Origin of the sequence: Sphingobacterium chuzhouense (assembly GCF_014692525.1) — a bacterium.
Classification (GTDB): Bacteria; Bacteroidota; Bacteroidia; order Sphingobacteriales; family Sphingobacteriaceae; genus Sphingobacterium; species Sphingobacterium chuzhouense.
Map to the genome: position 1 here is coordinate 230,686 of NZ_JACNYL010000001.1, position 230,686 is coordinate 461,371.

Genomic DNA, 230,686 nt, shown 5'->3' on the forward strand with positions numbered 1-230,686 from the left:
TAATCCATTCTCCATGGGTATTTCATAGTTTGATGGAACGGAAACAAAGACAAATTTTGCGCGTTCGTTTGCTCCTAACTGATAAATACCCTCCTCATCTGTCAGCGTCGTGGTATACCCATCGCTGACAACAGCGCCAACAACAGGTGTATCACCATCTGTAAGCTTACCGACCAGATTCATACCCTCTTTTACGACGATATCCGTAGGTTCTTCAGGAGCTGGATTTCTAACAAGTCGCTCATCCTCACTGCATCCGATAAAGAAGAGTAGGCTTAACGTTAACAATTTAAAAAATATTTTCCTTGTCATGATTCGATTATTTTCTCTTTAAATGATTTAAGTTGATTATTTGCTATTTCCTCCATATCCTGGATTCTGTAACAATAAGTTATTCGCTGAAATAGCAGAGTATGGTATTGGAAATCTATTTTTCGTGTTATCTGTCGGCTCATGATCCCACCATTTCTCTTGTGTAAATGCTTCCCAACGGATAAGATCTGTACGACGACGTCCTTCTCCAAGAAATTCGATCAACCATTCATCCAGCATTCTGTATTTATCCATATTAGCAGCCGTCACCGGGTTTGGATCGACCCTGTTTGCAAAGTTCCGTTCACGAACCGTATTGATTAATGTAGCAGCTGCTCCTGCGTCTCCCTCACGAAGCTTACATTCGGCGAGCATATAATATATTTCAGCCAAACGAATAACAGGCGCATCCGGATCAAATTGAAGTGGCTGATCCGCTAAATTGGGCTGTGGGACTTTTACGAGGCGTATTCCACTGTTCTCCTCACCTACTTGAATATTTGAAGGCAATTTGGATACGTCCCCACCATACTTTGTATTGAGTTCTTTAAATGGCGCAACAATATCAACAAGATTAAGGATTTCTCCAGAATATGCCTTTGTTCCTTTAGTAGATTCCCCTGTTATAGGATTTGTTTGAGTACCCACTAAGAACATACCTTCGTAATTCTTATTACCTCTATAAACAAAAGGTTTTTTTCGAAGGTCATTATCATGGAATTTCTCGTAAGGATTCCCCAATTTAAATTCTGTATATATCTGTCCGGTAGGTTTGCGGGAAGGACTAAGCATAAAACCATTGTATGGAGCTCCATTCCCCGAGACTCCACCGAAGTATTTACCGCTTTCCTGATGATAGAAATATCGCCAGTACCAAAGCCATGCCGCATCTGTGGTGGAACCGCCTTTGGAAGGAGCTGCCCAAATTATTTCCGGAGAACGATCATTATCGAAACCGTGCGGCCCCCACCATGTATTATCAAGTTCATAAACACCGTATTCACCGTTAATGATATCTTGGCAAATAGCAGCACATTCCGCAAATCGGTTCTGTCCGGTATAAGCCTCTGCATTGAAATAAAGCTGCGCCAACATGGCGGCAGCTGCAGCTTGTCTAATATACCCATCTTCAAATGCGCCCAATTGCGTCTTTTTCTTCAAGTTAGGAATTGCATTTTTCAGCAATCCTTCTATGTGGTCGAATGTTTCTTGTGCCGAAGCTCTTGGACGTAGCTCATCTTGGGTTGATTCATATATGGGCATTCCACCAAAGAAATCAAGACCGCGCATATAGAACCATGCAATCAAAGCCTCCAATTGTTGAACTTGATCTGCTTTGTCTTGTTCTGTCATTCCGACTGTCGAATAATCCAATGCCTCCAAATCTTCTTTAGCAGACATCGTACGAGCGATCCCCCCTCCGACTCCGTTATACGTATTTTCGACAAAACGATCATCCGGATTCCAAGTATGGTACTGCAAGCGGAAATATTCACCTCCATTATACCAATCCTCAGCACGCTGCGGACAGGTCATCGCATCCGTCGTCAATTCCTGTAGATACCAGCGGTCGGCACCAATAAACCATCTCCAGTGTGTAAACGGACGGGCAAGGACAGCGTATGTACTTTCTTTTGATGTAAAAAAGGTATCCGGCGTAACCGAAGAATAGTGTTGTTCATTGAGATCACAACCTCCCAATAAAATGGAAAGCATTAATCCAGATAATTTAAAATATTTTAGTGAGTAGCGTTTCATATCTTATCTAATTTTTAGAATGTCAGTTGTACTCCTAATGTGAACCGACGGGTTTGTGGATACATACTAGCTGTACTATTAATTTGTTCAAAACCTGGGAATAGTCCGTTTAAACTTACTTCAGGATTGATTCCTTTATAGGAGGTCAATACAAATAAATCTCTTGACGTAAAATATAGTCGTGCTTTTGATACGTATGGTGTATACTTCTTTAAATCGAACGTGTATCCAGCACTGACTGCATCGAGCGCTACAAAAGAAGCGTCGCTTATAAATACATCGCTCAATATTTTTTCGTCATTGACAGCAGCGTAACGGTCAAATGCTTCTTTTAATACGTTAAATTGTGACTGCGTACGTAACCCATAATACATATTGACCTGACTAAACACATCATAATTGATATAACTACGTAAAGACGCGGAGAAATCAAATTGTTTATAGCTTAAATTATGATCCCACGAAATGGTCAACTTAGGGATTGCGTTGCCAACATAGTGTTTATTATCGTTGATCAAATTTTCACTTGTACCCGGCACGATCTCCCCATTCTTATCGTGAATCAACCATTTACCGTTTTCGTCTAGTCCCGCGTACTTAAAGACAAAGAATTGACCGATCGTCGATCCATTTAATAGACGTCCGGCTCTCCCTGGGTTACCCGGAGAAGGAAAAGCATCCATGTCGATAATACCATCTTCCCCCAAATCCAATATTTTGGAGGTATTGTGTGAAAAACGGGCTATTGTATTATAGTTCCAATCTTTATTGCGGACGATTTCGCCACCCAATTCAAATTCCCAACCCTTATTCTGTAAGGTTCCCACATTCCGCATAATGGTAGTATGGGTCATTGGAGGCGTTGGAGCATCTGTTTGGAATAACAGGTCTTTCACGCGTCGTTGATAGATATCAAATTTACCAAATAGGCGATTGTTCCAGAATCCAAAGTCTACCCCAGCATTAAACTCCCCTTTTTCTTCCCATTTGAGATTAGAGTTGACATTTCGTTGTGGTCCGTATGCGTAAATCCACTCGCCTGTAGGCGTCGGATACATTTGACTATCCGGGCTGTACATACGGGTCGCGTAACCGTTACCAAAACTATTGTTACCCGTTACACCGTAACCTGCACGTAGCTTTAGGTCACTGATGAAAGGTAAATCTTTGATAAAGTCTTCTTCTATGAGTCGCCATCCCCCCGAAACAGCCCAAAAGTTTCCCCAGCGGTTGTTTGGACCAAATTTAGAAGAGCCCTCCCGGCGATAACTTCCGGATAAGATATAACGGTCTTTGAAGGTATAATTAACACGAGCGAATAGAGACAACAGACGCTCACGTGGATCTTTCTGCGAATCCATACCTGCTCTCCCATCGCTTAACCACGTTCCATCTTCCATATTCCAAGGCCCGACACCTTCGATAGTAAAATTGTAGTTTGTCATATTAAAACTTTCGCCATTCCCTTCCCAATAACTATATCCGGCGACCGCATCAATATTGTGTTCCTCTTGGAATATCTTTTTATAATTAAGGTAAGCATCGGCAGAGAAGCGGTTATTTTTGCTAAATCCGTGATATCCTTCCCCTCTTCTCGCATTATCAACAGATGACTTATGATACATTGACGTATACCGATACAATTGCCATTTTGACTCTTGATATCCAATGGTTCCTTTTGCGGATAAATTATCTGTCAGATTAATGTTAAGCGAAACATCGCTTAACAACCAGCTGTCTTTTCCATCATAGGTCTTTAACATGATATCAGCGACAGGATTGTAAGTCGTGCCCGAAATGCCAATTTCCCTTACATTATAACCCGATTCATTCGCATCGTTATATATAGGAATGGTTGGGTTTAACATCATCGCCGCATTGAAAGATCCGGAACCGTTTCGCTGATCTCGTTGCGCTTGACGGTATTCTGCACGTGCTTGTATCTCTACTTTGTTGTCAAATAAGGAAAATTTGCTATTCATACGTCCAGAATAATCTTTCCGTCCGTCTCCAATGACAATTCCCTTTTGATCTTGTGTCGAAAAGGTGGTATATATTAATGCATTGGGGCTACCGCCAGATATATTGACCACTTGACGATGTGAAAACGGACGATCATTGGTTAATGCACTATACCAATCCGTATCGTATCCATAGTCTTGACCAAGACCATACATGACATATTCACTCGATGTAAGAAGATCAGGGCGTTTTCTTACCTGTTCTGTCGAAAACTCTCCACTATATTGCACTTTTACATCGCCCACTTTAGCTTGCTTGGTAGTAACTAGTATAACACCACCTGCGGCCCGAGTACCGTAAATAGCACCTGCCGAGGCGTCTTTTAACACGTCAATGGTCTCAATGTCTTCTTGGCTAAGCGCGCGGATATCACCACCGGGAATACCATCAATAACAACTAATGGCCCTTGTCCTGCGTTTACAGAAGCAACTCCCCTTAACTGAAAACTGTTACCAGCGTTCGGGCTGGAAGTACCGTCAATCATCAATCCGGGTACCTTTCCTCGCAAAGCAGTAGCAATTGTAGCCCCACCTAGACCTGAAGTTAGCTTATCCCCTCTAATAGAGGTAATGGAAGAGGTAACCTGACGTTTTTCTAAGGAACCATATCCAATAACAACGGTCTCACCTAAATCAATGAATGAGGAAACCAATTGGATATTAATCTCACTTCGCTCACCCGCCAACTCTTCTAGGGTCTGATAACCGATAAGCGAAAATACCAATACATCCGTGGGTTGAATATTACTGATCGTATAGTTACCTTCCCGATCAGAGACTGTCGTTTTTTGTTCGCCTTTCACGGTGACACTCACACCGATCATTGCTTCACCATCTTCATCGGTGATAGTTCCCGAGATATTTTTGGTCTGTCCTTGGGCTGCCGCTATAAGCGTAGAGAACACAAAAAAGGGAACCAATATATAATGAAGCAAACGCTTTGTTAATTTTTTCATTTTATGATATTATTTATATGACAAAAGAGCTACTAATTTACTTTACTGTGTTTCTCCAATTTGATGTCGTTTAGCAACCAACGATTGTATCTGCCACCAAGTGTTTTCGTGCTTGGTTTTATGGTTACTTTTGTTTCGGAAGTGATACCATAAAGAGTCACACTTTTTTCTATCCAATACCAATCGGTAGCTGCATTATCTGGGATTTGGATGTCAAGATCATCCTTATACTTGGTGCTTTTATCATCTATACCGACCGATCCTGGCCCTTCTATCTCGACCATCAAGATGACATCATCGAATCCACTTCCCGAGCTTCCTCCTCGAGCAGGTGTCGCGTTAAAGGTCAGTCTCACATTCGTTGATCTGTCTGCTGTTGTATTCGGTATAGACACCAATTTAATTCCCGTCTCTACGTCTGTCTTTCCCATTTTGAAATAGTGCGCACCATAATAGAAGGCGTTCCCGTTCCAATTGATATCCTCATAGTTGCGATTTGCGAAGGCTGTAGCGGCAGACACTGTCGCAGATCCTGTGGGACCGGTGGTGTGCATATTTTTAGTTGATCCCGCGAAACCTTTTCCATGCCCCGCTGAGGTAGGTGCTTTCAACAACTCGTCTTCTCCGCCATATGGACGTACCCATTCAAAGTCATCTGCATAATATAAATATCCAACCGCTTTTCCATCGTCCGGCAACAATACTTCTTGTTTCACGGTAACAACAGTAGTTAAATTATCAGCATCTTTAATTGTAATCGCACCGATACGTGCTACGGTAGTCGGTTCCAGACTAACAGTCACTTCCGTTGTACCAGCATCTCCTTTATTGGGCGTTACATGTATCCAGTTGTCGCTTGCCAATGTCCAAGTTTCAATAGAATTAACCTCAAAGGTTGCCTCCCCACTGGTAATTGCTCCACGTTGATCCCCTGTGATTATAGTGACCTCCGTCAGCGGAATATAAGTAAGATCCTGCTCTACCTCAACTTTTTCAGTTTTATCACCGGAAATAACCGTAAACGACCCTTGACGAGATTCTCCTGTATTATTCTTCGTAACCGTTAATATTACCGAGACATTCCCGGCTTTTCCCTCCGTTTTATCCACGGAAATCCATTCCGGCAATTCGGAAATACGCCAATCTGAATTAGTGGATATATAGATAGCCGGTGCTTTTCCATTATCGAGTAAACCTCTGATATTAACCGCTATTTCTGCAGGAGATACATTTAGTTCCTCTACTTTTTTCACTTGTTTGATATCGACAGAAATCGTTTGACCGAGGCTTTCAAATACAATCTTGCCTTCTCTGTCTTCCATCGTCCCAGCTTCTTCTACGGTTAAAAAGATCGTATAACGACCACGATCACCAGTGCCTTTACTGAGTTCTACCCACTCCGGCTTTGACGACACTTGCCAGGTTCCGCTGGTACCGATTTCAATCTGGGCATGATCTCCATTTTCTAATAATCCTTGATAATTCAACGAAACGCTATTCGTTGATACTTCGAAAATGTCATCCATATCCAATGTCCGCTTACAAGAATGAAAAGACATTGTTGCCAAAATGGTCAGCAAGATGACAGTTGCTTTTATATTTTTCATAATCTATTGGATGCTAGTTTGTTTGTATTTTTTCAATCTTGATATCATTCAAGCTCCAACGAAAAGTACCTGTATCGGAACCTGTTTTTGTTGTTTTTAATGTGATCTTGCTACCTGCTTCTATTCCGAAAAGTTCCACACTTCTTTCAACCCAATGCCAAGGGCCACCGTTAGGAATCTGTATGCTGATTTCCTCACTTGTCTTTTTTGATCCGCCGCCGACAGTACCCGGCCCTTCAATTTCAACGATAACCTGTACATTGTCATAGTTCCCACTACCCGTACGAATTGGGGTAGCATTGAATGTAAGACGAGCATTTGTTGTTTTACCGTCTTCAAGATTAGGGATATTAGTGAGTCGAACCCCAGTTTGATAGTTAGTTTTCCCCATTTTAAAGTAATGTTTCCCCAAATAGAAACAGTTCCCACCAGAATTAATATCTTCATATCCTCTGGAATTGAGTGCAGTTTTTGCAGCGGCTACGGTATTCGCATTAATTGTCGTTCCAGTAGCTTGTTTTTCGATTTCATCTTCTCCTCCAAATTCTTCACACCAGCTAAAGTCATCTTCCAAGTATACGAATCCTACATTTTGACCATCATCCGTGTCTAAATCCATAGTCTGTATAACCGTTACTTTTTCTTTTAACTCTTTAGAAGATATAGTGAGTTGCCCTACACGGGTATCCCCAGTGGTATTCTCCTGGATGTCGATTATCACGTCTGTTTGCCCCCTTCCTATAGGTTTATCCGTCGTTATCCAGTTGACATCACTCGTTATTTCATATCCTAAATTTGCTAAAACGGTAAGCGTAGGCTTACTACCGGAGCTCAATCTTCCCGATTGGATAACAGATAGCTGTATTTTGTCTACCTTGAGACGTGCTGCAGCATTCTTGGTATTGTCCTCCTTTGAACAGGCAAAAAATCCTAGACAGCCGAGCAACAGTACAAAGCCCCAGAAAAAACTTTTTTTGTGTTTCATATTTTTATAATTTGATTATGGCTATACATCTTCATTTACTGACTCTTTTATTTTAGGAATCAGATGGTACTTCTCTTCATGATTACGATAGTGGATAAATACAATAAAATAGGTCAATAAATCTTCTCATCCTCTTAAGTGTGCTAACGTTTTATATTCGGTGACACCAAAGTTCTGAATTTCGATCTGACATAAACATAGTGCTATCGTCCAGAGGAGAAAAATCAAAATAAAATAAACAAACAATACACTTAAAGTCAAACAGTTAACTCAAAATAGACACATCCGTAATCTAAACTTTTCAAGATATAAAAATGGCTTTTAACGTGTGTTTTGGCTCACCCGTAAATAGAAAAGGTTCTCAACCTGTAATATAATCAGGAAGTTAATAGGGCATTTATTCCTTTATAAGTGAGAAATAAGCTTGTTTCCGATGTTCTTTAATTCGGTCTTCAAAACTATCTGGATAGTATGATTTGTTTTTCATCTTCGACCTATAGGTATAGATCGTCGTAATCGAGCATCTTAAAAACTTGGCTATTTTATAACTATCGGTTATACCCAACCTAATAAGTGCAAAAACCCTTAGCTCCGTGGTTAGCAATTCGTTGTGTTTTATTCTCTGCTGTTCGTCTTGAGGAAACAAGCTGTTAAATTCGGAAACAAAATTTGGATACAGGTTTAAAAATGTTTCGTCAAAATTCGTGAGGAATGCTTTGTGTTCGTTATCAATATATTTAGTGGATGCCAGCTCTTTTTCTATTTTGTCTAACTTTCCTCCTTTAAGAAGTCTTTTTAGGCTCCCTCTATATTCATCAAGCTTATCGATATAATCCGAGCATAAATCTATAAACTTGCTCAGATAGGTTTCCTTCAAAAGATTTGTTGATACCAATTCGCTATTAACAAAGAGGAGTTGACTATTGGTGGTCTCCAACTCTATATTGGCTAAATGTAGTTTATCACTCAATGCGTTCAACTCCTCGTTCATTTCCATGAGATCATCATTCATTTTGCTCAATTGACCTTTTGCTCTATCCAATTTTCTATATTGTCTAACAATGTATAACGATAATAGGATCGAACATGCCAAGAGACAGACAATAACAAAGAACGCTGAAGAAATTGTATTCTTTTGCTGTAGAATCTTGGTGTTGTAACTTGCGTAGATGCTGGGCAAAATCTTTATGATATGTTGTGTCCATCTATATGCACCACTGTACATTGCATCTTGCAAAGATATTTCGATGAATTGGTAGGCGGTCTTTACGTTACCTTCATTATAGAGGATCTCAGCAAGCTTCCAAAGGGAGACATACTCTTTTACTGCGTGTTTCACATCTGTAATGGACGATATAATCAAGTATTGTTTTTCTTTTACTCCATCCCCTTTTAGCCTATATAAATCAGACATATAAAAAGCGACATGGGCCATATCACGATCGTCTGTCGTGAGTTGGTTGTAAGCTTTAGATAATACTTCTACTGCACGATCATAATCACCTTCCACTTTGATTTTATTAGATAAATGTATAAGGTGCCAAACTGAATTTTTCGGGATGATGGTTATAAGAGAATCACGGCTAGCATCTATTATCTTGTCGTACGCTTTCAGTTCACGTTCAATAATAGCTTGGTCGGCTAACCCTTTGTACAATTCCATTTGCGTAACAAAATAAAGTCTTTTGAGATCCTCCGAAAGTTCTTCTTTAAGGAAATATTCCTTATCTAATAACTCACCGCATTCCTTGTACATCCCTGTGTACGCATAAACACGAGCCGTCAATAGTAATGATTCTGTCTGGTAGGTAGGTTGTGATTTAAGGACGCTCTCTGACAGACGAAGCATCTGTTCTGCATATTGCAAAGCAGTATCAATCTGCAAATCATAATACATATGGAATAGCGTTCTGTATGCATCAAATTGCGCCACGCCATCGGTAGTTGAATGCAATTTTTTTCGTACACTATCAATCTGACTTAACTTCTTTTCCAAGTAATATTCTCGATCAGCAATTACTTGGTTTAGTGTTTCAAGAGATTTCTCCGATGAATCTCTTGAGCTACATTGGCTGGTTAATAACAGTATTACAGCGGATATAAACACGCTGAATAGTGTACGATTTTTCTTCGAAATATAATTTTCAGCCATTTTGTTTCTTATTTTACCATGTTTGTCATCCCATTATCTTACCTAGCGCACAAGCTTGAGGCGTTAGCGAAGAGATCATCCTTCAAAATATAGGTAACGTAACGCCATTCGATACGACAAATTTAGTATTTAGTTTATAAAACTCGACACTTACATAAGGCGTTATAATTTGATACGTTTGCTACGTAACATGCAATCCATGTGCAGGTACATCTTCACAAAGTCAACGTCCTTTACGATAAACAAATTGTAAAATATAATCAGGACATTTGTATTTTTGGCATATTCATAGGACACTTTGATCAATCTCGGTGACTTTTTAGCTAATTCGTCCTTCTTGAAGCCAACCTCCGTCGTAAAAATCACAAACTTGGAACAAAGGTATCGAAAGTCAAAAGTATCGGTTCTCCCCTTAATAAAACTTACATAAAATTAATTGTACCATGAGTTAAATGCAATGTTGTATGAGACTATATCGTATTTCTTTAAAAGCATGTTACGTAGCATGAGTTTAAAGTTAACCGCTTTAGCTATCTAGTATAACAAAGTTGGGAATACGCTACGGAATTACATATCAAAGTTTTGTAACTGACGTGTCAAATACAATGAGAAAGTAAACATGTCATCGAAGTTCATTCAGAAGTTCGATGACTTACAGGTCATGTACAATGAGGTTGTGAACATGTCGTTCATTACCATAAATGATAACGCACACCGAACATTAAAAAATTGGGTTGTATTTCTTCCCATTCAAAATGGAATTTTAGTTTATACCCTGTATATAACGATAGATTCACCGCTGGAAAATAATAACTAACACCAGCCTGCCCATTTAATATCGTAAAGTTTTCACGCTTTTCTGGCCAAGCCTGCTCTTCGGAAAGATCTTGATAGCGATAGAAATCCTGGCTTATACCACCTCCGAGGAAAACATTAAAATTACTTTTCGTTCTATCTAATAACGAAAGTATATAATCGCCACCAACAGCTACATAACCACTTCGCCCATACACCTGTGCCTGGACCGCGGAGTGTTTGGCAAAATCATATTTCCCTTGAATCCCAAAAGCTCCTTGGTAACTGGGGGATTCTAATTGCACATCGCCATAAAAACCAAACGCCCAAGCGTGGTCTTGCGCTTTTCCTTGAAATACTATTATAGATAGAAATACTAATAAAAATATGTTCTTCATTTGTTTAATATCATCACGAGTTACGAGATCGATAACGCTTGTATAACTTAATAAGAACCATCAATAATACAGCCAGCCCCAATAACCCCAACACACCATAAATCCAATCGATGGCTGATCTAAAGATAACTAAAAAAACGATGGCAAAAAGAATAATGGTGGACACTTCATTCCATAAACGCAACTGCGAAGAAGTCCATGTAGATTTACCTAATGCCAATAGTTTCATAATTTGTTGACTCTTAAAATGGTAAAACAGCAGTCCCGCCACAAAAGTAAGTTTTACATGCATCCATCCCTGACTTAACAAACCTGGTGATAGATAAAGCATAGTCAATGCAGAAGCAACGGTGATATACATCGCAGGTGTGGTGATTACCCACCAAAGCCTTCGTTCCATAACCATGAATTGCTCATGCAATACCTGATATTCTATGTCCGATTTCAGCTTTGCTTCCGTATGGTAGATAAACAGCCGGGGCATATAAAATAGCCCCGCCATCCAGCAGACCATAAAGATAATATGCAACGCTTTTGCGTATAAGTATATCATTTTATTTAATTAGTGATCAGTGACTATATAGTTAACTAATTTTTACTTATCACTTCATTACTCATTACTTCGTTGCGCTAATATCGGAATTCCTTAACCACATCGATTGCATATTTCACATTATCAAAAGGAATATCCGGCATAATCCCATGTCCTAGATTAAAGATAAATCCTTCCTCGCCACGCATACGTTCAAATAACTGCAAAATTTTATCTTTAATGACATGCTTATCTGCATACAATACAAACGGATCTAAATTTCCTTGTACGGCAATGCCTTTTGGAAGCATTTGCTTCACGTTTTTCAAATCAGCGTTCCAATCGATGGATACCACATTTGGCTTCGCTTCTGCCATCATCGGCGCAAATACCGAAGAACCTTTACAGAAAGAAATCACCGGAACGGACCGTTTAATATTGTCCAGAATATATTTATTATAGTAATGCGCAAAATCGCGATAATCGTTCCATGATAATGCTAATGCCCAACTATCAAACAATTGTATAGCATTTACACCTGCTTCGATCTGCATATTCAGATAGCTTATCGTTACATCGGCTATTTTTTGCAACAGTTGATGTGCTAACGCTGGCTCATTATTAAGCAATAACTTGGTTCGTTTAAAATCTTTAGACGAGCCTCCTTCTACAAGGTAACTCAATATCGTAAACGGCGCCCCCGCAAAGCCGATTAAAGGGATACGTCCTGCTAAACGTTTTTGTACCACACGGATAGCATCCGCAACATACTGTAACCTATCTACGCAATCGGTCTCCAGTCTATCTACATCAGTCTGTGTACGTACCGGATTACTGAATCGAGGCCCTATTCCTTGCTCGAACGATAGATCTCCTCCCATTGCCTCTGCCGTTACCAGAATGTCGGAAAATAAGATTGCCGCATCAATATCCAAAAGATCAACGGGCAACATCGTCACATCTGCTGCGATTTCCGGCGTTTTGCACATCTCTAAAAAGCTGTATTTATTCTTTATTTCCCAGTATTCGGGCATAAAGCGTCCGGCTTGACGCATCATCCAAACAGGAGGTCTCTCCGTCGACTGCGATAATGCAGCTCTAATCAATAAATCGTTCTGTAAAGTTTTGTCCACTAGGTTTGTTTATTTAATTCTTTTTCTATTTTTTCAACAATTGCTTTTTGGCGTTCTGTAAGTTTCAGCTTATTTGCGAGCTCGATATACACAGGAACACGGTCGTAATTACGTTTTCGTAAATTGATATTGGCTAGATTAATCAATACAAATCCTTTCTCCGAATCGCGTTTCCAAGGCAAGCGGGAAGCTAATTGAAAGTGATATTCCGCGTCGTCGATCCGTTCCTCTTTGAGCGCGATATTTCCCATCATGAATTCATAATAATTTCGGCGTCTCTTCCGTAGTTTATCAGGATCCTTAATTTCCGCTAGCAGTGCTTTGGTTTTCTCATAGTCTTGCTTGTGAAATGCCTGCGTAGCTAGAAAAACGGTACCTTCGCGATAATGGCTCCATATAAAGTATCCAATCAGCCCTAAAATATAAATAATGATATTATAGTGCTTCTCGTAAACCGCATAAAGAAGAAATGTCACTGCGATACCGATGACAATCATCCTTGATCGTGTGTTCATCTACGCGCTGGTTGGTGTATCTGTAAACTTATACCCTACGCCACGGATCGAATGAAAATATACAGGATGTTTTTGGTCGGGCTCAAAATATTTACGGAACGTCAGAATAAAATTATCAATCGTACGTGTTGATGGATAAACGTCGTAATTCCACACGGTTTCTAATATCTGCTCCCGGGAAACGGCTTCATTTTTCCGTTCTATCAATAACTTTAACAGCATCGTTTCTTTTTTCGTCAACGACGTTACTGTGCCGTCCGCATGATGAAGTTCATAGGAGTTAAAATAAATTGTTTTATCTCCAATTGTATACGAATTAAATTCTTTTAAATCGTCTGATTTAAGTCCCCTACGGATTAAATTGCCTACACGAAGGATAAGCTCTTCCAGATTAAAAGGCTTGACTAAATAGTCATCGGCGCCTTTTTTTAAGCCTGTGATACGGTCTTCACTACTGTTCTTAGCTGTTAGGAACATAATAGGTACTTCCGTATTCTGTAAACGGATAGTTTCGGCAACCTGAAAGCCGTCGATTTCGGGGATCATCACATCCAGAACAATCAGGTTGAAGCGCTCTTCCTTAAATATCTTCAATGCCTTCTTTCCGTCTGTAGCTGTCGTTACCCGGTAACCTTCTAGCTCCAGATTTAATTTGATGGCTTCCAATAAATGTTCTTCATCTTCTACCAATAATATACGTTGCTTAGTTTGCATAATTTTCAAATGTTACTTCAAAAATACTCCCAGATGGAGTGTTATCTTTTACCTTAATGGAGGCGTTGTGTTTTTGCAATACTGTCTTCACTATATACAACCCTAAACCCGTGCCTTTAGTTTTACGTGTAGACTCATTGCCTATTCGGTAAAACTTGTTGAATATGTTTTTTTTCTCTTCTTCTGGTATACCCTGCCCATGATCGGCAACAGAAAAAATAATTTTTCTGTTTTCGCTTTCTTTCAGTTTTACATCCACCGTTGCACATGGAGGTGAATATTTTATGGCATTTTCTATCAAATTATTTACCACATTAGTGATGGCAAATTTATCCGCATGGATAACCACGTCTTCATCTAATTCCGGTCTTAGAACTTGGGAGCTACATGCATTTTTCTGTAGTCTATCTACCACACTATCCACCAATTCTGTCAAATTAAAATTTTCTTTTGGGAAATTAAAACTGCGGTTTTCCAATTTGGTCGTCAATAATACATTTTCGACCAGGTCATCCAACCGTTCGATGTCCTTCAAAGAATTGGAAAGGAAAACTTTTTGTTGCTCCCTGTCCAAATCACGTTTTAGAATGGTCTGTATATACAGTTTTACAGAAGCCAAAGGTGATTTCAATTCGTGGGTTACCGCCAATAAGAAATTCTGCTGCTGTTGTTGTTGTTTATGTTCACCGCTAAACAGTTTCTTTAACCGCATCGCTCCCCAGATAAAAATCAATAAGAAAAAAATTCCTTCCCCAATGATCATCCCTTTGCGCTCTGGTTCGTAATTTACTAGGAGATATCCCCACCAAAGCAACTGGGTGATGGCGTAGAACACCAAAAAATAAAACAGTACGAGCGCTCTCTTCATACAATAAATTAATGTCGCACAAAAATAACCATTTGTTAACCTCAAAGGAAATAGTCTGTGCATTATGACAATAGGTTAAGAAAGGTGTTATCTTTGTATTATGTTTTTCCATAAAAAAGATATTTTCTTCGATTTAGACCATACCATTTGGGATTTTGACAAGAATGCACAAGAAACACTACACGAGCTTTACTACAAATACCGTTTTGATAAGTTGATCGGAAAGAGTGATTCCGACCTTTTTATTGAAACTTATACTGTTAACAATCATCGTCTTTGGGGACTTTATCATCATGGTAAAATTGATAAACCGACTTTGCGTCGGCTACGGTTTGCCGATACGTTTACCCAACTAGGCGTTGAACCTGAATTATTTCCAGCGGCATTTGAAGAAGAGTATTTAAGCATCTGCCCTACCAAGACGAATCTCTTTCCAAACGCGGTTGAAACATTGACCTATCTACAGCGTAAATATAGACTGCATTTAATATCGAATGGCTTCAAAGAAGCCTGTGAAAAGAAGTTAGAGCACAGTAAACTGAAATCTTATTTTAAAACTATTGTTATTTCGGAATTATTTGGCATAAATAAACCCGATCGAAGAATCTTTGAGCATGCTTTACAAAATGGAGAAGCCGAGCGGGAAACATCTATCATGATTGGGGATAATCTTGATGCCGATGTTCGAGGTGCGCAAAACGCAGGGATGGACGCTATCTTCTTTAATGCAGTTGGTCTTGAGCAACCGAAAGATGTACGCCATATGATTCGGGATTTAGGCGAATTACAGTTGGTTTTTTAACAGTAAAGACGCCTTGCCGGCGTCTTTACTGTTAAAATTTTACAATACCTTCACGGCAATATTCTTCAGCCATACATCATCGCCATGATCCTGGAACCCGATAACACCCGACTTAGATTCTCCACCGACTTTATTCAACAACTCGAATGCCAACGGCCACTTTTCTTGACTAAACTTACTCGCTTGTAATAACGCTGTCCATTCCGGCGTCCATATCGTATATTCTACCACTTTTTCACCATTTTGATAGTGGATTACTTTCCCATCATTGACAACAATCTTCGCTTTATTCCATTCCCCTGCCGGATTACCATTTTGAGGTTTTGCAGGTATCATATCGTAAAGCGAGCCTGATTTTCGATTGCCATCGACTCCTTGTTTAGCATCGGGATGATTTTCATTATCCAATAGCTGATACTCTGGACTCGATATGTATATCGGTTGTCCTTTTACTTCTTTTGCCAAGAAAAATACACCTGAATTACCTGCATGTGAAATCTTCCATTCAAACTCCAGTTCAAAATTTTGAAAATCATGCGCAAAGATAATATCTCCTCCGTCCTCTTTGGTCAGTCCTGATGCTTTGCTGGAAAATTTCAATGTACCGTCTTCAATTCCCCATTTTGCAGGAACTTTTTCTTTATTGTATCCCCGCCAACCTTCCAACGACGTGCCGTTAAATAATACATACGCCCCATCCGCATTTTTCTGAAGCTTATTAACATCAATTTTCGGGAGGTTATTCAACTCATATGGCGGAACATTTTTGCCAACAGCCGTGGCATTTTGTGCTTGGCAAATAGTGGTGGACATTAATACAACCACCCCTACCATATACATAAATCTTTTCTTCATATTAAACACATCTTTTAGTTGTTCGCTAAAGGTAGAAAAATATATGAATTTTTAAAAACCACCTTCCATACCTTCGTCCATACCGTTATCTCCTTCACGATCCTCCCTTTTCTTATTCAAATCCTGAATACCAAAACGGTACGTGAAGGACAACGAGAACATGCGACGCATCCAACGGTTTTCCATTTGGATAAACTGTGTCGGCAAATTGTTTTCCATACGGAACCTGCGTGTGTTAAATACATCCCGCACGTTAAACATTAAGCTCCCCTTCCCTGCCAACACGTCCTGACGTACCGCCACATCGAGCCCTGTCATCGAACGCATTCGTCCTTGTACCCATTTCCGGGGAGCACGATAGAAACCACGAGCCTGTAAGGTGGTGGATTTTGTAAATTTTACATTCGTGTTGATGTTTCCATTCCAACTGAAGTTCTCTACATCTCCCGTGTTGAATTCTGCATAGGGCATGGTTTTATCATAAAACAAGTTCACATTCGCCGTTGCGTCCCACCACCGCAGAAAATTCACTTTTGATATCAATTCCAGACCCATCGCGTCTTGTTTTGATACGTTTTCCCAACGACTATAGGTCACGTTACTTCTGTCGCCCACAATATCCGCTATTTCCTCGGGGTCTCTCAAAAACGGACTCATCATATCACTTGAGCGACGATAGTATGCAGAACTGATAAAGTTCCATTTGTCATAAAATTTTGCAAAACTCAATTCAAAGGAATGTATATCCTCCGGCAATAAGTTTGGATTACCTTGTCTATAATTGATTTCATCATTTACATTGACAAAAGGGTTCACCTGCCACCCTCGTGGGCGTTGCACTCTGCGTGTATAAGAAAGCTGTACTTTGTCACCGGAATCACCCACTTCATACGACAAAAAAGCACTGGGGTAAAGACGAAAGAAATCTTGATTCCCGTCATTTCTTTTTTCATCTTCGGGTGCGTCTGGATCTAAATTATAGTAAGTAGACCTTAAATAGGTTTGCTCTCCACGCAGCCCTACTTGCATACCTAATTTCTCTGTCAGCTTTCGTTGATAATTCGCATATAATGCATGCACACTATTCGTCAGGTCAAAATCGTTGCTGACACCAAAATCCGGCATAAATCTTCCGGTCAAGGTATCCAATACTTCCGACCATTGGGAATCTTCACTATTGCGCACAATCGTACGGTAACCCGCTTCAAATTTATGGTCTTCCGCAAACGGCAGAACATAATCCAATTGAAAATTCCAGTTCTTTCCGGCCTCACTCGTTACATTCTGGCGTCGGAAATCCGCACGACCATTGTCATAGGTCTGATGAAAATCATTTGTTCCATCTTCCGTATCATTCCCATACGTAATATTAGCCGTGATTTCCTCGCCCTCTCTTTTGAGTTCCTGCTTAAAATCAAAGGTTATATCTACCCCTAGATCTTCTTCGTACTGCTGTGAAATTCGAGAAGAATGGTCTCCTAAATCTGGAATATTAAAATAACGATAATCAATATCCGAACGCCTGTCATTATCGCGAACACTAACATTCGCTCCTAAACTAAAAGTGGTTTTAGGCGCAGCATACCAATCGGTACCAAACCGAAACGTATGGTTCTTACCTTTCCGATTACTTTCGGTCGTACTAATCGTGCGCTCGCTATTTTCTTGAATTACACCATCAATTAGCTCGGTATTATCGTTAAAACCATCGCCCGGGCGATTCCTATTTGCGTAGTTATAGCCGCCGAAAAAATTAAACTTACGATCTCTGTAATTCAAGTCAATTCCCGCATTGTAGTTTTCGTAAGAGCCGCCCGATGCCGTTACACTTCCGTTCAGTCCTGTTCTCACGTTCTTTTTCAATATAATATTGATGATACCCGATTGGCCCTCCGCATCATATTTGGCAGATGGGTTGGTAATAAGTTCAACTTTTTCTATGCTATTCGCCGGCAAGGATTGCAGCAATGCATTTATATCGGAACCAGCCATAGCCGATTCTCTTCCATCGATCAAGATTTTTACACTGCTGGAACCCCGGAGAGAGACATTCCCATCAGCGTCGACATCAAGTGTTGGCACATTTTCTAGCAATTCACTCGCTGAACCGCCTACACTAACCAAACTTTGGGAAACATCAAACACTTTTTTATCAATTCCCAAACGCATCTCTGGCGTGCGTCCTTCCACAACTACTTCCTCGATCAACTTGCCGTCATCCATCATGGATACCTGCGCCAGTTTTACTGGCTGTGAACTCGCTACACGTACGTTTTCAATAAGAACATTTTCTTTCCCAACATAGGTAATCCGAATCGTATATGTTCCAAAATCAACGTCAGAAAACACCAGTTTTCCCTCGATGTCGCTCTGCGCGCCTTGAACATAACTTTGATTGGATTGTTGGAGAAGGGAAGCGCTAGCGCCAATAATGGGATCGTTAGTCTCTTCATCAATAACAATGGTTTCTATCTTACCTTGTTGTGCGAAAAGAAATACAGGGCAAAAAATAATAAAGAAAATCAGCTTCAAGTGTCTTGTAAATATCATGTAAAAATTGTCCTTTCCACAAAAAAACAAAATAAAAGCTGCTATCGTTCTATCGTAACTGCATTATTACGATGTCATTTTCCTTTTTTTTGTGCTAAGGGGGGATAATGCTTTGAGTAGACGAACGCGATCAATAATTACTCTACAGAAACTGTCAATCCCTCGGATTTAAGGATTTTCCTGTATATTTCCATCTCTGTTAACGAGCCTTCGAGTACCGCGCATTTGCCTTCTGTATGCACTTTCCACGCAATTTGTTCAGCTTGTCCTTCCGAGTATTGCAAATGCTTCATCAGGCAATCGATGACGTGATCAAATGTGTTGATTTCGTCATTCCACAGAATCAAACGATTCGAAGACCGAACCGTCGCTAATATCTCTTCAAGCGTAAACGCTTCTTGCTCTGTTTCTACACCCATGCTGCAAAAATAATTAATATTTTAAAAAATATGTAGATTTACAAACTAATCATGAGGAAAGTAAGATGTTTCAATCGAAAATTGCCGGCATAGGTTATTACGTGCCAAAAAATGTTTACACAAATGATGACCTTACCCGGTTTATGGATACCAGTGATGAATGGATCCAAGAGCGGACAGGCATCAAAGAGCGACGCTATGCCGACCGTATAGGAGAGACGACTACCACAATGGGTATCGAAGCGGCTAGAATTGCGATCGAACGGGCAAATACTACAGTAGAAGATATTGATTTTATCATATTCGCAACATTATCGCCCGATTATTATTTTCCGGGTTGTGGCGTGTTATTACAGCGCGAAATGGGCATGAGGGAGGTTGGCGCACTTGATATCAGAAACCAGTGCTCCGGCTTCGTATACGCACTCTCTATTGCCGATCAGTTCATCAAAACAGGCATGTACAAAAACATTCTGGTTGTCGGTTCTGAAAAACATTCTTTTGCATTGGATTATTCCACCCGCGGACGTGCTGTTTCGGTTATCTTTGGCGACGGTGCCGGAGCCGTCGTGGTACAACCAACTAACGAAGCTGGAAAAGGTATTCTCAGCACCCATTTACATTCGGACGGAGCTGAAGCTGAAAAACTTGCCATGTATTACCCTGGAACTTCTGGTGGAATGTGGTTGGATAAACAGCCAGATTGGCCGGAGCAGGAACTTGGAGGTATGCTATTTACAAAAGAAATGTTAGAAGATGGCTCTGCATTTCCATACATGGATGGACAAGCAGTATTCAAAAAAGCCGTTGTTAAATTTCCGGAAGTTATACAAGAAGCATTGGCAAAAAATAATCTCCAATCGACCGACATTGATTTACTTATCCCTCATCAAGCCAACCTACGGATTGCTCAATTTGTACAGAAAACATTAGGGCTGGGTGACGATCAAGTTTTTAATAACATCCAAAAATACGGTAATACTACCGCAGCCTCTGTTCCTATTGCTTTATGCGAAGCGTGGGAAGAGGGAAAGATCAAGGACGGTGATTTAATCTGCTTAGCTGCCTTTGGTGCCGGATTTACTTGGGGGTCTGCGTTGATACGGTGGTAGTTTTCTTCTTCTTATTTTTCTTGAAACCAGAATCGAATATAACATCCCATATCGCGGAACTGACTCCGAATCCACGCTCCGGATCAGCATAGTGATGGAGCATATGGTGATCTTTTATTTTCTTGAACAACCCCGATTTAAAATTAGCATGGTGCATGGCGTAGTGACATTCGTCATAAATAAGATAGCCTAAAAGAAATCCAGCGAAAAAAGCGGCCAATATAAATTCCGGCAAAAATAGACTGAAAATAAAATAAATAATAGCAGCTAGGGGAATGCTAGCTGATAGTGGCATGACTAAACGCAACCGATCTTTTGGATAGTCATGATGTACACCATGAAAAATGAAGTGTATACGCCTACCCCAATTCGATGTTGGCTCATAATGAAATATCCAACGGTGTAATACATATTCCGCTAACGTCCAAAAAGCCAAGCCAGCAAAAAAATACAAAGTTATATTTCCTACAGACATTTCACCTTTTGTATAGGCTTTATAGATAAAATAGCCTATCACCGGAATCCAAAATATTAGAGGAACACTATAATGTATTTTAGTTAAGGATTCCAAAAAATTATTTTTAAACATCCGAACGGATTCAGTTCCGTTTGATACATATAACTTCTTTGCCATAATACGCAATTTTTATGAACTTATGTCTTTCAAGACCGAAAATAAATCTTCATTTCATTTTAGTCCCACCGTCAGACAGGGTTTTTCCAGTATAGTAACACAAAATTACCAAGTATTAGGTTCTTATCAAAGCTTTACTTTTTGAACATTTTCACATTTTTGTCAAATATGCACTCTTCCTATACTACCCGCACCAGTAATCCTTTTAAATATTCGCCTTCTGGAAATGATGCACGAATTGGATGGTCTTCCGGTTGATTAAACTGTCGAATAAATTGGATTTCCTTTCCGGCATCTAACGCAGCCCAAGCAACAACTTGTTTAAAAGTATCGATATCCATCGCTCCAGAACAAGAAAAAGTAGCCAAGAGTCCTCCACTTTCTAATAAGAGCAATGCGCGTCTATTCAAATCTTTATATGCTCTAGCCGCCTTATCCAAAGCTGAACGGGATGGAGCATACTTTGGAGGGTCTAAGATAATAACATCAAACTTTTCCTCTTCTTCCCTCAGCTGGCGAAGATACTTATTGACATCAGCCTGAATGGCTGTGAGCATAGTCGTATCGAAACCATTTAATACTATATTTTTATTCAATGTTTCGATAGCCAAAGCGGAGCTATCCACCGAAACAACAGAAGAGGCACCTGCCTTGAAAGCATTCAATGTAAACCCTCCCGAATAACAAAAACAGTCCAACACACGTTTATCTTTGACGTATTGTGCTGTCAGCGAGCGATTATCCCGTTGATCACAATAAAAGCCGGACTTCTGACCCTCGACAATGTTTATCTGGTAACGAATACCATTTTCTATCACCTCAACAAATTCGGATGGCATTTCTCCGTATAGCAATCCATTCGTGTCCGATAATCCTTCATGTTGGCGAGCATTCAGATCGCTCCGCTCATAAATCCCCTTGGGCTGTAAAAGCTGTACCAATTCTTCGACAATGATGGTCTTCACGGTTTCTATACCGGAAGAATGTATTTGTACCGATAAGAAATCGCCATATTTGTCGACGATAAGCCCTGGTAAAAAATCAGCTTCCGCAAAAATCAACCGCACGGTATTGTTTTGATCCGTTAACAAATGGGTTCTCAGTTGTATAGCACGTTGTACACGACTGCGCCACCATCCATCGTCTACAGGATGCTGCTGGTTCCATTCCAATAGGCGGACAGCTACTCGCGAATGGGCGTTGTAAACACCATACGCTATAAATTCTTTATCTATATTAAAAACCTTAACAATAGCACCATTTGCAGGTGTTCCATCTACGTTTTTTATGGCACCAGAAAAAATCCAAGGATGTAATTGCCAAGCAGCTTTTTCTTTGCCTTTATGCAGTGTTATTTTGTTCATACTTGCAAAAGTATAGGTTAAACAGGCAAAAAAATCAGAATAACGATATTTTATTTTAAATAAAAAAAACAGGTGAAAGAAAACTTTCACCTGTTTGGCTTTTTAACTAAGTTTAGTAACCTGGGTTTTGTGTTAATCCCGGTTCTACTTTTAGGCTGTTTTCATGGAACGGCCAAACATAATTATTAGCCTGAAATGTGCGATCTTCTATTTTCAGAGATTCTAGTCGACCATTTACCAGTTTGGTATGACCTAAAGCAGGTTTATTCATAACTTCCTGTGCGATGCGCCAACGTAGAATATCATCATAGCGGAGTCCTTCTCCTGCGAATTCTACACGGCGTTCGTTGCGAATAAGTTCGATCCATTGTTGTTGGCTATATGAAGTAAAATCGGATAAGGTAACGTCAGCATTGGCCATATCAAGTCCTGCTCTTCTTCTTATTTGATTGATACAATCTTTTGCCAGCGCATCGATATCATTTTGCATAATCTTCGCTTCAGCATAGGTTAATAGGACTTCCGCATAACGTATTACACCAAAATCCAAGTCTCCCGACGCACGGGAATAATCAGCTGGATCCACAAATTTCTTAAACCAATATCCGGATTTCCCTGCTCTTGCCTTTTCATAATAATACGTACTATTTGGATCATAAATATCAATAACCTCCCCATTGAACGAATCACCATTACTAATTATACTGGCTTTGAACCTAGGATCGCGATTCAGCTTTGGATTCAATTCATATTCCTCTTTAGTGTGCAACGGACAATCGTCTATGGGACGTCCCTGTAAAGTCCAATATGAATCCACCAATGCTTTAAGCGGCACTAAATAAGCCTGACCCGAACCCGTTTTGGATTGAGGAGCCAAATTCGTAAAAGAAAAAGTCGCTGCAGAAGGATGACTTTCCTTGTTAAAGGTCATAATATATTCTTTATTTGCCCTATGTCCCGTATAATTAAAAAGGTTCTCGTAATTGGCATACAGTTCGTATTTTTTACTATCCATAATTTCCTTAGCTAGTCTAGCTGCCCGTTGATAATCCTTATTGTAAAGAGCATATCGCATAATTAAGGCTTTAAAGGAATATTTGTTAAACATGTACGCATTTGTTGTATAGGCATCATCGGGAAGTCCATTTGCGACCTGTTCCGCCAGCGGAAATAACGTCTCTAATATCTCTTCCTTGGATTTAGCCGGTTGCAGAGCTGTTTCTAAATCGGCAGGCTCTAAGAAAAACGGTACGTTAGCATATCTGCTGGTCAATTTGAAGTAATGCCAACACCTCAACGCTTCCAGTATACCTTTATACTTCTGTCGAATCAATTCATCTTCGACGTATGGAACATCTATGTTTGCAATAAATGTATTGATACGCCCTAGATGCTTCATATGCAAATTATAATAGTAATAAACGGCCGTAGTATTAGAGTTTAAGTTTCCGTTAGCTATCGGTTGATGGTGATCTCCAGACATCCTGCTATAAGCATTGTCGGATTTCCCCTCTTCCATATAAAAAAAATTGGCTCGCACAGCGACACTATTTGCCGTGTTGGAAAACACATCGAGATAACTACTGTATACAACGCGGAGAATATCCGCCTCCGTACTGAAAAACTCCACAAAGTCGGTTGCTGTTGGATCAGTTTTATCCAAAAATTTCTCGCAACTGGACAATGAAAATACAGTGGAAAGAATCAGTATATAGAATGATTTTTTTGACATTTTCATTTTATTAAGTTCAATGTTTAGAAAATTGATGTTCTAACGCCAATGGTGTACGTAGCCATACGTGGATAATTTCCGTTGCCACCGTTTCTCTCAGGTTCAAGACCTTCCCATTTTGTAAACGTAAACGCATCCTGTGCATTTATATAAAACCGGGTATTCTTAAAGCTTTTACCTATGCTTTTTACCGTGTACCCCAACTGCAACATTTTTATCCTGAAATAGGAAGCATCGCTTAACCATATGTCACTCAAATAGGTATTGGTGCTTACACCCGTCCATACGCGAGGAAATCTACTGGCCGTATTTTCAGGTGTCCAACGGTTGTCTGCATATTCTTGACGCGGAGCACCCAAAGCATTCGTCGAGCCATCAACAAGCACAGGATAACCCTCCTGCCCTTTTAACCAACCTAATCGTCTGCCTACGCCTTGTCCAAGTAAGCCGAAGTCCCAATTCTTATATTTGAGATTTAGTTGAATAGAATAGTTAAGGTGCGGAAACGGATCACCGAGATTTATGCGGTCTGCGTCATTGATAATACCATCGTTATTTTGATCTACGTAACGTATATCACCAGGAAGTGTATTGGCCATTTTCGCCACCGTTGCATCCACATCAGCCTCGTCTCTGAAAAACCCGTTGCTTTCGAACCCATAATAGTTATCAATGGCAATTCCCTTATACCATATTTTGTCATTGTTATTAGTAAAAACCAAAGTATCTGCCGCGTTATATCCCGCTTTTAAGACTTCGTTGACGTTATCAAAGAAGGAACCACCGATACTGTATTCTACATTCCCAATTTTATCCTTCCAATTTGCAGATAACTCATATCCTTTATTGCGAACTTCACCAATATTCAATGCAGTTGTCAAAGAATAGGATCCTGTTAATGGCGGGACTGGGAACTCATCGTAGATAAGATCATATGAAAATTTGTCGTATACTTCCGCCGTAAAGTTTAATCGATCTCTTAACACCGAGACATCCACGCCGACATTCCACTGTTTTTGTTTCTCCCAAGAAAACTGATAGTTCGGCACCCGCATCGTCCATCCATACTGATTTACAACTTCTTCCCACAGATAAGGATCGACATTCTCATTACCTATTAAACCATAAGACGCCCTAAATTTTAAATTAGAAATGACACCTTCTTCTCTAAGCTTCGATAGAAACGATTCATTGTGGGCATTCCAAGCCAAGGCTACTGATGGGAAAAAACCCCACTTATGTTTTGGCGCAAATTTGCTACTTCCGTCTGATCTTCCGGTTGCCTCCAATATATATCGGTTATCGAACGAATAGTTAAGTTTTCCGAAAAACGATGCTTTCGAAATCTCGCGATAATCGGTGTAGGTATAGTTCATCACCTCTGTACCGCCTGTAAAATATATTTTGTCTTTATCCCCCCGTAGACTGTTTGTATAGTTTACCAAAGCTCGTGCAGTTAATTGGCTTTCACTCACACCTTGCTCAGCTGAAGTGGCATTCGTAGCTATTGATATAGGTTTCCCGTCTGCATCCAGATACTTAAATGTCTTTCTTTCTGTTTTATGAGCAGATTTACTAATCATATAAGATACGTTTCCCTCTATATTTAGATTGTCGTTAATAAAGTACCGTGGACGTAGATTGATAGTACTGCGGTCGTGCATATTATTTTTAATACCACCCCGGTTTATTCTAGCAACTGGATTTAAATCATTGTGCAAAATATAATGCTCCGGAAGATCAGAATCATAGTATACTTGTTGCGTTGGGTTCATCCGCCACGCAATTTGATAGAGACCGTCACCATTATCGTTGGCAAGTAGACGATCTACCTGTAATCTATGTGCATAGAAATCCGCGAGTAATGAAAATTTATCTGCAATATTGATGTTCGTATTAAAACGTGCCGAAAATTTTTGCGTACCTTCTATTGCATTCAAACCTGTTTCCCGGAGATGCCCGAGCATAAGATTAAAAGTTCCCACACCACCTCCTCCGGCGATACTGGCACTTTGATTGTGAACCATGGAAGTCTTTTGCATAACCTCGCCCATCCAATCAACTGATTTTATTTCGCCTGATTCTGCTTTTTGGATATCCTCATCAGTAAATAAAAGATTTTGGTTTTGATATGTTCTAGCTTCATTATTTAGACGCATATAATCGGCCGCATTAACGAAAGTGGGAAGATCAATAGCTTGATTAAAACCGGACCATACATTTAAATTTACCTTGAACTGTCCCGTAGTACCCCTATCCGTCTCAATGACAATTACACCATTGGCGCCCCTAGAACCATACATAGATGCTGACGCTGCGTCCTTTAATACGGTAAGGCTTTTTATTTGATTTGGATCGAGGTCGGTTATGGATTGTTCCATCCCATCGACAATAACCAAAGGTTCGGCATTCTGCAACGTACTTATACCGCGTATATTAATGGTACCAAATGTACTTCCCGGAAGCGAAGTCGTCTGCGTCATTGTAACACCTGGTATAGTACCACTGAAAGCCTGTTGCATTTTCATAAGCGGCCTGGTTTTGGTCTGTTCCATATCGAGCTGGGCAACAGAAGAGGCCACGTGTTGCTTATCGACGGTATTATATCCCATAACAACCACTTCGTCTATATCTCGCGTATCAGAACGTAGTATCACATCAATACGGGTTCGGTTCTGCGTACTTTCTTCCACTTCCTGGTACCCCATCATACTAAACATCAATGTAACCTCGCCATTTATTGTAATTTGATAACGTCCTGCATCATCTGTTACGGTACCCACCGTAGACCCCTTAATCAATACGTTCGTCGCCGCAAGCGGATTCCCATCTTCATCTCTGACGGTACCGGAAACAACTCGCTGCTGAATTTCTTTCCTCGACATAATGGTAATTTGATTACCGGTAATGGTGTAATCTAAATTTTCGGCGTTTAACGTCTTCTTCAACAGACGTTGTAAATTTTCATTTTTAACAGTTATATTGATTTTTTTATCGGCAACCAGTTTATCTCTATACAGAAATACATATTCACTTTGCCCTTCGATTTCCTCGAATAAATCGATCAATTTACCGTTTCTGATATCAACACTGACATTTTGTGAATAGGTATCGGCATGAACTGCCACCATTCCCAAACACAAAAAAAGAGCTGTTAACTTTATCATGCGGATTGCTTTTTGGTATAGGCCTTTATTCCTTTCTTTGACAAAAAAGGTTTGCCTATTGTAAAGAAACTTCATAGATTTACAATCGTTATAAATTAATATTTTGTTAATTAATACACTTATTAAATAGGTAGATGTAGCCGCATCTGCCTATTTCTTTTCATCAATTGTCATTTTAGACCGGTCAAGCGTTAGTTTTTATCTTTTATTGATAATGATCCTCCTTTCTTCTTTTTGAAGTTGATATTCAAGTGGGTTATATAATGTTGTCAACAAATTTGTTAGAGGTTGTGTTAAATCCAACCTTCCCGAAAAAGTTTCATTTGCTCCGGAAGCAGATTCTACTGTAATATCCGTATTATAAACACGCTCTAATCGCGCGATAATCTCTGCCAACGGCGTATTTTTCAAGATAAGTTGTTTCTGTCTCCATGAGATATGATCCTCAACAGCTTCTGTTGAAATAGATAGGCTTTTACTGTCCTTGCGCAATATCGCAGCTGTTCCCGGTTTTAGAATCTGAGGTTCAAACGATGTTTCCCCCGTTCCTTGCAATTCTATTTCTCCACTAAGCAAAACAGTCGATGCAAACGCATCGTCTTTATAAGAACTGATATTAAACGTTGTCCCCAATACCTTGACAACCATATTTGCTGTATGGACATAAAACGGACGTTTTGGATCCCCCTCTACATCAAAATAACCTTCGCCTTCCAGGTATACCTGTCTTTCGTCAGCATCAAATACGGTTGGAAATGTTAATTGTGACCCCGCATTCAACCATACCTTTGAGTTATCCGGCAATATGACTTCAATACGCTTTCCATAAGGTACCGTAAGTGTATTGAATGTAGATGCTTTCTTTTGCCAATTTTCATTCCTTCCATTCAAACTTAAATCGATGACTTCCCCATCAGAAATAAGCGTTTGCCGACCATCACCCCGTCGTATGGACACCTCTTCTTCCTCCGTTATTAAATTTTGGTTATTCATGGCGCTATACAACAAAGAATCATAGGGCGCATTACGATCTTGTATATTCCAAAATAAAAATGATAATGCTATTAAGGCGCAAGCAACGGCACTATATTTAAAAATTCGAATTTGACGATCTCGTTGACTGGCCTTTTTCGTCGTTTCTTCAATACGCGTCCATAACGCTGTATAAGCATCGGATGACAATTTATGGGGTTTCGCCAATTTTAATATTTTTAAAATGTGTTCCCCCCACTTTCTGGTATCGTTGGCCACTTCTTTATCCAGATCCTCGCGAGGAGATTCGCCACTTAGAATATCTTCTACCTTACGTTCCATATATATAGATTAACGCTTTGGGATTTATAAAATAATTCCGTTTTTATACATTATATATATAGAGGACAAAATTGTTTTTTTATAGACAGGAAATTTTAAAAAAAGAGAAAAAATTGAAATTAACTGGAAAACATCGTAAGAAAACAAAAGCTCACATGGATAAAAGAAGGTGCATTGCTAGTTAACAAGAGCGGAACGGTCGTTCGTACTTGGCTATTTGCTAATGTCTCGAGTCGGTAGAAACGCAATAAACAATAATTGGGAAATTTTGCTATTTTCCATCCGCAGACGTAGATCCTTTATAGCTCTATATATAAAAGTACGACAGGATGCAATAGAAATATCCATAATTTGGGCGACCTGTTCATAAGACATGTCACAGGTAAAACGCAAATAAAGAGCCTCTTTTTGGCGATGGGGCAATTTCTCCATTTCAACGCGAAGTTTTGTTAAAACCTCGTTCTCTTTGTCGTCAGGTAAAGTAATATAATCTTCCGTTGCCAATCCCAATCGAAAATGATAGTCTTCGGCAGAAATCGAACGGTTTATGCTTTTTTTCTTACTTTCTGCCACTTTTCGGCGAAGGGAACCAAACAGATAGGCCTTTACATTCACGTTAGGATTCAATCTCGAACGGTACCGATGTAAATCAACGAACAAATCATGTATGCTATCTTTTACTATTTCTTCGTCAGCACAATATCGAATTGCATAAGAAAAAAGCGAATTGACATACACATCATATAAGCTTCTGAATGCCTCCTGATCTCCTTGAATAAAACGTTGCCAATATTCTATGTGCGAATGATTCGTCATATTTAACTTACGCCGGACTCGATAACCAACCACGGAAACATTATCGTCCGATTGATTGCTATATTGCGTATACAATATAGCAATCTTTCTTCTATCTACCCAAATTAATTCGGGTACAAATATCAGCAGTTTTTTGTTAAATTAAGATTATCTTTTCGAAAAGAAGTAAGCTTATAAAGATGTAACTAATTATTAACAAGCAAATAAGATTTAAAAATTTCGTAATCCACCGGTATCTCTGTCACAAGCTTTTGCTTTCCCGCCAATTCTTCTGCTCCTTTAGGCAATTCAATCTTTGCAAACACTTCTTGGGCAATAGCATCTGGAAACTTACATGGGTGGGCCGTTGATAAAAACACTGAAGCATATGTTCCCGGATAATCTTGCCGATATTGATTAGCCGCGAGATAAGCAATAGCCGTATGTGGACAAGCAACATACTGATATTTATCATAGAGTTCTTCCATTGCTTCTACGGTCTGCCCGTCGTCATAAGTATAAGACGAAATCATGCCACGAAGTTCCTCCAGACTATTGTGGAACATATCTTGAATACGCACCCAGTTGCTTGGATTGCCGACATCCATGGCGTTTGCCAATGTCTGCACAGATGGCTTGGGATCATAGCTCCCCGATTGCAAGAAACGTGGAACAGTATCGTTAACGTTAGTTCCCGCGACAAAATGCTTCACAGGCAACCCCATTTTATAGGCCAATAAACCAGCACCAATATTACCAAAATTGCCGCTAGGCACCGTAAAGACTACTTCGGAAATGCCTTGGGATTTTAACTGTGCATATGCCCAAAAATAATAGAACGTTTGCGGTATCAATCGAGCAATATTAATGGAGTTAGCAGAAGTTAACCGCAACACTTTATTGAGATCAGTATCATTGAATGCCGTTTTCACGAGCGCCTGACAATCATCAAATGTGCCATCAACCTCCAATGCCCGTATATTTTTCCCGTTCGTTGTCAATTGTTCTTCCTGCACTTTAGAAACTTTCCCTTTGGGATAAAGTATAGTTACGCGCGTACCTTCAACACCTAAAAACCCTGATGCTACAGCCCCACCTGTATCTCCGGAAGTGGCTACCAAAACATCTAATAACTGGTCGCCCTGCTTAGAGAAATAGCCCATTACACGGCTCATAAATCGTGCGCCAAAATCCTTGAAGGCATAAGATGGCCCATGAAACAATTCTAATACGGCTCTTTCCGAATCTAAAAACCGAACGGGAGCATCAAAATTAATCGCATCCGCAATAATGGACTTTAACTCCTTATCTGGGATATCGTCGCCAATTAATGCATGTGCTACTTCAAAAGCAATCTCCTGCAAAGAATATTGTTGGATATTGCGGATAAAAGCTGCATCCAACGCTGGGATAACCTCGGGCATGTATAATCCTTTGTCCGCAGGCAAAGAATTAAAAACCGCTTCCTGAAAAGAAACCCGAAGATCTTTATTATTTGTACTGTATAGTTTCATCTGTATATTTTTTTATTGCTATAAAATTTTTGGTCCGTTTATATTCACAGCCGATACATATTTAAAACTGTCGATCTCACAATCTGTTAAATGTTGCTGAATTAAACTTGCGGCGTTTTCGGCAGTTTCCCTGCCACGGGAAATAGCGACTACCGACGGTCCAGACCCCGATATACCAAAACTTAGCGCACCCGCATCTATTGCGATTTGCTTCATCGTATAGAACTCGGGAATCAAAATGGCACGGGTAGGTTCGATAAGCACATCATGCATACTTCTACTAATCAACCCGTAATCACTTTCATAAAGACCTGCTATTAATCCTGCAATATTACCCCATTGTGTTACGGCGTCTTTCAAGAAGACTTTTTCTTTAATAAGCTGTCGGGCATCGCGTGTAGGCACATCGACTTTTGGAAAGACGACTCCCGCAAACAGCTCATCCGGTACGGGTAGTTTAATTACGTCCAACGGATGATGGCCCCGGATTAATGTAATTCCACCCATCAATGCCGGTGCTACGTTATCAGCATGCCCATGGCCACAAGCCAGGCGTTCACCTTCGACACAGAAAGGTAGTAATTCTTCCTTTGTCAACGGATTTCCCAAAAGACTATTGATGGCAAATAATCCGGCTACGGTACTAGCAGAACTCGACCCCAAACCACTACCAATCGGCATGTGTTTGATAAGCTCTATCTCCACACCAATTTCGTTTGAAATCCCTAGGTGTTCTAATAACATTTTTACACAGGCACTTACGGTATTCTTATCAGCATCTAAGGGCAATTTGCCATCATCTCCAACAATTGATCGGATATGTACACCCGGCAATGCTACTCGGTGCATAATGACTTCATCTCCTGGATAATCCACTGCAAACCCCAATATGTCAAATCCACATATCATATTCGCAACGGTAGCCGGTGCAAACACGCGCACGGTATCCATGATGTTATCGAAATCTATTTTTTTAGCTGTTTTATCTTGATTCATTATGTTGATGGCTACATCATTTTTTTAATTAAACGTTTTTACGCTCCTACATTAACCAAATCGGCAAATACCCCCGCCGCAGTTACCTCCGCTCCAGCTCCAGGTCCTTTTACGACCAGTGGACGTTCTTTATATCGCTCTGTCGTAAAAGAGATAATATTATCACTTCCCGATAACGCATAGAAAGGATGATTTTCGTCAACCATTTCTAATGCGATGGACACTTTACCATCCTCTAGTTTACCTATGTATCGGATTACCTTCTTTTGGCTTTCCGCTTCTTCTTTTAAGGTATTAAAGTATTGATCGGCTTTTAATAACTCTGTATAAAAATCATCTACCGAGGTGGCTTCCAAGCAAGCTTGAGGAAGAATAGCCCCCAAATCAACCTCAGACGGCTCAATCACATGCCCAGCGTCCCGCGCCAAAATCAACATCTTTCGCATGAAATCAATACCGCCCAAATCGTCACGTGGATCAGGCTCGGTATAGCCCAATTCTTGCGCACGTTTCACAACTTCATAAAATGAAACATCGCCAGTAAAGTTATTGAATATATAGGAAATGGTTCCAGAAAGTATCGCTTCGATACGCACAATCCGGTCGCCGCTCAACATCAAATCTTTCAACACCCGAACGATAGGCAAACCTGCCCCAACATTCGTTTCATAGAAAAAGTCTACGCCATATTTACGGGCTGTATCATGAAGTGACTTGTATTGCTGATATTCGCCGGAATTAGCTATTTTGTTACAAGTGACAACGGAAATATTCGATTTAAATATATCTATATAATACGTAGATGGAAGTGGGCTAGCCGTATTATCAATAAAAACGCAATTAGGTAAATTCATTGCTTTCATCCGCTCCACGAAGTTAGACAAATCCGCAACTTCTCCTTGAGCTTCTAGTGTTGTACGCCAATCAGCCAAGTCTATACCTTCCGAATTAAACAGCATCTTCCTAGAGTTGGAAATGCCAGCGATTTTGATTTCCAAGTCGTTATTCTCTACTAAAAAGTCATATTGTTCATGAATTTGCTTAAATAACGTTGCGCCGATATTGCCTGTGCCTAAACAGAATACATATAATGTCTTTTTTAACTCTGCGAAGAATGCATCATGTACCGTATTCAACGCTTTCGCCATATTTTCTTTCTCAATAATAACGGATATATTGAGTTCTGAGGAGCCTTGTGCTATAGCACGTACGTTGATACCATTTCTTCCCAATGCGTGGAATAAGCGACCAGACATACCTGGCGTACGTTTCATATTTTCACCGACAATTGCTAATACCGAGAGTTCGTTTTCTACGGTAGGCATAACCAGTTTATTCGCCTCCAATTCCAGCTCAAATTCTGCTTTAATAAGTTGCACAGCTTTCGTTGCATCGTTTGGATGGACAGCAAAAGTGATACTATGTTCGGAAGACGATTGGGTGATCAGCACGACATTGATCTGCTCCCTTGCCAACAATGTAAATAAACGGCCACTGAATCCCGATTTTCCTATCATTCCACTTCCGGAAACATTGATGACAGAAATATCAGCAATAGATGAAATCCCTTTAATCGGATAAACAGATTTTCCACTTTCAAACTGGATAACCGTACCTGGAAACTCCGGTTCAAAAGTATTTCTGATGACAATTGGAATCTTCTTCAAAAAAGCAGGAATCATCGTTGGTGGATAGATCACCTTCGCTCCAAAATAAGAAAGTTCCATCGCTTCGTTATACGATAAGGTTGGTTGCGAAAATGCTTTCTTTACAATGCGTGGATCAGCCGTTAACATGCCGTTGACATCCGTCCATATCTCGATGGCCGAAGCCTGTAGGACCGATCCAAAAATCGCTGCTGTGTAATCAGATCCTCCTCTTCCCAGCGTGGTGATACGGCCGTTCTCATTTGAGCCAATAAAACCAGTAACGAATAAAAGTTTATCTACGTGGGTGTGCGCGAGTGACTGAATAAGTTGATTTGTAACTTCTTCGTTGACATGTGCATGCCCGAAATTGGAATCGGTCTTTATATAATGGGAAGCGTCAATAAATTCCGTTTGCGCAATATATTGTTCCATTATTTTAGACACCATATAATTCGATAACCGCTCTCCAAAAGAAACGACCAAATCTTTACTTTGTAAGCTTAGTTCGCGAAGTGCGCTGATGCCTTGCAATATATCTTCTAATTCATTGAGCATTAATTTTAATCTGGTAAACACCGGATTTTGGTATTTTACTGCAATGAGTTTTTTCACCACTTCGAAATGGCGTTCTTCCAGTAATTTCAAATCTTCGTCAAAAGGAATACGCTCAGCTGCATTGTCTGCCATTCTCATCAGCAAGTTCGTTACGCCGGCCATAGCTGACAATACAACCAATGGCTTTTCCCCTTCGTCGTACGATCTCTTAACAATGCCTAATACCGCCTTTACACTCTCCACATTGCCAACTGATGTCCCTCCAAACTTTAATACTTTCATTTCAGTTTATTTATAATTTAAAATAATATGTATACTAACCAAAAAAGCCTTCCCATTTGGAGGAAGGCTCTATATTTTATGTACACTTTCTTATACAATAGAATTACTTCCTCCGATGATTTATGCCGGTGGTAATAATAATCGTTGTAATAATAATGTGTAAACTTTCCATATTTTTGAAAAACGATCTAAATATAGGAGTTTTAATTTGAAACTATCAAATATTTTTTCATTTTCATTAAAATTTTAATAAAGAATGTTTGCAAAAAGTAGATGTACCGCTACAGTACATAAAAAAGGTTATTATTGATAAACAATAAAAAATATGTTAAAATTCGTTAAAACATATTAAATTAATCAAGAATACGCTTGGAAGCGGAGACATTATGTAGTAGATTTGCTCCAGTCCTGTAGAAAATATAAGACAGAACTTAGAAACGTATCATAAATTAAGTGAAATAGGCGAACATAATGAATACAAAAAAACTAATAGCAGGTATGCTTTTCGTAGGCTTATGTGCGGTGTCTCAGGCACAAACAGCAAAATCAACTTCTTCTGACCCTGATAACCTAGCCAAAGAATATTTTTCACAGATAATGGGTGTTGCGTCCAACGCGATGGCAAACACCAAGCTTTATCAATTTGTATACGAATGGTTAGGCACGCCTTACCGCTTGGGTGGTGATTCTAAGAAAGGAATAGACTGTTCTAAATTTTCACTTGCTGTTTATGAAAATGTATTTAATACGACAATAGGTTACAACAGCCGTAATCAATATGCCAATGTAAAACCTATTCGCAAAAACGACTTGCAACCAGGCGACCTTGTATTTTTTAAAATCCGTAGCAGACAAATCACCCATGTGGGCATTTACCTCGGTGATGACAAGTTTGCCCATGCTGCATCTAGCAGAGGCGTTATGATCAGCAATCTTAACGAAGCGTATTGGAAACGTTATTACTATAACGGAGGCAGACCATCAGAAATAAACGAAGCCATGTTAGCTGATGCGGGCTCTGATGACGAAGACAAAAATTTACACTAATTTTTCTCATGACATGATGGAAAAGGTTCGGATGTATAGATATCCGAACCTTTTTTGTATTTTTATACGCAGTAATCAAAGCACATAATATGTCTAACAAACGAACACTCATTTTAGATAAACAGCAGATCCAACAAAAATCTATCCGTATTGCATACCAGATACTCGAAGATAATTTTGAAGAGAAATCGTTGATATTGGTGGGTGTTGCAGACCGAGGCTATGTGTTCGCAAAAAGACTCCAGCAGATTATACAAGATATTGCTCCAGATAAAACAATCGAACTTATTAAAGTCACTATTTCGAAAACGAAAAGAAGTTTGGAAGCGACGACAGATATACCTATTGAAACCGCAAAAAACAAAGTTATTATATTAATTGACGATGTACTCAACAGTGGCCGTACGCTGGCGTATGGGTTGGGCTTATTTCTCAATGTTCCGCTCAAAAAAATGCGAACAGCAGTATTAATTGATCGCTCTCATCATCAGTTCCCATTATTCAGTGATTATTATGGTCTTAAACTCTCCACGATATTAAAGGAACACGTAGAAGTGGAGTTGGAAGAATTTGACCAAAAAGAAGATGCTGCTTGGTTGTCGTAAGTTTTTAAGATTTTTTAATCTTTAACTTCTGCCCTATTTTAAGCCGTGTGTTGCTTAAATTGTTATCTGCTCTTATTTGGGATACCGTAGCGCCTTTGAATCGCGCCGCAATGTGCGATAATGTATCTCCTTTTCTTACGGTATATGTAGTATAGGTCACTGAGCGTTTGGAAGTAGCCTTAGAAGCCGCTACCAACCTTCTCCCTTTGCCGGACGGATGTTTGTTTATGGAAGAAGCGTCATCCACATTAGCGAGCATGCTGGCCGAAACCTCTAATTGATTATTTAATGCAGCATATAATAAGCTATCATTCAAATTATCAGTATCCGGTAGGATCAACCGTTTTGGATTTTCCGTGCTGGCATTTATAATGGAACGTTTATACGCCGGATTGAATTTTTTAATCGTTTCTAGAGGTAGATTGACAGCCTGCGCTATTTGTTCCAAATTGACCGGTCTTTCGACCATAATCGGTTTTCCATCCCAAGCAAGGTCAGTGGGTGCTACGGATATACCATATTCATCTGCATGTTTCAATGCATAGGTCATCGCAATAAATTTTGGTATATAATCTTGCGTTTCCCTCGGTAAATAAGGAGAGAGTTGCCAGAAATCCGGATTTTGCAATCCTGATCGCTGAATAGCACGACGTACACACCCTCTTCCACAATTATAGGAAGCCAACGCCAACAACCAATCGTTAAACTCATCGTAAGCGTCCCGGAAATAACGGCTTGCCGCATGACAAGCTGCATAAGGATCTTTGCGTTCATCTAGATAGCTATCCATTGTCAAATCATAGATTTTCGCTGTGGGATACATAAATTGCCACAGGCCCACTGCACCGGAACGAGATACTAAATGTGGATCTAATGAAGATTCAATAACGGATATATATTTTATTTCGTCGGGTAACTGATTTTCAGAGAATATTTTTTCATATATCGGAAAATAATACTGGGCCAATCCCTGTAACTTGCTCATATAGGGATTGTAATTACGTGAGATATATTTATCGATATAGGATTTTATTTTTTCGTTTATGGCTAATGGAATGGTTCGTTGTATTTTACGCATGCGGTTGAAGATCAATGAGTCTTCGGCTGTATACAATGGATCATAATAAGATAATGTCTTAAGAGAATCCAATCCGGAAATAATAATCTCCCGCTGGCTGGACGCCGCTTCTATCAAATGCAACGGAACAGGTTCAGTATCGACATGGGCCATATCTTGCGCATGTATGGATAGTTCTAATCCGAATACACAAAAAGGTATTAGCCACAAACGGTTTTTAATCATACGGTATTTGGTGTTTTTATGTAAACGTAAATTTTCCCCAAGTAGTATATTCACGTCCAAAAAACTAAAGAGTCTCGAGGAGGCTACTCCGCGAAACTCTTATTTCTTCCTTTTCCCTCTAATTAGTTCTGGGGGTTATTGTTATTATTTGTGCTATTTTGGTTTTCAGTAGGTTCTTCACGCTGGCCATCCTTAAATTCCTTAACGCCACGACCTAGACCTCGCATTAATTCCGGAATCTTTTTACCTCCAAAAAGTAACAAAACCAAAACTACTATGATAATAATCTCTTGCGTCCCAATAAATAATAATCCCGATGTATACATAGTTTTAAAATTCTTAGCGTTGCTTTCATTATCAACGCATTACAAATATATAATTAAAATTCTAAATTCCCTGTAACTATTTTGCTAACCACGAAACCGGGTTCATTGCGGTTTGTCCTTGGAAAACGCCAAAGTTCACAATAGAGTATCCCGCGTCTGGATCCTCACCGGCTATACCAATCTGCTGGCCTCTTCCTACTTTTTGTCCACGTCTTACCGACACACTCTTCAGATTAGAATATGAGGTAAAATATTCCCCGTGTTTAATAACCACAAAACTTCCGATCACCTGTACAACGTCGCCTTCGAAAACCGCTTTTACGGATGCATTGTCGGCTGTACGAATAGCTACATCAGAGTTATCGATACGTACATTTCGCTCCACGGTTTCAAAACCAAAGTTACGCACGACATTTCCTTGTGACACAGGCCACGGCAACCGCCCACGATTCGATTTGAAATCCGCTGAGAGCCTAGCCGCTTCCGGTGTAGAGCGCAGAACTTCACTGTCTGATTTCCGAGGCGTTGTTTTTTCGACTTCTTCAACAGTTTTGCCAGTCCGTTTAGCTTCTGCCTCCGCAGCCTTTCGTCGAGCTTCTTCCGCAAGTCTACGTTGTGCTTCAATTTCTCGACGGATCGCCGCTTGGATCATCGCATCGATACGCTTCTTTTCTTGCTGTTTCTGGCTAAGCTGCCCTCTATATGTAGATTCTTCTTGCTTCAACTGGCTGAGCTCTTTTGCATGCATAGATCGGTCTTTAGCAATGATAGCTTTCTCCTCTTCCTGCTCTTTCAACAGTTTGTTCTGCATTTCCCGGTCTCTCTCCAATTGTGCTATTTTCAGTTCTATTTCCTTTTTGGTAGCTTCAATTTCAGCAGCTTTTATCTTACGTGCATCGTTAAACTGTTGTAAATATTTCACACGTTTAAACGCTTGGTTAAAATCTTTCGAAGCAAAAATAAACATCAGTTTATTATACCCATTTTTATTTCGAAAAGCAAAGAGGATCATTTTCTCATAATCTTTCCGCATCTTTTCCAGCTCAGCCTTTAATTCATTAACAGCTTTTGTATTTTTTTGGATATTATTATTGATAATCCGTAATTCCGAATTTATCGTCTTAATCTTGTCTTCCCGTAGATTTAGTTGCCGACTTAATGCGTTTACCTCTTTTTGAGAAAGTAATTTTTCTTGTGTTTTTGCGCGCACAATCTTCATTAACTCAGCAATCTCTGCATCTATCTTTTCCCGCTGCTTTTTCAATTCGGCACTGCTTTGCGCAGAAACTAACCCTACCCCTACACTGAAAACAAACAAGAAGCTAAATAGTATTTTTTTTATATCCATGAACCGTTTTTCTCTATATTTCGGCAAAAATAAGCCTACAAAAATAAAGATTATTTTGTGCTTTTATTGTGATAATCACTAATTTATTACTTTGTACCTACTAGAAACAGAAAAGGGCATTTCTACATTTTCATTAAAAGACACCCGATTATATCCCAATTGCGCTTTTAAAGACATATCTTCTCCTACGATATTTAACGCTATATTCTGTGGAAAATTATAGCCATCCGTTTTAGCATAATTTCCGTAAAAAGCTTCGAGGTTGTTTGTCCCTCCCACTTCTTGCAAAATAAAGTTAAAAGGACGATTTTCTTGGTTTATCCGGTATTGATAAGATAATTGTTCCTTAATACCTACCACAATAAATTCGTCTGTAGCGCTGGCTACCTGCACATTGTCAGTTCGCAACAAACTCGAGGACACATTTGCCATTAGCAAATCCTGCAGTGTAGCGAATGTAATACCGTGGTTTGTATAATTGTATATATAAGTAAAGGGTTTAGCTATATATTCCCCTTGCAATTTATTGAGTATTTTAACACTATCCGGTGTAATCAAGACACGCGCCACTTCGACGCCCAATATTGCTGTAACGGATAACCAAATTGCTTTATTTCTTTCTATTCGTACATTCAATGTAACGTCCTGTACATTTCTGCCCATCTCGATTTTCGTTTTTGCCCGTCCGGAAAACGTGTGAAAATCTAGATTATTCATTTCGAAAGTCTTAATACTTGCTGCATTAGCTGCACTGATTTCCGTTGGCACATCAGTAGATGGCATTGCTATTTTTCGTTTTGTCTTACAAGAAGCAAACACCAACACACCTACCATCATCAACAAAATTACTCTACTCCACATAACTTTTCGTTGCTATTTTTGACTTTAACTTTTCTACATCTATATCACTTCCCTCACTCATTGCCAATGCTTTTTCCCATTGCCTTAAAGCTTCCTTGCTATTCCCTGATTTAAACAATATATCGCCGTAATGCTCATAAAGCACAGCGGATGGCGAAGATCCTCGAACAGCCTTTTCCATCCATAACAAAGCCTCTTTATAATTTTCTTGCTTAAAGAGTACCCACGCATAGGTGTCTTGAAAGGTACTTGAACCAGGTTCCAATTCGTTGGACTGTCGGGACAATTTTTCCGCCAGTTCCAGTTTATCATTTCGTTCCGCCAGATAATACGCATAATTATTCATAGCTGTCACATTGGTACTATCCAATTTAATAGCCTCTTCATAGGCGACATCCGAAACCTCTGCCATGCCCAGTTTATGGTATAAATCGCCAAGCCCTGCATAGATAAGCGATTGTAAATAAGTATTCTCCTCTCCGCTGTTATCCAATGCGGCTTCCATCAATTTACGGGCATTCTCACCATCGTCTTTCACCATATACGCCAACCCCGTAAAGTACAGCAGCATCGGATTATTAGGGTTTGCCTCTAATGCTTCCATACCATGGTCAACAGCTTGATCTACCTCATTCAGGGCCATTTCCACATTCATCAACATGCGCCAAGCATCTACGTGCGCTCTGTTAATCCCGACTGCCGTAAGAAACAACGATCGCGCCTCCTGCAAATTTCCTCTCCGCCAAAGCACATCCCCTTTCGCTACATGACTATCCGCTATTCGTGGGTGTTTCAACACCAATATGTTTGCTAATTCTTGAATTTGTTCCAATGTTAGTGCAGATTTGCCGCTCAGCAATGTGAACATGACGCGATGCTTGTCCATGTAGTTGACTTCCGTCGATTCAAAAGCTTTTCGCAACGACTCGAATGCCTGTCGGTCTTTCTTTCCGGTTGTATATGCATCTGCTAGATCTAAATACAACAGATGATCATTTGTATTCTTTAATCCTTTCTCCAATATTTGTATAGCCTGCTTCGTCGAATTTTTATCCATGTAGATAAATCCCAATGTACTGTAGACTTGACGAAGGCTAGAGTTATTTTGAACCCGAGGTAACAATATTTTTTCTGCTTCTTGTTTCCTATCCAAATCAACCAACATTTCTGCTTTCATCACATCTAGCGTGTCGGAACTTCCGAATCGGGCAACGGCGTCATCATATACCTTTAATGCGTCATCGGATTGCTTTGAAGCATGTAATAATAGCATCTTCTCCCGGTACAAAGATGCATTGTCGGGATATACCCCAATCGCACGGTCGATAACTGGAATAGCCGCAGCTACATCTCCTTTACTTTTATGCAATTCAACAAGGTAGTTGATATATAACATATTTTTTGGTTCTAACTCCAGAGCTTTTTCCGTCAGCGGGATAGCGACATCAAAATTACGAGCTTGCCCAAATAAAAGTGCTTTTGCGTAATGCACTTCTGCTGCATCGGGATATTGCGCTAGGATAGTATCTAACTTTTCTATAGCTCCTGGAAAATCTCCGGTGCGAAGTTTCCCTTCTACCTCAACCAACAATTGCTTATAAGGCTTATCTCCTATCTGTTCTTGTTGTGCGTAAATATCTACTGAGCAAAACAATCCTAAGATGACAAGTACTCCTATACAAGCTATTTTTTTATACATATTCATTCAAATTCCTTCCTTGTTATACTGATGGAGCAAAGCCCCACTTTATAAAGATGACAAAAAAAAGTAAAAGTTTAGTGTTTGTATCTTAAAATAGGTTAAATTTTGATATTCTCGAATTGTTAAGGCATTATTAACTTTTAACTTTTTTCACGGATTAGCGCCTTCAAGCAATATCGGCTCTTGTTCTTTACAAGATATTTTCTTTAACTTTAGCCCAGTCAACTGTTATAATATCTAATGAGCGCTCTACCCTTTAACGACGAGAAAAACCTGCTACATAAGTTGCAGGAGGGGGATAGATTGGCCTTTGAAATCATATATCATCGGTACAAAGGTCTCTTATACGTTCATGCTTCGAAACATTTAAAAGATCAGGAAGAAGCAAAGGATATTATACATGATATTTTTTCCAACCTATGGCAAAACAGAACCGCGCTTCATATACAGGAAAATCTCACCGCTTATCTCTATCAGGCAGTACGGAATAGAGTTATCAATCAGCAACTCAAAAGTCAGCGAGCAGACGAATACATTGACTCTTTACAAGGATTTATCGATCATGTTCAGGTAGATACTGACCACCGCGTCAGGGAAAAGATGTTAACGGCGCTTATTGAACATGAGATAGCGTCCTTACCCCCCAAAATGCGCATGGTATTCGAGCTTAGCCGAAAAGAAGGTCTTTCTCACAAAGAAATTGCTGAACAGCTCAATATTAGTGAACAAAGTGTGCGAAGCCATGTGAAAGGCGCACTCAAAATCCTACGCTTGCGACTGGGTATCCTCTTCATATTTATCTATTTCACAGGTATTTAGAAATAAATTATTTTTTTTACCCCCCAACAATCATTTCGTTTGTCTCTTTTTGTATATAAACCGAAAGGGGAAACAATTGAAAGGACAAAAATATAATGCAAGAGATATTCTATATCGCTACATCAAGGGTCAATGTACCCAAGAAGAGCAAGCTTGGGTAGAAGATTGGTACAAAGAGAACTATAGCGCAGATTTTGAAATAGATTCGTTTCTGGCTGAAGAGCATTTTAGCAGCGTATGGCAAGACCTGCAACTCGATCTCGATAAAAAGAGTACATGGTCATTCCGAAAGATTGCGGCAATAGCAGCGTCTGTAGCTATTATACTTGGAATTAGCACATTTTACCTGCTGCGACCTCTTTCTCTCGAGGACCAACAAATAGCTGTTCAACAACAGGAAAGTCAAATAAAGGCGGGTAGAAATCAAGCGTTGCTTACGTTAGGTGATGGACAAAAAATTCATCTTGATAATGTGGCTATTGGAGATCACGTTACCGAAAACAACATTATGATTACCAAATTAGATGATGGTACTTTAGTATACACAGCAGATGCTCTCTCGGCACCTTTACAGGAAGAAACCTACCACACCATTTCTACACCCCGTGGCGGACAATATAAAGTGGTATTACCTGACCATTCTATTGTTTGGCTTAACGCCGCTTCTTCACTCCGTTTTCCGACTGCTTTTAAGGGTAGTACACGTACTGTAGAACTTATAGGCGAAGGTTACTTTGAGATAACACATCATCAACACAAACCTTTCATTGTCATGTCACAAGACCAACAAACAATTGTCAAAGGAACTAAATTCAATATCACGGCATATCCAGACGACCCCGACAAGATTACAACATTGCTACAGGGTTCGGTGTTAGTGAAAAACAGCCGTTATACAAAAGCAGCTGAAGTGTTGCTTCAACCGAATGAACAGGCGATACTACAACAAAATACTATTGTGAAATCCAAAGTGGAAGCTACAGATGCCGTTGCTTGGAAAAACGGCAAATTTATATTTAACGACACACCTTTACAAACAATCATGCAACAACTTGCACGCTGGTATGACATAGAGGTTGTTTACTCTACATCAATAAAGGGAATTACATTTACAGGTGCGGTGTCCCGGTTCGATGACATACAGGACGTACTGCGAAAAATATCGCTCACCGAAAGTATACAATTCGAAACGAAAGGAAGGAGGGTTATGGTACGACATTAAAATATGTTGGAGGGTGACTTAACACGAAAAAACCGAATTCCGATTGCGGCGGAATCCGGCGTATCATTAGGGAACCACAGATTAAAATTTTACATCAGACATATATAAAATATATTGCTAACCCTAACTAATTCAAATATATGAATTTTTACAACTATGTTATTGTATGGCGAACATTTATACATTCAATAACATTTAAGAGGATTATGATGAGGATACAACTTGTATTACTGTCTCTTTTTTTAATTTTACAAATACACGCTACCGACCTGAAAGCCCAACGACTAACCTTAAATGCAAGCCGGATGTCCTTGGAAAATGTGCTAAAAGAAATAACCAGGCAAACTTCTTATGACTTTCTGTATAATCCCACGCTATTAAAAAAATACGGGATACCGGTTACGGTACAGGGGAAAAATCTATCCCTTGAAAATGTACTTGCTGAAATCTTCGAAGATCAACCCAATTTGTCGTATACTATTGATCAAAAGACGGTTATTATACGCCCAAAACGAATAGAAATAACCTCCAAGACAATGAATTTACAACAGCAAATACAAGGTAAGATAACCGGTGAAGACGGAAATCCGCTAACGGGTGTAAATATACTCATTAAAGGAACGGAAACCGGAACAACCACAGACTTATACGGAAACTATTCTATCGCGGTACCTACTCAAGATATCATATTGATTTTCAGCCGAATCGGTTTCGTTACACAGGAAGTGCCAACAGAAGGAAGAAAGGAAATTTCCATTGTTTTGCTACAAGAAGATCGCGATATAGACGAAGTTGTAGTAGTGGCTTTTGGGCAACAGAAAAAAACAGATCTGATTGGTGCCGTTACATCGATAAACCCCTCTGAACTAAACGTACCATCAAGTAATTTGACGACCGCGCTGGCGGGTCGGTTAGCGGGTGTTATCGCCTACCAGCGTAGCGGGGAACCCGGTCAGGATAACGCGGATTTCTTCATTAGAGGAGTGACGACATTTGGATACAAGACCGATCCGCTAATCTTGATTGACGGTGTGGAGTTGACCAGTACGGATCTAGCTCGTCTACAACCGGACGATATTGCCAGTTTCTCCATCATGAAAGATGCCACCGCCACAGCCTTATATGGTGCCCGCGGTGCAAATGGAGTAATCCTCGTGACGACTAAAGAAGGGAAAGAAGGTCCGGCAAAAATCTCATTCCGGCTTGAAAACTCTATATCAACACCTACACAGAATGTGGAACTAGCAGACCCGGTAACCTATATGAAACTGCATAATGAGGCGGTCCGAACACGGAATCCGGACGATCGCTTACCTTATCTCCAATCTAAAATTGATAATACTATTGCGGGTCTTAACCCCTATATGTACCCCGCCGTCGATTGGCGAAAAGAACTATTCAAAGATTACACGATGAATCAGCGCGCCAATATGAGTATCAGTGGGGGTGGTAAGGTGACAAAATATTACGTCGCCGGTACATTCAACCAAGACAACGGTGTTTTAAAAGTAGATAACCGAAATAATTTCAACAATAACATCAACCTCAAAAGCTATTTGTTGCGCTCGAATGTAACTGTCAGTCTGTTCCCTTCTACCGAGATGGGTGTACGTCTATACGGGTCATTTGATGACTATGTAGGTCCAATCGACAGCGGGACTGGTCTATACAACAAGGTGATGCGAAGCAATCCCGTTTTATTTCCGGCCTATTATCCGATTACAGCAGAGAACCAACATGTCAGCCATATCATGTTTGGAAATGCCGAAGCTGGGGACGATCAATTGTATATTAATCCCTATGCCGATATGGTAAAGGGATATCGTAATTACTCCCGTTCATTGATGATGGCACAATTGGAATTACGGCAAGATTTGTCTTCCCTCACCGAGGGGCTCTCCTTCAGGGTATTGGGAAATACTAACAGAAGATCTTACTTTAGCGTGACCCGCTCCTATCAACCTTTTTACTACGAGGCAAATAATTACAATCGACATGAGAATACCTTCCGACTTCGTGGACTAAATGAACGAGAGGGCACCGAATATCTAGATTATAACCTAGGCAACCGAACCATTTCCACACTTTTCTATCTGGAATCTGCCCTTAACTACAACCGGACATTCAATGAGAAACACGGCACCAGTGGTATGTTAGTATACATTATGCGAAATGAGCTTAACACTGATGGAGCTAATTTACAAGAATCGCTACCCTACCGAAATCTGGGCTTATCGGGACGTTTTACCTATTCATATGACAATCGCTATTTGGCAGAATTTAATTTCGGCTTTAATGGATCCGAAAGATTTCATCGGGACCATCGATTCGGCTTTTTCCCAGCAGCAGGGGTCGCGTGGCATGTTTCCAATGAGAAGTTCTGGGAACCATTAGCGAAACATGTCAATTTATTGAAACTCCGCGGAACCTATGGTATTGTCGGCAATGATGCCATCGGTAGTGCTGCCGATCGTTTCTTCTACCTATCTAATATTAATATGAATAGCAGTGCCAGAGGGGCAAGCTTTGGTACCGAATGGAATTATAATATAAACGGTGTTGCTATAGAACGGTATGAAAATCGAGATATTACCTGGGAAACTGCCGAGAAAGTGAACCTTGGTATAGAAATCGGACTATGGAATAAGATTGGCATACAAGCGGATATTTTTTCCGAATACCGGCGAAACATTTTGATGACCCGTGCTTCCATCCCTACAACGATGGGATTGGCGGTTCCAATCCGCGCCAATGTGGGTGAAGCTTCTGGTAGAGGTGTCGATATATCTGTCGATTACAAACATAGCTTTGGTTTATCCGGCGCTTGGTTAACGGCCCGTGGAAATTTTACGTATGCCACCAGCCGATATGAAGTATACGAAGAACCTGACTATAGCCGGAATCCCCATCTCTCGCGTGTAGGCATGCCGATCAGTCAACAATGGGGATACGTTGCAGAACGCTTATTTATTGATGATGAGGATGTAAGCAACTCTCCTCCGCAGAGCATAGGAGCTTATATGGCAGGGGATATTAAATACCGCGACATCAACGGTGACGGACAAATAAGTACATTAGACCGTGTTCCTATTGGAAATCCGACCACACCGGAGATTGTTTATGGTTTCGGATTTTCCTCTGGATACAAACGATTTGATCTCTCTGCTTTTTTTCAAGGCCTAACTAACGAATCGTTTTGGATCAGCACATCTGGCACAAATACCACGCATCCTTTTGTAGGGAACAGACAGATGTTGCAAGCTTACGCTGAAGACCATTGGTCGGAAAGTAACCGGCAAAACTATGCCCTCTGGCCAAGACTTAGTGCGGTTTCCGTTGCCAATAACAACGCACAAAGCACATGGTTTATGCGCGATGGCACGTTCCTGCGTCTTAAGACAGTGGAATTTGGATACACAATCCCCAAAGACAGGCTCAAACGATTGGGAATGGATAGCTTCAGGTTGTACCTCAGTGGTATCAATCTCCTGACGTGGAGCCGATTTAAATTATGGGATATTGAGATGGCTGGTAACGGTCTAGGCTATCCTATCCAAAAAACGTACAATTTTGGTGTGTTATTAAACTTTTAAGCGAAATGAAGAAAACAATTATACTTTTTAGCCTGGTATTCAGCTTAAACGCTTGTAATTATTTAGACGTTGTTCCAGACAATGTCGCTACTATAAATAACGCCTTTACCATGCGGAGTATGGCAGAACGCTATTTATTCACCTGTTATTCTTATCTTCCTCAGCATGCGGGTCCGTATCAAGGTGATCCCGCGCTAAACGGTGGCGATGAAATTTGGTATTATTCCTATATATTCACAGATGCCAATCCCACAGCTTTTCGTATCGCATTAGGCGAACAGAACATAACGAATCCCTATATCAATTTTTGGGATGGAACGCAATATGGTTCCCCTTTATTCCAAGCCTTAAGAGATTGTAATATCTTTCTCGAAAATATCAACAGCGTACCGGATATGACAGAAATTGAAAAACGCCGTTGGAGCGCAGAGGTCAAGTTCTTGAAAGCCTATTACCATTTCTGGCTTTTACGTTGCTATGGGCCAATTCCGTTAATAAAAGAGAACCTATCGATATCTGCAACACCGGAAGACGTTCGTGTAACACGCAGACCGGTAGACGAATGTGTTACATACATTGCGGAACTCCTTGACGAAGCTGCTGAAAATCTACCTGAAATTATCCTCTTTGAACTGGAAGAACGCGGACGTGCCACAAAACCAATGGCCAAAGCTGTGAAAGCACAACTATTGGTAATGGCAGCTAGTCCACTTTTCAACGGAAATCCAGACTATGCACAGATTAGAAATCATGACGGTGAACAGCTTTTTACTGCACAATTCGACAACCAAAAATGGATACTTGCAGCGGACGCCTGTAGAGAAGCGATTGAATTGGCGCACGACGCCGGCCATGCTTTATATTATTTTAATCCATCGCTCAGTGTACATCCCATTTCTGAAGTAACGCGGACCGAGCTCAATATTCGAAATAGTGTAACTGAACGCTGGAATCCGGAAATTATCTGGGGAAACCCCAATAGTAGAGCCCAGCAGATCCAACAAAGATCGCAGCCCCGTGTATTTCCCGATGCTGCTCACCAAACAGCTACGGACGGCCGCTATGCAGCTACTTTAAAAATGGCAGAACTTTATCACTCGAAGAATGGCGTACCCATAAATGAAGACCTCCAATATGACTATACCAACAGGCTTGATCTTCGGTTGGCTACGGATGACGATCGCCTATATATTCAGCCCGGCAAGGAAACAGCCATTCTGCATTTTGACAGGGAGCCTCGGTTCTATGCCAGTCTAGGCTTTGATACCGGGCGTTGGTATGGACAAGGACGGTATGATGACACAGATAATTTCTATATCACGGCGAAAGCACAGGAAATAGCGGGTATCGCAGCGTATAAATTTTCTGTGACCGGCTACTGGCCTAAAAAACTAGTAAACTATCTTAATGTGGCTTCAGCCAATGGTTACTCTATACAACAATATCCATGGCCGGTTATTCGGTTAGCGAACCTGTATCTTTTGTATGCGGAGGCATTGAATGAAGCGGATGGTGTAGAAGACGACATTCTTTATTGGGTAGACCAAATACGCGAACGGGCAGGGTTAAATCCCGTCAAACAATCTTGGAGCAATTTTTCTCGTCAACCGTCCAAACCCACCACGAAAGCGGGCAGACGGGACATCATCCATACTGAACGACTGATCGAACTCGCATTTGAAGGACAGCGGTTTTGGGATCTCAGAAGATGGAAAAAAGCAGAGGATGAGCTCAATAAGCCCATCACCGGATGGAATATCGAAGGTATAACAGCGCAAGACTATTATCGAATACGTACCCTTTGGAATCAAACATTTACCAAAAGAGACTATTTATGGCCTCTTCGTGAACAGACTTTATTAGAAAACAATGCCCTAGTGCAAAACTATGGATGGTAAATCAATGACTCCAGATAAAAAATAGCATTTAAAGTCCAAACTCTACCATCGAGATTAAGGTAACTGACAGATTTGGAAAGATATCCATGGAAACGATGACCAGGCCAAAAGTATTCCATTATTCGATGAAATAGAAAAATTATAAATCGCAGAAAAATGAAGAAATTATATTATTTAGGCTTACTGATCTGTATATACATCATGAGCTGTAAAGAGGAGAAGTTTGGACCCACTATAGAGGAAGGTTCGACTCCAGCAATGATATCAAACGTCAGTACTGAAAATATGCCGGGCGGTGCTAGGATTACGTACAATGTCCCTGCCGATCCTAATCTACTGTATGTAGAAGCAGAATATATTGCCAGCAATGGACAACTTGCAAATGTCCGCGCAAGTCACTACACCAATACGTTAACTATCGAGGGATTAGGTTCTACGAACGATAAAGAAATCAAGTTGTATTCTGTTGGTAAAAACGAAAAGCGTTCTGAACCCATTGTCACCGTTATACACCCGCTCACACCTCCCGTAATCGAAGTGTTTAATTCTTTGGACCTTAAAGAGGATTTCGGAGGAATTTCGATCAATTTCGTCAACGAGCATAAAGCGAATATTGCCATTATCGTGACAACCAAAAACGATTTGGGAGATGAAGTCGTTGCTGACATTCACTATACCAGTCGCGAAGGCGGGAGGTTTGCTCTTCGGGGTTACCCGTCTGATCCCAGAGATTTCAGCGTTCAGATACGGGATAAATGGGAAAATTTTTCGAACAAACTTGATACGACAGTAACTCCTATATATGAAATGGAAATGAATAAAGCAAAATTCCGGGAAGTCAAACTTCCTACGGACGCCCTTCAGTGGAGTAATATTCCTATGACGAACCTCTGGAGTAACAGTCTTGTCGGGGGATCCGCTGTATCCAATAGAGGGACAGCGTGGTATCGTACAGCAAATGGTTCGGGAATTCCTCATCATTTCACTTTTGAGTTAGGTGTTACCGCGAAACTCAGTCGGTATATACAACACCAACGAGGGGTTATCTCAGAACCAGAATTGGTTTATAATGCCGGTAATCCACGCTACTGGGAAGTATGGGGCGCGACCCATCCAGATCCGTCGGGTTCTTGGGAGGGATGGACCAAGTTACTCGACTGTACTTCTATCAAGCCGTCAGGTCAACCGTTAACCCAAAATAGCGATGAAGACGTTGCCTACGCCTTAGCAGGTGAAGAGTTTGAGTTTCCGTTCGATGCACCTCCAGTACGGTATATCCGTATTAAGATCCTGGGCACTTGGGGTCTTACAGATTTCATGCATATTGGTGAACTCACATTTTTCGGGGAAGTTGTCAACTAAAAAATTTTTTTATGAACAAAAGATTAAAACAGCATATTTTCAGCACTATTGCTATTCTTTTCGGCGCTATCTTACTCGTTGGAAGCTGTAAAAAACAAGACGAAGTATACCGCAAGTATATCGAAAACGGAGAAATCCTTTACTTAGGTAAAGCAGATTCTTTGCTTGCCTATTCTGGTTATCAGCGAGCAAAAGTATTATGGCTACCTCCGAAAGATCCGAAAGTAGAATCTATTAAAGTTCTCTGGAACGACAACCAAGATTCTTTGCTTGTTCCTGTGAAACGACATATAGAGGGTGATTTTCAAGAGGTTATTATCGATAATCTGACAGAGGGCGTACAGACTTTTGTTGTGCACTCTATCAACAGCGATGGTTACTCGTCTATAAAATCAGAGTTGAATATCCCGGTATACGGCGAAAGTTATATCGGCTCCTTGCTGAATCGGTTTCCATCAGGTATAGAATATTGGGACAATACGTTAAACGTGACATTTATGGCTGCCGAGGAATCCGTTGTCATGACCGAATTTACGTATACCGATATCCATGGTGAAATCCAAATTGCCGGGCTTCCCGATTCTATAAATACCATAACTATAGATGACTTAGATCCAGACTATCCGGTAAGATACCGTACAGAACATTCGCCGGATAGCAATGCTATTGATCAATTTTTTACTGCTTATGAAGAAATGGAAGTGCATGATTTAGGAAAGACGCCAATCATCTTCACTGGTTATTGTGCCGATCCACAGGGTGGCGATGGCAACTACGAGTATCTCCAACTTATGGCAACCATCGACATTGATTTCAGCAAAACTCCATTTTGCGTGGTTACCTGCCAAAATGGAGGAAGCACAGCACCAGATGCCGGAGTACCTCCATCGCAAGGCTGGGCCGCAGGAGGAGGGCGTACTTATAAATTTAACCTCACCCAAGGCAACGTGAGCAAAGGAGAATTTTTCTATGTAGGTGGTGACAGTAGACTTATCAATGGCGCAAACTCTACTAACATCGAGCATGCAAAATGGGTAAGAACAATCAACTATACAAATACTGCCGGAGATGGCTTCGGCAGCAGTACTTCTGGTCTAATGCCGAACAGTGGATATGCAGCCGGGATGGCAGTATTTTTCGGAATGGAAGTCACTAACGAATCGAGTCCTGTTGACGTAGTATTTTACGGCCCCACGCTCGAAACACATCCTACTCACGTTCCAGCTACAATCATCAATGAAGAATTGTACCCAGACAGAGGATATCGTGTAGCAGAAAACGATCACTATAGTCCAGTTGATAATGCTACGGGAGTAAATCAGCCTTTTTTCTGGCAGGGAACCAATACCCATCGTATCCAACATGTCACCGGTCAGGGATTATTTATCAAATTGGGAGGCGTGTTTGATACCGAAACTCAGAAATGGCAGACTCCGAGAGCCTACAGAATGGATCAAATGTCAAGCAGTACGCCATTGTCGTTTATAGAAACAGGCGATGGGGTAACCACTATCATTAATTAAATGAACACAAGAAAATAGCAATGAAAAATAAATTAAATTATATCCATTTACTTCTGTTTTTTATCACGGCATCTTTTTTAACAGTATCCTGCGGTAAAAATTCTGCCGACGAGGGTCCGGATGACGATCCAACAGGAGGAAACAGACCGTCCATCGCTTCCATATCGCCTGAAAGAGGGACAGCAGGCACTATAATTACCCTTACTGGAACAGGTTTTGGAAGCGACCCATCCGATGTAAGGGTTCAATTTAGCTCCGTAGAAGTAAGGACCGTTATTTCCGTTACCGATACGCAGATAGAAGTAGAAGCACCTGCGGGTTTTTCAGATCGCACAGTAAATGTCCGGGCGATTGCGTCGAAAGCATCATCGAATGTAGTGGATTTCTATTATATCGATGCAACAGCTCCTTCAATAACCTCCACGACGGCCACATGCTTTTATAATTCCTCGGTGGTTATTATCGGTAGCAATTTCAGTCCGAATAAGGATGACAATATCGTGAAATTTGGGACGGTAGAGGCAACAGTTACGGAAGCCAGCAGAACCTCCTTGACGGTGACGACTCCCGATTTAGGCGACGCTACGGATGTCGATATTACCGTTACCAAATTCGACTTGATTTCAAATGCACACAACATTACGGTAGATATCGACCAAAACAAGGTTGCTACATACGCGTGGACTACGCATATCGTGAGATCTGGCGTTGAGTATAAAACGGGCGAATTTAGTTTGTTCGGTTCAGATATACGCAAGATACATGTTTTAGACGTTACGTTAAACGAAACGAATACCTTGGGAATAGGATTTAACGACCCCGGAAAATCTACCGTAGCTCTCTGTCGTGACAATGAAGCGATAGCAGGCGTCAATGCCGGTTATTTCCCTTTGGGAGGCGCCAGCGACAAAGATCCGTATATTCGGATCAATGGTACAACGATACAGGATGGGCATCTGGGCGTAAGCCAAATCTTTACAAACTCAGCACTCTTAATACATAATAATGTAGCGACGATAAGGAAATTTACCGAAAGTGGAACTAATTTGAATCAAACGGCGGCAGCTATTCCTGTATCAGAAGCAGAAAACATTATTGTATGTGGACCTATGCTGATTGTAGACGGTGTAATCGAGAATTTGAATATGGAGACAGGCCATAATAATGCGATTACCGGGAGAACTGGATTGGGAGTAACAGCCGACGGTAAACAGGTATTTATGGTGGTAATTGAATATAGAACGAATGGCACTACTCCTCCTAAAGGTATGACAACATTGGAGCTGGCGAAGGTCTTACAGGCCTTAGGATCGATCAATGCCATGAACTTGGACGGCGGAGGTTCATCAACAATGTTTGTAGAAGGACAAGGTACCGATGGACGTGTTAGTGTGAATGGAAGCTCCATGCGGTCTATCAGAAGTGTGATCTATGTGAAGTAATAAGCTAGCGACAGACAGCAGTTGTTTGTCTGTCGCTAGTCTTCCCAAAAGAAACATAATTTTTAGAGAACATTATCATATTATTAAATACATGAAAATTTACTGGATAACTATATCAATGGGATGCTTATTTCTAATATGGATATGTTTTTCGAGGATAAATGCTCAACCAACGACAGACGAAACACTTCATTTTTTGGACACGGTAAAAACAAAAATATATTCCGAAGAAGAGAAAGTCGCTGGAATCAAAAGAATATATAAAGGAAAATTCAATACATGGGAAGAACAATTGAAGTTCGCCAAAATTGACGGTGGTAATGAAAGGTATTTACATAAAAATAGTCTCTACTTGCTATATTATACAGTAACCACCGAGAAGAAGCCCTTGATTGCTTCTGATAGTATAATTGTTATTGCTCACGGCAACAATACTTTATCAATTTTACCTGTTCACGTGGATAAAGTGGAAGCTTTGAGTCAAGAGAACAGAAAAAAACAAATCATAGAACTTTTTCAGGAACTAGATTCTAATCTTTTTGAAGTTAAATTAAAATGGGAGCATAACGGTAATCGGTTTGAGACAGATTGTATTGTCTCTGAGAGATTTAACTGCATCGTCTATGATCCTATATTATCTAATGCATTTATATTTCGAGATGAGAATACCTCTGCCGCCGCGCATATCTACCACGACAAGAGTGAGAACAACAAAAGGGACAGCAGTGTAAAAGATTTAGCTGAAAAAATAAGTAAGGTACGAGAACGCGGGAAGTTATCACTCGTAGAGGAACAAACAGGTGGATTTGAATCGTGGGAAGAACAATTGGATTTTATTAGACAGGGAGGGTATAAAGGAGTGTTGAATTCGAGCGACCTAAGTCTAGTTTCCTATAAATTGGTTGATGAAAAACAAACCCCTAATCTGGAAGAATTTAAAAAGATGCCTGTAACGATAATCAGTGTAAACGACCAAAGAAAGATTCCGATAATTATGAAAATACCGGAAAAATCGAAACTCAGCATCTATTACAACACCAGGAAGCGGACTATGATTGATTATTATGACGAATTGGATGCTAATCTTCGGTTGGTTAAATTGGTGTGGAAATATCAAGAAACGGAATTTCACACCTATTGTGTAGTGTCGGAAATTAAGAATACAATTATATATGACGATATTCTTTCCAATGCTTTCGTTACCGAATCTACAATCACAAGTTCAGCAAGAGAATATGATTCAGTTTTAACATCTCCATAATCTGTTACAAAAGTCTTATTGAAGAACGCCATTAAACTTCATACAATGGATACAGAACTGCATTTGATTACAAATTTGAGTAAAAAATAAAAAATGAGTAAAGAAACTAGAAGAGATTTTATTAAGAAATCGGCCTTATTAACTGGAGTAGCAGGATTATCAACCATTTTACCACAATCAATTCAGCGTGCTTTTGCAATAAATCCCGAAATCGGCAGCACATATTTGGATGCTGAACATGTGGTCATGCTCATGCTCGAAAATCGGTCTTTCGATCACTGTTTCGGAACCTTAAAAGGTGTACGCGGATTTAACGATCCGAGAGCTTTGACATTAGCCAATGGTAATCCTGTATGGCTTCAGAGCAATAAAGCAGGTCATACTTATGCTCCTTTCCGACTAAATATATATGATACAAAGTCAACTTGGATGGGCGCATTGCCGCACGGCAGACACGATCAAGTGGATGCTTATAATGAGGCTAAATACGACAAATGGTTGGACTTTAAGCGTTCCAGCAACAAAAAATACGCCGATATGCCGTTGACCTTGGGATACTACAACCGAGAAGACTTACCTTTTAACTACGCCATGGCGGATGCTTTTACCATCTGTGACCAGAACTTTTGCTCCGCGATGACCAGTACCCATCCCAATCGGCTTTATTTCTGGACAGGTACTATACGAGATCCCAGAGATCCGAATACAAAAGCTTTTATCCGGAATCCCGATTTGAAAACAGGCGAAATGACCTGGAAAACTTTTCCGGAAAGGTTAGAAGAAAATGGTGTTTCATGGCGTATTTATCAAAACGATTTAGGTACCGGAGGAGGATTTCAAGACGAAGAGCGCGCATGGGTGTCAAATTATAACTGCAATCCGCTGGAGTTTTTCCCGCGCTACAACGTGAAATTCTTTGACCGTAATATCAAAAGTCTTCAAAGACAAGTAGAGACGCTTCCTGTAGAAATTGATGTTCTCGAAAAAAATGTTTTCTTATATGATATTCATACCGAGAATTATAGAAAGATAAGAGAGGCCATTAGTATTAAAAAGAAAATATTGGCGGATGCACAAAAAGAGATAGAAAAATTTACCCCAGAAAACTTCGACAAGTTATCCAAAAAAGAGAAAAACTTATATTATAAAGCCTTCTCGACGAACAAGCAGGATCCCGACTTTCGTAAACTTACCACGGTAAACAATGAGGACAGCGAAAACAGTAAATCCTTTGAGGTTCCCAAGGGGGACCTGTTCTATGAGTTCCGAAAGGATGTCAATGCTGGCAGCCTCCCAACAGTATCTTGGCTGGTGGCTCCCCACTATTTTTCAGACCACCCTTCCAAACCGATGTATGGTCCCTGGTATATCTCCGAAATTCTAGATATTTTAACGAAGAACGAATCTGTCTGGAAGAAAACGATCTTTATCGTAACATATGATGAAAACGATGGTTATTTTGATCATGTACCGCCATTTACGTCCCCGGATCTAAGCAAACCGGACGGTGGAAAATGTTCCCGAAACATTGACCCTAAAGCAGAATATATACAGGTAGAAGATGAGCTAGAAATGGGCGTCTCGAAAGGGGGTGCAAGGGGAGCACCTATTGGTCTCGGATACCGAGTACCATTGTTGATCGCCTCCCCTTGGAGCCGGGGAGGCAAGGTATGTTCCCAAGTTTTTGACCATACTTCTTCGTTGTTATTTCTTGAGCACTTTGTAAATGAGAAATTCGGTCTGGCAATCAAAGACGAAAACATCAGCGAGTGGAGGCGCACCGTATGCGGAAACTTAACCGCTGCCTTCGATCCTTATGATAGTTCAGAAAGCGACCGGATCGCTTTCCTAAAAAGAGATCCTTTTATCGGAAAAATCAGAAACGCAACCAATAAACCTGTACCTACTGGCTATAAACGCTTCTCGACATCGGAAATAGAGGAAATAAAACGTGCTCCGCACCAATCTGCTTTGTTGCCTAAACAAGAAGAAGGTATTTGTATTTCTTCAGCTCTGCCTTATGAACTATATGTAACTGGTTGCTTGAGCAATGACCGCAAGCAATTTACGATAAATATGCACGTTGGAAAAAATGTTTTCGGAAACCGGTCAGCGGGATCGCCATTTAGTATATACGCTTCCAATGGATTCCGGAATCGGGATGGAAAATACGAAAAAATGAAAAACTGGCAATATGCGGTTACTGCTGGCAATACGTTAAACGATGAATGGACGATTGATTTTTTTGAAAATAAAGACTACCACCTAACGGTGTATGGTCCTAACGGCTTCTACCGGGAATTTAATGGAAATCAAGATGATCCGGAAATAGTGGTCGAATGTGTCTATGAAAAGGATGCCTCCAATCCTCGAAAACTTACGGGCAACATCCAATTAGTTTTTCAAAAAATTAAAAACAAAGATTTCAATATATCAATTAAAGATAAATCATATGGAGCTCAGACAATCAACAGGAAAGTTCGTGAGTCTGATAATCAAATTGTAATCGACCTCCATAAAAGCTTCGGTTGGTATGATTTTGAAATTCAAATTCAAGGTTACAAGAACTATAAACAACGATATGCGGGTCGAGTAGAAACAGGAAAAAGAGGATATACAGATCCGGTTATCGGAGGACTTTCTAACATCGCGAAGTAATGCTTCGCTTATCTAATATTCATATTTAAAATACATAAATAAAAATGGGCTTAGCAAAAAAACTAAATAATTATGATGTGATTGTAGTTGGCGGTGGGCCAGGTGGAATTCCCGCAGCCATAGCTGCAGCAAGGCAAGGAATGAAAACACTACTAGTCGAAAGACAGGCTTTTTTAGGCGGCGTAGCGGCTACGGGACTCCCTGTATTGGCTTTCTATGATCGGACCGGCAAGCAGGTCGTAGGTGGCATCGGTGACGAGATAATCAAAAATCTGTCTAAAATTGGTGGGAGTTTCGAGGGCCATATCCCCTGTCCTATCCACAATTCATTTACACCAGTCAATCCCTATCTATTTAGAAATGTCGCTGCGGAAATGTGCGAAGACGCGGGTGTCGACTTACTATTCTCAACAGAAATACAAGACGTTTTCGTGCTAGACGGCAAAGTAACAGGTGTTAAGCTTTTCTCTAGAAGTGTAGTTTATGACGTAGATTGTACCATTTTAATCGATGCCACTGGCGATGGTACCGCGGCTTCCCTCGCCGGAGCCATCTACGAAATGGGCGATGCAAAAAAGGGAAATCTTCAACCGGTTTCCCTGATCTTCAGCTTAGGGAATGTTGATATCGATGAGATGCTAGCCTACATCAAGACCAATCCGGAAACATTTGCCACCCCGGACACCTACGGGGAAGGAATCGAATATACATTGGATTACTTTTTGGATTCGCAGTCGTTTTATTTTACCGGCTTTGAGGAGTTTATCAAGCAAGCCAAAACAAACGGCGATTTTGACATCCCTCGGGACCGCGTTATCTTTGCAAAACAGCCGAATAAAAATGAAATAGTGGTCAATGCGACCCGGGTGACCCATGTCGACCCAACAGATCCCCAGAGTGTCAGCGGCGCAGAAATAGAGGGGCATCGACAGGTGCAGATGCTCTTGAATTTCTTCAGGAAGTACTGTCCCGGTTTTAAAGATGCATTTCTGGCGAATATAGCCTGTTGCACCTATGCCCGTGAAAGTAGAAGGGTTGTAGGTCTTAAGACGATCACAAAAGCCGACATCGACGAGCTTCTCGTACCTGAAGATACCATAGCACTGGCCGGTTATAATGTCGACATCCACCAAGCAGGAGTCGGACTAAACCTGCTTCCTGCTGCACATGCTATTGGTATTCCCTATGGCTGTCTGGTTTCCAAAAATATCCGTGGATTGTTAACGAGCGGCCGGTGTATCTCGGTGGAACCTTATCCCTTCGGGTTGACCAGGGCAATGGCGACCTGTATGGCCATCGGGGAAGCAGCCGGCACAGCGGCATCCCTTGCGGTACAAAATAATACTGACCTTGCGGATATAGATGTAAAGACGCTGCAGCAGCTATTGGAAAAGAATAACGCCATCGTGTCGATATGAGCTTAGCTAGTAGTATATCGTCGTCCATCCAGCCTACAGGAAGGCGTTGGATCATTCTGGTGATTATCTTTTTCGCTACGGTCGTCAACTATTTTGACAGGCAGATTCTATCCGTGCTTAAGCCGTTACTGAAAGAATCATACAACATCGGTGATGACGGCTATGCAGTCATCGTCAATGTATTTACCGTTTGCTATGCAGCGATGTACCCCGTTACTGGATGGCTAGTCGATCGATTCGGTCCAAAATTGGTTATGTTTTTTAGTATATTAGGATGGTCTGTGGCAAGTATTGGAGGTGGACTGTCGGCGACAATCAAACAGTTCACCTTTTTCCGAGGTATGTTAGGAATTGCAGAACCAGCCATTTTTCCCGTAAAATTACGAACCGTAACGAGCTGGTTTTCGGGTAAGTTAAGAGCCACCGCCAACAGCTTATGCGAATCAGGTTCTTCTATAGGCGCATTAATTGCACCTCCGGTTGCGGCGTGGATCGCCATTCAATATAGTTGGCAAGCTGTCTTCATTGTTGGTGGTGCAGCGGGATTAATCATTGCGATATTGTGGATTATTTTTTACCGAAATCCACCGGCATCTATAGCGCTGGAAAATACAGGGACAGCAAAAATAGATACCAGTCCTGCATTCAAATGGGGGCAGCTTTGGACTAAGAAAAGCTTGTGGGGTGTACTTCTTATCCGATTAATCAGCGACCCGGTATGGTATTTTTGCTTATTCTGGTTTCCAGGGTACTTACAAGAGAACATGGGTTTGTCGTTGGCACAGATGGGCATGGTGGGCTGGATACCGTTTCTTTTGGCTGATCTAGGAGCCATAGGCGCGTCGGCGTGGTCAGATAAAATGGTCAGACAAGGTAAAGCTCCTTTACAGGCACGACGGATCATGCTGACCTGTTTTGCATGCATCGCTCCGATATGTTTACTTACGCCACTCATTTCGAATGCGTATATCGGAATTGCTATCTTTAGTTTAGTAGCCATCATGTGCCTAAGTTGGTTATTCAACATCAACATCGTCGTCGCGGAAACCTTTCCCGTGAAGAATGTTGCCGGTGTACTAGGGATTGCGGGTGGATTTGGTGCTGTTGGAGCCATTGTATTAAATTATTCTGCCGGACAATTATTAGGCAATCTGGGTGCAGAAAAAATATTTCTGACCCTTAGCATTCTACACCCCATTGCGGTATCGATTTTATGGACAATGATTAAAAAAGAAAAACCATCAGCAGATACCCACAATTAATACTGTCCCCCGACCCCTAAGGTATAAGACCTAGAAATTTGGAAAGGAGACGTGAATAAATATCTGGTTAATATCGTTGGCGTTGCAATGCCATAATTGGATACCCTATACGGATGCCCCTATGAAAAAAAGCCTGTTCGAATAAACGAACAGGCCTTGTTTTTGTACGGGCAAAATACCTTTCTCTCGCCCCAATAAATTACGCACCTAACTGCACGCGTTTGAATGCTGTAACAGTCAATCCTTTAGAAACTGAATCTAAGAATTGAGCGATATTCTTAGAAGAGTCTTTCACGAACTCTTGGTTTAGCAAGGTTGTATCTTTGAAGAATTTGTTCAATTTACCCTGTGCGATTTTTTCGGCCATTTCAGCAGGCTTACCTTCTGCGATAATTTGTTCTTTCGCGATAGCAATTTCACGATCAACGATCTCTTGATCTACGCCATCTTTATCGATCGCAACAGGGTTCATTGCAGCAATTTGCATAGCTACATCTTTACCCGCTTCGTCAATACCTGCTACATCAGCAGAAAGACCAACCAATACACCTAAACGGTAGTTTCCGTGAATGTAGGCTACCACCTTCTCAGCAGAAACAGCTTCGTATTTAGAAACATCAATTTTCTCACCGATCACACCAGTTTGCTCGATTAAAGCATCGCCAATTTTTTTACCGTCCAGCTCCAAAGCTTTCAATTCCTCAACGGAAGCAGGGCTGTTCTGTAAAGCAATGTCAGCGATTTTTTCTGCGAAAGCTACGAAGTCTGCATTTTTTGCTACGAAGTCTGTCTCACAGTTTACTTCCACTACGATACCTGATTTACCATCAGCCGCCGCCTTAGCGATAACCACGCCTTCGTTAGAATCACGGTCCTGACGGCTAGCGGCAACTTTAGCGCCTTTTTTACGCAAGTAGTCGATAGCAGCTTCGAAATCACCATTTGATTCCACTAATGCTTTTTTACAATCCATCATACCAGCGCCAGTTTGTTGACGCAATTTGTTTACATCTGATGCAGAAATTTGTACTGACATGTTTTTATTTCTTTAATAATTTTTAATACTCGAAGGCCCGACAAGTATAGCATATATATACAACACAGGCATTAATCTTTTGTTAAATAAAAGAGAAAACCGGACAAACTTATGTAGACTCTTTGAAGCGGTACTTCAGAAAGGCTAACACTTGTTTATCCGGCTTTGATACAGAGAGGATATTATTCTCCGTCTTTTGCTTTACGAGGACGTTTTCCAGCGTTAGCTTCTTCAGCTTCACCGTTGTCTACTGCAGCCTTAGCAGCCACAGCTTCTTTTTCAGCTTCTTCCTCTTTATCGCGTTTGCGTTCATCCAAACCTTCTTGGATTGCTTTTCCTATAATACTCGCGATTAAGCTAATTGATTTTGTAGCGTCATCATTTGCCGGAATAGGGAAATCAATATTGGAAGGATCAGAGTTTGTATCTACCATTGCAAAAGTAGGGATATTCAACTTGATTGCTTCAGAAACCGCAATGTGTTCTTTTTTCACATCGATGATAAATAAAGCAGCAGGCAAGCGGTTTAAGTCAGCGATACCTCCTAAAAGGCTTTCCAACTTCACGCGCTCACGTTGAATCATTAACTTCTCTTTTTTAGACAATACGGCGTATGTACCATCTTTTTGCATCTTGTCAATGTTGGACATTTTCTTGATAGACTTACGTACTGTTGCAAAGTTTGTAAGCATCCCTCCCAACCATCTTTCTGTTACGAAAGGCATGTTGACTGCTTTCGCTTGCTCAGAGATAATTTCTTTTGCTTGTTTTTTCGTAGCTACGAATAATACTTTACGACCTGATTTTACGATTTGTTTGATAGCTGAAGCAGCTTCTTCTAGTTTCGTTAAAGTTTTGTTCAAGTCGATAATGTGGATACCATTGCGTTCCATGAAAATGTACTTAGCCATTTTCGGATCCCACTTACGAGTAAGGTGACCAAAGTGAACACCTGCATCCAATAGTTCTTGATATGTTGTTCTTGCCATTTTTTGATCCTCCTTTGATTAACGTTTACTGAATTGGAATCTTCTACGTGCTTTACGACGTCCTGGTTTCTTACGTTCAACCATACGGTCGTCACGTGTCATCAAGCCTTTCGCACGTAATGCTGGTTTAACTTCTGGGTCTAGTTCTACCAAAGCTTTAGCGATTGCTAAACGTACAGCTTCGGCTTGGCCTTTGACACCACCACCATCAACGTTAACTTTCACATCAAAATTTCCAGCAGCACCCGCTACCTCAATAGATTGGGTAACGATGTATTGCAATGGCAATGTTGGGAAATATTCTTTATAATCTTTACCGTTTACGGTAATGTTTCCGCTACCAGCAGATAAGTAAATGCGGGCAACAGCTGTTTTTCTTCTTCCTGAAGTATTCGTTGTTGACATGTTTGCTCTCCTTAAAATTTAACTGGTTTCGGTTTTTGAGCCTCATGTTTGTGCTCTGTTCCAGCATAAACATAAAGGTTTTTAAATAATTGACGACCTAAACGGTTTTTTGGTAACATCCCACGTACTGCCTTTTCGACAAGACGCTCTGGGTGTTTAGCCAACAACTCTTTTGGAGAGATAAAGCGCTGACCACCTGGGTAGCCTGTGTAGCGTACGTACACTTTGTCGCTTAACTTGTTTCCAGTCAACTTAATTTTGTCTGCATTGATAACAATCACGTTATCTCCACAGTCTACGTGTGGGGTGAACTCCGGCTTATGCTTGCCACGAATCACTTTTGCAATTTGGCTTGCCAAGCGCCCCAAAATCTCTCCTTCAGCGTCAACAACAATCCACTCCTTGTTAACGGTGTTTTTGTTGGCAGAGACAGTTTTGTAACTTAACGTATTCACTTGCTTTTGCTTAAATAAAATAATTAATAAAATGTTCTATCCTCTTGTAATCCCTACAATAAGGTCTGCAAAGGTACAATAATGGATTTGAAAATACAAAACATTTTATCTAAGTTTGGAAAAACCTACTTGATATTATATGCAAACGAAGTACCTTTTTTATATTATTATTGGGTTGTTAAGCAACCTTACCAGTGTAAGGGCTCAGCAAGTTATCCCATCATCCAAACTTACTATTCAGGGCCGGGCGTTTGCGGAAAGTCCTGGCTTTCATCGGGTAGACACCACAAAATATCATGATCTCCCCCCGGCAGTAAAGAAATTATATACACATTCGGCGGGTCTGTTTGTCACGTTCCGTACGAACAGCACCAAGCTATCCATCGACTGGGAAACAGTGGATGCAGCGTTGGGTAACAACTCCACGCCTATCATGTCTCGTGGATTTGACGCCTACGTAAAAGAATCCAACGGTTGGCGTTTTGCCGGCGTAGCACGTCCACATCTAAAGAATGCAGAAAGCAGTTTTACTGTGGTCGAGAACATGGAGAAAACAGAAAAAGAGTTCCTCCTTTATTTTCCACTTTATAAGGGACTCCGTTCGTTTCAGCTACAAATAGATGAGGGAGCAACATTCACCCCAACTGTACAGAAGTACGATAAAAAGATAATTGTGTACGGTTCTAGCATTGTACACGGAGCATCAGCCAGTCGCCCGGGTTTGGCATATCCCGCTAAGATTTCCCGCAGCATAAATGCTGATGTCATCAACATGGGAGTAAGTGGAAACGCGCGTATGGAACTGGAGGTTGCAAAAATGATCAATGACATCAAGGATGTGGATCTTATTGTTATGGATTGTGTGCCTAACAGTTCGCCCCAACAGGTAAAGGAACGCACTTTTGCTTTTGTACAAGAACTTCGGAAAGCACATCCGAACACCCCAATCTTGCTGATAGAGAGCATCACTAGGCAAATCGGAAATTACGACCAGAAGTGGAAAGAGCGGTTACAAGAACAAAACGCTAATTTCAAAACGGAATACGATCGGTTGGTTGCTGCTGGTTATAAGAACCTTTTCTACATCCCTACCGACCACCTTATCGGAGATGATTATGAAGGCACCGTGGACGGCACGCACCCGACAGACGTAGGATTTGAACGCATGGTAAAAATTATCCAGCCGGAAATTGAAAAAATATTGGATCTCAGATAGATGAAAACTAACCCTAATTATGTATTTTGTGTGGTATAGCGACAGGCGATGAAATACAAACAAATTAACAACAACTCCATCAATCAGATTATGTTGATCATTATCATTGTATTGATATTGATTCTCGTTTTCAGTAATCTATCCTATTATTTACCTGGTTTTTTAGGCGCTATTACGCTTTACATACTATTCCGTAAGTCCTATTTCTATCTTACGGACGTTCGAGGTTGGAAAAAATCATTGACCAGTATCTTTTTTATCGTGCTTTCGATCGTATTTATCGTATTGCCCCTCTGGGCGCTTATCGATTATCTGATTGCACAGCTCAACAGTTTTCTAGGTAATCGCGAAGAAATTATTGAGAAATTCAACATGTTAAAGGAATATATGGCCGACAAACCCCTTTTAAGGGATATCGACATGTCAGATGCTGCTTTATTAGCTTTTCTGCAAAATTTGACCCGCTATGTACCTAGCATCTTAAATTCTGTTGCTGAAGTGGCGGTCAATATTATCGTAACGCTCTTTGTCCTGTATTTTATGCAGGTACATGCAAAAAAGATGGAAATCACGATTTACCGTGCTATTCCATTCAGCCGCATAAGCAAGCAGGAGATATGGGACGAAGTAAATATGATGGTTCGTTCAAATGCGCTAGGAATTCCTATACTTGGATTTTTCCAAGGTGTAGTTGCCATGGTAGGATATTGGATTTTCGGCGTCGAAAGTTATATCTTGCTTGGACTATTGACCGGTATAGCATCTATCATCCCTATTTTGGGAACTATGACTATTTATGTTCCCATCTGCCTCATCTCATTCGCAACAGGTTCTCTTGGCAACGCGATTGGTTTGACCCTTTACTGTTTCTTTTTGGTAGGAGGCATCGACAACATTCTACGCTTTACTATTTTAAAAACCATCGGAAATGTCCCACCTATGATCACGGTATTTGGCGTGTTATTAGGTTTAAATCTTTTTGGTATGCTTGGGCTTATCTTTGGCCCCTTGATTCTCTCTTCCATTGGAGTATTGGTCAAAGTATACAGCAATGAATATGGTAAAGGCATCGTGCGGGATTATAGACGTACGCGCATACCACAACAAAATGATTCGCCTCCGATAAATACAGATAACGAATAATAAGAGATGATTTTGTGACAACATTCACTTTTTCACATTACTTTCATCATCCCTGCTCCATTGTTTTTTGCTTAAATTAGCAAAAAAAGGAGTAGTTATGAATGAATTAGATAATAAAGTCGCCATCGTTACAGGTGGTGCATCTGGAATCGGAAAAGCTATTGTGCAGGCTTTCGTAAAAGCGGGTGCTAAGGTAATAGCTGCCGATTTAAATGAAAAATTAGGAAATGAAATCGCTGCCAGCGACCCAAATGGTAACATCATATTTGTTAAAGCTGACGCTGCTTCACCAGAAGACAATAAAAAGCTTGTAGATGCTGCTATCGAAAATTTCGGGGCACTGCACATCGCCGTCAACAATGCCGGTATCGGCGGAGCGTCTGCTATTGTAGGTGAATATCCATTGGAAGCCTGGAACAAGGTGATCGATATCAATTTAAATGGTGTATTTTACGGTATGCATTATCAGCTCCCAGAAATCGAAAAAGTGGGCGGCTCTATCATCAATATGGCATCTATATTAGGACAGGTGGGCTTTGCCCAGTCGTCAGCCTACGTTGCTGCTAAACACGGTGTTGTGGGTCTTACCAAAGCCGCTGCATGGGAATACGGTACAAAAGGTGTCCGAATCAACGCTATAGGCCCTGGGTTTATCTCCACACCACTTGTAGACAATGCCTTGGATAAGCAAACACTAGATTATCTTGCTACACAGCATGCAATGCAGCGGTTAGGAAAACCCGAAGAGGTTGCTGAGCTGACATTGTGGTTAGCATCGGATAAATCCAGCTTTGTCACTGGTTCATATTATCCTGTCGATGGCGGTTATTTAGCGAAGTAAGTGTAAATACAACATTATCTGAACTATGACCAAACGATTGTGGCAAGAAACATGATTTTTTGAAAAACCATTTAACCGGAAAGCGGGTGACCTGTGTGTCACCCTTTTCTGTTAGGTATACCAGCAGACTTCGCAGCTCATTTATAATCCTTCAACACATCCGCGACCACAAAATTGCTTCCCCCAACAAAAATTAAATCGCTTTCTTGATACGCTTCTTTTGCCGAAGCCAGAGCATTATTTACAGATGGATAAGCATCTCCAGCCAATCCATATCGTTCGGCCTTAATTTTCAATTCATTCGCAGGCAATGCGCGTGGCATATCTGGACTACAGAAATAATAAACAGCATCCTTCGGGAGCTGGGGAAGCATGTGGCTTAAGTCTTTATCACGCATAGCTCCGATAACAACATGTAAATCATTATGTACCGTTGCCTGGATATTAGCCATCACCTCGCGAATGCCATCTTCATTATGTCCCGTGTCACATATGATGAATGGATCTATTGACAGCGTTTGCCACCTTCCTTGTAACCCGGTATTCTGCTCGACATGGGCGAGCCCTTCATGCAACTGCTCTTCTCCAATCGCCCACCCTCGTTCCCCCAGTTCATCCAACGCGGTCAATACTCCTAAGATATTCTTTTGTTGATAACGCCCCGCCAGTCCAACATATACCTCTTTAGTCAGATGATGTATGTTATCCACTATCCTCAATATTAAACCTTTACCGCTACGTTCACAAGACTGTACAGTTAATTCTGTTGAAGCAAAACGTAGGGGAGCATTCATTTGGCGTGCTTTCTGTTCAAAGACATACGCTATTGTTTCGTCTCGTTCCGATAGAACAACTGGCACTTGCAGTTTGATGATACCGGCTTTTTCGCCTGCTATTTCTGCCAATGTATTTCCGAGCAAATCGGTATGATCCATACCGATATTGGTGATCAAACATAACTCTGGATGCAAAATATTGGTACTGTCCAGTCTTCCTCCTAATCCTACTTCGATAACAGCAACATCTACCTGCTCCGTTGCAAAATAATCAAACGCCATAGCTACGGTCACCTCAAAAAAAGAAGGTTGTATTTCTTCTATCAAGACACGGTGTCGATTAACAAAATTTATCACGTTTTCTTGCGGAATCATCTCTCCGTTTATACGGATACGTTCCCTAAAGTCAACGAGATGGGGAGATGTGTATAATCCGGTTTTGTATCCAGCGGAAGCCAAAACAGAAGCCAATAGGTGGGATGTGGAACCTTTTCCGTTTGTTCCGGCGACATGGATAGATTTAAATTTTGTATGAGGATTGCCCAACGCCTGGCAAAAACGCACCGTGTTGTCAATATCTTTCTTGATTGCGCTTGCACCATCACGGGTAAACATGGGTAATCGAGCAAACAGATACTCGATTACCTCATCATAAGTTCTTATCATGGAAAGACTACCTTAACTTGAAGTTGAAAACAATGATCCCCGTTTGAGATTCTGGAGCATTTGGCAATTGGTTTAAACGCGCTGACATCATCGCACGCTCACATTTCTCCAATAGAGCACGGCTCGATATTGTTGTTCCTCTTACGCCCGCCCGCGCATGCGTAACTACACCATTTTTGTTCACTCTAAACTCTACCGCTACCCGACCGGCTTGCTGGCCATTGTCGTCTATGTTAGGTGGTACTTCAAACCGTCTATTGGCGATCGATAACATCATATTTCCATCTCCAGACCCTCCTTCACCATAATTGCTTGCCAACGGGTCACCTAGATTACTACCTTGATTTCCAGCTGTTGTTCCGGTTCCGTCACCTCGGCCCGCGGCATTATTTTGCTTGCCTTTATATAATGCGTTCGGATTCACTGCAGGCTTAGACTCTTTCTTTTCCGGTGTAGCAACATCTGCATTTGCCTGTACTGGCTTTTCCTGTTTAGGCACTGCCGGTGCGTCATCCATATCTTGTGTAGCAACTACCTTGTCCGTCACCTGCTGCGACGGCGTAGGCACAGGGGTAGTATTCGGATCTACTTTATCGGGTTGCACATTATTGGCCTCCTCACTCATCGATGGCTCGTCGACACTCATATAGTCATCTCCCATTCCTTCATCGGCGGTACCATAATTAACAATGATACCCCCCATACCGTAACGTGGAATATCTCCCCCAAAAACGATAAAGAAGCCAATCAACACGAATAAACCCATCACTGCAGTCGATAAACCGAGTGCCTTGGGCATATTATTTTCCTCTTGTGAATGATAGTACATGTCTATTTCATCTATTTATTTTCTTTCAATGGTTGATGAGCACTGTCCCGATAAGTCGAAATCAGTTTCATTACCTTTTGACCATATGATTGCCAAATCGTTTAATCCTAATCTTTCTTAGGCTCGGTTGCCAAAACCATCCTTACGCGATTCCTATTCGCTATATCCATTACAGAGATAACATTTTGGATAGGCACTGCGCTATCTGCATACAGCATTATCGTCAATTCTTCGCCACTGGCTATATTCGACTGAATAAGAGGTTCCAATTGCTCTAAACTGACAGGTTGTTTATCTACATGATATATCAAGTCTGACGTAATCGAAACAGTCATGGTCTTTTTTGCTACGGATTGCTCGCCTGCACTGGATTTTGGCAACAACAATTTGACCACTTGTGGGTTCGCCACAGCAGAAGCCAACAAAAAGAATAACATCAAGAAGAACATGATATCGTTTAGTGCCGCTGTGTGCACCTCCGCTGTGGGCTTATGTCGTCTATTTCTTAAATTCATTGTACAAAGTTTTACGCTCCCGGCTCATCCAATAAATCGATAAACTCAACTGCTTCTGTTTCCATACGAAGAATCAATCGCTCTACCATCATATTCAACGCATGATAACCGATATATGCCAAGATACCTACCGTCAATCCACTGGCCGATGCAATCATCTTCACGTAAAGACCACCCGAAACTGTACCAATGTCTATACCGCCAGCCATTTCTACTTCACGAAAAATCTGAATAACCCCAAAAATTGTTCCTACGAATCCCATCATGGGTGCGATACCCGCCACAATACCCAAAATATTGATATTTTTCTCCAACTTGGAAACCTCCAGTTTACCGGCATTTTCTATGGCTCCTTCGATATCTTTAATCGGTCTTCCTACTCGAGCTAACCCTTTTTGGAGCATCCGGCCCAAAGCTGAATTACTTGAACGACACACAGCAATTGCAGCATCCAAGCGCCCAGACATCACATTACTCTTCACCTGCGACATCAAACCCGTGTCAGATTTTGTCGCTTTCCTAATCGTTATATACCGTTCAAAGAAGATCACCAACGCGAGAAATAAAAGAAACGTGATGGGAATCATGATCCATCCACCTTTCATTAACATCTGAATCATGTTTAGGTTCTCTTCTGCCGTTGCTAACTCTAGTGTCTGCTGTTGAACTGTGTTCAACGAATCCATACCTTGCATAAATGACATTGTCTTTCTTATCTAATTGTTTATTTTTTTTATTTGTTAACCCTATCTTATCTTATCCGGCCAAGCATCCCTTATGTGATGCCTTTGCACATATTTTAATGCCGAATCCACCTCCTGTTTTGTTTCATAAGAATCCCAAATTACTTTCTTGCGATTCTTTGCCAGGTTACTCGGAATGACCCTTACCCGAGGAAACCCGGCTTTATTATATGATTCCGCTTGTTCGTAAGCCTGTGCCAACGTTTTATGTGATCCAATGACAATCTGCCACGTGTGGTGTTCAGGAACCAACGGCCCCTTCTCTATTGCTTTTAATTTGGCACTATCTACAGGATGCTGTGTCAATGAATCAGTGACCTTTGTAGAATCTCCCGCCAGAGAAAGCGCTGTTGTATCTTGTCCGCTCAGATTCGAATCAACGGTCGTCACGGGTGTCTGTTTTGACGTCGCTGTCGGTTGGTTTTGATTTGCTAAATACAACGCGACCATAATACCCAAAGCGATCAATACGATAATGACGTACCATATCGTGTTACTACGTGATGCTGATACTCCCTTTTCGTCAACAACAGTTGGTTCCACAATATCTGCTGCAACAGGTTGTTCTATCTCTGCTGTTACTGGTATTTCCTCTTGCGGTTCATCAACTACAATAGGCATCTCCTCCTCTACAGGTTCTACGGCCTTTGGTTGCTCTGGCTCTAGTGTATCCTCTTTGACAGATCGCGGTTGCCCGGCTATTGCTTCTACAGGTTCATAATGGAAACCCGATAGATCCAATGCTTTGAATACATAACTATCTCCATAACTTACCAAATGACCTAAATCGTCTAGCTTCGCCTGACCATCTTCTTGTACACGACGAAGCAAATCTGCCACTTGTAACGCCACCGCTTCCCCCGCCTCCTTCCGGTCTATAAGCTGGAGTTGTTGTATATATTGGATAAAATCGTATCCTTGCTTACTTGTTCTATCGAAATCGATATAGGTAATAGGAGGAAGATAAACATTCCGCTTCTCATCATACGTTGCCGGCGTATGATTCCGCCTAAAGGAGCCCAACCCTTCTACATATACCTCGGATTGCCTTTTTAACAGATTATAAACGTTTTTACCTAAATTCATCCTATTTTCTATTAACTTACAAAGTTATAATGTTCTGCGATTAAAATGAAAAATTTACTCCTCCGAGCACGTTAAATCCGAGTTTTGGATAATATAAATATGTTTGGTATTCTGTATTAAAAATATTGTTTGCTTTCACGAATAGTCCGAGTTGTTTTGTTGCTTTATACTCAGCCCCTGCGCTCAAGTCGAAGAAAGATGGGATTTCTTTTCTATAATAGTCATCTGCTGAAATCACACTTCCCGTAGCCGGATCATAGTCAAACGCTTTCGCGTAAGAAATACCGTGAAACAGTGCTTCTGCGTCTATATATAGTTTTTCCGAAATATTAAAGCGAGCATTTGCTGCCAAACGTAATTTTGGCGTATGCCAAGCTTCCTCCTGCTGGGCTGCCGTATACTGGTCAATATTCAAGCGACCACCTAAATTCACCAATTCGGAAAGACGAACGTTAAGCTCTCCCTCTATCCCAACGTGTTTTACCGCTTTATCTCCATCTCCGTCATATACCATACCGAACTGGAAAGGTCTCTCCATATCGTTCACAAAGAAAGGCATGCCTTCCAATTGCCGGTATATCGCTTTTACTTTATAGCCAAATGTTGCTCCGGCATTTCCTTTGATCCCTCCAAAGATGTGTAAGCGCTCTACCATATTTTGGATGGCGAGATTGGGCCCTAAAAATGGATTTTGTCTAGCAAATTCACGATAAGATGCTTTTTTCACTCCGCCGTTCACTCCTCCAAAAATATGGAAGTACTCCGGTGCTAAAGCGAAATCCACTTCAGCAGATGGGAAAATATTGAAGCTCGTGCTATCGCCAAACTCGGGAATAAAGTTAGCTCCTAACGTAATCGCGTAGTTATCACCTTTAAAACGGATATACGGATTTAATACCGCCAGGGAGTTCTTCGTTCTTCCACCATTGGCTATATTGTTCGTACCATCGACACTGTTAATATCCACGCTCACATTTGCACCAACATTGAAAGCGTTCACGCGCTTATTTAAATAAGCGGATAATGCGACCGATGTTTCCTTCGCATCAAACTTATCGCTAAACGAGTAAGCGTCCAACTTTGCCGAGTAGCTTACTGCCTGATCATCATTCGGATCGTAATTGCTCGTTAATTCACCGGTAAAATAAATATCGTTGAATGCTTGACTTTCGGGTGACGGGTTTAGGGTCGTCGTACCATCATCTGCGAATGGTATCCCGTAAAAGTTAGTGGCATAGCGGTTATAACCGACCAAACCATCTACCGTAAATAGCGGTAAAATTCGTCTACCGAATACACCTACTTCCTGGCGCGAAAATTTCTGCCCTTCCAAGCTACCTTTTTGGCTTAAATGCTTTAGGAAACCACCTACCTGCATATCCTCATATTCATCATAAGAGAAATAACCTTCGCCTAAGATCGTATTGAAATTTCCTAAGCCAAACTTCACATAGTTGCTTCGTAGATCTTGCGCTTGTGAAAACGGTGTTTCCTGTACGTCCAGTTCTTTTAATCCGGTATTGATATCCAACTTTTTGTCCGGTATATTTCCGTAAGACAGCTTTGGCATGTAGCTGCGTTTGTTTGTCATATCCGGACTACGGCGAATCTTAACCGCATCCGCAAGAATAGGTCTATAGTCACGGACGATATCAAAAGAATCGATCGTTACCGGTCTGTCCGGAACGGTATCCCGCTGCTGTGCATATCCCTCCACACCTATACCAAGTAACAACGCCATGATAGCGTAATTCTTAAATACTGTTTTATGCTTCATCATTCTTTCCTATTCTTACTTATTTCATTTTTTGTAAACGAGACTTCGCTTCTTTTAGCACGCCGTCCTCTTCATTATCATAATTATCTATTACACTTTCCAATGTTGACTTCGCTTGGAAGGAATCGCCTTTTCCTGAATAGGCATCTGCCATGAGGATGAATCCTTTCGCTACCCAATAGTCATACGAAGAAAAGGTATTGGAAATATCGAATGCTGACTCAATCGCTTTATCGTATTGTTTCGCTTTCAGTTGTTGCTCCGCTACAAGATATCTCGCTTCTGCACCGGTAATCGTATTGCTCTTCAACGCCGCCAGATTAAATTCTTTCAGCGCTTCCGCCGGTTTATTGGTAGCCACATAAGCTTTACCGGAATAAAGATGAGCAAGCGCGATATCTTCTTCCGAAGATTTATCGTGTTCTTTTAGCAATTTCGCATAAGTCTGTGTCTCTGCATAGTCGCCTATATTATAGTAAGCGATCAACTGGTTTTTGATTGCAAAACCGTAATTCGACTTATATTCGGAAGTCAACTCTAGCTTTCGCAACACCTGCACGGCTTCGTTGTATGCCTTTTTGTTTAGGTGTAATTTGGCAACACTAACCAATGTTTGTTCGGTATAAGCACTTGTCCAATCGTTCATGATAATATTAAAATCATGAAGGGCTTCATTATCCTTTCCTAATCGCGCATAACTTTCTCCTCGGATAAAGCGTGCGTGTTTTTCCTGAATTGGTTTCGGAAATTTATCAAAATAAGCATTGATTGCTTCGACTGCTCCTTGATAGTTGCCCCTGTCAAATAATGTCTTTGCTACACTAAAGGTATGAGCATCCTGCTCCGCAGTACTTAAATCGCCAATGTTGGTACTCGTTGCGTAACGAATATATCCCGTAGCATCTCCTTTATCCAGGTAGATATTCTCGATAGAACGCATGGCTTGCTGTGCCTCATCAGTTATTGCGTATTGATCTACTACACGTTGAAAAGTCTTTAATGCCGCGTCGTTATCATTTTTGTTATATTGTACCAATCCAATCGTCACGAGTGCACGCGGCACATAACTACTACGCGGGTAATCTTCTACCATCTTCTGTAACCCATCAATCGCACGGTCATGATCTCCCATTAAGAAATAGGTATAGGGAATCTCAAAAGCTACATCATCTGCATAATTTGATTTCGGATACTTCGCTACAACCGAATTTAATGTAGCGATTTTCGAATTGTTATCTCCTTGTAGCCCCTGTATAATCCCTCTTTGGAACAACGCGTAGTCTTGGCTTGCCGCATTAGAGCTAATTAGCCGATTATAATACTCCATAGCCCGACCGTAGTTTTTCATACCAAAATAAGAGTCTGCTAAACGAGCAATAGCATCATTACGTGTATTCAGTTCAATTCCCTCTTTACCACCTGTAGCCAAAAAGCGTTCAAAATAATTCGCTGCGGTATTATAACGATCGTTACGGAATGCCGCATAAGCTAATGCGTAATTCGCATAACTATAGACGTCTGTTTTGCGTGCCGCTGGCAATTGCATGAACTTATTAAAATTGGCCACTGCCTCGCCATATTTACGTACTTCGTACATGGCTTCGGCTTTCCAGTACAACGCCAATGCATATATCTCTTCATCGTATCGGTGGGCTTCGGAGCGCATAAACATGGAGATGGCATTCTCAAAAGCACGTTCGTTGTAGAACTCCAGTCCACGATAATAAGTCACCTTTTGGTAAGCTGCATTTGCGTCCCGACCGCGTTTTCCAATACTCTCCAAAATATCGACCGCAGCACGGTAGTTTTTTGTACTCAACAACACCTCTGCCAATAGTGTTTTTGCTTCTTCTAAACGCGCTGAACGTGGATATGTATCTAAATATTCCTGCGTCGCATCCAATGCTACTTGATGAAACTCCAACTCGTAAGACAGCTTAGCGTAATTAAAAAGCCCCTCTTCTTTAAGCTCTGGATCAAAATCTAATTTTGAAGCTCTAAAAAAAGCGTTACGTGCACTTTGTTTATTTCCGGTTTTCAAAAAAGCATCTCCCAGCGTCATCATCGCACTCTGATAGTAGGCATCTGGCTCACTCAGCTTTTCCAGCTCGCTGATGGCTTTATCATAGTCTTTCAGTCTATAAGCAATATAACCGATCTGATAGCTATCCTGATTGTTCTGTGTTTTGCCTTGATCCTGAGCCTGAAATTTGTCGTAATAACTTTTTGATTTTTCTAAATCTCCTTTGATGAAATAGGTTGCCGCCACAATACGGAAAAGCTCCGTTTCGTTCTCTTGCTTGGTACGATCCAAAATAGGCAAAGCGTAGTTCAATACGTCATCGTAACGCTTGTCCAAAAAGTAAAGCGCCGTAATATAATAAGGATAGCTGTTTTCGTACGTCTTCGATCCTTCTAGTCTTTCAAACTCATTTAATGCTGTTTTGTATTCAGCATCCAAATAACTCAAATAAGCGTAGTAATAGATAGATGCTTCTTGATACCGCCCACTTTCGTCTTTCAACCGTTCAAAAAGTGGCTTAGAAGCTTCGTAGTCATTGGTCATAAACTTTGCATAAGCCAATTTGAAACGGTATTCGACATTTTCCGCTCCCGCAAGATTCTTGCTATCGATTTTCTCAAACCACTCGATGGCCTTAGTGTAGTCTTTCTTCGCGTAATACGACCGTCCTATCTGAAAATAGGCAGCTTTAGAATTCGCGCTGGCCGGATAGTCCTTGATGTATTTCAAAAAACGGGATTCGGCATTGGTATCCCCCAACTCAAGAGCACAGATTGCCTGATAAAAACGAACATTTTCTTTAATCAGCGTAAGTTCTTCCGTTTCGTCCAGTTGCAAGGTAGATTTAGTTCGAATGTCTTCCACCCGATCAAACTGCTTTGCAGCGGAGCTAAATTTCCCTCTTTCAAACAACTCCATTCCAGACTTGTATGCATTGTTTATCTGTTGCCAGGCCGTCTGCTGTCCAAACACCGTGGTTCCCATTAAACTCAATGCCACTCCTACACCATAAATTTTCTTATTCATACTGATGAATTATTCAACAACTAAATCTTCGCATTATACATGAAAACGCCTCACCTCAAGGCTCAATTCTTCAGGATACTAAATTATAACTAAACTTTCACGTTTTCCTCAAAAGTTCTTAACATCTGTTGGTAACCATGCAATTATAACGAACTTTTTACCCAAAAAATATGCCCAACTTTTAAAAGTTGGGCATATTTTATTTTTTCATATTTTAGTAAACCCAAAGATCAACCTTTATATTTTACCCCCGTTGCCCTGCAAGCAGATAAAGTACAGCCATACGTACTGCCACTCCGTTTTCCACCTGCTCCAAGATAATAGAATGTTTACTATCAGCTACATCCGATGTAATCTCCACCCCCCGGTTGATAGGACCAGGATGCATAATTGTAATCTCTTTATCTAAGGAATCCAATATGTCTTTATTGAGCCCATAAAGCATGGAATATTCACGCAATGAAGGGAAATAGCCTATTTCCTGTCGCTCGAGCTGAATACGTAACATATTAGCCACATCACACCACTGTAAAGCTTTACGTAAATTATGTTCCACCTTAACACCAAGTGAACTGATGTATTTAGGAATAAGGGTCGTAGGGCCACATACCATTACCTCTGCCCCTTGTTTCTGCAAGCAAAGGATATTCGATAAAGCAACACGTGAGTGTAATATATCGCCTACGATGGCTACTTTTCGTCCGGCAACATCACCGAACCGTTCCCGAATAGAAAAAGAATCGAGTAACGCTTGTGTAGGATGCTCATGGGCGCCATCTCCAGCATTGACAATTTGTGCATCGATATGTTTGCTTAGAAAGATACCGGCTCCGGCGTAGGGATGCCGCATGACGATCATATCAACTTTCATTGCCAAAATATTATTGACCGTATCAATCAGGGTTTCGCCTTTACTAACAGACGAAGAAGAAGCTGCAAAATTAATGGTATCAGCAGAAAGGCGTTTTTCCGCCAGTTCAAATGACAAACGTGTACGTGTAGAATTTTCGAAAAAGACATTTGCAATGGTAATGTCTCGTAGGGAAGGCACTTTCTTTATCGGACGATTTAATACTTCCTTAAAATTTGCCGCCGTATCTAAGATAAGCTGGATATCATTTTCATTCAAATCCTTTATTCCTAGAAGATGTCTTGTACTTAGCTGCTCAATTGTAGTTGACATGTTGTGAAAATTTTCTTTCGCTTTATTTCTTTTCCGTAATCAGCACAATGCTATCTGCTTCGTCAATATCCTGCCAGCTCACAATCACTTTTTGTGAATCTATGGAATCCACCTGTATCCCGATATAGTCGGGTTGAATAGGTATTTGACGAGAAAAACGACGATCGACAAGCACAAGGAGTTCCATTTTTCCGGGTCTACCAAAAGCTTGTATGGCATCCATAGCTGAACGAATAGTTCGTCCAGTCCACAGCACATCATCAATCAAAATAACGTTTTTATCATCCACCATAAAGTCGATATCCGTACTATTTGCCGCCAATGGATTAGCACCTTTCATTCGAAAGTCGTCCCGGTAAAACGTAATGTCCAAAATACCCAACTGTACCTCCACACTGGTCATTGCTTTAAGTTCCTTTTGAATACGTTTCGCCAAATAGGTACCACGTGGTTGAATCCCGATGAGCACGGCATTAGAAAAATCGCCATGATTCTCAATCAGTTGTTGGCAAAGACGCTTAATTGTTATTTGAAATTTGGCTCCTTCTAATAAAATGGATTGTTTCATTACGGGAATATTTAAGCAAAAATAACGTATTTTTTTGGGCTTTTCTTGTTTTTATTCTCCTGTTTGTTCAAAATAGTGTCTATACGCATTATATAATTCGTCAACTTGCTTTTGCAATTCGGGTTGATTGACGTCATCCAACATTTGTTTATATCGCTGAATCGACGCCAATCCGAAACGCATATTCCGGTATTCCAGATTAGATTTCGTTTGGGCAACCGCTTCGTAATAAGCCATGTTCTCCCGGATAAATGTTAAGTTCCGCTGTGTGATTTCATTGGCCTTAGCAGTTTCGCCTAGTTCATACATCGCACCCAAAAGTGGTACATACCCCATTACCTCTGACATGAGAAAAGCTCTTTTTGGCATATTTTCATACGCATCTAACACTAATTTTTTCGCTTTCTCCTTTTCGCCTGCTGACAATAACTGCTGTGCTGATTGACCATATATCGATCCCACATACATACTGATATAGCGATAAGAGTCCGGATCTATATACGATGCGTTTCCGATATTGCCCCATGAAAATTTATTCATCACATTATCATAGATCTGATCTACGTTCTCGATCGTCGAAGGATCCCCTTCCTTCAATCCGAAATCGACCGGCATCAAGCGATAAGCAAATCCTTCGTTCACCAGATACCTATCTAGCCCCATATAGTTGCTTTCCGGTGTCGTAATTGTATAATAGATAGGGCGTTCCCAATTATTGTTTGCCAGAATCGCTAACATAGAAAGTTCTGCACGGCTCGCATAGTTCTGGCTATAAGTCCAACGCATAGTATCCACAATAGCGGATTCCCATTCTTTAGGGACAACATTATTGGCCAATACAGCTTGTTTATCCACCGTTAATTCCATTTTCTTAGTTGGCAGCACGTTAACGAATTCACCGCTTTGCAACTGAGCTTTATTCTGCGGGTTGTCAGACAACATCACTTTCAGAAGGTCCTGCACTGGAATATATCCCGGAATATTATAATCTTGATAATAAATGACATCGCGCACGCCGTCTTTAATCAATTCCGGATCGATATTGATCGGCAATGCATCGGCATCATTGACTTTCTTCATCATCTGTTTCATATACCAATCCGCACTAAGCAAACTCAAATTGACAACACGAACGTCCGTACGGAACCCTTCAACCTCTTGCACGTACCATAGTGGATAAGTATCGTTATCACCATAACTGAACAAAATCGCATTTGGCGCACAGGATTCCAAGTAATTTCGAGCCATATCGCGAGCCAATGACTTCTCCGAACGGTTGTGATCGTTATAATTCTGGGCAATCAAGATGACCGGGCCTGCCAAGACGCCCACAATTGCTGCGGTATACCCAGCAACCTTAAGATTCGTCTTCTTTCGGAGAAAATCCGCAATCGCCATGACACCTAACCCAATCCAGATACTGAACGCGTAAAACGAACCGGCATATGCGTAATCTCGCTCACGCGGTTGCAGGGGATTTTGGTTCAAATACAGCACGATGGCAATACCAGTAAAGAAAAACAATAGACCTACTACACCGGCATCACGCTGCCGTTTCCCAAAATGCCAAAAAGCGCCTAGTAATCCCAAGATAAGCGGAAGGAAAAAATAGGTGTTACGAGATGGATCTGTTTTAGCCGAGGTCGGCAAGACGTCTTGTCCGCCAACTAACATATTGTCGATTGGTTTGACACCACTTATCCAATTTCCTTCCGTAAAAGAGCCATGTCCCTGCTGGTCATTTTGGCGACCGGCGAAATTCCATAGAAAATAACGCCCATACATATGTCCTATCTGATAACCAAAAAAGAACTTTAAGTTATCCGCAAATGTCGGTGTTTCGTTCGGCCCCAAGCCCAAATATTCGCGATAATATTCGGGATGGCCTCCTTTATCGCTATAGATCCGCGGAAATATGGTTTCTCGATCGTAACTATATACCGGATTACGTTTAGCAACTACATATTTAGACCCATCCTTACGATACACTTTCTTGCCGTCCTCTACTCCTGTTGGGCGGGCGTCAAAGAATTTCCCCTTAAAAAGAGGTTCATCACCATATTGCTCCCTGTTCAAATAACTAAGGAACGAAAACGCATTGTCCGGATCACTATTATTTAACGTAGGGTCAGCTTTTGCCCGAATCATAATCATAGCAAAAGAACTATATCCCAAAATAATAAACGCCGTACTGATCATGGCTATGTTTAAGACATATTTCTTATTTTTAGTTGAATAGTAAATCCCATAGGTAAGTCCACCGACAAGCAATAGGATAAAAAATGCAAGTCCGGAGCCAAAGCCTAAACCGAGCGTATTCACGAAAAACAGATCAAAATAAGCCGCAATTTTAACGGAATATTGAATCATCCCCCAAAGGATAAAACCTAATATGACGACACCTACAGCTAATGCTTTTAAAATACCTGGACCCGTACTTTCTTTTGTTTTGCGAAAATAAATAACCAGTGCAATAGCCGGAATAACCAACAAATTCAGCAAATGCACCCCAATGGACAGTCCCATAACGTATGCTATGAGGATAAGCCATTTATCGGCTTGCGGCTCGTCGGCCCGTGCCTCCCATTTTAATATAGCCCAGAATACAACAGCGGTACAGAGTGAAGACATGGCATAGACTTCCGATTCTACTGCGGAGAACCAAAATGTATCCGTAAAGGCGTATGCCAACGCTCCCACCGCACCGGACGCCATGATTAAAAACGATTGCGGTTGACTCACCTCGGCATCGCGAGAAGTACCAACGAATACTTTACGTGCCAAAGCTGTAATTGTCCAAAATAAAAACAGAATAGTTAGACCACTACATACGGCAGAGCCAATATTCATCCAAAATGCAATGCGAGTAGTATCGCCCATGGCCAAATTGGAAAAAATATTTTGTATCATGAGAAACAATGGTGCCCCAGGCTGATGCACGATCTGCATTTTATACGCCGAGGCGATAAATTCCCCACAATCCCACCAACTCACCGTGCGCTCTACCGTCATGACATACATTATCGTCGCGATGATCGCACATATCCATCCCAAAAGGTTATTAATCTTCTTGTAATCCATTCTATACTAGATAAGGTTATTCTAAAATATGCTCCGAAAATAAGGAATACAAACCGACTATTAAATATTATTTGCACATTTTAACGAAGTTTGTTACAAACAACAGGACTACAAGTGGTGCAACAACAGTAGACTAAAAAATATTTCGTTGAGAATCAGTCTGGATATAGGAATTTAGACATTTTTTTTTGTAAGTTTTAAAAACTGACGTATATTTGCATCGTCAAAACGGAAACAAGCTGTTTCGACAAAAGTTTGTCCCATAGTATAAGGGTAGTACAAGTGATTTTGGTTCATTTAGTCTTGGTTCGAATCCAGGTGGGACAACAAAAAAAGAGCGCAGATTTTGCGCTCTTTTTTTGTCTCGTCGATGGCCAACGCACCCACTCTTTCAATTTTCAGAATTATCTACGTTGTCCATTCCGTATTTCCTTAATGTAAAATTCGGCATATACCCTGACTTCTTCTTTTGTTTCTTGATAGTCAGACTTTAGATAATATTTAACAATTCTGTATTTCCCGACTTTATAATCAATCTCTTCTTTGAAAAGGTTCTTTTCATACGTATAAAAAACCGAAGGCGAGAAGTTATAGCCTACATCCTCAAAAACTTGATCAGGCGATACTTTTACCCACTCATTATTTTCATAACGCTCAATCCAATAATGCAATCCCGCCAATATCGTTTCTCGCGTATTGTTTGTCATAGTCACTTCTACCGTCTCAGGGAGTTGGGAGAGATCGAAAACATTCGGTTTCACCGATAAAGTTACGGTCTCTTCTTGTATTAGCGTATTACTCGATAAAAAAATCACCGAAATTATAAGCAAAATAAAGTTTTTCATATATACGCGAATAAAATTTGCTCTGATCTTTACTACAAAATTTTCAACACTCCTATTTTATCATACTCAAAAGTTACATATATTTCGTCATATCCAATTGGAATTCAAATAAAATGTTTAAATCTGAAATTTCTGTCGGCCTCAGTTTTACATTAAGGTCCGGTTTTGTCATTCTTAAGCTTTTATTATATTAAACGACCCGATTACCCAAGTTGTTATCTATCTCTAATTTCCTTAATGCTAGCTTTTTGGTATTTAGCCCCAGATTGAGGGAATCCGCACGCATGCATATCTTCAAGTATATTGTATTGTAGTTTAACCTCTTTTTTGTCCGTTTGATACTTCTCTCCAAGGTTAACAGGAAAGTAAATATTTCCATCAATCTCAATTACAAAACCACAGCCGTCAACCTTCGGGTTTCCAAAATCTAATACAGTAGCATTTATCCACTGTTCTTCTTTTTTACATCCGCTATTAAGGTGTATGTTTATGAATATCATCAAAAGTAAGTAAGCAGGTCTGAAGGTAGCTTGATTTTTCATAATATATATTTTTAATTTTATTAGTAAAGTTTTGAGTTGTTTGTCTGTAGTTGAATGTGGTTTAAACATAGTTAGTATTGGATATCTAAATACAATACTAAATTAACAGTTCTTTTTTATTTTCAACCGTTGCAGACTCCAGGATTTACAACCGCAATCTAAAAACCAAGAGAGGTCATCATCTATAAGATATTACGGTCCAGAGAAACCGTCCGTTGAAACACGTCTATGAATCTAACAAGCTAAAATAAAAATATCACCTCTTTGTATTTTTCATCAAGCTTATTTATTATTGGTTGCTTTAATGATAACCTCTCTAAATTTACTGTAGTTATTCTTTTTGGTTAGCTTAAACGGGAACGGATATAATCCAAGATTGTTTTTTAATACAATAGCCAAAAATTCAATCCACTGCCCATGATGCGTCTCTTGAATTTTTTTGAATTCATTAAAGAAAATAGTTCTTCCACCCTGTTCATTAAGCCCGTCAATAAGCGCATTTTCAAAATCCTTATTGTACTCTTTTTCCAATAACCTTTCTATGCTATGTCGACCATTCGTTAACAGTAAACCAAAACCATGAGTTGTACAATATTCAATAAGAGCTTCTAGTTTCCGATGTACTCTGGCATCCACCATTCCGGTGAAATCCTTTAGCTCGACCGTATGTTCATCTGTGAGGCTCCTATAGACTCATCCCCGACTAAAACAAAAAAAGCCCGACTTTCGTCGAGCTTTTGTCGGGGTGGCAGGATTCGAACCTACGACCTCCACATCCCAAATGTGGCGCGATACCGGGCTACGCTACACCCCGAAAAGGCATCACCTTTTTTGTGTGGCACAAATATACGGCATATTTTATTACTGTCAATACTTTATTTAAGATTATTTCCTAACCAGCTCATTGATTGCATGATAATCCTATTTCCTCTTCTTTGTTTTCAGAAAAAGCCCTTAAACATCGCCCAATCTCATAACAACAGAAATCTTCCAGACACCTTTCTGATTTCCTCGCGACGTCCAAAAGAAAAATCACAATATGAAATAAAAATATTTTTTCTATTTTTGCACCCGCCTATCAAAAAAGCATTTACAATAGGTTTTTAAAAAAGTATTTTTTTATTTAAAATAAAAGCTGTAATATTGCATTCCGATTTTTTCAGGATAAAATCGTTTAATAATTACTCGAAATCATGGATTTAGTAAAATTTGTAGAAGAACAAGCGGTAGTGAAAAATGAAATCCCCGCTTTTAAAGCAGGAGATACCATCAGCGTTCATTATAAAATTCGCGAAGGAAATAAAGAGCGTGTTCAGGTGTACCAAGGTGTAGTTATCCAGTTAAACAGCGAAGGTACTAACGCGACTTTTACCGTTCGTAAAATCTCTAACGGTGTAGGTGTTGAACGTATTTTCCCTGTGAATTCACCTAACATTCAAAAAATAGAAGTTAATAGCGTTGGTAAAGTTCGTCGTGCTAAATTATTCTATTTACGCGGTCTTACCGGTAAAGCTGCGCGTATCAAAGCAAAACGTGTATAACAAAACCAATGCTTCAAGAAATAAAAAAAGCCGTTATTAATGTAGCGGCTTTTTTTATACCCTTTCTAATTCTCCAAGCCACTCACGATATGCATAGTACATCCAACAAATAATGCGTTAGGGTTTTTTATGCTTTAATTTCCGTTAGTATCGGAAAAAAACTTATCTTTGTATCCCGTACATAAAGCAGATTTAAAGCCGTATTTAAGGCTTGAAATAGTTGAAATTCCATTATTGCTATGAGTAAATATATCTTCGTTACGGGCGGCGTAACCTCGTCGTTAGGAAAAGGCATTATCGCTGCTTCCTTGGCCAAACTTCTACAAGCTCGGGGGCTTAAAGTGACTATCCAAAAATTTGACCCCTACATCAACATCGATCCAGGGACGTTGAACCCATACGAACACGGAGAATGCTATGTTACTGAGGATGGAGCTGAAACCGATCTAGATCTAGGCCATTACGAAAGATTCCTAAATGTTCCTACCTCACAAGCCAACAACGTCACAACGGGAAGAATATATCAACATGTTATCGATCAAGAACGCGCAGGGGCTTATTTAGGCAAAACCGTTCAAGTCGTACCACATATCACCGATGAAATTAAGCGTCGAATGCAACTCCTAGGACAAACGGGAGAATATGACATCGTTATAACAGAACTAGGTGGTACAGTAGGCGACATAGAATCACTTCCGTTCATTGAAGCAGTAAGACAATTGCGTTGGGAACTTGGCAATAGTGATTCTTTGGTAATACACCTCACACTCGTACCTTATTTAGCAGCTGCGGGGGAATTAAAGACTAAACCCACTCAACATTCCGTAAAAACGCTTTTGGAATACGGTATACAACCCGACATTCTCGTGTGCCGTACGGAGCATAAACTAACGCACGATATCAGAAAAAAACTTGCCCAATTCTGTAACGTCAATATCAATGCTGTAGTAGAATCCATTGATGCACCTACTATATACGATGTACCATTGAACATGCTTAAGGAGCAATTGGACAAAACAGCTTTAGCAAAACTGAAGTTATCTAACAAGAACGAACCGGATTTAGAAAACTGGAAAACGTTCTTAGGCAAACTCAAAAATCCAACAAGTGAGGTATGCATAGGCCTAGTCGGTAAATATGTTGAACTTCCCGACGCTTACAAATCGATCACGGAGGCTTTTATCCATGCAGGTGCGATGAATGAGACCAAGGTAAAAGTTAAGTACATTGCCGCAGAAAGCATAAACGACGAAAACGTAGTCGAGAAATTGAAAGATCTTGCGGGTGTTTTGGTTGCCCCTGGTTTCGGCGAACGTGGATTAGATGGCAAACTGAGCGCTATTAAATATGTACGAGAGAACAAGATCCCATTCTTTGGTATCTGCTTGGGTATGCAATGCGCTGTCATCGAATTTGGAAGAAATGTGCTTGGACTGAAAAAGGCGAACAGCTTTGAGATGAACGAAAAAACACCTCACCCTGTTATTAACTTAATGGAAGAGCAAAAATCCATTACCGATATGGGGGGCACCATGCGCCTGGGAGCATACGCCTGCGAAATCAAAAAAGGCACAAAAGCCTATTCTATTTATGGCAAGACCAAAATATCCGAACGGCACAGACACCGCTACGAGTTTAACAATGCGTATCTAAAACAATATGAAGAAGCCGGTATGATCGCTTCCGGAAAAAATCCGGAAACTGGACTGGTTGAAATTGTCGAATTGAAAAATCATCCGTTCTTCGTAGCAGGACAATTTCATCCGGAGTTAAAATCGACCGTAGCAAATCCTCACCCACTTTTTGTTAGCTTTGTAGCCGCTGCGATAGCCTATAAAAAAAGCTAAGGCATACTTATAATATATAATTTGAAAATTAAAAAATAAAAAATGGATAGAAATACCCTCATTGGATTAGTGCTGATTTTCGGAATCCTGGCAGGCTCTTTTTATTTGATGAAACCTACGGAGCAAGAGCTTAAGCAAGAACAAAGACTTCAGGATTCATTAAAAAGAGTTAGAGAAGGCCTTCCTCCAACGACAGACACGTTAAGCGCTAGTTCGCCATCAACAATAGACACTGCTGAAATCTCGAATAAGCCGTTTGGTAACGCTCGGCTAGGAGAAGAGCAGATAGTCACGCTTGAAAACGAGTTAATTATTGCCAAGATAAGTTCTAAAGGTGGACAAGTCAGATCTGTTCAGTTAAAGAACGAAACAAATTATGACGGAAAACCGCTCATGATTATTGACGAGGGTCAGAACCAATTTGGCTTTGTTTTCAAAGCAAATGGAGAAAACATCAATACCGGTGACTTGAACTTCACGGCACAAAGTGGTGATATTTCAGTCACAGGAGAATCTACACAATCGATAGGCTTTAGATTAAACTATAGTGAAACCCAATATCTCGAGTACACGTATACGATTAAAGGTAACGATTACAACGTAGGCCTCGATGTCAAAGCCGTGGGCATCCAAAACCTCATGGACGTTAAAACCAGCTCCATCGGATTGAATTGGGAAACCACCTTGCTCCGAAAAGAACGGAATGCAAAATCTGAACGCGAACGGTCAACGATATTTTATAAAGAACTTGCCGGAAATGTCGACAACCTTTCCGAAACGAGTGACGACAAAGAGAATATCGAGGAAAAATTAAGCTGGATTGCGTTCAAACAGCACTTCTTTTCTGCCGCGCTAACGTCGAGTCAACCGCTAAATAACACAGAACTAACTGTAGCTTTCGATTCAAATGACGGCATCATAAAACACTACAAAGCGGCTGCAGATTTGGATTTCTCCGCACAAAAAGACAACCATTACACGTTCAATTTCTTTTTCGGCCCCAATCAATATAAAATACTAAAAGCACACGGCGATGATTTCGAGAAAATCATTAAAATGGGCTGGGGACCTATGGGCTGGATAAATAAGTTTATCACTGTACCTATTTTTGATGTTCTTGACGGCCTCCATTTGGGTTACGGTGTTATTATATTAATATTAACACTTATCTTGAAGGGTGTATTATTTCCGTTGACTTACAAATCTTACAAGTCAATGGCGAAAATGCGCGTATTGAAGCCGCAAATCGACGAAATTAAAGAGAAAGTAGGTGACGACAACCCTATGCTACTTCAGCAGGAAACCATGAAACTGTATAAGCAAGCCGGTGTAAATCCGCTAGGTGGGTGTCTGCCTCTATTATTACAGATGCCTTTTACACTCGCTTTCTTCTTTTTCTTCCCGAATCTATTTGAACTAAGAGGCGAAAGTTTCCTTTGGGTAAAGGATTTATCAACGTATGATGCACCGATTACTTTTTCTCCGATTTTCGGAATCGGCCACATCTCTTTTATGTGTGTACTCATGACGTTGACTACATTATTGACAACATGGTATAACAATGCGACATCGGGTGCTGCTGCCAACAACCAAATGAAATATATCGGGTACTTTATGCCTTTGATATTCTTCTTTGTGTTGAACAGCTTCCCTGCAGGATTAAACTACTATTATTTCTTGTCGGCAGTCTTGACATTCCTCACGCAGTTTATTATCCGTCAATTTATCGACGATGATAAGATATTGGCGAAAATTGAGGAACATAAGAAGAATCCGAAAGCGGCTAAGAAATCATCTTTCCAACAAAAAATGGAAGAAATGATGCGCCAACAACAAGCACAACAGCAAAACAAAAAGAGATAAAAAAGAAAAGCCCGAGCAATACTCGGGCTTTTCTTTTTTATTTAGATGGTTTTTCGAATCCGTCTTTTTCTGCTTTTTTTGCCATTTCCTCTACACGTTTTTTAGTATCGGGATGGGAAGAGAAAAGCTTTTTAGTCAAGCCTCCTTCCGAAGTATCTCCAGATAACTCAAGTAAGCGCTCGAAAGACATGGACATATACCAAGGGTTCACACCATTATCTTTTAAAAACTTATACCCATAATCATCCGCTGCACTCTCTTGCTTGCGTGAAAAACTCATATTTGCCACCTGTTCGCCGAGTTCGCCTAATTGCGAATTTGATAGGGCACCCGCTCCTCCTCCTTGTGAAGATACACCGTCTTTCAGCGCCGAAGTCATCAAGGCATTTTTGAAGGCATCCCGCGAATCCATGTTTTTCACATGTCCTATTTCATGTCCGATAACGCCAAGGACCTCCTGATCATCCATCTCCTGCATCAACCCAGCACATACGCGTACGCTTCCGTCTGCACAGGCAAACGCGTTGACGTCTCGCACAAGATATACTTTAAAATTTAGGTCAAGACCATCGTAGTTGCTCAAATTCTCCGTTAGCTTTTTCAAGCGTACCGCAAACTCATGATCGTCTGGTGCTACAGGATTATTTTGATCCATCCACTGGATATATTCTTTTGTATAGTTGATAACATCCTCATTGGAGAGGGTGACAGCCTGTACAGCTTTCGTAGCTGCTCCAATTGATTTCGTGTTAATCTTAATTTGGCCGAAAGCGACCGAAGTGAACATCAATACTGACGCACCTAATAAAATTCGTTTGTAAACCATAAGTTTGATATTTTAGTCTTTTTTAACCTTATAATACGATTAATCTTCCCGTTCTTTGTAACAAAAACAAGACCAAAACATATATCTCCCTTACACAAATGCACTTATTCCGGTAATACTTCTTCCGACAATAAGAGAATTAATTTCTTTTGTACCCTCATACGAATAAATAGCTTCCGCATCCGCTAGGAAACGAGCGACGTTATACTCTAACAATATCCCATTTCCTCCCATTACTTCACGCGCCCTTGATACAATATCTCGTGTGCGCAAAGTACAAAAGACTTTAGCTAAAGAAGCGTGTTCGTCTTTCAATTTGCCTTCATCTTGCAACTCTGACAAACGGAAAACGAGCGTCTGCATAGCCGTTAAATTAGAAAGCATTTCCACTAAATGATTTTGTATCAGCTGAAATGATGCAATGGGTTTCCCGAACTGCTTACGTTTTAACGTATAATCCAATGCGTTTTCATAAGCACCACGGGCACAACCGACCGCCATCCACGCTACTCCTGCACGCGTCATCTGCAATACCTTAGCCGTATCCTTAAAGCTATTCGCAAGTGGCAAGCGATCGGCTTCCTGTACCAAACAGTCTGTTAACGTAATCAGCCCATTTTGCACAATACGTAATGCCATTTTACCCTTTATTTTCTCCACCATAAAACCCGGATTCTCCTTACGTACGATAAATCCTTTTACTTGGTTATCATCCACATCCCGAGCCCAAATAATGGTCATATCGGAGAATGTGGAATTGCCGATCCATTTCTTTTGGCCGTTTAGCACCCATCCTTCGGCCGTCTTACGGCAAGTCGTAGTTAGACCACCTGCTGTTCCCGACCCTACTTCTGGCTCTGTCAATCCAAACGCCCCAATTTTCTCCAATCGCTGCATTTTGGGCAACCACTCACTCTTTTGCTCTTCGGAACCACACATATAGATAGAACCCATTGCCAATCCACTTTGAACCCCCAGAAATGTTGCAATAGACGGATCTATTCTCCCAAATTCTGCAGCTATTATGCCATCCATTAACGAAGTACCACCCGCACAGCCATATCCCTCATAAACATATCCGCATACGTTCAACTCCGCTAATTTGGGAATAATTTCAAAGGGAAATTCATCATGCAACCAATATTTATTTACAATAGGCTTAATTTCACGCTCTAAAAAATCTCTTACCTTCAACTGTAAATTTCGGTCATCTGTAGATAACTTGGCTTCTACAGCATAAAAGTCTGCATTAATTTCAGGTGCTTCGCGTTTTTTAACACCACCTGTTAACATCTTCGCCATACCTTTCAACTGTTCCTCGCTCATTTTAGACATCCCTGCCATAAGTGTTGGAATATCGACTTTCTTAGATAGTGCATCCAGTTGCGCTAAGTCGACGTGTTTCAACAATTGAAGTATATTTTTTAGCTTTTTTATCATGTTCAGTTATTTGGGTACCCTCCATTGTAACACTTTTTTTATGAAAAATGTTTTTTATTGTTGTTTTTCAGCAAAACACCATTATATTTGCGCCGGCTTTTAAAAAGGACTATATAGAGAAACGTTCAGTTTTTTCTACTTTTTGTAAAAACATAGGTTACCTTTTATAATTGCTGGTATTAAAGTGTAAATAAACAAATTTGTTTCAATATAAAATAGAAAATTAAAAAATGAAAAATTTATTCAAATTCGGATTTTTAGGTCTAGCTTTAACAATTGCATTCGCTTCTTGTGGCGGTCAGCAAACTACAACTGAAGAAACTACTGATTCTTTAGCTGAAGGTATCGAAAACCAAACTGAGCAAGTTGCTGATTCTTTGGAAAACGTAGCTGATTCAGTTAGAGCTGAAGGTGATTCTATCGCTGATTCTTTGGAAAACGTTCAGTAATCCGAACAGTATTAAAAAATACGTCAAAACCCACACAATTGTGTGGGTTTTCTTTTTTCCGAAAGTGCTAGTTTTCGAGTTTTTCTTATTTTTGTCCCTAGTTTAATCCTGTCCTGAAGGACAGCTATTTAATTTTAACTTTATTTTTCGTGATCATGAGCTTATCATCCCTAACTGCCGTATCGCCTATCGACGGACGTTACCATAATAATACAAAAGAACTTGCTAATTATTTTTCGGAATTTGCGTTGATTAAATACCGCGTATTAGTGGAAGTAGAATATTTCATTGCGTTATGTGAGTCGGGGGTTCCACAGTTGTCACATTTTGATGGTTCTCTTAACGAACGTCTTCGTGATATCTACAAAAATTTTTCGTCGGAAAATGCGCAATGGATCAAGGATACCGAGAAAGTAACCAACCATGATGTTAAGGCCGTAGAATACTTCCTAAAAAATGAATTTGAAAAACTAGGATTGCATGATTCACTCGAATTCATTCATTTCGGATTGACCTCACAAGATATCAACAACACCGCTATTCCCTATTCTTGGAAAGAAGCTTTAAGCCAAATCTATCTTCCAAACATCCAAGAATTAACGGAAGAGCTGAAATCACTTGCCGAGCAATGGAAGGATATACCTATGTTGGCCAGAACGCATGGACAACCCGCCTCACCTACACGCTTGGGAAAAGAAATTAAAGTTTTCATTGAACGAATAGAAAAGCAACTCGAGTTGTTACAGCAAATACCTCTTTCCGCTAAATTTGGTGGCGCCACCGGAAACCTTAATGCGCATCACGTAGCGTATCCGGCTACGGATTGGGTGGCGTTCGGTAATAATTTCGTAAATGAAAAGCTCGGTTTGTCTCGTTCCCAAACGACTACCCAAATCGAACACTATGACAATTTTGCAGCAAGTTGTGATACTTTCAAACGTATCAATAATATCTTGATCGACCTCTGTCGGGATATGTGGACATATATCTCTATGGAGTATTTCAAACAAAAAATAACTGTAGGACAAATCGGGTCATCCGCTATGCCGCATAAAGTAAACCCTATTGATTTTGAAAATGCAGAAGGGAATCTAGGTATAGCTAATGCTTTATTTGAGCATCTAGCGGCAAAACTTCCTATTTCACGTTTGCAACGTGATCTGACCGATTCAACAGTACTGCGCAATATTGGCGTTCCTTTTGCGCATACCATTATCGCGATCAAATCCACTATTAGAGGATTAAGAAAACTCATTCTTAATGAAACTGCGCTTCAGGCGGATCTAGAGAACAATTGGGCAGTCGTAGCAGAAGCTATTCAAACGATATTGCGAAGAGAAGGCTATCCCAAACCTTATGAGGCACTGAAAGATCTAACCCGCACCAATACACATGTAACGCAGGAAACGATCGCAACTTTCGTCGATGGATTGAATGTGAGTGAAGAAATTAAGGCAGAAATCAAAGCGATTTCTCCGAGCAACTATACCGGTATCGTACGATAAGCTTTGACGTCAAAATGACCTGCATTGGCTTATTTTTGGCGTATATTTGTCAACTATTATAGATTACAGGAAATATGGCAACAATTAATGTATATACAGAATCGACTCCCAACCCTTCTACCATGAAGTTTTTGGTCAATAAATTATTGATTAACGGTAGTCTGGATTATCCCGACCGGGAAAAAGCGCAAGAATCTGATTTTGCCAGAGAGCTATTTAAATTCAACTTTGTAGAAGGCGTCTTTTTCGCAAGTAATTTTGTAACCGTCACAAAGAGCGAAGGAGTAGAATGGCCAGATATTGAGCCTTTGCTAAAAGATTTTGTTAAAGGAGCGGTCGAATCGGAATTGGCTGTTAAGCCAGTCGAACATTCCGAAGACGTAAACTTTGAAGGCACGGAGGTGGAAGTAAAAATCCAACAGGTTTTGCACGACTACGTTCGCCCGGCAGTGGAACAGGACGGAGGTGCTATTGCGTATAGATCATTTGATAACGGTGTCGTCACGGTAGAACTACGTGGTTCTTGTAGCGGCTGTCCATCCTCCACCATTACCTTAAAAGCCGGTATTGAAGGCTTGTTGAAAAGAATGGTGCCAGAAGTAGAAGAAGTGGTCGCTGAGGCGTTATAATACCATATTAAAAAAGCAGAAAAGGGGAGATTGTAAGATCTTCCCTTTTTTAGTTGCGCTTTTTATCAGCTACTCTGCTAAAAATCATTAACTTTATAGCCAAAATAACCGAAACATTATATTTCAAAAATGAGTGCAGATATCAACAAACTAGAACAGATCGCTTCACAGGTAAGACGTGACATCGTTCGTATGGTGCATGCTTGCCAATCCGGACACCCGGGTGGTTCGCTTGGTTGTACGGACTATTTTGTAGCGTTGTACTTCTATGCGATGAAAAATGATCCTTCCTTCAATATGGATGGCATCGGAGAAGATTTATTTTTCTTATCAAACGGACATATTTCTCCCGTTTTCTATAGTACACTAGCCCGTGCGGGATACTTTCCCGTAAGCGAACTTAGTACGTTTAGAAAAATTGATTCCCGTCTTCAAGGCCACCCGACCACACACGAAGGGCTACCCGGCATCCGTATCGCGTCAGGATCGTTGGGACAAGGTCTATCTGTTGCTATCGGCGCTGCTCAAGCCAAGAAATTGAATAAAGACAATAGTTTGGTATATGTGTTAATGGGTGATGGCGAGTTGCAGGAAGGACAGGTATGGGAAGCCGCTTTGTATGCTCCACATAATAAAATGGACAATATTATTGCCGCGGTGGATTATAACGGCGCGCAAATTGACGGACCTACCGAACAGGTATTATCACTCGGAAATCTCCGTGCAAAATGGGAAGCTTTTGGCTGGGATGTCATGGAAATAGAAAAGGGAAATGATATGACGTCGGTAATCCAAGGTTTAGATGAAGCAAAATCGCGCACAGGTAAGGGTAAACCTGTCATGATACTATTGCATACAGAAATGGGTAACGGTGTAGATTTCATGATGGGGTCGCACAAATGGCATGGTATTGCCCCTAACGACGAACAATTAGCATCCGCATTAGCACAGAATGCAGAAACCTTAGGAGATTATTAATTGCATATAATGAAAAAATACACATATACAGAATCAAAAGATACTCGTTCTGGCTTCGGCGCAGGTCTATTAGAAGCTGGCAGACAGAATGAAAACGTAGTGGCACTTTGTGCCGATTTGATCGGATCGTTAAAAATGAACGATTTTATCAAGGAGTTTCCCGAACGCTTCTTTCAGATTGGAATTGCGGAAGCTAATATGATGGGAATTGCGGCTGGCTTGACTATCGGCGGCAAGATTCCTTTCACGGGTACATTTGCTAACTTTTCAACAGGTCGCGTATACGACCAAATCAGACAATCCATAGCCTACTCGGATAAAAATGTGAAGATATGTGCCTCGCATGCCGGATTGACGTTAGGAGAAGATGGCGCGACACATCAAATATTGGAAGATATTGGATTGATGAAGATGCTTCCTGGGATGACCGTTATTAATCCTTGCGATTTTAATCAGACGAAAGCGGCTACCTTAGCCTTAGTTAACCACGAAGGACCTGTTTACCTACGTTTCGGACGTCCGGTTGTACCTAATTTTACTCCTGCCGACCAAGAATTTGAAATCGGTAAAGCGATCATGTTAAATGAGGGCACAGATGTAACGATCATTGCTACAGGACATTTGGTTTGGGAGGCAATCCAGGCAGGTGAGGAATTAGAGAAGCTAGGTATTAACGCGGAGATTATCAACATCCATACGATCAAACCTTTGGATGAGGAAGCCGTGTTAAAATCTATTACCAAAACAGGATGTGTAGTTACGGCGGAAGAACACAACCGTCTGGGCGGCCTAGGTGATAGCGTAGCGCAACTTTTAGCAACAAAGAAACCGACTCCTCAAGAATATGTGGCCGTCAACGATAGTTTTGGCGAATCGGGTACACCGGCACAGCTGATGGAAAAATATGGCCTTAATGCAGCTTCTATCGTAGCAGCAGCAAGAAAAGTAATCACTAGAAAATAGTTGAGAAGAATAAATGGAAGACGCCTTAATTATATCAAAATTTGCTGATGAAAGCACACGCGAAGAGGCGTTTGGCTATTTACTCAAAAAATACCAACAAAAAATATATTGGCATGTTCGTCGGATGGTTATTGACCATGACGACGCGGATGATGTCGTACAGGATATATTCATCAAAGTTTGGCGAAATCTCGAAAAATTCCGAGAAGACTCCCAACTTTACACTTGGCTGTACCGTATAGCCACGAATGAATGTATTACTTTTCTAAATAGAAAAAAACAAAAGCAGAACTTGTCATTGGACGACGACAGTTCTGCTTATTTAGCAGAAACGCTAACGGAAGGAAGCTATTTTAATGGTGACCAAGCACAAATGAAACTGCAACAGGCACTTTTAACTCTTCCGGACAAACAACGGTTGGTATTTAATATGAAATATTTCGAGGATCTCAAATATGACGAAATATCAGAGATCCTAGGCACGAGTGTCGGAGCATTAAAAGCCTCTTATCATCTGGCAGTAAAAAAAATAGAGCACTTTTTTACATCACATGATTAAACCCTAACCGGGTTTTCGACTCTAAACAAGTGACTATGAAGGAAGACAATACATATTACGATGGAATGGATGGTTTAAACCTACCGGGATCATTACGTGTAAATCCCTTTGTGGTACCTGAAAATTATTTTGATCAACTCTCTTCTTCTGTCTTGTTTCAAGTACGCCTAGTGGGGTTATCAAACTTAGAAAAAACGGGATTCAGCGTACCAGAATCCTACTTTTCTCAATTAACAGACAATATTCAGCTTCACATAAAAATGGAGCAGTATAAAGAGGCTGTGCATGAAGAATGGGACACCCCTAAAGGATATTTTGAAGATTTATCGGATAAGATTCTGTCTCAAACAAGAATAGAAAGCGTTGTAAAGCAAGAAGAGTTCGATGTTCCGATGGGCTATTTTGAAAGTCTGTCTGAGCGCATTCAAACTAACATATTTGAAGATAAACTGAAACAGCAGATATCTGCTGATGGTTTTACAGTTCCAAAAGATTATACTGGAATACTGAAGGATAAGATTGTTGCACAAACGACGGGAAAAGAAAGACAAAAAACCATCGTGCGTAGACTGAACTTCAACAAGTGGATTCAGTATGTGGCTGCGGCCTGTGTTGCCTTAGTAATTGGAATCGCTTCATACAATAGTATAAACAACGGGAGTATAAACAATGGAGCTCAAGCGAGTTTCAGCGAATCACATTTGTCTTCTATTCCCGATGACGAGATTATTAATTATCTAAGTGCTTTGAATGATAGTCATGATATTCTTTATATCATGGAGTGTATGAATCATTCCCACGATGCTGAAGGGATTTGTACGCATGTAAAGGAAAATGATATTGAAGACTATTTAAATTACGCGTTATAATGTTACGTTTTAAACATTTATTTGTCACAATCAGTGCAGTTATATTCTGTATATTGTCAGCGGGTGCACAGCCTCGTGATTCCAAACGATTTGCGGCGATTGAGAGTGAAAAGATTGCCTATATCACGAAAGAGCTTAATTTAACACCCGCTGAAGCACAACGTTTCTTCCCGATTTACAATCAATATAGTAAAGATGTATGGGCTATCCGATCGCAGAAAAAAGAAAATACCCAAACACCTTCTCCGAAGGGAGTGAACTCTTTTAATAGAACGGAAAAACGGGATGTGCTCTCTTATGATGCCAAAGAGTTGGATATCAAAAAGGAATATAGAAAAAAGTTTGCTGAAGTAATCGGTTCCGCCAGGGCGTCTCAGTTTTTCGAAGTTGAACAAAACTTCCGAGAACTGCTTTACAAGGAATTACAAAGGAGAAACCGTTAGTTCGTGATCCGTGTTTCGTCACTATTGACTAGTTTCGAATCACGAGAAACGAGCTAAAAACCTGCCGGCTGGCGAACTCAATATAGCAACAGCAAGGTTTCTGATTATTATACACTGTCCACTGATTACTGTCTACTAAAACATGATTAGCAACAGAGAACTCTTTCTTAAAAATACAGCTCAAACATCTTCATCTCCTCGTTTATTCGAGATTGTAAAAGCGGAAGGTGTATATTTATATGGCCCCAATGGTGAGCGTTATTTAGATCTTGTATCGGGTTTTAACGTCAGCAACATTGGACATCGACACCCCGAAGTACTAGCAGCTATACAACAGCAGTTGGAAAAATATCTCCATGTTACCGTATACGGTGAATTTGTACAGGCACCACAGGTGCAGTTTGCCACTGCTTTACTTACGACGCTACCTCCTTCATTCGGTTCCGTTTACTTGACGAATAGCGGAGCGGAAGCGGTCGAAGGTTCCATGAAAATCGCGAAGAAGTATACCGGACGTCGACAGATTATCGCTGCTGAAAAAGCATATCATGGCAGTACACAGGGAGCATTAAGTCTAATCGGCAACCCAGCATATCAAGAGGCCTATGCTCCACTACTCCCCGAAATAGAATTTATCCAGTTCAATAACATAAGCAGTTTAGACATTATCACAAACCAAACCGCTGCGGTTATCGTGGAAGCCATCCAAGGAGAGGCCGGCGTGCGTGTTCCGTCTACGGAATTTATGCAGGCTCTCCGTAGGAAATGTGACGATACGGGTGCTATTCTGATTTTTGATGAAATACAAACGGGTTTCGGAAGGACAGGCAAAATGTTCGCTTTTGAACATTTTGGAATTGTACCGGATGTCTTAATGTTAGCAAAAGGTATCGGAGGCGGTATGCCGCTCGGTGCATTCATTGCGCGAAAAGAAATTATGGACGTCATCAAGGACAATCCTATGCTGGGGCATATCACCACTTTCGGAGGCCATCCGGTAAGCTGTGCTGCAGCATTAGCTTCTTTGCAGGTCATCCAAAATGAAAACTTACTGGATACGGTGGAAACAAAAGTAGCTTTGTTCCGCAAAGAGTTGAACCATCCTAAAATAAAAGAGATTAGAGGGATAGGGTTAATGATGTGTCTGCAATTGGAAACCTTTGAACAGGTATATCAAGTGAGTAGCTTTTGTGCGGAACACGGCGTCATGATCGATTGGTATCTGCATTGTGAAACCGCGTTACGCGTAGCCCCACCACTCACGATATCGGAAGCGGAAATAAAACGTGCTTGTGAAATAATACGGCAAGGTGTTGAAAAATTCGCGTGAAAAGCCTAACTTGGTTTTATAAACCTTCGTTTTATATGGAAACAAGAAGAAAATTCTTAACAAAAAGTCTCCTTACCTTAGGAGCTGCCACTATAGGCACCAAAGCGTTATTTGCAGCAGAAAATAATCTGGCAAAAAATGAAAAGTTACGCATACAACAAAATGATGTTATCTTATTTCAGGGTGATTCTATTACCGATGCGGGACGGAAACGGGATAATTTAAAACCAAACGACACCATCGCCTTTGGTCATGGATATGCGATGATGGCTGCCGCTACGTTACTAAATAAATATGCTGATAAAAACATTCAGGTCTATAACCGGGGTATCAGCGGAAATAGAGTACCAGACCTTATCAGCAGATGGGATACCGACGCCATTCAACTTCGCCCAACGATATTAAGCATACTTATCGGTGTAAACGATTTCTGGCGTACCATCGATAGGGGTGCGCAAAATACACCGCAGCAATATAAACAGCAATATCAGCAATTATTGGATACCACGTTAAAACAACTTCCACAAGTTAAATTGATTATCGGCGAACCGTTCGGTGTGAAAGATGTAAAACATGTAACAGATGCCTGGTATCCCGATTTTCTAGGTTATCAACAAGCGGCAAAAGAAATAGCAAAAGAATATAACGCTATATTCCTGCCTTATCAATCCGTGTTCGACAAAGCGGCAAGCCGCGGTTCTGGTGATTATTGGACAACAGATGGTGTACATACTTCGTTAGCGGGTGCAAACCTTATGGCGGAAGCCTGGTTAAGTTTGATTAAATAATAATTTTTAGGGTAGGCCTTATTCCTGCCCTAAAAATCACTATTCCAATAATACAACCCATCCCGCAAAACAATCTGCTCTTGATCCAGCAGCAATCGGATCACGTGTAACTTCGTATCATCGTCGCCAAGCGTTAATTCATCAACAAGATGCTTCACCTCTTTTTCGCCCGCCAATAATACGGTCTTTATTTCTTCCTGTAATTTCTCGTGTATATCTTCACGATGCTGACGCACCAAACATAAATCACAAATACCACAAAATATCACTTCTTTCTCCCCAAAATAAGTTTGCAACGCTATGCTTCGACAATCCTTCGTGTCAAGAAAAGCATAAATAGCTTTTATTTGTTGTTCCTTAATATGCCTTCTCTCCTCGATAAAAGATGTATCAATAAAGAGGTGCTTATAATCTACACGCGCTTGAAGAAATTCTAGTTGCGGAGCATCTGTTTTAGGAAGATAGGAAGCTATTTCCAATTGTTGGAGTCCCCGCAACATATTCACGATGTTATCATACGAAACCTTAAGCTTTTTCGCCAGTTCATATTCGTTCAACGCAATATAAAAATCGAATGCGCCACCTGTTGTACGCAAAATCAATTTTATGAGCGGATCATATTTCGCAGACTGCACCTGAAATTTATAAAGCTCTTGATAATCAATTTCAAACTTAAATCGCGAGGGAATAAAAACAGCTTCAGATACGGCAATCCACCCATCTCTTTCCAAAAACTTCAACGCACTCAATGTCGGGAGAACATCTATTTTATAGCGTTTGCAGAAATCGACAACGTCAAAATCAAAAAAAAGTCCTTTCCCTGCACCGTAAGCGATCTGGAAGTAGTTTCCAAGATAATGATAAACCTGCTGAATAAATTGTATCGGTGGAAAACCAGCTATAAAATTATCCCACAATTTTTCGCGATCCGCCTGTTGATACATCAGTACTGGAAATGCCTTCTTTCCGTCGCGACCTGCCCGGCCCGCTTCCTGGTAATAAGCCTCCAACGAATCGGGAATATCCAGATGCAATACAAATCGCACATCCGGTTTATCGATTCCCATCCCAAACGCATTGGTCGCGACGATGACACGCACCCGATTTTCCATCCAGCTGTCCTGCTTTTGTGAACGTGTTTGTGCATCCAATCCGGCATGATAAAAATCTGCTGGTACGCCGTGGTTGATTAAATATTGTGCCACTTCCTGCGTCTCACGACGATTACGGACGTAGATCACCCCCGATCCTCCAATCTTGTGAATCATGCGCAGCATCCGTCCCATCTTATCTTCCTCGGCCAATACCATATAGGCTAAATTTTCCCTTCGGAAGCTTTTTTGAAATACTTCGCCTCCTACGAAATGTAATTTGTCTTGAATGTCATCAACGACACGTGGCGTCGCAGTAGCCGTCAATGCCAAAAAAGGTGTGCTTGGGTGAATCTCACGCAACTTCGCCAATTCCAAATAAGCCGGGCGAAAATCATACCCCCATTGCGAAATACAGTGTGCTTCGTCGATAGCAAAAAGACTCACCTTCATATAGCGTATTCGTTCTTTTACCAAATCACTATATAGACGTTCTGGCGCAAGATAAAGAAACTTGATCCGCCCGTACACACAATTATCCAAGGCAATATCCACTTCCCGATGCGACATACCTGAAAAAATAGCAACCGCTTCGATACCTTTTTTTCGTAGGTTCTGGACCTGATCTTTCATCAATGCAATAAGCGGGCTGACCACAATGCATATACCCGCCGATTGAAGTGCCGGCACTTGAAAACAAATAGACTTCCCCCCTCCCGTAGGCATTAACGCCAAGGTGTCGCGCCCCTGCAACACTGCGTTAATAATATCCTGCTGCAGTGGGCGAAAGGTCTTATATCCCCAATATTGTTCCAGTATGTCCAGACTTTTATTTTCCATGCTTCTTATCCCAAACATAAGCAAAATTATTTTTCAACACATAATAGGATAACCTTAAAGAATCCGCATTTTTTATCATCTTTGGCAAAATACTCGGTCCGTTCGACCCGTCCAATATCAAAAGTTTGATATTACTGAAATCCTTGTCATCAAGGGTGTCATAAGGAGACATGTTACGCCACAATAAAATATCACATGCCACAGGTTTCTTTTCTGTTCTGCTGCCTTCCATAATACCTAATGTCCCCATAGCCGTTTGGATCTTCATACATTGCCCTCTTTTTAACTCGGGTAGCCGGTGAAAAGTTATATCCGCTGTTCGTGTATAATGTTGAAGATCCGGTAGAACCTGCATAGCTAATCTTGGATGTTTCACACTATCCAACGTAGACACAAGAGAAACTTTACCGCAATCAATCACCGCAATGGCAACCTCCCGCCCCACATTGTACATCTTTATACCTTTATAAGAGGTATATTTTACAGACGTTACGGCAACAGAAAACACAAGTATTTCTACGGAAATGAACGTACACCATAAAAATGGTTTACGCAGACCATACCAAGTAATAAGCAGAAAAACGATGACCAATAGAAACAAAAAGAGCTGCGCCCCCGAAAAATCAATGCCTTGTGCAGTGGCAAAAGGTAAGCTCTCAATCACTTTAAGCCCACCTAGGAGAAAGCGGCTCAAATAGGTTAAACCTATTCCTAGATAGCTGTTGGCGAATAAAAAAGGACATACCGCTAATGCTATACCAACATACATCAACGTGGTAGCCGGCAGCGATACAAATAGATTCCCGAGTAGAAAATAATTCGGAAACTGATGGAAGTAATACAGTGCCAAGGGAGTTGTAAAAAGTTGCGCACTGAACGAAACCAATACCGCTTGCCATATGATACGTATCCACTTGTTGTTTATTGGAAAAGCTTTGTTCAGCAGCGGATAGAGTGTAAATAATCCTAAGACAGCCAAATAGGACAACTGAAAGCCCATATCGAAGATCATAAAGGGATCAAATAAGAGCAGACAGTACGCGGACGCGAAAAGCGAATTGAGGTTTTGATTGGAACGTTGACTCCATCCCGCTACTAACAGAAAAGAAATCATCACCCCTGCGCGCAAAATAGAAGGTGCCATTCCGGTTAATAAAACATAACCCCAAATGGAAATAAGGATCAGCGTAAATCGGATAGGCCTACCATGAGGGAAGCGATCCAAAAAACCGAACAAAAAATTCAATAGAAAGAATACCATGCCTACGTGCAGTCCCGAAACACTCAACACATGCACGGTACCAGTATTGATGAAAGCGGCTAATGTCTCCGCTTGGAAATTGGCACGATAGCCTAGGATGAGTGCCGAGCAGACCTCCAACGCTTCTCTATCTGTTATAAATTGCTCGAATTTACGGACAAAATATTGGCGTACGGCTAACGCATATGCTACTATATTATTCCCCTCCCCGCTTCCAATCAGTCGGACATCCGCCGGTTGTATATAGGCTTGATGGTAGATGTTTTTATGTGCCAGATACCTTTTATAATCGAATTGTTTAGGGTTATGGGGCGCGCGTACCTCCGTTACTTTATTACGGAAGAATAGCTTGTCGCCATAAGATAGTGTTAAATCAGACTCCTTGCTCTCCCGGGCAATACTCAACATAATTCGCCCTGTTGCCGGACTTACTTCTTTATCACGTACTATATGACGAATTTCTAGGGGAAAACGAATACTTCCTTCGCCATATATGGGTTCATCCATTACCACCCCTATCAAATAATTGACTTCCTGATCGACAAAATGTCGTGATTGCTGCGCAGGAAGTTCTCGTCCTATCCAAACAATACCCAACAAGAACAACAGGGTGTAAAATAGCAACGGAAAGAAAATGTGTCTCCGTCGTCGACTATATATCTCTATCCCTATTAAAAACAGAAGTATAGTTATAATACATCCGATGATAATCTGAAAAAGCAATGTTGGTAATGCTAGGTAATAGCCACAGACAATACCTATTCCGAAAAATAAAAAAGTTCTGGCAAACGGTACTTTCCGCAACGCCAGATAAGAAGATTGCCCTACCATTGATATCGGAATTGAATTTTAATTTCTGATCGGCGTGGACCCTCGCTTTGATCCAACCCGGAACCCACCGTTTCCACATCCAAATAGTGGTTTTGACTGTAACGTAGCCAGAAATCTGTTTTGCGACCGATACGATAGCGCAGGTTGATATAAGAACGACCACCTTCCCCATTATACATCGGAAATGCACTCGCATATAACACATCGTTCTCGTACGCATATAATCTAGCGTCGTACGAGTCGGTAGCAAACAGCGCTAAGCGTAAGTTTGCTTGCAGGGGCAAACGAGTAGGTTTCCAGAATACATCCTGATAAGCTAGCCATCCAAAATCAATTCTCCCATCCTTTTCATATCGTATGCCCTCTGCTCTTGACCGAATTTCCCACTTGTTGGATAATTTATACTGAAAGGCTAAACGTAACTGATCCTTAAGCACATCCACGACCTCCCTGTCGGGCGGCCTTCCGCTATTGTTTTCTTGTTTTAGCCGATGGCGATAGCGTAGGGAAACCCGCCCTATCTTATACCAAGTATACGTAAATTGAGATAGAACGTCCATTCCCGTACTTGGCTCGTCTACCCGATAACGTAACCACGGAAAGCGGAACACATCTACATAATTTACCCATTCTATTTTCCTATTGGGGTGGAACATAAATCCGGTATAGACTCCCTCTTCGTTGGTAACCGCACTTCCCTCTCCCAATGCTTGTGCAAAAACTGCATGGTAGTTCCGTTGATAATTCCGATAGTTAACGAATGTTGATACTTTCGGATGCACACTGGCGATCAAGCCATTTAGCGTTGCCCAACCCCGACCATATTCATGAGCCGTTTCGCCAAACAGATACATATTTCGAAACGTGTACTGGTAATTAATGCCTATATTGGTTAACCGGTCACCTTCAAAAGAATAGGCGTGCCGTGGAGAGCCATCATGCACAATAGCACCGTCATATTGTGTGTAAACACCTACAGCACCTAACTTTAAGCGTTTATAGCGATAGGTAACATCGATTCCCGCAACACCTTGGGTTATAGCGCGGCGATTACGAAGTTCATTGGGTGTACGATGTAATCCGGACGCCGAAATGGAACTGATGATGTAACTATCTTCTTCTGTTATGGAACGGTTCCCAGATAATTTTCGCCAGGAAACAAAAGGCGTAATTTCCCAATTATCAATTGATAAACGCGTGGCGAAACCAGAAAGATAGTTATTCTCGTTCATAGATGTATAACTTCGTAATCCTGCCCCCTGTCTAGCGCTACTCGTAATCATCGCCCCTTTGCCAAAACTCAGACCGTTCCACATAACTAGTCCTTGTCCCACTTGCAAGGCATAGTTTCCTAGCAACAATTCTTTAAATATACCGACATCTTTCACATATAGACTAACGCCGTAATGGTCAAAACCATAGCGTTGCTTTTCTCGAAAGAAAGGTTCTCCCGCATCTTTTTCCATATTGATCGCCAAGCGTACCCGATTACGGAAATTGAAACGGTAACGGAGCATATACCGGTTTGCATCCCCGAGATAACGCGATCGCGTGCTGTCCGTAATAAGGTAACCTCGTTGTTCCTGGAATATGGTACCATAGCGCAACATCAGTTGTTGCTCACTGTCATCATAAAGTTTTCGCCAAGTTAATCCCTCAAGCGTGGACGTAGAAGAGACCGTGATAAAAGGATTTAACCGTTCGATAGTCGGTAGATCAAAATGAGCAATCCCTTGCAGTTCAAGCACAGAAATAAACCTCCCTGTCTGTTCACGGTGTGCTAACAGGCTTGCAATCTGCAAAGGCGATAGAAATAAGAGCTTGGCCAATTCCTGTTCGTCTGTTTTATTTAAATCAATTGGTCGCGTATGGTAGTAACGCAGAAGCTCAAGGAATTCATCGACATCAATTTCTTCCTCCAGTTCTTCCACCAATTGTTCTACAATTTGCTCCACAACCGGGCTTTCACTCCATGTTTGGCTTTTTACCAGCGTATTATACCCCAGTAAAACAGCAATTACTAAGATAAATACAGAGGTAAAACGCATAATCTTTGAGCATTTAAAATAAACAGATAGGAATCAGGTATACATACACCCCAATGTGCAGTGTTGTCCGCCGGACTATCCGGCGGTAAAAATCTCTTTTTACGCGTCAACGCACTACTTTTCCTCTTAGATAAGAAGGATAAATAAAACTGCTGAACGGATAAATAGAGAGTCACAACGGTTAGTGGTAAACTTCTTTTCATCACAATTCATTATAATTGATAAAGTGAAAGTACAGAATATTAGATCATTATCCAATTCCAACTGTCAATCTTTTTAAAAAAGCATATTTCCTTTTGGTTTTAGCTCAAAAAACGCTATCTTTGTGTCACCAAAAAATTGCGGGGTGGAGCAGTTGGTAGCTCGTCGGGCTCATAACCCGAAGGTCATCAGTTCGAGTCTGATCCCCGCTACTAACAAAAAGCAAAGCGCGAGGCTAAGCTTAAAAAATTCAAGAAATATTGCGGGGTGGAGCAGTTGGTAGCTCGTCGGGCTCATAACCCGAAGGTCATCAGTTCGAGTCTGATCCCCGCTACTAACAAAAAGCGCTAAGGAAACTTGGCGCTTTTTTTATTCCCTCATATTTTTATAAAATAAAAACAATACCATATATCTTAAAACAAGAGAGCCGACATTCAGTCGGCCCCTTATTTTTTTATTAGAATAGCATTACTAATACAATGGCATTATTTAATGTCAAACAAATCAGAAATCGATCCGTGTTCATTTACATTCTTAATCGCTCCAGCAAATAAATCAGCCGTAGATAGTACTTTAATTTTACTACAGCTTCTTTGCTTCTCCGAATTTAACTGAATGGTATCTGTGACGATCATTTCTGTTAACACTGAATTCTCGATCGTATCATAAGCTTTTCCTGATAAGACTGCATGCGTACATACGGCTCTTACTGAACGAGCGCCGTTTTCCATAATCAACGCAGCCGCTTTAGACAACGTACCAGCCGTATCACATATATCATCTATCAAGACGACATCTTGATCCTTCACATCTCCAATAATCGACATAGATTCGATTTCATTGGCACGTTTACGACGTTTGTCACAAATGATAACCTCCGCGTTGAAGAATTTGGCAAATGTACGAGCACGGTACGAACCGCCCATATCTGGAGACGCAATGGTCAGATTAGGCAAATTCAACGATTTGATGTACGGTACAAATATAATAGATCCATCTAGGTGATCCACCGGGATATCAAAGAATCCTTGTATCTGTGCAGCGTGCAAATCCATGGTCATAATTCGGTGTGCACCGGCTGCCACAATGAGGTTTGCAATCAATTTCGCGCCAATAGCAACACGCGGTTTGTCTTTCCTATCTTGGCGAGCATAACCGAGATAAGGTACGACCACCGTGATATAATGGGCAGAAGCACGCTTTGCCGCATCAATCATAAATAAAAGCTCTAAAAGATTGTCGTTTGGCTGGTTTGTGGATTGGATTAAGAACACGTCGCTTCCGCGTACTGATTCGTTATAAAAAGGCTGAATTTCTCCATCGCTAAACTTGGATAAGGTCATATCGCCAAGCGGCTTTCCATAAGATGTGGAGATTTTTTCCGCTAATTCCACTGTTCCAGACCCTGCGAACAGCTTCACCGTGTTAAATTGCAAAGGCATTTCTTACGCGTGTTTTATATGTTGGATTTATTATTATTTCCAATTTAGAAGAAAGCAAAACCAAAAAAGTTGTCCGACCTGGATTCGAACCAGGACTAAATGAACCAAAATCATTTGTACTACCCTTATACTATCGGACAAACTCCAAGATTAACTTAGCTTTGCCACAAAGTTAGCCAAATGTTTCTTAAAACAAAAGCTAAATTGCTATCTACCATAGTCGATAGGCTGCAAACTCCGGAGAAAGCACAATCACTTAGATAGTAGCAAATAAAAATTTGCTTATCAAAAAAAATACCGTATTTTTGCACCTCAAATTTAGATAATTAAGAAATGAAATCAATTGCTATTAGCGGTTCTGTTAGACAGAACGTAGGGAAAAGAGATGCAAAAGAATTGCGTTACGAAGGAAAGATTCCTGCAGTTCTTTATGGTGGCAAAGAACAAACCCACCTTGCTGTATCCGCAGCTGATTTGAAATCTGTTCTATATACTGCTGACGTAGTATTTGTAGAATTGGATATCGACGGCAAAAAAACACGTGCTATCGTTCAAGACGCACAATTCCACCCACTTACCGATTTGGTAACACACGTGGATTTCTTGGAATTGTTTGATGACAAACAAGTTTCTGTAAATATTCCTATTAAATTAACAGGAGATTCTCCAGGTGTTAAAATGGGCGGTAAACTTGTTCAGAAACTACGTAATCTTCGTGTGAAAGCATTACCAAATGATCTTCCTCAGGAAATCAAGGTTCCTATGGATTCGTTAGAGGTTGGTAAATCTTTCCGTGTAGGACAGGTATCATTGGAAAATGCGAAAATCCTTAACAACGCTGACGATACGATCGTATCTGTAGTAATGTCTCGTGCATTGCGTCAAGCAGAGCAAGAAGCAGCAAAAGCAGCAAAAGGCTCTAAGAAATAGTACCGAGGTATTTAAACAATAAAAAAGCATCGCATATATGTGCGGTGCTTTTTTATTTGTCTAACACTATTCCTTATCTTTGCACCCATGAATTATTTAATTGTCGGGCTGGGTAACATCGGCAAGGAATACGCAGATACACGCCATAACATCGGGTTTATGGTGGTGGATGAAGCAGCAAACCAAACAGGGTCAACCTGGTCATTGATGAAACTTGCCTACTATACAGAATTTAAACTTAAAGGCAGAAACGTGTACATGATTAAGCCCACCACTTTTATGAATTTAAGTGGTAAGGCTGTAAACTATTGGATGCAGGAACTCAAAGTTCCAATACAAAATGTATTGGTCGTGGTAGATGATCTCGCTATTCCGTTTGGTTCTCTACGAATTAAGCCGAAGGGTTCCGCTGCAGGGCATAATGGACTCCGTTCCATAGAGGCTACTTGTGGTGGTCAGAACTACGCCCGGCTGCGTTTCGGCATCGGCGACAATTTTCCCAAAGGAAGACAAGTTGATTACGTATTGAGTCCTTTTGATTCCGATGAGCAAAAAGAATTGCCGCCGCTCATTGACCATGCTGTGAAGATGATACAGAGCTTTGTCCACATCGGCATCGAATTGACCATGACGAATCTGAATACGAAGTAGGGATAAATCCCCGATGAGTCCATCAGGGATTTACTCAACATATTATCTTATTTCTTTGTTGTGATAATAATAACACCATATTTCCCTTTATCTCCATAGCGTTCTGTTGCAGTTTTATCTTTAAGAACATCAATAGATTCTATTTCATTAGGATCCAAGGCGTCCATGCTTTCTTTTCCCTCTTGCATCACTCCATCTATCACATATAAAGCTTTAGCTCTCTGCTCTTGCTGTCGGTCACGCTCCTCCTTTGAATATGCTGAAATAATGCCATCCTTATCATTGTAGTCCGCATATCGTACCTTTAAAGCACCTTTCGAAGAAAACATCATTCCGTACAATTCTGAATCGTCTATCTGAAAAAAATCATCTTTAGACAATACCTTCCTATCGTATAGGTATAAATAGTCCTGCGTTTGATCAATTTCCGACTTACTTTTCAAAAATTTCGCTTCAAATGGTGGTGTCTTCGTCGTATCTGGTCGGGTAGTTATATCAAGCTGTTTTTCCCTAACCACTTCCGTCGTTTCCGTAATTTTTTCATCAGCCTTGCTAATAGTAAATGCTCCTGCCGAAAAGATAACGATCGGTAGCAGGAAAGCATATTTACTCAATTGGAGTTTCGACGATTTTTTCTTGTTCATCATCATAATGCGCTTTTTTAAAAATTTAAAATTAAACTGATTGCTAACGCCCAACGAGGCACCTTGCTTCGATATGTTCAGCAATGAATACTGATAGGTTTGCCGATCCACACCCTTATTTAGCACTTGTTGATCAGTCAAGTATTCTAAATTTTGACGTACAGCTCTGCGCATGAGCCACACGAAGGGATTATACCAACAAACTATCAGTAATATTTCAAACATTAGTATATCCATGCTGTGAATGCCTTTCACATGGATATCCTCATGCTTAAAAATATTATAGAGTTCCGGTTCCTGATGTTGCTCCTTATGGAGATAAATTTTGTTCAGAAAAGAGAACGGAACAATAGGAAATAATACATTTTGATACCAATACGTTTTCCATATAGCCTTTCGTGAATAGATATGAATACGTAATAAACTCAATAACTGCAAGCATAATCGAACAGCAAACCATAATCCGACAATTACAATGCAACTATATATCACGTTTTCCAATGTATAAGCAGATTTTCCTACTTGCTGTGTGTAAAAATCTGGCAAATACCCCAGCCACTTGCCTACGGGCTCTACATGTTTGCGAAACAGGGATTTGATATCCAAAAAAGGATATGCGAAGGAGAAAACAGCTCCAATAAGAAAGAACCCTCTATTTAAACGATAGAATGTCAATCTCTTCAATAAGCCGTAATATCCTAGATATATTACGGCTAGCAATATATTGACTTGAATGATATAAGCAAGCAAAGAATACATAAGCTAAGATTTATTTTTCTTTATCATATCCATGATTTCCTTCAATTCCGCTGCGGAAAGCTTCTCTTCTTTTACAAAAAAAGAAACCATTTCCTTATAAGAATTCCTAAAATAATCCCCTACGAAGTCGTGCATAAACTTCCCCTTATATTCCTCTTCCGAAATAACGGGTTCATAACGCTTTGCATTGGCATATTTAACCGCTTTCACATATCCTTTACGTTCCAGGTTCCTTATGGTCGACGCCAATGTAGTATAGGGCGGCTTCTCTCCTTTTAAATTATCCAGTACCTCCTTTACAAATCCACCGTCTAATTGCCAAATGGATAACATCGCTTCTTCTTCTTGAATGGTTAACTTTTCCATAATCAAAATACTAATCTTTCACAATATTACGAAAATTTCGTAAATCAAAAGAATATTTTCAAAAAAAAGAAAAAGAGATTAAAAACGAATCATGACAATTCTTTGTCATTTAAATTGCAACGGTATTAGAATTTATCACCGATTTTTATACATTTGTAGAAAGTAGATTATTTTAGATTAATAACATATGTCGGATAAAGCAACAATAAATTTAGGCGGAAAATCTTATGAATTGCCAGTTATTATTGGTACTGAAAACGAAAAAGCAATAGATATCTCCAAATTACGAGATCAATCAGGATATATCACATTAGATCCAGGATTTAAAAATACTGGAGCTACTAAAAGCGCTATTACCTTTTTAGATGGTGAGCAAGGCATTTTGCACTATCGCGGGTATCCCATCGAGCAGTTAGCAGAAAAGTCTACTTTTCTGGAAGTGGCCTACCTGTTAATATATGGTGAGCTTCCCGCCAAAGAGGTATTAGAGAAATTTCGTTCCGATATCAGAAAGCAAATGATGATCCACGAAGACATGAAAAATTTCTTCGTTGGCTTTCCTTCCAAATCACACCCTATGGGGCAGTTATCCTGTTTGGTAGGTGCATTGTCTTCTTTCTATCCCGAATCTTTAAATCCGAATGCTACAGAAGAAGAGGACAATAAGACCATTATCAATCTCTTGGCAAAGATGCCTACCATCGTATCCTGGATACAGAAAAAATCATTAGGTCAACCTGTAGTTTATCCTAAAAATAACTACGGTTATATTGAGAACTTCCTGAATATGATTTTCGGAGAAGTAACCGGCGAAACTACTTTCGATCCGGTTGTTATTAGTGCGATGCATAAATTATTAATTTTGCATGCAGACCATGAGCAAAACTGTTCTACATCTACGGTTCGCATTGTAGGTTCGTCCAACGCTAATCTGTATGCTTCCATCTCAGCGGGCATCAATGCGCTGTGGGGTCCTTTACATGGCGGGGCAAACCAAGCGGTTATCGAAATGTTGGAAGCTATTAAAAATGATGGTGGTGATGCGGAGAAATACCTTGCGAAAGCAAAAGACAAAAATGATCCTTTCCGGTTGATGGGATTCGGACATCGTGTATACAAAAATTTTGATCCACGCGCCAAAATCATTAAGAAAGCTTGTGATGATATTTTAGAAAAACTGGGGGTACAAGATCCTGTTTTAGATATTGCCAAAAAACTCGAAGAAGCAGCATTAAATGACCAATACTTCATTGATAGAAAGCTATATCCCAACGTTGATTTCTATTCAGGTATTATTTACCGAGCGTTAGGCTTTGAATCAGATATGTTTACGGTGTTGTTTGCGTTGGGTCGTCTTCCGGGTTGGATTGCGCAATGGAAAGAGATGCGTGACAACAAAGAACCTATCGGGCGTCCGCGCCAAGTATATGTCGGTGAGACAAAGCGAGATTATGTTGATTTCGACAAGCGATAAAAAAAAGACGCGATTTTGAATCGTGTCTTTTTTTTGCCGTGTTTTATTTATTTCTTCTGCCAGCGCATCACCACCATATCGTCCATAATCATGGTCAACGTGGAATCCTGTACATCAAACGATGTTACACGCTCTAAATTTTTAAGGAACACTTGTTCTCCATTTCCGGGGCAAGCCATTTTGGTCGACGCCATGGGGCCAAAGGAAATCGTATGGCCATCAATATTCACCGATCCTGAAAAACTATTACAACTGCTGTTGCCATTCACTTTCTTTTCAGCCACATCAAATGTAATCGTCGGTTTCCGTTCTGGGTACAGCACATCAAAGGTAGTTTCCGGCTCGAGGATGTAATCCAACTCCCATGTACCGACCAGTTTATCCGTTTGGTCTACAACCATCGCAAATTTGGCCAATATGTCGTTATTCTTTCCCTTCAATACCATCTCGCTTCCGTTTACATCATAGGTAACTGCTTCGTCAAATAAAGTACGTAAGCCATATTCGATACTCATATCCATACAGGCCATCATTGTCGAGATCCCACGCGAAAATTTAATGCCGTTATTTTTTTCTAGTGTATATTCACCTCCGATGCCGTTACATCCGCCACTGGCACCATAACGTCCGCTTTTTTCCTCTAGTTTCAGAAATGGCATTTTGCCGTTCACCTTCGCGGCAACTGGTTTACCATTAAGTTCCACTAATTGCCATTTTTTTCCAACCAAATCTGCCATACTACTATTTGATGGTTTCCGAACGGCACAGCTAGCCATTAGCATCACCATAAGACCTACAAAAATAAAGTTGATTTTTTTCATTGCTATAAAATTAAATATCGTTCTTTAATTAGAACACTTCTTCAAACGAAAGGTTCAACCCAAATGCTACACAATAATATTTTGTATCACTATTTTTATACAATATTATTTTTTAAATATTATACGATTCTAACAATACAAAAAGCCTACCAATCTTGTGCAGATACCTCAATGAAATCGAATAACATAGCGCCATATATATCAACCTCGAAAATAAACTCTACTATTTTGGTATATTTTCTTTAAATATTATGGCGTTTTGCTCCGTTTTACGTATGTTTGCATCCAATTAAGAACTATTCTAAAAAGACAAATTGGTCGATCTCATTGTCCATATTATTGTACCTGTCGCAATTTTTGCTTTCATTGCGGGATTTACGCTCTTTGCCGTTTATGCAGAGCGTAAAATTGCTGGTTTTGTACAAGACCGCTTAGGGCCTATGGAAACAGGAAAATACGGCCTTATCCAAACATTGGCGGACATTTTGAAACTATTACAGAAAGAGTTTATCACGCCAACCGCAGCAGATAAGGTCTTGTTTACACTTGCCCCTATCGTGATATTTGTCGCCGTATTCATCGGTTTCAGTGTCGTGCCCTGGGCGCCGGACTTCATCCCGGCAAACACCAACACCGGGCTCTTTTTCATCATGGCCATTGTGGCGATCGATGCCATTGGTATTTTAATGGCGGGCTGGGGCTCCAACAACAAATATTCGCTATTGGGATCTATCCGCGCCATCGCACAGATGGTATCATACGAACTGCCTGTAGGCTTGTCGCTGATCGCAGCGGTCATGATTACACAGACGTTAAATCTCAACGACATCGCATACTTGCAGGGCATTGCATCGCCGGAGCAGATCTATTTTATGGGATTTTGGAACGTAACCGATATCGGGGGCATTTTTGCTTGGCACATCTTCCAAGCACCTCACCTCCTTATCGTTTATACTATTTTCTTCATCGCTTCGCTTGCCGAGTGTAATCGCGCCCCATTTGATATCCCCGAAGCCGAATCCGAGCTCATAGGCGGTTTTCACACCGAATATGGCGGAATTAAATTTGCCTTTTTATTCCTTGCCGAATATGCGATGATGTTTCTAGTTGCTATTTTAGGTGTAGTAATTTTCTTAGGAGGATGGAATAGTCCACTACCCAATATCGGTAGTTTACGTCTTGCCGATTGGACAACAGGATTAGGTTGGGGAATTGCATGGACACTATTGAAATCACTGACAATAGTCGGTATACAGATGTGGATTCGTTGGACGTTGCCCCGTTTTCGGGCTGACCAGCTGATGACCTTATGTTGGAAAGTTTTAATCCCTTTAGCGTTTGTTTGCCTCGCTATATCGGGATTATGGAGAATATTGGTTATGTTGTAAACGTAAGATAACTTTGGTACTAAAAACAACCATACAAGGATTTATGACTGCCGTTAAAGGTTTATTTTTAACGGTCAGGCACTTGTTTGGTGCACGCAAATCACGTAGTACGCTCGATATTCGCGACGAAAACTACTTTAAGCAGCAACAAGGTGTTACCACAGTGCAGTATCCAAAGGAAAAGATGCCTATTCCCGAAGTGGCACGTTATCAATTGCAGGTCGATATTGAAGACTGTATCGTCTGTGATCTATGCGCAAAGGCGTGTCCCGTAGATTGTATCGACATCCAATCCATCAAATCAGTGGGTGTCATCGGAAAGACATCAGACGGCAGTGTCAAACGGTTGTATCCGGAGAAGTTCGATATCGACATGGCAAAATGCATGTACTGCGGACTGTGTACGGTGGTATGCCCTACAGAATGTATCACCATGACTGATCAATATGACCGCAGCACGTCAAAACTGACGGATCTGATCTATGGTTTTTCCGATATGACGGACGAAGAGATCTCGAAACGAAAAGAAGAGTGGACACGTTTTCAAGCTGATAAGGAGGCAGCTAAGAAAAAATAATGACGATAGAATCCTTATTATTCTACGCTTTCGCCGGCATGGCTATCGTTTCTGCCCTTTTATTAGTCAATATACGCAATACTGCCCGTGCACTGTTCTTGCTTTTCATCGTGCTTTTTGCGATGGCAGGGCTTTACCTTTTCGCTCTGGCGGATTTTATCGCCATTACACAAATTTTAGTGTATGTCGGTGGGGTACTTATTCTGTTGATATTTGCTTTTATGCTGTCCAACAAAGAATTGCTTAACGACCTACAATCTACATCCAAGCGTTTTATTTCGCTGCCTAACTGGCAGGCGCTGATCCTAGCCTTAGCTTTTCTAGGCGTTATGGTATACAGCTATATCAGCTGGTCACAGCATATGCCGCAATGGATTACGCAATCTGAAGCCAAAGGAATGGTTATTTTACCTACGGACAATAATATAAAGGTATTGGGGTTCAAATTTATGACCCAGTATGTTTTACCTTTTGAAATCATATCCGTTTTCCTCATGATGGCACTTATGGGAGCTGCGCACTTATCACGAAAGGAGGATAACGAATGATAACCCTTACCCATTTTTTGGTTGTTAGTGCATGTATTTTTTGTATCGGTTTGTATGCAGTGCTTGCTAAACGCAACACAATTATGATATTGGTTGGCATTGAACTGATGATCAATGCCGCTATATTGAATTTTGTAGCTTTCGGAAAATACGACAAAATAAATTACGGCGGCCAGGTTTTCGCTTTGTTTGCCATCGTTCTTGCCGCAGCAGCCGTTGCTGTGGGACTGGCAATTATCTTGAATGTATACCGCCATTTTAAAACCATTAATCCCGAAAACATCCACGAATTGAAAGATTAAGTGAACACCCTTCTCCACATATCACCCGTTACCGCCAGCATTCTCGTGATGTTGTTTCCCTTATTGGCATTCATTATACAAGCCTTATTGGGTAAAAAAGCGATTTCGGGCAATATTGCGTTAACCGCTATTTTAGCGAGTACTATAATAAGCCTGTTCGGTGTGTTTTTGCCTGTATGGAACGAAACCACTGTTTTAAAAAAATGGGAATGGTTCACCATTGGAGAGCATACACTCTATGTGGGTATACTAGTCAATAATCTCACCGCTTTGATGCAACTGGTTGTTTGTATTATCGCGCTACCTGTGCATATTTATTCCCGCGCCTATATGAAAGGTGATAGCGGTATACACCGTTATTGGATGTACCTAAGTCTGTTTTGCTTTGCGATGTTAGGCCTCACTGTATCGCTCAATCTGCTGCAACTATATATTTTTTGGGAGTTGGTAGGTTTTGCTTCCTATTTATTGATAGGTTTTTGGTTCACCAAAGAAACTGCTGTACAGGCTAATAAAAAAGCATTTTTGATCAATAGAATCGGAGACATTGGCTTTCTCATTGGGGTAGCCCTTGTTTATGCACATTGCGGCACTTTAGATCTGTCAGCTTTATTTGGCCAGACAGGAACATTCTTTAAAGGGGTTGATATAGGCATCATACCAGCACTCGATAAAAATACCTCTTGGGTTACCTTCGCCGGTCTGGCATTTTTTCTGGGAGCTATGGCAAAATCAGCCCAGTTTCCATTACATATATGGCTGCCCGATGCGATGGAGGGCCCTACTTCGGTATCATCTCTAATTCATGCCGCTACTATGGTTGCAGCAGGTGTGTTCTTACTATGTACTGTTTTTCCACTTTTCAATGAGACCGTTCTCTTGGTCATCACCATCATTGGTACAATTACTGCGCTGTCCGCTGCTCTTTTTGCTTTGGGGCAATATGATATTAAAAAAGTACTCGCTTTTTCAACAATCTCCCAATTGGGCTTTATGATAGTGGGTGTTGGTATCGGTGCCTGGGATGCTGCCATGTTCCACCTTACCACGCACGCGTTTTTCAAATGTTTACTGTTCTTGTGTGCAGGAGCGGTTATACATGAAATGGCACATCTGAAAACTAAGATACAACTGGACTTCGATCCACAGGATTTGCGCAATATGGGCGGTCTACGACGTTTTATGCCCAAGACCTATACCTGTATGGTGATTGCCTCGTTATCCCTTGCCGGATTCCCATTTACTTCGGGGTATCTCTCCAAAGATAGCATCGTGATTACCACATACGAATGGGCAAACCATCTTGGCGGTGCATATGTGTTGATTCCGGTGGTATTGATTATCGTTAGTTTACTGACAGCATTCTACATCGGACGGATTATCTTCAAGACGTTTTTCGGTTCTTTTAAATACCGCACTTATATTAAAGCTGATATGACGTTTCATGAAGCATCGAAGACCATGCTTATTCCGATGTTTGTACTTGCAGCAGGTAGTTTATTTCCTTTCTTTGGTCCGTCGCCGGCAGATTATCATCGTTCTTGGATTATGCTGATATTGGATACTGACTCCACCTATCCGAGCTTGGCACAAGCCCATGTATTCATTCCCGCCCTTTTAACGGCAGGAGCAGTTTTGATGTGGCTCATCGGATGGAACTGGTATATAAAACAGAAATATCCTCTATCGGAAAACAATATCTTGGTACGCTTCGCCAATAAGCAGGGATATCTGAACGAATTTAACGAACGCATATTCGTAAAAGGAACTGTAGAGCTTAGCCGCATACTATATGCTTTTGATCGTCATGTGGTGGACGGGCTCACCAAGCTTTTCTCTTGGTTTATACGTCGGTTTTCAGTTATTGTTTATTGGTTTGACAAACATATCGTCGACGGGCTGGTCAATTTGTTTGCCCATGCGACATATTATATTGGCCATCTTGTCCGGCATGTTCAAAATGGACAGTTACAGGCGTATTTGGGCTTTGCATTGACTATTGTTGTTTTGGGAATACTTTATTTGTTAATTAAATAGAAAATGGGCTTGTTATCCATATTGATATTTTTACCGTTGGTTGCAACATTACTGATTTTGGCCTTGCCGTCATCAGCTAAAGCGACCTATAAATACGTTGCTTTAGGTTTCACCTTTCTGCAATTCGGTCTTTCTCTTTATCTATACGGAAATTTTGACGCTACATTGGGCGGTATCCAACAGTTAGATGCTTACCAGTTTGTGGAGCAGTTGGCGTGGATACGAATGGATTTAGGCGCTATCGGAAAACTGGAGATTGATTACTTAATTGGTGTAGACGGAATTTCACTCCCCCTTATCGTGTTAAGTACACTGGTTATGCTGATGGGTGTTGGTGCTTCGTGGAACATCGATAAAAGCCCCAAAGGGTATTTTGCCTTGCTAATGATACTGAATACAGCGGTAATGGGTATTTTCTCTGCGTTGGACTTTTTCCTATTCTATGTTTTCTATGAGATCATGTTGCTTCCACTCTATTTCCTTATCGGAATATGGGGAGGGGAGCGTCGTGAATATGCTGCGATTAAATTCTTTATTTACACACTATTGGGTTCTGTACTCATGCTTTTGGTTATCGTAGGACTTTATTTCTCTGTAATCAATCCAGCAACAGGAGCACATACGTTCAATATGTTGCATATGATGAATCCTGCCAACTATGTGGACGGTTCTTTCTTTGCTTATATAGCGAATTATCACGAAGTCTTTGGTATACCGGCTCGTCTGATTGGCTTTATTGTCTTGTTTTTCGCATTTGCCATTAAAGTACCGATTGTTCCGCTCCACACTTGGCTACCCGATGCACACGTAGAAGCCCCTACACCGGTCTCTATCATTCTTGCCGGTATATTGCTGAAAATAGGTGGGTACGGTATCATTCGGGTCTGTTATAGCATTTTCCCCGATATAGCTGCGGACACCAATTGGTGGCTTGCCTTGATTGGGGTGATATCCATATTATACGGGGCACTCAATGCATTAGCACAGAAGGATCTAAAACGCATGATTGCCTATTCTTCGGTATCGCATATGGGGTTCGTATTACTCGGAATTGCATCATTGACAGCCGAAGGGGTATCGGGCGCTATATTCCAAATGGTTTCCCATGGATTCCTCAGTGCAGCGTTGTTTTTCTTAGTCGGTGTTCTATACGACCGTGTACACGATCGTTATATCTATAACTTCCGTGGTCTAGCCTCGCTTACGCCAAAGTATACTGCGTATGTAGCTATTGCGTTTTTTGCTTCATTAGGGTTGCCTGGCTTCTCGGCCTTCATCGGAGAGGCTTTCGTTATCATTGGTGCATTCAATGCCGAAAGCATGGCTACGGGTGTACCCCGTTGGATGGCCATAGGTGGGTCGATCGGGATATTATTAAGTGCAGCGTACTTCCTATGGACATTGCAACGCATGTTTTTCGGGCAAACGCGATTAAAAGGTGGATTGGCTTGGCAAGAAGCATTGACCGATCTGAATACGCGCGAACAGGTTATTTTGTTTCCTGCACTTGCGCTGGCGTTGCTTTTGGGCATTATGCCGTCGCTTATCTTTAGCAACCTCAATGCTTCTGTAATACAACTTATTGATTTAATAAAACCCTATTTGTAAGCATAATAAACAACGTGAACGTCTCCATTCCCAACATACTCGACCAGATAATCGCCTCTATTCCGCTATTTAAACCGGAGCTAGCGTTGATTATTGGTTTTATCGTGTGCATTTTTATGGCTCTTTTTATAGAAAGACGTTGGAAAAACAGCACGTTTATCGGCTGTGTGGTTACGTTGGCATTTTCACTGTACTATCTTATAGACCAACTTTCTACGACAGGAACGGGCTTTTCGGGCATGTGGCTAGTCGATCCACTAAGTACTTATGCCCGTCTTGTGATTATTTGCAGTACACTGATTATCGCCATCTTCCTACAACAACGCCACTCCAAGAACAATGGTGATGTGTATAGCATATTGTTAGCCGCTACATTAGGAATGCATGTATTAAGCTCTACAAGTAACTGGTTAATGGCTTTCATCGGTATAGAGATGGTCTCCATCGCTTCTTATATTTTGGTGGGTTATTTTTCACAGAATAAAGTCCAATCAGAAGCTACTATGAAGTATGTTCTTTTTGGATCAGTATGTGCCGCGGTAATGCTATATGGCCTTTCGCTCGTCTATGGATTAACAGGTAACCTCGATTTCCAATCGGCCGCACATCTACAAGGACTAATGGATGCGCCCGAGGCTATTGTTACGCTCGCTTTACTTTTTGTATTTACCGGGATCGGATTTAAGCTTAGCTTTGTACCTTTTCATGTATGGAGTCCCGATGTCTATCAAGGTGCGCCTACTGCTATTACCGCTTTTTTATCTACTATACCTAAAGTGGGTGCAATTGTCTTATTTGCGCGTCTTTACCAGTCGTGGTCGTCCACTGCATTTTATTTTTCAGAACTAAGCACTTGGTTTATTATTGTGGTAGCCGTCGTCACGATGCTTATCGGTAATCTCGCTGCACTTCGACAGCAAGATGTTAAACGGATGATGGCTTATTCTTCCATCGGCCACACCGGCTTGCTCCTTATGGTCGTATTTGCCTATCAAGATGCTTTCAGCTATTTATTATTCTATGTTGTAGCATATGTCATCATGAATTTGGCTACCTTCATTTTTATCGATCAAATAGAACAAGAAACAGGATCCACTTCCCTCCTTTCCTACGCCGGCTTGGGTAAAAAGATGCCGCTATTATTTACAGCATTTACATTGGTTGCTGTCTCACTTATCGGCATACCGCCAACGGTAGGGTTTGTAGCGAAGCTGCTGGTGTTTACCTCTACGTTTTCCATCTTTCAGTCATCGGGTGATACGGGCCCGCTCCTGTTGCTAATTGTCGGTGCACTTACAGCTGTTATCTCGCTTTTTTTCTATTTCAAGATTCCACTATACGCCTTTTTACGCAATAGCGATCAACCTATAACCGATAAAAAACAAGTCAGCGTTTTGCTTATTATAGCGTATATTCTAACCGTATTGGTTATCCTATTAGGGATATTTCCCAATTGGTTAATGGAGAAGGTGTCTTAAAAATTTTTCTTTATACTTTTTTTTCCGCAAAAAAAGTATGCAAAAAAACTCGCCACTTTAAAATTTTGAATGGAGGGGATATTGCATAAATATTATTTCTACATATTTCAAAATTTTATATGTGGCATTTAAGGGTTAAAAAGGGAATAATACAATTGCACAATCTCCTCCTTAATATTCAATGTCGCATCCGGAGATTTGAGGTATGTAGAAATTCATCCTTAGTACTATCCCTCTTCTCAAATATCCGCAGCGACGAGCTTTTTGCTTCTTTTTCGCGGAGAAAAAGAAGATAAAAAAATCCTTATCTTTGCCGTTATGATCAGTGCAATTGCCAAGACAATATTTCAACGTGCCATTGAAGATTATCATCGTTATGATGAGATAGACCATCCTATGGAGAATCCATACGACAGCCAATCGTTAGAACATCTATTATATCTGAAATGCTGGATAGACACCGTGCAGTGGCACATGGAAGATGTCGTCCGAAATCCAGATATCGCTCCAGAAGAGGGGTTGAACTGGAAACGTCGTATTGACAAACAAAATCAAATACGCACCGATACAGTAGAATATATCGATAGTTATTATTTGCAACAGTTCCATCATGTTCAGGTGAAAGATCATGCACGAGTCAATACCGAAAGTCCTGCCTGGGCTATCGACAGGCTATCCATTTTGGCACTGAAGATATACCACATGGAGCTGGAAACCAAACGCACCGATGTGGATCAAGCACATATTGCTTCTTGTCGGTCAAAATTAGATGTGTTATTAGCGCAACGAAAAGATTTGTCACAAAGCATTGATGAACTGCTTGTCGATATTGCATCTGGAGAGAAATACATGAAAGTCTACAAGCAGATGAAAATGTATAATGACCCTTCACTGAATCCTGTGCTATACAGAAAAATACAATAAGGAAGATGAAAAAAGCCCGCGTATTGGTTATACGCTTCTCGGCAATGGGGGATGTGGCAATGGTGGCATCTGTATTACGAGAGCTCAGCGCTCAGCATAAGCAGATAGAACTCGTCATGGTAAGTCGACCACAGTTCGCGGCTTTTTTTGACGGAATTCCCAACCTCACCTTCCATCCTATCTTTCCCGACGAGCAACACAAAGGCCCTAAAGGGTTATGGCGGCTTTTCAATGAGCTTAAAAAATATGATATTGATTACGTGGCCGACTTGCACAACAATATTCGTTCACGGATTCTGACATTATTTTTTAAAACTGCTGGCTATCGTTTGGCTATCCTTGATAAAGCACGCCATCGAAAAAAGGAACTGACGAGAAAAAGGCATAAGATTTTCAAACCACTACGTCCTACTGTTGAGCGTTATGCCGATGTCTTCAGAACGCTTGGCTTTTCACTAAAGCTAAAACATCAATTACAAAAAGAGGAGCGCCCTATACCGGACGCATATCGAGCGATATTATCATCAAAAACTATTAAAATCGGTATCGCTCCTTTTGCCCAGCACCCCTACAAAGTCTGGAAATTGAGCCATTGGGATACCATTTTCAAGATGTTTCCTGCATCTAGATATACGTTTTTCGTCTTTGGCGGCGGAAAACAGGAACTCGAGCAGGCGATAACATGGAACAAACAGCATCCCCATGTTCATAATACGATTGGCCAATTGGGTGTAAAGGGAGAACTTGACCTTATTAACCGTTTGGACTTCATGATCAGCATGGATTCCTCCGGTATGCACATGGCATCGTTAGTGGGTATCCGCTGTTTATCTATTTGGGGAGCAACACATCCTTATGCCGGCTTCTTAGGTTATGGACAATCTATGGAAGATTGTATTCAAATAGAACATCCTAATCGCCCTAGCTCCATCTATGGAAATAAATCGTGTATTTGTAACGGCATAGAAGCTATTGATCTAGTCACGCCGGAGATGGTCGGGGAGAAAATTGATGAGGTGTCCAGTGCGCTCATTTAGACTTCAGCACAACCATTTTTGCATCGAGTTATGCCACTCTCTCTGATTTTCCATAAAACATCATTATGGCTTTCTTCTTTATCACGGCTCGCCAATTCATGGTATAAATGATATTGTATACAACGGAATTTCACGGCTTTCTTGATTATTCCGTGATTGACAAGGCGTGTTGCGAGTTCTTCGTCCTCATGCCCCCACCCTCTCAAGTCGTTGTTATATCCGTTAACATCTTTAAAATCAGCCTTCCAAAATGCCATATTACAGCCTCTGACGCTTTGCCCGGATTTCCTTTTTTTTGTTACCAGCCAAGAAAGATAAGGTATACGGATAGCGTTAAAACGATTGACAACACCCGTTGAAAAGAAACGGATATCAGTTTCTTTAGCTTTCAAGACTGCCTCTACCTGTTCTTTCGCAATATGTGACCGTGTCCCTCTTACAAAGTATCCGCTTTCTGCCACATATAAATGATCTGCAATAAAGTGTCTATCCAGAATGACGTCCCCATCAATCTGTACAATGTATTCTTCTTTTGCCTTTAATATCGCCTTGTTCATAATAATTGACTTACGAAACCCTATATCTTCCTGCCATACATGTACTATTTCAACGGGGGATGTGAGCTGATATGAGGCAATAATTTTTGTTGTCCTATCATCTGAACCATCATCTGCAATAACGATATCCTTTGGCAAGATAGATTGTTCCATTACACTTTTTAAGCATACATCTAGCGCCTCTGGCCAATTATAGGTGGAAATTACAAGACTACAATTCTTCATTTAGTTCCAAAAGTACCTACTATTGTGTAATTTTGCACATTCTTGTTACAATTTTGTCAAGAATATTTTAACATAAAAAGACAAGCAATGAGACCAAGCCTGTCCCGACACTGGCAGGATAAACACCATACATATAATAAATATAGACAACACGATCCTGCATGAAAACAGACTGTTCGCTTATCATATCCACGTACAACTGGCCAGAAGCATTAGAACTGACACTTCTCAGCGTTCTTAATCAAACAATTTTACCCGAAGAAGTCATCATTGCAGACGACGGTTCTACGTCTGCTACCAAAGATTTGATCATGCGCATGCAAAACCTGTTTACCGTACCGTTAATCCATATTTGGCACGAAGACAAAGGGTTTAGGCTTGCCGCTATCCGTAACAAGGCCTTTGCCAAAGCATCGACACCTTATATCGTACAAATTGATGGTGATATTATTCTACATGCAAAGTTTATTGAGGATCACCTTCATATCGCCCAACCTGGTTTTCTTCTTCAAGGCTCACGTGTCATGTTAGGAAAAATGTATAGCAAAAGCCTTTTTGAGAAGAAAAGCACTTATATAAATATCTGGTCACCGGACATTAAACGAAGAGAAAATGGTTTTCGGATACCTCTTTTGTCACGTTATTTATTGAAGAAATATAAAAACAAGTATCCAATATATTACGCCCGAGGTGCCAACATGTCTTTTTGGAAACAAGATTTAATTGAAGTAAACGGCTATAATGAAAACTTTGAGGGGTGGGGCCACGAAGATAGCGACCTCACATTACGTCTAATGAATAAAGGCGTTAAAAAGATGATCATTAAATTTGCTGCTATTGCCTATCACCTCTTTCATCCCGAAAAAAAGGAAAAATCGCATGAAGAAAGAAACAAGTCGATTCTGGCAGCTTCCGTAAAAGAAAAAACGATTTGGAACAATTTTGGCTTAGAGAAGTATCTGGAAAATGGGAAATCGTAATATGGACACGCTGGAGGTAAGCATCATTGTTTCTACTTACAATTGGCCACAAGCTTTAGAAAAATGTCTGCTGAGCATCTTTCAGCAGTCGCAGTTGCCCAAAGAAATTGTTATAGCGGACGATGGATCAAAACCGCACACGAAAGAAATGGTTTCCTCACTACAACGTTTGTCTTCTGTCCCTATTGTTCATATATGGCATGCTGATGAAGGATTTAGACTCAGCGCGATACGCAATAAAGCTATTGCAGCCGCAAAAGGTAACTATATCATTCAGATTGATGGGGATATCATACTTCACAAAGATTTCATTGCAGACCACTTAGCTTTGGCGCAACCCAAAACTTTTCTGTGTGGCAGCAGGGTACTATTACCTCAAAAATATAGTGCTAATATTCTGAAAGCACCGGAACTTCCTCGTATAAAAAAATCAGCACTCCCATTAGCGTCTATACTCAATAGTTATCGTTTTATACCGTTATCTCATTTTTTAGCTGATCGATACAAAAAGAATAAGCCACTATCACTTCGGGGCTGCAATATGTCGTTTTGGAAACAGGATCTCGTAGAAGTAAACGGGTATAACGAAAGCATACAAGGCTGGGGGAGCGAGGATGCAGAGCTCACTATCAGACTATTAAACGCCGGAAAGAAAAAGCGTTTTATAAAATTCGGAGCGGTGGCTTACCATATCTATCATGAAGAAAACTCGCGATCGAACCTGAGAAAGAATGAAGAAATATTGTCTCAAGCTATCAGCAAAAAACTGACGTGGATAGAAGATGGAATTTATACTGCAATATAAATTAATTACGTAAATATTAGAATCTGTTGTACACAATCGCACTTCTTATTACGTTATATACAAAAAAGCATTAGAATCGAATAGATAAATATGAACAAATACCCAAAAGTTACGTTATTGATTTCCACCTATAATTGGCCGGAAGCATTAGCATTGGTTTTGAAAAGCATATTGAAACAAACGGTTATACCGGAGGAGATTATTATCGCAGATGATGGTTCCTCCGAACAGACAAAAATTCTGATCGAGAATTTTAACAAAGAACATCGCCTAAGTATAAAGCATGTTTGGCATGAGGATCGTGGTTTTCGCAAAAGTATTATTGTAAATAAAGCTATACAAACCAGCTCCAATCCTTATATTATTCAGATTGACGGCGATATTGTCCTCCACAAAAGATTTATTGAAGACCATAAAAAAGCAGCTAAACCAGGTTATTTTATTGCAGGAAGCCGGGCGGCTATAGGCGAAAAAAGATCCAACGAAATCCTTAAATCCGGCTTTCTTTTATCGTTGAATCCGTTTTCGTCGGGAATGGACACAAGATTCAATGCTATCCGTTTTCCTTTTTTATCGTTTCTATTCTCTTCGAAAAGTAATTCTTCCTGGAATGTAAAAGGTTGTAACTTTGCATTCTGGAAACAAGATTATATTGATGTCAACGGGTATTATAATGGTTTTAAAGGTTGGGGATGGGAAGATTACGAACTTGCCCAACGATTGGTAAATAAGGGTATAAAAAAGCGAAAATTGAAATGGGCTGCTGTCTGCTATCATATATTTCATCCGCTTTCTGCGCGAACAAATACCAAACCAAACGAATTTATTTATAGAGAAACAATAGCACATAAAATGAGACATCGTTCTCCGGGCTTTCACGAAGTTGTAGGCATATAGCCATTCCCTTAAATGAAAAAAATCGGGTTTGTTATAGGCTTATATGGAGAAGAGGTTAATGGTGGAGCGGAAAAACATTGCAAGATGCTCGCCGAACGAGCTTGTAGATATTACGATGTTGAAGTATTAACAACGACAGCAAAGGACTATAAAACGTTTACACCTTTTTATAAGGAGGGCGTGGAAGAAATAAATGGCGTCAGGGTACGACGTTTCAGAACAATCCCTTTCAACCAAGAGCGTTTTAGTACATTTTATAACAAAAGTCGAACGGGCAGGAAAATCCGTCGGTTTTTATATAAAAGAGGTCTATTACGATATGTGGCTTCTCTCTTTCCATCTTGGAGCTTATTTGCAAAAAAAGAAATAGAAACCTTAAAAAAACATGGTCTGTATTCTCCTGATTTAATCGATTATGTCAAAACCAATGAAGCATCCTATTCGGCTCTTTTTTTGATTTCCTATCCTTGTCCTAATTTTTACTTTATAAATGACATCATCCCTCATAAATGCATTTTTATTCCGACAGCACACGACGAGGGGGATTTCTTCCGTGCTTATCTTGCTGATATTTTCACTACCATTAAGCACATAGCTTTCAACACAGCCTCGGAAAGGGATCTCTGCCAGCGTATTTTTGGAAATAAGATGTCGTCCAACAGCATCCTCGCCGTAGGCGTAGAACTCGAAGAAGCAGCAGATTTCTCCGACGTACAACTGAAATACAATCTACCAAACCGATATGTTCTATATTTTGGCAGAATAGCAGAAGAAAAAATAGGGAATCTAATACCATGGTTCATCGCTTATAAAAATCAAAGCGATGATCCAGTTAAGCTGGTTCTTACGGGTGGCAACTTTATGGCAAAGTGTGAACATCCTGACATTCAATATACGGGTTTTGTAAGCGAATCGGAAAAAACAGCACTGATTAAACATGCACAGTTAGTTGTTAATCCCTCCGATAGGGAAAGCCTTTCTTTGCTATTGCTCGAAACCATGCAGCTAGGTAAGCCAGCACTTGTAAATGGGAAATCCGAGGTCATGAAACAACATTGTATTGATAGCAATTTTGCAGCCCATTACTATATATCAAAATCCGACTTTATACAGAAGTTAAATGAGATGCTAGCGTTAGACCAGTTTGAGGAAAATGAAGGTCCAAGCAGGAAAGCCATTAGCTATGTAGAAGAAAATTATTCCTGGAATAAGATATTGGAAAGGTTGAATGTTGTGATAGATTCCTAATCCTTGATGAAGCCAGTGACAAAATCAATTCCTTTTTCAAATTTCGCTAAAACGGATTCCCAAGTATAGTTTTCTGCAACATATATTTTTGCCTTTTCGCCCTCTTCTTTAAGCTCTTCATCTGATTTTGTAATATACGTTTTAAGAGCCGAACAGAAGGATTCCAAAGAATCGTACGACGTTCCTGTCCCACTTTTTAATATATGCTCATACAACACTTCACATTTTTTATTTACAATAGCTGGGATTTTCTCGTTCATGCCTTCCAATGTAACCAGTGAAAGGCTTTCGTACAAAGAGGGCATAATAGTAGCCCGTGCGCTCCTCAGTAATGCATACTTCAGTTCTTCCGAAACAAATCCCATGTAAATAACTGAAGGATGCTCATAACATTCAGTCATGTCATTCTTTCCTACAAGAATCAACTTGTATTCCTTGTATTGCGGATTTTCCTGTTGAAATCGGATATAATATTCCAGCAGCTGATCACATCCTTTCCCTTTGTCAACCCGTCCAATATAAATGAAATACTTTTTAGCTTCGATAGAATCAGGAAGAGCTTGTCCCTCTCCAACATATTTATTAATTCCTACTCCAGCTATATCACTATGTTTTGTATGATTTTTGAAAACATTTTCAATCAGTCTTTTTTCAGATTCGGTATTGTACATAATAAATCTAGGTACGGAGAAAATATCTTTATAGGGTTCCGTATAAATAAGCGGTTCATCATGCGCCGTCGGTATAAAAATACTTTTATCGGAAACTAACGGCATACCTACTACAGTTGGATAAAATCGATAGGTAAAGAAAATAAAAGTATCATATTGCCTTCCATTGGATTTTATATAGTTTACCAATTCTGGACAATAAGGCCCTTGGCTGATAAGCCAATTTTCGATTTCACTATGTTTGACTTCTGTTATATGAAACCGTCTGTCGAAAAAATCAAATATTCCGATTTTTTTTAATATTTTAAAATACTTTTTTTGTTTAAAGATAGCTCTTTTAGCCGTTCGATATTTTTTAGATTTTTGTTTGATAGTAGCAAAGCGATAAACTTTTATCTCATTGATACTTTCCTCACCAAGAGGATAGTGGTTATCCCATGAATAATAGTCTAACGCTGTAGTTGTTAGCACCTCCACCTGATATTTCCCAGATAACTTTTCAGCAAGAATCCTAGCGTGGTACTCTGCTCCACCATTAACCTCTAAACCGTAACGTTGAACAACTATGGCTATTTTTAAACCCATTTCTATCTATTCTATTACGAAAATCATATATAATCTCATTTATTTTCTTTTTTCAGAAACCATTTGTATATCAATTTTCGATACCATTCGTTATAGTATTTTGCTTTATATTTTACCGCCTCTTCTTTTGCCCAAAGCAGATCATTAATAGATCGCTTGTGCTTGCGATACAATTCGTAGTGCTTATTATAAATATACAAATGCGTATAATCAGCGTAATTATGTATTCTATCCAAATCAGAAATCGAGTCTTTCGTCACACGCTTTCGGTAAAATACTAAAGGCTTTTCTATTTTGTAAGCATTTGGATATTGAGCTGTCATACGAATCCACATCTCCCAATCTTCTGCATGTGCCAGTTCCTCATCAAACATGCCAATCTGCCTAAATTTCTCCAGCTCAACCATCGACGATATAGGGAAACAGCTTCCCAGCAGGATCCTTTCCGTAGAATAATTCAACTGTACCCAAATCCCCTCTTCCTCTTCAAACTTCTCCACTAAGGAATACACAATATCAACATCCTGGTTAGTATTAAATACATTTATGCATTCCTCCAGAAAACTCGGCGCAAATTTATCATCGGCATCTAGGAATACAATATATTTGCCCTGCGCAAAAGAAGCCCCAAAGTTTCGGGCACGTGCTGGCCCTTTATTATTCTGATGAAAGGAACGCACCTGTGGAAATTGGGCCTCCAAACTTTGAATGATTTCCCAAGAGTTATCCGTCGATCCATCATCAATAATGATAACCTCAAAATTTGTATAAGTTTGGGCAATACAAGATTCCACCGATTCCCTAACAGTAGTTGCGTTGTTATAGCAAGGAATGATGATACTTATTACATCCTCTTTCATTTTTAATCTTTTTTATTTAAAAGCGTGTTTAACCAAGAAGTAAAACTATACTGTTCGACAATGTTAGAATCAATATTCTTGTATGGTGCTGCTATAAATTCCTCTAAGCCATTAAAATTATTATTTTCTATAATAAAATAATTATTGGGATGATAGAAATCCCTCTCCCGCACGCTTTTATTATTTGTAATGACCTTTTTTTGATAATACAATCCTTCAAAAATCCGAAAGGAAAGTCCTTGGTGTTCAGCAATAAGAAGGTCTAAAAGGATTCCATAAGGCGATATCTTCTCCAAATAGCTTTTATATGGAATAACATCCTTAAGTAAACTAATATCCACATTTTGATAGAGTGGTGAATCGTCAGGAAGGTAAGCATTAATCAGCAGGTCAATATCGACTTCAAGACCATACTCCCTTAGAATATTGTAACATAGCAACATATCATCTAATCTGCTAGGATGGTATGAACCTAAAAAATAAACTGCTTTCCCTGCTCTCTCCTGATTTGTCCCTCGGGGATAACAGTCGAAATAAAAATTATCTACCAACTTCAAATTATACTCCGGATACTTCTTTATGTCATTTTTATCAAAAACAAAAAAGTGGTCGAACAAATCGATTCTTTCAAAAACCTTCTTATTACGACCTAATCCATCATAATGATATGATACAAATGATCTTGATTTCAATTTAGCTGCTTTTAGAATTTCAATCGGAAAAAAATCTGATCTTATTACTATACAGTAATCGTAGTAGTCTTCCTCGTTTATAATATCGACCTGTTTATTTTCAAGAAAACTCTTCCTCAATTTATCTTTATAAGTGTAATCTCTTAACAAAATCTTGTGTAAGAAGTTTCGTAATCTATCCCATATGCTAGTATATGAAAATTCATATCCATAGTTCAGAACCAAGGTGACATCATATCCATTTCTCTCTAAATTCTCCTTTATACTTTGATAAAGCCCATAATCTATTAAAGCAAGTAATAAGACTTTCTTTTTTTCCATTTACTTTTTATATCGACGAAGCTGGGGATATTTCATATTTCAACTTCGATAATAACACCATATAAGAAGATGCTCAATCGAACGCAACGCTTAAATCCAAAGTTAACATAAATCATAGTATATTAACATATCTATTGCCTAAAATCCATTTGTTACCAAACTTAATTTCACAAAACAGATTAGAATGGCTCTACTGATTAAACGAAGGGATTATAGAACATGAATTTACAGGACTTGACTTTCTACCACAAAAAGCTTTATTTTGGATTGCTATTATCATTATCTTATTTTTATCACAATTCTCGTAAATAACTGAAATATGACGCCTATTTTCTCCATAATTATACCTTGTTATAATCAAGCTAATTTTTTAGGTGACACGCTGGCCTCTGTTTTAAAACAGAGTTTTAAAAATTGGGAATGTTTAATTATTGATGATGGGTCACCGGATAATACCGCTGAGATTGCCAAAGAATGGGAAAAAAACGATTGTCGTTTTAAATTATATCAGAAAGAAAACGGAGGACTGAGCAGTGCTCGGAATCATGGGTTGTCTAAAGCTAAAGGAGAATATATACAATTCTTAGACGCTGATGACTGCCTCAACGAGTCAAAATTAACAAAGTGCTATAATGAACATGTAAAAGGAGTACAATTAGTAGTTACATCTTTTGAGCACATCAAAAATGGTAAAATTTCACCTCCCTTCTGTACTCTTAGGCAAGAATATCTAGATTTTGATAATATTTTATTGAAATGGGACGGTGAATTTTCGATTCCTATTCATTGCGGAAGTTTCAGTAAAAATATAATTGGAAACTTAACGTTTAATGAAGGGTTAAAGGCGGGAGAAGATTGGATATTTTGGCTAAACATATTTGAAAAAAAACCAGATGTGACCTTCATTAATGAGAGCCTTGTTTTCTATAGACTGCATGAAAAGAGTATAACGAAAAATATTCAAGTGATGATTGAACATAAAACTAGGGCGCAGCTAACCATATTCGATTTGCTAAATGAAAAGTATAAACGCCTTTTCTTTGAGCGATTTTCTTTAGAAGCAATAACAAGACGCGAAGAACTTTTCAATATATATCGCAATAGGGAGAAACGTATAAAAAATAGGATAAAAGTATTTTTTAAAAAACTGACGAGATAGATATTTTCTAGCGATGTTGGATAACACAAATAACTTAAAATTATGGCAAAAATAGTATATTTACTCCTTAGCAAGAATATAGTTACAGTTAAATAGGAATTATTAGGCACAAGATATCGTTTAGATGAAGATAGTTAAATTCTTAGGTGGGTTGGGAAATCAAATGTTTCAATATGGGTTTTATCTCGCTCTCCAAAAAACGTTTAAAAAGGTAAAAGCGGATTTAACTGGTTTTGAAAACTACACACTCCATAACGGATTTGAACTGAACGACATTTTCAACATCAAACTGAATACAGCATCTGAATTCGATTTAAATCTATATCTTCCTAACAACCGAAAATGGAAATGGCGTAAGCTAAGACGGTTGTACCGCACGAGACGCGCCTATACGGAAGAAACCATGTCGTTCGGTTACGACAGGACAATCTTTAGCGATAAACAGAACCGATATTATTGGGGTTACTGGCAGCATATCGATTACATCAATAGAGTATCCAAGGAACTTCGCGAACATTTCCGGTTTCCACAAATCACCGACACTAGAAGTGAAGAGCTTATCCACCGCATCCAACAACGTGAGAGTGTTTCTCTTCATATCCGTAGGGGAGATTATCTCATAGAAGCTAACCAACATCTGGGAAGTATATGTGATCATAATTACTATGAGAAAGCTATCGCGTATATAAAAAGCAAAATAGACGCTCCCCTATTTATTGTTTTCTCCAACGATATTCCTTGGTGTAGGGAGACTTTTAAAGATATAGATGCCGTTTTCGTAGACTGGAATATCGGCAAGCAGAGTTATATCGACATGCAATTGATGAGTTTGTGCAATCATAACATTATCGCCAACAGCAGTTTTAGCTGGTGGGGAGCTTGGCTCAATAACAACCCCGACAAAATAGTCGTATCCCCTGATAAGTGGATAAACGAGACACGTGCGAACACAGATGGCCGTGGTCTTATTTTAGATAGTTTCGTCACCTTTTAATAGCCAATGAAAAACGAACAGCGAAAATTTGCTGGAAATCCTGTATACGATCTGGTGTTGTGTGTCGGAAAGCAGCATATCGATATCTCCCAAACGACCTTACGGCATATCATACGATTTCTTAAACCTCGCACTATATATATTATAACTCATCAAGATTATTTCCCTGCTTTTAAAACTATATGCCAGCAGCATATCCAATTACATCTTGTAGATGAAAGGGATTTTGTGGACGAGGTAAACTATCAAGATATTGCCGATTTTATAGAAGCGAATACGGGCAGTATAAAAAGGACGGGGTGGTACTTCCAGCAATTTTTGAAAATGCATGCCCATCAGTTCGTTAGCGCAAATTACTATTTAATCTGGGATGCCGATACGATCCCGCTGCAACCTATTCATTTTTTCGACGCGTACAACCATATTTTAATACATCCTGGAAAAGAGTATCATCAACCCTATTTTGAAACACTAAATAATCTACTTCACCTAACCAAACAAGTCCCTTACTCTTTCATTTCCGAACATATGATGGTCGATAAACAAGAGATGAAGAACTTACTGGATACTATACATTTCTACAATCCTTCGTTTTGTTGGCCTTTAGCGATATTAAAAAACATCGAAAAACAACACTTAGCGCACTCTGGCTTTTCAGAATATGAAACCTTTGGAAATTTTTTGGTAGCTTCAAAAACTTCAAATTTCCAGATTCGTGATAACCAAACATATCCACTCCAAACCTATAGATTTGGCAGTCAACTGTTTGGTACGGCTCCCTCACTTCGAGATCTTCAACTGCTCAAACAGCTTGGATTCCATTACGTGACATTTGAAGCGTGGGATAAAGGTGACATTAAAACTATCAATCGGAATAAGACGTTAGCCAAAATCTTGAATAAAATACAGCGATATCCTCTTTTAAGTTCTTTGAAGAAAAATATTTTACAAAAAATAAAGAGCCAAATGCATCAATTTTAAAAGTGCTTTTTTATCCATTCGTGGTGTCTTAATTCTCCTAAGACTTCCCCTAAAAAGCAATTCTTGGATTAATTAGCACTTTTTACCTGCTTATTATTCTTTCGTTATTTTTTAAATGAGCCTCTAAAATTTTTTATGTAAAAAATACATAAACTGAACCGAAATAAAATTATATTTGCTGACATAAATCTGTATTGATTAATTATAAAACCGATGACAACAGTTATTAGCGTCGCAATGGACACCTCTTTATTAGTATAGGGAATACTTTTCAGTTGAAAATATTATGCCTAAAATTACTGTATTCATGGCAGCATACAATGCCGCCCCGTTCATCTCACAAGCTATCGAAAGCGTGTTGAACCAAACTTTTGAAGACTTTGAATTATTGATTGTCAACGACGGTTCCACGGATAACACTAGGGAAATTGTCCACAGTTTTACAGATCCCAGAATCAGATTAATCGAAAATGATGGCAACAAAGGACTATCTTTTACCAGGAATGTCGCTCTCACAGAAGCTAAAGGCGAATTTATGGCTATACTTGATAGCGATGATATTGCCCATCCCGACAGGTTGGAAATACAAATCCAGCATTTCTTGAACCGTCCTAAGTTAGCTGTTTTGGGAGGATACGCTTATATCATCGATCATACCGGGTGTAGGACAGGGCAAGAGATGGCTCCCATTTGTGAAACAAATACACTCCATGCCGGTTTACTGTTCTACAATTCGTTTGTGCACTCCACTGTCATGCTGCGCATGTCGGCCTTTACAGAAGTAGGTGGCTACCCTCCTTACATCGCTGCTGAAGATTATGGACTATTTTCAAGAATAGCTTTAAAACATGAAGTAAGCAACATTCCTCAATATCTGATAGAATATAGAATACATGGAAATAATATCTCTTTACAAAAAAAAGACATCATGGAAGCTCAACTTAAGGATATTCTTTTCTATCAACTGGATAAACTGTCATTATCTATTACCAATTTGGATCCAGCGATATTACTTTCACCCGTTACGGGAAGCAAATATTCTCCAAAAGAATATTATACACTTTATCGCAGCATCATTTTTGAAAATAGAAAACATAAACAATACCCTACAATAGAACTGGAACGCATCTTTTTCAATAACTGGTATGCCATTATAATGGAAAAAGGAAAATCCAATACCTTTCCTCTTTTTCTTAGGAAACCGATTTTTAATCAACAATATGTGACCGCCAAACAGATTCGAAAAACATTTAAGCAATCACTCAAATACTTGTTAGGAATTCAACGTTCGTGACGGACGATGACAAAACTGCATCAATTGCATTAACATCTTTTTTCGGTTATTTAGCTTTCTTTAAAAAAATAATCTATATTAGACATTCATTACTATCGTACAGAAGTACGATACAGGTCATATATTGACCAGTAGGGCTTCTTCCCCTAAGGTCAATTCAGCGTAAAAGCGTTATCAAACTGTTTTTTCCCATAAAGCTATTGCATATGCAACGCAAAGAGAATATTCATACACAGCGAGGATAAAGCCAAATGTCAGAATTAAAAATGCCGAATAAGCGTAAAATAAAAATAACTGTTTTCATGGCTGCGTACAACGCAGCGGACTATATAGCAACATCGATTGAAAGTGTATTAAAACAAACATACCCTCACTTTGAACTTTTGGTTGTAGACGATGGATCTACAGATAATACCGTAGAAATCATCCGAAGTTTCAATGACCCTAGGATACGCTTAATTCAAAACGACGGTAATAAGGGGCTTCCTTTTACGCGAAACGTAGCTTTGACAGAAGCTAAAGGCGAGTTTATGGCGGTATTGGATAGCGATGATATTGCTTTCCGAAATAGACTGGAAGTACAGCTTCAACATTTTTTAAACCGACCTCAACTAGCCGTTTTGGGTGGATATGCATATGTCATCGACCGTATGGGGCAACGGACAGGGCAAAAGATGACTCCTTTTTTTGGGTCGGATAAGCTACATGCAGGTCTTTTATTCTATAACTCATTTGTGCATTCTACCGTTATGATGCGTATGTCAGCCTTTAGGGACATCGGCGGCTACCCGAACCATCTCGTAGCACAGGATTACGCACTGTTTTCTAGGATAGCTTTAAATTATGAGGTCGATAATATCCCCGAATATCTCGGTGAATACCGTATACACGGTAATAATATTTCTACCCGAAAAAAAGATCTCGTTACACAACAGCTCCGCGCTATTTTGCGCTACCAACTGGATAAATTACTACCAAAGGCCGACCACATCGATATGGATATCCTGCTAACCCCAGTGGTAAAGAGCAGATATTCCCTTGAGGAGTATTACACTATTTACCAGGAAATCATTCTTCATAACCGGCAAAGCAAACAATATCCTATCGCAGAATTGGAACGTATCTTTTTCGAAAACTGGTACATCATTGTGATGGAAAAAGGAAAATCCGCTACATTGTCTTATTTTCTTCGAACGCCGATATTTAATCCACGGTACGTTACCGCCAAACAACTCCGAAGAACATTCAAACAATCGCTAAAATATTGGCTTGGCATCCATCGTTAAGAACGATTAATGTTAATCGGTCATCCTGAGAATAAAATAAAAACATTTCAACCGAATATTAATCTTTTCTTGTTAGTTCAGGTCAAATTACAAACAAATCAAAAATCTATGTATAAATTATCCCTATATCTAGCTGCTGGTATTTTATTATTCTTGGGGTCATGTGCTGCATTAAGACATGGCGACATGAGTTTAATCAGCTTAGGCATGCCAAAAGAAACCGTTATCAAACGTATTGGAAAACCCAACATGGTCGTAATGGCACAATCCACCGAAGAGGGTCCCCTCGAAGTATACGAATATATGCCTGTTGAACGTAATTCGTATACAGAAACAGTGGAGCGACGTCCAGTTTGGGTATATTTCCTTAACGGAGAAGTTATTGAATGGGGTCCTGGAGAGGATTGGCAAATCGATAACGCATTTACCAAACGTATGTTGGAAAGGTACCACAAGCGTAGAGGACATCGATAATAGAGATAGTGCAGAAATAAAATTAACTTAACATAAAATAAATCTTTCTCAAATCTTTTTTTGAGTAGAAAATCCATTTCTAAAAACTGACCACGGTAACTTTTCAGACTCCAAGTTTGTTTTTGGAAAGTGACCACGGTCGTTTGTGTGAAACAAACTTTCATTTTGGAAAATCAAACGTTCCTTTTTTTAAATGACCACGGTCATTTTGGGTGTTTTGAACACAAAAAAGCCGGCATCTGAAGATGCCGGCCAACCGACTAAGCTATGAAAAGACTTCTATTCGATTTTCTTGAAAGTTAAATCGGTTATTGCCTTTTTGATACGCCCGCCATTTTGGAATAACACACGTCTGCGTTGGATATTAGCAGCCGTAACATCTTCGGCTGCTTCACTTCCCAAGCTGCTCGTGCCTAAACGAAAAGATCCCAGACCGCCCAGACGAACAATATATCCTCGGGAGATATTACGTGGAATTTCCCGCACCAAACTGTATAATACCGCCATTACATCCGCCTCGTTAATGGAAGACGCGTGGGAGATATCGGAAGCTAGATCTTCCAAGGTAATCTCGCCGCTGCTTATCGGACGTGCGTAGAACTTTTTAGGGGCAGCCGCATCCTGCGGGTTGCCGATTTCCTGTACATTGAATTTAATTGCCATAATAATAATATTTAAAAGTTTAAAAATATTTGTCGGTATCGGTCTACTGCACCACCGGCGAGCTCTTTCCGTTAGCATTTTCCGATACCTTTTCTTTTGTTCTTACTCCTCGCGAGATGATCGAACGAAACAAACGTAAAAACAGCTAGTCACCAAAATGAAATTTCGATAGGATTTGATAGAAATTGATAAGATTTGATAATTTTTAACCCTACCGAAACTACTATTATCTGATTGCCTGTTTACTCCTCGCGAGATGATCGAACAGCACAAACATAATGCAACACACAGATCGATAGCGAAAAATGAACACAAATGAATACAAATGAGCGCTAATGGCGACAAATGACGACGACTACACCCTGATTTGCGAAAATAATGCTTGGCCTTATTCCGTCCTCGCAACGTCAAAAAGAAATATATACGGTTTTAAATCAGCTTCAATTATATAATTGATCAGTTTTTTCTACGATAATACGCAATAATGACAGGCTAATATCACTTTTTTTATTTTAAACTGACAAAATGAATGGTTTTTATTATCTTCAAGCCGAATCATAACGAATGGAATATGGTTTGCAGGGAAGGAAAGAGAAACAGCAAAAGATTTAAAAAGAAATAAAGACTATGTATTGGATTATATTTATTGGGATTGCAGTTATCAGTTGGATTGTGCAATCGAGGTTTAAGAACAAGTTTAAAAAATATTCAGAGTTCCCTTTAAGTTCTGGGCTTTCAGGCGCTGAAATCGCTCAAAAAATGCTCCATGAAAATGGAATCTATGACGTGAAGGTGCTGGTAGCCGATGGAGGCGGTTTGTCCGACCATTACAATCCAGCGAATAAAACCGTAAACTTAAGCAACGAAGTATATTATGGCCGTAGTGTTGCTGCCGCTGCTGTTGCTGCACATGAATGCGGACACGCCGTACAACACGCAACCGCTTATTCCTGGTTGCAGTTCCGTTCGGCGATGGTGCCGGTTGTTAGTGTGGCTTCGCGATTGACTTCTTGGGTCCTGATAGCCGGTGTGCTGATGATGGCTTTTAGTGGGAACCCGTGGATACTCGCAGTCGGTGTAGGTGCATTGTTCTTGACAACGTTATTCGCTTTTGTGACTTTACCCGTAGAATTTGACGCATCTGGTAGAGCATTGAAATGGCTGGAGACAGCTAATGTTACCCACAGCCGGGATGAGCATGATGGTGCAAAAGACGCATTGAAATGGGCTGCAATGACGTACGTTGTAGCAGCATTATCAGCACTGGTAACGCTATTATATTATGCTTATATCCTTTTCGGAAGAAGAGATTAATAATAACGTGCATAAACATAAGACAAAAAATGCGACTAGATGTCGCATTTTTTGTAGTTTAATGGATTCCCGTCGATTGATGAAATAAAATTCGACACTATTTTGTAACTTTGGCACTTAGCACATTTTAAGACGAGAGATAAACATGTTTCAGAATTTACAGGATAAACTGGATAGGGCCTTTAAGGTATTAAAAGGGCAAGGAAGTATCACTGAAATAAACGTCGCAGAGACGATGAAAGAAATTCGCAAGGCATTGTTGGATGCCGATGTGAATTATAAAACGGCCAAAACATTCACCGATGACGTAAAGCAAAAAGCCTTGGGTCAGAATGTACTGACTAGCATTTCACCGGGGCAGTTACTGACTAAAATCATGAACGATGAGCTGACTTCCCTTATGGGAGGAACAGTCACCGACCTGGATGTAACACATAATCCCACAGTGATCCTGATAGCTGGTTTGAACGGTGCGGGTAAAACCACATTCTCCGGCAAGCTCGCAAACTATCTCCGTGATAAAAAAGGCAAGAAACCATTATTAGTAGCAGGAGATGTTTATCGTCCCGCTGCAATAGACCAATTACAGGTACTGGGCGAGCAAGTGAATGTGCCCGTGTATGTCAATCGCGAATCATCCGATCCCATTGCCATTGCTATGGAAGGGGTAGCAGAAGCCAAACGCAACGGAAATAACATTGTCATTATTGATACCGCCGGGCGGCTAGCTATCGACGAGGCTTTAATGACCGAAATAACAGCTGTAAAAGAGGCGACGCAACCGCATGAAATCCTATTTGTAGTGGATGCCATGACAGGTCAAGATGCTGTCAATACGGCTAAGGCATTCAATGACCGTTTGGACTTCACGGGTGTCGTACTCACGAAGTTGGACGGTGATACCCGTGGTGGTGCAGCGTTATCCATCAAATCCGTAGTCAATAAACCCATCAAGTTTATCGGTACAGGCGAGAAAATGGAAGCACTTGATGTATTCCACCCGGACCGTATGGCATCCCGTATTCTCGGCATGGGAGACGTGGTTTCGTTGGTAGAACGTGCCCAACAGCAGTTTGACGAGAAGGAAGCAGCAGAGCTACAAAAGAAAATCCGTAAAAATAAATTCGACTTCAACGACTTTAAATCCCAGATCCAGCAAATTAAGAAAATGGGTAATATGAAAGACTTGATGGGGATGATTCCCGGTGTCGGCAAAGCCATTAAGGATGTGGAAATAGAAGACGATGCTTTTAAACCGATTGAAGCGATTATCGACTCCATGACACCTTTTGAAAGAGAAAATCCAGATGCGATCGATACCAAACGGCGCATGCGTATAGCAAAGGGTTCAGGAACAGATATCAACGAAGTGAATAAGCTAATGAAACAATTTGCAGATATGCGCAAAGTCATGAAACAAATGTCCAATCCCGCTATGGCCGCGAAAATGATGCGCAATATGCCCAAAATGCCCGGCAAACCTTTTTAAATAATATTTCCTATTTTTGTTTTATGGATGACCCCGCGCAACTCTCAGAATACGGAAAAATACTATTAATTGCGATAGTAGGTATCCTACTGGTGTGCGTAACCATTTTGTTGGCGAGAATACTATCACCGAAGAAACCGACCCCCGAAAAACTAAGCACGTACGAATGTGGTGAGGAAACCACGGGCAATGCTTGGGTACAGATAAATCCACGATTTTATGTGATTGCTTTGGTCTTTCTATTATTTGATGTAGAATTGATTTTCGTATTTCCCTGGGCAACCGTTTTCGGAAGTAGCGAACTGGTTGCTGCTGATGGGCGGTGGGGATGGTTTACGTTAGTAGAAATGGGGATGTTTTTAGGCATTCTGGTAGTAGGATTGGTCTACGTATGGAAGCGGGGTGATATATCATGGATCAAACCCGCACATATACAACCTCGCGTTTCTGTTGGTATACCCGCTACGGCCTATGAACAATTGAATAATAAAAAATACCAAGTCCGCGACTATAAGGAAACAGTATCTTCGGAAACAGACGACACCAATGCAAAAGTGGCTCGTAGCGGAGGATTAGGGTTTCGGCCAAAATTCAAGAAGTCAAACTGATTAAAACATGGATAAAGGACAAAATCAAGCACAAAGCGGGGGTGTAATCATTGCTAAGATGGATGATTTGCTAAATTGGGCAAGGTTATCATCCATGTGGCCGGTGAGTTTCGGAATCGCTTGTTGTGCGATCGAAATGATGGGTGCTATGGCGTCAACATACGATCTGGATCGTTTAGGCGTGTTTCCACGCCCCTCTCCCAGACAATCCGATGTGATGATCATTGCAGGAACCGTGACCTTTAAGATGGCAGATAGAATAAAAAAACTCTACGAACAGATGCCCGAACCCAAATATGTCATATCGATGGGTTCTTGCTCAAATTGCGGCGGTCCGTATTGGCAACATGGCTATCACGTGGTGAAAGGTGTTGATAGGATTATTCCCGTAGATGTATATGTACAGGGATGCCCACCGAGACCGGAAGCGTTAATAGGCGCATTTTTAGAACTTCAAAAGAAAATAGAAACAGAGAATATATTACAAGATCAATATTTTTCTGAACACGCTTAATATTTTAAAAACACTATGGCAAAAGATTTTTATGGCGAGTTGCAATTAGGTATTCTTGGCGGTGGCCAGTTGGGTCGTATGCTCATACAAGAAGCCATCAATTACAACGTAAACGTGCATATATTAGACCCCGATAAAAATGCACCGTGCCGTAAATTATGTAACCGTTTTGAATGTGGTTCATTAGGCGATTTTGAGACAGTCTATAATTTTGGTAAAGATTTAGACATGATCACCATTGAAATCGAAAAAGTGAATGTGGATGCTTTAGAGAAGTTGGAAGGCGAAGGTGTTATAGTATATCCGCAGTCCCGAATCATTCGATTGATTCAAGATAAAGGTCTGCAAAAACAATTTTTTAAACAAAACGATATTCCGACTGCAGCTTTTCAACTGATCTCCAATAAAGAAAATCTCTATGAAACGGCTATCCCGTTACCTTATATGCAAAAGCTTCGCAAGGACGGCTACGATGGTAAGGGTGTAAAGAAAATCAACAGTACATCAGAAATCGAGCAGGCTTTTGAAGAACCTTCTTTGATAGAAGAGTTGGTGGATTTTGAGAAAGAGATTGCGGTGATTGTTGCTAGAAATGATAAAGGTGATGTGACTACTTTTCCCTTGGTGGAGATGGAGTTCAATCCCGATGCCAATTTGGTCGAATTTCTGATTTCACCTTCGACATTGCCTTTTGAAACCCAAACGCAAGCTGATGAAATAGCGAAAAAGATAGCGGACGACTTACAAATTGTCGGTCTCTTAGCAGTGGAAATGTTTCTGACAAAAGATGGTGAGATTTTAGTAAACGAGCTTGCTCCTAGGCCACACAACAGCGGACACCATACGATTGAGGGAAATATCACATCGCAATTTGCCCAGCATTTGCGTGCTATTTTCAATTTGCCGTTGGGCGCCACAACAGCGAGAACGAATGCAGTAATGATAAACCTATTAGGTGAACCACAGTATGAGGGTCTAGCCAAATATGAGGGTGTAGAGGAGGTACTTGCCGTTGAAGGTGTATTTGTCCATTTATATGGAAAAAAATACACGAAACCTTTTCGTAAGATGGGACACGTATGCATTGTAAATGACGATCGTGAGTTAGCGATAAAAAATGCACGTTGGGTGCAAGAAACATTAAAGGTAAAAGCTTAAAGATGAATCAAGAAAATATGGCGAAAGTAGGTATAATCATGGGAAGTAAATCCGATCTTCCCGTGATGCAAGACGCTATTGAAGTCTTAAAAAAATTAGGAGTAACTTTCGAAGTCTCTATTGTTTCGGCTCATCGTACACCCGAGCGGATGTACGAATATGCGAAATCAGCCGCAACGCGTGGGCTGAAAGTTATTATCGCAGGAGCTGGTGGTGCTGCTCATTTGCCGGGAATGGTTGCTTCTATCACCCACTTACCAGTAATCGGTGTTCCGGTAAAGTCCTCTAACTCTATTGATGGTTGGGATTCGGTACTTTCTATATTACAAATGCCTAATGGGATTCCCGTAGCAACAGTTGCGTTGAATGCCGCAAAGAATGCCGGAATTTTAGCTGCGCAAATTCTGGCTACTTCTTCGGAAGAATTAGCTGCATCTGTTTTGGCTTTTAAGGCTGACCTCAAAGCAAAAGTAGAAGAAACTGCTGAAGAAGTGGAGAACACCAAATTCTAGTTCTCCCCTTTTGTTTACCCCATGTTCAACATCATATTATGCTCCTCGATCATTTTTCGCAAATTGTTGAGCGCATAGCGCATGCGACCAAGTGCCGTATTGATACTTACATCGGTTATCTCCGCAATTTCCTTAAAGCTCATATCACAAAAATGACGCATGATAAGAACTTCCTTTTGATCGTCGGGTAACTTTTGAATGATCTTTCGCAAATCCACATCGCGTTGATCAGTCATCAATTTAGATTCCGCGTTATCGTCAGCAAATTCCAGTACGCCAAAAATATCATACCCCTCACTACTCACCACAGTCGGGCTTCGTTTTTCTTTTCGAAAATGGTCGATCACCATATTTTGTGCGATACGGACTACCCAAGGCAAAAACTTACCTTCTTCGTTATAACGTCCGGATTTTAATGTTCTGATAACCTTTATAAAGGTTTCTTGAAAGATATCTTCCGCGAGATATTCGTCTTTCACTTGTAGGTAGATGGATGTATATATTTTCGACTTATATCTATTCAGTAGCACCTCTATCCCCGATTCATCCCCCGCAACATAAGCCTGAATCAACTCAAGGTCACTCTTTTCTTTTAACGTTTTCATAGTAAATCCCCAGATTTATGTTTGAATTTATTTTAAAGAGTAAAGTGTTTTATAGGCGTCCTTTCGTTTGTATAACCATAATTCAAAGCAAATGAAAAATAACGAAGATTCAAATTAAACGATTATTTTTTAACATTTATTCACACATCTTTCGCTTTTCTGGATATAACAAATAAACACTTGAAATAGTTTATTTTATTTACCTTTTTATTCCATATATCCAATAAAAAAGGTGTGCAAAAATATTGCCCACCTTCTTCCATAATCCAATATTGTTAAACTATTACTTATATAACGGAAATTGTGCCATCAAGGCTCTCACTTTACCGTGAATCGCATCTAAAGCACTTTCATTCGAACGATTTGCCAATGCTTCATCGATCAACTCACCAATTTGAATGATTTCGTCCTCCTTGACACCGCGTGTGGTAATAGCTGCCGTTCCGAAACGTACACCCGACGTAACGAATGGTGAACGTGTATCAAATGGAACCATATTTTTATTCGTTGTAATACCAGCCTTACCTAATACCGCTTCCGCTTCTTTACCAGAAATATCCTTGTTGCGCAAATCAACCAGCATCAAATGGTTGTCTGTGCCTCCGGAGATAATCTTATAATCGCGATCAACAAAGAATTGAGCTAAAGTCTGTGCATTTTTACGCACCTGTTTAGCATATTCTAAGTATTCGTCACTCAACGCCTCTCCATACGCGATGGCTTTAGCTGCAATCGTATGTTCCAAAGGCCCTCCTTGCGTACCTGGGAATACAGCCAGATCCAATAACTGTGTTATCGTGCGGATTTCTCCTTTTGGTGTCTTAATACCCCATGGATTTTCAAAGTCCTGACCAACCATAATCATACCACCACGAGGGCCACGCAATGTTTTGTGTGTAGTTGTGGTTACGATATGACAATGTGGAAGTGGATCATTCAATAAACCTTTTGCTATCAATCCTGCTGGATGCGATATATCTGCTAATACAAGTGCCCCTATTTCATCGGCTACTTTACGAATACGCGCGTAATCCCAATCGCGCGAATACGCAGAAGCACCACATATAATCATTTTAGGTTTTTCGCGCAATGCGGTCTCTTCTAACTGTTCATAGTCGATAAGACCTGTATCTTCTTTTACTCCATAAAATAACGGTTGATAGATTTTACCCGAGAGATTCGCAGGCGAACCATGCGTCAAGTGCCCACCATGAGATAGATCAAGTCCTAAAATTTTATCCCCTGGCTGAATCGTCGCCAAGAAAACCGCCGCGTTTGCCTGCGCTCCTGAGTGAGGCTGTACATTGACCCACGCTGCACCAAATAACTTTTTTGCACGGTCAATAGCAATCGCTTCAATTTCGTCAACCACTTCACAACCTCCGTAGTAACGCTTGCCCGGCAAGCCTTCCGCATATTTGTTCGTTAAAACCGAACCGGCAGCTTCCATCACTTGCTTACTTACAAAGTTTTCTGAAGCGATCAATTCGATACCTTCTTCTTGACGCTTTAGCTCATCGGCTATTAGGTTAAAAATGACCTGATCTCTTTCCATCGTGTTATTGTTAAGGAGTATGATAAAAAAATTCTAAATTTTGGTGCAAAGATAATATAAATCCATAAAAAAATTAGGAATGTTTTATTATTGTCAAAAATAGCCTGCTTCCAAAAACTTCTTTAAAAGAAAGATGTAAATTTGTAACAACGAAATATATAAATAACGCGTAATGAGTACAGAAACTACAACAAATGCCGCTCCCGTAACCTTAACTGAAGGCGCTGTAGCGGAACTGAAAAAGTTGATCGACCAACAGGAAATCGGGGCAGATTTCGGTTTGCGTGTTGGCGTTGAAGGCGGTGGCTGTTCGGGCATGAGTTATATATTAGGCTTCGATCAAAAGAAAGACGGTGATAATGAATATATGATAGCAGGCTTACGTGTTTTTATGAATAAGGCACATGGTCTCTACTTAGCAGGTATGGAAATAGACTTTAAAAGCGGTCTGGATGCGCGGGGCTTTACTTTTAATAACCCCAACGCGACAAGCACTTGCGGTTGCGGAAGCTCGTTCTCGGCATAATTTAACAAGGCAGACCTTATACGTCTGCCTTCATTTTTGAAACCAATACCTATGGATTATATAATCCACACCACACACTACTATTTTCCATTTAAAATCACTAAATTAGCGACCTTTAAAAAAACAATCGCAATTTCGGATGTACAAGGAATATAAGCAGTTAAACTTGCCTGAAATAGGTAGAGAAATACTAGAACGGTGGGAGTCGAATAATATCTTTGAGAAAAGTATATCAAACCGTCCGGCCAACAAACCTTATACTTTTTATGAGGGCCCCCCGTCCGCCAATGGTATGCCAGGCATTCACCACGTGATGGCTCGCTCGATTAAAGATATTTTCTGTCGCTATAAAACCCTAAAAGGGTTTCAGGTAAAGCGTAAGGGTGGATGGGATACACACGGATTGCCTATTGAACTGGCCGTTGAAAAAACACTAGGCATTACTAAAGAAGATATCGGCAAAAAAATCAGTGTCGAAGCTTATAATGACGCTTGTCGGAAAGAGGTAATGAAATATACGGATGTATGGAATGACCTTACCCAAAAAATGGGCTATTGGGTTGACCTTAGCGACCCGTATATCACCTACCAGAACGAATATATAGAAACCTTATGGTATTTATTGAAAGAGCTTTACAAGAAAGGTCTCTTATACAAAGGTTATACCATACAACCTTATTCTCCTGCTGCCGGAACAGGTTTGAGTTCACATGAGCTGAACCAACCGGGAACATACAAGGATGTCAAAGACACTACGATTGTTGCCGAGTTCCGCTTAGATAAAACACAGGTACATCCGCTTATGACCACCTTAGTGGAATCTGAGGAAGAAGACGTTGCTTTTATCGCATGGACAACCACCCCTTGGACATTACCGGGCAACTCCGCATTGGTCGTCGGTAAGAACATCGACTATGTCAAGATAAAAACCTTTAACCAATATACAGGTCTTCCGGTGTCCGTTATTTTAGCGAAAAACCTGATCGGAAAGCATTTTAAAACCGAGGGACAACAAGCGTCTTTCCAAGACTATAAAGTGGGAGATAAAATCGTACCTTGGGAAATCGCTGCTGAATTTAAAGGGGAAGCATTGGTAGGTTTGCGTTACCATCAACTCCTACCCTATGTGACCAATGAAGAATTATTGGAAAAAGCCTTTCGTGTAATTCCAGGAGATTTCGTAACCACCGAAGACGGTACAGGTATCGTACATGCATCGCCAACTTACGGTGCAGACGACTTTAGGGTCTGTAAGGAGCATGGAATCCCTGCTATTTTGGTACGCGATGAAAACGGGAAGGACGTCCCTACCGTAGACCGTACCGGACGTTTCGTCAACGAAATAACCGACTTTGCAGGTCGTTTTGTAAAAGAAGAATATTATTCCGCAGAAGAGCGTGCGGAAAAAGACTTTAAACCCACAGACGTCTTAATTGCCATTAAATTAAAAGAGGAAAATAAAGCCTTTGACGTCAAGAAATACGAACACTCCTATCCCCATTGCTGGCGTACAGACAAACCAGTATTATACTACCCATTAGACAGTTGGTTTATCCGTACAACAGCTGTCAAAGACAAGTTAGTAGCGCTAAACCAAACCATTAATTGGAAGCCAGAAGCTACAGGTTCCGGCCGTTTTGGGAACTGGCTAGAAAACCTCGTAGATTGGAATCTCTCCCGCTCCCGTTATTGGGGAACACCGCTTCCCATATGGCGTTCGGCAGATGAGAATGAAGAAATATGTGTAGGCTCCTTACCGGAGCTGAAAACTCGGTTAGAACAGGCGGTACAGTCGGATGTACTGAATGCAGAAGAGAAAGCCGTAAACCAATCTTATCTGGATAAATTTGGGACGGATACGTTAGACCTGCATCGTCCATATGTAGACGATATTGTCCTGGTTTCTGACAACGGACAGAAAATGTTCCGTGAATCGGATTTGATTGACGTTTGGTTTGACTCGGGCGCAATGCCATACGCACAATGGGGAATTGATCATACCAAATTAGCTCTTGGAGACGAATATCCTTTCAAGGACGGATACGAAGATGCTTTTCCGGCAGATTTTATTGCAGAGGGGGTAGATCAAACCCGTGGTTGGTTTTTTACACTTCATGCGATTTCTACCATGATCCGCGGATCGGTGGCATTTAAAAACGTCGTATCAAATGGTTTGGTATTAGATAAAAACGGCAACAAGATGTCCAAGCGTTTGGGCAACGCCGTTGATCCGTTTATCACCATCGATAAATACAGTGCCGATGCAACCCGTTGGTATATGATTAGCAATGCGGCACCGTGGGACAACCTTAAATTTAATGAAGAAGGCCTAGACGAGGTTCGTCGTAAATTCTTCGGCACGCTGTATAACACCTACGCTTTCTTCGCACTATATGCCAATATCGATAATTTCAACTATAGCGAGCCGGATATTGCCATAGAAAAGCGTCCGGAAATAGACCGTTGGATTATCTCCTTATTGAACAGTTTAACCAAAGAAGTGGACGGATACTATGCAGACTTTGAGCCTACCAAAGCTGCTCGTGCTATCCAGAATTTTGTCGACGAACATTTAAGTAACTGGTATGTACGCCTGTGCCGCCGCCGTTTTTGGAAAGGGGATTATACAGAAGATAAAATTTCGGCCTACCAAACGTTATATACGTGTCTAGACACTGTTGCGAAGTTGATGTCACCTATTTCGCCATTCTTCTCGGATCGCTTGTATCTCGATTTAAATGCGGTTTCAAAAAAAGAACCCTACGAATCGGTGCACTTGGCAGATTTCCCTGTTTATCATGCGGACCTAGTAGATAAGGATCTGGAGGAACGTATGGCGCTAGCACAAGACATATCATCGCTAACTTTATCCTTGCGGAAGAAAACAGGCATTAATGTTCGTCAACCGTTAAATAAAATTTTGGTCCCGGTATTGGACAATGCTTTTCAAGTAAAAGTAGAAAAAGTCAAAGAGCTTATCCTGTCAGAAACAAATATTAAGGAGGTATCCTTCATTACAGATACCGCAGGAATCATTAAAAAGAAAATAAAACCAAACTTTAAGGTTCTCGGGGCAAAAGTAGGAAAGGATATGAAAACGGTAGCTGCGGCCATCCAGTCCTTGAACGATGAACAAATTAGCTTATTAGAACACGAGGGATCATTAAAGCTAGAAGGTACCGCCTATACAATCCAACCAGAAGATGTAGAGATTATAGCGGAAGATGTTGCCGGATGGCAGGTTGCTAATCTTGGAAAACTAACCGTTGCGTTGGATATTAATATTACGCCGGAACTGAAAAAAGAAGGATTGTCAAGGGAGTTGATTAACCGCATCCAGAATCTCCGCAAAGAGAAAGGTTTTGAGGTTACAGATAGAATTAAAGTGACAATAACTCAAAATACTGAAATACAAGAAGCTGTAGAGAATAATTTATCGTATATTTGCACCGAAATTCTGGCAAACTCTATTGATTTTAAAGAAGCATCATTGGAGTCTGGAGATACCATCGAGATTGATGGTAGGGAGTTAAGAGTAATTGTTGATAAAAATTAATTATGGGAATGAGTACAGAAAAAACACGCTACAGTGATGCTGAACTTCAAGAATTTAAAGAGATTATTCTTGAAAAGCTTCGTATCGCAAAAGAAGAGCTTGCAGCTTTGACTTCTTCATTGAGCAGCAGCAACGCCAATGGAACAGATGATACCGCGGGGACATATAAGACATTAGAAGATGGCTCAGCGACGTTGGAGAAGGAACAAACAAACCAGCTTGCAGCTCGCCAGAAAAAATTCATCGACAATCTAGAAGCTGCTTTGGTACGCATTGAAAACAAAACGTACGGTATCTGTCGCGAAACAGGCAAATTAATCCAAAAGGAACGTTTAAAAGCCGTACCGCACACAACATTGAGTATTGAAGCGAAAAACAAACAGTATTAACAATTAATATGAAATAAAGTGGAGATGTTCAAAATACAACTTTTAAGCATCTCCATTTTTATATACTTATGAAAGGCTATAACCGACCACTCTTACTGATTGCCATTATCCTGTTCATCGACCAAGCGTCTAAATTTTGGGTAAAACTCAATATGACCATCGGACAAGATTTTAATATCATTGGTAACAAGTTTCTCATCCACTTTATTGAGAACAACGGAATGGCTTATGGTATGGAATTTGGCGGAGAGTTCGGAAAACTTTTTCTTACACTGTTTCGAATCGTTGCTGTGATTGGCATCGGATATGGTCTGCACTATATGGTTAAAAACAAGTACCATCGTGGCTTTATCCTAAATGTGGCTTTGATATTTGCAGGTGCTCTAGGGAATATTATCGATTCCACGTTTTATGGTGTTATATTTAGCGAAAGTACATTTTACGAAAAAGCTGTCTTATTTCCCGAGGGTGGCGGATACTCCTCTTTGTTTCACGGGAAAGTCGTGGACATGCTTTACTTTCCTTTGATAGAAGGTAATTTCCCCGATTGGTTTCCTATCTGGGGAGGAGAACATTTCTTGTTTTTCCGACCGGTATTCAATATCGCTGATTCAGCTATTTCTGTTGGGGTATTCCTTATTTTGATTTTTCAGAAACGTTATTTCAAAGAGGAACACGTGGAAAAAGAAAGCGTGAACAGCGAAGTTTTGGAAGATTAGGTATATTTGGGGCATGAAATATAAAGCCCCATTTTCTTTTTATATAATAGCGCTACATTTTCTATTATTTATTCCCTTTCAATCTGTTTTAGCACAGATCAACCAAGAAAACCTAAAAAAACACATCTATTATTTAGCTGACGACAAGATGCAAGGACGTGGCACGGGTTCTAAACAGGTCAAAAAAGCAGCAAAATATATTGAAAAGCATTTTAAGCAATACGGACTAAAACCTAAGGGAGAAAAAGGCTACCGTCAATCTTTCGAAGCGCGGGTACGCCGCGTCGTAGTGAAAGACAGTATCCGCCAAGCGGACAATATTATTGGCTACATGGATAATAATGCCCCGTATACCATCGTTATCGGCGCGCATTACGATCATTTAGGAGAAGGCCATCAAGGTGGCTCAAGGGATTCGCTCGGTGTGGGGCAAATCCATAATGGTGCGGATGACAATGCGTCTGGCGTTGCAGGTTTATTAGAACTCGCCCGCCATTACAGCAACAATGCTATCACGGAGCCCTTCAATTTACTATTTATTGCTTTTGGAGCGGAAGAACTTGGATTGGTAGGCTCTCGATATTTTACGGAGAATCCTACGATTCCACTGGAAAACATCCATTGGATGTTGAATATGGATATGATTGGTCGATACAATGCCGATAATGGTGTTGCCGTTATAGGCTATGGAACCAGTTCGAAATTTTCCGCCATTTTTGAAAATATAACAAGCGATATCAAATTTAATCTCAGTCGTGACGGAAACGGTGGTTCTGACCAAACTTCCTTTTATAAAAAAAACATTCCTGTCTTGTTTTTCCATACTGGGGGCCATGAGGACTACCATAAGCCTGGAGATGATCCGGAAAAAATTGATTACGAGGCATTGGAATCTATCTTGAAACTGGAAATCGATGTCATCGACAATTCCATGAAACAGGATAAAATGGATTTTCAATGGACAAACTAAAACAAACAATTCTTATTACAGGTGCGAACGGGTTTCTTGGGCAGAAGCTTGTTGAAAAGTTAATCGATAAATCGCAATACTGTATAGTCGCTACTTCTAAAAGCGAAAACAGGAATTTTATCCGAGAGGGTTATACCTACATCCCATGTGATTTTACAAACATGGATGCGCTTCAGGCATTATTAGATGAAGTTCAGCCAGATAAAATCATCCATACCGCAGCTATGAGTAGCGTAGAGGCTTGCGAAAAAGACCCCACATTATGTGAAAAAGTAAATATCGAAACCGTTTATCAATTGGGGCAATATTGTGCGCGACATGACAAGCATCTCATCCACCTATCGACCGATTTTGTATTTGATGGCAAGGAAGGACCTTATAAGGAAAATGATACGACGAACCCTTGTAATGCATATGGGGAAAGTAAAGTGGCGTCTGAAATACGTTTATCATCCACAACTTGTCGTGCAGCTATCCTGCGTACTATTTTAGTATACGGCATAAATGGAGATCACAATCGATCCAATTTGGTTCTTTGGGCGAAGAAACAATTGGAAGATAACAACCGCATCAACGTCGTAAGCGATCAGTTGCGTATGCCTACTTTTGTAGACGATTTAGCGGATGCCTGTATCCTTGCAATAGAAAAAGAAGCGACCGGTATATATCATATCTCCGGCGACGAAATGATGTCTGTATTGGACGCTGTTTACCATATCGCAGATTTTTGGCATCTGGACAGGTCGCTTATTAATCCAATCCGCGCCGTTGATATCGGACAAGAAAACAATCGTCCGAGAAAAACCGGCTTTATTCTCGACAAGGCAAAAACGGAATTAGGATACTCCCCTACTCCGTTTATAAAATCGCTAGAGGAAATAGAACAGCAGTTTAGTTTTTATAACAGATAACAACAACAAACGCATGAATAAAAAATTCGCAAAAGAATCCTATACGGAAATGAACGAACTTGTACTTCCCAACGATACCAACACCTTTGGCAATCTAATGGGCGGACGATTATTATACTGGATGGATATTTGTTCGGCTATGGCAGCCCAAAAACACTCCAATAGCCCTGTAGTAACAGTATCGGTGGATAATGTTTCGTTTAAACGCTCCATCAAACTAGGCGAAGTAGTTACCATACAAGCGAAAGTAACACGTGCATTTAGTTCGTCGATGGAAGTACGCATGGAGATTTTTGCACACAACCTACCGGAAGGAACCCGTATAAAATCAAATGAAGCGTACTATACATTCGTGGCTATTGATGAGAACACAAAACCTCGAAAAGTCGCCGAACTGGTTCCAGAATCGGAAGAGGAAATAAAGCTCTTCGACGAAGCTTTACAGCGTCGCGAGCTACGATTGATCCTCGCCGGTAAAATGGCAGTCAAAGATGCGAAAAGTATCACGTCATTGATCAGTGCCATGAAGACCGTATAATTTTACCCTTTTAAAGATCGTCCTTTCAGGGACTATATATCACTTCTTCGCTCCAATCGCTTTCCATCTCGTCTTGGTCGACACAGGCGACATAGTAGAGATAGTTATTCCCTTGTTTGATGTCCGTGTCTTCGATGGCGGTTAAGTTTCCGTCAAGTGTTTTGTATAGTACCGGTGGCTCCGTGTTGACGACACGGTAAATATGGTACTTCTGTATAGGTGCTTCGCTCCCATCCCAAGTCAGGTACACTTTCCCCTTATTTTCCATAACTCTTACCTTGAGTGGCGGTAGAAACTTCTCGGGAATGCGTTCGATATGGATAGGCGTGCTCAACGCGCTTTGGTTTTCATGGATAGAGACCGATTGTACCGCGTAATCATACCTATCTTTTGCCCGCAGGGTATCCACATATTCATTGATTTCGACCGTGGCAACCGGTTTTTCAGGAAACTCCACACTATCTTTAGGTTTTCGATAGATATTGTAGCGGTCGATACTTCCCTCCCACCTGTCCATATCCCGCCAGGTGATTAACACGCTGTTTCTGTCCATCCAGATAACCTGCAACTGATCGGGAGCGGACATCCTTTTATCTTTATGCTCGGGGATACTGATAGCAATCAGTTCAGACATCGGGCTTAAGGACTGGGTCTTGGATACTGCTGTAATGCCGTAGTAGATGACTTCACCAGCATCCGTTGCTGTACTGTCCAGAAAGGTCGTGACGCTATCCTTTTCGTAGGGAATCATGTTGCTCACCTGTTGTAATTCTCCGTTGCGACCTACAGCCCGATACACATAGTAACCCGCTACGTTGAGGCTGTCTTGGTGCATCCAACTCAGCTGTGGTTTATCGTCGATGATTTCGCCCCGTACGTAATGGGGAGGAACGAGATTGACCACTCCTTGGTATAAACCCGACGTACGAGCGGAGGCGAACGACATATTGGATTCACCTTGGATTAACAGTTGATAATAGTAGTTACCCCCACCGATAACATCATAGTCGATAAATTCCGTATCTGTTACGGGCAATGTTGCCAACAACGCATAACCGGTATCGTAGTCCGCACTTTTGTAGATCAAAATATTTTGTAGTGCATAGCGCTGATCCAGTGAATCCCAGGTAATGCGAATACCTCCGTCTACGGCGGTCGTATTGATATTAAAGCCAGCATTGACATTACGATTCCCCCCTACCTGCAGCGATACGGTATCGGATGCTATACCGAGATTACCCATGAGGTCTTTACCTCGGATAAAATAATCATATCGCACGCTCTGGAGGACGGTAGTATCCTGCGTAAAATAGATGACAGAATCCTGCGTTTCATTGAGTACCATCCCTTTGGTCGTATGGATCTTTTCAAAATCGTCAAATCCACCGCTTATCTTTCGGTATATTTCAAAGCTGGGTGCGCCGTTTACAATTGATGAACGAAACCGAAGTTCGGGATAACCCTCACCCGGATCGACATCAAAGCTCCGCATCGCAGCGAAATCAATCGTATCTAACCGGTGGACAACAGATCCGCTGTACCGGTCACCGTCTTCATTTTCGATAATATAATCATAGCTTTTACCCAACGCTACCGACGTATCTAGAAAGGCTAGCCCGACGTACAATTTGAGGTGGGGAGCAGGCGCCGTCACAAATTCTATCTGCGTCTCTTGATTATGCCAGTAGCTCCAAAGCATATTGACTGTGGAATCCGAGAGTGGTGAGGAGTCGGGCATATGGAACAGCAGATCATTGATCCGCTTAGCCAGCTCCTTGGCCGACCGAACCGGATTGTGCTGCAAGACCGGTTGGTATTCAGCTTGTTGATTCTCCTTCCGAAGCACGACATAGCTTTTGTTACCAAAGTCCATATTGTTCAGGTCGGCGTAGATGCCATTCGGCGTGCTAACCATGTTGATGGCGCTGGCCTGCTCTTGCCCAGACAAGCTATTTGCATAAAGCAAAATAACACTAAAAAAACAAACTATATTTTTCATCTGTATAAATTTAATAATCAAAAGCATCACTATTACTACAGCTTCCAGATCCTTTGGTAAATTCGAAATCAACGCCTTTGGTACATCCACCGCCCACGCACAGGGTCAACAGTCCCATGACATCCATATCAAAGCCTTTCGAAAAAAGCGTACAATCGAGTTCCGCAGCTACCGCAGCGGAGAAGCATCCCTTGGCATCGAGTGAAAAACCGTTGTCGCTACTATTGGTAAACGTCGCTTTGACCCCCACTTCGGCACGTACGTCCCCGCTGATGCTGCAACCGATGTGGGTGACCTTGGCATATGCATGAGCAAATAGCATGGCTCCTATCGATATCTGTTGATGTCGGGCCGCAAAATTTCCGTAGATACGGGCGTCCAACCCTACTGATGCACCTACTTCCACATTGGGTATACCCAGCGCAAAAGCCGCAAAATCGCCTACACCGAATTTGATTTTAAACTCCGGTAGAAAATCCCGTCTACCAGTTATCAAGAAGCCTCTTAGCCCGTTCGAATGGAACGTCGACGGCAATTTCTTAACATACGACCTGCTGGTCATCTGCTGTTCGATCTGTGGCGTCAACTCAGGATAATAACCTATGCCGATCCCCACATCCACCGGGAATATGATAGGAACCGGGGCCGTTACTTTTGCGCCGGCAAAGAAGTACCAGCCTTTGGGTTCAAACAGCATTTCAATCTGTATGTTATTTAATGTAACCACACCAGCCGTCAACAAGGGCATACTGAGACTTCCCGTAACACGACCGCTCTTGAAGTCAAAGTCAAACTTACTTCCCGAGAATCCACCGTTGCCTCCTGCCAATCCATCGGCAAGATTGTCAACCGGTAGTTCCTCCATAACGGCTTTCACCGTTTGCATGGCGACTTGCTTGACTTTCTGCTCTGCGGCATCTTTCACATTGATTCCGGTGACACCTTCGATCAAGCCGTTGAGCTGCATCATACTACCGATTGGATTGCCGTCAATCAGCGAATTGACTACGCCAAGACCTTGGCCGGCAAGCCGCATACGTCCCGCTAGGTCAGCTAATAGCTGCGAACCGGATTCCGCCATAGCCATCGCCTGACCATAGGTGCTCTGTCCTTGATCCAAAAAGCCGATAATCTCATCACGCATACCCGATATCGCCGGATCGTTCAAGACCTCATCAACCATATTGGCCGCAAAGTTCTCGGCTTCACTCTTAAAATTTCCGAGGAGTATCTCTGTTTGCTTTTTGACTTCAGCAGCCACTCGACCTGTCACTTCATCCGTCACCATACTGACCAGATGGGTATATATTTTCTGATCAGATTTTGGCAAGGTGATAACCCCGGCTATACCCAATCCCTGCGCATTAAACAGCTGGTCGTTTTTGCCCTTGCTGATTGTTCGGAATTCCGTTCCACCATCGCCGATAAAGGAAAAATCCAGATGTGACATCACCATTCTGTTTCTACCTCCATCTTCGGCATAATAGCTTAAAGTCGTGTTGATATTGTCCGGCGCCTTGGGTATGTGTAGGTTGGTGCTACCCGTAAACACCACGCGGTCGGTCGCACTAAAAAAGGAAACCGGACGGAACGATGCTTGATTGTACAAGGTAATCGGCGCAGCATTCTTTTTGAAACTAGTAAGTTCCTCCTCATTACTCAATATAGATACATACTCAAATATAATTTTGTCACTTGATCGGGTCATACCCTCCAGTCCACTAACATAAGCCGCTTCGCCGCTTCTGTTCGTTAGTGTAAACTTAAAGTGTCCTTTACCAGCAATCCGTCCTACATCCGGATCGTAAATTAATACCGCTTCGGTACCGGACATCATGTTCAGTTTTACTTTCGCCGTACCACCCAGATACAATTTATCCCGGAGATCATTGGGATCGGCATCGTGGAATATCAATTCGCCAGGGATAATGGAGATTTTCCGCAGTGCGATATCCGCACGCCCGGTAAACAGCGTACTGTTATTCAAGATGATACCACCGGAATTTGGCGCCAGATTCCAGGACTTGGCGACAATTTTCCATTTATCCAGGTTAATCGTTACTTCCCCCATTCCGGTAAGCGGCCGGATGCCATCATGGGTAATCTGTGCCTTACCAGCTTCCATACTGATCGTGAGTCCGCCTTGTATCTTAGGGTTGAGCGTGAGGAACAGATGTACTCCTTCTTTATCCATAAAGGATTCCCGATCATCTTTGGTATCACTGACACCGTCAAAGCCGAGGTACTTGAACGAGATAGCCTCTCCCCGATCTCTGCTGATGGAATACTTACTAGACAGTGCTTCGTTTCCTGTACGGAATACGTCCAAAACCATTTTTTTGGTCCGATCCGTATCGCCGTAATTTCCTAAGTAGAAGTCCGTCTTTTCGATGGTCATGTAGCTCGTCGGGAAGTTAAACGAATTGTCTACCAGACGAACCTTCCCCTGTATCGTACCGGTGCTATCGGAAGATAGCCGGTTAAGCACGATACCGGACGATTCGCCCATCAATTCGGCATTGTAGTGTTCAAAGGCTCGAATCTGTGTCTTTTGGTTGACAAATGTAATCTGTTCAGTTACAGGCACAGCAATCGGTATATTGCTCGCATTGCGCAGATTTGATTTGCGGACTTTGAGATTGGACACTTTGAGTGCCAATCGTCTGTCAGCCAACGCGCGTAAGGCGAAATTGTCGTTTTCGGTTACCTGGATGACCTCGCCCGAGACCGTGTATTCCTCACCGTTCTGTTCGTATTTTTCCAATCGGAAATCAAAACCGTACAACTTGCTTATATCGATATCGCCCAACTCGGTGATAACAAGGTCTATATCATTTATGCTACTACTGCCGGCAACCATATTGACCATCCGCTCGGTTCCGACATAGGTTTTTGCATCCTCGTGGTAACTGCCTTTTATTTTTGCAGACGCAACTTCTAGGGTGCCAGTACCGCCATCCCAAAAGGTATATTTGGGTATCAGCAGCTCATATCTGCCATTGGCATTGGTATAGGCCTGACTTTCGGAATTGGAACCTTGCCCGAGATCCAGATAGACCAAGGCATCTTTGACAGGTGTATCACTTTGGGCAAAACGTACTGTTCCGGTGATTTTGACGGCCGGCATGACGGTGATATCGACGACCCTTTCTCGAAGGTCATCCTCGCTGTGTACATTGTTTTTGCTGGTTGGTATAAATGGAATGCCATTGAGCACCATCATATACATCCCGTTTGCCGTTATTTCTACACCACGGTTTTTGACATAGATATTGAAGTTGCTCTTCGAATTGTTAACAAACTCGAATCGGGCTTCTCCACTGCCATTGGTATTCACGTGTTCTTCCCCTGCCCCCTCGATATAGACACTTGCATTTGGTACCGTTCGCCCGTCTGTCGTTTTAACACGTACCTTAATTTTATGCTTGCGTTTTTGCAATTTGAAATCTCCGAGAAATGCGCCAGGTCCCGAAGGATTGACTGCCGCCGTGAGTGTCAGATATGCCGGATCGTAAGGCATGATGATGATAGAATCCGGACGGGTGGGCAGGTCTATAACAAATTTTTGCCGACCGATGGCTATGAGCTGGGTGCCGACCATGAACGTCTCGTTCACGGCGGTGCTTAGGCTCTGGCTCGCCGTACTGCTGAACGTACCTTGGTTAATCGTCTGGTTGGTAGCCGCATTGACAATTTGGAGATTTCCGTTTTGGTAGCTTGGCGAGTTAAACGCACTTTGTATCACGTGGTTGTTGCCGGTGTTCAAATTAACCTTAAAGACAGTAGAAATACCTGTTGCATTTTGTCCCTGCGTGGTAGTTGTAGTCTGTATGCTGCCGTATTTTCCGATAGTTGTAGCTTTGCCGGGATTCGCTTTGGTATCCACGATGGTATTTTCAAAATTCTTAGCTGCAAATGTGACAGCATGGCCGGTATACGCAGTTCCTGTATTCGTACTCCCCTCATGTTCGGCAAAAGTATCCACCCATTTGCCATTGACTTTCATCTTTACTCTCGCCGTGACACCCCTATTGGTTTCCGCGTCCATCACGTAGCCGTAGGCATTCGTACCGAGTGGATTCAGGTCAAAATTAACATTGATCTGCTCTCCAGACAAGCCATGCGGTATGAGGGGTAAATTATCTTCGGTCTGCCGTTCGAATCCTGGGGCAGACAAGATGGATACATTATTTTTACATCCATAACAAATACGTCCTGTATTGATCACTTCGGGGTTGAAAGATTCCAGTCTCTTTGCTAATGATTCAAAGCTATAATATCCCTGTTCGTCCGTAGTTGCCCAATCTTCGAGCAGAAAATTTTCTCGTTGATTTTGATAGGTCTTGCCGTTGATGAGGATTTGCGCCTTTACCTGCACGCCTTTAATGCCAAGTGTCGTCGTTTTATCGGTGACTCTCCCACGTATAGCCGTTGGTTTAGGTACCAGACGGAGAGCGTAATCCAGTGTTACATTCGGATCAAATTCATGGTTGAATACAATCTCCTGATCACTTATCTGATAGCCAAACGGAGGGAGAATAGCTTTCTTTTCGTTTTCTAATGCCATATTCATGCGACTAGAACGATGATTCACCTTGTGAATCAGTCCTTCGAATGTCACCATGTCTGTCCTTCCCTTGTTGTCGGCATGGAAAACATAGCTATCCTTGTAACCAGGTTTATTGGCGGGGAGCGTCACCACATTTTCAAAAAGAACATAGCTGTTGTTGGATGTCTCAGTGCTGTATACCATGTCCCTGACTTTGGTATAACTATACAGTGCGGAAAGCCCATTGTTGGTTACATTTTGTACCATTCCATTGTTAATCACCACACCTGTAAATGTCGCATTGACATTAGGAGTGTACATGGCTGCCATGGCAGTGATATTTCTCTTTCCAGTCGACGCTTGGCTCTGGGTACCTATCGGCTTGTTCGGCTCACGATCACCCGATAGGTTTGGCCCTTTGATGCCCTGGGCTGACAGGCTCGCGAATTGACCCGCGTTTGTCCAAGGAGCAGGGTCGGACGTGGTCACGCCTTGTATAGCAGAGGTAATACCGCTATTCGGCAATCCCGAATGGGGGCTGACGCCACTTTGATGGAGATCTAGGCCGGGAATGGTTGGTAACGCGGCCTTTGCTTTGGCATCGATATCCCGATAGAGGGCAACGGGCACATGAGGAAAAGCCGTTGCACTTGTCGGGTTAACGGCTTTATCCACCTTAGACACATTGACCCTTAGGTTGTATGTCCGGACAAAAGATACCAGCGTCCCCATGTCTTTGCTCTCCCACGGCTGTACAATCACATTCTCATCGAGCGCGCAGTAATACGGCTCATCCGGAACGATACGGTAAACCCGTCGAAATGTGACATCACTAGCGCCATACAAATCTCCGCTCATGCCATTTGTGAGCACGCCACTTTCATACGTTCCATTTAGATCACTGTTTGGGAAATCAAATTCAAAATTACCCTGCGCATCGGTCGTAACAGTTTGTAGCACTTTACCATTATCTGCTACGTCCTTACCATTGATAAACACGGTGTTGCCCGTTGCGAGCTTGGCGGGTGTTCCATTAAGGTTGACCATAGCGGATAGTGTATAGAAATTGGTTGCACCGGCCGCAACCTGCATCGTCGTATTGTTTGTATTGGACGTATTTTGTTTCTGGTACTCATAGAAGACCATCAGCTTGACTTTCATATTGGCATAAGGTTGCTCGGGCACACCTTTCATATTCTTAAAGGCGTAGTTAAGCTTTCCGGTTACCTTCGTGCGCGGCGGTGTATGCAGTTCCTTTTTTAACGTCAAGTAGGCTATTTCGGGCCGATCACGATAACCATAGTCCGTCCACTTGCTTGCCGTGTAATTACGGGGTGTTTCCCGGTGTCCATATAAGGAACCCAAAGCGGCTTTCGTCGGGATGCCGTTCAATCCTCGCGTATTGGACGTCTGTACAGCTTTTGGATCCTTGTTGTTGTTCGTTGCTACGTCTTGGATCAACTTATTCATATCGAAGGACACTTCGGGTGCTTTTTGAATACCTGATAGCGCGCTGAGGTTGTTTGTATTAGTCTTTGCATCAGTAGCAGTCGTATTGGTATGACCAGTTTTGCTTACCGCATTGACAGCTGTCGAAAAGTTCATTTCCCGGACCACAAAGCTACCATCGACCAGCTCTAGTTTGTATTGATAAGCATCGGCGGGAAGGTTCTTAAATAGATTATTAAAAACTATCCTTGCCGCTTCAGCAGATTTTTTGTTGGTCAGCTCCGGTGTGGTGCGCTCCGCAATCAGCACCTTGTCGTCAGACAGTGCCGATAGCAGGGTCGATTCATTTGTAATATCACCTTCATATAGCGGTATACCGTAGGTCTTGTCTTCTTTGAACCGGCGTTCACGATAAAGACGTATTTTGGCACCGGACACATAATCTCCTTCGAGACCATTGAATACTTCCCGCACATTAATGGACAGCGAGTAGCTATTGGCATCGATCATGACATCATCCAAATCCCTGACCGCTCCGGGCTGAATCTGCAGGTATTCCTGACTTTGGAGAAAGTGCGGATTATTGACCTTCACCTTATAGTAAACCCCTAATTGTCCTTTCAACTTTCCAATCTCTTGATTTTGCCTCATCATCAGGCCGTGTATGACTTGATTCCTTCCGAGGTTGACATTTTCTTCCCATTTTTCAGTCGGGATAACACCTGCGCTGTCAAGAGATGACATATAAATTTTAAGCTCAAAATTACCATCCGCATCCGTCATCACAGATTCGCCGTTCATCATATCCTCTCTTTGCAATGCCTGGGTCACCACCATCGAAGGATCGGCAATGCTGCTGATACCGTATTCATCGATATTGGCAATCCCATAGACTTTGGATAGGTATACCTCTTGGTTGGCTATCGGATAGGTTGCACCTAATGGGTCTCCTTTGAATCGGTACACCAACCTTCCCCGGATGGTCGTCTCTTGCTTGCCGGCGGTATCTAGATGTGCCAATTCAGCACCATATCTAAAATCAACCGGACTACTTTGCCCTTCATCGACAAACATAGCCGACCCATGGGGTGACATAGCGGTAACTTGCACACGATAGCGTCTCCCTTTTGTCAGTGCAGGCATCGTTACCGGATCGTAGGTAAGCTGTTGCGCATTGGCGACCGTGGACGTTATCAATGGCTGCGCCGATATAGCTTGCCCCGCGGAATCTGCCATTTCGAACAGTCGGACAGTGTACCGGGTGTTAGGGGGAGTTTCAAAATCTGCGTTCCAATCGAATCGGAGCTGTTGGGCACCGGTAAATTCACTGTTGTGGCTCGGATTCATAATAACAGGTGCTTTGATGGGATCGCCATAGGTAAAGGCAATGGCCTCACTCATCCCCTTGTTCCGGAAAAATGACATACCACTCGGATCCACCGCCTGCACAATCATGGCGTATTGGCGGCCACGAATCAGGGTGGGATGTGCCGGTCCGTAAAGCAGGCTATTGCCATTGACCGTTTCTTCGTAAATAGGTGGCGTGGACTGGATAGCATCGTTGGGATCTCTCGGCACAACCATTTCCACAATTTTCACCTTGTATTGGATGTGAGGCGAAGAGCCCGGAGGAGTAGCCCAGGTAATAGGCATGGCTTGCACTCCCCTTGTACTGACCGTCTGCTGATGCATCGGCATCAGAATGCGCGGCGGTTCCAGATCGGAAATCCTGAACATAGTACAGCCAATCGGTTCATTGGGGCTCATGGGCTGCATGGTCTGGTAATCCAACGCCCGGATACAAAGCGTGTAGTTACCCTCCAATAGCCCCAGTCCACGCGTCATATCTGATCGGCTAATACCGGTATATTCGATGGTGTTGACATCAAAAAGAAAGGCAATATCGCTTCCGTTCAAGCTTGCCGTTTGATTAGGGCCTAGTACGATCGGATTGGGGCTCCGGTAACCCGGTTTGACCCAAGCCGAGATACCGTTGTCACCGGTGATCTTCGCCGTCAGTTGTATATTCAGCTCTTGTGTGGTTGTGTTGGTCACCGTCACCAACATGAGCTCGGGACGAGACACGTAATCTGCAATCCTGCTCTGATAGGGCGGCAGTACGTGCGTCGTAATCTGTACTTGTGCCAACAATGCTTCGGCCCACAATAGCATGGGGGCTAGCATCACGAATATCTTGTATATGCTGTGTGCTTTCATAGTCCAAAATTGAATTGGTAAGCTAGTTCTCCCCGGGTCTCCGAAAAAGAGGGACTTCCTCCGGTGATGGCACTTCCGGGATTGTTCTTGGTGAAATACATCATCGCACGCAGTGATTGCCATTTATTGATCGTGTATCCGATATTAGCTGACCCGTTGAAGATCAAGCTTTTGTTCCCTTGGCTTTTCCCCTGCATGATGCTACTATTTATCCCCGTGGTCAACTTGTTGTTTGCAAAGGCGTAATTTGCGCCAAGGGTAATTCCTCGATAGCTGTTGGTCATCGCTTCACTGTTGAGATTAGTGTAGCTGAGTGAAGAGCTGAGCGAGAGTCTCTTTTGTGGAAATGAAATAGTATAGTTGAGCAGGTATTGACTGGTGGTGATATCCCTACTGGGAACATCCGGGTTGTTGTCAAAGTAGCTGTTGTAATCGTTCATACTACTGATATTAGCGGAAAGCAGAAAGATCTGTATCTTGTCTGTCTGCTGTAGGCTATAACGAGGCATGATACCGATCGTCCGGGTTGTCTGTACAATTTTGAGCGAATCGGCAAAGCGCAGGGTATTCGGTCGTTGGTTGTTAGAGAAATTATTGAAATTGACATCTAATCCCAGTTGTGACGTTAGTTCGCCCGATATTAATCCAGATGCTATTACCCGTCGGGAGGTGGCTTCTTTCTGTAGGCGGATATTATCTTGTTCCAGACCGAAGCTCACATTGGCCCGAAACTTTCCACTCGGGTGATTATACGAGGGGCTGATGGTCAGGTTTTCAATATCGTTATTGAAAAAATAAGCACCCATGGACGTGAATCCCGGTTCGATACGCCGGTAATTGGTCTTGATGGCGTAGTTTTTACCTTGATAACCGACTCCGGCATTGAATGCTAGAAACCATTCGGAACTACCATTGATATCGAGCAGTCCAGCGAGATTGCGTAAGGTCTTGTCAGGAATGGAATCCAGCGTCAATGTCGAATTGAGGTCGCGGGTCAGTAAACTAATCGCTCCATCGCTTTCTACAAAAAAACGCTTAAACAAGGTGAATTTTGTCGCATAAGCCAATACAGAATTGGCAGCAGGTTTGATCTGGTTCTCAAAGATAGCCAAATCTCCCGGCATGCTCGTGCTATCGTCCCGGGCGTGCAGAAAGCTGAGGTCGATGTAGTTGGTAGCGGATCCATAACCTATTTTTGCGGCTAAGCCTTTCCGGCTGAAGGAATATGGGACTAAAGACATAGAGGTCGTGTCGATCACTGTCGCGCGATTGAGCCGACCATACATCATACCGATGCGTAATTTCCCCGGATTGATCTCGAATCCACCCCCCAGCATGGTATGTCCAGCCAAGGTATAGGGCGAAAAGGTTACATTGCGATATCCCGCATGCAGGGTTAACCACTTATAAGTGGGGCTTAGTCCATATTGATTAAAAGGTTGCTGGAAATTGCGCTCCTGCTTGCTGAAAGTGAAGCTCGTCGGGATCGTCCAGCCGTATATCGACAGCGTAGGCGACCCACTTAGCACATAATTGTACGGATCCATCCGGTTAGGAATCCCACTAGCATTGTAGTACAATCCCCTTACGCTGACATGCCCGTTAAAAGCAACAGGTTTTTGTTGTGCGATGTTCGTAAAGTCTTGGGCAGCGAGCTGCCCAAGACTTAGTCCTAACCCAATAAACATCACGATATAAACAAACTTTTTCATTGTTGAAAATCAGTGCAACCAATCAATCTGGTATGTTGTAATGGTTTTTTAGCTCATTATAATCTTGTTTAACCATATAAGGTGTTACATGATTATTACGATTTGAAGCCCTATTATCTGGTGGCGCTATGCTGTTACCCGGGATGATGACGTACCGGAAACGAATGTTATCACGGACATGGGCGGTGCCGATATCGAAGCCGGTATTCGTAATAAGTAAGAGAATAGTATGATTACTTTGGTTGATACGGTAACTGAAATCAGCCCAGTATGCCCAAACACCTTTACAGTTTAGCTGGCTGATATAATAGTCCGGACTGGTCGGATTATTAGTTATATTTTCTTGCATGTAAACGTTGATGGCAGCATTGTCATAGAGAGCGTTAACTAGCGATAGTTGCGAGACATATATGGAGCCGGATATGTCTCCTGTTCGGGAATTCTGCGCTAATCCCTCGGGAACTAACCACTCACTATATATCACGTCATTTTGTGGCGCTCGAAGGTTCACGATTGGGCTTCCCCATCCCGATGCAGTTTTAGGTCCGTAGAGATTGGCTGTTCCGGTATGGATATAATAATCTCCGATTGCGCCGAGGCTTGTAGCCGGTGCCGACGCCCCACTTAAGATTTTCGATCCCGGCGTGCCGGCTGGTCCTTGTGCTCCGGTAGCGCCTGTTGCACCTCTTAAATTAGTGGGCATTCCCCAGCTTGACGCCGTTTTAGGGCCATAAAAGTCGCTTGTATTGGTTCGGAAATAAAAATCGCCGACATTCCCTAATGAAGTTGCCGGAACCGCTGTTCCGCTGTATATTCTAGATCCATCATCGCCTTTCACACCTTTAAGATTAATCGGTGTGCCCCAACCTGAGGCAGCCTTGGGACCATAAAAATCAGCGGTGGTTGTGCGGAAGTAAAAGTCTCCGACAGCGCCTGTTCCTGTCGTAGGAACAGCTATGCCGCTCAGAATCCTCGAGCCGGCTGCTCCGGCGGGACCTTGGGATCCCTGTGCCCCCGTTGCACCGGTAGCTCCACGCAGGTTCGTAGCTGTTCCCCATCCGGCATCGGATTTAGGTCCGTAGAAATCACTGTTGCTGGTGCGGAAATAAAAATCGCCGATGTCTCCGATGTCAGCGGTAGGTGCCGCACTACCGGTGTAGATACGTGTGCCGTCCTCACCGTCGACACCATGCATACCGTCTTCACCGCGAGGGCCTACATCGCCCTCTTTGGTGCAACCTAATATCATGCACATAAAAAGCAGTCCTGCGAAAACTGTCCGGATTGTTATATTCGTATTCATCATGTTTTATTTGTTGTTGTTAACATTAACCTAGTCTGGAATCTGGAATACCCTCTTTACTTGGTTATAATCTTTCAAGTCTATATTTGCATTTGCTCGTACGCCTCCCGGAATCAAAACATACCGGAATTGTACGGTTCCAAACCCGAGGTACGGTTGCGTGTTGTCATGTGTAAAACGGGTCAGCAACAGACGTCCTGCACGGGGAACGAAACTGACAGTATTGGGTCTTGCGCCCGCGCGGGAGGTGTAGGGTAACGTAAGCACCGTGGTTCCAAACCGCATGTACACCTGAATCATTCCATTATCGATGATGGTCTGGGTCAACGGAGAAGCTGCAATATGGTTGACTTTTAGATTTGTCCCATCAATCAAGGTATCCCGTTCAGCTTGGGGAAAAGACATCCATCCACTGTAAATCACATTAGCTGTACCGGCAGAACCTTTGGGACCACGCAGATTGACAAACGTCGTCGGCCAACCGCTGGCAGCCTTGGGGCCGTACAGCGCAGCGTTGGAGGTACGCAGGTAGAAGTCTCCTACCGCACCGACATTAGCGGCTGGTACAGTCGTGCCACTTAATATCTTCGCCCCGGCTGCCCCAGTAGGACCGCGCAAGCTAGTCGGCGTGCCCCAGCCTTCTGCTGTCTTAGGTCCGTAGAAATTGGAGTTGGACGTACGGAAGTAGAAATCCCCAACACGACCCAAATCTGCCGGAGGAACAACCGTACCATTGTATATGGTTGTTCCATCCTCGCCTTTTTCACCACGAATACCTTGTTCACCTTGTGGACCTTCCGGACCGATATCTCCTTTTTTGCAAGACGTAACTATAAATAGCACGCAGGTCATCCCGACGAATAATAATTTGCTGATGTTTATGTTAAACGTTTTCATAATTGATATTTTTTGATTACACGGATATTGTTTGAATCTCTTCTCCCTTATCTTTCTACTAAATTAAATCTTCCCCTACCTCGACACTATTACCTATAGACAAACGACATTTTTAATAGACGAACGACATCTTTTTAATTACAAATACTATATTTATATGTCTGTAAACCTTATCTTTATATGGAATAATTGTTATGAAACCCTTCAATTGCATCGTTGTAGATGATGACGAGATAGATCGCCTGATGATCGTTTCTTTTGTAAAGCGATATGAGCAATTATGCCTTGTAGGAGTATTCGAAAATGCGGAAGAAGCTTTGTCTAATGGTGATTTCGACCAAATAGATGTTGTTTTTCTGGATATCGATATGAATGGCATGGACGGAATTTCGTTTCGCAGGATGATTCAGGAAGTTCCGGTTTGTATTTTCATCACCTCACATCCTGAGTATGCTTTGGATAGCTTCTCGGTGGAGACGTTAGATTTTATAATAAAACCTATCTCGCTACAGCGATTTGATGAGAGTATAGTACGATTACAAACCTTTTTAAGTATCCAACAGAAAGCACACCTATATGAAAATATGCTTGGAACCGATCATGTCTTTATACGCGAAGGGCACCGGGAGACCAAAGTTGCTCTGCACGATGTGTTGTATCTGGAGGGACTGAAAGATTACACACTCCTGGTAACCGAAGACAAGAAACATTGCGTATTGTCTAGTATAGGCAATCTATTAAAAGAACTGCATTTCAATCATTTTGTGCGCATCCATAGAAGCTTTGCCGTCAGAAAGGATCTTATTAAATCGGTTTCTGCCAAAGAGGTATTGTTGACAAACGACATCAATATCCCGATAGGTCGGAGTTTTAAGGATAATATCAAATCATTGTTGATATGACAAAATTGGAACTATATTAAAAACCGATGAAACATATACTGACCATATTGCTACTAATATCTACCATCTCCCTGTATGCACAAAAACAGGGGCAGGAGCGGGTTGACTCCCTACTTACTGAACTCGAAAAAGCAGAAACCGATACCACAAAGGTGAATATATTGAATGAAGTGAGCAGGCAAAACATCAGTTTCGGGAATTATGAAATTGCTATGGAGCAGGCGGAAAAAGCCTTATTAGTGGCCCGAAAAGCCCAATTTAAAAAGGGCGAGGCCGATGCCCACAGCAGCATAGGAATTATTTACAGCAACCAGGGAAATTATCCGGAAGCATTGAAAAATCATTTGGCATTGCTGAAAATAAGTGAAGAAACGGAGAATAAAGCGAATATGGCCAGTGCCCACATGAATATCGGGATTGTTTATGCCATACAGGGCAACTATCCCGAAGCATTGAAATTCTTTTTAAACGCACTAAAAATATTTGAAGAAATTGGGAATAAAAACAGAACAGCCAGTACTTACGGCAATATAGGGAATATTTACCGCATTCAGGGAAATTACCGGGAAGCACTGAAAAATCATCAGGCAGCATTGAAGATATTTGAAATCATTGATGATAAACGAATGATTGCCAGCTGCTATATTAATATCGGGAATATTTATGTCGACCAGGATAATTATCCGGAAGCACTGAAAAATCATCAGGCAGCATTGCGAATATGCGAAGAGGTGGGCGCAAAAAGAGAACAGGCCCTTTCGTATAATAACATAGGAGGAATTTATAGAAAACAGGGTAATTATGCGGAAGCATTGAAAAGTCTTTTTGCATCACTTAAAATAAGCGAGCAAATTGGGCACAAAGAACTAATGGCTATGACCTATTCCAGCATAGGGTTTGTTTACGAAAAGCTGGGTGAACTACGGGAAAGCGAGAAATGGCTATACAAAAGTTTACAGTTAGGCAAAGAAATCGGGATGACAGATAATACCCGGGATACGTACGAAGCACTTGCACGTACCGACAGCGCGCAGGGCAATTACAAAGGGGCTTTTGAAAACTACAAAATGTACACCGCCTACAAAGACAGCCTCTTCAACGAAGAAAACACCAAAGAACTAACCCGCCTGGAGATGAACTATGGTTTTGAAAAGCAGCAGGACTCCATCCGCCTTCTGAACGAAAAAGAAATCGCTGTCCGTGATGCTTCTATAGCGAACGTACGCAGGCAGCGCTTGTTTTTTATCGGCGGAATATTTGCCCTGACCATCATTGGGGGATTATTGTACTACCAAAGCAAACAACGGAAAAAACACAATGAAAAACTCCATTTGCTGAATACCGAACTCGATCAGGCCAACCGCGTCAAAACCCGGTTTTTCAGCATACTGAATCACGACCTCCGTAGTCCGGTGGCCAATCTCATCCACTTCTTACACTTACAAAACGAAAACCCTGAACTGCTGGACAAAGAAACAAAAGAACGTCTGCAAGGCAAGACCATATCGGGAGCTGAAAACCTACTTGCTTCAATGGAAGACCTGCTGCTATGGAGCAAAGGACAAATGGAAAACTTTAAACCCGAACCAAAACAAATCCAAATACAACAACTGTTCGAGGATAACAAAAAAGTTTTTTCTGGGTATCAAAATATTCACTTTGCATATCATAACCCGGATGACCTCGAGATATTTACAGACTTGAATTATCTAAAGACTATCGTCAGAAACCTAACCAGCAACGCCATAAATGTATTTACAACGACCGAAAACCCTTCCATCATATGGGAAGCCCGGCAGGAAAACGGACGAGTATTGCTTTCCGTGACGGATAATGGTCCTGGTGCCGACAGCAAAAAATTCCGTGCCTTGTACGACGACAAGGAGGTTGTGGGCATTAAATCGGGGTTAGGATTGCACCTGATACGAGATCTCGCTAAGGCGATTGGCTGTACAATCGAGGTAGAATCTACAAATAGTGCAGGAACAACGATAAAATTATTGTTTTAATTTTACCCGTTCCCCAATTCTACGATCCGATCAAATTCTTCCGCTTTCAGTGGCATAACCGAAAGCCTTCCTTGACGTACCAATGCGATATCTTGCAAAAGCGGATCTGCTTTTACCATTTCTAACGTTACGGGCGTTTTGAATGTTTCGACAGGCACTAAATCTACCACTACCCAACGTTCGTCTTCCGTAGTCGGATCTTGATAAAATTCTTTGACAACCTTGGCAATGCCTACGACCTCTTTTCCTTCGTTACTATGATAAAACAACACCAGGTCCCCTTTTTTCATTGCTTTAAGATTGTTTCGCGCTTGATAGTTACGCACACCATCCCAAAACGTTTCTCCGTCTTTATTAAATTGTTCCCAGCTATATTTAAACGGTTCGGATTTCACTAAGAAATAGTTCATTTTTCCTCCTCCAATACTTCCATTTTTTCGGCAAAATGCGCGCAGTAGTCCCGTAAGTCACCGATTACTTTATCCGCCATAGGATCCCCCCCTGATGCACGTAGGAAAGAATCGCCCAAAGTCTGCAACGTTTCATAGAAGAAACGCTTCATTTCATCGTAAGGCATATCCTTTGTCCAAAGGTCGATACGTAAAGAATTCTTATATTGCGCGTCCCAAAGAGCCAAAAACATCGCCTTTGAGGGCATTTCTTCGGAAGTTTCCCCGTCCGTCGATGACCAATCTATACGCTCCGGAATGTTTTGTTCATCTAACGTGACATTTAGTTTTATTTCTGCTTGTTTCATATTTTCAATATCTTATAACTCATTATACCACCTTTATAACCACCATCAATATCCCAACGACCAATATAAACGCAATCTGAGCAAACCATAACTTTTTTAGATCTTTAAAAATCATCCGAAATCCTAAATCTACCAGCGACAAAATTACACATAGTGCGATTAGCCAGCCCCAGGAGAACGTCATTTCGGTGTCCAAATTCATTTCCGAAATTACCCAAACCAGCACACAGGCCAACGTAATATTTAAAGGCGTAAGCTTCATCAATTATTTTTTCCTGAATTTACTTGGTTTTCCTTTATGGCTCGTTGTTTTCCCTCTTGATGCCTTTTTCGTCCGTCCATTATCTTTTGGCGCATGCTTTTTCTCATGAAAAGCCCCTTTAAAATCCGGATCTTCTTTTCTTTTTTGATTATCTATTTCACGCGCTATCTCCTGACCTTCCTGAAAGTCTGTTTTTTCAATAAAAACTCCATCAGGAATAGGATATACCGGGATTTTTTGTCGGATAAGTTTTTCGATCTTATCAAGGTAATATTTCTCCGCCGGATTACAAAACGTTATGGCGTCACCGTGATTAAACGCCCGCCCAGTACGACCAATCCGATGCACATAATCTTCAATGACAATAGGTACGTCAAAATTAAACACGTGGCTTACGTTCGAGACATCCAAACCTCGAGCTGCGACATCTGTCGCAACTAAAATGCGAATGCTCCCTTCCTTAAAGGCATTGATTGAATTTATACGCGTGTTTTGTCCTTTGTTCGCATGAATAACCCGTACCTGCTCCTGTCCGTATTTCCGTTCTAGGTAATGGAAAACATTATCCGCAACCGTTTTTGTTTTGCAGAAAACGATAATTCGATGGAATGATTCATCATCTTTCAAAAGATGTTGCAGGAGATTGAGCTTGGTCTTTAAGTTGGGCACTTCATAAAGCGCTTGGGTTACGGTCTGCGCTGGGGTCGCCTGTTCTGTCACTTCAATAACTGTGGGGAACGCGAGAAAGTCACCTGCTATCTTGCGGACGAGTTCACTCATGGTAGCGGAGAAAAGAAGGTTTTGCCGTTTCCGCGGCACGACTTCCAGTATCCGATGGATTTTACCGATAAAGCCCATATCCATCATTTTATCGGCCTCGTCCATCACCAAAAATTTCAAGGATTTGGTGTTAATATCACCTTCCAGATAAAGGTCAAGGAAACGTCCTGGCGTCGCTACAATGATATCGCATCCTTTTGCTAATTGCTGTTTTTGTGTTTTAGGCCCTAAACCGCCATATAACAACACGGTACGCAAATCGAGGTAAGTAGAAAACAAACGAATATGTTCGTCAATCTGCATCGCCAACTCACGCGTGGGAGATAAAATCAAGGCGCGGGGATCATTCCCTTGCGCGTATTTCAATTTCATGAGCATCGGCAACACAAAGGCAGCCGTTTTCCCTGTACCTGTTTGTGCAATTCCCATTACATCTTGTCCCGCAAGAATAGGTGTGATTGCTTTTTGTTGAATTTCCGTAGGAACAGTGTAGCCCGCTTCCACAATCGCATTTTGCAATTGCTTATTGAGCTTGAAATCTTCAAATGATGCCATTGAACAAAGATAAGGAAAAGCACTATTATTTTGATTTAATAAGGAATTAAATCAAATTTGCATATCAAAATTGGTTGAATATGAAGAAAATTTGGATTTTTATACTCCTTACCACAGTGAGTATGACCACATTCGCTGATGAGGGAATGTGGTTTTTAATGCATTTAAAACGTCTGAATGAGGCGGATATGCAAAAGAAAGGGCTGCAACTGACAGCCGAAGAAATCTACAGTATCAATAATTCCTCTCTGAAAGATGCCATCGTGCAATTTGCCGGTGGATGTACCGCCGAGATTGTGTCTGGTAAAGGATTGGTTTTCACCAATCACCATTGCGGTTACGGTGCCATCGCCGAGCTTTCTACACCGGAAAACGATTATTTGACAAACGGATTTTGGGCAAAATCATTGGAAGAAGAATTAAAACCCAAATCTTTATCGGTTCGTTTCTTCGTACGTATGGATGACGTTACCAAACGTATTCTGAGTTTGGTAAATGATGACATGAACGAAAAAGAGCGGGAAAAAATCGTTAACCAGGAAATTGCCAAAATCGAACAGGAGAATAGCGAAAATGGTAAATACATTGTTTCCGTTAAATCGTTTTATAACGGAAATGAATACTACTATTTCGTTTACCAAGATTACACGGATGTACGTTTGGTAGGTACACCTCCTAACAGCATTGGAAAATTTGGTGGAGATACCGACAATTGGGAATGGCCTAGACACACCGGTGATTTTTCTGTTTTCCGCGTATATGGAGATAAAGATGGTAATCCTGCCGCTTATTCAGAAGACAACGTACCATTAACACCTAAGCATTTCTTGCCTATCAGCATTAAAGGTTTTCAAGAAGGTGATTTCTCTATGATTTTAGGCTATCCCGGACGTACAAACCGTTGGATGCCTGCTGCCGGCATCGATCAAAATGTCCAGTATGCATACCCGGCATGGGTAGAAGCCTCTAAAGTAGGGATGGACGCGATGAAGAAGCATATGGACAGCGATCAAGCGGTAAAATTAAACTACGCTTCAACTTATTCCGGTGTTGCAAACTATTGGAAAAACCGCCAGGGAATGATTGACGCATTGACTAAACACCGTACCGCAGTCACCAAACGCAAGCAAGAAAAGAAATTTCAAAAATGGGCGAACAAAAAAGCTAATCGGGCAAAATATGGCGATGTACTTTCCGACATTAATGCTTATTATGCCGCGACCAACGAAAAGGCGAGACATGATAACTATCTTATCGGTATGCTTCGTTCCTCGACATTTGCTCCGCTTCCTTACAGCTTGGGAAATGCTTTAAAACAGTATGCTGCGGCTAATGAAAAGGGACGTACGGACATGTTACCACGTCTGGAAAATGGAATTGCTGAGACCTTTGAAAACCTCTATCTTCCATTGGAAATTGACGTTTTGTCTGACGAATTGAACCTCTATGCTGCAAAAGCGGGAAATATCGCGCCTTATATACAGGAGCTCGCTTCCAAAAATAATGGCAATTTCAAAACAGTTGTTCAGACAGCTTTCGACCAAAGTATTTTTGCTTCGACAGACAAACTGAATTCGTTTTTAGCCAACCCGTCAGTAGACGTGATTGATAACGATCCACTTTACTTGATTTCCACCGCTTTAATGGATAAATACAGAGAAAGAACACCGGAGATAGAAGCTTTAGATAATAAATTCCAGTCGGCTTACCGCAAATATATAGCTGGTACATTGGAAGCAAATCCGAAAGGAAAATACTATCCAGATGCGAATTCCACTTTGCGGTTGACCTATGGAACAATCCGTGCCTTACCGAAGGATACTCGTAATGATGCGAAAATCAACAACTATACAACCCTAAAAGGTACAATTGCGAAATATCAACCCGGTGACGAGGAGTTTGATTTGCCCCAACGTTTGATGGATTTATATGAAGCGAAAGACTACGGCCGATATGCAGATAAAGACGGCCACATGTCAGTAAATTTCTTAAGCGATCAAGATATCACAGGAGGGAATTCGGGCTCTCCGGTACTAAATGGAAACGGCGAACTTATCGGTTTGGCCTTTGACGGAAATATTGAAGCCATGGCGGGTGATGTCATCTTTGATCCGGTCTTGCAACGCACCATATCAGTCGATATCCGTTATGTATTGTTCATCATCGATAAGTTTGCCGGTGCACAAAATATCATTGATGAGCTGAAAATTGTAGAATAATACCGTCAAACGAAATTTATTTTTCGTTTTTAATACAAAAATTGCACTTTACAACGTTGTTTTTGTATATTTAGCTTGTATTTTTAATCAGCTTAAAATATAATATTCATAAAAACTAAATTATTTTTTGAAAAATGGAAAACTACAACAAACTAAAAGACTTGGTAGCATCTATCGAAGCTGATGCAGACAAGTTCTTCAACAATGGTAATTCAGCTGCAGGAACTCGCGTACGTAAGGGTTTACAAGAAATCAAAACGTTAGCTCAAGAAATTCGTAATGAGGTAACTTCAAAGAAAAACGAAGGAAAATAGTTCTTTCATATGTATGACTTAAAAAGTCCGATTGCATGCAATCGGGCTTTTTTTTTAGGAACATAATGATCTCTTCTAAAGAAACATGGCCGCCAGTAATAAGTTAAATTGTTGATCCGTCATCCAACGCCCGAGAATGTCCTTCAGCCTACCTTGTGCTTCTTTACGCGTCATCGGCTGATCCCTTTTTCTACCTACAGTCGTTTTTAAAGTAGGAGAACCAAACTTCACATCTGTTGCATAAATATTGAAATGCTGCTCTGGTACAACTAATCCCAAAATCATTCCGGGAAGTCCATGTACTGTACCCGGTCCTGCCGATATTGGAATTTGGTCGGTATAGAATGCGACCACATATACCGAGTCTAATGTAACGCCATTGGCTCTACGGCAATCATATCCCGCGATGTTACGATATTCATTCGTAATCTTCCACTTTACTTGCAGCAGCGAGTCTTGGATGAGAACCGGAGATCCACCTAATTCAAAAGCGGATTTTAATGTGGATTTAGACAGGTCTTGATAGAGTGTCTGTTGATAATCAAGCAAACCCATCCGAATTAGATTATTAATGATGGGATCGTAAGTTTCAGAAACATTTTCCATACTCATTTCCTGTCCACGAAAAGAAACTTTTTTCTTCAATACAGCGGTCTCCGAAACCCTATCCTGCAATTCCTGAAAATACGTTTTGCTAAAATCACCGTCTTTTAACGTCGAGATATGTCGCCTGAGCAAGTTTTTGACGTGTACCGTCTTATCATAAAGAATAGTACCTTCCGTCGGGAAATAAGCATGTTGTGCCTTTGCCGCTCCAGTGATAAAAACAGCTGTCACTATTGTAATTATATAGATTGCTCTTTTCATTATTCTTTTCCTCCTTTCATGGATGTAAAATCCCAACTGACTTTCAACATGAAATATCGAGATATGGTATTGTATGTATTTTGTGAAATTGCGCTGCCCGATTGAAATCTCCTGAAACCTTTATTCTGGTTAAAAATATCGTTGACATAAAAATCCACAACAAGGCTTTCATCCTTTAAGAATTTCTTTGATATCCCAGGCTTGAATAACAAGAGTTCAAATTTCTCATTCAGCGCTTTTGTCGGCGCCTCATAATTATAAGTCATATTTCCATAAAAACTTAGTTTCCAAGGTAATTTCCAAGAATACCAAACATTGGTATTATAAACGAAACCAGAGCTGTTCAGTTCAGGTTGTAAAGAAGTTTCCATCAACCGCCATCCAGGATAAAAACCAATATTGAAATCGATATTCTTTGTTGTATTCTTAGAAAGGTTCAAACCGAAAGAGTAGTCATAATTCGTATTCTCGTTCAATTGTGAATTGATATAATTATAATAATTATTGTAGCTTCCATTTCCCGAAATACGCGCTTTCAACTGTATTTTTTTACTCACGTCAAAACCTCCACCTAGCCATATCCGACCATTATTTGCAACATATCCGTCCAAATTTTCATAGAACAACGTCCGCACACCGTTTTCGATCATTACATTCTGTTGAATCGCATTTCGGGTTTGCCTCCACTCTAGATCGACATATAAATTGGTCCCTTTCATCATATTATAGTTGCTATAATACATATTATATCGGTCGTTACGTGCCGGAGTCAGGTCTTCGTTCCCCACCACTATATTTAACGGATCCTGATTCTGTCGAAGCGGCTGGATCTGCGAGAGCGATGGCAGCGTATTCGAATGATTATAGTGAAAACCGACGGTTCTGTTGCCCCTAAAATTATACCGTAATCTTGCCGAAGGGTTGTAGGTAAAAAAGTCACGGCTTGCACTCAGGTCTTCGTAATTATTTTGTTGGAACATATCATCGTTCCTAAAATTATTTGTAAAATTAGCTTCGAATTTCTCCAGTTTATAGTTGAGGGCGACGTTAACCGCATTTCTTATCGTATTGAAATTAAAGTCACTGCTGAATACTTCATCAAAATCTGTATAATTACCATCGTCGTCCTTGTTGTAGGAGGTGTTAATGGCGTGTGCTCTTGACATATTATATTCATACCCGACAGAAGAGTTCAATTTGGAAGTAATCGGTTCGGTATAAGTCAATGAAGTGGTTATGCTATTCGATTGACGATCTATTTCTTTTTGTTGGTCTGTAGGAACGGACACGATATTACCACTGTTGTCTAAGGTATCAAGAGTAGAGTTCAAAAAGCCCGACCCTTTGTTATCACTGACATTTCCCCCAAACCGAAAGGATGCCGAACGCCCCGTTTTCTTGAACCGCCTTGTAAGATAACCCCGGTAGTTGAAGTCCGTGTTATCGGATATAGAACTCTCCGTTCTGTCGTTACTATTCACAAAGTCACCATTTTCATCCCAAGAAGAAGCCTCTGTGCGGCTATTCGATTCTGATTTGCCTTTTGATGCTGATAGATTGATCGTAAGGGTGGTCAATGAGTCTATTTTCAAGTCGTATTTTGTATTAAACCTATGCCTTCGGGCATCGGTTTCCCGAGTGGATGTACTGGATGTATTTAATTCTTCATTACCCGGCAAACTATTTCTGGATAGGGAGCTCTCTACCACGTCATTTTGGATCATGCCGTATTTATAACTTCCATTCAGTTTATGCTTATTTTCTTTCCAGGCGTCCAAAAAACTTACACCTGTACTCAGTGCTTCAGGCCTTCCTTTACCATCCCAGCGGTCGAAACTATCACCGCTATATATCATATACATATCTCCACCATCCGTCATTCCGGTCTCCATACTCGACATACCGAATTTCTCTGCTTCCTGCCAATTTAAACTTAGATTGCCGTCATTAGCTCCCATGAGATAAGCTCCAATTTTTTGGCTACCATTAAATTTGTTAAGGGCGAGCTTTCCTAAATAGAAATCATCCGTACCTCCCGCACCTTCTACCTTGCCAAACATTCCTTTTTTGGCATCCTCTTTCAATTTAACATTTATAGTCTGTATACGTTGCCCGTCATCCACACCTGTACGCTCTGTTTCTTCGGATTTCTTTTCATATAATTGAACTTTGTCCACCATATCTGAACGGATATTGCGCGTTACCAATGTCGGATCATCACCGAAAAACTCCTCACCATCCACCAGTACTTTCTCTACGGTCTTCCCTTGGGCAGTTATCTTACCATCCGCATCTACCGAAATACCGGGCAATACCTTTAATAAATCTTCTACTTTTGCATTTTTTTCAACAACAAAACTTGATGCATCATATTCTGTTGTATCTCCTTTTATAACGACAGGAATTTTACCGGTCACAATAACCTCTTCAATTAAATGGCTTATACTAGTCAATTTTACGTCCCCCAAATTCACGTCCCCATCATCTCCAATATGTTTAAAATAATCCCCGTATTTAGGATAGCTCACAATTACCAAATACGGAATCGTGTCTGGTTTAAGCAGCTTAAACCCACCATTTTCACCCGCTCTTGTATGCGCTATCAAAATAGAGTCTTTAGCTTGCAATAGCATTATCGTAGCGTTTACAAGTGAGGTTTGGTCGCTTTCATCCAGTACCTTACCCGTGATGGTTGTTTGTGCCCGCAAATGAGTAAAACAACCCAAAAAAAAGAGTGTAAAAAATAATATAGATAGTCTTTTCATTAAATTGGTAGCTAAAATTCATAAACTAACGCCTCTACGAAAATATCATAATTATATCACAATTCATTTTTTTTCGAAATCTTTAGCATTTTTTAACATCTTAGAATTTGTCTTTTCCTTTTTATTTAGCATAAATTATAATTGGTACTTTTCCTCTAAAAACATGTTTTCAATGGGTAGAGGAGAGCTAAATTAAAAGTTCATTTTATATGCAGAAGCGATTAAATTGCATATAAAAATGAATTTATTTAGGTTTGTAAAAACACAACATTATGCAGACAATAAAAGAATATGTCCAATCCAATAAGGATAGATTTTTAGAAGAATTATTCGCATTATTACGTTTCCCATCTATAAGTGCCGATTCCAAATACAAAGAAGACATTGTAAAGACAGCCAACTTTGTTGCCGATAAATTGAAAGAAGCGGGTGCTGACAGGGTAGAAGTTTGTCCAACGGCAGGAAATCCCATCGTTTACGGAGAAAAAATTGTTGACCCGTCTCTTCCGACAGTTTTGGTATACGGGCATTATGACGTACAACCAGCCGATCCTTTGGAATTGTGGGATACTCCTCCATTTGAACCTACCATCCGTGATGGAAAAATTTACGCAAGAGGCGCTGCGGACGATAAAGGGCAATTTTACATGCACGTCAAGGCATTCGAATACATGATGAAGAATAATTCCTTGACCTGTAACATTAAATTTATGATCGAAGGCGAAGAAGAAGTAGGCTCTGCCAATTTAGGAACTTTTGTCAAAGAGAATAAAGAGCGTTTAAAGAATGATGTCATCGTCATTTCCGATACGTCTATGATCAGTCTTGAACAACCTTCGTTGGAAACGGGATTGCGAGGACTTTCTTATGTAGAAGTAGAAGTCTCGGGGCCAAACCGCGATCTACATTCAGGCGTCTACGGGGGCGGCGTTGCGAATCCTGCAACCATCCTTGCTAAACTTATCGCCTCATTGCATGACGAAAATAATCATATTGCCATTCCCGGATTTTATGACGATGTCGCAGAATTAAGCAAAGAAGAAAGAGAGGCGTTGAACAAGGCTCCTTTTGATATAGAAGAATATAAGGCTGATCTGGGTATTGACGAGGTGTGGGGAGAAGAAGGGTATACAACAATCGAACGTACCGGAATCCGTCCAACGCTAGAGGTAAACGGTATGTGGGGTGGTTATATCGGTGAAGGAGCGAAAACGGTATTACCAGCTAAAGCTCACGCTAAAATATCCATGCGATTGGTTCCTAATCAAAATTCAGAAAAGATTACCAATTTGTTCAAAAAACATTTTGAAGCGATCGCTCCCCCTTACGTGAAAGTAGTGGTGACACCGCATCATGGCGGTGAGCCGGTAGTAACACCTACGGATAGTATGGCTTACCAAGCGGCCGAGAAAGCATTAGAAGAAGCTTTCAACAAAAAGCCTATTCCGACCCGCGGTGGAGGCTCCATTCCAATCGTAGCACTGTTTGAAAAAGAGCTGAACGTAAAGACTGTTTTGCTAGGCTTTGGACTTGACAGCGATAATCTGCATTCACCGAATGAAAAATACGGTATAGAGAACTATTTGAAAGGTATCGAAACTATTCCCTTATTCTTCAAATATTATGCTGAATTGAATAAATAGATTATAATTGTAGAGACGTGGCGTGCTACGTCTCTACGTATTAGGTATGACCAGAATCTTAAGAAGAATACATCTTTATGCATATTTTACCTCTGTCCTATTTTTCTTTTCATTAGGCTATCCCCTTCTATTTTATTATGCTAGAAATCCCAAAAAACACTACCGAAAATTGGTGTCTTTTCGAAGATGGATCAGCCTAGCAGGTATCTACGCTGTTGGCATCCGTATCCGTGTAGAATATGAAACGCCTATCGACTGGTCCCAAAATTATGTACTATGTGCCAACCATACTTCCTTCCTCGATATCACCATTTTAAACTATCTGTGTAAATCTCCTTTTTCCTTCATGGGGAAAATAGAACTTCTGAAAAATCCTGTCACGCGTATATTCTTTCAGACCATCGATATACCTGTCAAAAGAGACAGTAAGATATCCGCATTTAAAGCATATAAAAGGGCACTCGAGCTTCTTCAAGAGGGTAAATCATTGGCTATTTTCCCCGAGGGACGAATAGAACATGATTATCCACCTCTCTTGCACCGTTTCAAGTCCGGCGCTTTTCGGATGGCCTACGCAAACCAGACGCCTATTCTTCCCATCGTCATTCAAGATGCGTGGCAAATATTATGGGATGACGGAAAAACTTATGGCGCAAAACCCGGTGTCATCCATGTTAAAGTGCTCGCTCCTATAATTCCGAATGCTGATGGCGGTGAGGCATTCAGCTCCCTCGAAGCTGAAGTCTACCACAAAATGAAGGAAGCATGGAACATCTGTAACAAATAAATTGTATCTTATCCCCCACTTAACGCGAAACGCATGGAAGAGCATTATTTAATTCAAATAGAAGATATTGGAAGAGAATACGTCATCGGAGCGGAAAGGATACACGCTTTAAAGTCGGTATCCTTAAAAATAAAAAAGGGGGAGTTTGTTGCCCTCATGGGGCCATCTGGTTCCGGAAAATCTACTTTGATGAATATTTTAGGCTGTCTGGATACACCAACTAAAGGACAATATATATTAAACAACATTAATGTTTCGGAGATGAGTGAGAACGAACTGGCGGAGGTCCGTAACAAAGAAATCGGCTTTGTCTTTCAAACTTTCAACCTCTTACCAAAAAATTCGGCGTTGGAAAATGTGGCTCTTCCATTAATTTACGCCGGTTATAGTAAAAAAGAGCGGGAAGAAAAGGCCTTGCATGCTTTAGAGAACGTCGGGTTGGGAAATCGTGTTGACCATAAACCTAATGAGCTATCGGGTGGACAACGGCAACGGGTAGCCGTAGCACGCGCGCTCATTAACGACCCTTCCATCATTCTGGCTGACGAACCTACAGGGAACTTAGATACCAAAACATCCATCGAAATCATGGGCCTGGTGGAAGATATACATTCAAGAGGTAACACGATTATTTTGGTAACCCACGAAGAGGATATCGCACAACATGCACACCGCATTGTTCGTATGCGTGATGGACTCATTGAGGATGACTATCCTAATCCGGATATCAAGTCTGTACACCCGAGACTCGATGCTCTCAAAGAAAAAGGGTCTGATTTTGAAAATATATAATTTTATTTAACTGTACTACAACCAATTACATCAAAACATAATTAATAACAATCGTTTGACTTGATTTAGTGGATAATAATGTTATTTTTGCGAAAAAAAGGGATTCACTTAAATAGAGAGATATATGTATTGGACACTAGAACTTGCTTCACATTTGGAAGACGCACCATGGCCAGCGACTAAGGATGAGTTAATTGACTATGGTATTCGTTCAGGGGCTCCAGTTGAGGTAATTGAAAATCTCCAAGCCCTGGAGGATGACGGAGAGCCTTACGAGAACATTGAAGAGATTTGGCCCGACTATCCGACAAAAGACGATTTCTTCTTTAACGAAGACGAATATTAAAAGGAGAAGGTATTAATCCTTCTCTTTAAAAAGCGGTCTTACTTAAAAAGTACGCTTTTTATGCAAAAGATATTATCACAAGTTTTTCTTCTTTTCTGTTCCATTCAGCTCGTCACAGCACAAACCACTGAAACGGCCGTCCAAGACGATATTGCTCTTATCAAAGGTTTTATCTCCGATATAGCGGACGAAACGCAACGTCCGGATCTCATCTTAAACAGACATGTATTATTGGAACAGACGGAAACAGATGAACAATACGACTATTTGGAGGCCAGTATAGAAGAAATACGAATTAATCTCCAACCGAAAAACCTGAATGAAATAGAATACATCCCTTTTCAAGCATTGTCCAAACGGGAAACCCGAGATATCGATCCCGAGGGAAAACCTACGGATAAAATGTATTTCTTGCGCTACCGCAACCGTCAGATGTTAGCTGTCTATATCGCACAGGACAAAATCGCATCTTTCACGCTTGTATCGAAAGGCGACAAAGCACATTTTGTGACATATTAAAAGGAGATCGTCAATATTTTGAATAATTTTCACAATTTTTCTTGCATTTGATTAACAAATATTGGACATTTGCTATTGAATAGTAATAAAAATGAAACTTAATAATGTAAATAGAGCTTGGTGGTGGCACAACAGTTAATGTTGTGGCGAAAACCTATTGCTTGAAATTTTACATCAAAAGATAGTGGGCTTGCCTAAATTAGGCAAGCCTTTTTTTGTAGACTTTTGTCCTGAATAATATGAAAGAAATACTAGCTCATTTATTTGAGTATAAAACATTCACAACGGAAGAGGCATACAGCATTCTTACGAATATCGCGACGGGGAAATATGACCCACATCAAATAGCGGCTTTTATGACGACCTATGGCATGCGAAGCATCCGTGTAGAAGAGCTCAGCGGCTTTCGCAATGCGATGTACGACCTCTGCCAAAAGGTAGAGTTTCCCGGATATGACCTGATTGATCTGTGTGGTACTGGTGGTGATGGTAAAAATACCTTTAATATTTCCACATTGGCATCCTTTGTTGTCGCGGGAGCAGGCTATCATGTGGCAAAGCACGGCAATGTGGGTGTTTCTTCGGGATGTGGCTCTTCCAATGTAATGGAATATTTGGGCTATACGTTCACCAATAATCAGGATGAGCTTCAACGCCAGTTAGATGACGCTCGCATCTGTTTCTTGCATGCTCCGCTTTTTCACCCTGCCATGAAAACAGTTGCACCGATCCGAAGGGCATTGGGAGTCAAAACATTCTTCAATATGTTGGGCCCGCTTACTAACCCCACTAACCCTAAATTTCAGGCGGTGGGTGTATTTAGCTTGGAACTTGCCCGTCTGTATAATTATCTCTATCAAAAAACATCTAAGCAGTACAGTGTTATCCATGCGCTCGACGGCTACGACGAAATATCGCTCACGGGCGATTTTAAAATCATCGATAATCAAGGGGAGAAATACGTAAAAGTAGAGGATCTCGGTTTTTCGCCAATAACCCCTGTCGACCTCGCTGGAGGAGACACCGTGGAAGAAGCGGCTACTATCTTCCATCGCATAATCAGCGCGGAAGGCAATGATAAACAAAATAATGTGGTGCTGACGAATGCCGCTTTCGCTATCAAGACAATACATCCTGAAAAAACATTCGGAGATTGTTATTACGAAGCAGAATCATCCTTGCTGGGGAAAAAAGCATTGCAAAGTTTCCATAAATTGATTTCCGCATAACATGAACGATTTAAAAATAAAAGTATGTGGCATGCGCGAGCCAACAAATATCCAAGCTCTTGCCTCGCTTCCCATCGACTATATGGGGTTTATCTTTTATGATAAGTCAGCCCGCTATACGCCGGAGCTTCCAACCATTTCCATTCCCGATCAAATTAAAAAAACGGGCGTATTCGTGAATGCGGAAAAGACGTTTATTGATAAAAAAATAGCACAGGGTCTACAAGCTGTACAATTGCATGGACAAGAGCCGCCGACGTTCTGCCAGGACATCAAAGAAGGGCGCGTTGAAGTTATCAAGGCATTCGGAATTGACACCAATACACAATGGAAAGATTTTGCACCGTACGTCGGGATCGTTGATTATTTCCTGTTTGACACCAGCAGCCCACAACATGGCGGAACAGGTCGCACCTTTGATTGGGAATTATTGAAAAAATATCCTTATGCCGTTCCTTATTTTTTAAGTGGCGGGCTCGACCTCTCGAATATTCCAAGTGCATTAGCTATTACAGATGAGCGCTTGATCGGTTTAGACATCAACTCAAAATTTGAGGTAAAACCGGGATTAAAAGACATTGACAAATTAAAGCAAGCATTGAAAATAATCAAACATGAGTAAATATAACGTAAACGAAAAAGGATATTATGGTCCATTTGGAGGCGCTTACATCCCCGAAATGTTGTATCCAAATGTAGAGGAACTCCAAAAAAAATATTTGGAGATTATGCAGGAAGAGAGTTTTCAACAAGAATTTCAGGAACTGCTAAAAGATTATGTAGGACGCCCTTCGCCTTTGTATCTTGCCAAACGTTTGTCTGCACGTTATGGTGCAAACATCTTTCTAAAACGGGAAGACTTGAATCATACCGGAGCGCATAAAATCAACAACACCATCGGACAGATTCTTTTAGCTGAACGCTTAGGCAAAAAACGGATTATCGCAGAAACAGGTGCCGGCCAACATGGTGTCGCTACCGCTACCGTGTGTGCATTAAAAGGATTAGAGTGTGTTGTTTATATGGGCGAAATCGACATCCAACGTCAAGCACCGAACGTGGCTCGGATGAAAATGATGGGTGCTACCGTAGTTGCAGCACAATCCGGAAGCAAAACCTTAAAAGATGCCACCAATGAAGCCCTACGCGATTGGATAAACAATCCCGTAGACACACATTATATTATCGGCTCGGTTGTGGGCCCACACCCCTACCCCGATTTAGTCGCACGCTTTCAATCTATCATATCCGAAGAAACAAAGAAACAACTCGCAGAAAAAACAGGTAATAGTCTACCTGACTATGTGTTGGCCTGTGTAGGTGGTGGATCAAATGCAGCGGGAATGTTCTACCATTTCCTGGAGGATGAGCAGGTACAGCTTATCGCCGTAGAAGCTGCGGGACATGGGGTCGATAGCGGTGAATCAGCTGCGACAACTGCTTTAGGTAACGAAGGCGTATTGCATGGAAGCCGTTCTATCCTTATGCAAACAGAAGACGGCCAAGTCGTCGAGCCTTACTCTATCTCCGCCGGATTAGATTATCCTGGCATCGGACCTCAACATGCCTGGCTGTATAAAAGTGGGCGTGGAAAGTATGTCAGTATTACCGACGACGAAGCTATGGAAGCTGGTTTATTGCTTACAAAACTGGAAGGCATCATACCAGCAATCGAAAGTTCTCATGCTTTAGCCTATTTAGAAAAGATGACTTTTCAAGGCAATGAAAACGTCGTCATTTGTTTATCGGGTCGAGGGGATAAGGATTTGGACAACTATATGAAATATTTTGGCTTTTAAACTATGCAAACACAAGATATATTTAAAAACAACGCATCAAAAGGATTACTATCCATTTATTATACGGCAGGCTATCCAAATTTAGACAGTACGATTGCTATTGCCGAAAAATTAGAACAGGCAGGCGCAGACTTCCTGGAGATTGGTTTCCCCTATTCTGATCCGGTGGCAGATGGACCTGTTATTCAGCATAGCTCGGAGGTTGCCTTGAAAAACGGCATGACGCTTCAACTCCTTTTCCAACAATTGGAAGCGTTAAGATCACGCGTATCCATCCCCGTTTTTTTGATGGGATACTTCAATACCGTCTTACAATACGGCGTCGAAAACTTTTGTAAGTCTTGTCAGGCAGTAGGTGTGAATGGAGCTATTATTCCAGACTTGCCTATGTACGAATACGAAGAGCTGTATCAAGACATATTTAAGCAATACAGCATTAGCAATATCTTTTTAATTACGCCGCAAACATCCCCAGAACGGATACGAAAAATAGACGACCTTTCTCAAAGTTTTATTTATCTTTTGTCTTCCAATGCCACGACCGGTAAAAACCTGAAAGTGGGCGAACAGGCGGCACAATATTTTCAACGTTTGAAAGATATGAACTTAAAGAACCCATTGGTCATTGGTTTTGGAATTTCCGACAAGGATACTTTCCAGAAGGCTACCAATTACGCAAAGGGGGCTATTATTGGCAGTGCATTTGTTCGGTTATTGTCGGACGAAAACTATATGGACAAAATAGAATCTTTCATTAAGAGTATCAAAACACAATAGATAACACAAACTCTTTTGGCCTGTCCTCAAGCCCAGTTTTAGGACAGGCTATAAAGATAAAAACAGCAATCCTCTATTAGCTAACTTTCAAGGTTCTTTCACGTACCTCGAGTATACTTTAAATATACCGATAGCTATTAACAAAAGTGACGCCGCTAAAGAGAAAAGAACCCTAGGTTCAGACATTAATTGTTCCATGTCGATTAGTTTTATGATGTTTAAATTTAATATCTTCTTTACTTAAAAACAATACCTACATTTAATTTTTTTTGCTTTTTTTTAGCAAAAAATTTTAAAAATCTTTTGCTTACCTTTGTTTTTAATGAGAGCATTCTTATCGAGCATAGTTTTATTCTTTTACACGTTAACGTGTACAGGAGCTACTATCTACATGCACCAATGTCATGGAGGCTCGTTGGTTATGCTCCAAGATAATGCTGATGAACATCACCAAAGCTGTTCTATATGTCTAGACCATGAACATGAAAAAGAATCTTCTTCATCCCATGTTTGTGATGTGGATAAGGATGATTGCTGTAGAGACATCAAAATAGACTTAAAGAAAGGACAAGAAGAGGTTGAAAGCACACCCTCTTCCTTTAACTTTATGACACTATCGCCAGCTACGCTTTCTATCATCTGGCTAGTGGTTTTTCAGCCACATTATGACACGCAAAAAATAAACACCGGATCTGATCAGCTCCTTCTGGCAAAACGATCCACGCCGACCTACCTCCTCCACTGTAACTTCCGAATTTGATTTTGACGTAAAGGTGTAAAGCCGTAAAGGTTTTACCTATTCACGAATCAACAATTTTACAAATCAACGATTTCAAGATTTACGAAGAAAAATCAAATGACGAAATATAATGAACAGCATATATAAAGGACTTATTACCTTACTTTTTATCAGTATATATACAATCGGCTTTGCACAACAAGATAGCACAATTACCTTTGAAGTAGCAGGAAATTGTGCCATGTGTAAACAACGGATTGAGAAAGCCGCGAAAATAAACGGTGTTTCCCAAGCAACATGGACCCCCCAGGATGGTATGGCGACAGTGGCCTTCGATCCAAACGTTACTTCCTCCAAAAACATTAAACAGTCGATTGCCAGCGTTGGGCATGATACGGATGAAGTACGAGCAAAGCAAGAAGTTTATGAAGAACTCCACCAATGTTGTTTATATGACCGCCTTGGTGAGGAAAAAAATACTGCCGAGCATGATGATGACCATCATAACCATGACCATGAACACGTTGTTCGTGGTGTCGTGGTACAAGAAAACAACCGTGGCGATCTAACACCTATTGCGGGTGTAAACGTACATTGGCTCGAAAACAAAACAACACAGAAGCAAAGCAATGAAGAGGGCGTGTTTGATATCAAACACGAAAAAGGCTACAGAAATCTCGTGGTAAGCTATGCCGGTATGCAACCCGACACGATAGAAGTAGAGAACCTGCACGAAATATTGGTTGTTCACGCGAAAAATAACGTCTTAGGAGAAGTGGTTGTTTCCAGACGACAACGCACGGCTTATGTAGATAAATTGAACGCTAACCGTGTGGAGACAATTACGGCAAGAGAACTGTTTAAGGCTGCTTGCTGTGATCTTAGCGAGAGTTTTGAGACAAACGCCTCCGTGGATGTCGTAGCGAGTGATGCAGTAACAGGTGCAAAACAAGTACAACTATTGGGCTTGAGTGGAATATACACGCAATTAACAGTCGAGAACCTCCCTGGCCCTCGAGGATTCGCATCACCCCTAGGCTTAAATAGCATGGCTGGGCCTTGGATAGAAGCTATACATATCAGTAAAGGTATGGGATCAGTGGCAAACGGTTTCGAAAGTATGTCGGGGCAAATCAATGTGGAATTGAAAAAGCCACACGATACGGACCGGCTCTATTTTAATGCTTATGCCAACAACATGGGGCGTACGGACGTGAATTTAAACCTAGCTCAAAAAATAAATGACAAATGGTCTGTGGGGCTTCTTTTACATGATAATTTCATGTACAACAAGAATATGAATTTCAGCAACAACGGTTTTAGAGATATGCCTGTAGGTAATACTTTTTCCGGGATAAACAGATGGCATTATGAGGATGGCAAAGGCTTAGTTGCACAGTTTGGCATTAAGTATTTAAGTGACGACCGCACGGGAGGAGAAATCGATTTTGATAAAAAAACCGATAAACTGACGACCAATCGATATGGTCTTGGATTTGACATTGACCGCGTGGAAGGATTTGCTAAAATTGGTTATGTTTTCCCGAATCATAAACTACGTAGTATCGGGTTGCAACTCTCCGGTTCACATTTTCGTCAAAACAGCTTTTTCGGTCTAACAACCTATGACAATGAACAGAATAGTGGATATGCCAACCTCCTTTATCAAGATGTTATCGGCGATGTAAAGCACAAATATAGAGCTGGTTTCTCCGTATCATATGACAAATACAACGAAAACATCCTCGAATACGACTTTCGTCGGACAGAAACCGTATCGGGGGCATTTCTTGAATACACCTACGCTCCCAGCGAAAAATTGGATGCGGTGTTGGGTCTGCGGCAAGACTATAATAGCATTTACGGCTGGTTTACCACACCGAGGGCGGTGATTCGCTATGCGCCCACCAACACGACTACATTTCGGTTAAGTTCCGGAAGGGGGCAACGTACAGCCAATATTTTTGCCGAAAATCTGGGCATATTTGCATCTAGTCGCGCAATAGACTACGAAGAACTCGCCAACAGTAATGGAACAGCCTATGGACTGAAACCAGAAGTATCTTGGAACACAGGACTTACTTTTGATCAAGATTTCCGATTATTCGGTAGAGAATCGGGTATATCGCTCGAACTTTTCCACAACAACTTCACCAATCAGGTGGTTGTAGATTGGGAAGATCCCAATGCAGTATCTTTTTATAATTTAAACGGGAAATCATACTCTAATAGTTTACAAGCTGAATTTAGGTTTATGCCTGCCCAACACTTTGAAACCAGAATGGCTTACAGGCTATTGGACGTTCAAACGGACTACGTGGATAATGGACGTCTACAAAAACCGTTGACAGCGAAGCACAGAGGATTCATCAATATGGCATACAACTTACATAGCGGATGGAGTTTTGATTATACATTGAATGTGGTGGGTAAAAAACGTCTGCCGTCTACCGCCGGCAATCCTGTTGATTATCAATTGGCAGCCTATTCTGATGCCTACGTCACGATGAACGCACAAATTAGCAAAAGCTTTGGTGCGGATAAGAACTTCACCATATATCTTGGTGGGGAGAATTTGACAAACTTCTATCAGAAAGATCCGATTCTGGCATTCGAACAGCCATTTGGGGAGCATTTTGACACGAATCTTTTATGGGGCCCGATAACCGGCCGGATGTTCTATACCGGAATACGATATAACATTAAATAATATATAGGGGGGGAGATTCTCCCCTATATTTTTTTCATTTCCTGATACAACCGGGCTGTCGGCAATCCCACCACGTTTTCATACGGACCTGTAATAGATTTTACTCCGATAAATCCTATCCATTCTTGGATTCCATATGAGCCTGCCTTATCAAACGGGTGATAATTTTCCATATAAAAAATAATTTCTTCAGCTGACAAGGGATAAAATTCCACTTGCGTTTCTTCGACAAAAGAATGTAGCTTTCCTTGGTACTGTAATGCTACGGCTGTTAATACAACATGATGAGCACCTTGCAGCTTGTTCAGCATCTCAAAGGCTTCTTTCTCGTCACCGGGCTTCCCTAAGATTTCATCCTGATGGACAACAATCGTATCGGCCGTGATAACCAATGTATCATGAAATGAAGCACTGTCAAATCCTTGAATTTTGTTGGTAGCAATATGTTCAACGACTTCTCGCGGTGATTGCTGTTTATCAAAATGTTCATCTGTCTCTTTGACGATAACTTGAAAATCAAACCCCATCTTTTGCATGAGTTCTTTCCGCCTAGGCGATTGCGATCCCAAGACAATAGGAATATCTTTGAATTTATTTAATAGCATTATATTTGAATTTAACGGAATCACGTAGCGCTATAGATATATAGAATTAGATACTTTTTATTTTATCATCGTCATCATACCATTTTTTTTGCAGCTTCAATATCTTTTCAATAACGTCCCGCACACACCCCTCCCCACCTTTTTTCGGGGAGATATAGTGCGCGACTGCTTTTACTTCTTCCACAGCATCTAGTGGACACATCGCCAATCCGACCTCTTTTAAGCAATGTAAATCGGGCATATCATCTCCCATAAAACCAACGTTCTCTAATGCAGCATCATAACGGAGAATAATTTCACGCATTAATGTAAGTTTATCTGCAATATCAAGAAAAACATCTTCTACTCCGAGTCCACGAAGGCGATGCAATACGCCTTTCGATTTTCCACCACTGATAGCGACGATACGAAGATCCCGCTTAATTGCCAATTGTATGGCATAGCCATCTTTAATAGAAAATCGCCTTAATTGCTCACCTTGCTCAGTGAGAAGTACCGAGCCGTCTGTAAGAACGCCATCGACATCCAGAAAAAGAACTTTAATGTGAGCAAACTGTTGTAAAATCATAAAAATAGTTGATTAATCAAAGTCAAATTCTTATCAAAAACCGTCATATCATCAGAAATTTGTCAGATGTTAGTTACATAGGCAACTATACCTTCGAAAGCCTTGACAAATATGATTTTTCGACGTACTTTTGTAGTGTAATCAATGAGGAAAATCAAAGATTACAATATTAAAATTGTCTTTTCATAATTTAGGTTTATAATTGGTTAGTAGCAAACCCTGGCGCCCATCGCCAGGGTTTTGTTTTAGAGGCAACTTTGCCTTTCTATCTTTTTACTTACGATTTTCCTTTCCCGCCCGGTGTTGGTTTAGAAATTGAAGAACGCATCTCCGTATCAGCCTGCATATTTTGCATTTTATAGTAATCCATGATACCTAGATTTCCATTCCGGAAAGCTTCAGCCATAGCTAATGGAACCTGTGACTCAGCTTCGATGACTTTCGCTTTTGCTTCTTGTGCCTTAGCACGCATTTCCTGCTCGGTAGCCACTGCCATAGCGCGACGTTCCTCCGCCCGGGCATTTGCCACTTTCAAATCCGCTTCTGCTTGATCTGTCTGCAATTTAGCGCCCACATTTTCTCCGATATCGATATCGGCGATATCAATCGATAAAATTTCAAATGCTGTTCCAGAATCCAAACCTTTAGAAAGCACCGTTTTAGAGATATTATCGGGATTTTCCAATACTTCTTTATGGTCTACAGCAGATCCAATGGTCGTCACAATACCTTCTCCTACCCGAGCTAATATCGTTTCCTCTCCTGCCCCACCAACCAGTTGATTGATATTGGCCCGCACTGTCACTCTTGCCTTCGCAATGAGCTGTATACCGTCCTTTGCAACTGCAGCAACCGGTGGTGTATTGATGACTTGTGGATTTACAGACAACTGTACTGCATCAAAGACATCCCGCCCAGCGAGGTCAATTGCAGTAGCCAATTTAAAATCAAGTGGAATATTCGCTTTATCCGCCGAGATAAGCGCTTTAATAACTTTATTTACATTGCCGCCCGCAAGATAATGAGTTTCAATTTCATTCGTAGAGATGCGTAGTCCAGCTTTTGTGGACGTAATCATCGCATTGGTCACCAACGAGGGTGGCACCTTCCGCAGGCGCATCAACACTAAATTTAAAAGACTGATTCTCACATTGGAAAGCTGCGCCGTAAACCAAAGGTTCACCGGCAACAAGTATATCAGCACAAAAAAGGCAACAACTCCTCCTACAATAATTAAAACTAAGCTAATTTCAGGTCCCATACATTATAATATTAATTTAAGTAAGTCCTTAAAGATATTATTTTATTTCGCATTTTAAGCAACTTAATTGATAATAGCGAACCTTCATGAGTGCAAACCTTGCAAGGGTTTTGCTCTTAGCAAGAGTCCGAACTGAATAAATTATTTTTGGATATAGACAGCTTTCTATCAGCCAATTGTTATTTTTGTAGCCGACGGGCATCTATCTTTTAGAAAAACAAATTATTAATTAGACATGGGTTCGATTATTCTTCGAGATTGGCCTTTAAAATACTATGCGGATAAACACGTCGCATATCATTAGTTTGATATCAAAATGAAAAAAAACGTACGCCTAAAATGGCAATTGTTCATTGGGATAACAATGACCTATATCTTAATTATAGGTGCTGCCATATACTTTTTCAACGGCATTGATAAGCAGATCAAAAAGTTCAAGGAAATTAGTTCCAAGCTACAAGACCAAGCTAGCTCACTACAAGAACTTCATAATATTGTCGACGAATTCAGTCAATCTGCCGATGCTTCAAAAACACGAACTTATGTATTGATTAGTTTGCTGATGCTCATCCTGCTGTACATCATTACCAGGATCGTAGTAACCATGCGTGAATTAGGACAACGCTCTAAAGAGACCCATTTACTGAACAAGGAAATTAAAGCCGCTCAAAAACAAATTGAAGACAGCAACTGGGTATTGATAGAATCTAGCAAGCTTAATGAGCGGATCAGTGGCATCGACGACGAAAACGAGATCGCCCGAATCGCTTTTGAGACAATCTTAGAAACAATAAACCCACATGCTGCAGCTTTATATATACGAAAGGTAGATTCTTATGAATATATATTAAAGCAACAAATTGGTGTAGATAGTATATCCAAGTTACCGGAGTCCTTTCTCGAAGGCGAAGGCTTGATAGGGCATGTTGCAAAAAACAAAAAACGACAGGTTATCCATGAAAATGTGGGGAAAATACTTAGCTCCTCCAGTTCTCTGAGTTCAAATCAAGTTCAGACTATCCTTTTATCACCTTGTGTAGAGGATGGCCGAACATTGGGCATACTTGAAATCGGAGGTAACTATACCGATGATGTCTTGCCAAGAATCACAGGCTATATAGAACGAATTGCACGTGTTTTAGCTATCGCTATAAAAAGCGGACAGGCGCACATGTTGGTAGAAAACCTTTTGGAAGAAACACAACAACAAACGGAGGAATTGGAGGCGCAGCAGGAAGAACTGCGTATTACCAACGAAGAGCTTATCTATAAAACGAATTTACTGGAAGCGTCGGAAGAAGAGCTACGTGTGCAACAAGAAGAATTGCAACAAGCGAATATCGAATTAGAAGAAAAAGCAAAACAACTGACGTCACGCAATGAAGAGCTGAACGCAGCGCAGAAAACAGTGGAAGAAAAGATCAAGGAGGTAGAGCTTGCCAGCAGGTATAAATCGGAGTTTATGGCAAACATGAGCCACGAACTTAGAACGCCGCTTAACAGCATCTTGATTTTAGCAAAACTCTTACAAGATAATAAAGCGGAAACACTCAACGCCGATCAAGTCAAATATGCTTCTGTTATTCACAGTGCAGGCAGTGACTTGCTACAGCTCATCAACGAGTTATTAGATCTTGCCAAGATTGAAGCGGGGAAAGTGGAACTCAACCAAGATATTATACGAACGCGGGAATTTGCAGACAACATCGAAAGTTTATTTGCTACTGTTGCGCAGAAGAAAGGCATACAATTTGACATCACTATCCATGAGGACGTAGCTTCAACCTTTGTTTGTGATGAATATCGGCTAGAGCAGGTACTTAAAAACTTTCTTTCAAATGCCTTCAAATTCACGGATAACAAAGGAAAGATCCAATTAGCCATTACACGCGAGAATGAACACTTAAAATTCGCCGTTTCCGACACGGGAAAGGGTATATCCAATGAAAAACAACAGTTGATTTTTGAAGCGTTTCGCCAAGAGGACGGTTCTACAAGTCGAAAATATGGCGGCACGGGGTTAGGCTTATCCATCAGTAGAGAAATTTCTATATTATTGGGAGGGCATATCACGTTAACCAGTGAAATTGATAAAGGGAGCACATTTACGTTAACCATCCCCTATCAAGCAAACGAAAAGAACGCCTCGCAAAAACAACAATCCACAACAAATACGGTTCTCGATGTAGAACCAAAAGATATAACAGTTACTAACGCTACACCGATTCCTGCTGCAGCAAAGCATGAAAACGAAACAGATGCAACCCGCACGCTGCTAATCGTGGAAGATGATATTAATTTCGCTGAGATCTTGCGTGAATTTGCCGAACTATATGGCTTTCAGGTCATGTTGGCACACAACGGTGTCGACGGCATACAAAAAGCAAGGCAATTTAAGCCACAAGCCATGATATTGGATGTCATGTTGCCGATATCTGATGGTTGGGAAGTATTACGTACATTAAAAGCAGATGCCGAAACAAAGCACATTCCTGTGCACATGATGTCTGCCGCCACTTTTAACCAGCGCGAGTTTATTGAAAAAGGGGCTATTGGTTTCCTATCAAAACCAGTCTCCGAAGATGCGTTAAGAAAAGCCTTTGAAAATATTCAGCTCAATATTAACAAAGGAATCAAAAAAGTATTGTTGGTCGAGGATCAGGAATTTCAGAGCGACGTTATAAAATCGGCATTTGCTGAACATAACATCAATGTTATCCAAGCGTTCTCGGCCCAATCTGCCCTTAGTAAACTGCAAGAAGAACAAAATATCGACTGTGTCATATTGGATATCAAACTCCCGGATGCAAATGGATTGGATGTCTTAGACCAGATTAAGTCTATGCCCTCCTACGCGGATACACCTGTTATTATTAATACAGCTTATGATCTTTCAAAGGAACAGATAGAGCACATCAGATTGCATACAAAAGCCATGGTACTCAAATCTGGCAAAAGCAATAACCGATTGATAGACGAGGTTACATTATTCCTAAATAAAATCAGTTCGGACGATTATACACCTATAAAAAATATCGACAAGCTCAAAAAGAATAATCAGCAATCAGATAACCTTGAAGGAAAAAAAGTACTGATTGCCGACGATGATATGCGTAACGTTTTCGCTTTAACAACAACACTCCAGGAATATAATATGGAAATTGAAATTGCCAACAACGGTTTAGAGGCAGTGGAGATCGCCAATAATAATATCGGAAAAATTGATATTGTGTTGATGGATATTATGATGCCGGAAATGGATGGTTATGAAGCGATAAAGAAAATAAGGGAGCATAAACAGAATGCTAATCTGCCTATTATCGCCGTCACCGCAAAGGCAATGCAGGGCGATAGGGAAAAATCTATACAGATTGGTGCAAGCGATTATATCAGCAAACCAATCGACATTGACAAATTGATATCGTTGATGCGCGTATGGCTAAGTTAACATCATCCCACATCAGCTTTCAAGAACTCCAAGACATTGTAGAGTTAGTGGGGAAAGTATCCGGCTTTAACTTAATGGGTTATAGCAAGTCTTCATTAAAACGCCGTGTACAACGTGTGATGGATTTAGAACGCATGGATGTTGTGGATTTAAAGAATGCGATTATCAATGTGGAAGGTTTCCACACGTATTTAATGAATGAGATTACGGTCAACGTAACGGAGATGTTTCGGGATCCGCTTTATTATAACGCATTACGTACGGATGTCTTCCCCTATCTTGAAACCTTTCCACGCCTCAAGTTTTGGAGCGCGGGGTGCTCTACGGGGGAAGAAGTGTATTCCTTAGCTATCATGTTGACGGAGGCGGATTTATATAACCGTAGTTTCATCTATGGTACGGATGTAAATAGCAACGTATTGGAAGTGGCAAAAAAAGCGATCTATCCGCTTAAAAGCTTCAAATTATATACCGAAAACTATAACGGAACAGGCGCATTCAATAGCTTGTCAGATTATTACACAGCCATGTATGATGCTGCTATTATCCACGCAGATATCCGAAAAAACATCCTCTTTTCCCAACATAATCTTGCAACAGACTACGTATTCAATGAATTCCAATTCATATCCTGCCGCAATGTGCTTATCTATTTTGATCTAGAGCTCCAAAACCGTATATTTCATTTGTTTTACGAGTCGCTAAGCGAATTTGGATTTTTATGTCTAGGTACGAAAGAAACATTGTTCAACCATAAAATCATGTCTAAATTCAAGGTCATCAACAAAAAGTTTAACATTTATCAAAAAATAAAGTGATGGAAAAAGCGGATGACGTCATTTTAATTGGAGGGAGCGCTGGTTCATACACGTTAATTATCGATATGATGGAAGCTTTACCCGAGATATTCTCTCCGGCAATCGTCATTGTCATTCATCGTAATCCCAAATTTACCACAAGGATAGAAGATACACTTTCTGCAAGGCTAAAAAAAGAGATCGTTCAAGCGGAGGACAAGGCGCATATATTAAAAGGAGGCATTTATTTCGCAGCACCGGGTTATCACTTGTTAGTCGAGCCTGATAAAACATTTTCCCTAGATATATCAGAACGTGTACGTTTTTCACGTCCTTCTATCGATGTGTTATTTGAAACCGCAGCAGAGGTATACCTTGACCACTGTACAGCATTTCTACTGTCGGGAGCTAATCAAGACGGCACGGATGGAATAAAGCAGTTGCAGCGAATGGGGTCGAAAGTCATTGTACAATCGCCCACAGAAGCCTTAATTTCAACAATGCCCAAGCACGCTATTGAGGCGAATGGACATGTCGAGATATATAATAACCGACAGATTATGTCGTATTTTAGGAATTTAAAATAAATCAGCATGAAGCATGTTAATCTTCTCATTTTAGATGACAAGGAAGAAAACATCATCAGTTTATCTGCATTACTTTCGGAAGTCGAACACATCAACATCATCAGTTCGACCGATCCGAATGAAGCGCTTAAAATTTGTTGGAAAAACGATATCGCGATTGCCTTGGTAGACGTGCAAATGCCCGAAATAAATGGTTTTGAATTTGTTTCACTGCTGAAATCAAACCCAAAGACCAACCATGTCATGGCCATCATGGTAACGGCAATTTCCAAAGAAGACAGGTATTTGTTGAAAGGGTTGGAAAGTGGGGCGGTCGACTACCTCTATAAACCCCTCAATCCCGAGATCACGGTCGCAAAAGTAACCTCTTTTGTGCAGCAAATTCACATACAGGAGGAAATCAAACAAAAGAACATTGCGTTGGAAGAATCGCAAAGACAACTTATCCTTGCAAAAGAAGAAGCGGAGGAGGCGCGTCGATCAAAAGAAAGTTTCCTTGCTAACATGAGCCACGAAATAAGAACTCCAATCAACGGCATTGTTGGTATTATACACATCCTCCGAAATACGCAACTTAATGATGAGCAACGCGACTGGATCAATCGGTTAGACAGTGCTTCAAACTCGCTTTTATTAATCATCAATGACATCTTGGATATATCCAAGATAGATTCTGGCATGATGAAAATAGAATATGAGAATTTTTCCATCCACAAAAAATTGATGGACATCAATAACTTCTTTAAAATAAAGGCACTCGATAAAAGTCTCGCATTTGAGACGGATATTGACCCGCAACTACCGGAATATATAAGAAGCTCCCCTATCCGTATACAGCAAATCATTAACAACTTTATATCCAATGCCCTAAAATTTACGGAAGAGGGAAAAATCACGTTGAAAGCAAGTGTCGTTGAACAGGTGGACTCGCAATACACGATTAAGTTCACCGTAACAGATACGGGAATAGGCATCAAACCGGAAGCGATCGAAAAGATATTCTTAGCTTTTGAACAAGGTGACGACGGTATTACGAAAAAATATGGTGGAACGGGACTGGGACTTGCTATCGTAAAGAGACTGGCAGACTTGCTACATGGAAAAATCGAAGCAAAAAGCACGTATGGAAAAGGTTCCGAATTTTCTTTCCAAGCTACTTTCGAAAAAGTAGACGATTTTAGGCAGGAAGAAACACTAGATACAAAAGCTATTTCATCATTACATAAATTTAATAATGTCCGAATCCTTGTAGCAGAAGATAACGAATTAAACAGTTTTATGCTCGTGCATATCCTTAAATCTTGGGGTTGCGAGGTCGATGTGGCAAAAAATGGTAGGATAGCCATAGAACATGTAAATGAACACGACTACGACCTTATTATGATGGATACGCACATGCCCGTTATGTCAGGATTCGAAGCGATACAAGAGATCAAAACGCACCCTAATCCGAAGAAAGCCTATACACCTATTATCACTATTTCAGCATCGGTATTACAACACGAACAAGCTGCGGCGTATGAAGCGGGGGCAGATAGCGTAATCGGGAAACCTTTTGATCCTATAGATTTATATCAGAAAATTGACAAACTTATCTCAAAAAGGGGATAATGTCTTGATTATAAAATAATATTAGCTAAATTTGCTTAAAAGCATACACATCTATAATTTATATTTAACTTTCTTTAAAATGAAAAGATTATTTGTTTTTCCAGCGATCGCTATCGCAATGTCGTTTGCGGCTTGTGGTGGTTCAGAAAATAAAAACACGTCAACTACAACAGAAGAAACAACTACAACTACTGGTTCGGGAAGTGCAACAACAGAAACTGTTCCAGGCATTGAAAATGTAGAATTATCCAATAAACTTGAGATACAAGGTAACGACCAAATGAAGTTTGACAAGGAGCTTTTACGTGTGAAAGCTGGTGAAGAAGTTCAGCTAACGTTAAAAAACGTCGGTGAGTTACCCAAAGAGTCTATGGGTCACAACTTCGTTATATTGGCTCCAGGCGTAGATGTAGCTACATTCGGCGGAGAAGCTGTTGCTGCTGCTGACAACGACTACATTCCTAAAACATCTTTAAGTTCGGTCGTTGCACACACGAAGTTGTTAGGGCCAGGTGAAGAAGATACAATTACATTTACGTTAGAAAAGGGTGTATATACCTACATTTGTAGTTTCCCCGGACACTTCGGCGTAATGCAAGGTAAAATCGTTGCTGAGTAATAAGATAATTCATAAATCAGCTTTACAAAAGGCGCTTATCTGTGATAAGCGCTTTTTTATTTTACGCATTAAATACAATTAAATTTATTTAAATCGTTAACTTTGCGACCGAAACTACAATACTATTTTTATGCAATACGACGTAATCGTTATAGGAAGCGGCCCCGGTGGATATGTTGGCGCTATTCGCTGTGCTCAGCTTGGACTAAAAACGGCTGTAATCGAGAAATATAGTACTTTTGGGGGGACCTGTTTAAATGTAGGCTGTATCCCTTCCAAAGCATTATTGGATAGCTCAGAGCATTACCACAATGCAGCACACAATTTTGAAGCACATGGTATCGGTTTAAGCAACCTCAAGATAGACGTGAAAAAGATGATGGAGCGTAAAAATGAGGTTATCTCGCAAAATACAGCCGGTATTACGTTTCTTTTTAAGAAAAATAAAATAGACACCTACGAAGGCATCGGGTCTTTCGTCGATAAAAATACGATTAAGGTTACTAAAAAAGACGGCAGCACGGAAGAGCTGAAAGCAAAAAATGTCATTATTGCCACGGGTTCGAAGCCTACAGCGCTCCCTTTTTTACCAATTGACAAGAAAAGGATCATCACTTCTACAGAAGCCTTAAATCTCCAAGAAGTTCCTAAACATCTTATCGTCATCGGCGGTGGTGTGATTGGGTTAGAATTGGGGTCTGTTTATGCGCGACTTGGAGCAAAGGTATCCGTAGTGGAATTTGCTAAATCTATCATCGGTACGATGGACGCCGGTTTAGGGAAAGAGCTTCAACGCGTGTTAAAGAAAAATCTAGGCATGGAATTTTTCTTAGGCCATAAAGTGACCGGCGCTACCGCGAAAGGCAAAAAAGTAACGGTAACAGCGGAAAATCAAAAAGGTGAGACTGTTTCCTTAGAGGGCGATTATTGTATTGTTGCTGTCGGAAGAACCGCCTATACAGAAGGTCTTGGACTAGACAGTATCGGCATCAAAACCGAAGAACGCGGAAACAAAATCTCTGTTAATGAGCATTTAGAAACATCTGTGGAAGGCGTGTACGCAATCGGCGATGTCGTAAAAGGTGCTATGCTCGCCCACAAGGCGGAAGATGAAGGTATCTATGTAGCGGAACGCATTGTAGGACAAAAACCGCACATTGATTACAACCTGATACCTGGCGTAGTATATACTTGGCCAGAAGTGGCTTCTGTCGGAAAAACAGAAGAAGAGCTGAAAGAAGCAGGCGTAAAATATAAAGCAGGTTCGTTTTCTTTTAAAGCATCCGGACGTGCTAAAGCTTCTGGAGATACCGACGGTTTTATTAAAGTTTTGGCGAATGCCGAAACAGATGAAGTATTGGGTGTACACATGATCGGGCCACGTGCAGCTGATATGATCGCAGAAGCCGTTGTAGCAATGGAATACAGGGCATCAGCCGAGGATATCGGTAGAATATGCCATGCACATCCAACATTTACGGAAGCGATAAAAGAAGCAGCATTGGCTGCGACAGCAAACAGAGCAATTCACGCTTAAATAAGAAAAAGGCAAGATAAATATCTTGCCTTTTTCTATTAATATATAATTATGAATTTTTACACACGAAAATGGATAAAGCCAGAGGACCTAAACCCAAATGGCTCTTTGTTCGGCGGAACATTGTTACGATGGATTGATGAAGAGGCCGTTATCTATGCCATCGTACAACTCGGAAACCCAAAGATAGTAACTAAGTACATATCTGAAATCAATTTTGTAAGCTCTGCGCAACAAGGTGATATCATCGAAATGGGAATTGAAGCCATTGCGTTTGGACGCACATCGCTAACCATGCGATGTGAAGTACGGAATAAAATCACACGCAAGACTATCCTATCTATTGACAAATTAGTATTTGTAAATCTAGATGAAGATGGCAATCCTACTCCCCATCATAAAACGGAAATCACGTATGCCTATATGGGTATAGAACGGAACGGCGAGTAGCTTATCGGGCAGAGACTATTTGTTTCTTGACGTCACGCTCTACCCAAAAGGATACAATAGGGATCAAGGATGCCAAAAAATATTTTAACACGCGGCTAATGGGCCATTTATATTCGTTCCAGCACATGATCAGCAGAATAACAAACAGTACTACTAAAAAACCGTGAATAGAGCCGGCGATACGAACGGCCTCCGGAATATCTGCCAGATATTTCAAGGGCATGGCGATGAAGAAAAGTATAACAGTGGAGATAGCCTCCCACAATGCAATTTGCTGAAAAATACGTAGCATAATGATCGATTAAAAGTTTTCGCAAACATACGGTCTAAAGTCCAATAGCGAAGTATTTTAATCATCTATTGACCAAATACTGACATGCGAGCAAGAATATGGCAATTGAATGGTGAAACCCAGAAAAACCGTTGTTCGATAATGAAAAAAATATGTATTTTTGGAGCGTTCATTATGGAACAAAGTCTTTTACTACAAAACGTTTAAATTAAATGCGTATTCGGAATACCCATTATACGGTAAATACGCTTAAAAACAAATACACATTATGAATTACGACATCATAGTAATCGGTAGTGGTCCAGGAGGATATGTTGCTGCCATCCGCGCATCTCAGTTAGGTTTTAAAACAGCGATTGTGGAACGCGAAGCATTAGGTGGCATCTGCTTAAACTGGGGCTGTATCCCGACCAAAGCTCTATTGAAAAGTGCACAGGTATTTGAATATTTAAACCACGCCGAAGAATACGGGATCAAGGTTCAAGGTGGAGAAGCTGACTTTTCTGCCATTGTAAAGAGAAGCCGTGGTGTCGCTGATGGCATGAGCAAAGGTATTCAGTTCTTAATGAAAAAGAATAAGATTGATGTCATTATGGGTACTGCGAAGATTAAAAAAGGCGGTAAGATAGAGGTAAAAGGTGCTGATGGTTCCACTAAGGAATACACTGCTAAACATACGATATTGGCGACAGGTGCCCGTTCGCGCGAATTACCTAATTTGCCCCAAGATGGCAAGAAAATCATCGGCTATCGTCAAGCGATGAACCTTCCTAAACAACCTAAATCACTTGTCGTTGTCGGATCTGGCGCTATTGGTGTTGAGTTTGCCTATTTTTATAACGCTGTTGGCACAAAAGTGACTATTGTTGAGTTTATGGACAGAATTGTACCTGTAGAGGATGAAGAAGTTTCCAAACAACTGGAAAAATCTCTTAAAAAAGCAGGTATCGATATTATGGTCAAATCCGAGGTACAATCAGTAGATACGAAAGGTGATCTATCAAAAGTTTCTATCAAAACAGCAAAAGGCACGGAAACCATTGAGGCAGAAGTTGTGCTTTCGGCTGTCGGTATCACACCAAATATTGAAAATTTAGGTTTAGAAGAAGTTGGCGTAAAAACGGATAAAGGTCGTGTTATAGTGGACGACTTCTACAAAACAAATGTGGAAGGTGTTTACGCCATCGGCGATATTGTAAAAGGTCAAGCCTTAGCACACGTTGCTTCTGCGGAAGGGATAACTTGTGTAGAGCATATCAAAGGTCTGCATGTCGAACCTATTGATTATAATAATATCCCAGGATGTACGTATTGTTCGCCAGAAGTTGCTTCTGTAGGATATACCGAAAAAGCAGCCAAAGAGGCCGGATATGAACTTAAAGTGGGTAAATTCCCGTTCTCAGCTTCTGGTAAAGCATCGGCGGCAGGCGCAAAAGACGGATTTGTAAAATTGATTTTTGATGCTAAATATGGTGAGCTCCTCGGAGCCCATATGATAGGAGCCAATGTGACGGAAATGATTGCCGAAATTGTTGTTGCCAGAAAACTGGAGACCACAGGACACGAAATGATCAAAGCCGTTCATCCGCACCCAACCATGAGTGAAGCTATTATGGAAGCTGCGGCTGCAGCTTACGATGAAGTAATTCATTTATAGAAAATAAAAAAGCGAGGCATGTGCCTCGCTTTTTTATTTTAGTACCAGTTTTGATTCGAAAACCACCGTTTCCGATGCCCCTTCGGTGCCGTCCGCTCCAATATGTTTAAATAGAATTTCAGCCGCTTTACGTGCCTGTTGGTCTGGGTATTGCTCTATACTTCCCATCGGTGGATTTTCCATATATTTCCATAGCGGATAATTTGCGTAGCTGATAAAAAAAATGTCTTTCTTTTGTACCAGTCCCTTCTGTCGTACATATTTCATCACGTCCAAGGTGACAAAATCATTAAATGACACGATAGCCGACGGACGCTGGGATAAAGCTAATAGTTTATCTATCGCCTCGATATTCCCTTGCTCCGTTAAATCGGTATGGACAACATAACGTTCATTGTATTCCAGTTCTTCACTTTCCAACGCTACTCTATAGGCTTCTACGCGCTCTTGTGAGGCCAATAAATTTTCAGGTCCATTAATCAACGCGATATTTTGATGTCCTATCGAAGCAAATGCTTGGATAGCTTCACGCATACCTGTAGAGAGATCACTATATACTTTATTAACTCCCTCAATTTTTGGGACGCAATCGAAAAAAACGATAGGAACTTCCGCATCATTTAACATTTCGACAAAACTCAAATCTTCCGTATTTTTCCCCAAAGACATTAGGATTCCGTCTACCCGATGCTTCTTAAACGTTTGGAGAATCTTCAATTCGCGCTCTGCATCATCATGTGATTGCCCCATAAGCACTGTATAGTTGTGCTCTCCTGCCACTTTTTCGATTTCGCTTATCGCGGAGGAAAAGAAGGGTTCAGAAAGACTGGGAAGAATAACACCAATTGTAAACGTCCGCCGTTGCTTAAAAAAAATAGCGGTCTGGTTAGGTTCATAATTCAATTCTTCAGCCATCTTTTTTACCCGCATAGTAGTAACTAACCCTATACTCGGATGGTCATTTAACGCCCGTGAAACGGTGGAGGGCGATATTTTCAATTTACGCGCAATTTCCTTTATCGTTGCAGGCTTTTTCTTCATGCCAATGTGTATTTATTAGTAAAACAAACTATTAAAATCCTGATTCATTTCCCGTGATGACATGTATTTCATCAGCCGACACATTATACTCCCCTACAAGATAATCAATAGGCTCAATACTACGAAACGCTAACTCGCGTATAAAAAACACCTTTAACGACGGTAAAAATTCTGATAATTCTTGCCAATCTATGTGTTTCAGTTTATTCAATTGTTCTACCGGGTTACCATTTGTTAGTATCCCGACCTTTTTCCCTTTCTCGAATAAAGATAACAATAATGTTTTGATATCGTCTTTTAAAATAAGCTTCAACGGCAAGTGGGCATTAGCTTTCAGTCTTTCAAAATTTTCATGATACTTCTCACTTAATTCAAAGTGCGCTATCGTTTTTTGTAACACTGTACTTTCCCCTGCGATCTCTAAAGTTTGCTTCATAAAACGCACGATCTCCGTAGCGAGGGGGCGTCCTTCTGTATATTCTACAAAATTGGAAAACAAATAATATACCTGCAACAAATAATCTCGTTTAGGATACAATACATCATCGATTTCAAAAACATAAACGGATTTATCAAAAGAAAAAGCTTTGTTATTCATCATTAAACCAGACACAGTATGGGTTCTTCACCTGAATCAGACAACATTCCTACTCCCGAAAAATGGCTATCACATAGCTGTTCATCTGTCAGCAGATCTTTTCCGGATTTCAGCACATGGATCTCACCAGATGGATTTTCGAGAATGAAACGATCTTCCAGATCATAAGGTAATAAAACGGCTATTCCATACTCTTCCAGTAATACCCGAGCTTCGTTTAGAGGTTGCCATTCCATTTTACCCAGAGGAAGTATCATCTGATACCCTCTATCCAAACACAACTTCAATATTTCATGTGCGAATGTAGGGTTTGCTCCTGTCGGAATCCGATTATAATGCTGTTTTAGCAATATATCCGGAAACGGTTCCGAACTAGCGTAAGCCACTTCATAACGTGAAGACAACAGTCTACCCACACGCTGTGCAAAAGGCCGTGTACCGTAAGTTATTAAAATACTATCCATCATTTATTTCAAAGAATCTGTCCGTCGCGCATGTGAACCGTACGGTCTGAGATGTTGGCCAGTTCCTCATTGTGTGTAACAATGATAAAAGTTTGGCCAAGCGAAGCACGTAGTTCAAAAAACAATTGGTGCAAAGAAGCGGCATTCTCCGAGTCGAGGTTGCCGGAAGGCTCGTCTGCTAAGATTAGTGCCGGTTGGTTGATTAACGCCCGTGCAACCGAAACTCTTTGCTGCTCCCCACCCGACATCTCAGCCGGTTTATGTTGGGCGCGATGCTGTACCCCCAATCGTTTCAAAAGTTCCATGCCACGTGTTTCTGCCTCTTTTTTCCCAACATTACTAATGAATGCGGGGATACAAACATTTTCGAGTGCTGTAAATTCCGGTAGTAGATGATGAAATTGGAAAACAAAACCAATATGTTTATTACGAAATAAGCTCATCTTTTTTTCACTCAGTTCACTTACGTCCGTACCGTTAATGACAATCCGTCCGCTATCTGGTCTGTCAAGCGTACCGATAATATGTAGCAACGTACTTTTTCCTGCACCTGATGCACCAACAATGGAAACAATCTCCCCTTTTTTTACAGATAGATCCACACCGCGTAAAATCGGCAGTTGACCGAAAGACTTATATATCTGGTTTGCTTCCAATATCATAATGCGAAGGTAAGAAAAAAAGGAAGAAAAGATTACTTGCCCTTTCCATTTAAAAACCATAATTTTACGACAAATTTTTTAAGATGAACATTCACGAATATCAAGCAAAAGAAATACTTAAAAGTTTTGGCGTAAGAGTTCAAGAAGGAATCCTTGCAGAAACTCCCGAGCAGGCTGTCGAGGCCGCACAGACATTAAAACAAGATTTTAACTCGGACTGGGTGGTTGTAAAAGCACAAATCCATGCCGGCGGCCGCGGTAAAGGTGGTGGTGTGAAATTGGCAAAAAACCGCGATGAGGTATTGCAACGTGCAACAGACATCATCGGCATGCAATTGGTTACTCCACAAACAGGCCCGGAGGGGAAAAAAGTAAACAAAGTTTTGATTGCACAGGATGTATACTATCCTGGAGAGAGTGAAGTCAAAGAATTTTATGTTTCGGTTCTATTAGATCGCGCAAAAGGACGCAATATCATCATGTACTCTACCGAAGGGGGAATGGACATCGAAGAAGTTGCAGAAAAAACACCGCACTTAATTTTCAAAGAGGAAATTGACCCTAAAGCAGGGTTACAAGGCTTCCAAGCACGTAAAATCGCTTTCAACTTAGGTCTTTCAGGTGCTGCACATAAAGAAATGGTGAAATTTATCGCCGCTTTGTATAAAGCATACGATTCTATTGACGCATCATTGTTTGAGATCAATCCTGTATTAAAAACATCGGATGATAAAATCCTTGCCGTAGATGCAAAAGTCAATTTTGACGAAAATGCACTATACCGCCACGCAGACTATGCTGCTTTACGCGACTTAGCAGAAGAAGATCCTACCGAAGTAGAAGCAGGAGAGTCTAATTTGAATTATGTTAAATTGGATGGTAACGTAGGCTGTATGGTAAATGGTGCAGGCTTGGCTATGGCGACCATGGACATCATTAAACTTGCCGGCGGTGAACCAGCAAATTTCTTGGATGTAGGTGGAACCGCAAACGCAGAAACCGTAAAAGCTGGTTTCAATATTATTTTGAAAGATCCTAACGTAAAAGCTATTTTGATCAATATCTTTGGTGGTATCGTTCGTTGTGACCGTGTAGCACAAGGTGTAATCGATGCGTACCAAGAAATCGGAAATATTCCAGTGCCTATCATCGTTCGTCTTCAAGGCACAAATGCTGCAGAAGCAAAGAAATTGATCGATGACTCCGGATTACAAGTTTACTCTGCTATTTTGTTGAAAGAAGCAGCGGAATTAGTAACAAAAGTACTGAAAGGATAATAAAGACAATGTTATAAAAAGCCGGTTTCCTTTCGAAAGCCGGCTTTTTTTAGTAAAAGATTATTTATCTTCTTTTTTTACCTCAAAAAAAGAAGCAAAAAAAATCGTCGCTTCGGATATTTGAGAGGAGTAGTACTAAGAATGAGTTTCTACAGACCTCAAACATCCGGATGCGACCCGTTGATGTTAAGGAAGAGGAAGTGCAATACGTAACGAGTGTGATAAACTAACAAGCTCATTACGCTAATAAAGGCAATTCATTGTTGATTGCGGACAAGCGAATAAAACGGCCTTGTATTTTTTCGCGACCAGCTTTACGTAGACTATTCCGTTAAAAACAGCATGCTGTTTGAGCGAAGCGAGTTCCATGCTGTTTAGGAATAGGCAAGTAAAGGTAGCGAAAACATACTAAGCCTTGATTTTTTTGCTTCGTTTTTTTATCAAGAAAAAAATGAAGAGAAATAATATTATTAAAATGAAACATACACGTATAAAAGAGTTATTAAAAACAGAAGAATTCGGTAAAGAAGTTATTGTAAAAGGTTGGGTAAGGACCTTCCGGAACAACCAATTTATAGCTATTAATGACGGTTCGTCTATTAATAATATACAGGCTGTTGTAGATTTTGAAAATACGGATGAAGCCTTATTGAAACGAATAACAACAGGCGCAGCGGTACAGGTAAAAGGGCAGCTTGTAGAATCTCTAGGAAAAGGGCAACGTGTAGAGATTAAGGTTAACGAACTGACTATCCTGGGCGATTCAGATCCGGAGAAGTATCCGTTACAACCGAAAAAGCACAGTTTGGAATTTTTACGGGAAATAGCGCACCTCCGTTTTCGCACGGGTACATTTAATGCGATATTTAAAGTACGCAATGCGCTAGCATTTGCTGTGCATAAATTCTTTAACGAACGGGATTTCGTGTATATGCATACGCCCATTATTACTGGTTCTGACGCGGAGGGTGCTGGCGAGATGTTCCAGGTAACAACCTTGGATTTAAATACCCCCCCTCGTACCGAATCGGGCGAAATAGACTTTAAAGAAGATTTCTTTGGCAAACCGACGAACCTAACGGTATCGGGACAATTGGAAGGTGAGCTTGCGGCGATGGCATTGGGTAATATCTATACTTTCGGTCCCACTTTCCGGGCAGAAAACTCCAATACAACACGTCACTTGGCTGAATTTTGGATGATAGAACCCGAAATGGCCTTCTATGAGCTGGATGATAACATGGACTTAGCAGAGGACTTGCTGAAATACGTTATTAAATATGCACTAGATACTTGCCCGGAGGAAATCGAGCTACTAAACAGCCGTTTATTGGAAGAAGAGAAATCAAAACCACAGAACCAACGTTCTGAAATGGGTTTGATTGAAAAATTGAACTTCGTGATCGAAAACGATTTTGAACGCGTTAGCTATACAGATGCCATTGAAATTCTAAAGCGAAGTAAACCCAATCAAAAGAAACAGTTCAAATACCTTATCGAAGAATGGGGAGCAGATTTACAATCGGAACACGAACGCTACTTGGTAGAAAAACACTATAAGAAACCGGTAATTCTGACGGACTATCCGCGCGAAATTAAATCGTTTTATATGAAACAGAATGAACCTGATGCGCAAGGTCGCCATACGGTACGTGCCATGGATATTCTGTTTCCGGGAATCGGCGAAATGGTAGGTGGTTCTCAGCGAGAGGAAAACCTTGACAAATTGCTTACACGGATGGCGGAAGTCGGCATTCCGGAAGAAGAAATGGATTGGTTTTTAGACACCCGTCGTTTCGGCTCTGCCCCACATTCGGGTTTTGGTGTAGGTTTTGAACGCTTGGTGTTATTTGTGACCGGAATGACCAATATACGAGATGTTATTCCGTTTCCAAGAACCCCGAAAAACGCAGAATTTTAATAAAAGGGTAAAACCGCTGAACTTTTTTAACTTTCAGCGGTTTTATTTTTATAGCTTCTTATTTATTTTATCACATGCTTTTAAGAATATACGAAGAAAATCCGAATCCGAAATTTATCGAACAGGCAGTAGATGTCCTTAAAAAAGGTGGTGTCATTATATACCCTACGGATACCGTGTACGGTATCGGCTGTGATATCACGAATCAGAAAGCTATTGAACGTGTATGCAAGATAAGGGGCCTTAAACCAGAAAAGTCCAACCTATCTTTTATATGCTATGATTTGACAGACATTTCGCAATACACCAAACCCTTTGACACGGCTGTATTTCGTGTATTAAAGAAAACACTACCGGGTCCTTTCACCTTCATCTTCAATGCAAGCAGTCAAGTTCCCAAACTCTTAAGCACGAAAAAGAAAACGGTGGGTATCCGTGTTCCCGACAACAATATCGTCCGTGAAATTGTTAAAGAACTAGGCAATCCGATTGTCACTTCGTCCATCCGTGATGAAGATGACATCATTGAATATTCTACTGATCCTGAGTTGATATATGAAAAATATCAAGACCTTGTTGACTTAGTGATCGACGGTGGTTATGGAGGCAATGTCGCGTCTACGATTGTCGATGTTACATCAGGAGAATTTGACGTAATAAGAGAAGGAAAAGGTGATCTCGAAGAATATTTATAGGATGACAAACTCTTCCACCACAACGTGTCCTACATATTCATTCACACGACCGATAATCTGACGGCGCATCAACGCCAATTCATTCTTGATCACTGCTGATTCGACCTTAACAAACAATTTTTTATCGTGGATATAAATTTTCTGGGTACGGTTAGCAATAGCTTTCCCGATAATATCGGGCCACGCATTCACTATCGCTGATTCATCATATTTAGAGCGTAGCCGATAGGTTTCAATCCATTTCTCGATAGCCTCCTTGATGCCTACATCATCTTTCGTTGGGATTTCATCCTGTTTCTTCTTATACATCTATAGTACCCCCTTTCACTTCAAAAATACGAATTGGTTGCGCTATTTCAACGAAAATATCTTTTATTCTTTCCGCATCCGTATCTGTAATAAAAATTTGTCCAAACTCGTCCTCTGAAACGAGCTGCATTAGCTTTTTTGTTCTGTTATCATCCAACTTGTCAAAAATATCATCTAACAATAACAGCGGCTTATATTTTTTCTTGTTTCGAAGGAAACTATATTGTGCCAATTTTAGGGCTATTAAAAAAGATTTCTGTTGGCCTTGCGAACCGAATTTTTTTAATGCCATATCATCATGGATCGTAAACAACAGGTCGTCTTTATGAATCCCTTGTGAAGTCCGCTCCAATACTCGATCTTTTTCCAAGCTATTCCGTAACAACGTTTCGAAATCCGTTCCCATCAACGGAGATTCGTAAACCAACGAAACTTCTTCTGCTCCTTCAGTTAAGAATGCATAGTATCGTTCAAATTCGGGAAGAAATTCATCCATAAACTGCTTTCTTCTTTCGAATATCCGTTCACCTACTTCAGTCAACTGTAGATTCAAAACCTCGAGTACCCCGACATCCAACACACCCTTTTCCTTCACCTGTTTAAGCAACATATTGCGTTGCAAAAGAATTTTATTGTATTGGATTAAGATATCCAAATAATGATTATCAGTTTGAGAGATAACATTATCCATGAATTTACGTCGTTCTTCACTCCCTTCCGTCACGATAACCGTATCATTAGGAGAGATCATGACCAAAGGAAATAATCCGATATGGTCTGCTAAACGTTGGTAATCCTTTTTATTACGTTTGAACTGTTTTTTCTGGTTTCTCTTTAAGCTACAAGAAATAACATCTGGTATTTGGTCACGCTCAAATTCACCTTGGACAATAAACCAATCGAATCCTTTTTTAATATGCTGTGAGTCAATCGGGTTAAAATAAGATTTACATAGGGCAAGATAGTGTATAGCGTCGAGTAGATTGGTCTTCCCTGCACCATTTGCTCCAGCAAAAGCATTTATCTGGGGCAAAAACTCCAACGAAGACTCGGTATAGTTCTTAAAATTGAAAACAGAAAGTTGCCTTAACCACATTCGGTCTATTTAATCTCTTCGAAGTCAATAAACTCCCCAGCGGTTTGCGTTCCCTTCTTTGATTTAGCTTCATCTTGTGGAACATAGTCCACACGCACCTCCCCCTCTTTTTTGGGTGGAGTCTGTTGCTTAAATTGATCAAAAGGATTTCCTCCGGTCGTATAATAATATGCCCTACGTCCACCTCCTGTAGATTGTTGCTGTTGCGCTTTATTCATGAGACGTTCCGTCATTTTACGCAAAGCAAAAGGCATTAGGAGACGAAATAAATATTTTAATCCATAAAAGACAAGCAAAAAGATAGCGAGTATTTTAAGTAGTTCCATGCTTTTTTACGTTTTCATCAAATTTAGCAATTTAATTCTTTTTTTACCGTCAACAAAATGTCAGCATCAAAACCGTTAACAAAATTTAAGTATTTAGCTTCCGCTTTGCCTCCATAATAGCACGTGCCAACTCTTCCGCTTTGTGCGAACCAATAATATATATTAACCCCTCTTTATCCGTCAGCCACACAGCATCTTTTCCTCCCGAATAAAAACGGATTTTCCCTCCTTTATGCAAATTATAAACCGGGTTATTGAAAATAAAAGAACTATATGGTTTTAATTCTACCTTAGCAATATTATACAAGTCTATTTTAACTAATTTAGACGACCACAATCCGCTTAGGATCAAAAATTTTCCTTCCACTGTCGTTTTATAATGCACCATGTAAATCATAATGATAGAGACGACAATAACACCTGTCCCTACAATGAAAAACAATTGCCTAGAAGGCATGTTTTCTATATTTAAATAATATGCTACAAAACAAAATAAAGCCAAGATCATCCGTACACTAATCCACGTAGCATCCCGTCCTAAATATTGCTTTTCCTGAAAAAAATAATGTCCGCTCATAGCTTTTATTTACAAACTAAAGTAAAGACTTTTTTTGTACTTTTCGTTATCCTATACCGATTATCTGCACGATAGTTGACAATCCATACAATATCGCCGTTTCCATTGATTAAAATAGGAATCGTCTTTTTCGCGTACCTTCCTATTTTCTTCTGAATAAAGTAGTCACTTACCTTTTTACTTTTGCCTTCCATGCCTAGCGGATAGAAATAATCACCCTCTTCCCAGAAACGTAATGTTAACGGAAATTGCAATTTTTCAAAGTCTATCTGTAGCACATTTTCTGAAGGGCAGATAGATGTATTCCCTCCTATCGATATTTCGAATAGCTTATTTGCGAAAGAAAAAAACGAAGTACTCGTTTGTATTTCTATAGCCGGACCGGAGAAGTGTTTTTCCGACTTTGCTTTTAGCCAAATATCGTCCCTATCCAACAATAGCTCATATTGCGGCGAGTGGAATATTTTACCCGATTCACCATTCCAATGTTCCCGCATGTCTGCCAAAACATTTTTAGAGAAATCATAAGGTTTAAATAGCTCAAACAACAAAGGAAGCTGATGAAGATAGGGTTGCAACTTTGATTTATTGATGCGGATCAAACTGTCTTCTGACACAAACAGTTTCTCTCGAATAGGCAAAACAAATGATTGAAGCAAATCATACGCTTCTTGAAAATGGACAATATTCTCACGCATGATATTGTCAAATTCCGGACTAATACTCCGAAACTTAGGTATAATTTCCAAGCGTACCTTGTTTCGTGCGTACTTTGTCGAAAAATTAGATTTGTCGTCCCGAAATGGAATCTGCAATTCCGTTATACTGGTTGTAACTTCCTCCGATGATAAAAAGAGTAAGGGTCTAATTATATTTCCTCTTTTTGGAAGAATACCCTGTAAACCCTGCAGACCTGTTCCTCTTGTCAGATTAAGCAACACCGTTTCGATATGGTCATCTTGATGTTGTGCAATAGCAATCCAATCGGCACCTTGTTGTACACGCAGTTCTTCAAACCAAGCATAGCGCAGTTCGCGTGCCGCCATTTGGGTGGACATACCATATTGCTTTGCGTAGTCATCTGTTTGGAAATGCCGAGCAAAAAAAGGTACTTTATTCTGTTCAGCAAACTCTCTTACCAACTGCTCATCTAAGTCCGCGTCCACTTCCCGTAAATGGAAATTACAATGTGCTATTACACAGGGGTAGCCGGTTACTATAAACAGGTGCGCCATCAGCATCGAATCCCGTCCACCACTAACTGCTAGCAGGACTTTATTATCCACACTAACATCCAGTGTTTCTTGCATATATCGTTGAAAACGGCAAACCAAATCCATACGCCAAAGTTAAAACATTATTCCTGTCCAACGTATTTGCTAGTAAAAATTATCCTTTAACAAATTTTTGCTATTTAATTAACTATTTTTGCCTCCGTGAAATACTGTTTTGCTCTTATTTTAAACCTCGTGTGGCTCACATCGCTGTTTGCCCAGGAAGAGCTACGTCTTATTTCTTCGCGGTACAGCACCATTATCGACCAACAAGGGTTCAGCAGTATTCAACCTGTTTATGCACACAAGGGGAATACTTTATCTGCGGACAGTGGTATTATCTATGAAGACGAGGTCGGCAGGCAGTTCTTTGAGGCTTTTGGCAACGTCGTTATCACCCAGCCGTCTGGAACAATCATCTACTCCGACCGCTTGCATTATGATGCCGCCCCCCAGATTGCCACGTTAACGAATAATGTCCGCATGGTAGATGCCAATTCGGTTTTAACTACAAATCATCTCATCTATAAGATGCGTGACAAAATAGGCAATTATACCGGAGGAGGACGGATTGTCTCTAAAGGTGATACCATTACCTCGCGAAATGCTTATTATTTCGAAAATACACAAGATGCCTATTTCCGAAATAAAGTCGTTGTGCGTACGCCCGATGTAAAAATTTATACAGATACCATGCGTTACAATTCAAACCAGCGCATGACCTATTTTTTTGGCCCGACAAACATTAAAGGAAATAGTGGCGAAAATCTATATACCGAAAAAGGCAACTATAACACGGAGACGGGCGTTGCCAATTTCTCCAAAAACAATTTATATACAGAAGGAACACGTTTTTTAAAGGGTGACAGTCTTTACTACGATCGGGCTACAGGGGTAGGAAAAGCCTATCGAAATGTCGTATTTGTCGATACCTTGGACAAATTCTATGCCTATGGCGGCTATGGTTTGTACGACCAGGCGGATGAATCTATTACGATGACGGACAAACCTTTAATTACGATGGTAGTTGAAAATGACTCTACCAGTTCTACGCCTCCGGACAGCGTAGCTATCACGCCCATGGATTCCGTTGAAACCGATTCGGAAAAAGCAAAAGCGAAAAAAGGTGAAACATCGCAAGAAGAGATCATTCAAGAAGAAGACGATATACCAACAGATAAAGAAATTTTAACGGACACAGATTCTACACAAACACCACTTCCGCGAGATACTGTCAAAGTAGATTCGGTATATATGACGGCCGACACGCTCTATTCGCGCATGATTATGCTACGCGATTATGAAGCATTGGACTTCAAGCTAGACCGAAGTGGCGGAGAAATTGAGACCGATGATGATGTTGACTATGGAGATGAGGATGACTATGGATCGGATAACAGCAGCATAGAAACGGAAAATTTGACAGAACTATCCGACTCTGTTAAAACCGCTATCGATAGTGTCTCGATGGATAGCATCTCTGTTGGGGGGGTAATAGATAGTATAGAGGCTGTAACGGCAAAAAAAATCGAGGAAAAACCAACGATAGATAAGGCTGCGGAAATCAAAAAAACAGCTCCAATAAACTCTACTAAACGAGCAGCAGTTGTTAAGGAGGCGGCTAGAGCGGACATCTCTAGAAGCATGCAACAGGATTCGATATTACGGCAGCAAGCAGTCATTCCAGAAGAAGCAACGACAGATAGCCTTATCAATCAAGCGATAGCCTCTGCGCAAACGCCGGATACAACCTTCAAAGACACCAGTAGTGAAGCTTATCTTGACACCGCCCGAACGCGAATTGTTAAAGCTTATTACAATGTCCGCTTGTTCAAATCCGATTTACAGGCTGTTGCCGATTCGGTTTATTATGGTATGGCAGATTCTATGTTCCGTTTTATGGGACGCCCCATGATATGGGCAGAAGGATCGCAGATTTCGTCCGACACGATCTATATGCAGATTCAAAATCAGCGAATGGACAATGCTTTGCTGATTAACAACGCCTTTATGGTGAATGCGGTGCTGGATACGGTAAAATTCAATCAGCTTAAAGGGCGTAAGATTACCGCTTTCTTTGCTAACAATTCTATTGACCGGCTCTACGTGGACGGTAATGCGGAGAATTTGACGTTTGCCACCAATGATAAGACCCATCGGATCACAGAAATGTTCCATGACCGTGGGGCGCGTATCAAAATCAAAATGGAGGGCAAAAAAATCATCGACTATATCACCATACGAAAAGTAGACCAAAAGCTTTACCCTTTTAAACAGGTGACGCAAGAAAACGAAGTTTTACCGGGATTCATTTGGCGACCGCAGGATCGACCAAAATCGAAAGAAGACATGATGAACCGAAAGCGGGAAGTAGAAAAAACCGAAGCTCCTGCGGGAGGTGCGTCGGACGGAAACTCGCCAGCAATACCCGATGAACCGGAAGAAGAGGGAACTTCGGAAGAAGCTGTCATTCAAGAAAAGAAAGAGGAAATTCCACCAGCTTCAAATAATAATGAGGAAGAGAAATTGACTGATCCAACACCACCGGAGAAAAGTGAAACAGAAGCAGAAACAGAAGCGGAAAAACCGACGATAGAGACTCAACAGCAGGAAGAAAACCTTGAAAATCGATAATAGTTTTCTAGCCGCCGCCTTTCAAAAACGCCGCTAATTTCCCTACAGCAATCGCACGATGGCTGATTTGATTTTTCTCTTCGGGGGTCATTTCTGCAAATGTTCTATCATAGCTTTCGGGAATAAAAATAGGATCATAACCAAAACCTCCCGACCCTCTTCGCTCATGTGTGATTTTTCCTTCGATAACACCATCAAAAAAATATTGCTGTTCGTTCAGAAAAAGTGAAATTACCGTTCGAAAACGTGCAGTCCGTTCCGGATGATCTCCCAATTTGGATAACACCAAATCAATATTTTTTTCCATATCACGCGAACCGGAATAACGGGCGGAATAAACACCTGGCTCTCCATTAAGAGCATCTATCTCCAATCCGGAGTCGTCGCCGAAACAATCCAGTCCGTATTTATGGAAAAGATAGTCTGTTTTCTGTTTGGCATTCTCTTCAAAGGTCACACCGGTTTCGGGGATATCATCCGAACAACCGATATCGGCTAAAGATTTTATATTAAATTTATCCCCAATAATCGCTTGAACTTCTTCAAGCTTATGGGCATTGTTTGTTGCAAAAACTAATTTCATGTTTACGATACGATAAATGTCTTGAATTCATTCCAGAATAACCTCTTCTTTTGCACATCCGCAAACATCTCCTCAAAGCTGAAGGTATTGAAGACCGTAGCTATTCGGCCTTTCATATACGCGTTATGAGCAATCTCGGGAAGCTTGAGCGAGACGGGTTCGACACCAAGCAAGGTAATCTTGGTCGGTTCAAAAAACTGCATAATCCGCTTAAAATCATTGGAATTGTGCGGATTTGCCAAATTAACGACCGCTACATTTTCAAACGACAGATTAAGCGCGCCCAAAGTTTTTAAGAAAGCCTCTTCCGCCTGCGGTGAAAAATATGGGTAGTCAGGGTAACGTAAGATAAATAATACACCCGTAGATTTATCACCTTGATAAATAAATTCCGCTCCCTCTCCTCCTTTCGACTCATCCACTACATCTCCAGACCGCAAAGCTACAGTTATCTCTTTCTCTTTGGAAATGAAAAGAGCTTCTGACATTAAAGCTTGAAGCGCAACAGGATTATCTGTTTTTAAATGACTCATAAGGAGAGGGAGGGAGAAAAATTAATGTCCTAAAATATAAGAGAAAATCAATGGCGCTACAATAGTAGCATCAGACTCCACCACAAACTTCGGTGTATCTATATCCAATTTACCCCAGGTAATTTTTTCATTTGGCACAGCACCCGAATACGAGCCATAGGAGGTCGTTGAATCCGATATCTGACAGAAATAAGACCAAAAAGGTACATCTTCCCATTCTAGGTCCTGGTACATCATCGGTACAACACAGATAGGGAAGTCACCCGATATACCACCTGCAATCTGGAAGAATCCTACGCCTTTACCTCCGGAATTAGCACGATACCATTCGGTTAAATATATCATATATTCAATACCTGACTTCACTGTGCTGGCTTTCAAATTACCCTTAATGACATTGGAAGCAAAGATATTTCCCGTTGTAGAATCCTCCCATCCCGGGCATACTATAGGAAGGTTTTTCTCCGCTGCTGCGACAATCCAAGAGTTCTTAGGATCAATTTCATAGTATTGCTCCAACACACCCGAATTCACCACCTGATATAGAAATTCATGCGGTAAATAGCGCTCACCTTTTTCCTCGGCAGCATGCCAAACATCTTCTAAATGCTTCTGTAAACGACGGAAAGCTTCCTCTTCCGGGATACAGGTATCTGTTACCCGGTTGTAATGCTGGTCTAGCAATTCACGTTCTTGTTCGGGAGTCAAATCACGATAATTTGGCACACGCTTGTAATGGGAATGCGCTACTAGATTCATCACATCTTCCTCCAAGTTTGCACCAGTACAGGAAATGATGTGGACTTTATCCTGACGGATCATTTCTGCCAGCGAAATCCCCAATTCAGCTGTACTCATAGCACCGCCCAAAGAGATTAACATCTTTCCACCATCCAACAGGTGCGTCTCATATCCCTTAGCCGCATCTACCAAAGCAGCCGCATTGAAATGCAGGTAGTTTTTCTCGATAAATTGAGAAATAGGACCTTTTTGTGTACTCATAGTTTCAAATTTTCTATTCTAAGAACAAAGGTACGTATTTATAGTGATACTGGTGATGTGGACTGTCATTACTTCCTCTTCAACAAACGGCTAAAAACAATCCCGAAAAAAACCAATATGATAACCAAAATGGATAGGATAATAATCTCCTCTTTCCCTATTGTCCATATAAGTATATACATACTCAAATGTATTAATTTTTTCGCATACACTTATTGTATCCCACTATCTATGCGATAGTATATCAATAAGCATTTTCCTTTCCATTATTGTCCTTAGACATAAAATTGTATATTTGTTTGTTAAGGTTACAAATTCTCGGAAGATATGCCGTACAAAGAACGTGAAATAAACAAGCTATACTATACCATGGGTGAAGTGACCGCTATGTTTGGTGTAAATGCATCACAGATACGCTTTTATGAGCGGGAGTTCGATATTATACAACCCAAGAAGAACAAAAAGGGGAATCGCCTTTTCACGCAAGACGATATTGCCAACCTAAAAATTATCTTTAATCTCGTAAAAGATAAAGGGTACACATTACAAGGTGCAAGAGATTATATCCGCTCCAACAAAAATGAAGTAAAAGAGAACCAACGGGTTATTGATTCATTGGAACGGTTAAAGAAATTCCTGCTGGAGGTTCGGGATAGTTTATAAGCCTCGTTACTATCGTATTCCCAATTCAATCACTTCCAGGTTTTCTATCTTGTCTCCGTTAATATCGAAACGCATTAACGTACGCACCTTATGCCATCCTTGTTTACCCGCAGCACCAGGATTGAGATGTAGCAACCCCAATTTAGGATCAAATTGTACCTTTAAGATATGGGAATGTCCACAGATAAACAGCTTTGGTGGATGAAGAACAATTTCAGGTTTCACTTGCACCGAATAACGTCCTGGGTAACCTCCGATATGCGTCATCCATACATCTACCTCTTCACAATAAAAACGTTGATGCTCGGGACATATTACGCGTATATCTTTTCCATCGATATTACCCCATACACCCTTAAAAGGCTTAAAACCCGCCAGCGTATCTACTATAGCGACAGATCCGAAATCCCCTGCATGCCATATCTCATCACATTGATCGAAATATTTAAAAACAGCATCATCTAAAAAACCGTGGGTATCTGATATAAGTCCAATCTTTGTCATGTTAGAACGCTAAAAAATAAGGTTTCAATAACATTTTATAGTGGTCAGAATAAACTCCTCTTTCTGCGTAAATATGAAAATCCTGCGTTTCTAAAGGTAGTACTTTCTTTCCAATCCCCCATACTTTCCTAATCGGAAGTTCCCCTGAGAACGAAGATATACTCGTTTCATTTTGTACATATAGCTTATAATCAGAAAGGATCGGAGCAATAGCTTCGTCTGCCAGTGTCACTGGAATGATCAATTTAAATTGTCCGTTGTCCGCTAAGTAGCGAGATACGAAAGACAACAGTTTTTCAAAAAACAACATGTCTGTATGTTTCGCCAGACGTTTTCGCGCGTCGGAATTACGGAGCGAATTGGTATAAAATGGTGGATTCGACACGATTAGATCATAATGCTCTTGCGGTTGCATATCAGCAAATGAGCCCAAAAATACCTGCAAGCGTTCCGCGAAATCTGAATTTTGAAAATTGATATTGGCTTGCTGATAAGCACCCTCGTCAATTTCTACGGCGTCGATACGAGCATGAAGATGGCTTTGTGCGAGCATCAATGCAATGACACCGGTTCCTGTTCCCACATCCAATATGCGCCTAGCTTCCGGAAAATAAGTTGAACCGCCTAGCAATACGCCATCCGTATTGATTTTCATCGCGCAATTGCCTTGGTCTACCTCAAACTGTTTAAAACGAAAAACTGAACGCATATACAAAGGTAATTTTTTTAAACAAATTAATTTTCCTTACTTTAGTTGGCGATTTGTTGCACCATGGCTAAAATTTTAACAGTTCTTCTGTTTCTACAGGTTATTTCTCTTTCCAACTATAGTTATGGGAAAGAACAATATCATATATATACGAAATGGCAGGACTGTGAGCAAGTTACAAAAGTGGCCTTGGAAAAACTTGTTGATATTTTCCGCAAAAATGATTTTGAAAGTCTAGAGCCCGTTTTAAATACGATCCAGAGCACGTGTGGTGAAAATGAGTTTACACAGCGTCTTCGTATCCTCCGCTTATTGGTTGAGAAAAAAACGACCGGAGATATTATTGCGGACTATCTATCCAAGAACTATCAGGAAGTATTAGTAATGCGCTGGGACTATTCGGTGGAAGAAAAGTATGCGCAAATTTATCAAAACAACAAGACTGATTTTGATTTTGTTCCTCTAAGACATTCGATTGATTCGCTCATTAAAATAAAAGCAATAGCACTACTGAACTCACCATCTTATAACCTGACCGAACAGGAAGAAAAAATCACACTGTTATTTGCTGATCATATTGATGAATTTTATCAGGTACACAGTGGAACGACACCTCAAACATCAAGTAAGAGTAAATCAAAGTCGACATCTGACAGCTACTACGGTAAATATCGACATGGTGTGAATGTTTATGCGGGTGCTGAATTTCCGTTAACGGGCTCCGACCCTGTATTTAAAACAAGTACCACGTTAGGGGTATTCTTTTCCTCCCGGCTCGCTAACCCCGTCTTATTTGAGGCCGGAGTAAAAGTACGCATCAACAGCAACGACAAGGAGGTAGAATATAGGTTATACGATGAGGTAGAAGTCATTCGATCAATGGCAAGTCTTGGCGTCGGCGGTACAGTGGCTTATAAGATTTTCGACAACGATAAGTTTATTATAGCCCCTAAAGCAGGTCTATTCTGGGAAATGGCAACGACAGGGCTTTCAGAAGTCAATGAAGGCTACTACGATGATGGTTATGACTATTACGAAACACGATCTGTTCGTCATTTCTATATCAATACAATGCGTAGCAGCCTAGCACTGTCCGCTATGCGCCATCTCTCGGGAAAAACCTATATAGGTCTCGAAGCAGCTTATCATTTTGTTCCCTATAATTGGGACAGTAATCTTCTAACGTCGATCCAACCGAATTACGGTAGTTTGCAACTGTTTTTCAGGTTTTAGTTCTTTAACAACCGCTGTATTTCATCCAATTTCATCAATGCCTCCACCGGTGTCAAGGTATTTACATCCAGGTTATTCAACATATCCCTTATTTTTTCCAAAATAGGATCGTCAATAGCAAACATCTGTAGTTGATAGGCTTGTTTTTGCATTTTACGCATACTATCTTTAATCTGTTCCCCTCCCGTACGTTCTTGCTCCAACCGTTTTAAAATTTCATTGGCGCGCCCTATTAACTTCGGTGGCATTCCCGCTAATTTCGCCACATGGATACCAAAGCTGTGTTCTGATCCGCCCGGAACAAGTTTCCGTAAGAAAATCACCTTATTATTCATCTCCTTGACTGTCACATTGAAATTTTTAATGCGTGACATGGAGTTTGTAAGTTCATTAAGTTCGTGGTAATGGGTGGCAAAAAGCGTCTTAGCGCGAGCAAAAGGATGATTATGAAGAAACTCCGCAATAGCCCACGCGATAGATATACCATCATAGGTACTTGTTCCCCGTCCAATTTCATCCAATAATATCAACGATCTATCGGACAGATTATTCATGATACTAGCCGTTTCATTCATTTCCACCATAAATGTAGATTCGCCAGAAGAAATATTATCGGAAGCACCCACCCGGGTAAAGATCTTATCCACCAGACCGATGGAAGCTTCTTTTGCAGGAACGAAACAACCGATCTGCGCCATAAGTACAATTAATCCAGTTTGACGCAGCAAAGCCGATTTACCTGCCATATTCGGTCCGGTGATGATAATAATCTGCTGGGTTTCCGGATCCAATAACGTGTCATTTGTAATATAATCTTCGCCTATAGGCAGATGTTTTTCAATAACCGGATGCCGACCTCCCTTGATGTCGAGTACTTTTCCTTCACTGAGTTGTGGCTTCACATAATAATTCTTCTCTGCGATCAATGCAAAGTTCAACAACACGTCCAGCTTCGCTATCAATTGAGCGTTTAGTTGAATAGGTTTAATATAGGCAGCAATATCTAGCAGAAGTTCCCCGTAAATACGGTTTTCAATAGCCTGTATTTTTTCCTCCGCTCCTAATATCTGCTCTTCATATTCTTTTAACTCTTCCGTGATATAACGTTCGGCGTTTACCAACGTCTGTTTCCGAACCCAAGATGTCGGCACTTTATCTTTATGTGTATTCGTCACCTCTAAATAGTAACCAAACACATTGTTGAACGCTATCTTCAAAGATGGTATTCCGGTCGCCTCCGATTCCCGACGTTGAATTTCCAATAGATAGTCCTTTCCGCCAAAAGCTACCTTACGTAGCTTATCCAGTTCTTCATCCACACCGTCAGCAATCACATTACCTTTGTTAAGCGCAACTGGAGGTTCAGCCTGCAGGGTTTGCTCCATTTTATCACGGATAATCTGGCAGATGTTCAACTGCTCCGAAATAACACGTAACGCTTCCGATGTCTCCTGGTGCGTAAGGGTTTTCAGTTTCTCCACGACGTATAAAGCCCGCTTCAACTGTGTAATTTCTCTTGGATTCGCCTTTTGTAAACCGATTTTGGAGATTAAACGTTCCAAATCGCCGACTTGTTTTATTTCTTTTATCAGCTCGTCCCGTAATTCGCGGTTGTTGTAAAAATATTCGACAACGTTAAGCCGCTCGTTTATAGATTTCAAGTCTTTCAATGGCATTACCATCCAACGTTTCAACAACCGCGCACCCATAGGTGAAGCTGTTTCGTCAAGTATGTCAACTAGCGTTGCAGCATTTTCATTTGCAGAACCAATAAGTTCTAAATTCCGTATCGTGAAACGATCCAACCACATATAGTGGTCTTCCTCTATACGGGAGATATTCGAAATGTGTTGTAAATTACGGTGTTCTGTTTCATTGAGATAATGTAGGGCAACACCGGCAGACATAATACTCAATGGCATCCGCTCAATACCAAAGCCTTTCATGGATTTCACCTCAAAATGCTTCAACAAAGTCTCCGTCGCGTAATCCCCCGTATAGGGCCATTCATCCAACGCATACGTATAGTATTGGCTACCAAACTGCTCCAAAAAGTCTTTATATTGTTTTTTGGGTAGGATAATTTCTGTTGGCTTAAAACCTTGCAACAATTTATCAACATAATTGGCACTTCCTTGTGTTACCAAAAATTCACCGGTAGATATATCGAGAAAAGCCACGCCATACTGTCCCCTTTCACTAAAAATCGACGCCAGATAATTATTGGCTTTTTGTTGCACGATGTTATCATTGTAGGATACACCCGGTGTTACGAGTTCTGTAACGCCACGCTTGACAATGGTTTTGGTTTGTTTGGGATCTTCTAGTTGGTCACAAATTGCAACGCGTTGTCCCGCACGCACCAACTTCGGTAAATAGGTTTCCAGAGAATGGTGGGGAAAACCAGCTAATGCTGTTTCCGATTCCGTTCCATTTCCTCTCTTGGTCAACACAATCCCTAAAATTCCAGCTGCTTTGACAGCGTCTTCTCCAAAAGTCTCGTAAAAATCGCCTACTCGAAACAACAATAATGCGCCAGGGTATTTTGCCTTGATCGTGTTATATTGCTGCATTAAAGGGGTTTGCTTCTTCGCCTTTGCCAATGGTTTTATGATTTTTAATGAACCGTAAAAATAAGGGAAATGATGTGATTTGGCAAGGTGAATGATATTTTGGAAAAAATCTTCTAGTTTTGCTTATCGAACCAGAAAAAAAATGGCAATCAAACGGTCATCGAAGAAAAAGAATACAAAGAAAAAAACAACCAGAAAGACGTGGCGTACAACGATCAAAAAATGGTTGCTACGTTTTATCATTGGCTTTTTTGGACTTACCATCACTTGGGTATTACTGCTTATTTTTATCAACCCGCCCCTCACCTATCTCCAGCTCAAAAGAGCTTTTGAAAGAAAGGCTTCGGGGAAAGAGTGGAAAATAGACAAGAAATGGTTGGCCTATGACGATATGTCTGATAATCTCAAGCGCGCCGCCATCGCGGGAGAAGATGCCTATTTCCTTTCACATAGTGGCTTCGATACAAAAGCGATCCAAAAAGCAATGGAAAGAAACAAAGCAGGCAAATCCTTACGAGGCGGCAGCACGATTAGCCAGCAAGTTGCTAAAAATGTTTTTCTTTGGCCTCAACGTTCTTGGCTAAGAAAAGGACTAGAAGCTTATTTCACGGTATTGATCGAAGCGTTTTGGAGTAAGAAACGTATTCTGGAGGTGTACTTAAATGTCATCGAAATGGGACAAGGCGTATATGGAGCGGAGGCGGCCGCGCAATACTATTTCCATAAATCCGCTAAAAGCTTAACCAAAAAAGAAGCCGCGTTGATTATCGCCATCCTACCCAGTCCTCAAAAGTGGGATGCCAAACGCCCGTCAGCTTATGTTAACCGACGGGCGAATAGCATTGTAAGATATATAAATTATTATAGCATTCCCTGACAATAAAGATCATCGGCACCCTTAGCGCTTCTCAAAAGAAATTATACCTTTATCGTTTCCTGCTGTTAAATCAACCATGAGCACATACGTTGCCCCCACCTCTAATGTTACACCGTCAGCAAGTCCAATATTCCAGCTACTGGTTAACTTTATCAAGTTTTCCGAACCTTGTGCTAGTGTCAAACTGCTGAATTCACCGCCCCAATCATTTTGGAAGAAGAACTTACAATCTAAGTAATCGGCCCGAAAGCGCTGTCCGAAAGATGAGCCATGCTCCGGTCCGGCTATACCGGTGATTTGATACTTTTTAGAAGAAACTTCGGGTACGCAGTATGCTGCTCCCGGATTCCAGCCAAATTGCGAATCCAACGACGGTGAACCTACACCCCATCCCATCAGCCAAAGCGCACCATGTCCGTCATTACCAAGTGTTGCTTCATTGTCGCCCTTCATCCGGCTAACCGAAAAATGCTTTTTATCCGTATGGGCAACAACACGGTATTCCCCATCGACAGGTAGAAAGGTCAAGTTACCGTCTCCTTCGTTCGTAAAATAATCCGGGTTGATCCACCAGTCCGCTAGATCAGTTCCAGATACTTCGATCGTCTGCCCTTGCGTAAAGGATTTCTGCACGCTGTAACTGTTGGCATCCACTGGAAACATATCTTCGCCATCGAAAGTCATTTCGACTACCGGCCCAGCTTCATAAGTCAATGTATTGAACGTGACGTTATATGCCTCCCCTTCCAGGCCAGCAAAATTGATGGGATCGACGCTTAACCCCTGTGTCATCTGGCCATCTCCTGCCATTCCGAACAGCAATTCATTGCCATAGTCGCCTACTTTTGGTGACTTGATAGTGGCGCTGAGGCTTGCCGGAAAACGACCTGTTACGCTGTAATTATACAATGATTCTCTCTTCATGAGATATTCTTCTCCCTCCTCATCAACTAAAGTTAAATACGGAAAATCCGGACGGGAAAGCGCGATGTCAAATGACTGCTCTGTGATTTTCTGGCTGATATTCTGTAAAACAAACTTCATCGTTGCCGTTCCATCGGGTATATTCTTTAGATAAGGAATATAAATCTTTCCGGTATAATCGCCATTCTCTTTCGTTCGGATAACGGTTTCCGAGACCATATCTTCGGTGAAAAACAATTGTGCTTTTACTGTGGATAAGGCAACCTGATTATCGGAAACATGAACCGTGAATACCAGACTATCGCCAAAAAGAGCCGTAGAAACGTCCGATTTCAGTTCGATGACCGGCTCTCCTATCTGGTAAGTATAGTCTGCATCTTTCTTGCAGGAATAGGCGGCCATCAGCATCGCAACTCCCAACAGTATGTTAATGAGCAATTTCTTCATAACCTTTGTTTTTTAATTTGCCCAACGATAAGAAACTACAGATTTGCCGGGCACATCATAGCTAAAATGATTTGTACCGTCTGCCAGCGTAATTTTCCGATTATCGTTTGAATCGTTCATCAGCACCACGGCGTAAGTACCATCTGTATTCTGGAATGCGCTATACGTCAATCCGCTTGCCGCATATCCCGATGCTCCGATACGTGTCGCGCCGGGTTTCACTACCGATGAGAGATGCCCCACAATGTAATAATGTGAATTACGGGTAATACCTTTATAATTTGCTTTGTTGATATCTACAGCGCCATAACAAGTTTGGCAACCGCCATCCCTATTTGGCCCTTTCTCCGTATCCAGCATCAGATTCCATACAATGACACCCTTACACCAATTGTTGACCGTACCCAACGCGACTTCACGCATATCCTCCATCAAACGTGTAGCCAGGTTACGCCCGTCATTCCACTCGCCAATGGAGGTCTCGGTAAAGACAAGTTCCTTATCCGGACGCTGGTTGCGGATGTCTAACAATTCCGCTTTGTTGCCACCATAATTATGGTAAGCTGCTCCGGCAAAAAAAGCGGCAGCTTCTTCATCGTTATAAATCTTGATCGGATAATCCATCTGATCTTCCATATCATCGTAATTATAGTTGTGATCAAAAGCATAGATTTTCGTATCCAGATTCGCTGCTTTCAATTGCGGACCGAGCGATTGCTTCACAAATGCCTGTTGCTCCTGCCAGGACATAAACATCGAAGCTGAATTTTGACGGTTCAACGGCTCGTTCTGCACGGTGATGGAGTAAATATCAATCCCTTCCTGTTTTAACGCCTGAATCCATTTTACAAAATACCAGCCGTAATCTTGGTAATACTGCGGATTTAACTGGCCATCTGTCCACGAATCAAAAGGTTGCAAATCCGTTAGGTTATTTACTTTCATCCATTTTGGCGGTGTCCAGGGGGAGCCCATGATTTTAATATCCGGATTGATTGCCAGTATCTCCTTGAGAATCGGAATGACGTACTGCGTTTCTTCTGATTGCAATGCAAAATTCTCTTTGCCCGGCGTGTCCCAACAGGTGTATTCACTTAGCGAAAAATCCGAACAACCAATCGCAATACGGATATAGCTCATGCCCATGCCATCTTTGTCAGAGAACGTTTCCACCAAAAACTTCGTCCGGTCTTCCGCGCTCATCTGCATCAGATTATAACAAGTCGAACCGGTAATTGCCGCACCGAATCCGTCCATCGTCTGGAATTTGGTATTCGGATCGATCGTGATGGTATTAGGCGACATGTTAAATTTCGAACTAAAATCCACAAAGCGTTTTCCAAAATCCATCGAACGGCTTCCGGTTGTCGTATAAATGGTAACATCACCACTCGTTTTAAAATCTTCATCTACGGGAGATGGTGTATAGCTATCGCGGTTACACGATGTTGTTGCGATCAGACAGGACAACAAGAATGTATATATCATATTTTTATTATTGCGTTTCATATAAGTTTCAATTTAATTAGTACCCTGGATTTTGTACCAGATTCGGGTTTTGGTCGATTTTGGCCTGTGGAATAGCCAGACTATAGGAATTTTGATCGAATGGATAGACCTGTGCTTTCCTTCCCGAATCTTTGGCGTACACCGCATTCATCACCGATTCCACCTTATCTAAGCGCACCAGATCAAACCAACGTTGTCCTTCGAAAGCCAATTCCAAACGGCGTTCTTTCAGGTAGGCATTGAATAGCGCGTCTTTGTTGGAACGCGTTGCTGCCGGTAATTTCGGCAATTTGGCACGTACGCGAATCTTGTCGATAATATCCGCCGCTGCCGCCAAATCTGTTCCTTGCTGAATCAATGCCTCTGCTTTGAGCAGCAGGATATCGGCATAGCGCAATTTGATGATGCTGCTCATACCCGAACGCAGCTTGAACATAAATGGATAATTGCTGGACGGGTAATAATTGCTCCAGGTCGTGACATAGTAGACGATAGCCTCGTTCATGCGCACCTCATCTCCTTCACTGCTGTAGGCTTGGATCAAATCACGCGATGGTGTCACCCATTTGGCCCAGGTAAAGGCGTTATCATAATTGGACAGATCACGTCCGAACATCCAACTTGCCCAGTTACCCGAACCCGGCATAAACTGTGCTTCGAGAATCGATTCTTTAGTATTACGTTGTGCCAGATCAGTATTACTCGCATTCAGCGCATATAAATCCGAATAGTTTTCGTTTAGGTCAAAACCGTCAGCCGTCAATGCATCCGCATATTCAATTACTTTGGCATAATCGCGGATAGGTTTTTCCGCATAGATTTTCGCCAGCATCGCACGGGCCACCGATTTGGTAAACAATGTTTTATTCGCGTTATTATTCGCCGGCGCATCCGTCAATGCCTCTAAAAGATCTTTTTCAATCTGCCTGTAAGCCTCTTCTTCGGTCGCTTGTTTCGGAAAATACTCCGGATAAACTTCTTCGATATTATCTTCCGTAATATCCCTAGCCTGGGTCGTTACCACCGGGATCGAGCCAAATATCCGCAGCATATCAAACATCGCCAAAGCTCTGAAAATCTTTCCCTGAGCTTTGTACAGCTTAATATCAGCGGCACTTACCGATTTATCCGCCACACTATCCACATTGATGATCAGCCGGTTGGCGCGGGCAATATCTTCCAGATAACGATCCCAATCGCGTTCCAGCACCGAGTTAGATCCTTCAATGGAATTATTCTCAAATGGCACCACTTCCGCACCGGTCGTCCCGGCATACGCGTTATCCGAATGTGAATCGCCAATCAACAGCAAATCCAAATACCAATGTTCCTGCCGGTCACGCATCTGCTGATAAATACCGGTTAGAAAATTATCGACTTCACTTTTATTTTTAAACACAATCTGCGTTCCGCTTTCGGTTGTTCCTTGGCTCACATCTGTATAACTATCCAGCGGATCACGGTTCAAAGAGCAAGACGACAGGATGAAGGACACGAAGACCAATCCTAAAAACTTATTTCTATATATACTTTTCATCTCCATTCCATTAAAATTCAACATTAACACCAAATACAAAGGATTTGCTGGATGGGTATGTTCCCCAATCCAATCCTTGTACCCGACCAGAATTACCCCATTGATTGACCTCCGGATCCATTCCGGAATATTTCGTAAACGTCAACAAGTTATTAAGGGATAAGTAAGGTTGGATTCTATTGATCCCCATTCTTTTAAGACGATCCGGTGCGATAGCATAACCGAGAGAGACATTCTTCACCCGCAGATAACTGCCATCTTCCACAAAATAGGTCGAATTCTTCATATTGAATCCAGCCTTTGGCACATGCGTAATCTGTCCCGGTACACGCCAGCGATCCAGCACAACGGTTGTTTGGTTCCGGCCGTCATACATTCCTTCGGTTTCCATACGGCTGGCATTAAATATATCGTTACCATAAGTACCTTGTATAAAAATACTCAGGTCAAAGTTTTTCCAGGAGAAACTATTGGTCAGACCATAGACAAATTTCGGGTTCGGATCACCGATATACGTTCTATCCGATGCCGATATCTTGTTGTCGCCATTCAAATCTCGGTACATGAGTTCACCTGTCTCGGGATTAACGCCATCTGAGATATAACCATAAAATCCACCCAAAGCCCGTCCGGGTTCATTACGCACAACAGCCTCATTAACGAAGTTATTGGTTACTGCATCGTTGTAAATTTTCGTGAACACCAGCTTATCCAGGCGGTTTCGGTTGAACGAAATATTAAAATCCGTATTCCACAACAATTCACCTGTCAGATTTTTAGAACTGACGCCAAATTCAAAACCCTTGTTGGTCATTTCTCCTTCGTTTCTCGTAATCTTGTTTGCCGCCGCGGATCCCGCAGGCAGTGTCACTTCCATCAACATATCCGTTGTTTTCTTGTGATAATAATCCAAGGTTAATGTCAGGCGATTCTGCAAAGCTGAAAAGTCAATACCGACGTTCGTCTGTGTAGTTGTTTCCCACTTCAGATCAGTCGCACGCAACGAGGAAGGATTCCCAAAATTTGGAACTGCATTTAGATATTGTTCCTCAAACCAAGGTAATCGCTGGATGTTGTAGAACGCTAAGTAGGAGTAATCACCCAATCCCGATTGGTTACCGGTCTGTCCCCAACCTCCGCGAATTTTTAAATCGTTGATCCAGTCTACATCACTTAAAAACTCTTCTGACGAAAGACGCCATGCTGCCGATACCGATGGAAAATAGCCCCAACGGCCCTGTGGACTCAACTTGGATGAACCGTCCGCACGCATATTGGCCGTCACTAAGTATTTCCCGTCGTAATTGTACATCGCACGTGCGAAATAAGATAGAATCGCCCAGTCCGAAGCACCTGTTCCTGTCCTATCCCAAGCGATTTTATTTGCAGCATTTAGTGTTTCAATAATGCCGTTGGCATAATGGGAGCCATAGATATAGCTATTGGAATACTTGGAATCTGTCCACGAAGAGCCCGCCATTGCTTCCAGACTATGTTTCTCAAAACGCTTCGTATACGTCAGCACGTTATCCCAGGTCAGCACGGTATTGGTATTCCGTAGATCCGAAGCCTCACCGTATACGTTACGTCCTTGCAGGGTCAGCCACGGATCCAAAAATGTGGTCTCGTGCCCCGATCGTCTATCTATTGAAAAAGCCGATTTCCAGTTCAATTCGGGTAAAATCGTAACCAAAGCACTTCCTGTAGCCAATAGTCGGTTTTCCCGTTTGTTGTTGTTCTTCGACCTGGCTAGGTTTTCCAAAGGACTCGTGATATTCAGACCGTTAAAATTGGTATTGTAGCGGTCCGGATAAGCCAAATCCCAGATAGGCGCATAAACCGGTGTATTAATGACCGATGTAACCACACCGCCACGATTAGATCCGTTACCGGAAATAATACTATTTTGGTTATAATCCGCATAGGAAATATTACCGTTTACTTTTAACCAATCACGCACTTGATTATCCAGCGTAGCTTTAAAATTGTAGCGTGTGAAGAAAGTTCCATCCAACGTACCATTTTCGGTCAGATAACCTCCTCCCAGATAGTAACGTAATTTCTCATTACCATCCGAAACAGAAAGCTGATAATTCTGTTGTATACCCGTTTTGTATGTTTCCTTAAACCAATCGGTCTGGTCGGTAAGGCCATCTGGCAGATTCAGGTATCCTGTTTCGTCCATCAGCTCTTTGTATTGTGCGGTGTTCAGCACTTCTATAGTTTGATCAACAATATTTGCCGTCAGCTGTCCGCCCAGCGTGATTCTGGCTTCGCCGGCTTTTCCCGATTTGGTCGTCACTAGGATCACACCATTTGCCGCACGCGAACCATAAATTGCGGCCGAGGATGCGTCTTTTAAGATTTGAATGTCCGTAATATCATTCGGTGACAAGAAAGAAATATTTTCTACCGGTAAACCATCTACAACATACAACGGGTCGTTCGAACCATTGAATGACGTTGTACCCCGTACTCTAATCGACATTTCGCCTCCCGGCGCACCGTTCGGTTGTATGACCGTCACACCGGCAGCTTTCCCTTGTATGGCTTGCCCCAAACTAACGACCGGCCTTTTTTCCAGGTCTTTGGTGGACACGGAAGAAATAGCCGTGGTTACATCCTTCCGTCGTATGGAACCATAACCGATTACCACGACCTCATCTAGTGCAGAACTGCTCGGTTCTAAAGCAATCGTTATAGAAGCGCTATTCACAACCGTCGTACTGGTCTCGTACCCGATGTAGGAAACGAATAAAGTCGCTCCCGACGGAACATCGGAAAGCGTAAACGCTCCCGTCTCTGAAGTAGATGTAGTGATTGACTGACCCGATACCGCGACCGTCGCTCCTACAATAGGTTCTTGTGTCTGTCCATCTTTCACCGTTCCCCGTAAGGTGGTAATTGTCTGTCCCAACAGCGTCCCTCCTCCCATCATTAGTCCCATTAACAGAAATAAAGGACGTATCATTTTCATCGAAAATACCATAAGTTTTAGCGTTTGTTTTTGGATTATAACTGTAAGCTCCATCTTCCCCCGAAAGGGATTACACAAAGGTAGTTAAGGAAGAAGGCAAAAAAGAGCAAAAACGGAATCTCTCAAAAGAAAAGTAAACCAAAAATAAATTTAACTACCTGAAAAACAATAAGTTAAACAATAATT

General features: G+C 41.0%; 192 protein-coding genes and 3 tRNA genes (1 of these 195 cut by a window edge). 98 read left to right on the plus strand and 97 right to left on the minus strand.

Annotation, left to right across the window (positions count from 1 at the left end; translation table 11 throughout):
- From H8B21_RS01020 to H8B21_RS01075, 12 genes are all read right to left on the minus strand, one after another.
- A protein-coding gene (locus H8B21_RS01020) for a calcineurin-like phosphoesterase C-terminal domain-containing protein (protein ID WP_190311939.1) crosses the window boundary here: on the minus strand, positions 1 to 312 show its beginning. 1,185 nt of this gene lie to the left of the window's left edge; 312 of the gene's 1,497 nt are visible here — the first part of the coding sequence; it begins with the start codon at positions 310 to 312; its stop codon lies off the left edge, out of view.
- Positions 313 to 348: 36 nt separating this feature from the next.
- Positions 349 to 2,070 carry a RagB/SusD family nutrient uptake outer membrane protein gene (locus tag H8B21_RS01025; protein ID WP_190311940.1) on the minus strand — a complete coding sequence of 574 codons (1,722 nt, stop codon included), beginning with the start codon at positions 2,068 to 2,070 and terminating at the stop codon, positions 349 to 351.
- Between the two features lie 14 nt (positions 2,071 to 2,084).
- Positions 2,085 to 5,048, minus strand: a complete 2,964-nt coding sequence (locus tag H8B21_RS01030; protein ID WP_190311941.1) for a SusC/RagA family TonB-linked outer membrane protein — start codon at positions 5,046 to 5,048, stop codon at positions 2,085 to 2,087.
- A 32-nt stretch (positions 5,049 to 5,080) separates the two neighbouring features.
- Positions 5,081 to 6,655: a BACON domain-containing protein gene (locus H8B21_RS01035; protein ID WP_190311942.1), complete on the minus strand. Its 1,575-nt coding sequence runs from the start codon at positions 6,653 to 6,655 to the stop codon at positions 5,081 to 5,083.
- A gap of 13 nt (positions 6,656 to 6,668) precedes the next feature.
- Entirely contained in the window at positions 6,669 to 7,640 is a 972-nt protein-coding gene (locus tag H8B21_RS01040) for a BACON domain-containing protein (protein ID WP_190311943.1), read from the minus strand.
- 397 nt (positions 7,641 to 8,037) lie between these two features.
- Complete coding sequence (locus H8B21_RS01045; RefSeq protein WP_190311944.1) at positions 8,038 to 9,792, minus strand: DUF6377 domain-containing protein; 1,755 nt, start codon at positions 9,790 to 9,792, stop codon at positions 8,038 to 8,040.
- 692 nt (positions 9,793 to 10,484) lie between these two features.
- Complete coding sequence (locus tag H8B21_RS01050) at positions 10,485 to 10,985, minus strand: hypothetical protein (RefSeq protein ID WP_190311945.1); 501 nt, start codon at positions 10,983 to 10,985, stop codon at positions 10,485 to 10,487.
- Between the two features lie 13 nt (positions 10,986 to 10,998).
- Positions 10,999 to 11,538: a protoporphyrinogen oxidase HemJ gene (gene hemJ, locus H8B21_RS01055; protein ID WP_190311946.1), complete on the minus strand. Its 540-nt coding sequence runs from the start codon at positions 11,536 to 11,538 to the stop codon at positions 10,999 to 11,001.
- 77 nt (positions 11,539 to 11,615) lie between these two features.
- Positions 11,616 to 12,650 (minus strand): uroporphyrinogen decarboxylase, encoded by a 1,035-nt coding sequence (gene hemE / locus H8B21_RS01060; RefSeq protein WP_190311947.1) that lies wholly within the window; start codon positions 12,648 to 12,650, stop codon positions 11,616 to 11,618.
- Positions 12,650 to 13,165, minus strand: coding sequence for a hypothetical protein (locus H8B21_RS01065; RefSeq protein WP_190311948.1), 516 nt, complete (start codon positions 13,163 to 13,165; stop codon positions 12,650 to 12,652). The genes hemE and H8B21_RS01065 overlap by 1 nt, the downstream gene beginning before the upstream one ends.
- Entirely contained in the window at positions 13,166 to 13,879 is a 714-nt protein-coding gene (locus H8B21_RS01070) for a response regulator transcription factor (protein ID WP_190311949.1), read from the minus strand.
- Complete coding sequence (locus tag H8B21_RS01075) at positions 13,869 to 14,747, minus strand: sensor histidine kinase (protein WP_190311950.1); 879 nt, start codon at positions 14,745 to 14,747, stop codon at positions 13,869 to 13,871. Before H8B21_RS01075 ends, H8B21_RS01070 begins: the two co-directional genes overlap by 11 nt.
- Before the next feature lie 100 nt (positions 14,748 to 14,847).
- Between H8B21_RS01075 and H8B21_RS01080 the strand changes: the two genes are divergently transcribed.
- Positions 14,848 to 15,549 (plus strand): YjjG family noncanonical pyrimidine nucleotidase, encoded by a 702-nt coding sequence (locus H8B21_RS01080; protein WP_190311951.1) that lies wholly within the window; start codon positions 14,848 to 14,850, stop codon positions 15,547 to 15,549.
- Between the two features lie 39 nt (positions 15,550 to 15,588).
- On the opposite strand, the gene H8B21_RS01085 is transcribed toward H8B21_RS01080, so the two are convergent.
- From H8B21_RS01085 to H8B21_RS01095, 3 genes are all read right to left on the minus strand, one after another.
- Positions 15,589 to 16,404: a 3-keto-disaccharide hydrolase gene (locus H8B21_RS01085; RefSeq protein ID WP_190311952.1), complete on the minus strand. Its 816-nt coding sequence runs from the start codon at positions 16,402 to 16,404 to the stop codon at positions 15,589 to 15,591.
- Between the two features lie 51 nt (positions 16,405 to 16,455).
- Positions 16,456 to 18,954, minus strand: coding sequence for an outer membrane beta-barrel protein (locus tag H8B21_RS01090; RefSeq protein ID WP_190311953.1), 2,499 nt, complete (start codon positions 18,952 to 18,954; stop codon positions 16,456 to 16,458).
- Positions 18,955 to 19,091: 137 nt separating this feature from the next.
- Positions 19,092 to 19,373 (minus strand): ATP-dependent Clp protease adaptor ClpS, encoded by a 282-nt coding sequence (locus H8B21_RS01095; RefSeq protein WP_190311954.1) that lies wholly within the window; start codon positions 19,371 to 19,373, stop codon positions 19,092 to 19,094.
- A gap of 65 nt (positions 19,374 to 19,438) precedes the next feature.
- Here H8B21_RS01095 and H8B21_RS01100 point away from each other — a divergent pair, with 65 nt between their 5' ends.
- Complete coding sequence (locus H8B21_RS01100; RefSeq protein WP_190311955.1) at positions 19,439 to 20,485, plus strand: 3-oxoacyl-ACP synthase III family protein; 1,047 nt, start codon at positions 19,439 to 19,441, stop codon at positions 20,483 to 20,485.
- Here the strand turns inward: H8B21_RS01100 and H8B21_RS01105 are convergent.
- From H8B21_RS01105 to thrA, 9 genes are all read right to left on the minus strand, one after another.
- Positions 20,454 to 21,119, minus strand: a complete 666-nt coding sequence (locus H8B21_RS01105) for a sterol desaturase family protein (protein ID WP_223814763.1) — start codon at positions 21,117 to 21,119, stop codon at positions 20,454 to 20,456. The genes H8B21_RS01100 and H8B21_RS01105 overlap by 32 nt on opposite strands.
- A gap of 179 nt (positions 21,120 to 21,298) precedes the next feature.
- Entirely contained in the window at positions 21,299 to 22,483 is a 1,185-nt protein-coding gene (locus H8B21_RS01110) for a class I SAM-dependent rRNA methyltransferase (RefSeq protein ID WP_190311956.1), read from the minus strand.
- 112 nt (positions 22,484 to 22,595) lie between these two features.
- The gene (locus H8B21_RS01115; protein ID WP_190311957.1) at positions 22,596 to 24,215 is read right to left on the minus strand and encodes a RagB/SusD family nutrient uptake outer membrane protein; all 1,620 of its coding nucleotides are present in this window, start codon (positions 24,213 to 24,215) and stop codon (positions 22,596 to 22,598) included.
- A gap of 23 nt (positions 24,216 to 24,238) precedes the next feature.
- A complete protein-coding gene (locus tag H8B21_RS01120) occupies positions 24,239 to 27,382 on the minus strand; it encodes a SusC/RagA family TonB-linked outer membrane protein (RefSeq protein WP_190311958.1) in 3,144 nt (1,047 codons plus the stop codon).
- A gap of 198 nt (positions 27,383 to 27,580) precedes the next feature.
- The gene (locus tag H8B21_RS01125; RefSeq protein WP_190311959.1) at positions 27,581 to 28,696 is read right to left on the minus strand and encodes a FecR family protein; all 1,116 of its coding nucleotides are present in this window, start codon (positions 28,694 to 28,696) and stop codon (positions 27,581 to 27,583) included.
- Positions 28,697 to 28,909: 213 nt separating this feature from the next.
- Positions 28,910 to 29,512, minus strand: a complete 603-nt coding sequence (locus H8B21_RS01130) for an RNA polymerase sigma factor (protein WP_190311960.1) — start codon at positions 29,510 to 29,512, stop codon at positions 28,910 to 28,912.
- A gap of 185 nt (positions 29,513 to 29,697) precedes the next feature.
- The gene (gene thrC, locus H8B21_RS01135) at positions 29,698 to 31,005 is read right to left on the minus strand and encodes a threonine synthase (protein ID WP_190311961.1); all 1,308 of its coding nucleotides are present in this window, start codon (positions 31,003 to 31,005) and stop codon (positions 29,698 to 29,700) included.
- Between the two features lie 18 nt (positions 31,006 to 31,023).
- On the minus strand, positions 31,024 to 32,001 hold the full coding sequence (locus H8B21_RS01140) for a homoserine kinase (RefSeq protein WP_190311962.1): 978 nt from the start codon (positions 31,999 to 32,001) through the stop codon (positions 31,024 to 31,026).
- A gap of 38 nt (positions 32,002 to 32,039) precedes the next feature.
- Positions 32,040 to 34,487 (minus strand): bifunctional aspartate kinase/homoserine dehydrogenase I, encoded by a 2,448-nt coding sequence (gene thrA / locus H8B21_RS01145; protein WP_190311963.1) that lies wholly within the window; start codon positions 34,485 to 34,487, stop codon positions 32,040 to 32,042.
- Between the two features lie 471 nt (positions 34,488 to 34,958).
- Here thrA and H8B21_RS01150 point away from each other — a divergent pair, with 471 nt between their 5' ends.
- Both H8B21_RS01150 and H8B21_RS01155 read left to right on the plus strand, forming a co-directional pair.
- Entirely contained in the window at positions 34,959 to 35,534 is a 576-nt protein-coding gene (locus tag H8B21_RS01150) for a C40 family peptidase (RefSeq protein ID WP_130141393.1), read from the plus strand.
- An 89-nt stretch (positions 35,535 to 35,623) separates the two neighbouring features.
- Complete coding sequence (locus H8B21_RS01155) at positions 35,624 to 36,139, plus strand: phosphoribosyltransferase family protein (protein ID WP_190311964.1); 516 nt, start codon at positions 35,624 to 35,626, stop codon at positions 36,137 to 36,139.
- Between the two features lie 4 nt (positions 36,140 to 36,143).
- Here the strand turns inward: H8B21_RS01155 and H8B21_RS01160 are convergent, their stop codons facing one another.
- From H8B21_RS01160 to H8B21_RS01180, 5 genes are all read right to left on the minus strand, one after another.
- Positions 36,144 to 37,442, minus strand: coding sequence for a lytic transglycosylase domain-containing protein (locus tag H8B21_RS01160; RefSeq protein ID WP_190311965.1), 1,299 nt, complete (start codon positions 37,440 to 37,442; stop codon positions 36,144 to 36,146).
- A 122-nt stretch (positions 37,443 to 37,564) separates the two neighbouring features.
- On the minus strand, positions 37,565 to 37,768 hold the full coding sequence (locus H8B21_RS01165; RefSeq protein WP_105716594.1) for a twin-arginine translocase TatA/TatE family subunit: 204 nt from the start codon (positions 37,766 to 37,768) through the stop codon (positions 37,565 to 37,567).
- A 76-nt stretch (positions 37,769 to 37,844) separates the two neighbouring features.
- Positions 37,845 to 39,116 carry a murein hydrolase activator EnvC family protein gene (locus H8B21_RS01170; protein ID WP_190311966.1) on the minus strand — a complete coding sequence of 424 codons (1,272 nt, stop codon included), beginning with the start codon at positions 39,114 to 39,116 and terminating at the stop codon, positions 37,845 to 37,847.
- Positions 39,117 to 39,194: 78 nt separating this feature from the next.
- Entirely contained in the window at positions 39,195 to 39,977 is a 783-nt protein-coding gene (locus H8B21_RS01175) for a DUF4292 domain-containing protein (protein WP_190311967.1), read from the minus strand.
- Entirely contained in the window at positions 39,967 to 41,676 is a 1,710-nt protein-coding gene (locus H8B21_RS01180; protein ID WP_190311968.1) for a tetratricopeptide repeat protein, read from the minus strand. The genes H8B21_RS01175 and H8B21_RS01180 overlap by 11 nt, the downstream gene beginning before the upstream one ends.
- A 243-nt stretch (positions 41,677 to 41,919) precedes the next feature.
- Here H8B21_RS01180 and H8B21_RS01185 point away from each other — a divergent pair, with 243 nt between their 5' ends.
- The 11 genes from H8B21_RS01185 (at position 41,920) to H8B21_RS01235 (ending at position 60,137) form a co-directional block, all read left to right on the plus strand.
- The gene (locus H8B21_RS01185; protein WP_190311969.1) at positions 41,920 to 42,498 is read left to right on the plus strand and encodes an RNA polymerase sigma factor; all 579 of its coding nucleotides are present in this window, start codon (positions 41,920 to 41,922) and stop codon (positions 42,496 to 42,498) included.
- A 76-nt stretch (positions 42,499 to 42,574) separates the two neighbouring features.
- A complete protein-coding gene (locus H8B21_RS01190; RefSeq protein ID WP_190311970.1) occupies positions 42,575 to 43,720 on the plus strand; it encodes a FecR family protein in 1,146 nt (381 codons plus the stop codon).
- A 206-nt stretch (positions 43,721 to 43,926) separates the two neighbouring features.
- A complete protein-coding gene (locus H8B21_RS01195) occupies positions 43,927 to 47,313 on the plus strand; it encodes a TonB-dependent receptor (RefSeq protein ID WP_223814764.1) in 3,387 nt (1,128 codons plus the stop codon).
- A 5-nt stretch (positions 47,314 to 47,318) separates the two neighbouring features.
- The gene (locus H8B21_RS01200) at positions 47,319 to 49,211 is read left to right on the plus strand and encodes a RagB/SusD family nutrient uptake outer membrane protein (RefSeq protein WP_190311972.1); all 1,893 of its coding nucleotides are present in this window, start codon (positions 47,319 to 47,321) and stop codon (positions 49,209 to 49,211) included.
- 156 nt (positions 49,212 to 49,367) lie between these two features.
- Positions 49,368 to 50,573 (plus strand): DUF5000 domain-containing lipoprotein, encoded by a 1,206-nt coding sequence (locus tag H8B21_RS01205; RefSeq protein WP_190311973.1) that lies wholly within the window; start codon positions 49,368 to 49,370, stop codon positions 50,571 to 50,573.
- A gap of 11 nt (positions 50,574 to 50,584) precedes the next feature.
- Positions 50,585 to 52,096 (plus strand): DUF4998 domain-containing protein, encoded by a 1,512-nt coding sequence (locus H8B21_RS01210; protein WP_190311974.1) that lies wholly within the window; start codon positions 50,585 to 50,587, stop codon positions 52,094 to 52,096.
- 20 nt (positions 52,097 to 52,116) lie between these two features.
- Positions 52,117 to 53,538, plus strand: a complete 1,422-nt coding sequence (locus tag H8B21_RS01215) for a phosphodiester glycosidase family protein (protein ID WP_190311975.1) — start codon at positions 52,117 to 52,119, stop codon at positions 53,536 to 53,538.
- 196 nt (positions 53,539 to 53,734) lie between these two features.
- Entirely contained in the window at positions 53,735 to 54,799 is a 1,065-nt protein-coding gene (locus H8B21_RS01220; protein WP_190311976.1) for a hypothetical protein, read from the plus strand.
- 93 nt (positions 54,800 to 54,892) lie between these two features.
- Positions 54,893 to 57,457: a phosphocholine-specific phospholipase C gene (locus H8B21_RS01225; protein ID WP_190311977.1), complete on the plus strand. Its 2,565-nt coding sequence runs from the start codon at positions 54,893 to 54,895 to the stop codon at positions 57,455 to 57,457.
- 44 nt (positions 57,458 to 57,501) lie between these two features.
- Entirely contained in the window at positions 57,502 to 58,875 is a 1,374-nt protein-coding gene (locus H8B21_RS01230; protein WP_190311978.1) for an FAD-dependent oxidoreductase, read from the plus strand.
- On the plus strand, positions 58,872 to 60,137 hold the full coding sequence (locus H8B21_RS01235) for an MFS transporter (protein ID WP_190311979.1): 1,266 nt from the start codon (positions 58,872 to 58,874) through the stop codon (positions 60,135 to 60,137). Before H8B21_RS01230 ends, H8B21_RS01235 begins: the two co-directional genes overlap by 4 nt.
- A 199-nt stretch (positions 60,138 to 60,336) precedes the next feature.
- On the opposite strand, the gene tsf is transcribed toward H8B21_RS01235, so the two are convergent.
- From tsf to rplM, 4 genes are all read right to left on the minus strand, one after another.
- Positions 60,337 to 61,173 (minus strand): translation elongation factor Ts, encoded by an 837-nt coding sequence (gene tsf / locus H8B21_RS01240; RefSeq protein ID WP_190311980.1) that lies wholly within the window; start codon positions 61,171 to 61,173, stop codon positions 60,337 to 60,339.
- Positions 61,174 to 61,355: 182 nt separating this feature from the next.
- Positions 61,356 to 62,162: a 30S ribosomal protein S2 gene (gene rpsB, locus H8B21_RS01245; protein WP_190311981.1), complete on the minus strand. Its 807-nt coding sequence runs from the start codon at positions 62,160 to 62,162 to the stop codon at positions 61,356 to 61,358.
- An 18-nt stretch (positions 62,163 to 62,180) separates the two neighbouring features.
- On the minus strand, positions 62,181 to 62,567 hold the full coding sequence (rpsI, locus tag H8B21_RS01250; RefSeq protein WP_165293825.1) for a 30S ribosomal protein S9: 387 nt from the start codon (positions 62,565 to 62,567) through the stop codon (positions 62,181 to 62,183).
- An 11-nt stretch (positions 62,568 to 62,578) separates the two neighbouring features.
- A complete protein-coding gene (gene rplM, locus H8B21_RS01255; protein WP_165294080.1) occupies positions 62,579 to 63,022 on the minus strand; it encodes a 50S ribosomal protein L13 in 444 nt (147 codons plus the stop codon).
- A gap of 139 nt (positions 63,023 to 63,161) precedes the next feature.
- On the opposite strand from rplM, the gene H8B21_RS01260 reads away from it, so the two are divergent.
- From H8B21_RS01260 to H8B21_RS01270, 3 genes are all read left to right on the plus strand, one after another.
- A complete protein-coding gene (locus H8B21_RS01260; RefSeq protein ID WP_190311982.1) occupies positions 63,162 to 64,238 on the plus strand; it encodes an SGNH/GDSL hydrolase family protein in 1,077 nt (358 codons plus the stop codon).
- A gap of 48 nt (positions 64,239 to 64,286) precedes the next feature.
- Positions 64,287 to 65,381: an AI-2E family transporter gene (locus H8B21_RS01265; protein WP_190311983.1), complete on the plus strand. Its 1,095-nt coding sequence runs from the start codon at positions 64,287 to 64,289 to the stop codon at positions 65,379 to 65,381.
- Between the two features lie 97 nt (positions 65,382 to 65,478).
- A complete protein-coding gene (locus H8B21_RS01270; RefSeq protein ID WP_190311984.1) occupies positions 65,479 to 66,222 on the plus strand; it encodes an SDR family NAD(P)-dependent oxidoreductase in 744 nt (247 codons plus the stop codon).
- A gap of 137 nt (positions 66,223 to 66,359) precedes the next feature.
- On the opposite strand, the gene H8B21_RS01275 is transcribed toward H8B21_RS01270, so the two are convergent.
- The 14 genes from H8B21_RS01275 to H8B21_RS01340 form a co-directional block, all read right to left on the minus strand.
- A complete protein-coding gene (locus H8B21_RS01275) occupies positions 66,360 to 67,664 on the minus strand; it encodes a bifunctional folylpolyglutamate synthase/dihydrofolate synthase (RefSeq protein ID WP_223814765.1) in 1,305 nt (434 codons plus the stop codon).
- Between the two features lie 7 nt (positions 67,665 to 67,671).
- Entirely contained in the window at positions 67,672 to 68,493 is an 822-nt protein-coding gene (locus tag H8B21_RS01280; RefSeq protein ID WP_190311985.1) for an energy transducer TonB, read from the minus strand.
- A 107-nt stretch (positions 68,494 to 68,600) separates the two neighbouring features.
- The gene (locus H8B21_RS01285) at positions 68,601 to 69,008 is read right to left on the minus strand and encodes an ExbD/TolR family protein (RefSeq protein ID WP_190311986.1); all 408 of its coding nucleotides are present in this window, start codon (positions 69,006 to 69,008) and stop codon (positions 68,601 to 68,603) included.
- An 11-nt stretch (positions 69,009 to 69,019) separates the two neighbouring features.
- A complete protein-coding gene (locus tag H8B21_RS01290; RefSeq protein WP_190311987.1) occupies positions 69,020 to 69,712 on the minus strand; it encodes a MotA/TolQ/ExbB proton channel family protein in 693 nt (230 codons plus the stop codon).
- A 42-nt stretch (positions 69,713 to 69,754) separates the two neighbouring features.
- On the minus strand, positions 69,755 to 70,837 hold the full coding sequence (locus H8B21_RS01295; RefSeq protein ID WP_190311988.1) for an HU domain-containing protein: 1,083 nt from the start codon (positions 70,835 to 70,837) through the stop codon (positions 69,755 to 69,757).
- A gap of 40 nt (positions 70,838 to 70,877) precedes the next feature.
- Positions 70,878 to 72,617: a TonB-dependent receptor gene (locus H8B21_RS01300; RefSeq protein WP_190311989.1), complete on the minus strand. Its 1,740-nt coding sequence runs from the start codon at positions 72,615 to 72,617 to the stop codon at positions 70,878 to 70,880.
- Between the two features lie 16 nt (positions 72,618 to 72,633).
- Entirely contained in the window at positions 72,634 to 75,663 is a 3,030-nt protein-coding gene (locus H8B21_RS01305; RefSeq protein ID WP_190311990.1) for a tetratricopeptide repeat protein, read from the minus strand.
- 244 nt (positions 75,664 to 75,907) lie between these two features.
- A complete protein-coding gene (locus tag H8B21_RS01310; RefSeq protein ID WP_190311991.1) occupies positions 75,908 to 76,846 on the minus strand; it encodes an aspartate carbamoyltransferase catalytic subunit in 939 nt (312 codons plus the stop codon).
- 22 nt (positions 76,847 to 76,868) lie between these two features.
- Positions 76,869 to 77,414: a bifunctional pyr operon transcriptional regulator/uracil phosphoribosyltransferase PyrR gene (gene pyrR / locus H8B21_RS01315; protein ID WP_190311992.1), complete on the minus strand. Its 546-nt coding sequence runs from the start codon at positions 77,412 to 77,414 to the stop codon at positions 76,869 to 76,871.
- A gap of 51 nt (positions 77,415 to 77,465) precedes the next feature.
- On the minus strand, positions 77,466 to 80,495 hold the full coding sequence (locus H8B21_RS01320; RefSeq protein ID WP_190311993.1) for a glycosyltransferase family 117 protein: 3,030 nt from the start codon (positions 80,493 to 80,495) through the stop codon (positions 77,466 to 77,468).
- Between the two features lie 404 nt (positions 80,496 to 80,899).
- Complete coding sequence (locus tag H8B21_RS01325; RefSeq protein WP_190311994.1) at positions 80,900 to 81,340, minus strand: immunoglobulin-like domain-containing protein; 441 nt, start codon at positions 81,338 to 81,340, stop codon at positions 80,900 to 80,902.
- Positions 81,341 to 81,555: 215 nt separating this feature from the next.
- The gene (locus H8B21_RS01330; RefSeq protein WP_190311995.1) at positions 81,556 to 81,882 is read right to left on the minus strand and encodes a hypothetical protein; all 327 of its coding nucleotides are present in this window, start codon (positions 81,880 to 81,882) and stop codon (positions 81,556 to 81,558) included.
- 282 nt (positions 81,883 to 82,164) lie between these two features.
- Positions 82,165 to 82,521, minus strand: coding sequence for a hypothetical protein (locus H8B21_RS01335; protein ID WP_190311996.1), 357 nt, complete (start codon positions 82,519 to 82,521; stop codon positions 82,165 to 82,167).
- Positions 82,522 to 82,622: 101 nt separating this feature from the next.
- Positions 82,623 to 82,696: transfer RNA gene (locus H8B21_RS01340), tRNA-Pro, on the minus strand.
- Between the two features lie 379 nt (positions 82,697 to 83,075).
- On the opposite strand from H8B21_RS01340, the gene rplS reads away from it, so the two are divergent.
- From rplS to yidC, 3 genes are all read left to right on the plus strand, one after another.
- On the plus strand, positions 83,076 to 83,423 hold the full coding sequence (gene rplS, locus H8B21_RS01345) for a 50S ribosomal protein L19 (RefSeq protein ID WP_165293809.1): 348 nt from the start codon (positions 83,076 to 83,078) through the stop codon (positions 83,421 to 83,423).
- Between the two features lie 239 nt (positions 83,424 to 83,662).
- Positions 83,663 to 85,270: a CTP synthase gene (locus H8B21_RS01350; RefSeq protein ID WP_223814766.1), complete on the plus strand. Its 1,608-nt coding sequence runs from the start codon at positions 83,663 to 83,665 to the stop codon at positions 85,268 to 85,270.
- Between the two features lie 42 nt (positions 85,271 to 85,312).
- Positions 85,313 to 87,133, plus strand: a complete 1,821-nt coding sequence (gene yidC, locus H8B21_RS01355) for a membrane protein insertase YidC (RefSeq protein ID WP_190311997.1) — start codon at positions 85,313 to 85,315, stop codon at positions 87,131 to 87,133.
- A 37-nt stretch (positions 87,134 to 87,170) separates the two neighbouring features.
- Here yidC and H8B21_RS01360 read toward each other — a convergent pair whose 3' ends face one another.
- Both H8B21_RS01360 and H8B21_RS01365 read right to left on the minus strand, forming a co-directional pair.
- Complete coding sequence (locus H8B21_RS01360; RefSeq protein WP_190311998.1) at positions 87,171 to 87,959, minus strand: M48 family metallopeptidase; 789 nt, start codon at positions 87,957 to 87,959, stop codon at positions 87,171 to 87,173.
- 90 nt (positions 87,960 to 88,049) lie between these two features.
- Complete coding sequence (locus tag H8B21_RS01365) at positions 88,050 to 89,399, minus strand: acyl-CoA dehydrogenase family protein (protein WP_190311999.1); 1,350 nt, start codon at positions 89,397 to 89,399, stop codon at positions 88,050 to 88,052.
- 230 nt (positions 89,400 to 89,629) lie between these two features.
- On the opposite strand from H8B21_RS01365, the gene H8B21_RS01370 reads away from it, so the two are divergent.
- The 10 genes from H8B21_RS01370 to H8B21_RS01415 all read left to right on the plus strand — a co-directional run bounded on the left by H8B21_RS01370 (position 89,630) and on the right by H8B21_RS01415 (position 97,912).
- Positions 89,630 to 89,848, plus strand: coding sequence for a hypothetical protein (locus H8B21_RS01370; RefSeq protein ID WP_190312000.1), 219 nt, complete (start codon positions 89,630 to 89,632; stop codon positions 89,846 to 89,848).
- A 155-nt stretch (positions 89,849 to 90,003) separates the two neighbouring features.
- Complete coding sequence (gene purB / locus H8B21_RS01375; RefSeq protein ID WP_190312001.1) at positions 90,004 to 91,353, plus strand: adenylosuccinate lyase; 1,350 nt, start codon at positions 90,004 to 90,006, stop codon at positions 91,351 to 91,353.
- 74 nt (positions 91,354 to 91,427) lie between these two features.
- A complete protein-coding gene (locus tag H8B21_RS01380) occupies positions 91,428 to 91,982 on the plus strand; it encodes a NifU family protein (RefSeq protein WP_190312002.1) in 555 nt (184 codons plus the stop codon).
- Between the two features lie 129 nt (positions 91,983 to 92,111).
- The gene (locus tag H8B21_RS01385; protein ID WP_190312003.1) at positions 92,112 to 92,960 is read left to right on the plus strand and encodes a transketolase; all 849 of its coding nucleotides are present in this window, start codon (positions 92,112 to 92,114) and stop codon (positions 92,958 to 92,960) included.
- A gap of 9 nt (positions 92,961 to 92,969) precedes the next feature.
- Positions 92,970 to 93,923, plus strand: coding sequence for a transketolase family protein (locus H8B21_RS01390; RefSeq protein ID WP_190312004.1), 954 nt, complete (start codon positions 92,970 to 92,972; stop codon positions 93,921 to 93,923).
- Between the two features lie 13 nt (positions 93,924 to 93,936).
- On the plus strand, positions 93,937 to 94,482 hold the full coding sequence (locus H8B21_RS01395; protein WP_190312005.1) for an RNA polymerase sigma factor: 546 nt from the start codon (positions 93,937 to 93,939) through the stop codon (positions 94,480 to 94,482).
- A gap of 35 nt (positions 94,483 to 94,517) precedes the next feature.
- Complete coding sequence (locus tag H8B21_RS01400; RefSeq protein ID WP_190312006.1) at positions 94,518 to 95,351, plus strand: hypothetical protein; 834 nt, start codon at positions 94,518 to 94,520, stop codon at positions 95,349 to 95,351.
- The gene (locus H8B21_RS01405) at positions 95,351 to 95,794 is read left to right on the plus strand and encodes a hypothetical protein (RefSeq protein ID WP_190312007.1); all 444 of its coding nucleotides are present in this window, start codon (positions 95,351 to 95,353) and stop codon (positions 95,792 to 95,794) included. Before H8B21_RS01400 ends, H8B21_RS01405 begins: the two co-directional genes overlap by 1 nt.
- A 142-nt stretch (positions 95,795 to 95,936) precedes the next feature.
- Entirely contained in the window at positions 95,937 to 97,124 is a 1,188-nt protein-coding gene (locus H8B21_RS01410) for an aspartate aminotransferase family protein (RefSeq protein WP_190312008.1), read from the plus strand.
- A 35-nt stretch (positions 97,125 to 97,159) separates the two neighbouring features.
- Entirely contained in the window at positions 97,160 to 97,912 is a 753-nt protein-coding gene (locus H8B21_RS01415; RefSeq protein ID WP_190312009.1) for an SGNH/GDSL hydrolase family protein, read from the plus strand.
- Positions 97,913 to 97,941: 29 nt separating this feature from the next.
- Here H8B21_RS01415 and H8B21_RS01420 read toward each other — a convergent pair whose 3' ends face one another.
- From H8B21_RS01420 to H8B21_RS01430, 3 genes are read right to left on the minus strand one after another with little or no spacing between them, the layout of a single operon-like run.
- Complete coding sequence (locus tag H8B21_RS01420; RefSeq protein ID WP_190312010.1) at positions 97,942 to 99,843, minus strand: RecQ family ATP-dependent DNA helicase; 1,902 nt, start codon at positions 99,841 to 99,843, stop codon at positions 97,942 to 97,944.
- Entirely contained in the window at positions 99,833 to 101,935 is a 2,103-nt protein-coding gene (locus tag H8B21_RS01425) for a ComEC/Rec2 family competence protein (RefSeq protein ID WP_190312011.1), read from the minus strand. The genes H8B21_RS01420 and H8B21_RS01425 overlap by 11 nt, the downstream gene beginning before the upstream one ends.
- On the minus strand, positions 101,929 to 103,983 hold the full coding sequence (locus H8B21_RS01430) for a ComEA family DNA-binding protein (RefSeq protein ID WP_190312012.1): 2,055 nt from the start codon (positions 103,981 to 103,983) through the stop codon (positions 101,929 to 101,931). Before H8B21_RS01430 ends, H8B21_RS01425 begins: the two co-directional genes overlap by 7 nt.
- A gap of 340 nt (positions 103,984 to 104,323) precedes the next feature.
- Here H8B21_RS01430 and H8B21_RS01435 point away from each other — a divergent pair.
- Positions 104,324 to 104,396 (plus strand) — tRNA-Met (locus H8B21_RS01435).
- A 49-nt stretch (positions 104,397 to 104,445) separates the two neighbouring features.
- Positions 104,446 to 104,518 (plus strand) — tRNA-Met (locus H8B21_RS01440).
- Between the two features lie 151 nt (positions 104,519 to 104,669).
- On the opposite strand, the gene H8B21_RS01445 is transcribed toward H8B21_RS01440, so the two are convergent.
- Complete coding sequence (locus tag H8B21_RS01445) at positions 104,670 to 105,626, minus strand: ribose-phosphate pyrophosphokinase (protein ID WP_190312013.1); 957 nt, start codon at positions 105,624 to 105,626, stop codon at positions 104,670 to 104,672.
- A 333-nt stretch (positions 105,627 to 105,959) separates the two neighbouring features.
- Between H8B21_RS01445 and H8B21_RS01450 the strand changes: the two genes are divergently transcribed.
- Positions 105,960 to 106,556: a 50S ribosomal protein L25/general stress protein Ctc gene (locus tag H8B21_RS01450; RefSeq protein WP_190312014.1), complete on the plus strand. Its 597-nt coding sequence runs from the start codon at positions 105,960 to 105,962 to the stop codon at positions 106,554 to 106,556.
- 87 nt (positions 106,557 to 106,643) lie between these two features.
- Complete coding sequence (gene pth, locus H8B21_RS01455; protein ID WP_190312015.1) at positions 106,644 to 107,207, plus strand: aminoacyl-tRNA hydrolase; 564 nt, start codon at positions 106,644 to 106,646, stop codon at positions 107,205 to 107,207.
- Positions 107,208 to 107,254: 47 nt separating this feature from the next.
- Here the strand turns inward: pth and H8B21_RS01460 are convergent, their stop codons facing one another.
- Positions 107,255 to 108,610 (minus strand): M56 family metallopeptidase, encoded by a 1,356-nt coding sequence (locus H8B21_RS01460; RefSeq protein ID WP_190312016.1) that lies wholly within the window; start codon positions 108,608 to 108,610, stop codon positions 107,255 to 107,257.
- 3 nt (positions 108,611 to 108,613) lie between these two features.
- Positions 108,614 to 108,976: a BlaI/MecI/CopY family transcriptional regulator gene (locus H8B21_RS01465; RefSeq protein WP_190312017.1), complete on the minus strand. Its 363-nt coding sequence runs from the start codon at positions 108,974 to 108,976 to the stop codon at positions 108,614 to 108,616.
- A gap of 187 nt (positions 108,977 to 109,163) precedes the next feature.
- Here H8B21_RS01465 and H8B21_RS01470 point away from each other — a divergent pair, with 187 nt between their 5' ends.
- Positions 109,164 to 110,450 (plus strand): citrate synthase, encoded by a 1,287-nt coding sequence (locus H8B21_RS01470; RefSeq protein ID WP_190312018.1) that lies wholly within the window; start codon positions 109,164 to 109,166, stop codon positions 110,448 to 110,450.
- A gap of 47 nt (positions 110,451 to 110,497) precedes the next feature.
- Here H8B21_RS01470 and H8B21_RS01475 read toward each other — a convergent pair whose 3' ends face one another.
- Positions 110,498 to 111,271, minus strand: a complete 774-nt coding sequence (locus tag H8B21_RS01475; protein WP_190312019.1) for an META domain-containing protein — start codon at positions 111,269 to 111,271, stop codon at positions 110,498 to 110,500.
- A gap of 314 nt (positions 111,272 to 111,585) precedes the next feature.
- Here H8B21_RS01475 and nuoH point away from each other — a divergent pair, with 314 nt between their 5' ends.
- The 9 genes from nuoH to H8B21_RS01520 all read left to right on the plus strand — a co-directional run bounded on the left by nuoH (position 111,586) and on the right by H8B21_RS01520 (position 121,170).
- Entirely contained in the window at positions 111,586 to 112,659 is a 1,074-nt protein-coding gene (gene nuoH, locus H8B21_RS01480) for an NADH-quinone oxidoreductase subunit NuoH (RefSeq protein ID WP_190312020.1), read from the plus strand.
- 43 nt (positions 112,660 to 112,702) lie between these two features.
- Positions 112,703 to 113,236: a 4Fe-4S binding protein gene (locus tag H8B21_RS01485; protein WP_190312021.1), complete on the plus strand. Its 534-nt coding sequence runs from the start codon at positions 112,703 to 112,705 to the stop codon at positions 113,234 to 113,236.
- A complete protein-coding gene (locus H8B21_RS01490; protein ID WP_190312022.1) occupies positions 113,236 to 113,784 on the plus strand; it encodes an NADH-quinone oxidoreductase subunit J family protein in 549 nt (182 codons plus the stop codon). Before H8B21_RS01485 ends, H8B21_RS01490 begins: the two co-directional genes overlap by 1 nt.
- On the plus strand, positions 113,781 to 114,086 hold the full coding sequence (gene nuoK, locus H8B21_RS01495) for an NADH-quinone oxidoreductase subunit NuoK (RefSeq protein WP_190312023.1): 306 nt from the start codon (positions 113,781 to 113,783) through the stop codon (positions 114,084 to 114,086). The genes H8B21_RS01490 and nuoK overlap by 4 nt, the downstream gene beginning before the upstream one ends.
- Positions 114,087 to 116,123: an NADH-quinone oxidoreductase subunit 5 family protein gene (locus H8B21_RS01500; RefSeq protein WP_317170352.1), complete on the plus strand. Its 2,037-nt coding sequence runs from the start codon at positions 114,087 to 114,089 to the stop codon at positions 116,121 to 116,123.
- 3 nt (positions 116,124 to 116,126) lie between these two features.
- Positions 116,127 to 117,731 (plus strand): complex I subunit 4 family protein, encoded by a 1,605-nt coding sequence (locus tag H8B21_RS01505; RefSeq protein ID WP_190312024.1) that lies wholly within the window; start codon positions 116,127 to 116,129, stop codon positions 117,729 to 117,731.
- Positions 117,732 to 117,745: 14 nt separating this feature from the next.
- The gene (locus H8B21_RS01510; RefSeq protein ID WP_317170353.1) at positions 117,746 to 119,209 is read left to right on the plus strand and encodes an NADH-quinone oxidoreductase subunit N; all 1,464 of its coding nucleotides are present in this window, start codon (positions 117,746 to 117,748) and stop codon (positions 119,207 to 119,209) included.
- A gap of 318 nt (positions 119,210 to 119,527) precedes the next feature.
- Positions 119,528 to 120,133, plus strand: coding sequence for a DUF4254 domain-containing protein (locus tag H8B21_RS01515; RefSeq protein ID WP_190312025.1), 606 nt, complete (start codon positions 119,528 to 119,530; stop codon positions 120,131 to 120,133).
- A 5-nt stretch (positions 120,134 to 120,138) separates the two neighbouring features.
- Positions 120,139 to 121,170, plus strand: coding sequence for a glycosyltransferase family 9 protein (locus H8B21_RS01520; RefSeq protein ID WP_190312026.1), 1,032 nt, complete (start codon positions 120,139 to 120,141; stop codon positions 121,168 to 121,170).
- Here the strand turns inward: H8B21_RS01520 and H8B21_RS01525 are convergent.
- Positions 121,167 to 121,952, minus strand: a complete 786-nt coding sequence (locus tag H8B21_RS01525; protein ID WP_190312027.1) for a glycosyltransferase family 2 protein — start codon at positions 121,950 to 121,952, stop codon at positions 121,167 to 121,169. The genes H8B21_RS01520 and H8B21_RS01525 overlap by 4 nt on opposite strands.
- A gap of 161 nt (positions 121,953 to 122,113) precedes the next feature.
- Between H8B21_RS01525 and H8B21_RS01530 the strand changes: the two genes are divergently transcribed.
- The 4 genes from H8B21_RS01530 (at position 122,114) to H8B21_RS01545 (ending at position 125,882) form a co-directional block, all read left to right on the plus strand.
- Positions 122,114 to 122,932 carry a glycosyltransferase family 2 protein gene (locus tag H8B21_RS01530; protein ID WP_190312028.1) on the plus strand — a complete coding sequence of 273 codons (819 nt, stop codon included), beginning with the start codon at positions 122,114 to 122,116 and terminating at the stop codon, positions 122,930 to 122,932.
- Complete coding sequence (locus H8B21_RS01535) at positions 122,919 to 123,737, plus strand: glycosyltransferase family 2 protein (RefSeq protein WP_223814767.1); 819 nt, start codon at positions 122,919 to 122,921, stop codon at positions 123,735 to 123,737. The genes H8B21_RS01530 and H8B21_RS01535 overlap by 14 nt, the downstream gene beginning before the upstream one ends.
- Positions 123,738 to 123,827: 90 nt before the next feature.
- Positions 123,828 to 124,634 carry a glycosyltransferase family 2 protein gene (locus tag H8B21_RS01540; RefSeq protein ID WP_190312029.1) on the plus strand — a complete coding sequence of 269 codons (807 nt, stop codon included), beginning with the start codon at positions 123,828 to 123,830 and terminating at the stop codon, positions 124,632 to 124,634.
- Positions 124,635 to 124,646: 12 nt separating this feature from the next.
- A complete protein-coding gene (locus tag H8B21_RS01545) occupies positions 124,647 to 125,882 on the plus strand; it encodes a glycosyltransferase (protein WP_190312030.1) in 1,236 nt (411 codons plus the stop codon).
- On the opposite strand, the gene H8B21_RS01550 is transcribed toward H8B21_RS01545, so the two are convergent.
- The 3 genes from H8B21_RS01550 to H8B21_RS01560 are packed head-to-tail and all read right to left on the minus strand — an operon-like array spanning position 125,879 to position 129,011.
- Entirely contained in the window at positions 125,879 to 127,138 is a 1,260-nt protein-coding gene (locus tag H8B21_RS01550) for a glycosyltransferase family 4 protein (RefSeq protein WP_190312031.1), read from the minus strand. The genes H8B21_RS01545 and H8B21_RS01550 overlap by 4 nt on opposite strands.
- A gap of 35 nt (positions 127,139 to 127,173) precedes the next feature.
- On the minus strand, positions 127,174 to 127,998 hold the full coding sequence (locus tag H8B21_RS01555; protein ID WP_190312032.1) for a glycosyltransferase family 2 protein: 825 nt from the start codon (positions 127,996 to 127,998) through the stop codon (positions 127,174 to 127,176).
- A 2-nt stretch (positions 127,999 to 128,000) separates the two neighbouring features.
- On the minus strand, positions 128,001 to 129,011 hold the full coding sequence (locus tag H8B21_RS01560) for a CgeB family protein (protein WP_190312033.1): 1,011 nt from the start codon (positions 129,009 to 129,011) through the stop codon (positions 128,001 to 128,003).
- Positions 129,012 to 129,330: 319 nt separating this feature from the next.
- Here H8B21_RS01560 and H8B21_RS01565 point away from each other — a divergent pair, with 319 nt between their 5' ends.
- The 6 genes from H8B21_RS01565 to H8B21_RS01590 all read left to right on the plus strand — a co-directional run bounded on the left by H8B21_RS01565 (position 129,331) and on the right by H8B21_RS01590 (position 135,199).
- Complete coding sequence (locus H8B21_RS01565) at positions 129,331 to 130,170, plus strand: glycosyltransferase family 2 protein (protein WP_190312034.1); 840 nt, start codon at positions 129,331 to 129,333, stop codon at positions 130,168 to 130,170.
- Between the two features lie 124 nt (positions 130,171 to 130,294).
- Complete coding sequence (locus H8B21_RS01570) at positions 130,295 to 131,164, plus strand: alpha-1,2-fucosyltransferase (protein WP_190312035.1); 870 nt, start codon at positions 130,295 to 130,297, stop codon at positions 131,162 to 131,164.
- 6 nt (positions 131,165 to 131,170) lie between these two features.
- Positions 131,171 to 132,145 (plus strand): DUF6492 family protein, encoded by a 975-nt coding sequence (locus H8B21_RS01575; protein ID WP_190312036.1) that lies wholly within the window; start codon positions 131,171 to 131,173, stop codon positions 132,143 to 132,145.
- Positions 132,146 to 132,431: 286 nt separating this feature from the next.
- Positions 132,432 to 133,439: a glycosyltransferase family 2 protein gene (locus H8B21_RS01580; RefSeq protein ID WP_223814768.1), complete on the plus strand. Its 1,008-nt coding sequence runs from the start codon at positions 132,432 to 132,434 to the stop codon at positions 133,437 to 133,439.
- A 251-nt stretch (positions 133,440 to 133,690) separates the two neighbouring features.
- The gene (locus tag H8B21_RS01585) at positions 133,691 to 134,725 is read left to right on the plus strand and encodes a glycosyltransferase family 2 protein (RefSeq protein ID WP_190312038.1); all 1,035 of its coding nucleotides are present in this window, start codon (positions 133,691 to 133,693) and stop codon (positions 134,723 to 134,725) included.
- Between the two features lie 108 nt (positions 134,726 to 134,833).
- Positions 134,834 to 135,199: a hypothetical protein gene (locus H8B21_RS01590; RefSeq protein ID WP_190312039.1), complete on the plus strand. Its 366-nt coding sequence runs from the start codon at positions 134,834 to 134,836 to the stop codon at positions 135,197 to 135,199.
- A gap of 279 nt (positions 135,200 to 135,478) precedes the next feature.
- Here H8B21_RS01590 and H8B21_RS01595 read toward each other — a convergent pair whose 3' ends face one another.
- Positions 135,479 to 135,862, minus strand: a complete 384-nt coding sequence (locus tag H8B21_RS01595) for an HU family DNA-binding protein (RefSeq protein WP_190312040.1) — start codon at positions 135,860 to 135,862, stop codon at positions 135,479 to 135,481.
- Positions 135,863 to 136,489: 627 nt separating this feature from the next.
- On the opposite strand from H8B21_RS01595, the gene H8B21_RS01600 reads away from it, so the two are divergent.
- The 6 genes from H8B21_RS01600 to purE all read left to right on the plus strand — a co-directional run bounded on the left by H8B21_RS01600 (position 136,490) and on the right by purE (position 141,457).
- Entirely contained in the window at positions 136,490 to 137,176 is a 687-nt protein-coding gene (locus H8B21_RS01600; protein WP_190312041.1) for a zinc metallopeptidase, read from the plus strand.
- A gap of 145 nt (positions 137,177 to 137,321) precedes the next feature.
- On the plus strand, positions 137,322 to 138,665 hold the full coding sequence (ffh, locus tag H8B21_RS01605; protein ID WP_190312042.1) for a signal recognition particle protein: 1,344 nt from the start codon (positions 137,322 to 137,324) through the stop codon (positions 138,663 to 138,665).
- A gap of 23 nt (positions 138,666 to 138,688) precedes the next feature.
- Positions 138,689 to 139,273 carry an NADH-quinone oxidoreductase subunit A gene (locus tag H8B21_RS01610; RefSeq protein WP_190312043.1) on the plus strand — a complete coding sequence of 195 codons (585 nt, stop codon included), beginning with the start codon at positions 138,689 to 138,691 and terminating at the stop codon, positions 139,271 to 139,273.
- A gap of 7 nt (positions 139,274 to 139,280) precedes the next feature.
- Positions 139,281 to 139,787: an NADH-quinone oxidoreductase subunit B gene (locus tag H8B21_RS01615; RefSeq protein ID WP_190312044.1), complete on the plus strand. Its 507-nt coding sequence runs from the start codon at positions 139,281 to 139,283 to the stop codon at positions 139,785 to 139,787.
- A gap of 15 nt (positions 139,788 to 139,802) precedes the next feature.
- Positions 139,803 to 140,945, plus strand: a complete 1,143-nt coding sequence (locus H8B21_RS01620; RefSeq protein ID WP_190312045.1) for a 5-(carboxyamino)imidazole ribonucleotide synthase — start codon at positions 139,803 to 139,805, stop codon at positions 140,943 to 140,945.
- Between the two features lie 2 nt (positions 140,946 to 140,947).
- Positions 140,948 to 141,457, plus strand: coding sequence for a 5-(carboxyamino)imidazole ribonucleotide mutase (gene purE, locus H8B21_RS01625; protein ID WP_190312046.1), 510 nt, complete (start codon positions 140,948 to 140,950; stop codon positions 141,455 to 141,457).
- 14 nt (positions 141,458 to 141,471) lie between these two features.
- On the opposite strand, the gene H8B21_RS01630 is transcribed toward purE, so the two are convergent.
- Both H8B21_RS01630 and glyA read right to left on the minus strand, forming a co-directional pair.
- On the minus strand, positions 141,472 to 142,062 hold the full coding sequence (locus H8B21_RS01630; RefSeq protein ID WP_190312047.1) for an RNA polymerase sigma factor: 591 nt from the start codon (positions 142,060 to 142,062) through the stop codon (positions 141,472 to 141,474).
- A 283-nt stretch (positions 142,063 to 142,345) separates the two neighbouring features.
- Positions 142,346 to 143,617 carry a serine hydroxymethyltransferase gene (gene glyA, locus H8B21_RS01635; RefSeq protein WP_190312048.1) on the minus strand — a complete coding sequence of 424 codons (1,272 nt, stop codon included), beginning with the start codon at positions 143,615 to 143,617 and terminating at the stop codon, positions 142,346 to 142,348.
- A 172-nt stretch (positions 143,618 to 143,789) separates the two neighbouring features.
- Here glyA and H8B21_RS01640 point away from each other — a divergent pair, with 172 nt between their 5' ends.
- From H8B21_RS01640 to H8B21_RS01670, 7 genes are all read left to right on the plus strand, one after another.
- Entirely contained in the window at positions 143,790 to 144,143 is a 354-nt protein-coding gene (locus H8B21_RS01640) for a HesB/IscA family protein (protein ID WP_190312049.1), read from the plus strand.
- A gap of 139 nt (positions 144,144 to 144,282) precedes the next feature.
- Positions 144,283 to 147,699, plus strand: coding sequence for an isoleucine--tRNA ligase (gene ileS / locus H8B21_RS01645; protein ID WP_190312050.1), 3,417 nt, complete (start codon positions 144,283 to 144,285; stop codon positions 147,697 to 147,699).
- 2 nt (positions 147,700 to 147,701) lie between these two features.
- On the plus strand, positions 147,702 to 148,088 hold the full coding sequence (locus H8B21_RS01650) for a TraR/DksA family transcriptional regulator (protein ID WP_190312051.1): 387 nt from the start codon (positions 147,702 to 147,704) through the stop codon (positions 148,086 to 148,088).
- Positions 148,089 to 148,156: 68 nt separating this feature from the next.
- Positions 148,157 to 148,807, plus strand: coding sequence for a lipoprotein signal peptidase (locus tag H8B21_RS01655; protein ID WP_190312052.1), 651 nt, complete (start codon positions 148,157 to 148,159; stop codon positions 148,805 to 148,807).
- 13 nt (positions 148,808 to 148,820) lie between these two features.
- Positions 148,821 to 149,777: a M20/M25/M40 family metallo-hydrolase gene (locus tag H8B21_RS01660; protein ID WP_190312053.1), complete on the plus strand. Its 957-nt coding sequence runs from the start codon at positions 148,821 to 148,823 to the stop codon at positions 149,775 to 149,777.
- On the plus strand, positions 149,765 to 150,688 hold the full coding sequence (locus tag H8B21_RS01665; RefSeq protein ID WP_190312054.1) for an SDR family oxidoreductase: 924 nt from the start codon (positions 149,765 to 149,767) through the stop codon (positions 150,686 to 150,688). Before H8B21_RS01660 ends, H8B21_RS01665 begins: the two co-directional genes overlap by 13 nt.
- Before the next feature lie 13 nt (positions 150,689 to 150,701).
- Positions 150,702 to 151,226 (plus strand): acyl-CoA thioesterase, encoded by a 525-nt coding sequence (locus H8B21_RS01670; protein WP_130141504.1) that lies wholly within the window; start codon positions 150,702 to 150,704, stop codon positions 151,224 to 151,226.
- Between the two features lie 25 nt (positions 151,227 to 151,251).
- Here H8B21_RS01670 and H8B21_RS01675 read toward each other — a convergent pair whose 3' ends face one another.
- Genes H8B21_RS01675 through H8B21_RS01695 form a run of 5 tightly spaced genes read right to left on the minus strand, consistent with a single transcriptional unit; the run spans position 151,252 to position 165,352 of the window.
- Entirely contained in the window at positions 151,252 to 153,225 is a 1,974-nt protein-coding gene (locus H8B21_RS01675; RefSeq protein ID WP_190312055.1) for a fibronectin type III domain-containing protein, read from the minus strand.
- 10 nt (positions 153,226 to 153,235) lie between these two features.
- On the minus strand, positions 153,236 to 161,440 hold the full coding sequence (locus H8B21_RS01680; RefSeq protein WP_190312056.1) for a carboxypeptidase-like regulatory domain-containing protein: 8,205 nt from the start codon (positions 161,438 to 161,440) through the stop codon (positions 153,236 to 153,238).
- Complete coding sequence (locus H8B21_RS01685) at positions 161,437 to 163,152, minus strand: hypothetical protein (RefSeq protein WP_190312057.1); 1,716 nt, start codon at positions 163,150 to 163,152, stop codon at positions 161,437 to 161,439. The genes H8B21_RS01680 and H8B21_RS01685 overlap by 4 nt, the downstream gene beginning before the upstream one ends.
- 22 nt (positions 163,153 to 163,174) lie before the next feature.
- Positions 163,175 to 164,458 carry a collagen-like domain-containing protein gene (locus H8B21_RS01690; protein WP_190312058.1) on the minus strand — a complete coding sequence of 428 codons (1,284 nt, stop codon included), beginning with the start codon at positions 164,456 to 164,458 and terminating at the stop codon, positions 163,175 to 163,177.
- A 27-nt stretch (positions 164,459 to 164,485) separates the two neighbouring features.
- Positions 164,486 to 165,352 (minus strand): collagen-like domain-containing protein, encoded by an 867-nt coding sequence (locus tag H8B21_RS01695; RefSeq protein WP_190312059.1) that lies wholly within the window; start codon positions 165,350 to 165,352, stop codon positions 164,486 to 164,488.
- A gap of 194 nt (positions 165,353 to 165,546) precedes the next feature.
- Between H8B21_RS01695 and H8B21_RS01700 the strand changes: the two genes are divergently transcribed.
- Complete coding sequence (locus tag H8B21_RS01700) at positions 165,547 to 166,254, plus strand: LytR/AlgR family response regulator transcription factor (RefSeq protein ID WP_190312060.1); 708 nt, start codon at positions 165,547 to 165,549, stop codon at positions 166,252 to 166,254.
- Between the two features lie 26 nt (positions 166,255 to 166,280).
- A complete protein-coding gene (locus H8B21_RS01705) occupies positions 166,281 to 168,263 on the plus strand; it encodes a tetratricopeptide repeat-containing sensor histidine kinase (RefSeq protein ID WP_190312061.1) in 1,983 nt (660 codons plus the stop codon).
- A gap of 2 nt (positions 168,264 to 168,265) precedes the next feature.
- Here H8B21_RS01705 and H8B21_RS01710 read toward each other — a convergent pair whose 3' ends face one another.
- Genes H8B21_RS01710 through H8B21_RS01725 form a run of 4 tightly spaced genes read right to left on the minus strand, consistent with a single transcriptional unit; the run spans position 168,266 to position 170,617 of the window.
- A complete protein-coding gene (locus tag H8B21_RS01710) occupies positions 168,266 to 168,673 on the minus strand; it encodes an EVE domain-containing protein (protein WP_190312062.1) in 408 nt (135 codons plus the stop codon).
- Positions 168,670 to 169,020: a gliding motility protein GldC gene (gldC, locus tag H8B21_RS01715; protein ID WP_165293748.1), complete on the minus strand. Its 351-nt coding sequence runs from the start codon at positions 169,018 to 169,020 to the stop codon at positions 168,670 to 168,672. Before gldC ends, H8B21_RS01710 begins: the two co-directional genes overlap by 4 nt.
- Before the next feature lie 22 nt (positions 169,021 to 169,042).
- A complete protein-coding gene (locus H8B21_RS01720) occupies positions 169,043 to 169,282 on the minus strand; it encodes a hypothetical protein (RefSeq protein WP_190312063.1) in 240 nt (79 codons plus the stop codon).
- 3 nt (positions 169,283 to 169,285) lie between these two features.
- Positions 169,286 to 170,617 carry a DEAD/DEAH box helicase gene (locus tag H8B21_RS01725; RefSeq protein ID WP_190312064.1) on the minus strand — a complete coding sequence of 444 codons (1,332 nt, stop codon included), beginning with the start codon at positions 170,615 to 170,617 and terminating at the stop codon, positions 169,286 to 169,288.
- A gap of 80 nt (positions 170,618 to 170,697) precedes the next feature.
- Here H8B21_RS01725 and H8B21_RS01730 point away from each other — a divergent pair, with 80 nt between their 5' ends.
- The gene (locus tag H8B21_RS01730) at positions 170,698 to 172,836 is read left to right on the plus strand and encodes a S46 family peptidase (protein WP_190312065.1); all 2,139 of its coding nucleotides are present in this window, start codon (positions 170,698 to 170,700) and stop codon (positions 172,834 to 172,836) included.
- A gap of 134 nt (positions 172,837 to 172,970) precedes the next feature.
- Positions 172,971 to 173,150: a histone H1 gene (locus H8B21_RS01735; protein WP_190312066.1), complete on the plus strand. Its 180-nt coding sequence runs from the start codon at positions 172,971 to 172,973 to the stop codon at positions 173,148 to 173,150.
- A gap of 75 nt (positions 173,151 to 173,225) precedes the next feature.
- Here H8B21_RS01735 and H8B21_RS01740 read toward each other — a convergent pair whose 3' ends face one another.
- Together H8B21_RS01740 and H8B21_RS01745 are read right to left on the minus strand one after the other, a co-directional pair.
- A complete protein-coding gene (locus tag H8B21_RS01740; RefSeq protein WP_190312067.1) occupies positions 173,226 to 174,017 on the minus strand; it encodes a GLPGLI family protein in 792 nt (263 codons plus the stop codon).
- The gene (locus tag H8B21_RS01745) at positions 174,017 to 176,782 is read right to left on the minus strand and encodes an outer membrane beta-barrel protein (RefSeq protein ID WP_190312068.1); all 2,766 of its coding nucleotides are present in this window, start codon (positions 176,780 to 176,782) and stop codon (positions 174,017 to 174,019) included. Before H8B21_RS01745 ends, H8B21_RS01740 begins: the two co-directional genes overlap by 1 nt.
- 272 nt (positions 176,783 to 177,054) lie before the next feature.
- On the opposite strand from H8B21_RS01745, the gene H8B21_RS01750 reads away from it, so the two are divergent.
- From H8B21_RS01750 to H8B21_RS01800, 11 genes are all read left to right on the plus strand, one after another.
- A complete protein-coding gene (locus H8B21_RS01750; RefSeq protein ID WP_190312069.1) occupies positions 177,055 to 178,425 on the plus strand; it encodes a dipeptidase in 1,371 nt (456 codons plus the stop codon).
- A 46-nt stretch (positions 178,426 to 178,471) separates the two neighbouring features.
- Positions 178,472 to 179,212 carry a lysophospholipid acyltransferase family protein gene (locus H8B21_RS01755; protein WP_223814769.1) on the plus strand — a complete coding sequence of 247 codons (741 nt, stop codon included), beginning with the start codon at positions 178,472 to 178,474 and terminating at the stop codon, positions 179,210 to 179,212.
- A 33-nt stretch (positions 179,213 to 179,245) separates the two neighbouring features.
- Positions 179,246 to 180,004, plus strand: coding sequence for an ABC transporter ATP-binding protein (locus H8B21_RS01760; RefSeq protein WP_190312071.1), 759 nt, complete (start codon positions 179,246 to 179,248; stop codon positions 180,002 to 180,004).
- Between the two features lie 124 nt (positions 180,005 to 180,128).
- Entirely contained in the window at positions 180,129 to 180,350 is a 222-nt protein-coding gene (locus tag H8B21_RS01765; RefSeq protein ID WP_017258669.1) for a DUF2795 domain-containing protein, read from the plus strand.
- Positions 180,351 to 180,410: 60 nt separating this feature from the next.
- Positions 180,411 to 180,869, plus strand: a complete 459-nt coding sequence (locus H8B21_RS01770; RefSeq protein WP_190312072.1) for a hypothetical protein — start codon at positions 180,411 to 180,413, stop codon at positions 180,867 to 180,869.
- A 239-nt stretch (positions 180,870 to 181,108) separates the two neighbouring features.
- On the plus strand, positions 181,109 to 182,098 hold the full coding sequence (trpD, locus tag H8B21_RS01775; protein WP_190312073.1) for an anthranilate phosphoribosyltransferase: 990 nt from the start codon (positions 181,109 to 181,111) through the stop codon (positions 182,096 to 182,098).
- A 31-nt stretch (positions 182,099 to 182,129) separates the two neighbouring features.
- Positions 182,130 to 182,720, plus strand: coding sequence for a phosphoribosylanthranilate isomerase (locus H8B21_RS01780; protein WP_223814770.1), 591 nt, complete (start codon positions 182,130 to 182,132; stop codon positions 182,718 to 182,720).
- Positions 182,713 to 183,897 carry a tryptophan synthase subunit beta gene (trpB, locus tag H8B21_RS01785; RefSeq protein ID WP_190312075.1) on the plus strand — a complete coding sequence of 395 codons (1,185 nt, stop codon included), beginning with the start codon at positions 182,713 to 182,715 and terminating at the stop codon, positions 183,895 to 183,897. The genes H8B21_RS01780 and trpB overlap by 8 nt, the downstream gene beginning before the upstream one ends.
- A gap of 3 nt (positions 183,898 to 183,900) precedes the next feature.
- Positions 183,901 to 184,674 carry a tryptophan synthase subunit alpha gene (trpA, locus tag H8B21_RS01790; protein ID WP_190312076.1) on the plus strand — a complete coding sequence of 258 codons (774 nt, stop codon included), beginning with the start codon at positions 183,901 to 183,903 and terminating at the stop codon, positions 184,672 to 184,674.
- Between the two features lie 322 nt (positions 184,675 to 184,996).
- Positions 184,997 to 185,434, plus strand: coding sequence for a hypothetical protein (locus tag H8B21_RS01795; RefSeq protein WP_190312077.1), 438 nt, complete (start codon positions 184,997 to 184,999; stop codon positions 185,432 to 185,434).
- A 109-nt stretch (positions 185,435 to 185,543) separates the two neighbouring features.
- Complete coding sequence (locus H8B21_RS01800; RefSeq protein ID WP_190312078.1) at positions 185,544 to 188,123, plus strand: TonB-dependent receptor domain-containing protein; 2,580 nt, start codon at positions 185,544 to 185,546, stop codon at positions 188,121 to 188,123.
- A gap of 23 nt (positions 188,124 to 188,146) precedes the next feature.
- Here the strand turns inward: H8B21_RS01800 and H8B21_RS01805 are convergent, their stop codons facing one another.
- The 3 genes from H8B21_RS01805 to floA form a co-directional block, all read right to left on the minus strand.
- Positions 188,147 to 188,728, minus strand: a complete 582-nt coding sequence (locus tag H8B21_RS01805) for a Maf family nucleotide pyrophosphatase (RefSeq protein WP_190312079.1) — start codon at positions 188,726 to 188,728, stop codon at positions 188,147 to 188,149.
- A gap of 46 nt (positions 188,729 to 188,774) precedes the next feature.
- Complete coding sequence (locus tag H8B21_RS01810; protein ID WP_190312080.1) at positions 188,775 to 189,296, minus strand: KdsC family phosphatase; 522 nt, start codon at positions 189,294 to 189,296, stop codon at positions 188,775 to 188,777.
- A 277-nt stretch (positions 189,297 to 189,573) separates the two neighbouring features.
- The gene (floA, locus tag H8B21_RS01815) at positions 189,574 to 190,557 is read right to left on the minus strand and encodes a flotillin-like protein FloA (protein WP_190312081.1); all 984 of its coding nucleotides are present in this window, start codon (positions 190,555 to 190,557) and stop codon (positions 189,574 to 189,576) included.
- A gap of 316 nt (positions 190,558 to 190,873) precedes the next feature.
- Between floA and H8B21_RS01820 the strand changes: the two genes are divergently transcribed.
- The 7 genes from H8B21_RS01820 to H8B21_RS01850 all read left to right on the plus strand — a co-directional run bounded on the left by H8B21_RS01820 (position 190,874) and on the right by H8B21_RS01850 (position 199,606).
- Positions 190,874 to 194,005, plus strand: coding sequence for a response regulator (locus tag H8B21_RS01820; protein WP_190312082.1), 3,132 nt, complete (start codon positions 190,874 to 190,876; stop codon positions 194,003 to 194,005).
- The gene (locus tag H8B21_RS01825) at positions 193,993 to 194,823 is read left to right on the plus strand and encodes a CheR family methyltransferase (RefSeq protein WP_190312083.1); all 831 of its coding nucleotides are present in this window, start codon (positions 193,993 to 193,995) and stop codon (positions 194,821 to 194,823) included. Before H8B21_RS01820 ends, H8B21_RS01825 begins: the two co-directional genes overlap by 13 nt.
- Positions 194,823 to 195,389 (plus strand): chemotaxis protein CheB, encoded by a 567-nt coding sequence (locus H8B21_RS01830; RefSeq protein ID WP_190312084.1) that lies wholly within the window; start codon positions 194,823 to 194,825, stop codon positions 195,387 to 195,389. The genes H8B21_RS01825 and H8B21_RS01830 overlap by 1 nt, the downstream gene beginning before the upstream one ends.
- Positions 195,390 to 195,395: 6 nt before the next feature.
- Complete coding sequence (locus H8B21_RS01835) at positions 195,396 to 197,000, plus strand: response regulator (RefSeq protein ID WP_190312085.1); 1,605 nt, start codon at positions 195,396 to 195,398, stop codon at positions 196,998 to 197,000.
- A 79-nt stretch (positions 197,001 to 197,079) separates the two neighbouring features.
- Positions 197,080 to 197,619 carry a plastocyanin/azurin family copper-binding protein gene (locus H8B21_RS01840; protein ID WP_190312086.1) on the plus strand — a complete coding sequence of 180 codons (540 nt, stop codon included), beginning with the start codon at positions 197,080 to 197,082 and terminating at the stop codon, positions 197,617 to 197,619.
- Positions 197,620 to 197,749: 130 nt separating this feature from the next.
- The gene (gene lpdA / locus H8B21_RS01845) at positions 197,750 to 199,156 is read left to right on the plus strand and encodes a dihydrolipoyl dehydrogenase (RefSeq protein ID WP_190312087.1); all 1,407 of its coding nucleotides are present in this window, start codon (positions 197,750 to 197,752) and stop codon (positions 199,154 to 199,156) included.
- A gap of 51 nt (positions 199,157 to 199,207) precedes the next feature.
- Positions 199,208 to 199,606, plus strand: a complete 399-nt coding sequence (locus tag H8B21_RS01850) for an acyl-CoA thioesterase (protein WP_190312088.1) — start codon at positions 199,208 to 199,210, stop codon at positions 199,604 to 199,606.
- A 1-nt stretch (position 199,607) separates the two neighbouring features.
- Here H8B21_RS01850 and H8B21_RS01855 read toward each other — a convergent pair whose 3' ends face one another.
- A complete protein-coding gene (locus H8B21_RS01855; protein WP_223814771.1) occupies positions 199,608 to 199,898 on the minus strand; it encodes a DUF3817 domain-containing protein in 291 nt (96 codons plus the stop codon).
- 268 nt (positions 199,899 to 200,166) lie between these two features.
- On the opposite strand from H8B21_RS01855, the gene lpdA (H8B21_RS01860) reads away from it, so the two are divergent.
- Complete coding sequence (gene lpdA / locus H8B21_RS01860) at positions 200,167 to 201,555, plus strand: dihydrolipoyl dehydrogenase (RefSeq protein ID WP_190312089.1); 1,389 nt, start codon at positions 200,167 to 200,169, stop codon at positions 201,553 to 201,555.
- Between the two features lie 33 nt (positions 201,556 to 201,588).
- Here the strand turns inward: lpdA (H8B21_RS01860) and H8B21_RS01865 are convergent, their stop codons facing one another.
- Genes H8B21_RS01865 through H8B21_RS01880 form a run of 4 tightly spaced genes read right to left on the minus strand, consistent with a single transcriptional unit; the run spans position 201,589 to position 204,320 of the window.
- Positions 201,589 to 202,596 (minus strand): LacI family DNA-binding transcriptional regulator, encoded by a 1,008-nt coding sequence (locus H8B21_RS01865; RefSeq protein ID WP_190312090.1) that lies wholly within the window; start codon positions 202,594 to 202,596, stop codon positions 201,589 to 201,591.
- A gap of 31 nt (positions 202,597 to 202,627) precedes the next feature.
- Positions 202,628 to 203,197, minus strand: coding sequence for an HAD hydrolase-like protein (locus H8B21_RS01870; RefSeq protein WP_190312091.1), 570 nt, complete (start codon positions 203,195 to 203,197; stop codon positions 202,628 to 202,630).
- Entirely contained in the window at positions 203,197 to 203,661 is a 465-nt protein-coding gene (locus tag H8B21_RS01875; protein ID WP_190312092.1) for a hypothetical protein, read from the minus strand. The genes H8B21_RS01870 and H8B21_RS01875 overlap by 1 nt, the downstream gene beginning before the upstream one ends.
- Before the next feature lie 5 nt (positions 203,662 to 203,666).
- Entirely contained in the window at positions 203,667 to 204,320 is a 654-nt protein-coding gene (locus H8B21_RS01880; RefSeq protein ID WP_190312909.1) for an ABC transporter ATP-binding protein, read from the minus strand.
- An 83-nt stretch (positions 204,321 to 204,403) separates the two neighbouring features.
- On the opposite strand from H8B21_RS01880, the gene sucC reads away from it, so the two are divergent.
- The 3 genes from sucC (at position 204,404) to H8B21_RS01895 (ending at position 208,213) form a co-directional block, all read left to right on the plus strand.
- Complete coding sequence (sucC, locus tag H8B21_RS01885) at positions 204,404 to 205,597, plus strand: ADP-forming succinate--CoA ligase subunit beta (RefSeq protein ID WP_190312093.1); 1,194 nt, start codon at positions 204,404 to 204,406, stop codon at positions 205,595 to 205,597.
- Positions 205,598 to 206,072: 475 nt separating this feature from the next.
- Positions 206,073 to 207,518: an asparagine--tRNA ligase gene (asnS, locus tag H8B21_RS01890; protein WP_190312910.1), complete on the plus strand. Its 1,446-nt coding sequence runs from the start codon at positions 206,073 to 206,075 to the stop codon at positions 207,516 to 207,518.
- Between the two features lie 74 nt (positions 207,519 to 207,592).
- Entirely contained in the window at positions 207,593 to 208,213 is a 621-nt protein-coding gene (locus H8B21_RS01895; protein WP_190312094.1) for an L-threonylcarbamoyladenylate synthase, read from the plus strand.
- Here the strand turns inward: H8B21_RS01895 and H8B21_RS01900 are convergent.
- The 5 genes from H8B21_RS01900 to tilS form a co-directional block, all read right to left on the minus strand.
- A complete protein-coding gene (locus H8B21_RS01900) occupies positions 208,208 to 208,522 on the minus strand; it encodes a DUF721 domain-containing protein (protein ID WP_190312095.1) in 315 nt (104 codons plus the stop codon). The two genes, H8B21_RS01895 and H8B21_RS01900, sit on opposite strands and share 6 nt — an antisense overlap.
- Positions 208,515 to 209,618, minus strand: a complete 1,104-nt coding sequence (recF, locus tag H8B21_RS01905; RefSeq protein WP_190312096.1) for a DNA replication/repair protein RecF — start codon at positions 209,616 to 209,618, stop codon at positions 208,515 to 208,517. Before recF ends, H8B21_RS01900 begins: the two co-directional genes overlap by 8 nt.
- A 5-nt stretch (positions 209,619 to 209,623) precedes the next feature.
- Complete coding sequence (locus H8B21_RS01910; RefSeq protein WP_190312097.1) at positions 209,624 to 209,944, minus strand: DUF4834 family protein; 321 nt, start codon at positions 209,942 to 209,944, stop codon at positions 209,624 to 209,626.
- An 85-nt stretch (positions 209,945 to 210,029) separates the two neighbouring features.
- Positions 210,030 to 210,521 carry a YdbT family protein gene (locus H8B21_RS01915; protein WP_165293709.1) on the minus strand — a complete coding sequence of 164 codons (492 nt, stop codon included), beginning with the start codon at positions 210,519 to 210,521 and terminating at the stop codon, positions 210,030 to 210,032.
- Positions 210,522 to 210,526: 5 nt separating this feature from the next.
- Complete coding sequence (gene tilS / locus H8B21_RS01920; RefSeq protein ID WP_190312098.1) at positions 210,527 to 211,861, minus strand: tRNA lysidine(34) synthetase TilS; 1,335 nt, start codon at positions 211,859 to 211,861, stop codon at positions 210,527 to 210,529.
- A gap of 129 nt (positions 211,862 to 211,990) precedes the next feature.
- Here tilS and H8B21_RS01925 point away from each other — a divergent pair, with 129 nt between their 5' ends.
- Complete coding sequence (locus H8B21_RS01925; protein WP_317170354.1) at positions 211,991 to 214,429, plus strand: OstA-like protein; 2,439 nt, start codon at positions 211,991 to 211,993, stop codon at positions 214,427 to 214,429.
- A 7-nt stretch (positions 214,430 to 214,436) separates the two neighbouring features.
- Here the strand turns inward: H8B21_RS01925 and H8B21_RS01930 are convergent, their stop codons facing one another.
- Genes H8B21_RS01930 through H8B21_RS01940 form a run of 3 tightly spaced genes read right to left on the minus strand, consistent with a single transcriptional unit; the run spans position 214,437 to position 216,547 of the window.
- A complete protein-coding gene (locus H8B21_RS01930) occupies positions 214,437 to 215,012 on the minus strand; it encodes a non-canonical purine NTP diphosphatase (protein ID WP_190312099.1) in 576 nt (191 codons plus the stop codon).
- A gap of 2 nt (positions 215,013 to 215,014) precedes the next feature.
- Positions 215,015 to 215,545 carry a hypothetical protein gene (locus H8B21_RS01935; protein WP_190312100.1) on the minus strand — a complete coding sequence of 177 codons (531 nt, stop codon included), beginning with the start codon at positions 215,543 to 215,545 and terminating at the stop codon, positions 215,015 to 215,017.
- 21 nt (positions 215,546 to 215,566) lie between these two features.
- Positions 215,567 to 216,547 (minus strand): deoxyhypusine synthase family protein, encoded by a 981-nt coding sequence (locus H8B21_RS01940; RefSeq protein WP_190312101.1) that lies wholly within the window; start codon positions 216,545 to 216,547, stop codon positions 215,567 to 215,569.
- 327 nt (positions 216,548 to 216,874) lie between these two features.
- On the opposite strand from H8B21_RS01940, the gene H8B21_RS01945 reads away from it, so the two are divergent.
- Positions 216,875 to 217,210: a MerR family transcriptional regulator gene (locus tag H8B21_RS01945; RefSeq protein ID WP_130141571.1), complete on the plus strand. Its 336-nt coding sequence runs from the start codon at positions 216,875 to 216,877 to the stop codon at positions 217,208 to 217,210.
- Positions 217,211 to 217,219: 9 nt separating this feature from the next.
- On the opposite strand, the gene H8B21_RS01950 is transcribed toward H8B21_RS01945, so the two are convergent.
- Together H8B21_RS01950 and H8B21_RS01955 are read right to left on the minus strand one after the other, a co-directional pair.
- Entirely contained in the window at positions 217,220 to 217,714 is a 495-nt protein-coding gene (locus H8B21_RS01950; protein WP_190312102.1) for a metallophosphoesterase family protein, read from the minus strand.
- A gap of 1 nt (position 217,715) precedes the next feature.
- Positions 217,716 to 218,423, minus strand: coding sequence for a tRNA1(Val) (adenine(37)-N6)-methyltransferase (locus tag H8B21_RS01955; RefSeq protein WP_190312103.1), 708 nt, complete (start codon positions 218,421 to 218,423; stop codon positions 217,716 to 217,718).
- Between the two features lie 63 nt (positions 218,424 to 218,486).
- On the opposite strand from H8B21_RS01955, the gene H8B21_RS01960 reads away from it, so the two are divergent.
- Positions 218,487 to 219,656, plus strand: coding sequence for a hypothetical protein (locus H8B21_RS01960; RefSeq protein ID WP_190312104.1), 1,170 nt, complete (start codon positions 218,487 to 218,489; stop codon positions 219,654 to 219,656).
- Here the strand turns inward: H8B21_RS01960 and mutS are convergent.
- Positions 219,653 to 222,229, minus strand: coding sequence for a DNA mismatch repair protein MutS (mutS, locus tag H8B21_RS01965; RefSeq protein WP_190312105.1), 2,577 nt, complete (start codon positions 222,227 to 222,229; stop codon positions 219,653 to 219,655). The two genes, H8B21_RS01960 and mutS, sit on opposite strands and share 4 nt — an antisense overlap.
- 142 nt (positions 222,230 to 222,371) lie before the next feature.
- On the opposite strand from mutS, the gene mtgA reads away from it, so the two are divergent.
- On the plus strand, positions 222,372 to 223,106 hold the full coding sequence (gene mtgA / locus H8B21_RS01970; protein ID WP_190312106.1) for a monofunctional biosynthetic peptidoglycan transglycosylase: 735 nt from the start codon (positions 222,372 to 222,374) through the stop codon (positions 223,104 to 223,106).
- A gap of 21 nt (positions 223,107 to 223,127) precedes the next feature.
- Here mtgA and H8B21_RS01975 read toward each other — a convergent pair whose 3' ends face one another.
- Genes H8B21_RS01975 through H8B21_RS01990 form a run of 4 tightly spaced genes read right to left on the minus strand, consistent with a single transcriptional unit; the run spans position 223,128 to position 230,500 of the window.
- The gene (locus H8B21_RS01975; protein WP_190312107.1) at positions 223,128 to 224,477 is read right to left on the minus strand and encodes a DUF5125 domain-containing protein; all 1,350 of its coding nucleotides are present in this window, start codon (positions 224,475 to 224,477) and stop codon (positions 223,128 to 223,130) included.
- A gap of 12 nt (positions 224,478 to 224,489) precedes the next feature.
- Complete coding sequence (locus H8B21_RS01980; RefSeq protein ID WP_223814773.1) at positions 224,490 to 225,965, minus strand: glycoside hydrolase family 30 protein; 1,476 nt, start codon at positions 225,963 to 225,965, stop codon at positions 224,490 to 224,492.
- Positions 225,966 to 226,002: 37 nt separating this feature from the next.
- A complete protein-coding gene (locus H8B21_RS01985; protein WP_223814774.1) occupies positions 226,003 to 227,523 on the minus strand; it encodes a RagB/SusD family nutrient uptake outer membrane protein in 1,521 nt (506 codons plus the stop codon).
- 10 nt (positions 227,524 to 227,533) lie between these two features.
- A complete protein-coding gene (locus H8B21_RS01990; protein ID WP_223814775.1) occupies positions 227,534 to 230,500 on the minus strand; it encodes a SusC/RagA family TonB-linked outer membrane protein in 2,967 nt (988 codons plus the stop codon).
- Between the last annotated feature and the right edge of the window lie 186 nt (positions 230,501 to 230,686).

Coding starts and splice junctions, on each gene's coding strand:
- H8B21_RS01025 (WP_190311940.1), bottom strand. CDS start 2,070: ATGAAACGCTACTCACTAAAATATTTTAAATTATCTGGATTAATGCTT.
- H8B21_RS01030 (WP_190311941.1), bottom strand. CDS start 5,048: ATGAAAAAATTAACAAAGCGTTTGCTTCATTATATATTGGTTCCCTTT.
- H8B21_RS01035 (WP_190311942.1), bottom strand. CDS start 6,655: ATGAAAAATATAAAAGCAACTGTCATCTTGCTGACCATTTTGGCAACA.
- H8B21_RS01040 (WP_190311943.1), bottom strand. CDS start 7,640: ATGAAACACAAAAAAAGTTTTTTCTGGGGCTTTGTACTGTTGCTCGGC.
- H8B21_RS01045 (WP_190311944.1), bottom strand. CDS start 9,792: ATGGCTGAAAATTATATTTCGAAGAAAAATCGTACACTATTCAGCGTG.
- H8B21_RS01050 (WP_190311945.1), bottom strand. CDS start 10,985: ATGAAGAACATATTTTTATTAGTATTTCTATCTATAATAGTATTTCAA.
- hemJ (WP_190311946.1), bottom strand. CDS start 11,538: ATGATATACTTATACGCAAAAGCGTTGCATATTATCTTTATGGTCTGC.
- H8B21_RS01065 (WP_190311948.1), bottom strand. CDS start 13,165: ATGAACACACGATCAAGGATGATTGTCATCGGTATCGCAGTGACATTT.
- H8B21_RS01070 (WP_190311949.1), bottom strand. CDS start 13,879: ATGCAAACTAAGCAACGTATATTATTGGTAGAAGATGAAGAACATTTA.
- H8B21_RS01075 (WP_190311950.1), bottom strand. CDS start 14,747: ATGAAGAGAGCGCTCGTACTGTTTTATTTTTTGGTGTTCTACGCCATC.
- H8B21_RS01080 (WP_190311951.1), top strand. CDS start 14,848: ATGTTTTTCCATAAAAAAGATATTTTCTTCGATTTAGACCATACCATT.
- H8B21_RS01085 (WP_190311952.1), bottom strand. CDS start 16,404: ATGAAGAAAAGATTTATGTATATGGTAGGGGTGGTTGTATTAATGTCC.
- H8B21_RS01090 (WP_190311953.1), bottom strand. CDS start 18,954: ATGATATTTACAAGACACTTGAAGCTGATTTTCTTTATTATTTTTTGC.
- H8B21_RS01095 (WP_190311954.1), bottom strand. CDS start 19,373: ATGGGTGTAGAAACAGAGCAAGAAGCGTTTACGCTTGAAGAGATATTA.
- H8B21_RS01100 (WP_190311955.1), top strand. CDS start 19,439: ATGTTTCAATCGAAAATTGCCGGCATAGGTTATTACGTGCCAAAAAAT.
- H8B21_RS01105 (WP_223814763.1), bottom strand. CDS start 21,119: ATGGCAAAGAAGTTATATGTATCAAACGGAACTGAATCCGTTCGGATG.
- H8B21_RS01110 (WP_190311956.1), bottom strand. CDS start 22,483: ATGAACAAAATAACACTGCATAAAGGCAAAGAAAAAGCTGCTTGGCAA.
- H8B21_RS01115 (WP_190311957.1), bottom strand. CDS start 24,215: ATGTCAAAAAAATCATTCTATATACTGATTCTTTCCACTGTATTTTCA.
- H8B21_RS01120 (WP_190311958.1), bottom strand. CDS start 27,382: ATGATAAAGTTAACAGCTCTTTTTTTGTGTTTGGGAATGGTGGCAGTT.
- H8B21_RS01125 (WP_190311959.1), bottom strand. CDS start 28,696: ATGGAACGTAAGGTAGAAGATATTCTAAGTGGCGAATCTCCTCGCGAG.
- H8B21_RS01130 (WP_190311960.1), bottom strand. CDS start 29,512: ATGACGAATCATTCGCACATAGAATATTGGCAACGTTTTATTCAAGGA.
- thrC (WP_190311961.1), bottom strand. CDS start 31,005: ATGAAACTATACAGTACAAATAATAAAGATCTTCGGGTTTCTTTTCAG.
- H8B21_RS01140 (WP_190311962.1), bottom strand. CDS start 32,001: ATGAATCAAGATAAAACAGCTAAAAAAATAGATTTCGATAACATCATG.
- thrA (WP_190311963.1), bottom strand. CDS start 34,487: ATGAAAGTATTAAAGTTTGGAGGGACATCAGTTGGCAATGTGGAGAGT.
- H8B21_RS01150 (WP_130141393.1), top strand. CDS start 34,959: ATGAATACAAAAAAACTAATAGCAGGTATGCTTTTCGTAGGCTTATGT.
- H8B21_RS01155 (WP_190311964.1), top strand. CDS start 35,624: ATGTCTAACAAACGAACACTCATTTTAGATAAACAGCAGATCCAACAA.
- H8B21_RS01160 (WP_190311965.1), bottom strand. CDS start 37,442: ATGATTAAAAACCGTTTGTGGCTAATACCTTTTTGTGTATTCGGATTA.
- H8B21_RS01165 (WP_105716594.1), bottom strand. CDS start 37,768: ATGTATACATCGGGATTATTATTTATTGGGACGCAAGAGATTATTATC.
- H8B21_RS01170 (WP_190311966.1), bottom strand. CDS start 39,116: ATGGATATAAAAAAAATACTATTTAGCTTCTTGTTTGTTTTCAGTGTA.
- H8B21_RS01175 (WP_190311967.1), bottom strand. CDS start 39,977: ATGTGGAGTAGAGTAATTTTGTTGATGATGGTAGGTGTGTTGGTGTTT.
- H8B21_RS01180 (WP_190311968.1), bottom strand. CDS start 41,676: ATGTATAAAAAAATAGCTTGTATAGGAGTACTTGTCATCTTAGGATTG.
- H8B21_RS01185 (WP_190311969.1), top strand. CDS start 41,920: ATGAGCGCTCTACCCTTTAACGACGAGAAAAACCTGCTACATAAGTTG.
- H8B21_RS01195 (WP_223814764.1), top strand. CDS start 43,927: ATGATGAGGATACAACTTGTATTACTGTCTCTTTTTTTAATTTTACAA.
- H8B21_RS01200 (WP_190311972.1), top strand. CDS start 47,319: ATGAAGAAAACAATTATACTTTTTAGCCTGGTATTCAGCTTAAACGCT.
- H8B21_RS01205 (WP_190311973.1), top strand. CDS start 49,368: ATGAAGAAATTATATTATTTAGGCTTACTGATCTGTATATACATCATG.
- H8B21_RS01210 (WP_190311974.1), top strand. CDS start 50,585: ATGAACAAAAGATTAAAACAGCATATTTTCAGCACTATTGCTATTCTT.
- H8B21_RS01215 (WP_190311975.1), top strand. CDS start 52,117: ATGAAAAATAAATTAAATTATATCCATTTACTTCTGTTTTTTATCACG.
- H8B21_RS01225 (WP_190311977.1), top strand. CDS start 54,893: ATGAGTAAAGAAACTAGAAGAGATTTTATTAAGAAATCGGCCTTATTA.
- H8B21_RS01230 (WP_190311978.1), top strand. CDS start 57,502: ATGGGCTTAGCAAAAAAACTAAATAATTATGATGTGATTGTAGTTGGC.
- H8B21_RS01235 (WP_190311979.1), top strand. CDS start 58,872: ATGAGCTTAGCTAGTAGTATATCGTCGTCCATCCAGCCTACAGGAAGG.
- tsf (WP_190311980.1), bottom strand. CDS start 61,173: ATGTCAGTACAAATTTCTGCATCAGATGTAAACAAATTGCGTCAACAA.
- rpsB (WP_190311981.1), bottom strand. CDS start 62,162: ATGGCAAGAACAACATATCAAGAACTATTGGATGCAGGTGTTCACTTT.
- rpsI (WP_165293825.1), bottom strand. CDS start 62,567: ATGTCAACAACGAATACTTCAGGAAGAAGAAAAACAGCTGTTGCCCGC.
- H8B21_RS01260 (WP_190311982.1), top strand. CDS start 63,162: ATGCAAACGAAGTACCTTTTTTATATTATTATTGGGTTGTTAAGCAAC.
- H8B21_RS01265 (WP_190311983.1), top strand. CDS start 64,287: ATGAAATACAAACAAATTAACAACAACTCCATCAATCAGATTATGTTG.
- H8B21_RS01270 (WP_190311984.1), top strand. CDS start 65,479: ATGAATGAATTAGATAATAAAGTCGCCATCGTTACAGGTGGTGCATCT.
- H8B21_RS01275 (WP_223814765.1), bottom strand. CDS start 67,664: ATGATAAGAACTTATGATGAGGTAATCGAGTATCTGTTTGCTCGATTA.
- H8B21_RS01280 (WP_190311985.1), bottom strand. CDS start 68,493: ATGTACTATCATTCACAAGAGGAAAATAATATGCCCAAGGCACTCGGT.
- H8B21_RS01285 (WP_190311986.1), bottom strand. CDS start 69,008: ATGAATTTAAGAAATAGACGACATAAGCCCACAGCGGAGGTGCACACA.
- H8B21_RS01290 (WP_190311987.1), bottom strand. CDS start 69,712: ATGTCATTTATGCAAGGTATGGATTCGTTGAACACAGTTCAACAGCAG.
- H8B21_RS01295 (WP_190311988.1), bottom strand. CDS start 70,837: ATGAATTTAGGTAAAAACGTTTATAATCTGTTAAAAAGGCAATCCGAG.
- H8B21_RS01300 (WP_190311989.1), bottom strand. CDS start 72,617: ATGATGAAGCATAAAACAGTATTTAAGAATTACGCTATCATGGCGTTG.
- H8B21_RS01305 (WP_190311990.1), bottom strand. CDS start 75,663: ATGAATAAGAAAATTTATGGTGTAGGAGTGGCATTGAGTTTAATGGGA.
- H8B21_RS01310 (WP_190311991.1), bottom strand. CDS start 76,846: ATGTCAACTACAATTGAGCAGCTAAGTACAAGACATCTTCTAGGAATA.
- pyrR (WP_190311992.1), bottom strand. CDS start 77,414: ATGAAACAATCCATTTTATTAGAAGGAGCCAAATTTCAAATAACAATT.
- H8B21_RS01320 (WP_190311993.1), bottom strand. CDS start 80,495: ATGGATTACAAGAAGATTAATAACCTTTTGGGATGGATATGTGCGATC.
- H8B21_RS01325 (WP_190311994.1), bottom strand. CDS start 81,340: ATGAAAAACTTTATTTTGCTTATAATTTCGGTGATTTTTTTATCGAGT.
- H8B21_RS01330 (WP_190311995.1), bottom strand. CDS start 81,882: ATGAAAAATCAAGCTACCTTCAGACCTGCTTACTTACTTTTGATGATA.
- H8B21_RS01335 (WP_190311996.1), bottom strand. CDS start 82,521: ATGGTGGATGCCAGAGTACATCGGAAACTAGAAGCTCTTATTGAATAT.
- rplS (WP_165293809.1), top strand. CDS start 83,076: ATGGATTTAGTAAAATTTGTAGAAGAACAAGCGGTAGTGAAAAATGAA.
- H8B21_RS01350 (WP_223814766.1), top strand. CDS start 83,663: ATGAGTAAATATATCTTCGTTACGGGCGGCGTAACCTCGTCGTTAGGA.
- yidC (WP_190311997.1), top strand. CDS start 85,313: ATGGATAGAAATACCCTCATTGGATTAGTGCTGATTTTCGGAATCCTG.
- H8B21_RS01360 (WP_190311998.1), bottom strand. CDS start 87,959: ATGGTTTACAAACGAATTTTATTAGGTGCGTCAGTATTGATGTTCACT.
- H8B21_RS01365 (WP_190311999.1), bottom strand. CDS start 89,399: ATGATAAAAAAGCTAAAAAATATACTTCAATTGTTGAAACACGTCGAC.
- H8B21_RS01370 (WP_190312000.1), top strand. CDS start 89,630: ATGAAAAATTTATTCAAATTCGGATTTTTAGGTCTAGCTTTAACAATT.
- purB (WP_190312001.1), top strand. CDS start 90,004: ATGAGCTTATCATCCCTAACTGCCGTATCGCCTATCGACGGACGTTAC.
- H8B21_RS01380 (WP_190312002.1), top strand. CDS start 91,428: ATGGCAACAATTAATGTATATACAGAATCGACTCCCAACCCTTCTACC.
- H8B21_RS01385 (WP_190312003.1), top strand. CDS start 92,112: ATGAGTGCAGATATCAACAAACTAGAACAGATCGCTTCACAGGTAAGA.
- H8B21_RS01390 (WP_190312004.1), top strand. CDS start 92,970: ATGAAAAAATACACATATACAGAATCAAAAGATACTCGTTCTGGCTTC.
- H8B21_RS01395 (WP_190312005.1), top strand. CDS start 93,937: ATGGAAGACGCCTTAATTATATCAAAATTTGCTGATGAAAGCACACGC.
- H8B21_RS01400 (WP_190312006.1), top strand. CDS start 94,518: ATGAAGGAAGACAATACATATTACGATGGAATGGATGGTTTAAACCTA.
- H8B21_RS01405 (WP_190312007.1), top strand. CDS start 95,351: ATGTTACGTTTTAAACATTTATTTGTCACAATCAGTGCAGTTATATTC.
- H8B21_RS01410 (WP_190312008.1), top strand. CDS start 95,937: ATGATTAGCAACAGAGAACTCTTTCTTAAAAATACAGCTCAAACATCT.
- H8B21_RS01415 (WP_190312009.1), top strand. CDS start 97,160: ATGGAAACAAGAAGAAAATTCTTAACAAAAAGTCTCCTTACCTTAGGA.
- H8B21_RS01420 (WP_190312010.1), bottom strand. CDS start 99,843: ATGGAAAATAAAAGTCTGGACATACTGGAACAATATTGGGGATATAAG.
- H8B21_RS01425 (WP_190312011.1), bottom strand. CDS start 101,935: ATGGTAGGGCAATCTTCTTATCTGGCGTTGCGGAAAGTACCGTTTGCC.
- H8B21_RS01430 (WP_190312012.1), bottom strand. CDS start 103,983: ATGCGTTTTACCTCTGTATTTATCTTAGTAATTGCTGTTTTACTGGGG.
- H8B21_RS01445 (WP_190312013.1), bottom strand. CDS start 105,626: ATGCCTTTGCAATTTAACACGGTGAAGCTGTTCGCAGGGTCTGGAACA.
- H8B21_RS01450 (WP_190312014.1), top strand. CDS start 105,960: ATGAAATCAATTGCTATTAGCGGTTCTGTTAGACAGAACGTAGGGAAA.
- pth (WP_190312015.1), top strand. CDS start 106,644: ATGAATTATTTAATTGTCGGGCTGGGTAACATCGGCAAGGAATACGCA.
- H8B21_RS01460 (WP_190312016.1), bottom strand. CDS start 108,610: ATGTATTCTTTGCTTGCTTATATCATTCAAGTCAATATATTGCTAGCC.
- H8B21_RS01465 (WP_190312017.1), bottom strand. CDS start 108,976: ATGGAAAAGTTAACCATTCAAGAAGAAGAAGCGATGTTATCCATTTGG.
- H8B21_RS01470 (WP_190312018.1), top strand. CDS start 109,164: ATGTCGGATAAAGCAACAATAAATTTAGGCGGAAAATCTTATGAATTG.
- H8B21_RS01475 (WP_190312019.1), bottom strand. CDS start 111,271: ATGAAAAAAATCAACTTTATTTTTGTAGGTCTTATGGTGATGCTAATG.
- H8B21_RS01485 (WP_190312021.1), top strand. CDS start 112,703: ATGACTGCCGTTAAAGGTTTATTTTTAACGGTCAGGCACTTGTTTGGT.
- H8B21_RS01490 (WP_190312022.1), top strand. CDS start 113,236: ATGACGATAGAATCCTTATTATTCTACGCTTTCGCCGGCATGGCTATC.
- nuoK (WP_190312023.1), top strand. CDS start 113,781: ATGATAACCCTTACCCATTTTTTGGTTGTTAGTGCATGTATTTTTTGT.
- H8B21_RS01505 (WP_190312024.1), top strand. CDS start 116,127: ATGGGCTTGTTATCCATATTGATATTTTTACCGTTGGTTGCAACATTA.
- H8B21_RS01515 (WP_190312025.1), top strand. CDS start 119,528: ATGATCAGTGCAATTGCCAAGACAATATTTCAACGTGCCATTGAAGAT.
- H8B21_RS01520 (WP_190312026.1), top strand. CDS start 120,139: ATGAAAAAAGCCCGCGTATTGGTTATACGCTTCTCGGCAATGGGGGAT.
- H8B21_RS01525 (WP_190312027.1), bottom strand. CDS start 121,952: ATGAAGAATTGTAGTCTTGTAATTTCCACCTATAATTGGCCAGAGGCG.
- H8B21_RS01530 (WP_190312028.1), top strand. CDS start 122,114: ATGAAAACAGACTGTTCGCTTATCATATCCACGTACAACTGGCCAGAA.
- H8B21_RS01535 (WP_223814767.1), top strand. CDS start 122,919: ATGGGAAATCGTAATATGGACACGCTGGAGGTAAGCATCATTGTTTCT.
- H8B21_RS01540 (WP_190312029.1), top strand. CDS start 123,828: ATGAACAAATACCCAAAAGTTACGTTATTGATTTCCACCTATAATTGG.
- H8B21_RS01545 (WP_190312030.1), top strand. CDS start 124,647: ATGAAAAAAATCGGGTTTGTTATAGGCTTATATGGAGAAGAGGTTAAT.
- H8B21_RS01550 (WP_190312031.1), bottom strand. CDS start 127,138: ATGGGTTTAAAAATAGCCATAGTTGTTCAACGTTACGGTTTAGAGGTT.
- H8B21_RS01555 (WP_190312032.1), bottom strand. CDS start 127,998: ATGAAAGAGGATGTAATAAGTATCATCATTCCTTGCTATAACAACGCA.
- H8B21_RS01560 (WP_190312033.1), bottom strand. CDS start 129,011: ATGGAAAAAAAGAAAGTCTTATTACTTGCTTTAATAGATTATGGGCTT.
- H8B21_RS01565 (WP_190312034.1), top strand. CDS start 129,331: ATGACGCCTATTTTCTCCATAATTATACCTTGTTATAATCAAGCTAAT.
- H8B21_RS01570 (WP_190312035.1), top strand. CDS start 130,295: ATGAAGATAGTTAAATTCTTAGGTGGGTTGGGAAATCAAATGTTTCAA.
- H8B21_RS01575 (WP_190312036.1), top strand. CDS start 131,171: ATGAAAAACGAACAGCGAAAATTTGCTGGAAATCCTGTATACGATCTG.
- H8B21_RS01580 (WP_223814768.1), top strand. CDS start 132,432: ATGCCTAAAATTACTGTATTCATGGCAGCATACAATGCCGCCCCGTTC.
- H8B21_RS01585 (WP_190312038.1), top strand. CDS start 133,691: ATGTCAGAATTAAAAATGCCGAATAAGCGTAAAATAAAAATAACTGTT.
- H8B21_RS01590 (WP_190312039.1), top strand. CDS start 134,834: ATGTATAAATTATCCCTATATCTAGCTGCTGGTATTTTATTATTCTTG.
- H8B21_RS01595 (WP_190312040.1), bottom strand. CDS start 135,862: ATGGCAATTAAATTCAATGTACAGGAAATCGGCAACCCGCAGGATGCG.
- H8B21_RS01600 (WP_190312041.1), top strand. CDS start 136,490: ATGTATTGGATTATATTTATTGGGATTGCAGTTATCAGTTGGATTGTG.
- ffh (WP_190312042.1), top strand. CDS start 137,322: ATGTTTCAGAATTTACAGGATAAACTGGATAGGGCCTTTAAGGTATTA.
- H8B21_RS01610 (WP_190312043.1), top strand. CDS start 138,689: ATGGATGACCCCGCGCAACTCTCAGAATACGGAAAAATACTATTAATT.
- H8B21_RS01615 (WP_190312044.1), top strand. CDS start 139,281: ATGGATAAAGGACAAAATCAAGCACAAAGCGGGGGTGTAATCATTGCT.
- H8B21_RS01620 (WP_190312045.1), top strand. CDS start 139,803: ATGGCAAAAGATTTTTATGGCGAGTTGCAATTAGGTATTCTTGGCGGT.
- purE (WP_190312046.1), top strand. CDS start 140,948: ATGAATCAAGAAAATATGGCGAAAGTAGGTATAATCATGGGAAGTAAA.
- H8B21_RS01630 (WP_190312047.1), bottom strand. CDS start 142,062: ATGAAAACGTTAAAAGAAAAGAGTGACCTTGAGTTGATTCAGGCTTAT.
- glyA (WP_190312048.1), bottom strand. CDS start 143,617: ATGGAAAGAGATCAGGTCATTTTTAACCTAATAGCCGATGAGCTAAAG.
- H8B21_RS01640 (WP_190312049.1), top strand. CDS start 143,790: ATGAGTACAGAAACTACAACAAATGCCGCTCCCGTAACCTTAACTGAA.
- ileS (WP_190312050.1), top strand. CDS start 144,283: ATGTACAAGGAATATAAGCAGTTAAACTTGCCTGAAATAGGTAGAGAA.
- H8B21_RS01650 (WP_190312051.1), top strand. CDS start 147,702: ATGGGAATGAGTACAGAAAAAACACGCTACAGTGATGCTGAACTTCAA.
- H8B21_RS01655 (WP_190312052.1), top strand. CDS start 148,157: ATGAAAGGCTATAACCGACCACTCTTACTGATTGCCATTATCCTGTTC.
- H8B21_RS01660 (WP_190312053.1), top strand. CDS start 148,821: ATGAAATATAAAGCCCCATTTTCTTTTTATATAATAGCGCTACATTTT.
- H8B21_RS01665 (WP_190312054.1), top strand. CDS start 149,765: ATGGACAAACTAAAACAAACAATTCTTATTACAGGTGCGAACGGGTTT.
- H8B21_RS01670 (WP_130141504.1), top strand. CDS start 150,702: ATGAATAAAAAATTCGCAAAAGAATCCTATACGGAAATGAACGAACTT.
- H8B21_RS01675 (WP_190312055.1), bottom strand. CDS start 153,225: ATGAAAAATATAGTTTGTTTTTTTAGTGTTATTTTGCTTTATGCAAAT.
- H8B21_RS01680 (WP_190312056.1), bottom strand. CDS start 161,440: ATGAAAGCACACAGCATATACAAGATATTCGTGATGCTAGCCCCCATG.
- H8B21_RS01685 (WP_190312057.1), bottom strand. CDS start 163,152: ATGAAAAAGTTTGTTTATATCGTGATGTTTATTGGGTTAGGACTAAGT.
- H8B21_RS01690 (WP_190312058.1), bottom strand. CDS start 164,458: ATGATGAATACGAATATAACAATCCGGACAGTTTTCGCAGGACTGCTT.
- H8B21_RS01695 (WP_190312059.1), bottom strand. CDS start 165,352: ATGAAAACGTTTAACATAAACATCAGCAAATTATTATTCGTCGGGATG.
- H8B21_RS01700 (WP_190312060.1), top strand. CDS start 165,547: ATGAAACCCTTCAATTGCATCGTTGTAGATGATGACGAGATAGATCGC.
- H8B21_RS01705 (WP_190312061.1), top strand. CDS start 166,281: ATGAAACATATACTGACCATATTGCTACTAATATCTACCATCTCCCTG.
- H8B21_RS01710 (WP_190312062.1), bottom strand. CDS start 168,673: ATGAACTATTTCTTAGTGAAATCCGAACCGTTTAAATATAGCTGGGAA.
- gldC (WP_165293748.1), bottom strand. CDS start 169,020: ATGAAACAAGCAGAAATAAAACTAAATGTCACGTTAGATGAACAAAAC.
- H8B21_RS01720 (WP_190312063.1), bottom strand. CDS start 169,282: ATGAAGCTTACGCCTTTAAATATTACGTTGGCCTGTGTGCTGGTTTGG.
- H8B21_RS01725 (WP_190312064.1), bottom strand. CDS start 170,617: ATGGCATCATTTGAAGATTTCAAGCTCAATAAGCAATTGCAAAATGCG.
- H8B21_RS01730 (WP_190312065.1), top strand. CDS start 170,698: ATGAAGAAAATTTGGATTTTTATACTCCTTACCACAGTGAGTATGACC.
- H8B21_RS01735 (WP_190312066.1), top strand. CDS start 172,971: ATGGAAAACTACAACAAACTAAAAGACTTGGTAGCATCTATCGAAGCT.
- H8B21_RS01740 (WP_190312067.1), bottom strand. CDS start 174,017: ATGAAAAGAGCAATCTATATAATTACAATAGTGACAGCTGTTTTTATC.
- H8B21_RS01745 (WP_190312068.1), bottom strand. CDS start 176,782: ATGAAAAGACTATCTATATTATTTTTTACACTCTTTTTTTTGGGTTGT.
- H8B21_RS01750 (WP_190312069.1), top strand. CDS start 177,055: ATGCAGACAATAAAAGAATATGTCCAATCCAATAAGGATAGATTTTTA.
- H8B21_RS01755 (WP_223814769.1), top strand. CDS start 178,472: ATGACCAGAATCTTAAGAAGAATACATCTTTATGCATATTTTACCTCT.
- H8B21_RS01760 (WP_190312071.1), top strand. CDS start 179,246: ATGGAAGAGCATTATTTAATTCAAATAGAAGATATTGGAAGAGAATAC.
- H8B21_RS01765 (WP_017258669.1), top strand. CDS start 180,129: ATGTATTGGACACTAGAACTTGCTTCACATTTGGAAGACGCACCATGG.
- H8B21_RS01770 (WP_190312072.1), top strand. CDS start 180,411: ATGCAAAAGATATTATCACAAGTTTTTCTTCTTTTCTGTTCCATTCAG.
- trpD (WP_190312073.1), top strand. CDS start 181,109: ATGAAAGAAATACTAGCTCATTTATTTGAGTATAAAACATTCACAACG.
- H8B21_RS01780 (WP_223814770.1), top strand. CDS start 182,130: ATGCGCGAGCCAACAAATATCCAAGCTCTTGCCTCGCTTCCCATCGAC.
- trpB (WP_190312075.1), top strand. CDS start 182,713: ATGAGTAAATATAACGTAAACGAAAAAGGATATTATGGTCCATTTGGA.
- trpA (WP_190312076.1), top strand. CDS start 183,901: ATGCAAACACAAGATATATTTAAAAACAACGCATCAAAAGGATTACTA.
- H8B21_RS01795 (WP_190312077.1), top strand. CDS start 184,997: ATGAGAGCATTCTTATCGAGCATAGTTTTATTCTTTTACACGTTAACG.
- H8B21_RS01800 (WP_190312078.1), top strand. CDS start 185,544: ATGAACAGCATATATAAAGGACTTATTACCTTACTTTTTATCAGTATA.
- H8B21_RS01805 (WP_190312079.1), bottom strand. CDS start 188,728: ATGCTATTAAATAAATTCAAAGATATTCCTATTGTCTTGGGATCGCAA.
- H8B21_RS01810 (WP_190312080.1), bottom strand. CDS start 189,296: ATGATTTTACAACAGTTTGCTCACATTAAAGTTCTTTTTCTGGATGTC.
- floA (WP_190312081.1), bottom strand. CDS start 190,557: ATGGGACCTGAAATTAGCTTAGTTTTAATTATTGTAGGAGGAGTTGTT.
- H8B21_RS01820 (WP_190312082.1), top strand. CDS start 190,874: ATGAAAAAAAACGTACGCCTAAAATGGCAATTGTTCATTGGGATAACA.
- H8B21_RS01825 (WP_190312083.1), top strand. CDS start 193,993: ATGGCTAAGTTAACATCATCCCACATCAGCTTTCAAGAACTCCAAGAC.
- H8B21_RS01830 (WP_190312084.1), top strand. CDS start 194,823: ATGGAAAAAGCGGATGACGTCATTTTAATTGGAGGGAGCGCTGGTTCA.
- H8B21_RS01835 (WP_190312085.1), top strand. CDS start 195,396: ATGAAGCATGTTAATCTTCTCATTTTAGATGACAAGGAAGAAAACATC.
- H8B21_RS01840 (WP_190312086.1), top strand. CDS start 197,080: ATGAAAAGATTATTTGTTTTTCCAGCGATCGCTATCGCAATGTCGTTT.
- lpdA (WP_190312087.1), top strand. CDS start 197,750: ATGCAATACGACGTAATCGTTATAGGAAGCGGCCCCGGTGGATATGTT.
- H8B21_RS01850 (WP_190312088.1), top strand. CDS start 199,208: ATGAATTTTTACACACGAAAATGGATAAAGCCAGAGGACCTAAACCCA.
- H8B21_RS01855 (WP_223814771.1), bottom strand. CDS start 199,898: ATGCTACGTATTTTTCAGCAAATTGCATTGTGGGAGGCTATCTCCACT.
- lpdA (WP_190312089.1), top strand. CDS start 200,167: ATGAATTACGACATCATAGTAATCGGTAGTGGTCCAGGAGGATATGTT.
- H8B21_RS01865 (WP_190312090.1), bottom strand. CDS start 202,596: ATGAAGAAAAAGCCTGCAACGATAAAGGAAATTGCGCGTAAATTGAAA.
- H8B21_RS01870 (WP_190312091.1), bottom strand. CDS start 203,197: ATGATGAATAACAAAGCTTTTTCTTTTGATAAATCCGTTTATGTTTTT.
- H8B21_RS01875 (WP_190312092.1), bottom strand. CDS start 203,661: ATGATGGATAGTATTTTAATAACTTACGGTACACGGCCTTTTGCACAG.
- H8B21_RS01880 (WP_190312909.1), bottom strand. CDS start 204,320: ATGATATTGGAAGCAAACCAGATATATAAGTCTTTCGGTCAACTGCCG.
- sucC (WP_190312093.1), top strand. CDS start 204,404: ATGAACATTCACGAATATCAAGCAAAAGAAATACTTAAAAGTTTTGGC.
- asnS (WP_190312910.1), top strand. CDS start 206,073: ATGAAACATACACGTATAAAAGAGTTATTAAAAACAGAAGAATTCGGT.
- H8B21_RS01895 (WP_190312094.1), top strand. CDS start 207,593: ATGCTTTTAAGAATATACGAAGAAAATCCGAATCCGAAATTTATCGAA.
- H8B21_RS01900 (WP_190312095.1), bottom strand. CDS start 208,522: ATGTATAAGAAGAAACAGGATGAAATCCCAACGAAAGATGATGTAGGC.
- recF (WP_190312096.1), bottom strand. CDS start 209,618: ATGTGGTTAAGGCAACTTTCTGTTTTCAATTTTAAGAACTATACCGAG.
- H8B21_RS01910 (WP_190312097.1), bottom strand. CDS start 209,944: ATGGAACTACTTAAAATACTCGCTATCTTTTTGCTTGTCTTTTATGGA.
- H8B21_RS01915 (WP_165293709.1), bottom strand. CDS start 210,521: ATGAGCGGACATTATTTTTTTCAGGAAAAGCAATATTTAGGACGGGAT.
- tilS (WP_190312098.1), bottom strand. CDS start 211,861: ATGGATTTGGTTTGCCGTTTTCAACGATATATGCAAGAAACACTGGAT.
- H8B21_RS01930 (WP_190312099.1), bottom strand. CDS start 215,012: ATGAAATTAGTTTTTGCAACAAACAATGCCCATAAGCTTGAAGAAGTT.
- H8B21_RS01935 (WP_190312100.1), bottom strand. CDS start 215,545: ATGAGTCATTTAAAAACAGATAATCCTGTTGCGCTTCAAGCTTTAATG.
- H8B21_RS01940 (WP_190312101.1), bottom strand. CDS start 216,547: ATGAGTACACAAAAAGGTCCTATTTCTCAATTTATCGAGAAAAACTAC.
- H8B21_RS01945 (WP_130141571.1), top strand. CDS start 216,875: ATGCCGTACAAAGAACGTGAAATAAACAAGCTATACTATACCATGGGT.
- H8B21_RS01950 (WP_190312102.1), bottom strand. CDS start 217,714: ATGACAAAGATTGGACTTATATCAGATACCCACGGTTTTTTAGATGAT.
- H8B21_RS01955 (WP_190312103.1), bottom strand. CDS start 218,423: ATGCGTTCAGTTTTTCGTTTTAAACAGTTTGAGGTAGACCAAGGCAAT.
- H8B21_RS01960 (WP_190312104.1), top strand. CDS start 218,487: ATGGCTAAAATTTTAACAGTTCTTCTGTTTCTACAGGTTATTTCTCTT.
- mutS (WP_190312105.1), bottom strand. CDS start 222,229: ATGCAGCAATATAACACGATCAAGGCAAAATACCCTGGCGCATTATTG.
- mtgA (WP_190312106.1), top strand. CDS start 222,372: ATGGCAATCAAACGGTCATCGAAGAAAAAGAATACAAAGAAAAAAACA.
- H8B21_RS01975 (WP_190312107.1), bottom strand. CDS start 224,477: ATGAAGAAATTGCTCATTAACATACTGTTGGGAGTTGCGATGCTGATG.
- H8B21_RS01980 (WP_223814773.1), bottom strand. CDS start 225,965: ATGATATATACATTCTTGTTGTCCTGTCTGATCGCAACAACATCGTGT.
- H8B21_RS01985 (WP_223814774.1), bottom strand. CDS start 227,523: ATGAAAAGTATATATAGAAATAAGTTTTTAGGATTGGTCTTCGTGTCC.
- H8B21_RS01990 (WP_223814775.1), bottom strand. CDS start 230,500: ATGAAAATGATACGTCCTTTATTTCTGTTAATGGGACTAATGATGGGA.